Annotated in this window: 197 protein-coding genes, 10 tRNA genes, 3 rRNA genes, 1 other RNA gene, 1 pseudogene and 1 CRISPR repeat array (2 of these 213 cut by a window edge); of the genes and pseudogenes, 80 read left to right on the plus strand and 132 right to left on the minus strand. The window is 49.5% G+C overall.

Annotation, left to right across the window (positions count from 1 at the left end; all coding sequences use genetic code 11):
- The 10 genes from eno to HC352_RS07775 form a co-directional block, all read right to left on the minus strand.
- Nucleotides 1–479, minus strand: partial view of a phosphopyruvate hydratase gene (gene eno, locus HC352_RS07730; protein WP_168918327.1) — the 5' end (the start) only. It extends 802 nt beyond the left edge of the window; the window shows 479 of its 1,281 coding nt (coding positions 1–479); it begins with the start codon at nucleotides 477–479; its stop codon lies off the left edge, out of view.
- Between the two features lie 258 nt (nucleotides 480–737).
- Complete coding sequence (mfd, locus tag HC352_RS07735) at nucleotides 738–4,253, minus strand: transcription-repair coupling factor (protein ID WP_168918652.1); 3,516 nt, start codon at nucleotides 4,251–4,253, stop codon at nucleotides 738–740.
- 23 nt (nucleotides 4,254–4,276) lie between these two features.
- Nucleotides 4,277–4,864 carry an aminoacyl-tRNA hydrolase gene (gene pth / locus HC352_RS07740; RefSeq protein ID WP_168918328.1) on the minus strand — a complete coding sequence of 196 codons (588 nt, stop codon included), beginning with the start codon at nucleotides 4,862–4,864 and terminating at the stop codon, nucleotides 4,277–4,279.
- A gap of 147 nt (nucleotides 4,865–5,011) precedes the next feature.
- On the minus strand, nucleotides 5,012–5,602 hold the full coding sequence (locus tag HC352_RS07745) for a 50S ribosomal protein L25/general stress protein Ctc (protein WP_168918329.1): 591 nt from the start codon (nucleotides 5,600–5,602) through the stop codon (nucleotides 5,012–5,014).
- A 213-nt stretch (nucleotides 5,603–5,815) separates the two neighbouring features.
- Nucleotides 5,816–6,595 (minus strand): ABC transporter ATP-binding protein, encoded by a 780-nt coding sequence (locus tag HC352_RS07750; protein ID WP_168918330.1) that lies wholly within the window; start codon nucleotides 6,593–6,595, stop codon nucleotides 5,816–5,818.
- Between the two features lie 2 nt (nucleotides 6,596–6,597).
- Entirely contained in the window at nucleotides 6,598–7,698 is a 1,101-nt protein-coding gene (locus HC352_RS07755; protein WP_168918331.1) for a FecCD family ABC transporter permease, read from the minus strand.
- Nucleotides 7,699–7,701: 3 nt separating this feature from the next.
- A complete protein-coding gene (locus tag HC352_RS07760; protein WP_211080660.1) occupies nucleotides 7,702–8,883 on the minus strand; it encodes an ABC transporter substrate-binding protein in 1,182 nt (393 codons plus the stop codon).
- 394 nt (nucleotides 8,884–9,277) lie between these two features.
- A complete protein-coding gene (locus tag HC352_RS07765) occupies nucleotides 9,278–10,258 on the minus strand; it encodes a ribose-phosphate diphosphokinase (RefSeq protein ID WP_168918332.1) in 981 nt (326 codons plus the stop codon).
- Between the two features lie 60 nt (nucleotides 10,259–10,318).
- On the minus strand, nucleotides 10,319–11,383 hold the full coding sequence (locus HC352_RS07770) for an NTP transferase domain-containing protein (RefSeq protein WP_168918333.1): 1,065 nt from the start codon (nucleotides 11,381–11,383) through the stop codon (nucleotides 10,319–10,321).
- A 58-nt stretch (nucleotides 11,384–11,441) separates the two neighbouring features.
- A tRNA-Gln gene (locus tag HC352_RS07775) sits at nucleotides 11,442–11,512 on the minus strand.
- A gap of 193 nt (nucleotides 11,513–11,705) precedes the next feature.
- Between HC352_RS07775 and HC352_RS07780 the strand changes: the two genes are divergently transcribed.
- From HC352_RS07780 to HC352_RS07790, 3 genes are read left to right on the plus strand one after another with little or no spacing between them, the layout of a single operon-like run.
- The gene (locus HC352_RS07780) at nucleotides 11,706–12,380 is read left to right on the plus strand and encodes a TetR/AcrR family transcriptional regulator (RefSeq protein ID WP_168918334.1); all 675 of its coding nucleotides are present in this window, start codon (nucleotides 11,706–11,708) and stop codon (nucleotides 12,378–12,380) included.
- 36 nt (nucleotides 12,381–12,416) lie between these two features.
- Nucleotides 12,417–13,388, plus strand: coding sequence for an ABC transporter ATP-binding protein (locus HC352_RS07785; RefSeq protein ID WP_247645185.1), 972 nt, complete (start codon nucleotides 12,417–12,419; stop codon nucleotides 13,386–13,388).
- 1 nt (nucleotide 13,389) lies between these two features.
- The gene (locus HC352_RS07790; RefSeq protein WP_168918335.1) at nucleotides 13,390–14,616 is read left to right on the plus strand and encodes an ABC transporter permease; all 1,227 of its coding nucleotides are present in this window, start codon (nucleotides 13,390–13,392) and stop codon (nucleotides 14,614–14,616) included.
- A gap of 2 nt (nucleotides 14,617–14,618) precedes the next feature.
- On the opposite strand, the gene HC352_RS07795 is transcribed toward HC352_RS07790, so the two are convergent.
- The 10 genes from HC352_RS07795 to metG form a co-directional block, all read right to left on the minus strand.
- Nucleotides 14,619–15,131, minus strand: coding sequence for a MarR family winged helix-turn-helix transcriptional regulator (locus HC352_RS07795; RefSeq protein ID WP_168918336.1), 513 nt, complete (start codon nucleotides 15,129–15,131; stop codon nucleotides 14,619–14,621).
- A 119-nt stretch (nucleotides 15,132–15,250) separates the two neighbouring features.
- Nucleotides 15,251–17,107 carry an ABC-F family ATP-binding cassette domain-containing protein gene (locus tag HC352_RS07800; RefSeq protein ID WP_168918337.1) on the minus strand — a complete coding sequence of 619 codons (1,857 nt, stop codon included), beginning with the start codon at nucleotides 17,105–17,107 and terminating at the stop codon, nucleotides 15,251–15,253.
- Between the two features lie 118 nt (nucleotides 17,108–17,225).
- Complete coding sequence (gene ispE, locus HC352_RS07805) at nucleotides 17,226–18,182, minus strand: 4-(cytidine 5'-diphospho)-2-C-methyl-D-erythritol kinase (RefSeq protein ID WP_211080661.1); 957 nt, start codon at nucleotides 18,180–18,182, stop codon at nucleotides 17,226–17,228.
- A gap of 86 nt (nucleotides 18,183–18,268) precedes the next feature.
- Nucleotides 18,269–18,754 (minus strand): PTS sugar transporter subunit IIA, encoded by a 486-nt coding sequence (locus tag HC352_RS07810; protein WP_168918339.1) that lies wholly within the window; start codon nucleotides 18,752–18,754, stop codon nucleotides 18,269–18,271.
- On the minus strand, nucleotides 18,754–20,349 hold the full coding sequence (gene nagE / locus HC352_RS07815; protein ID WP_168918340.1) for an N-acetylglucosamine-specific PTS transporter subunit IIBC: 1,596 nt from the start codon (nucleotides 20,347–20,349) through the stop codon (nucleotides 18,754–18,756). The genes HC352_RS07810 and nagE overlap by 1 nt, the downstream gene beginning before the upstream one ends.
- Nucleotides 20,346–21,218, minus strand: coding sequence for a PRD domain-containing protein (locus HC352_RS07820; RefSeq protein ID WP_369801238.1), 873 nt, complete (start codon nucleotides 21,216–21,218; stop codon nucleotides 20,346–20,348). The genes nagE and HC352_RS07820 overlap by 4 nt, the downstream gene beginning before the upstream one ends.
- A gap of 109 nt (nucleotides 21,219–21,327) precedes the next feature.
- Nucleotides 21,328–22,227 carry a 16S rRNA (adenine(1518)-N(6)/adenine(1519)-N(6))-dimethyltransferase RsmA gene (rsmA, locus tag HC352_RS07825; RefSeq protein ID WP_168918342.1) on the minus strand — a complete coding sequence of 300 codons (900 nt, stop codon included), beginning with the start codon at nucleotides 22,225–22,227 and terminating at the stop codon, nucleotides 21,328–21,330.
- Between the two features lie 33 nt (nucleotides 22,228–22,260).
- Complete coding sequence (locus HC352_RS07830; RefSeq protein ID WP_168918343.1) at nucleotides 22,261–23,484, minus strand: resuscitation-promoting factor; 1,224 nt, start codon at nucleotides 23,482–23,484, stop codon at nucleotides 22,261–22,263.
- A gap of 114 nt (nucleotides 23,485–23,598) precedes the next feature.
- On the minus strand, nucleotides 23,599–24,558 hold the full coding sequence (locus HC352_RS07835) for a TatD family hydrolase (protein ID WP_168918344.1): 960 nt from the start codon (nucleotides 24,556–24,558) through the stop codon (nucleotides 23,599–23,601).
- Nucleotides 24,559–24,569: 11 nt separating this feature from the next.
- On the minus strand, nucleotides 24,570–26,375 hold the full coding sequence (gene metG / locus HC352_RS07840) for a methionine--tRNA ligase (protein ID WP_168918345.1): 1,806 nt from the start codon (nucleotides 26,373–26,375) through the stop codon (nucleotides 24,570–24,572).
- Nucleotides 26,376–26,483: 108 nt separating this feature from the next.
- Between metG and HC352_RS07845 the strand changes: the two genes are divergently transcribed.
- Entirely contained in the window at nucleotides 26,484–27,518 is a 1,035-nt protein-coding gene (locus HC352_RS07845) for an isochorismatase family protein (protein WP_168918346.1), read from the plus strand.
- 102 nt (nucleotides 27,519–27,620) lie between these two features.
- On the opposite strand, the gene HC352_RS07850 is transcribed toward HC352_RS07845, so the two are convergent.
- From HC352_RS07850 to HC352_RS07860, 3 genes are all read right to left on the minus strand, one after another.
- On the minus strand, nucleotides 27,621–29,969 hold the full coding sequence (locus HC352_RS07850) for an MMPL family transporter (RefSeq protein ID WP_168918347.1): 2,349 nt from the start codon (nucleotides 29,967–29,969) through the stop codon (nucleotides 27,621–27,623).
- Between the two features lie 95 nt (nucleotides 29,970–30,064).
- Complete coding sequence (gene rsmI, locus HC352_RS07855; RefSeq protein WP_168918654.1) at nucleotides 30,065–30,898, minus strand: 16S rRNA (cytidine(1402)-2'-O)-methyltransferase; 834 nt, start codon at nucleotides 30,896–30,898, stop codon at nucleotides 30,065–30,067.
- A 2-nt stretch (nucleotides 30,899–30,900) separates the two neighbouring features.
- Nucleotides 30,901–31,254 carry a metallopeptidase family protein gene (locus tag HC352_RS07860; protein WP_168918348.1) on the minus strand — a complete coding sequence of 118 codons (354 nt, stop codon included), beginning with the start codon at nucleotides 31,252–31,254 and terminating at the stop codon, nucleotides 30,901–30,903.
- Nucleotides 31,255–31,400: 146 nt separating this feature from the next.
- Between HC352_RS07860 and HC352_RS07865 the strand changes: the two genes are divergently transcribed.
- From HC352_RS07865 to HC352_RS07885, 5 genes are all read left to right on the plus strand, one after another.
- A complete protein-coding gene (locus HC352_RS07865; protein ID WP_168918349.1) occupies nucleotides 31,401–31,751 on the plus strand; it encodes a DsrE family protein in 351 nt (116 codons plus the stop codon).
- Between the two features lie 82 nt (nucleotides 31,752–31,833).
- Nucleotides 31,834–32,754, plus strand: coding sequence for an ABC transporter ATP-binding protein (locus HC352_RS07870; RefSeq protein WP_168918350.1), 921 nt, complete (start codon nucleotides 31,834–31,836; stop codon nucleotides 32,752–32,754).
- Nucleotide 32,755: 1 nt separating this feature from the next.
- Complete coding sequence (locus HC352_RS07875) at nucleotides 32,756–33,511, plus strand: ABC transporter permease (RefSeq protein WP_168918351.1); 756 nt, start codon at nucleotides 32,756–32,758, stop codon at nucleotides 33,509–33,511.
- Nucleotides 33,512–33,628: 117 nt separating this feature from the next.
- Nucleotides 33,629–34,711 carry a sensor histidine kinase gene (locus HC352_RS07880; protein ID WP_168918352.1) on the plus strand — a complete coding sequence of 361 codons (1,083 nt, stop codon included), beginning with the start codon at nucleotides 33,629–33,631 and terminating at the stop codon, nucleotides 34,709–34,711.
- On the plus strand, nucleotides 34,708–35,313 hold the full coding sequence (locus tag HC352_RS07885; protein WP_168918353.1) for a response regulator transcription factor: 606 nt from the start codon (nucleotides 34,708–34,710) through the stop codon (nucleotides 35,311–35,313). The genes HC352_RS07880 and HC352_RS07885 overlap by 4 nt, the downstream gene beginning before the upstream one ends.
- On the opposite strand, the gene HC352_RS07890 is transcribed toward HC352_RS07885, so the two are convergent.
- Complete coding sequence (locus tag HC352_RS07890; protein WP_168918354.1) at nucleotides 35,308–36,405, minus strand: class I SAM-dependent methyltransferase; 1,098 nt, start codon at nucleotides 36,403–36,405, stop codon at nucleotides 35,308–35,310. The genes HC352_RS07885 and HC352_RS07890 overlap by 6 nt on opposite strands.
- Before the next feature lie 106 nt (nucleotides 36,406–36,511).
- On the opposite strand from HC352_RS07890, the gene HC352_RS07895 reads away from it, so the two are divergent.
- On the plus strand, nucleotides 36,512–38,407 hold the full coding sequence (locus tag HC352_RS07895) for a Rib/alpha-like domain-containing protein (protein WP_168918355.1): 1,896 nt from the start codon (nucleotides 36,512–36,514) through the stop codon (nucleotides 38,405–38,407).
- 173 nt (nucleotides 38,408–38,580) lie between these two features.
- Complete coding sequence (locus tag HC352_RS07900) at nucleotides 38,581–38,961, plus strand: DUF2314 domain-containing protein (RefSeq protein WP_168918356.1); 381 nt, start codon at nucleotides 38,581–38,583, stop codon at nucleotides 38,959–38,961.
- An 18-nt stretch (nucleotides 38,962–38,979) separates the two neighbouring features.
- Here HC352_RS07900 and HC352_RS07905 read toward each other — a convergent pair whose 3' ends face one another.
- From HC352_RS07905 to HC352_RS07915, 3 genes are all read right to left on the minus strand, one after another.
- Nucleotides 38,980–39,429: a hypothetical protein gene (locus tag HC352_RS07905; protein ID WP_168918357.1), complete on the minus strand. Its 450-nt coding sequence runs from the start codon at nucleotides 39,427–39,429 to the stop codon at nucleotides 38,980–38,982.
- A 2-nt stretch (nucleotides 39,430–39,431) separates the two neighbouring features.
- Complete coding sequence (locus HC352_RS07910; RefSeq protein ID WP_168918358.1) at nucleotides 39,432–40,361, minus strand: hypothetical protein; 930 nt, start codon at nucleotides 40,359–40,361, stop codon at nucleotides 39,432–39,434.
- Nucleotides 40,362–40,465: 104 nt separating this feature from the next.
- Nucleotides 40,466–41,677, minus strand: a complete 1,212-nt coding sequence (locus HC352_RS07915) for a molybdopterin molybdotransferase MoeA (protein ID WP_168918359.1) — start codon at nucleotides 41,675–41,677, stop codon at nucleotides 40,466–40,468.
- 91 nt (nucleotides 41,678–41,768) lie between these two features.
- Between HC352_RS07915 and HC352_RS07920 the strand changes: the two genes are divergently transcribed.
- The 3 genes from HC352_RS07920 (at nucleotide 41,769) to mscL (ending at nucleotide 43,564) form a co-directional block, all read left to right on the plus strand.
- Entirely contained in the window at nucleotides 41,769–42,386 is a 618-nt protein-coding gene (locus HC352_RS07920) for a 5-formyltetrahydrofolate cyclo-ligase (RefSeq protein ID WP_168918360.1), read from the plus strand.
- 94 nt (nucleotides 42,387–42,480) lie between these two features.
- Nucleotides 42,481–43,134 (plus strand): SAF domain-containing protein, encoded by a 654-nt coding sequence (locus tag HC352_RS07925; protein ID WP_168918361.1) that lies wholly within the window; start codon nucleotides 42,481–42,483, stop codon nucleotides 43,132–43,134.
- 52 nt (nucleotides 43,135–43,186) lie between these two features.
- Nucleotides 43,187–43,564 carry a large conductance mechanosensitive channel protein MscL gene (gene mscL, locus HC352_RS07930; RefSeq protein ID WP_168918362.1) on the plus strand — a complete coding sequence of 126 codons (378 nt, stop codon included), beginning with the start codon at nucleotides 43,187–43,189 and terminating at the stop codon, nucleotides 43,562–43,564.
- Nucleotides 43,565–43,635: 71 nt separating this feature from the next.
- On the opposite strand, the gene HC352_RS07935 is transcribed toward mscL, so the two are convergent.
- The 11 genes from HC352_RS07935 to HC352_RS07985 all read right to left on the minus strand — a co-directional run bounded on the left by HC352_RS07935 (nucleotide 43,636) and on the right by HC352_RS07985 (nucleotide 56,147).
- Complete coding sequence (locus HC352_RS07935; protein WP_168918363.1) at nucleotides 43,636–43,860, minus strand: hypothetical protein; 225 nt, start codon at nucleotides 43,858–43,860, stop codon at nucleotides 43,636–43,638.
- Nucleotides 43,847–48,109, minus strand: coding sequence for a PDDEXK-like endonuclease domain-containing protein (locus HC352_RS07940; RefSeq protein WP_168918364.1), 4,263 nt, complete (start codon nucleotides 48,107–48,109; stop codon nucleotides 43,847–43,849). The genes HC352_RS07935 and HC352_RS07940 overlap by 14 nt, the downstream gene beginning before the upstream one ends.
- Before the next feature lie 43 nt (nucleotides 48,110–48,152).
- Complete coding sequence (gene trhO, locus HC352_RS07945; RefSeq protein WP_168918365.1) at nucleotides 48,153–49,061, minus strand: oxygen-dependent tRNA uridine(34) hydroxylase TrhO; 909 nt, start codon at nucleotides 49,059–49,061, stop codon at nucleotides 48,153–48,155.
- Between the two features lie 51 nt (nucleotides 49,062–49,112).
- A tRNA-Arg gene (locus HC352_RS07950) sits at nucleotides 49,113–49,185 on the minus strand.
- Between the two features lie 86 nt (nucleotides 49,186–49,271).
- Nucleotides 49,272–50,189 carry a universal stress protein gene (locus HC352_RS07955; protein ID WP_168918366.1) on the minus strand — a complete coding sequence of 306 codons (918 nt, stop codon included), beginning with the start codon at nucleotides 50,187–50,189 and terminating at the stop codon, nucleotides 49,272–49,274.
- A gap of 116 nt (nucleotides 50,190–50,305) precedes the next feature.
- Nucleotides 50,306–51,040: a C40 family peptidase gene (locus HC352_RS07960; protein WP_168918367.1), complete on the minus strand. Its 735-nt coding sequence runs from the start codon at nucleotides 51,038–51,040 to the stop codon at nucleotides 50,306–50,308.
- Nucleotides 51,041–51,270: 230 nt separating this feature from the next.
- The gene (locus HC352_RS07965; RefSeq protein ID WP_168918368.1) at nucleotides 51,271–51,948 is read right to left on the minus strand and encodes a metal-dependent transcriptional regulator; all 678 of its coding nucleotides are present in this window, start codon (nucleotides 51,946–51,948) and stop codon (nucleotides 51,271–51,273) included.
- A gap of 242 nt (nucleotides 51,949–52,190) precedes the next feature.
- Nucleotides 52,191–53,675, minus strand: a complete 1,485-nt coding sequence (locus HC352_RS07970; RefSeq protein ID WP_168918369.1) for an NCS2 family permease — start codon at nucleotides 53,673–53,675, stop codon at nucleotides 52,191–52,193.
- 80 nt (nucleotides 53,676–53,755) lie between these two features.
- Entirely contained in the window at nucleotides 53,756–54,988 is a 1,233-nt protein-coding gene (manA, locus tag HC352_RS07975; RefSeq protein WP_168918370.1) for a mannose-6-phosphate isomerase, class I, read from the minus strand.
- A gap of 3 nt (nucleotides 54,989–54,991) precedes the next feature.
- Entirely contained in the window at nucleotides 54,992–55,780 is a 789-nt protein-coding gene (locus tag HC352_RS07980) for a DUF3027 domain-containing protein (RefSeq protein WP_247645186.1), read from the minus strand.
- Nucleotides 55,773–56,147: a cold-shock protein gene (locus HC352_RS07985; RefSeq protein ID WP_168918372.1), complete on the minus strand. Its 375-nt coding sequence runs from the start codon at nucleotides 56,145–56,147 to the stop codon at nucleotides 55,773–55,775. Before HC352_RS07985 ends, HC352_RS07980 begins: the two co-directional genes overlap by 8 nt.
- Before the next feature lie 197 nt (nucleotides 56,148–56,344).
- Here HC352_RS07985 and HC352_RS07990 point away from each other — a divergent pair, with 197 nt between their 5' ends.
- From HC352_RS07990 to HC352_RS08010, 5 genes are all read left to right on the plus strand, one after another.
- Nucleotides 56,345–58,285 carry a TPM domain-containing protein gene (locus tag HC352_RS07990; RefSeq protein WP_168918373.1) on the plus strand — a complete coding sequence of 647 codons (1,941 nt, stop codon included), beginning with the start codon at nucleotides 56,345–56,347 and terminating at the stop codon, nucleotides 58,283–58,285.
- 84 nt (nucleotides 58,286–58,369) lie between these two features.
- Entirely contained in the window at nucleotides 58,370–59,107 is a 738-nt protein-coding gene (locus HC352_RS07995; protein WP_168918374.1) for a PspA/IM30 family protein, read from the plus strand.
- A 103-nt stretch (nucleotides 59,108–59,210) separates the two neighbouring features.
- Nucleotides 59,211–59,792 carry a nuclease gene (locus HC352_RS08000; protein WP_168918375.1) on the plus strand — a complete coding sequence of 194 codons (582 nt, stop codon included), beginning with the start codon at nucleotides 59,211–59,213 and terminating at the stop codon, nucleotides 59,790–59,792.
- 48 nt (nucleotides 59,793–59,840) lie between these two features.
- Nucleotides 59,841–60,578 (plus strand): response regulator transcription factor, encoded by a 738-nt coding sequence (locus tag HC352_RS08005; RefSeq protein WP_168918376.1) that lies wholly within the window; start codon nucleotides 59,841–59,843, stop codon nucleotides 60,576–60,578.
- A 1-nt stretch (nucleotide 60,579) separates the two neighbouring features.
- The gene (locus HC352_RS08010) at nucleotides 60,580–62,109 is read left to right on the plus strand and encodes a sensor histidine kinase (RefSeq protein ID WP_168918377.1); all 1,530 of its coding nucleotides are present in this window, start codon (nucleotides 60,580–60,582) and stop codon (nucleotides 62,107–62,109) included.
- Here HC352_RS08010 and HC352_RS08015 read toward each other — a convergent pair.
- Nucleotides 62,033–62,743, minus strand: a complete 711-nt coding sequence (locus HC352_RS08015; protein ID WP_168918378.1) for a lysophospholipid acyltransferase family protein — start codon at nucleotides 62,741–62,743, stop codon at nucleotides 62,033–62,035. The two genes, HC352_RS08010 and HC352_RS08015, sit on opposite strands and share 77 nt — an antisense overlap.
- Complete coding sequence (locus HC352_RS08020; RefSeq protein ID WP_168918379.1) at nucleotides 62,740–63,537, minus strand: SDR family NAD(P)-dependent oxidoreductase; 798 nt, start codon at nucleotides 63,535–63,537, stop codon at nucleotides 62,740–62,742. Before HC352_RS08020 ends, HC352_RS08015 begins: the two co-directional genes overlap by 4 nt.
- A 116-nt stretch (nucleotides 63,538–63,653) precedes the next feature.
- On the opposite strand from HC352_RS08020, the gene HC352_RS08025 reads away from it, so the two are divergent.
- A complete protein-coding gene (locus HC352_RS08025; protein WP_168918380.1) occupies nucleotides 63,654–64,787 on the plus strand; it encodes an HD domain-containing protein in 1,134 nt (377 codons plus the stop codon).
- Nucleotides 64,788–64,791: 4 nt separating this feature from the next.
- Here the strand turns inward: HC352_RS08025 and HC352_RS08030 are convergent, their stop codons facing one another.
- Nucleotides 64,792–66,003 (minus strand): MFS transporter, encoded by a 1,212-nt coding sequence (locus HC352_RS08030; protein ID WP_168918381.1) that lies wholly within the window; start codon nucleotides 66,001–66,003, stop codon nucleotides 64,792–64,794.
- A gap of 512 nt (nucleotides 66,004–66,515) precedes the next feature.
- Between HC352_RS08030 and HC352_RS08035 the strand changes: the two genes are divergently transcribed.
- The gene (locus tag HC352_RS08035; RefSeq protein WP_168918382.1) at nucleotides 66,516–68,024 is read left to right on the plus strand and encodes a CPBP family glutamic-type intramembrane protease; all 1,509 of its coding nucleotides are present in this window, start codon (nucleotides 66,516–66,518) and stop codon (nucleotides 68,022–68,024) included.
- Between the two features lie 114 nt (nucleotides 68,025–68,138).
- Here the strand turns inward: HC352_RS08035 and groL are convergent, their stop codons facing one another.
- The 3 genes from groL to HC352_RS08050 form a co-directional block, all read right to left on the minus strand.
- Nucleotides 68,139–69,761 carry a chaperonin GroEL gene (groL, locus tag HC352_RS08040; protein ID WP_168918383.1) on the minus strand — a complete coding sequence of 541 codons (1,623 nt, stop codon included), beginning with the start codon at nucleotides 69,759–69,761 and terminating at the stop codon, nucleotides 68,139–68,141.
- 269 nt (nucleotides 69,762–70,030) lie between these two features.
- On the minus strand, nucleotides 70,031–70,612 hold the full coding sequence (locus HC352_RS08045; protein ID WP_168918384.1) for a LytR C-terminal domain-containing protein: 582 nt from the start codon (nucleotides 70,610–70,612) through the stop codon (nucleotides 70,031–70,033).
- Between the two features lie 46 nt (nucleotides 70,613–70,658).
- Complete coding sequence (locus HC352_RS08050; protein WP_168918385.1) at nucleotides 70,659–70,919, minus strand: DUF3263 domain-containing protein; 261 nt, start codon at nucleotides 70,917–70,919, stop codon at nucleotides 70,659–70,661.
- Nucleotides 70,920–70,966: 47 nt separating this feature from the next.
- Here HC352_RS08050 and HC352_RS08055 point away from each other — a divergent pair, with 47 nt between their 5' ends.
- Complete coding sequence (locus tag HC352_RS08055) at nucleotides 70,967–71,638, plus strand: uracil-DNA glycosylase (protein WP_168918386.1); 672 nt, start codon at nucleotides 70,967–70,969, stop codon at nucleotides 71,636–71,638.
- A 9-nt stretch (nucleotides 71,639–71,647) separates the two neighbouring features.
- On the opposite strand, the gene HC352_RS08060 is transcribed toward HC352_RS08055, so the two are convergent.
- The 3 genes from HC352_RS08060 to tdh form a co-directional block, all read right to left on the minus strand.
- Nucleotides 71,648–72,952 (minus strand): thioester domain-containing protein, encoded by a 1,305-nt coding sequence (locus HC352_RS08060; protein ID WP_168918387.1) that lies wholly within the window; start codon nucleotides 72,950–72,952, stop codon nucleotides 71,648–71,650.
- 136 nt (nucleotides 72,953–73,088) lie between these two features.
- Entirely contained in the window at nucleotides 73,089–74,282 is a 1,194-nt protein-coding gene (locus HC352_RS08065; RefSeq protein ID WP_168918388.1) for a glycine C-acetyltransferase, read from the minus strand.
- On the minus strand, nucleotides 74,282–75,340 hold the full coding sequence (gene tdh / locus HC352_RS08070; RefSeq protein WP_168918389.1) for an L-threonine 3-dehydrogenase: 1,059 nt from the start codon (nucleotides 75,338–75,340) through the stop codon (nucleotides 74,282–74,284). Before tdh ends, HC352_RS08065 begins: the two co-directional genes overlap by 1 nt.
- A gap of 112 nt (nucleotides 75,341–75,452) precedes the next feature.
- Between tdh and HC352_RS08075 the strand changes: the two genes are divergently transcribed.
- Both HC352_RS08075 and HC352_RS08080 read left to right on the plus strand, forming a co-directional pair.
- Nucleotides 75,453–76,823 (plus strand): TrkH family potassium uptake protein, encoded by a 1,371-nt coding sequence (locus tag HC352_RS08075; protein ID WP_168918655.1) that lies wholly within the window; start codon nucleotides 75,453–75,455, stop codon nucleotides 76,821–76,823.
- A gap of 16 nt (nucleotides 76,824–76,839) precedes the next feature.
- Complete coding sequence (locus tag HC352_RS08080; protein ID WP_168918390.1) at nucleotides 76,840–77,508, plus strand: potassium channel family protein; 669 nt, start codon at nucleotides 76,840–76,842, stop codon at nucleotides 77,506–77,508.
- A gap of 72 nt (nucleotides 77,509–77,580) precedes the next feature.
- On the opposite strand, the gene HC352_RS08085 is transcribed toward HC352_RS08080, so the two are convergent.
- From HC352_RS08085 to HC352_RS08105, 5 genes are all read right to left on the minus strand, one after another.
- The gene (locus HC352_RS08085; protein WP_168918391.1) at nucleotides 77,581–79,023 is read right to left on the minus strand and encodes an alanine/glycine:cation symporter family protein; all 1,443 of its coding nucleotides are present in this window, start codon (nucleotides 79,021–79,023) and stop codon (nucleotides 77,581–77,583) included.
- A 326-nt stretch (nucleotides 79,024–79,349) separates the two neighbouring features.
- Nucleotides 79,350–80,453 carry a hypothetical protein gene (locus HC352_RS09035; RefSeq protein ID WP_211080663.1) on the minus strand — a complete coding sequence of 368 codons (1,104 nt, stop codon included), beginning with the start codon at nucleotides 80,451–80,453 and terminating at the stop codon, nucleotides 79,350–79,352.
- 293 nt (nucleotides 80,454–80,746) lie between these two features.
- Nucleotides 80,747–80,822 (minus strand) — tRNA-Thr (locus HC352_RS08095).
- Between the two features lie 105 nt (nucleotides 80,823–80,927).
- A complete protein-coding gene (locus HC352_RS08100) occupies nucleotides 80,928–81,776 on the minus strand; it encodes a DsbA family protein (protein ID WP_168918392.1) in 849 nt (282 codons plus the stop codon).
- A 54-nt stretch (nucleotides 81,777–81,830) separates the two neighbouring features.
- Complete coding sequence (locus tag HC352_RS08105) at nucleotides 81,831–83,504, minus strand: serine/threonine-protein kinase (protein WP_168918393.1); 1,674 nt, start codon at nucleotides 83,502–83,504, stop codon at nucleotides 81,831–81,833.
- A gap of 222 nt (nucleotides 83,505–83,726) precedes the next feature.
- Between HC352_RS08105 and HC352_RS08110 the strand changes: the two genes are divergently transcribed.
- Nucleotides 83,727–84,854 carry an ABC transporter ATP-binding protein gene (locus HC352_RS08110; RefSeq protein WP_168918394.1) on the plus strand — a complete coding sequence of 376 codons (1,128 nt, stop codon included), beginning with the start codon at nucleotides 83,727–83,729 and terminating at the stop codon, nucleotides 84,852–84,854.
- A gap of 95 nt (nucleotides 84,855–84,949) precedes the next feature.
- The gene (locus HC352_RS08115) at nucleotides 84,950–86,200 is read left to right on the plus strand and encodes a DUF4032 domain-containing protein (RefSeq protein WP_168918395.1); all 1,251 of its coding nucleotides are present in this window, start codon (nucleotides 84,950–84,952) and stop codon (nucleotides 86,198–86,200) included.
- A gap of 29 nt (nucleotides 86,201–86,229) precedes the next feature.
- Here the strand turns inward: HC352_RS08115 and recR are convergent, their stop codons facing one another.
- The 3 genes from recR to ffs all read right to left on the minus strand — a co-directional run bounded on the left by recR (nucleotide 86,230) and on the right by ffs (nucleotide 89,452).
- Complete coding sequence (recR, locus tag HC352_RS08120; protein WP_168918396.1) at nucleotides 86,230–86,844, minus strand: recombination mediator RecR; 615 nt, start codon at nucleotides 86,842–86,844, stop codon at nucleotides 86,230–86,232.
- The gene (locus HC352_RS08125; RefSeq protein ID WP_247645187.1) at nucleotides 86,844–89,258 is read right to left on the minus strand and encodes a DNA polymerase III subunit gamma and tau; all 2,415 of its coding nucleotides are present in this window, start codon (nucleotides 89,256–89,258) and stop codon (nucleotides 86,844–86,846) included. Before HC352_RS08125 ends, recR begins: the two co-directional genes overlap by 1 nt.
- Nucleotides 89,259–89,356: 98 nt before the next feature.
- Nucleotides 89,357–89,452: signal recognition particle sRNA small type (gene ffs, locus HC352_RS08130), an RNA gene on the minus strand.
- A gap of 121 nt (nucleotides 89,453–89,573) precedes the next feature.
- Between ffs and HC352_RS08135 the strand changes: the two genes are divergently transcribed.
- Nucleotides 89,574–89,661: transfer RNA gene (locus HC352_RS08135), tRNA-Ser, on the plus strand.
- Between the two features lie 65 nt (nucleotides 89,662–89,726).
- Here the strand turns inward: HC352_RS08135 and HC352_RS08140 are convergent.
- Nucleotides 89,727–91,031 (minus strand): MFS transporter, encoded by a 1,305-nt coding sequence (locus HC352_RS08140; protein WP_168918398.1) that lies wholly within the window; start codon nucleotides 91,029–91,031, stop codon nucleotides 89,727–89,729.
- 154 nt (nucleotides 91,032–91,185) lie between these two features.
- Here HC352_RS08140 and HC352_RS08145 point away from each other — a divergent pair, with 154 nt between their 5' ends.
- Nucleotides 91,186–91,758, plus strand: a complete 573-nt coding sequence (locus tag HC352_RS08145; protein WP_168918399.1) for a LytR C-terminal domain-containing protein — start codon at nucleotides 91,186–91,188, stop codon at nucleotides 91,756–91,758.
- On the opposite strand, the gene HC352_RS08150 is transcribed toward HC352_RS08145, so the two are convergent.
- From HC352_RS08150 to cysS, 5 genes are all read right to left on the minus strand, one after another.
- Entirely contained in the window at nucleotides 91,755–93,128 is a 1,374-nt protein-coding gene (locus tag HC352_RS08150; protein WP_168918400.1) for a uracil-xanthine permease family protein, read from the minus strand. The genes HC352_RS08145 and HC352_RS08150 overlap by 4 nt on opposite strands.
- 99 nt (nucleotides 93,129–93,227) lie before the next feature.
- The gene (locus HC352_RS08155; RefSeq protein ID WP_168918401.1) at nucleotides 93,228–93,749 is read right to left on the minus strand and encodes an ASCH domain-containing protein; all 522 of its coding nucleotides are present in this window, start codon (nucleotides 93,747–93,749) and stop codon (nucleotides 93,228–93,230) included.
- 18 nt (nucleotides 93,750–93,767) lie between these two features.
- Nucleotides 93,768–95,054: a ubiquitin family protein gene (locus HC352_RS08160; RefSeq protein ID WP_168918402.1), complete on the minus strand. Its 1,287-nt coding sequence runs from the start codon at nucleotides 95,052–95,054 to the stop codon at nucleotides 93,768–93,770.
- Between the two features lie 2 nt (nucleotides 95,055–95,056).
- Nucleotides 95,057–96,040, minus strand: coding sequence for a 23S rRNA (guanosine(2251)-2'-O)-methyltransferase RlmB (rlmB, locus tag HC352_RS08165; RefSeq protein ID WP_168918403.1), 984 nt, complete (start codon nucleotides 96,038–96,040; stop codon nucleotides 95,057–95,059).
- A complete protein-coding gene (gene cysS / locus HC352_RS08170; RefSeq protein ID WP_168918404.1) occupies nucleotides 96,040–97,467 on the minus strand; it encodes a cysteine--tRNA ligase in 1,428 nt (475 codons plus the stop codon). The genes rlmB and cysS overlap by 1 nt, the downstream gene beginning before the upstream one ends.
- Before the next feature lie 181 nt (nucleotides 97,468–97,648).
- On the opposite strand from cysS, the gene HC352_RS08175 reads away from it, so the two are divergent.
- A complete protein-coding gene (locus tag HC352_RS08175) occupies nucleotides 97,649–99,079 on the plus strand; it encodes an MFS transporter (protein ID WP_168918405.1) in 1,431 nt (476 codons plus the stop codon).
- Nucleotides 99,080–99,147: 68 nt separating this feature from the next.
- Here the strand turns inward: HC352_RS08175 and ispF are convergent, their stop codons facing one another.
- The 4 genes from ispF to HC352_RS08195 all read right to left on the minus strand — a co-directional run bounded on the left by ispF (nucleotide 99,148) and on the right by HC352_RS08195 (nucleotide 101,863).
- Nucleotides 99,148–99,630, minus strand: a complete 483-nt coding sequence (ispF, locus tag HC352_RS08180) for a 2-C-methyl-D-erythritol 2,4-cyclodiphosphate synthase (RefSeq protein ID WP_168918406.1) — start codon at nucleotides 99,628–99,630, stop codon at nucleotides 99,148–99,150.
- Nucleotides 99,627–100,334 (minus strand): 2-C-methyl-D-erythritol 4-phosphate cytidylyltransferase, encoded by a 708-nt coding sequence (gene ispD, locus HC352_RS08185; RefSeq protein WP_168918407.1) that lies wholly within the window; start codon nucleotides 100,332–100,334, stop codon nucleotides 99,627–99,629. The genes ispF and ispD overlap by 4 nt, the downstream gene beginning before the upstream one ends.
- Before the next feature lie 69 nt (nucleotides 100,335–100,403).
- Nucleotides 100,404–100,949: a CarD family transcriptional regulator gene (locus HC352_RS08190; protein ID WP_168918408.1), complete on the minus strand. Its 546-nt coding sequence runs from the start codon at nucleotides 100,947–100,949 to the stop codon at nucleotides 100,404–100,406.
- 173 nt (nucleotides 100,950–101,122) lie between these two features.
- Complete coding sequence (locus tag HC352_RS08195) at nucleotides 101,123–101,863, minus strand: phosphoglyceromutase (protein WP_168918409.1); 741 nt, start codon at nucleotides 101,861–101,863, stop codon at nucleotides 101,123–101,125.
- A gap of 116 nt (nucleotides 101,864–101,979) precedes the next feature.
- Between HC352_RS08195 and HC352_RS08200 the strand changes: the two are divergent.
- The 4 genes and pseudogenes from HC352_RS08200 to HC352_RS08210 all read left to right on the plus strand — a co-directional run bounded on the left by HC352_RS08200 (nucleotide 101,980) and on the right by HC352_RS08210 (nucleotide 104,627).
- Nucleotides 101,980–102,428: pseudogene (locus HC352_RS08200) on the plus strand (YccF domain-containing protein).
- A 92-nt stretch (nucleotides 102,429–102,520) separates the two neighbouring features.
- Entirely contained in the window at nucleotides 102,521–102,691 is a 171-nt protein-coding gene (locus HC352_RS09290) for a DUF8730 family Cys-rich protein (protein WP_501981548.1), read from the plus strand.
- A 27-nt stretch (nucleotides 102,692–102,718) separates the two neighbouring features.
- Nucleotides 102,719–104,341, plus strand: a complete 1,623-nt coding sequence (locus tag HC352_RS08205) for an FAD-dependent oxidoreductase (RefSeq protein WP_168918410.1) — start codon at nucleotides 102,719–102,721, stop codon at nucleotides 104,339–104,341.
- A 31-nt stretch (nucleotides 104,342–104,372) separates the two neighbouring features.
- Nucleotides 104,373–104,627 carry a metal-sensitive transcriptional regulator gene (locus HC352_RS08210; protein ID WP_168918411.1) on the plus strand — a complete coding sequence of 85 codons (255 nt, stop codon included), beginning with the start codon at nucleotides 104,373–104,375 and terminating at the stop codon, nucleotides 104,625–104,627.
- A gap of 68 nt (nucleotides 104,628–104,695) precedes the next feature.
- Here HC352_RS08210 and HC352_RS08215 read toward each other — a convergent pair whose 3' ends face one another.
- On the minus strand, nucleotides 104,696–106,213 hold the full coding sequence (locus HC352_RS08215; protein WP_168918412.1) for a purine-cytosine permease family protein: 1,518 nt from the start codon (nucleotides 106,211–106,213) through the stop codon (nucleotides 104,696–104,698).
- 159 nt (nucleotides 106,214–106,372) lie between these two features.
- On the opposite strand from HC352_RS08215, the gene HC352_RS08220 reads away from it, so the two are divergent.
- Nucleotides 106,373–108,289 (plus strand): solute carrier family 23 protein, encoded by a 1,917-nt coding sequence (locus HC352_RS08220; RefSeq protein ID WP_247645188.1) that lies wholly within the window; start codon nucleotides 106,373–106,375, stop codon nucleotides 108,287–108,289.
- 376 nt (nucleotides 108,290–108,665) lie between these two features.
- Here HC352_RS08220 and rrf read toward each other — a convergent pair.
- The 8 genes from rrf to HC352_RS08265 form a co-directional block, all read right to left on the minus strand.
- Nucleotides 108,666–108,783: ribosomal RNA gene (gene rrf, locus HC352_RS08225) — 5S ribosomal RNA — on the minus strand.
- A 119-nt stretch (nucleotides 108,784–108,902) separates the two neighbouring features.
- A 23S ribosomal RNA gene (locus HC352_RS08230) occupies nucleotides 108,903–111,995 on the minus strand.
- A gap of 245 nt (nucleotides 111,996–112,240) precedes the next feature.
- Nucleotides 112,241–113,765, minus strand: a 16S ribosomal RNA gene (locus tag HC352_RS08235).
- Together the 16S, 23S and 5S rRNA genes form the textbook arrangement of a ribosomal RNA operon.
- Before the next feature lie 484 nt (nucleotides 113,766–114,249).
- A complete protein-coding gene (locus tag HC352_RS08245; protein ID WP_211080664.1) occupies nucleotides 114,250–114,546 on the minus strand; it encodes a CBU_0592 family membrane protein in 297 nt (98 codons plus the stop codon).
- A 25-nt stretch (nucleotides 114,547–114,571) separates the two neighbouring features.
- The gene (locus HC352_RS08250; protein WP_168918414.1) at nucleotides 114,572–114,853 is read right to left on the minus strand and encodes a CBU_0592 family membrane protein; all 282 of its coding nucleotides are present in this window, start codon (nucleotides 114,851–114,853) and stop codon (nucleotides 114,572–114,574) included.
- 16 nt (nucleotides 114,854–114,869) lie between these two features.
- A complete protein-coding gene (locus HC352_RS08255) occupies nucleotides 114,870–115,580 on the minus strand; it encodes a hypothetical protein (protein ID WP_168918415.1) in 711 nt (236 codons plus the stop codon).
- A gap of 13 nt (nucleotides 115,581–115,593) precedes the next feature.
- Nucleotides 115,594–117,087 carry a molybdopterin-dependent oxidoreductase gene (locus HC352_RS08260; protein ID WP_211080665.1) on the minus strand — a complete coding sequence of 498 codons (1,494 nt, stop codon included), beginning with the start codon at nucleotides 117,085–117,087 and terminating at the stop codon, nucleotides 115,594–115,596.
- Nucleotides 117,088–117,098: 11 nt separating this feature from the next.
- A complete protein-coding gene (locus tag HC352_RS08265) occupies nucleotides 117,099–117,635 on the minus strand; it encodes a hypothetical protein (RefSeq protein ID WP_168918416.1) in 537 nt (178 codons plus the stop codon).
- A 517-nt stretch (nucleotides 117,636–118,152) separates the two neighbouring features.
- On the opposite strand from HC352_RS08265, the gene HC352_RS08270 reads away from it, so the two are divergent.
- The 4 genes from HC352_RS08270 to HC352_RS08285 are packed head-to-tail and all read left to right on the plus strand — an operon-like array spanning nucleotide 118,153 to nucleotide 120,132.
- Nucleotides 118,153–118,533 carry a site-specific integrase gene (locus HC352_RS08270; protein WP_168918417.1) on the plus strand — a complete coding sequence of 127 codons (381 nt, stop codon included), beginning with the start codon at nucleotides 118,153–118,155 and terminating at the stop codon, nucleotides 118,531–118,533.
- Nucleotides 118,530–118,982 (plus strand): tyrosine-type recombinase/integrase, encoded by a 453-nt coding sequence (locus HC352_RS08275; RefSeq protein ID WP_168918418.1) that lies wholly within the window; start codon nucleotides 118,530–118,532, stop codon nucleotides 118,980–118,982. Before HC352_RS08270 ends, HC352_RS08275 begins: the two co-directional genes overlap by 4 nt.
- A gap of 2 nt (nucleotides 118,983–118,984) precedes the next feature.
- A complete protein-coding gene (locus HC352_RS08280) occupies nucleotides 118,985–119,761 on the plus strand; it encodes a ParA family protein (RefSeq protein WP_168918419.1) in 777 nt (258 codons plus the stop codon).
- A 29-nt stretch (nucleotides 119,762–119,790) separates the two neighbouring features.
- Nucleotides 119,791–120,132 (plus strand): hypothetical protein, encoded by a 342-nt coding sequence (locus tag HC352_RS08285; RefSeq protein ID WP_168918420.1) that lies wholly within the window; start codon nucleotides 119,791–119,793, stop codon nucleotides 120,130–120,132.
- Nucleotides 120,133–120,174: 42 nt separating this feature from the next.
- Here the strand turns inward: HC352_RS08285 and HC352_RS08290 are convergent, their stop codons facing one another.
- Nucleotides 120,175–120,408 carry a hypothetical protein gene (locus HC352_RS08290; protein ID WP_168918421.1) on the minus strand — a complete coding sequence of 78 codons (234 nt, stop codon included), beginning with the start codon at nucleotides 120,406–120,408 and terminating at the stop codon, nucleotides 120,175–120,177.
- Nucleotides 120,409–120,944: 536 nt separating this feature from the next.
- Here HC352_RS08290 and HC352_RS08295 point away from each other — a divergent pair.
- From HC352_RS08295 to HC352_RS08310, 3 genes are all read left to right on the plus strand, one after another.
- Nucleotides 120,945–121,334, plus strand: coding sequence for a hypothetical protein (locus tag HC352_RS08295; RefSeq protein WP_168918422.1), 390 nt, complete (start codon nucleotides 120,945–120,947; stop codon nucleotides 121,332–121,334).
- Between the two features lie 369 nt (nucleotides 121,335–121,703).
- Complete coding sequence (locus HC352_RS08300) at nucleotides 121,704–122,000, plus strand: hypothetical protein (RefSeq protein WP_168918423.1); 297 nt, start codon at nucleotides 121,704–121,706, stop codon at nucleotides 121,998–122,000.
- 993 nt (nucleotides 122,001–122,993) lie between these two features.
- Entirely contained in the window at nucleotides 122,994–123,488 is a 495-nt protein-coding gene (locus tag HC352_RS08310; RefSeq protein WP_168918425.1) for a hypothetical protein, read from the plus strand.
- A gap of 207 nt (nucleotides 123,489–123,695) precedes the next feature.
- Here the strand turns inward: HC352_RS08310 and HC352_RS08315 are convergent, their stop codons facing one another.
- Nucleotides 123,696–124,010: a hypothetical protein gene (locus HC352_RS08315; protein ID WP_168918426.1), complete on the minus strand. Its 315-nt coding sequence runs from the start codon at nucleotides 124,008–124,010 to the stop codon at nucleotides 123,696–123,698.
- Nucleotides 124,011–124,351: 341 nt separating this feature from the next.
- On the opposite strand from HC352_RS08315, the gene mobC reads away from it, so the two are divergent.
- The 7 genes from mobC to HC352_RS08350 are packed head-to-tail and all read left to right on the plus strand — an operon-like array spanning nucleotide 124,352 to nucleotide 129,801.
- Nucleotides 124,352–124,648 (plus strand): plasmid mobilization relaxosome protein MobC, encoded by a 297-nt coding sequence (gene mobC, locus HC352_RS08320; RefSeq protein ID WP_168918427.1) that lies wholly within the window; start codon nucleotides 124,352–124,354, stop codon nucleotides 124,646–124,648.
- Nucleotides 124,605–125,972, plus strand: a complete 1,368-nt coding sequence (locus HC352_RS08325; protein ID WP_168918428.1) for a relaxase/mobilization nuclease domain-containing protein — start codon at nucleotides 124,605–124,607, stop codon at nucleotides 125,970–125,972. The genes mobC and HC352_RS08325 overlap by 44 nt, the downstream gene beginning before the upstream one ends.
- Nucleotides 125,972–126,520, plus strand: a complete 549-nt coding sequence (locus HC352_RS08330) for a PcfB family protein (RefSeq protein ID WP_168918429.1) — start codon at nucleotides 125,972–125,974, stop codon at nucleotides 126,518–126,520. The genes HC352_RS08325 and HC352_RS08330 overlap by 1 nt, the downstream gene beginning before the upstream one ends.
- 26 nt (nucleotides 126,521–126,546) lie before the next feature.
- On the plus strand, nucleotides 126,547–127,401 hold the full coding sequence (locus HC352_RS08335; RefSeq protein WP_211080666.1) for a MuF-C-terminal domain-containing protein: 855 nt from the start codon (nucleotides 126,547–126,549) through the stop codon (nucleotides 127,399–127,401).
- The gene (locus HC352_RS08340) at nucleotides 127,398–127,646 is read left to right on the plus strand and encodes a hypothetical protein (protein ID WP_168918431.1); all 249 of its coding nucleotides are present in this window, start codon (nucleotides 127,398–127,400) and stop codon (nucleotides 127,644–127,646) included. Before HC352_RS08335 ends, HC352_RS08340 begins: the two co-directional genes overlap by 4 nt.
- Before the next feature lie 9 nt (nucleotides 127,647–127,655).
- Entirely contained in the window at nucleotides 127,656–128,129 is a 474-nt protein-coding gene (locus HC352_RS08345) for a hypothetical protein (RefSeq protein WP_168918432.1), read from the plus strand.
- Nucleotides 128,122–129,801 carry a VirD4-like conjugal transfer protein, CD1115 family gene (locus HC352_RS08350; protein WP_168918433.1) on the plus strand — a complete coding sequence of 560 codons (1,680 nt, stop codon included), beginning with the start codon at nucleotides 128,122–128,124 and terminating at the stop codon, nucleotides 129,799–129,801. The genes HC352_RS08345 and HC352_RS08350 overlap by 8 nt, the downstream gene beginning before the upstream one ends.
- A 74-nt stretch (nucleotides 129,802–129,875) precedes the next feature.
- Here HC352_RS08350 and HC352_RS08355 read toward each other — a convergent pair whose 3' ends face one another.
- The 17 genes from HC352_RS08355 to HC352_RS08435 all read right to left on the minus strand — a co-directional run bounded on the left by HC352_RS08355 (nucleotide 129,876) and on the right by HC352_RS08435 (nucleotide 149,551).
- Entirely contained in the window at nucleotides 129,876–130,940 is a 1,065-nt protein-coding gene (locus HC352_RS08355; protein WP_168918434.1) for a hypothetical protein, read from the minus strand.
- A 39-nt stretch (nucleotides 130,941–130,979) separates the two neighbouring features.
- A complete protein-coding gene (locus HC352_RS08360) occupies nucleotides 130,980–131,792 on the minus strand; it encodes a VirB6/TrbL-like conjugal transfer protein, CD1112 family (RefSeq protein ID WP_168918435.1) in 813 nt (270 codons plus the stop codon).
- A gap of 4 nt (nucleotides 131,793–131,796) precedes the next feature.
- A complete protein-coding gene (locus HC352_RS08365) occupies nucleotides 131,797–133,440 on the minus strand; it encodes a lytic transglycosylase domain-containing protein (RefSeq protein ID WP_168918436.1) in 1,644 nt (547 codons plus the stop codon).
- Nucleotides 133,441–133,494: 54 nt separating this feature from the next.
- The gene (locus tag HC352_RS08370) at nucleotides 133,495–135,900 is read right to left on the minus strand and encodes a VirB4-like conjugal transfer ATPase, CD1110 family (RefSeq protein WP_168918437.1); all 2,406 of its coding nucleotides are present in this window, start codon (nucleotides 135,898–135,900) and stop codon (nucleotides 133,495–133,497) included.
- Entirely contained in the window at nucleotides 135,848–136,213 is a 366-nt protein-coding gene (locus HC352_RS08375) for a PrgI family protein (RefSeq protein WP_168918438.1), read from the minus strand. The genes HC352_RS08370 and HC352_RS08375 overlap by 53 nt, the downstream gene beginning before the upstream one ends.
- 10 nt (nucleotides 136,214–136,223) lie before the next feature.
- The gene (locus HC352_RS08380) at nucleotides 136,224–136,421 is read right to left on the minus strand and encodes a hypothetical protein (protein WP_168918439.1); all 198 of its coding nucleotides are present in this window, start codon (nucleotides 136,419–136,421) and stop codon (nucleotides 136,224–136,226) included.
- Between the two features lie 191 nt (nucleotides 136,422–136,612).
- Complete coding sequence (locus tag HC352_RS08385; protein WP_168918440.1) at nucleotides 136,613–137,353, minus strand: hypothetical protein; 741 nt, start codon at nucleotides 137,351–137,353, stop codon at nucleotides 136,613–136,615.
- Nucleotides 137,353–138,330 carry a hypothetical protein gene (locus HC352_RS08390; RefSeq protein WP_168918441.1) on the minus strand — a complete coding sequence of 326 codons (978 nt, stop codon included), beginning with the start codon at nucleotides 138,328–138,330 and terminating at the stop codon, nucleotides 137,353–137,355. The genes HC352_RS08385 and HC352_RS08390 overlap by 1 nt, the downstream gene beginning before the upstream one ends.
- 2 nt (nucleotides 138,331–138,332) lie before the next feature.
- Nucleotides 138,333–138,524: a helix-turn-helix domain-containing protein gene (locus HC352_RS08395; RefSeq protein WP_168918442.1), complete on the minus strand. Its 192-nt coding sequence runs from the start codon at nucleotides 138,522–138,524 to the stop codon at nucleotides 138,333–138,335.
- Between the two features lie 420 nt (nucleotides 138,525–138,944).
- Nucleotides 138,945–139,017, minus strand: a tRNA-Thr gene (locus tag HC352_RS08400).
- A gap of 186 nt (nucleotides 139,018–139,203) precedes the next feature.
- The gene (locus tag HC352_RS08405; RefSeq protein WP_168918443.1) at nucleotides 139,204–140,778 is read right to left on the minus strand and encodes an alpha/beta hydrolase; all 1,575 of its coding nucleotides are present in this window, start codon (nucleotides 140,776–140,778) and stop codon (nucleotides 139,204–139,206) included.
- A 29-nt stretch (nucleotides 140,779–140,807) separates the two neighbouring features.
- Nucleotides 140,808–142,007 (minus strand): DNA polymerase III subunit delta', encoded by a 1,200-nt coding sequence (locus tag HC352_RS08410; RefSeq protein WP_168918444.1) that lies wholly within the window; start codon nucleotides 142,005–142,007, stop codon nucleotides 140,808–140,810.
- Nucleotides 142,008–142,009: 2 nt separating this feature from the next.
- Nucleotides 142,010–142,675, minus strand: a complete 666-nt coding sequence (gene tmk, locus HC352_RS08415) for a dTMP kinase (RefSeq protein ID WP_168918445.1) — start codon at nucleotides 142,673–142,675, stop codon at nucleotides 142,010–142,012.
- Between the two features lies 1 nt (nucleotide 142,676).
- Nucleotides 142,677–145,391, minus strand: coding sequence for a type I DNA topoisomerase (gene topA / locus HC352_RS08420; RefSeq protein ID WP_168918446.1), 2,715 nt, complete (start codon nucleotides 145,389–145,391; stop codon nucleotides 142,677–142,679).
- Between the two features lie 88 nt (nucleotides 145,392–145,479).
- Complete coding sequence (locus tag HC352_RS08425; RefSeq protein ID WP_168918447.1) at nucleotides 145,480–146,970, minus strand: methyltransferase; 1,491 nt, start codon at nucleotides 146,968–146,970, stop codon at nucleotides 145,480–145,482.
- Nucleotides 146,971–146,977: 7 nt separating this feature from the next.
- Nucleotides 146,978–147,739, minus strand: coding sequence for an anaerobic ribonucleoside-triphosphate reductase activating protein (locus tag HC352_RS08430; protein ID WP_168918448.1), 762 nt, complete (start codon nucleotides 147,737–147,739; stop codon nucleotides 146,978–146,980).
- Nucleotides 147,740–147,745: 6 nt separating this feature from the next.
- Nucleotides 147,746–149,551 (minus strand): ribonucleoside triphosphate reductase, encoded by a 1,806-nt coding sequence (locus HC352_RS08435; RefSeq protein ID WP_168918449.1) that lies wholly within the window; start codon nucleotides 149,549–149,551, stop codon nucleotides 147,746–147,748.
- 267 nt (nucleotides 149,552–149,818) lie between these two features.
- On the opposite strand from HC352_RS08435, the gene HC352_RS08440 reads away from it, so the two are divergent.
- Nucleotides 149,819–152,164, plus strand: a complete 2,346-nt coding sequence (locus HC352_RS08440) for a DEAD/DEAH box helicase (protein ID WP_168918450.1) — start codon at nucleotides 149,819–149,821, stop codon at nucleotides 152,162–152,164.
- On the opposite strand, the gene HC352_RS08445 is transcribed toward HC352_RS08440, so the two are convergent.
- From HC352_RS08445 to HC352_RS08475, 7 genes are all read right to left on the minus strand, one after another.
- Nucleotides 152,061–152,426, minus strand: a complete 366-nt coding sequence (locus HC352_RS08445; RefSeq protein ID WP_168918451.1) for an Rv3654c family TadE-like protein — start codon at nucleotides 152,424–152,426, stop codon at nucleotides 152,061–152,063. The two genes, HC352_RS08440 and HC352_RS08445, sit on opposite strands and share 104 nt — an antisense overlap.
- 14 nt (nucleotides 152,427–152,440) lie before the next feature.
- Nucleotides 152,441–152,779, minus strand: a complete 339-nt coding sequence (locus HC352_RS08450; RefSeq protein ID WP_168918452.1) for a hypothetical protein — start codon at nucleotides 152,777–152,779, stop codon at nucleotides 152,441–152,443.
- Between the two features lie 135 nt (nucleotides 152,780–152,914).
- Nucleotides 152,915–153,112, minus strand: coding sequence for a DUF4244 domain-containing protein (locus HC352_RS08455; RefSeq protein ID WP_247645189.1), 198 nt, complete (start codon nucleotides 153,110–153,112; stop codon nucleotides 152,915–152,917).
- A gap of 158 nt (nucleotides 153,113–153,270) precedes the next feature.
- Entirely contained in the window at nucleotides 153,271–153,798 is a 528-nt protein-coding gene (locus HC352_RS08460) for a type II secretion system F family protein (protein ID WP_168918453.1), read from the minus strand.
- Nucleotides 153,799–154,392 carry a type II secretion system F family protein gene (locus tag HC352_RS08465; protein WP_168918454.1) on the minus strand — a complete coding sequence of 198 codons (594 nt, stop codon included), beginning with the start codon at nucleotides 154,390–154,392 and terminating at the stop codon, nucleotides 153,799–153,801. It lies immediately after the preceding gene.
- Between the two features lie 89 nt (nucleotides 154,393–154,481).
- Nucleotides 154,482–155,669, minus strand: a complete 1,188-nt coding sequence (locus HC352_RS08470) for a TadA family conjugal transfer-associated ATPase (RefSeq protein WP_247645190.1) — start codon at nucleotides 155,667–155,669, stop codon at nucleotides 154,482–154,484.
- Entirely contained in the window at nucleotides 155,639–156,661 is a 1,023-nt protein-coding gene (locus tag HC352_RS08475) for a CpaE/TadZ family protein (protein ID WP_168918455.1), read from the minus strand. The genes HC352_RS08470 and HC352_RS08475 overlap by 31 nt, the downstream gene beginning before the upstream one ends.
- Nucleotides 156,662–156,844: 183 nt before the next feature.
- On the opposite strand from HC352_RS08475, the gene HC352_RS08480 reads away from it, so the two are divergent.
- The gene (locus HC352_RS08480; RefSeq protein WP_168918456.1) at nucleotides 156,845–157,900 is read left to right on the plus strand and encodes a YihY/virulence factor BrkB family protein; all 1,056 of its coding nucleotides are present in this window, start codon (nucleotides 156,845–156,847) and stop codon (nucleotides 157,898–157,900) included.
- A 24-nt stretch (nucleotides 157,901–157,924) separates the two neighbouring features.
- The gene (locus HC352_RS08485; RefSeq protein WP_168918457.1) at nucleotides 157,925–158,842 is read left to right on the plus strand and encodes an alpha/beta fold hydrolase; all 918 of its coding nucleotides are present in this window, start codon (nucleotides 157,925–157,927) and stop codon (nucleotides 158,840–158,842) included.
- Between the two features lie 12 nt (nucleotides 158,843–158,854).
- Here HC352_RS08485 and nth read toward each other — a convergent pair whose 3' ends face one another.
- The gene (gene nth / locus HC352_RS08490) at nucleotides 158,855–159,547 is read right to left on the minus strand and encodes an endonuclease III (RefSeq protein WP_168918458.1); all 693 of its coding nucleotides are present in this window, start codon (nucleotides 159,545–159,547) and stop codon (nucleotides 158,855–158,857) included.
- Between the two features lie 183 nt (nucleotides 159,548–159,730).
- On the opposite strand from nth, the gene HC352_RS08495 reads away from it, so the two are divergent.
- Nucleotides 159,731–160,408 carry a Crp/Fnr family transcriptional regulator gene (locus HC352_RS08495; RefSeq protein ID WP_168918459.1) on the plus strand — a complete coding sequence of 226 codons (678 nt, stop codon included), beginning with the start codon at nucleotides 159,731–159,733 and terminating at the stop codon, nucleotides 160,406–160,408.
- A 113-nt stretch (nucleotides 160,409–160,521) separates the two neighbouring features.
- Here the strand turns inward: HC352_RS08495 and sp36 are convergent, their stop codons facing one another.
- Together sp36 and HC352_RS08505 are read right to left on the minus strand one after the other, a co-directional pair.
- Complete coding sequence (gene sp36, locus HC352_RS08500; protein ID WP_168918460.1) at nucleotides 160,522–160,680, minus strand: Sp36 family protein; 159 nt, start codon at nucleotides 160,678–160,680, stop codon at nucleotides 160,522–160,524.
- Nucleotides 160,681–160,725: 45 nt separating this feature from the next.
- Nucleotides 160,726–161,046, minus strand: a complete 321-nt coding sequence (locus HC352_RS08505) for a WhiB family transcriptional regulator (RefSeq protein WP_168918461.1) — start codon at nucleotides 161,044–161,046, stop codon at nucleotides 160,726–160,728.
- A gap of 154 nt (nucleotides 161,047–161,200) precedes the next feature.
- Between HC352_RS08505 and HC352_RS08510 the strand changes: the two genes are divergently transcribed.
- The 4 genes from HC352_RS08510 to HC352_RS08525 all read left to right on the plus strand — a co-directional run bounded on the left by HC352_RS08510 (nucleotide 161,201) and on the right by HC352_RS08525 (nucleotide 166,321).
- Nucleotides 161,201–163,606: a penicillin-binding protein gene (locus HC352_RS08510; protein WP_168918462.1), complete on the plus strand. Its 2,406-nt coding sequence runs from the start codon at nucleotides 161,201–161,203 to the stop codon at nucleotides 163,604–163,606.
- Complete coding sequence (locus HC352_RS08515) at nucleotides 163,603–164,583, plus strand: metallophosphoesterase (protein ID WP_168918463.1); 981 nt, start codon at nucleotides 163,603–163,605, stop codon at nucleotides 164,581–164,583. Before HC352_RS08510 ends, HC352_RS08515 begins: the two co-directional genes overlap by 4 nt.
- Nucleotides 164,584–164,668: 85 nt before the next feature.
- Nucleotides 164,669–164,742 (plus strand) — tRNA-Pro (locus HC352_RS08520).
- A 370-nt stretch (nucleotides 164,743–165,112) separates the two neighbouring features.
- Complete coding sequence (locus tag HC352_RS08525) at nucleotides 165,113–166,321, plus strand: zinc ribbon domain-containing protein (RefSeq protein WP_168918464.1); 1,209 nt, start codon at nucleotides 165,113–165,115, stop codon at nucleotides 166,319–166,321.
- An 83-nt stretch (nucleotides 166,322–166,404) separates the two neighbouring features.
- On the opposite strand, the gene rbsK is transcribed toward HC352_RS08525, so the two are convergent.
- The 10 genes from rbsK to def all read right to left on the minus strand — a co-directional run bounded on the left by rbsK (nucleotide 166,405) and on the right by def (nucleotide 182,637).
- Complete coding sequence (gene rbsK, locus HC352_RS08530) at nucleotides 166,405–167,307, minus strand: ribokinase (protein ID WP_168918465.1); 903 nt, start codon at nucleotides 167,305–167,307, stop codon at nucleotides 166,405–166,407.
- A 3-nt stretch (nucleotides 167,308–167,310) separates the two neighbouring features.
- Entirely contained in the window at nucleotides 167,311–168,330 is a 1,020-nt protein-coding gene (locus HC352_RS08535; protein ID WP_168918466.1) for an aldose 1-epimerase family protein, read from the minus strand.
- Nucleotides 168,331–168,339: 9 nt separating this feature from the next.
- Nucleotides 168,340–169,683, minus strand: a complete 1,344-nt coding sequence (gene fucP, locus HC352_RS08540) for an L-fucose:H+ symporter permease (protein ID WP_168918467.1) — start codon at nucleotides 169,681–169,683, stop codon at nucleotides 168,340–168,342.
- 159 nt (nucleotides 169,684–169,842) lie between these two features.
- Nucleotides 169,843–170,817, minus strand: coding sequence for a sugar-binding transcriptional regulator (locus HC352_RS08545; protein WP_168918468.1), 975 nt, complete (start codon nucleotides 170,815–170,817; stop codon nucleotides 169,843–169,845).
- 128 nt (nucleotides 170,818–170,945) lie between these two features.
- Nucleotides 170,946–174,206, minus strand: a complete 3,261-nt coding sequence (locus HC352_RS08550; protein ID WP_168918469.1) for an integrin alpha — start codon at nucleotides 174,204–174,206, stop codon at nucleotides 170,946–170,948.
- A 160-nt stretch (nucleotides 174,207–174,366) separates the two neighbouring features.
- Nucleotides 174,367–177,039: a sialidase family protein gene (locus tag HC352_RS08555; RefSeq protein ID WP_211080667.1), complete on the minus strand. Its 2,673-nt coding sequence runs from the start codon at nucleotides 177,037–177,039 to the stop codon at nucleotides 174,367–174,369.
- Between the two features lie 126 nt (nucleotides 177,040–177,165).
- Nucleotides 177,166–177,423: a GlsB/YeaQ/YmgE family stress response membrane protein gene (locus HC352_RS08560; RefSeq protein WP_168918471.1), complete on the minus strand. Its 258-nt coding sequence runs from the start codon at nucleotides 177,421–177,423 to the stop codon at nucleotides 177,166–177,168.
- A gap of 368 nt (nucleotides 177,424–177,791) precedes the next feature.
- The gene (locus tag HC352_RS08565) at nucleotides 177,792–180,194 is read right to left on the minus strand and encodes an HAD-IC family P-type ATPase (RefSeq protein WP_247645191.1); all 2,403 of its coding nucleotides are present in this window, start codon (nucleotides 180,192–180,194) and stop codon (nucleotides 177,792–177,794) included.
- A 5-nt stretch (nucleotides 180,195–180,199) separates the two neighbouring features.
- Nucleotides 180,200–181,693 (minus strand): DUF1846 domain-containing protein, encoded by a 1,494-nt coding sequence (locus HC352_RS08570; protein WP_168918472.1) that lies wholly within the window; start codon nucleotides 181,691–181,693, stop codon nucleotides 180,200–180,202.
- A gap of 266 nt (nucleotides 181,694–181,959) precedes the next feature.
- On the minus strand, nucleotides 181,960–182,637 hold the full coding sequence (def, locus tag HC352_RS08575) for a peptide deformylase (protein WP_247645192.1): 678 nt from the start codon (nucleotides 182,635–182,637) through the stop codon (nucleotides 181,960–181,962).
- A 371-nt stretch (nucleotides 182,638–183,008) separates the two neighbouring features.
- Here def and HC352_RS08580 point away from each other — a divergent pair, with 371 nt between their 5' ends.
- Both HC352_RS08580 and HC352_RS08585 read left to right on the plus strand, forming a co-directional pair.
- Complete coding sequence (locus tag HC352_RS08580) at nucleotides 183,009–183,896, plus strand: endonuclease domain-containing protein (RefSeq protein WP_168918473.1); 888 nt, start codon at nucleotides 183,009–183,011, stop codon at nucleotides 183,894–183,896.
- Between the two features lie 81 nt (nucleotides 183,897–183,977).
- Nucleotides 183,978–185,039: an acyltransferase family protein gene (locus tag HC352_RS08585; RefSeq protein WP_168918474.1), complete on the plus strand. Its 1,062-nt coding sequence runs from the start codon at nucleotides 183,978–183,980 to the stop codon at nucleotides 185,037–185,039.
- A 98-nt stretch (nucleotides 185,040–185,137) separates the two neighbouring features.
- Here the strand turns inward: HC352_RS08585 and HC352_RS08590 are convergent.
- A tRNA-Ser gene (locus tag HC352_RS08590) sits at nucleotides 185,138–185,228 on the minus strand.
- Nucleotides 185,229–185,328: 100 nt separating this feature from the next.
- Nucleotides 185,329–185,802 (minus strand): tRNA adenosine(34) deaminase TadA, encoded by a 474-nt coding sequence (gene tadA / locus HC352_RS08595; protein WP_247645193.1) that lies wholly within the window; start codon nucleotides 185,800–185,802, stop codon nucleotides 185,329–185,331.
- A gap of 50 nt (nucleotides 185,803–185,852) precedes the next feature.
- On the opposite strand from tadA, the gene upp reads away from it, so the two are divergent.
- From upp to HC352_RS08615, 4 genes are all read left to right on the plus strand, one after another.
- Nucleotides 185,853–186,491 carry a uracil phosphoribosyltransferase gene (gene upp, locus HC352_RS08600; protein WP_168918475.1) on the plus strand — a complete coding sequence of 213 codons (639 nt, stop codon included), beginning with the start codon at nucleotides 185,853–185,855 and terminating at the stop codon, nucleotides 186,489–186,491.
- 1 nt (nucleotide 186,492) lies between these two features.
- On the plus strand, nucleotides 186,493–187,491 hold the full coding sequence (locus HC352_RS08605; protein ID WP_168918476.1) for an alpha/beta hydrolase: 999 nt from the start codon (nucleotides 186,493–186,495) through the stop codon (nucleotides 187,489–187,491).
- Between the two features lie 90 nt (nucleotides 187,492–187,581).
- Nucleotides 187,582–188,439, plus strand: a complete 858-nt coding sequence (locus tag HC352_RS08610; RefSeq protein ID WP_168918477.1) for a DUF5926 family protein — start codon at nucleotides 187,582–187,584, stop codon at nucleotides 188,437–188,439.
- Nucleotides 188,440–188,552: 113 nt separating this feature from the next.
- Nucleotides 188,553–189,338 carry a glycosyltransferase family 2 protein gene (locus tag HC352_RS08615; protein ID WP_168918478.1) on the plus strand — a complete coding sequence of 262 codons (786 nt, stop codon included), beginning with the start codon at nucleotides 188,553–188,555 and terminating at the stop codon, nucleotides 189,336–189,338.
- Here the strand turns inward: HC352_RS08615 and HC352_RS08620 are convergent.
- A complete protein-coding gene (locus tag HC352_RS08620) occupies nucleotides 189,319–191,520 on the minus strand; it encodes an alkaline phosphatase family protein (protein ID WP_168918479.1) in 2,202 nt (733 codons plus the stop codon). The genes HC352_RS08615 and HC352_RS08620 overlap by 20 nt on opposite strands.
- Complete coding sequence (locus HC352_RS08625; protein WP_168918480.1) at nucleotides 191,520–192,680, minus strand: diacylglycerol/lipid kinase family protein; 1,161 nt, start codon at nucleotides 192,678–192,680, stop codon at nucleotides 191,520–191,522. Before HC352_RS08625 ends, HC352_RS08620 begins: the two co-directional genes overlap by 1 nt.
- Before the next feature lie 102 nt (nucleotides 192,681–192,782).
- Here HC352_RS08625 and serS point away from each other — a divergent pair, with 102 nt between their 5' ends.
- Both serS and HC352_RS08635 read left to right on the plus strand, forming a co-directional pair.
- A complete protein-coding gene (serS, locus tag HC352_RS08630) occupies nucleotides 192,783–194,063 on the plus strand; it encodes a serine--tRNA ligase (RefSeq protein WP_168918481.1) in 1,281 nt (426 codons plus the stop codon).
- Nucleotides 194,047–195,003, plus strand: coding sequence for an HAD family hydrolase (locus HC352_RS08635; RefSeq protein WP_247645194.1), 957 nt, complete (start codon nucleotides 194,047–194,049; stop codon nucleotides 195,001–195,003). The genes serS and HC352_RS08635 overlap by 17 nt, the downstream gene beginning before the upstream one ends.
- Here the strand turns inward: HC352_RS08635 and HC352_RS08640 are convergent.
- Nucleotides 194,890–197,145 carry a hypothetical protein gene (locus tag HC352_RS08640; RefSeq protein WP_168918482.1) on the minus strand — a complete coding sequence of 752 codons (2,256 nt, stop codon included), beginning with the start codon at nucleotides 197,143–197,145 and terminating at the stop codon, nucleotides 194,890–194,892. The two genes, HC352_RS08635 and HC352_RS08640, sit on opposite strands and share 114 nt — an antisense overlap.
- Nucleotides 197,146–197,272: 127 nt before the next feature.
- Between HC352_RS08640 and HC352_RS08645 the strand changes: the two genes are divergently transcribed.
- From HC352_RS08645 to HC352_RS08695, 11 genes are all read left to right on the plus strand, one after another.
- Nucleotides 197,273–197,360: transfer RNA gene (locus tag HC352_RS08645), tRNA-Ser, on the plus strand.
- Between the two features lie 65 nt (nucleotides 197,361–197,425).
- Nucleotides 197,426–197,517 (plus strand) — tRNA-Ser (locus HC352_RS08650).
- 313 nt (nucleotides 197,518–197,830) lie between these two features.
- Complete coding sequence (locus tag HC352_RS08655; protein ID WP_168918483.1) at nucleotides 197,831–198,328, plus strand: carboxymuconolactone decarboxylase family protein; 498 nt, start codon at nucleotides 197,831–197,833, stop codon at nucleotides 198,326–198,328.
- A gap of 707 nt (nucleotides 198,329–199,035) precedes the next feature.
- Complete coding sequence (locus tag HC352_RS08660) at nucleotides 199,036–201,297, plus strand: transglutaminase domain-containing protein (protein WP_168918484.1); 2,262 nt, start codon at nucleotides 199,036–199,038, stop codon at nucleotides 201,295–201,297.
- 262 nt (nucleotides 201,298–201,559) lie between these two features.
- Entirely contained in the window at nucleotides 201,560–201,970 is a 411-nt protein-coding gene (locus HC352_RS08665; protein ID WP_168918485.1) for an NfeD family protein, read from the plus strand.
- Nucleotides 201,971–201,981: 11 nt separating this feature from the next.
- Entirely contained in the window at nucleotides 201,982–202,170 is a 189-nt protein-coding gene (locus HC352_RS08670; protein WP_168918486.1) for a hypothetical protein, read from the plus strand.
- A 79-nt stretch (nucleotides 202,171–202,249) separates the two neighbouring features.
- A complete protein-coding gene (locus HC352_RS08675; RefSeq protein WP_256367969.1) occupies nucleotides 202,250–203,278 on the plus strand; it encodes an SPFH domain-containing protein in 1,029 nt (342 codons plus the stop codon).
- 190 nt (nucleotides 203,279–203,468) lie between these two features.
- Nucleotides 203,469–206,753: a type II CRISPR RNA-guided endonuclease Cas9 gene (gene cas9 / locus HC352_RS08680; protein WP_168918488.1), complete on the plus strand. Its 3,285-nt coding sequence runs from the start codon at nucleotides 203,469–203,471 to the stop codon at nucleotides 206,751–206,753.
- Nucleotides 206,754–206,773: 20 nt separating this feature from the next.
- On the plus strand, nucleotides 206,774–207,676 hold the full coding sequence (gene cas1, locus HC352_RS08685; protein ID WP_369801240.1) for a type II CRISPR-associated endonuclease Cas1: 903 nt from the start codon (nucleotides 206,774–206,776) through the stop codon (nucleotides 207,674–207,676).
- Complete coding sequence (cas2, locus tag HC352_RS08690; RefSeq protein ID WP_168918490.1) at nucleotides 207,669–207,989, plus strand: CRISPR-associated endonuclease Cas2; 321 nt, start codon at nucleotides 207,669–207,671, stop codon at nucleotides 207,987–207,989. Before cas1 ends, cas2 begins: the two co-directional genes overlap by 8 nt.
- 50 nt (nucleotides 207,990–208,039) lie before the next feature.
- Nucleotides 208,040–208,779: a CRISPR direct-repeat array (repeat unit 36 nt; unit sequence TAAGTCTATCAAGGAGTTATGTAACTGACTCCCAGC).
- 655 nt (nucleotides 208,780–209,434) lie between these two features.
- Nucleotides 209,435–209,620, plus strand: coding sequence for a DUF7675 family protein (locus HC352_RS08695; protein WP_440130161.1), 186 nt, complete (start codon nucleotides 209,435–209,437; stop codon nucleotides 209,618–209,620).
- Between the two features lie 176 nt (nucleotides 209,621–209,796).
- Here the strand turns inward: HC352_RS08695 and HC352_RS08700 are convergent, their stop codons facing one another.
- From HC352_RS08700 to HC352_RS08720, 5 genes are all read right to left on the minus strand, one after another.
- On the minus strand, nucleotides 209,797–210,870 hold the full coding sequence (locus HC352_RS08700; protein ID WP_168918492.1) for a phosphotransferase enzyme family protein: 1,074 nt from the start codon (nucleotides 210,868–210,870) through the stop codon (nucleotides 209,797–209,799).
- The gene (gene gnpA, locus HC352_RS08705; RefSeq protein WP_168918493.1) at nucleotides 210,867–213,029 is read right to left on the minus strand and encodes a 1,3-beta-galactosyl-N-acetylhexosamine phosphorylase; all 2,163 of its coding nucleotides are present in this window, start codon (nucleotides 213,027–213,029) and stop codon (nucleotides 210,867–210,869) included. Before gnpA ends, HC352_RS08700 begins: the two co-directional genes overlap by 4 nt.
- Nucleotides 213,030–213,163: 134 nt before the next feature.
- Nucleotides 213,164–213,916 (minus strand): NYN domain-containing protein, encoded by a 753-nt coding sequence (locus tag HC352_RS08710; protein ID WP_168918494.1) that lies wholly within the window; start codon nucleotides 213,914–213,916, stop codon nucleotides 213,164–213,166.
- 141 nt (nucleotides 213,917–214,057) lie between these two features.
- Nucleotides 214,058–214,834, minus strand: coding sequence for an alpha/beta fold hydrolase (locus HC352_RS08715; RefSeq protein WP_168918495.1), 777 nt, complete (start codon nucleotides 214,832–214,834; stop codon nucleotides 214,058–214,060).
- 54 nt (nucleotides 214,835–214,888) lie between these two features.
- The gene (locus HC352_RS08720) at nucleotides 214,889–215,347 is read right to left on the minus strand and encodes a DUF1801 domain-containing protein (protein WP_168918496.1); all 459 of its coding nucleotides are present in this window, start codon (nucleotides 215,345–215,347) and stop codon (nucleotides 214,889–214,891) included.
- Nucleotides 215,348–215,618: 271 nt separating this feature from the next.
- Here HC352_RS08720 and HC352_RS08725 point away from each other — a divergent pair, with 271 nt between their 5' ends.
- A complete protein-coding gene (locus tag HC352_RS08725) occupies nucleotides 215,619–217,079 on the plus strand; it encodes an SLC13 family permease (RefSeq protein WP_247645195.1) in 1,461 nt (486 codons plus the stop codon).
- 128 nt (nucleotides 217,080–217,207) lie between these two features.
- Nucleotides 217,208–217,280: transfer RNA gene (locus tag HC352_RS08730), tRNA-Arg, on the plus strand.
- A gap of 269 nt (nucleotides 217,281–217,549) precedes the next feature.
- Here HC352_RS08730 and HC352_RS08735 read toward each other — a convergent pair.
- Entirely contained in the window at nucleotides 217,550–219,343 is a 1,794-nt protein-coding gene (locus HC352_RS08735) for an ATP-binding protein (protein ID WP_168918498.1), read from the minus strand.
- Between the two features lie 353 nt (nucleotides 219,344–219,696).
- Between HC352_RS08735 and HC352_RS08740 the strand changes: the two genes are divergently transcribed.
- The gene (locus HC352_RS08740; protein WP_211080668.1) at nucleotides 219,697–221,058 is read left to right on the plus strand and encodes a Mur ligase family protein; all 1,362 of its coding nucleotides are present in this window, start codon (nucleotides 219,697–219,699) and stop codon (nucleotides 221,056–221,058) included.
- Nucleotides 221,055–221,873, plus strand: coding sequence for a type 1 glutamine amidotransferase (locus HC352_RS08745; RefSeq protein ID WP_168918499.1), 819 nt, complete (start codon nucleotides 221,055–221,057; stop codon nucleotides 221,871–221,873). Before HC352_RS08740 ends, HC352_RS08745 begins: the two co-directional genes overlap by 4 nt.
- A gap of 132 nt (nucleotides 221,874–222,005) precedes the next feature.
- Here HC352_RS08745 and HC352_RS08750 read toward each other — a convergent pair whose 3' ends face one another.
- From HC352_RS08750 to HC352_RS08780, 7 genes are all read right to left on the minus strand, one after another.
- Entirely contained in the window at nucleotides 222,006–223,232 is a 1,227-nt protein-coding gene (locus HC352_RS08750; protein WP_211080669.1) for a methyltransferase domain-containing protein, read from the minus strand.
- Nucleotides 223,232–224,407, minus strand: a complete 1,176-nt coding sequence (locus HC352_RS08755) for a type II toxin-antitoxin system HipA family toxin (protein ID WP_168918500.1) — start codon at nucleotides 224,405–224,407, stop codon at nucleotides 223,232–223,234. The genes HC352_RS08750 and HC352_RS08755 overlap by 1 nt, the downstream gene beginning before the upstream one ends.
- Nucleotides 224,394–224,729, minus strand: coding sequence for a helix-turn-helix transcriptional regulator (locus HC352_RS08760; protein WP_168918501.1), 336 nt, complete (start codon nucleotides 224,727–224,729; stop codon nucleotides 224,394–224,396). The genes HC352_RS08755 and HC352_RS08760 overlap by 14 nt, the downstream gene beginning before the upstream one ends.
- A 63-nt stretch (nucleotides 224,730–224,792) precedes the next feature.
- Nucleotides 224,793–225,431, minus strand: a complete 639-nt coding sequence (locus HC352_RS08765) for an HAD-IA family hydrolase (protein ID WP_168918502.1) — start codon at nucleotides 225,429–225,431, stop codon at nucleotides 224,793–224,795.
- Nucleotides 225,432–225,510: 79 nt separating this feature from the next.
- Nucleotides 225,511–225,807 (minus strand): hypothetical protein, encoded by a 297-nt coding sequence (locus tag HC352_RS08770; protein WP_168918503.1) that lies wholly within the window; start codon nucleotides 225,805–225,807, stop codon nucleotides 225,511–225,513.
- Between the two features lie 97 nt (nucleotides 225,808–225,904).
- A complete protein-coding gene (gene hrpB, locus HC352_RS08775) occupies nucleotides 225,905–228,328 on the minus strand; it encodes an ATP-dependent helicase HrpB (RefSeq protein WP_168918504.1) in 2,424 nt (807 codons plus the stop codon).
- Entirely contained in the window at nucleotides 228,325–228,924 is a 600-nt protein-coding gene (locus tag HC352_RS08780) for a TetR/AcrR family transcriptional regulator (RefSeq protein ID WP_211080670.1), read from the minus strand. Before HC352_RS08780 ends, hrpB begins: the two co-directional genes overlap by 4 nt.
- 139 nt (nucleotides 228,925–229,063) lie before the next feature.
- Here HC352_RS08780 and HC352_RS08785 point away from each other — a divergent pair, with 139 nt between their 5' ends.
- A complete protein-coding gene (locus HC352_RS08785; protein ID WP_168918506.1) occupies nucleotides 229,064–230,404 on the plus strand; it encodes a hypothetical protein in 1,341 nt (446 codons plus the stop codon).
- Nucleotides 230,405–230,421: 17 nt separating this feature from the next.
- On the opposite strand, the gene tgt is transcribed toward HC352_RS08785, so the two are convergent.
- Nucleotides 230,422–230,686, minus strand: partial view of a tRNA guanosine(34) transglycosylase Tgt gene (gene tgt / locus HC352_RS08790; RefSeq protein ID WP_168918507.1) — the final stretch only. 962 nt of this gene lie beyond the right edge of the window; 265 of the gene's 1,227 nt are visible here — the last part of the coding sequence; its start codon lies off the right edge, out of view; the stop codon is at nucleotides 230,422–230,424.

The following is a 230,686-nucleotide window of genomic DNA, read 5'->3' on the forward strand; positions in this document are numbered from 1 at the left end:
ACGTTGGAATCTGCGTGCGATCCACCATTGAGAATGTTCATCATTGGAACTGGGAGAACGTGAGCGTTCGGGCCACCAAGGTATGCGTACAGAGGTAGACCTGCTGACTCAGCAGCTGCCTTAGCAACAGCAAGCGAAACACCAAGAATAGCATTGGCGCCAATCTTGCCCTTGTTGTGGGTGCCATCAAGGTCAATAAGAGCTTGATCGAGGTAACGCTGATCGGATGCCGAAAGACCAACAATCTCTGGCTCGATAACTTCGGATACTGCAGCGACAGCATCTGCTACACCCTTACCACCGTAACGGGACTTATCACCGTCACGACGTTCTACAGCTTCGAACGCACCAGTAGATGCGCCGGATGGAACTTCCGCTCGAGCGAAAACGCCGTTGTCTAGAAGAACCTCAACCTCAACGGTTGGGTTGCCACGAGAATCAAGAATTTCACGGGCAGCAATTGCCTCAATAAGTGCCACAAGGACTCCTTTAAATTGTTATTTTTGGTCTTGCAGTCTCGTACCGGGTTATATCCCCTGCACGTACTCTTCTATTGTCCTACGTTTTACGCCATTTGGGTATCCCGAGCGCAATACTCGCAGATTTTAGTCCGCCGATTGACATCTAACTCATACATTTCTCCGCACTACCCCGGCTAAAAGTCCCAGTTCGATAACAATTACGCGGATGGCTTATATTTCTTCACTTGTTAGTTATCACCGTAGTTATCACCACTGTTATGCCAATAATTGATCCATGATCGCGGTGATAGCCTCAATGATGTCCTCATTTTCTAGTGTTACCTCATTGCTGAGCACACTGTGCTGCTCACGCGAATGTGTTAAATCAGCAAGCGGTATGAGCACTGTGCGGATTGCAGCTTTAGCCACCGCTTTAGGGTAGAGCCGGCGCAATCGAGCGTGTCTAGAATCGGACAAAACAATCGGAGCTAACCGAAGATTCTTCCCCATCACAGTAATTTCTTCCACGGAGTAGTCCCGCGCACGTTCGCGCAACTTAGCTAATGCAAACAAGCGCTCCACTTCGACCGGGATTGGCCCGTATCGGTCAATTAATTCAGTACGAATATCGCCACGTTGTTGTTCATTAGCCGAAGCAGCAATTTTGGTATAGATTTCCAATCGCAACCGCTCTGAAGACACCCATGTTTGGGGTACATATGCTTCCACTGGCAGTTCAATTCGCATATCTGCCTGCTGCTGCGCTTCAGTACGCTTGTCTTGACCTGTCAATTGCGCCACAGCATCTGAGACCATACGCAGATACAGATCGAAACCAACTCCAGCAATATGACCAGATTGTTCGCCGCCTAAAATATTTCCAGCGCCGCGAATTTCTAGATCTTTCATCGCTACTTGAATCCCTGCACCTAGTTCGGAATGAGCAGCAATGGTTCGTAGCCGTTCAATAGCCGTCTCCGTCATCGCTTTATCTTGCGGATAGAGGAAATAGGCATACGCACGTTCCCGCCCTCGGCCAACTCTGCCTCGGAGCTGATGTAATTGGGAAAGTCCCAGCTTATGTGCATCTTCTACGATAAGCGTATTGGCATTAGATATATCTAAGCCAGTTTCTACAATCGTGGTACACACCAAAACATCAATTTCTTTATCCCAAAAAGCTTGGATAATATCTTCAAGCTGATTTTCACTCATTTTACCGTGGGCTATTCCAACTCTTGCTTGCGGTACAAGTTCGGAGATTTGCGCAGCAACCCGGTAAATTGATTGCGTTCTATTGTGAATGTAGAACACTTGGCCATCACGTAACAGTTCACGTTTGATCGCCGCAGCTATTTGCTTAGGTTCATGAGCACCCACATATGTCAGGATTGGATGGCGTTCTTCTGGCGGAGTTGCCAGAGTAGACATTTGCCGGATTCCAGTCACTGCCATTTCTAATGTTCGAGGAATTGGCGTAGCTGACATGGACAAAACATCCACAGTTGGATACAGCTGTTTGAGCATTTCCTTGTGCTCAACGCCGAAGCGTTGTTCTTCGTCTATGATAACGAGGCCTAGGTTTTTAAACCGTACGTCTCCGGTAATAAGCCGGTGGGTGCCGATAATAATATCGATACTTCCATCGCGCACTCCTTGCCGAATTTCATCAGCCTCTTTTGCGGTTTGGAATCTCGATAAACTAGCGACGTTTACCGGAAATCCAGCATATCGTTGAGTAAATGTTTCAGCGTGCTGTTGAACCAAAATAGTTGTTGGAACCAACACCGCTACTTGCATATTGTCTTGTACGGCTTTAAATGCAGCACGAACCGCGATCTCTGTTTTTCCATATCCAACGTCACCAGAAATCAACCGATCCATCGGTTCAGGCGATTCCATATCGCGTTTGACTTCCTCGATCGTGGTGAGCTGATCGGGAGTTTCGACGTAGGCAAAGGCGTCTTCTAACTCTCGTTGCCACGGGGTGTCAGGAGAAAATGCGTGACCTTTGGTAGCTCGACGCTTAGCGTATAGCCGAATGAGTTCTTTCGCGATTTGTTTAACCGCTGCCCGGGCTTTAGCTTTGGTTTTATCCCAGTCAGCGCCACCCATTTTATTTAACGACGGAGAATCACCACCGGAGTATTTCGATACTTGATCGAGCTGATCGGTAGGAACCCATAGCTGATCACGTGCTCCGCCACGTTTACTTGGGGCATATTCCAAGACGACGTACTCGCGCTGGTTAGTGTTGTTAGCTCCTAGGGAACGCTTAGCTAACTTCACGAATTGGGCAACCCCGTGACGTTGATGAACAACGTAATCTCCCGGTTTGAGTTGCAACGGATCAACCGCATTTTTCCGCCGTTTTGGCATCGTTTGGGTTTCACTCAATCCGGCGTGTTTACGATTCATAAAATCGTTAGCTCCGTACACCGCGAAACGGGCGGACGATGCTAAGAATCCAGTGGGAAGCGGAGCAACTGTCACATATATGACGCCTGGAGTGAGTTGGTGAGGCAGTTCAAGGCTGTAGCTCGCCCCATATCCGGCAGCTTCAACCTGGTCTGCTAGACGCCGTCCTAATCCTGGGCCTTGAGCAGCAATAACGATCCGCCACTGTTGTTGTGCTAAGTCACCTAAATATTCGATAGCTTGATCGACATTTCCACCAAAATTTTGTGGCTCACTTAGCGCTAAATCGATCGACTCGGCATGTGGTAGTCCGCCGAGTGTCCACCACGGTATCCCTGCCCGGGTAACATCATTGCGGATATCCGCGAGGGTCATAAAAGATGCCCGTTCAACGTTAAGTGGAACGTCGCCACCGGCGGCTGCCGCACTCCACGCGGCTGCCAAAAACTCGTCAGTTGTTTCGATGAGGGATTCTGAACGGGCTAACACACGTTCAGGTTCGACGACGATGACGCGGGAATTCTGCGGTAAAAATTCGTGGACGGGAACCATCTTTGGCACCAAAATTGGCATCAACGATTCCATGCCTTCAACCGCAATACCGGCAGCAATTTTTTCCAGCATATCAACAGCTCCCGGAAGGTCTGCCATTGCTTTACTTGCTTGAGAACGCACCTCATCAGTAAGTACCAACTCCCGGCATGGTGGAGCATAGACATGCGCTCTTTTCGCTAATGATCGTTGATCTGCTACTGCAAAGGACCGAATATCATCTACTTCGTCACCAAATAATTCCACCCGCAAAGGATGCGGTTCAGTAGGCGGGAAAATATCGATAATTCCGCCACGAACTGCGAACTCTCCCCGGTTTTCGATCATATCTACCCGGGTATAGGCTGCCTGGACAAGCTGTTCTTGGAGCTGATCCATATTAATGACATCACCGAGCCCGATCCGCACGGGTTCTAGCTCACCCACATAACTAGCCACCGGCTGTAGCAAGGCACGCACCGGAATAATAACAACTTCTAATGGCGCAAATTCTTCTGGGTGGGCCAAGCGCCGAAATGTTGATAGCCGCCGTGCTACAGTATCTGAACGCGGCGAGAGTCGCTCATGTGGCAATGTTTCCCATGCTGTAATAATGCTGACTGAATCCTCCGGCAAGTAGGCTCGAAGCATCGTTGCCATATCATCGGCTTCGCGCCCTGTTGCGGTAACAATCACCTGCGTTTGGCCACTATCCCGGCCAGTTAACGCGGCCACCAGCGGGGCAAGCGCACCGCGCGGGACAGTTGCATCAACATGGTTTCCCCGCAGTTCATCCATGCGCGAGCTAGTTGAAAAAAGCTCAACTAACGCAGTTAAATCCATCATGGTTTTCTTTACTTTCGGTATTACGACGGCGTATGCAGCCGCATCGTGGCTTTTTCTAAACCACGTTCAATAACATCAATCACTGCATCAGCAGCAAGCTCAATGACGAGGTCAAGCTCTTTGCGCTCTGCTGAAGAAAACTGCGACAAAACAAAATCAGCCGGATCTTGGCGCCCCGGTGGACGACCAATTCCACAGCGCAACCGAATATAGTTTTTCGATCCAGTCGATTGCGAAATCGACTTCAATCCGTTGTGTCCACCTTCACCACCGCCACGTTTAAGTTTCAGCGTGCCAAAAGGCAAATCTAATTCATCGTGAATAACAATCAGGTTATCCACCGTGCCATGATAGTACGCTATCAAAGACGAAACCGGACCACCAGAAGTATTCATATACCCGAGCGAGACACCCAAGATCACCTGTTCGCCCGGCACACCAGGACCAACACCAACACGAGTAGATGCCGATTGAGTATTAGTTTGTTTATGCACACTCAACCGAGTATTTAGCCGATCGGCTAACGCATCAACAACCACATGGCCGATATTATGCCGAGTTGCAGCATATTTCGGCCCCGGATTACCTAATCCAACTACCGTGTACATAACTTACTTCGCCTTCCGTATCCGCATTGCATCTCCATGCCACACTTCAGTTATACCCGCCAGCTCCGACATAGTTTGATGTCACCCAGCAAAAGACTGTGAGGCCCGAGCCCACCAGGGCCGGGCCTCACAGCTCAACGAGTTCAATCACTCAGCGGCTTCAGCTTCGCCTTCTTCTTCGCCATCTTCAGCTGCAGTTTCCATTGCTGGAACAGCAACAACCACAACAACTGCTTCTGGATCAAGTTCAACTTCAACATCAGCTGGCAGATCGAGATCTGCAACGGTGACGTGCTGACCATCTTCCAAACCATCAACATTAACGATGATAGATTCTGGAATCGCAGTAGCCGATGCCTTAGCAAGAACCTGCAACATTTCAAGAGTTGCCATAGCATCGCCAGCTGGCTCGCCTTCAACGATGACTGGAAGTTCAACGTCAACCTTCTCGCCCTTCTTCACGCGAAGGAAATCGATGTGCTCAATGAGGCGTGAAAGTGGGTTACGCTGAACATCCTTAACAATCACCAAGTGCTCTTCGCCAGCAACATCAATCGATAGCAATGCGTTAGCATTTCCACGAACAGCCAAGAAGGTATCGTGGTAATCAAGCTCAAGATGGATCGGATCTTCACCGTGGCCATAAACAACGCCAGGAAGCTTATCTTCACGGCGGATACGGCGCGAAGCACCCTTACCAAACTCGGTACGAACAGAAGCCTTTAGTACTACAGGCATATTATTACTCCTTTACTATGTGGACGGCCTCGAATATCGGAAGCTACATTCTCAAGGAGTGTAGAGACCGCGTCGATAACGGAACTCGCCACCAAACCTGGTTACGGTTCCCTCGCCGAGGCAACTCTCCCAGTGTACTAGCTCTTAGCCCACTATCAAAAGCCAATATGCCAAGGTCACAAAAATACTCTTGCCACCCCAACAAACCACACGTTAACTATTAACTGGACACACCACTGGAGTACCTTCGTCGTCGATAACCCGCGCCCGAAACCCGTACACTTCAAACAAAATGTCGGGAGTCAAAACCTGCCCGGGTCCACCTTGCGAATACGTTAAACCGTCCTTGAGAACAAGCACATTGTCACAATACCTCGCAGCTAAGTTCAGATCGTGAATCGCTACCAGAGCCAAACTATTGTTCTTCTTCACTTCGCTACGAACCAACTGCAATAACTCAACTTGATGGCGTAAATCCAAGGCCGACGTCGGCTCGTCGAGCAATAAAACCTCTGGTTCTCGCACCAACATTTGAGCAACTGCTACAAGCTGTCGTTGGCCACCCGACAACTCCGAAATATAGCGTTGCGCCAAATGTGCAATACCCAAACGTTCCATCACAATACCGGCCTGCAACAACGAATCATCTTGACCAATTCGGGCAAACCGCCGCCCCCGCACCCTGCGCGAGGAGACCACAATCGACTCAAATGCTGTCAATGAAGCACTGGTCAATAAATCTTGCGGTACATATCCGATAACATCACGAAGTTCGTTGCGAGGCACAAGACGACCATCAGCGTCGATAATGTTACACGTTCCAGAATCGGCCTTCTTAATTCCGGCAATCGTTTTAACTAACGTCGATTTGCCACACGCATTCGGGCCAAGCAAACCAGTGACGGTTCCGCGTTCTAACTCAGTAACAATCAACCCCTTCAAAACCTGGTGACTACCATAAGAAACATGAAGGTTATCAATACTTAAACTCATTGTTATCCCCACATCCTACGACGACGCATCAGGAGAAGCAGAATGAAGAACGGCACTCCGACCAAGGAAGTAATAATTCCCACCGGCACAGCCACGCCCGGAATAATCGTGATCGAAATAGCATGAGCCACGGTGAGCAAAAATGCCCCTGCCGCCATCGACGCCGGCGCAAAGAACCGATGTTCCTCACCTACTAAAATCCTTGCCACGTGCGGGCCAACAAGCCCGACGAAGCCAATGATTCCAGCAAAAGCAACGGCGCTTGCCGCTAACACAGACGAAACGATAAGCGTAGTAACCCGCAGTCGAGTGACATTAATACCCAAGGCCGCTGCCCGCGCATCACCCAGACGTAACGCCGTCAGTTTCCACGAGTTCATCACGGTGTATGGAATAGCCACTGCTAACGTCACTGCAATAATAGCGTTTGCCGTCCAATTAGCTCGTTGAAGCGAACCCAACGTCCAAAAGACAATCTGCTGAAGTGCTTCAAGAGTTGCCTGATATTGCATGATTGACAACAGTGCTTGGAAAAGGAAAACTAGTGCGATACCAAGCAAAATCATTGACTCAGCGCCAGCTCCACGCCACACTGAGGCAGCCACTACAACAATCACTGCCAACAACGAAGACAGCCATGCAATAGCGGCCAGATTTAGCTGCGCGTTATTAATTAACGTCCATCCCAAAACGATGGATGCGGCGCCGCCGAAAGCTGCGGCAGCGGAGATACCTAACGTAAACGGTTCTGCTAACGGATTATCTAGAATCGTTTGCATATGGGCGCCAGCGAGAGCCAGCGCAGCCCCGATAAGGACCGCCATGACCGACGACGGCAAACGCAAATCCCACAGCACGATCCGCACCGTTGAGTCCACCGAATGCGGCATAAAAATACCGTGGAAAAATTCTGTCGGGGTTAAATGGAATGGCCCCACAATAGTGGCAATGACGAAAGCGATCCCTGCTACACCAACCATAAATAGAATGATCAGTGCCTTTTTGGCCGCCCGCCGGCGGTAGTTGACTACCGCCAGCTGGGCTTGTGTCAGATCACTATCAGAACTCGTACCTTGGGCCGGTATTCTGTTAGTTTCCGCCATGGCTTACACCCGGATCATCGGTGACGAAGAACGTGCCAGTTTGTTCAAAAGGCATCCATTTTGTATGGAAATCAGCAAACGCCTTGGCAACATCAAATCAGCGAATTCGTCCGGGTGGATCCACGCAGCAAACTGCGCCAAAGCAAACATGTTCAATGGCGAATCATAGAATTGGTGATAGACGCCGTGAAGATTGCCCTCTTTAGGTGCCTGAAGATCCTCAAATCCTGGGGTGGTTGCAATGAGGTTTTCTAACGATGCCTCGGCGTCCTCAGCGGAAGTGGAGTATCCAAGATTAACGTAGTTAACTCCACCCTTCTTTTCGGACTGCTTCGACCAGTCACCACCAGTTGCGATAATAACTTCAGGTTGTTGTTCGAGGATCTTTTCCTTAGTTAAATCTCCTGCCGGAGTTTCTAGGAACTCATCGCCAATATTGATGCCTCCAGCAACCGTGACGAGATCAGCAAGATTGGTTTCTTTCCAGGTTGCACAGCAATCTTTTAGCCCTGGTGCACGCCACAAGAAAGTTCGCGGTTTCGTATCACTCTTAGCGACACGGGCAGTGACGTCTTGAACCATATCGTCATAGAACTTATTAAACTCTGTCGCTTTTTCTTGCTTGCCCAGAAGATTACCTAATAGGGCTACCGACTTCGTGGTGTTTTCCAACGGCTTCTTCTTGAAATCTGTATAAACATATTTCAGACCGGCATCATCCATTTTCTTGAGGAAACCAGATTCTTCGGCAGCTTTTTTATCAGACAGAGATAACACAATAACATCTGCTCTATGGGAAATCAGGCTTTCAACCGTCACGTCCCCTTTACTAATATGGCCAATGACTGGAATATCGGCTAGTTTCGGATCTGCCTTGATGAGATTATCGTTGAACGTTGGATCGTTCTTTTGAAGATCAGAACCCAATGCCACGATATGGTCTGTTGGGCTTTGTGGATTAAGGAAGGACACCGCAAACATTGCGCGCCCTTCAGCCAATAAGACACGTTCTGGAGCCTTGTCGAATTCAACTGTACGACCCTCAACGTCGGTAACTGACAATGCCGTTGAGTCTGAAGAAGACGTCGTCTCCTCCTGCGCCGGCTTTTGTGCTGGTGTGCACGCAGTTAATGAGAGTGCAAGTAAGCTGGCTAAGCTTACTGAGAGGATGGAGAACTTACGCACGGGTGTATTCCCTTCATAAAGTGAAAGTCTAGCGACTTAGGTTAGGCTAACCTATCCACAAGCTATCAGACTTTAGACCCACGCAAAACTTTTTAGCACACCTAATTTCCAGCAACTTATTGAGCGCATAAAATCAATAATATCTTAGCGACACCGAAAAATATCTCAGCGCCAAAGTCAACCGATCCAGACTTTAGCCCCCACTTACAAGGATTAACTATCCTACTCCAGCCACCAGATAAACACGCACATAACCACGCCACGCACCCGCAACAACATAACAACCGCACACCCTCGAGATTATCCACCCAAGAAGTGCGCGGTATGTCACGCTATAACGAAGCAACAAACTCCGCAGATATCAACAACAAAAGTCGATAATGTGTCACCCTAACTAGAACGCACCATCGAACATGGACGTCACCGAACCGTCGTCGAAAACTTCCCGGATAGCCCGCGCCAAAACAGGCGCAATCGACAGCACTGTTAACCCATCAAAACGCTTCTCATCAGCAATCGGAAGCGTATCAGTAACAATAACTTCACACGCCCCAGATTCCATCAACCGCTCACGAGCCGGACCAGACATCGGCGCATGAGTAGCAGCAACAATAACGTTCTTTGCTCCCGCTTCCAAAACAACGCGAGCAGCACCGGCAATCGTTCCAGCCGTATCAATCAAATCGTCAACAATAATAGCCGTACGCCCAGCAACATCACCCACAACGCGATTAGCCGTTGCCTGGTTAGGACGGGAAATATCACGAGTCTTGTGAACAAACGCCAACGGCACACCACCAAGGCGATTACCCCACTGCTCCGCAACCTTAATACGGCCCGCATCTGGCGAAACAATCACGGACTCTTCCGGATTAACCCGGGTACGAACATACTCAACGAGAGTCGGCATAGCCCACAAATGATCTACCGGGCCATCGAAGAACCCCTGAGTCTGAGCCGCGTGCAAATCAACCGACATGATGCGCTCCGCACCAGCAGCCATAAACAAATCAGCCATCAACCGAGCCGAAATCGGCTCACGACCCTTGTGTTTCTTATCTTGACGAGCATAAGGGAAAGACGGCAAAACTACCGAAATACGCTTAGCCGATGCACGCTTAGCCGCATCCACCATAATCAGCGCTTCCATAATCCACTTATTCACCGGAACATCGATGGACTGAATAATAAATACGTCCGATCCACGAACCGACTCATCGAAACGAACATAAATTTCTGAATTAGCAAACTCATACGACGTCGTTGGCGACAATTCGATGCCAAGTTCCTTCGCTACTGCTTGTGCTAGTTCCGGATGTGCGCGCCCGGTGGCGACAACGAGATGCTTTTCACCGCTTGTATGGATGCCTGTCATGCCCGACCATTCTTTGTTTTACAGTATTAGCAATGGCCGACTGGCCACCACCCCAGCCTATCAACTTTCGTCTATCACCGTGAACGGTGCTAAACGTGTATCCGGTGCGATCGACGTCGAAACCGCCACACAATGCGCAACAACTGCGCGTTCCCCAACCGAAACATCGGTCAGCTCACTATGTGGTCCTACGACGGCGAAAGGTGCTACCCGCGTATCGCCCCGAAGAATCGTGCCAGGCTCAATGATGGCATCCGGCGCAAGCGTAACGTCTACGTCAATATGCGTAGAAGCCGGATCGATAATAGAAACTCCGCTACGCATCCACTGTGCCAAGAGACGCTGATTCTTCTCTGCTCGCAACGTTGCAAGCTGAACCAAATCATTGACACCCTCAGCCTGGATAGAATCTGCTAACACATACGACGCAACGCTTTGACCTTCGTCAACCGCGCGAGCAATCACATCTGTCAGATACATTTCCCCTTGAGCGTTATCGGTTCCTAAAGTCCCTAAAACAGAGCGAAGAAAATCAGCATCAAAAATATATGTTGACGTGCCAATTTCTTTAATTGTGCGCTGCAGATCAGAAGCGTCTTTTTCTTCTACAATCCCAATAACTGGACCAGTAGCTTGCGGTGTCTGTGCCACTTCATTCGATCCTGGAGCCGCATCGCGCAAAATACGTCCATACCCAAACGAATCTTCCAACACAGTTGACAGCACAGTAACTGCTGCTCCCGATTCGCAATGAACCCGGTTGAGTTCGGTAAGAGTCTGCGCCTCAAACATTGGTGAATCGCCAGCGATAACAAGCACCGAGCCGTGCAGATCAGCAGGAAGCACGTTCATGCCACACCAAGCAGCCCGCCCGGTTCCTTTAATATCATCTTGATCTGCAATAAGAACATCTGGAGCAATCTGGGAAATATGCTCAACAACCTGGTCACGTTCATGACGAACGACGGCGACAATATTATCTGCCCCGGCTCCACGAACTGCAGCGATCGCATGACCGACAAGAGAACGGCCACACATTGATAACAAAACTTTTGGGGTCTGGGATTTAATTCGGGTACCTTTACCGGCAGCAAGAATAATCGCTGCAGCGAGTTTCTGACTCACAGGTGCCTCCTCGGCTAGCCAAACTCCCGAGCACAATGCACTAGACGCATTATTTCCGCTCCGCCACTAGGATTCGAACCTAGACAAGCGGTTCCAAAGACCGCTGTGCTGCCATTACACCATGGCGGATTACTTGTTTTATTGTGCCAGTTTGTGCGCCCAGTTTCCAGTTACACGGGCAATTAATCCACTATGGCGTTCCCCACCATAAATCTACTAGATAAATATAGGCATATATTTACCACACATGATATATCTACCCGCCCAACACTCACATGCGCCTCTCCCTTCCCCTCCCCGTTTGGCATGGCATAATAAACCCATGGCACGAACATCAAAAACTAGCTCTCCTACCACCGCGCAAGGACCTAAACGTCAGCGAATGACACGTATCGAACGGCGCACCCAACTCATCGGGATCGCTCGCCAGCTTTTCGCCGCCCGCGGTTATGATGCGGTATCTATTGAAGAAATCGCCAACGCTGCCGATGTATCAAAACCCGTCATTTATGAACATTTTGGCGGCAAAGAAGGCCTCTATCAAGTCATTGTCGATCGGGAAACCACTGCCGTGAACACGATTTTGCATGAAGCATTATCGGCCGGTAAAGGCCCCCGCGAATCGCTGGAAGCAGTAGTTCTAGGCTTGTTGGACTACATCGAAGAAAACCCCGACGGTTTCGGTTTGATGGTTCACCAAAGTCCCGGTGTTCTTGCCGGTGGCGAATTTTCCACCATCATCTCCGATATGGGAGATCACCTGCATGAACTTTTACAAAAATATATGGAAAACCTTGATTTTCCTTCAGACGCACTTGCGCTTTACGCCCACATGCTCTCTGGCTTGATGGGCATTGTTGGTCAGTCATGGGCAATCAACCGCCAGCTAGACAAACATGTTATGGCTGCACATTTGGTCAATTTAATGTGGAATGGCCTGCATCGCCTCGAAACCGATCCGCATCTTGTTACCACCCAGCCCACAACCGCGAAATAACTTGCATCATTCTTATATTCCGCACAAGGAGAATCCGTGAATTTACACATCAATAATCTTCATAAGCGTTTCGGGGACACTATCGCCCTGGACGGAATGGAGTTCACCGTACACCCGGGCGAACTTTATGGCTTTGTTGGTTCGAACGGAGCCGGAAAGACGACGACGATGCGCATTGCCCTTGGCGTACTATCGGCAGATTCGGGCACCGTTACCCTCGACGGCAAAGAACTCGATTTCGCTACTCGTAAAACATTCGGCTATATGCCCGCCGAACGTGGACTATATCCGAAGATGAAAGTTGGCGCACAGCTTATTTATCTCGCTCAGCTACAAGGCTTATCTAAGAAGGACGCCACTCGCGCCATGCTGTATTGGACAGAACGCCTCAATGTTGACAAGCGCCGTAACGATGAAGTCCAGGCACTGTCCCTCGGTAATCAACAGCGAGTCCAGCTCGCTGCTGCCCTCATTCACAATCCTGGCGTCCTTGTTCTTGACGAACCATTCTCCGGCCTTGACCCGGTGGCAGTGGATGTGATGAGCACCGTCCTGCGCGAAAAAGCAGACGCCGGGGCAACCGTCGTCTTCTCCTCCCACCAACTCGATCTGGTAGAACGCATGTGTGAACGGGTCGGAATTTGTGCCGAAGGAAAGATCGTTGCCGAAGGAAAGATCGACGACTTGCGTGCCAGCGCTGAAAGCAACATTATTGTGCGCACCGCCGGAGATGTGAATGCCCTCGCAGATACGGTTCGTTCGCAAGGTTTTTCTGTTATTCACGTGTCACACAACATGCTAGAAATCGCGATGCATGCTGGTGATGATTCCCAGCGTATTCTCCACGCTGCGCTGGCCGCTGGTCCGCTACTTGAGTTTGCACCGCAATGCCCACACCTCCAAGACATTTTCAAAGGAGTGGTTTCTGCGCCAAGTAATGATGAAGCAGAAGAAAATGCCCCGGTTAAGAAGCGCGGCTTAGCAGCCCTATTTGGAAAGAAGAAGTGACATGCTTGGACTGATTATTAAGCGGGAAATGACCGCGCTACTCCAGACTCGATCAAATCAGATTTCCTTCGTCGTTATGCTTATTCTGATCATAGGTGGCGTTGTTATTGCCAATTTTATGATGAGCGCCGACGACGATTCCGCAGCTCCTGAAACATCCTATGTTGTGGGGGTCGAGCAATCTGCCGCCGATGCTGCCAAGTTTATTGAAGTTGCGTTGCCCGCTACCAGCACCGAAAGTATTGGTGACGGCGAAGGCGAACAGTGGCTTACTGATGCGGTTCAAGCCCAATCGACTGATGAGGATAATGACATTACCTATGCTGTTGTTGGGGGAACTGCCACTAAACCAACCGTTATTTTCCCTAACTCAAGCGCTATCGGCGGTAACTTCGGCGAAGGAGTTAATCGAAGTGTCACCTTCTGGATAGCCAGCCAAAGCTCAACAATTACCCCCGATGAGGCAGCAAACGCAATTACCGTGGCAGATAGTGCATACGTGCGCGTCTTGGATTTAGCATCTGACGATAACCTCATTGTCACTAATCCGTTTGGCTACTTCAAAGCACTTGGTGTTGTTATTCTGCTTGCCACCGTTATCTTGGGTGGTCTAGCAACAATCTCAACTGGAGTTGTGGAAGAAAAGTCCTCGCGCGTCGTCGAAATTATTTTGACGTCCGTCAAACCGCGCACGCTACTGCTCGGAAAAATCCTCGGAATTGGTACGGTGGTTATCGGCCAAGTCGCCTGCTATATTGTGGTTGCGTTTATCTCACTGAAAATTGCCGGAGTGCCGTTGCCACTACTGAATCTATCGTCACTCGCGGTTTGGACTATTCTGTGGTCGATCGTCGGCTTCTTTACTTTCTCACTGATTGCAGGTGCGCTGGCAGCAACCGTTTCTCGGCAAGAAGATCTTGCCCCGATCACCAGTACGCTCACGATGCTCACCTTCATCCCGATCTACGGCGGATTCTTCCTTATCTCGGCAATGCCTGATGCAACCATCACGAAAGTCTTGTCATATATTCCATTCATGTCATCCTTCATGATGCCAATCCGGCAATCCTTTGGAATCTCCTCACCAACCGAACAGATCATCGCATTCGCGCTGGGGGTTGCAGCTATTCCACTGTTGGCAGCATTCGCCGGCAAGCTTTACCGCAATTCAGTTTTGCATTCCGGTAAGCGCATGTCTATCAGGCAGGCGTGGAAGCAAAGTAAGTAGGATTACTCGAACGAATGAAGCAGTCGCCTCATATAGGCGGCTGCTTCATCATTTTCTGCCGCACTAAACTGTTCTAAAATCTGCGCTTCAGTGTGGAGCAGATCCTTAACTGCACCGTCGATCAGCGACAGACCCAACTCAGTAGCTTGCACATAAACAACACGCCCATCATGTTCGCCCGATTGGCGAACCAATAATTCTTTAGCTGCCATCCGATCAAGCCGATTCGTCACCGTCCCAGAAGACACCAATGTTTCTTTCATCAGTTGACCGGCGGTTAGTGTATGGTTGGCTGTTCGCCGTAATGCCGCCAACATTTCAAACTCCCATGTTTCCAACCCGTTGCGGGCAAACACTGTTTTCCGCATCCGCTCAATATGCCGCGTCAAACGCAACAGGCGAGAAAAAATAGCAAAGGGAGCCGTATCTAACTCCGGACACTGCTTCTGCCACGCAGTAATAATCGCATCAACGTCGTCACGAATAGCGTCATCGTTGGGTTGTTGATCAGTCATAGCAGGCTCCAGTGGGTACTCAGGGTAATGAGTGTGCGTTAAGCGCCGTTGCTTGACGCACGTAACTTACCCTACCTTGACGTCAAAACAATATCTACGGACTAAAGGCACAGGATGCCCTATCCCCAGCGCTCAGCCTCTTCCGCAGCTAACATCCATTCTTCTTCGAGCGCATCTAACTCGTCTTGCGCCGCAGCGGCTTGCTTCCCCAAATCAACTAAGGCTTCAAAATCGCCACTGGCAGCCAGATCAGCTTGTTTTAAGCCAATCTTTTCCAACTGCTGACGCACCTTGTTCATTTTACGTTCCGCACGCTCCATATCTTTGCGTGCTAACCGCTCTTTGGCCGCATCCTTCGTCTTGGTAGGTTGTGCCACGTGCGGACCGGCATCGCCGTCGTCGGAACGTTCCTTGCGAAGCTGAGCCGCCAACTGCACGTACTCATCCACCCCACCAGGCAAATCGCGCACGCAACCATCAAGTACCGCTACCTGGCGATCGGTAATCCGCTCCAAAAGATATCTATCGTGCGAGACCACAACCAAGGTACCCGGCCATGAATCAAGCATGTCCTCAATCGCCGCTAAGGTATCCGTATCCAAATCATTGGTCGGCTCGTCAAGAAGCAACACATTTGGCTCCCCCACCAGCAACCGTAAAAGTTGCAACCGACGGCACTCCCCACCGGAGAGATCACCCACCTGCGTCCATGCTCGCTCCCGGGTAAAACCAAGTTTCTCCACCAACTGCGCGGCAGTCATTTCTTTCTTGCCCACCATCACGTGAGTAGCAATATCATGAACTGCCTCAACCACGCGCCGGGTCGCGATGTCCTCAAGTTCTTTAGTTTCTTGGGTTAGCACCGCCAAGTTCACTGTTTTGCCACGCTTAACCCGGCCCGTCGTCGGCTCCAAATCACCACTAATTAATCCGAGAAGCGAAGACTTTCCAGCGCCGTTTCCGCCCACGATGCCCAAGCGCTCACCCGGTGCTAACCGCAACGTCACATCATCAAGCACCGGTTTTTGGGCATCGGCATCACCCGCCGAATCGTAAGAAAAAGACACGTCAATCAGATCGATAACGTCCTTACCTAACCGGCTCGTCGCCATCTTGGCAAGTTCAACCGAATCACGCGGCGGCGGCTCGTTCGCAATCAGCTCGTTCGCGGCATCGATTCGGAACTTAGGTTTCGAGGTACGTGCCGGGGCACCGCGCCGCAACCATGCCAGCTCTTTCCGCAACAAATTATTGCGCTTTTCCGTGGCTTGCTGCGCGATCCGCGAGCGCTCGGCGCGCTGTAAAATATAAGCCGCATAGCCACCCTCATAGGTTTCCACATGACCCGGCTGCGGGTTACGTCCGCCAGCGCCATCGTTGCCGGGAACAACTTCCCACAACCGATCACATACCGCATCCAAGAACCAGCGATCGTGGGTGACGACGATAAGTGCGCCTTCTCCCCGGTCAAAACGTTCATTGAGATATTTAGCAAGGAAGGTAACGCCTTCGATATCCAGGTGGTTGGTCGGTTCGTCAAGAACAACCACGTTCGCATCCGCTGCCAACGTTGCCGCGAGCGCGACCCGGCGCCGTTGCCCACCCGAAAGCTCAGTAACTCGCCGATCGAGGGGAACATCTGGCAACAACCCCTCATGCAAATACCGAATAGCGGAATCTGAAGCCCAGACATATTCCTCAGTGTTGCCGTGGATCGCTTGAATGACTGTCACATCGGGAGCGAACGATATCGCTTGGGACAGAACCGAAAACCGGGTACCGTTCGTCATGGTAACTTGCCCGCTATCCGGTTCTAACACGCGGGTCAAAAGTTTGAGCAGAGTGGACTTCCCGCCACCATTTGGGCCAACGATACCGATTTTGGCGCCGTCTTCAATAGAGACGTTAATGTTGCCCAAAATCGGACGCGATCCTAGCGTGATCGAAACATTCTCAACGCCTAAAATATGCGCCATAAAACGTGGCCTTTCTTTAAAAATCACCAAGCGTGCACAAAGTTAGGGATTTTTCGCTGTTACCGCAAAAATCGAGCCGAAGTGACCTCATATGCAAACTGAATGCACGCGCTAGATTTTATCTTACTAAATAAGCTCCGCGAGCTGGTCCGGTGGCAACCACGGCTGTTAAGCCTGGAAACAACTGTTCAAGACGAGCTGCCAACGAATCCAACTGGTTCGGCTCTGCCAATACGGCAATGGTAGGCCCCGAACCAGACAAAAGAACAGCATGTGCCCCAAGAACTCCGGCCGCAATATGAGCACGTATGGTGTCAATAATATGTGCCACGTCGGGGCGCAGTGAGCGAGCCGGCTCTTCTAAATCATTGGCTACAACACTGCCAAGAAGAACCCGGTGTTCACTATCGCGTGCTGGTCCCGCTAGCACTGAGCACACATCGCCAGTAGCATCCGGCGTCGCCTCCCCCAGACCAAGCCGATCAAATTCGCAAAAAACCGCCGGAGTAGATAATCCCTGCTGGTTAAGGAGCATCACCCAGCCATGAGTTTCCGACGATGACACTGCAGTTAATTTCTCTCCCCGGCCAATCCCGTGAGCGAGTCCACCCATCAGCGCGAAAGGCACATCAGAACCGAGTTCAGCGGCACACTCATGGAGCTGATCGCCCTCAAGCCCCAACTGCCACAATTCGTTCAGCGCAACCAAGGTAGCTGCCGCATCTGCGGAACCACCAGCCATCCCGCCCGCAACCGGAATCCGCTTAGTTACTGCAAGATGGGCGCCTAAATCAGCTGGCGCAATATCAAGGCGAGTTTGATGCCCATATCGATCCTTGAGTAGCTGGGCCGCGCGAATAACCAGATTAGAATCGTCAACCGACAAATCCTCACCAATTCCAGTGATGCTCATCGTTAGCTCTGGCGCGAGCTGAGCTACGACGTCGTCACGCACATCCAAAGCTTCAAACACCGTATCTAACGGATGAAAACCATCCGCCCTCGGCGCTCCTACCCGCAAGACAATATTGACTTTCCCTGGTGCTGAAGCAACAACTACCCGATCCATATTCATGCTCCTATTATCCCCTGTAACCAACCGTAAACAACAAATTGGGCGGTCCGGAATTTCTCCGAACCGCCCAATAGCGTTAGATTTGTTTAGGCAAGTGTGACAGTTGCAGCTACATCGTTCAATGCAGCCTCCCCACCATGTACATCCACTGATTTCACTTGAACTTTTTGCGTAAATACGACAGGGGTAATAAGGTTCTTTCCCGCTGCACGCAAAGCTTTCGCATCCAATCGCATAACAGGAGTTCCAGCCTTCACTACACTGCCCTTATCAACCAGCGCAGTAAAACCTTCGCCATGCAACTCCACGGTATCTAATCCAATGTGAACCAAAAGATCCACTCCGGATTCAACATGCATTGTAAACGCATGCAAAGTCTTAAAGATCTTAGATACGGTACCGTCAATCGGCGCACATACGATCAGTTCGTCGGCTTGATCGTCAGGAACAATCGCATATCCTTCACCCAGCATTCCTTGGGAGAAAACCGGATCTGGAATCTCGGTAATCGGAACAACTGTGCCGGCGAAAACCGGGTAGAATTCAACTTTTTTCTTGCCTAAACCAAACATTAAATCTCCTGCTCGCCGTTCAGTGCTACTTCCGAGGCCTGCAGTAGGTCTGCAACCTCGTCATATACAAACTGTACCTGTGGTCCGACCACAACCTGAACAGAATATTGCGATGGGCGAATAACTCCAGCCACACCACCCGACTTAATAGTCTTCTCGCTTACCTTCAGGTGGTCCTTAACTACCGTACGTAGGCGGGTTGCACAGTAATCAATAGATTCAATGTTTTCGATACCGCCCAGTCCTTCAACAACTGTGGCGGCAACGCCAGAAAATTCGGTGTCGCCAGCGAGTTGAACATTGTGCTCATCAACATCATCACCATGTCCTGGCGTCTTGAGGTTCAAAGCGCCAATCAAGAAATAGAAGACGACGAAGTAAATCGCAGCGAATACCAAGCCTTGAACCAGCAACATGTACCACTCATTCGCCAACGGGTTACGAGCCGACAGAACCATATCGACCAAACCAGCGGAGAAGCCGAAGCCGGCCGTCCAGTGGAACATTGCAGCCAAGAATACCGAAATACCGGTGAGGACTGCGTGGACAAGGTAAAGAACTGGAGCAACGAACATGAATGCGAATTCGAGAGGTTCGGTAACACCGGTGAAGAAGGATGCAAGAGCACCAGCCATCATGAGCGAGCCAACTGCCTTCTGTGACTTGGTGTTTGCCCGCAAGTACATTGCCAATGCCGCAGCTGGCAAACCAAACATCATAACCGGGAAGAAGCCAGCCTGGTAACGGCCGATTTCACCAATAACAGTACAGGTTCCATCAGCCCATACGCCAACGCCTGGGCAGGAAGCAGCATCGGTTGCCGCCGCAGCAGCTTCGATGGTCTTACCGCCACCGAGGAAGTTACCGATATCGTTAATACCGATAACGTCAAACCAGAAGATCGAGTTCAGGGCGTGGTGTAGACCAGTTGGGATGAGCAGACGGTTAGCAAATGCATAAATACCTGCACCGAGCGCACCCATTCCTTGAATTGACTGGCCAAAGTGGAACAGAACCGAGTAAACGAATGGCCAAACAAAGTAGAGGACGCCCGCCAAAACGATAGCAAGCAACGAAGTGAGGATTGGAACCAAGCGTCGGCCAGAGAAGAAGGCCAAGAATGGTGGTAGCTTGGTCCGGGAGAACCGGTTGTATACCCATGCAGCAAGAATACCGACGACGATACCGACCAGTACGTTCTTGTCACCCATTGCGCCCCAGCCTTGGGATACCCAATCGAGCTTGGCAGCGCCGTCAAGCTTTTCTAGGTCAATTCCTTGGAAGCCAGCAACTGACTGTTCGTTCAAAAGCATCTTGATTGTTGCAAAGCCAATAAAGCCGGACAGCGCGGCAGCACCATTGCTGTCGCGGGAAAGCCCGAACGCCAAGGCGATCGCAAATAGCCAGCCGAGGTTATCAAGAACTGCTGCACCCGACTTGATCAAGACAGCAGCGATTACGCTGTTTGCGCCCCATCCTTCTGGATCAATCCAGTAACCGATACCCATCAAGATTGCCGCTACTGGCATAACAGCAACCGCGCCCATCAGCGCTTTACCGAGCCGTTGTAGGCTCTCCATCACTTTTCCGTTCATGATGTTGTTGTGTCCTTTTGTGTATGCGCCGGACGTGTTCCTTGCCGCCACCCGTGGAGGAAGACCGCCAAGAATGCGGATTCGTGTGCAATGGCGGCAGGGGGAACGTCGTCTTTGGCAATGTATGTAATAACGTGCCGAGCTACAGCGAACTCCGGTGCTAACATGCGCTCGATAAGCGATGTTGCCGTGTTTGTTCGCCACATCCCGGCGTGAATGCGAGTGACATACCCGTTGATCGTAAACAATAGTTCGGTCAGTTCGACGTTCTTTGGCTGACCGAGTTCTCGCATGATCAGGTCAACGATGACCCCAAGCTCGTTCGCTTCAGACAATGGTTGTTTGACGGTCACCCCAGTGCGTGCCGCATGTAAATGCAGGGCGATAAACGCCACTTCATCAACTGGTAGCTCAACATTGAGCTTGTGATTAACGAAGTGCACCATGATTTGAGCCGCGGTAAATTCCACACCGAAGGCCACTTTGATCTCATCAACCAGCTTGTTGTGGATTGATAGCCCACTAAGATGGCGTTGCACCGCGAATGCCATATGATCTACTAAAACCACATAGATGGATGGATCGAGGTCATTAATGAGATTGTTGGCCAGTTCGACCGCTTCAGTTACCGTTGACACAAGATGGGGATCGAGTGTATTCACTGAGGTGAGGAAGTCTATTCTATCGGCGCTTGCTTCAATAAATTGGTGCCAAGCACCGCCGGCCGGGATCATATCTCCAGGCCGTTTGCCGAAACCAATTCCTCTCCCGGCAAGGACTGTTTTAACTCCATCGACACTCACGAGTACCGCATTGTTGTTGAAAACCCTTAGCACGCAAGCAGCAGACTGAATCATAAAGCTCCTCATCGAGCACACCGAATAACGGTGCCGATCTGGTCATGCCTGCTTACCAGTAACACCCAGGGATTATCACTACTAATATAGGCTACTTATGCCAATAGTGCAATATTTTTCGTTATTTACAACACGTTTTGGAATTTTGTGCAATAGCAATGAAATCTTCGATGGTGAGTTTTTCTCCGCGAAGCGACGGATCAACACCGGCCGCCCGCAAAATCTCCTCAGCACGCGTAGGGCTTCCTGCCCAGGTGGTTAGCGCAGCACGCAGTGTTTTGCGTCGCTGAGCAAAGGCAGCATCGACGACGGCGAACACCGCCTGACGATCAACGCCTGCAGTTTCCGGGTGCCGACGCATGTGTACTAATGCTGAGTCAACATTTGGTACCGGCCAAAAGACATTGCGGGAGATTTTGGCTCCACGCCACACATCGGCATACCAATTCGCTTTAACTGACGGCACCCCATAGGTTTTAGAGCCCGGCTGAGCAGCAAGTCGATCTGCTACTTCAAGTTGGACCATCACGGTTACTGTTTCTAATGTGGGCAAGGTACTCAACAGAGTTAGGAGCACTGGCACAGCGACGTTGTAGGGCAAGTTTGCTACTAAATGTTTTGGCACAAAATCAGTGCTCTTGCCGAGAATTGGTGGTACTGCAAGGTCAGTTACCCCAGAAATATCCATTGCATCGCGATTGGTAACAGCGATATGCGCGGCGGATTCTGGCTGAATTTCAGCGATTGTTGCCGGTAAAGCGGTAGCTAATGGCGGATCGATTTCGATAGCTGACACTAGCGCTCCGGTTTCGAGGATAGCTAGAGTTAATGAGCCTAATCCGGGACCTACCTCTACGACGTGGTCGCCCGATTCTACACCTGCGTCACGCACGATGCGCCGGACGGTTCCGGCGTCGTGAACAAAATTTTGACCTAATGTTTTAGTCGGTCGTATGTTGAGTTGTTCCGCAAGTTGACGGATTTTCACCGGTCCAAGGAGGGGGACTGGGCATTGACTCATTGTTTCCTCACTGTAGAGTGCAAGCTCGCGCTTTTAGTACCAACCCACCGAATGTGAATGGCTGAGCGCACCACACGGCGTACCATATCGACCAGAAATATATCCTAATCCCCAAGTAATCTGGGTTGCCGGATTAGTTTGCCAATCAGCACCAGCTGAGGCCATCTTCGATCCTGGCAAAGCTTGTGGAATACCGTAAGCGCCCGACGATGGATTATTAGCCAGATGGTTCCATCCGGACTCACGTTGCCATAGTTGATCTAGACATGCGAATTCAGCTTCAGACCATCCGCGCCCGGCTACGAGATCTGCAGCTATGGCTCGTGCGGTACCTGGGGCAACAGGTGCCGCATTGACTGGAACGTTATTAGCGGATGCCGAGGAGCTAGCACCTTCTTTAGTTCCCACTTTAATAATGATGGGTTCGGCCGGGGTTGTGATCGCATCAACTGTTGTCACGCGCTTGACTTCAGTACCGTCATGCTTGGTGACGGTAACAGTTCGGGTACCTTCTCCTGGCTTGCCGTCACTGACTTTCTTCTCTTCGCCCTTAGCTAAGGTTTCGTCATCTTCACGTTGAGTTTCTGGTTCGACGACGTAGGTTTCGGTAGCCGTTTCGGTAGTGACACGAGTGATGGTGACGTGTTCCCCGTCTGCAATTGGCTTATTGAGCTGATGAGAAACGATATCGCCGGAGTTTACGGTGATGCCGGCAGCATTGAGCGCGTCAGCTAACGTGACTCTGGCATTGGACGCCAGGGTTCGTTCTTTTCCATCGACCGTCAGGCTAAATTTTGACGTAACACCTTCAATAATTGGGGTTTTTCCATCGAGGGCAACAGAAGCCGTAGCAAGTTCAGATAGCGATGGTTCATTGGTTGCCATCGCAAAGTTTTGTGGAACATTTTCAACAGCAATTCCTAAACCAATTCCGACGACGAACGCCGCAGCGGAACCAAATCCTACACTTTGCATCATAAAAGATTTCCGGGTTTTTGGTTCATATACGTCATCTCCTAGACGGGAGACGACTAACTCATGGTTCATTTGTTCGGCAAATGGTGTTGTGGGTTGTAAACGCACGGGACGGTTGCCCCATTGTTGGTAGTTGGCCTCAACAATTGCTGGAATTTCTCCCGTGGTTGCAACACTACGTGCTGCGGCAGCGGCTGCTGCTGCGGCTCGTTCGGCGGCTCGCCGGGCGCGTCGTGACCCTGGCTTTGGCGGGGTCATAGCGAACTGGCGGGTTTCTTCCATCGGTTTTCTCCACATCTAACTGAGTTTAGTTATCTGATGTATATCGATTGTAATCAAATTGTGACAATTAGTCGCGCTGGAGTGCCACGCCTAACATAGATTAACCGACAAACCTCATATTCCATATACATTTTGTGTGTTTTTATCAATCTGAGCACACCAATTCTCAAGCTCAACACCACGACGTTGAGCCATATACCGGACGGTGTATCCCACACTCCATGCCGCATTAGGATGACCTCGGAATGGTACAGGGGTCAAATAAGGCGCATCAGTTTCTACCAAAATCAATTCACTAGGTAGCTCATCGAATGCTTCTTGTAAATCAACATTCGGCCCGTACGTCAATGGGCCAGCAAACGAGGCAAACCACCCATGTTCCGCACATACGTGCGCCAGCAAGCGATCCCCGGAAAAACAGTGAAACACTGTAAGGTCTGGAGCGCCATCAGCCAGTAGTACATCAATCACATCCGCATGCGCGTCCCGATCATGAATCTGCAACGGCTTACCCAGCTCTTTTGCCAACGCAATATGGGCACGAAAAGCATCTTTTTGCGCCTGTTTACCTGCGTCACCAGTGCGGAAATAATCCAATCCAGTCTCACCAATCGCAACCACATATGGATCGGTACTTAGATGCGCAACGCGCGATACGGCGTCGTCAAGCGAAAAATCTTCATGCCAAGACTCAACATGTGGCTCCAGCCCATCGGGAGCCACCTCCCGCACCCCCGCATGTAGGGCAGCATCATTAGGATGAATAGCCAGCGCCGCCCACACCTCTGGAACATCACGAGCCAAATCCCGGGTAAACTCCAACATCGGTATTTCACACCCGGAGGAAATGGCCGCCCGCACACCAGCTTGCGCCATACCAGCACGCAAAGTCTCCAACAAAACTGGCATGCGTATATTGCCAGCCTCATCAGTATTTTGTACCGGTAGGCCACCATCTCCAACAACCGGATCCGGTAAAATATGCGTATGGTTATCAACAATAGGAACCGGCAGCCGGTCCGGGATATCCGCAACCAGCCGCCGCCGTTCCTTTTTCGCTTTCGAGCTACTCATTACCCTGCCAATTACTCAGCAATACCAAGACGCTCAAGCTCTTCAGCAATCACTGAATCATCGAGCTTAGCAAACACTGGCTTTGGCTTAGCAATCGGGGTACCTGGCACTACCTCACGCGACTCCCACGCCCGCGCATCCGAATAATCACCAGTGATAATCGGATACGGGTAGTCAGTATCCAAATCGGTGACTTCTTCTAAGCGTGGCATAGGCGCCAAACGGCCATCGCCGCCAAGAATCTTGTCAATCTGATTTGATGAATGAGGCAAGAAGACACTCATCATCGTATTGAGATCCGATACCGCCTGAACCAAAGTGTTAAGCACAGTCGCCAACCGTGCGCGCTGCTCTGGAGCTTTCAACTTAAACGGCTCGGTACGAGTCACATACGTATTAGCTTCCCCGACAAGACGCATAATCTCACTCAGTGCAGCACGCTGCTGGTGTGAACCGATAAGCTCACCCACCTTATCGAATCCTCCACGAATCGCATCCAGTAACGCGTTATCAATCTCTTCACGCTCACCCGGGGTTGGAATCTCACCGAAGTTCTTCGCAATCATCGCACCGGTACGGTTGACTAAATTACCCCAGCCAGCAACCAGCTCTGAATTATTCCGGCGCACGAACTCGGCCCATGTAAAATCCGAATCCGACGTTTCTGGTCCCGCAATAGAAATGAAGTAACGCAAGGCGTCCGCCTGGTAACGCGACAAAACATCGCGCACATAAATCACCACGTTCTTCGACGAGGAGAACTTCTTACCTTCCATCGTCAAGAATTCTGAAGCCACTACTTGGGTTGGCAGGTTCAACGTTCCGAAATCACGAGCTTGACCGCCACGCGATCCGGCACCGTTGTATGCCAAAAGCTCTGCTGGCCAAATCTGGGAATGGAAAACGATGTTGTCCTTGCCCATGAAGTAGTAGGAAAGGGCTTCTGGGTTCGTCCACCACTCACGCCAATCCTCTGGACTACCCTGGCCTTGAGCAGCACGACGGCGAGCCCACTCAATTGACGCCGACAAGTAACCAACCACCGCATCAAACCAAACATAAAGCCGCTTATTTGGCTTATCTTCCCAACCCGGAACCGGAATGCCCCAAGAAATATCCCGGCTCATCGCACGTGGGCGAACGTCGTCGAGAAGATGCTTGGAGAACGAAATAACGTTTGGCCGCCACGACCCATCGCGTTCCACCTCATCAAGCCACTCCCCGAGTGCTCCAGCAAGCGCTGGCAGATCAAGGAAATAGTGCTCAGTGGAGGTAAAGTTTGGTGTTAAACCGGAAACCTTGGAGATCGGATCAATCAAATCCTGCGGATCAAGCTGGTTACCGCAGGTATCACATTGGTCACCGCGAGCCCCGGCAGCGCCACAAATCGGGCACGTACCTTCAATGAAGCGATCAGGTAACGTATTGCCGGTCTTGGGATCAATCGCCACCAGTTGCTCTTGCACAATCATGTAACCGTTATCGCGGCAGCCTTCAAACAAGCGCTGGACAACATCAACATGGTTCTGCGTTGTGGTGCGCGTAAAAAGATCGTAGGACAATCCGAGATTAACAAGGTCTTCAGCAATAATGCGGTTATTCTTGTCCGCCAATTGTTGCGGAGTAACACCTTCATTATCCGCAGCAACCAGAATTGGCGTACCGTGTTCGTCAGTTCCCGACACCATGAGCACATCGTGTCCAGTCATTCGCATATACCGCGAGAACACGTCAGAAGGGACACCAAAACCGGCAACATGGCCGATATGGCGAGGACCGTTGGCGTATGGCCAAGCTACAGCAGACAAAATCTTCATATCTATAGATTACGCGTCTAACGCTGTGAGATGAAACTCCATGTGCCTATCTCACGTTCGCCACGTATGCTTAGAATATAGTCAATGCTGACAATTATTGGAGGGGTCATGGAAGTTCAGCGCGCACTTCTTATCGTTGATGTTCAACCCACGTTCTGCGAAGGTGGTGCCCTAGCAGTCGAGGGAGGTAATGCCGTTGCTGAACGGATTGCCGATTTCGTAACTGAACGTGCTGACGATTACGAATATATTGTTACCACTCAAGACTGGCATGTAGATCCAGGTGAGCATTTTTCTCCCAATCCTGACTTTGTTAATTCTTGGCCACCGCACGGTGTTGCCGGAACTGCCGAGGCGGAACTTCATGACGCTATCGCGGCTTTACCTTTTGACGAATCGGTAAAGAAAGGTGAATACCAGGCGGCCTATTCTGGCTTCGAAGGTAAAAACCTCGAAGGCGTCCCGCTGGAAGTTCTGTTACGCGAGCATGAGATTTCCGCAGTTGACATTGTGGGTATTGCCGAATCACACTGCGTGAAGGCAACTGCCCTAGATGCGTTGCGTGCCGGTTTTACCGCGCGAGTTTTTTCTGATCTCACAGTTCCAGTTTCCGAAGAGCTCGGTATTGTGGCACGCAAGGAGATGGATGAGGCAGGCGTTGAACAACTTTCGTCTACCGAAGCCTTTGGTTTCTATGAAGATGATGACGACGACGTTCCGCTACTCGCCGAGGAGTGGGCTCAGGTTCATGCGCGAGATGACGAGGGTTGGGCTGGTGATTCATCCTTGGAATGGGATGAAGATACCTGGAATGATACCGACGGCGATGGCATCCCTGACGATCTAGAAGATGATGAGTATGGTGCTGCCGACTATCGCGATTTTGAGCTTCCTGATGAGAACAATGGCGGATTAATCCGTGAGGCACCCGTCTATGATGAGTTTGCTGATGAAGATGGGTCTGAGTTTAACAACACTGACCAATTCGACGCTCTCGAATCGCGGCTATCTACCGATGAAGACCTCTCCGCCCTCGGGTTAGATGATTTTGACATCGACATTGATGATGACATCGACTTCTCGGATGAAGCTGACGAGTCTGATTTCGATTTTTCCAATATTGATTTCAAGCCCGACCTATAGACCGCAGAAGCGATGTAGTGGTGGGCACGGCGGATATCCGCCGTGCCCACCACCATGTAGTCGCTAAAGATTCGCCATTATATTTGGCAGTAACCTGCGCTTTCAGTTGGCATTATTGGGTGTCACCTGGTCAGCAGGAACTTTTCGCGAGGTCCACGGCCACCAGATTATCCGGCCAGCATCATAAACCATGCCGGGGATGAGAAGCGAGCGAACAATAAAGGTATCAATGATGATTCCTAGCGAGACGATGATGGCCAGTTGAAGCATAAACAACAGTGGTACAACACCTAGTGCAGCGAAGGTGGCTGCCAGAACAATACCGGCTGATGTGATGACCCCGCCGGTGACACCGATGGCTCGGGTGATTCCGGTATGGGTGCCATCTTTAAGTGATTCTTCCCGGGCGCGAGACATTAAGAAAATCGTGTAATCGATTCCTAATGCGATAAGGAAGACGAAAGCATACAACGGCACTGATGCATCGGCACCGGGAAACTCTAGAATTCGGTTGAAGATAATGGCACAGATACCTAGCGTTGCCCCGAACGAAATGACGTTTGCGACGACGACGAGTAGCGGTGCTACCACAGAACGAAGAAGTAGCATGAGCAAGATGGCGATAACTGCTAAAACAACTGGAACAATTTTGAGGAAGTCGCGGTGGGCAGTTTCTTGGGTGTCAAGGGCTTGTGCGGCCGGTCCGCCCACAAGGACGTGTGCTTTTAGTGACGCAACAGCGTCGCGAATTTCCCGAACGACGTCTTGGGCAGTTTTATCATCGGCAGACATCGTGGTTGTGACGTTGAGTAACACTCTGCCGTCGATGACTAGCGGAGTCGATGGCGTTGGTGTGGTACTGCCCTGATCTGGGCCAACTCCTGATGGTGGATCTGCAGGGCGCTGACCTGCTGGTGGTTGACCTGCTGGCATGCCTTGTGATTGTCCGTCTTGCTGTGCGATAACAGCTTTAACTCCTGGCAATTCACTAATAACTTCTTGCGCCTGGGAGGCATACTGCTCGTCTACGATCACGGTGGTTGGCTGTGCGGAACCGGCAGTGAACTTTTCTTCGAGGATCTTGAATCCGGTTACCGCTTGGGATGGCTGGGTAAATTGTTCGATCGCCGAGGTTCCAGAGGCTTTGAAGGAAAAAGCAAAGCTAGAGAGCACCAAAAGCACAGCTAGAGTTGCTACCCATACGACGCGGTAACGACGAGCGACGAACTGTCCGAGACGATGCCAAAAACCGTGCGATTGAGCATCATCTAAAGTGGCATAGTGCGGAATTTTTGCTGGCCAGAACATGATTCGCGCATGTTTTCCTGGAATTAGTAACATTCCGGGCAATAGTGTCAGGGCGGCTAACATTGCGAAAACAATACCGATTGACGCTATTGGACCAAGTGAGGATGTGGATGATAGATCGGAGATAAGTAAGGTGAGCAGGCCGGCGATCACTGTACCACCAGAGGCCACAATCGGTTCCCATGATCCTTTAATTGCTCGAACAAGTGCCTCGGTCGGGTGCTCAACGACAGTTAGCTCTTCTCGATAGCGGGCGATGAGAAGGAGACAATAGTCGGTGGTAGCACCGATAACTAGAATTGCCAGGATACCTTGAGTTTGACCGTTGAGATCAACCCATTGGGCTTTGGCCATCTGGAAGACGGTAAGAACTGCAGCACACAGCGCCGCTAGTGAGGTCAACAATACTGCGATTGGAATAAGTAACGAGCGGTAGACGACGATGAGAATAATGAATACCAGAACAACCGCGACAAGCAAGAGGGTGAGATCGATTCCGGCAAAAGCTCCACTCAAATCAGCAGATAATCCAGCCGGTCCAGATACATAAACCGTTAATTCCTCGGGTTCTATACCGCGATCTGCTAAGCGGGATGTGAGATTGTTGTGCAATGATTCAACCGTTAAGTTGAGTATTTTTTCACCCTCTCCGTCTCGTCCATTCGCAATATCTTGCTGAAGATTCAACGGAAGAAGCACTGCAGTCATATCTGCGTCCGGAATAACCGGTACAAACCCCGGAGCAACATCCTTTAATAAGAGTTCTTCAGTGACACGAATGTTAGGCAATTCTTGGGAAATCCGACCAAGAACACCCATCGCGGACTCAGAGATCCGCTGTCCATCTGGTGAGGCTATGACAATAAGCGCGGGAATTGTTGAATCATCACGAAACTTTTCAGCTTCTTGACCGGCTAACGTAGATTGAGCCGATTCTGGTAGAAAAAACGCCGGATCTGATTCTGCAACAGTTGATATTTTCCCTTGTGCCATTCCACCGAAGGCAAATGCAACTATCCATAGCGCAAGAAGAACTATGCGTAATGGCAAGGACTTACGTGATCGTAGAAAAATTGTTGCGGAATCTATCGTGTTACGCGGTGGCAATTGCTCGGCAGTAGATGCCTTATGTTGTTCCCTCATGCATATCTCCTGTTAGTCGGTAACACTAACACTAGCGTATTTTTCGATACACATGCACTCGAAAACGTCTCTAACTTTAGATTTTGCCCATTTTCCTACTCAGCCGAGAGCGCCACCACAGCTTGATAGACTTGGTTCTTACGCAACCCTGATCGGCCAGCAACATAGCCAGCCGCATCTTTAAGACGCACCCCTAAATCCACTAATTCACGCACGTCATCAATAACGTCTTGCCCTACCGTTCCGCTCTGCGCGGACTGCGAATCCCCTTCGACAACAATCGAAATCTCACCTTTAACATCCTGTTGTGCCCACTGCGCCAATTCCCCCAAGCAACCACGCTGAACCTCCTCAAACGTCTTCGTCAACTCACGAGCCACCGCAGCTTGCCGATCTGCCCCAAATTCTGTTGCCATATCCACCAACGTCTCAGCTAATCGCCGAGGAGATTCAAAGAAAATCAACGTCCGGCCATCATGGCGCAACTGGTGAAAAATCTGCCTGCGCTCACCCTCTTTACGTGGCACGAACCCCTCAAAAGCAAAACGATCCGAAGCCAAACCAGAAATAGCCAACGCAGTAAGAACCGCAGACGGGCCCGGAACAACAGTCAGCTCCACACCTTCTTGCGCAGCCAACGCAGCCAACCGATATCCCGGATCAGACACTGAAGGCATCCCTGCATCAGAAACCATAACAACCGTCTTACCCGCTTTCGCCGCCGCAATGAGATCCGGTGCCTTCTGAACCTCATTATGATCGTGATAAGCAACGACCGGAGCATGAATCTCCACTCCTAAACGCCCCACCAAATTCAACAACCGCCGGGTATCTTCGGCAGCAATCACATCTGCCGACGCCAATACCGAACGCAACCGGGGCGAGGCATCGTCGTCATTACCCAACGGAGTTCCAGCTAAAATAATCATTTTCACGCCCAACCTAACGCCATTAAATTTTCTTCTTCACTGCCAAAATGATGTGCAATTTCATGAAAAACCGTAACTTTCACTTCCGCACACACTTCTTCTACCGACGAACACATTTCCAACAACGGCTTGCGGAAAATGAAAATCCTATTCGGCTCCGCGTACGGTCCAAAATCCCCATCAGTTTGAGCGAACCCCTCATACAATCCCAGAATATCTGGCGGACCTTGCTGTGGCTCAGCTTGATCAACAACCAGAAAAACCACGTTTTCTAGCCGGTGAATAAACTGCTGCGGAAGCTCATCGAGCACATCGGCAACGATGCCCTCAAATTCATCTTCACTCATCTCAACCATACATTTATCTTACCCACCCCTTCCCACACAATCACCAACCACCTGTGTCTTGGCATCGAGACAAATCATGTTAGGGGCAGTAGAGTGAGAGTAGACAGTGACACTAAACACAAACAAGTAACCGCCAAACCACTCAAGGAGTCCTCATGTCGAACCTCAAACTCGTCTTCCACGTCAACGAAAACAACCGTTGGCCCTTCACCTTACGATCCGTTGACAACTTCCTCGCACACTCCGGCGTCGAAGGCGCAAACGTCACCGTCGTCGCAAACGGCGAAGCCGTCCGCTCCTTCTCCCAACTCGACGTCGAGCCCCACCGCATGGCACGAATCCACGAACTAGCCCAACAAGGCGTCCAATTCCTCGTCTGCAACACCGGCCTAGAACAACGCCAAGTCAACAAAGACATGGTCCCTGACTTTTGCACCATCGTCCCGGCCGGCATCGTCGAAATAGCCCGCCTCCAAGCAGCCGGATACGGGTACGTCAAAGCCTAATAATTCGTCATGACATCTGTCATAACAGTCTCCTGACATCCATGACTTCCGCGCCACCGGCACCGCGCGGAAGAATAAAAACATGGAAAAAATCAATATAACTAACGTGCGAAAAACATTTCGTACTCCTAGTGGCAACGTTTCCGCCGTCGACAACATCACCACCACAATCCCGGCCGGGCAAATCCTCGCGATACTCGGCCCCAACGGTGCCGGCAAAACAACGCTACTCGATATCATCCTTGGACTATCCAAACCATCCTCCGGCACCATCACCATCGACGGGCTCAGCCCCCACGATGCAATCCACGCCGGCAACACCTCCGCCCTGCTACAAACCGGCGGACTACTGGCAACCATGAGCGTAACCGAAACCCTCACCTATATTGCTGCCAGCTACCGCCCCGCGAAAAATATCACGCGCGAACGCATCGCCGACGTCGTCGCCCAAACCCAGCTCGGCCCACTTCTGAACCGAAAAATCGGCAAACTTTCCGGCGGTGAACAACAACGCGTCAAATTCGCACTCGCCCTCCTGCCCGATCCGTCCCTGCTCATTTTGGACGAGCCTACAACTGGAATGGACGTCAACGCACGGCACGAATTTTGGGACGCCATGCACGCCCAAACCCGCCACGGCAGAACAATCATCTTCGCCACCCACTACCTGCAAGAAGCCGAAGATTTCGCCGACCGCATCATTTTGATGAACCGCGGACGCATCATCGCCGATGGCCCGACCAACCACATCCGTGCCATCGCCGGAATCCGCCATGTCACCGCCACCACTGGGGATGTTTCCCCGGCGCAGGTGGCACGCATCCAAACCACATACAACGCCACCGTGGAAGATACCACCCTCACCTGCGCAACATCCCACTCCGATGATCTCGCCCGCGAGCTCCTTAAAGCCGGCGCCTCGAACCTGGAAATCGTCCCCTCCTCCCTAGATGACGCCTTCGCAACCCTCATCGCCGCCGATACGCTACCGAAAGAAGACTGACATGAACGCAACACTCATTCGCTCCGACGTCCGCCGTTTTCTACGGGCACCCGAAGCCCTGTTCTTCACAATCGGACTGCCAATCCTCATGTACATCATCTTTGGTGGCACAGCCGAATACGGCGAGATGCCCATTGGACACGGCAATATCAACATGGCCGTCCTTATTAATATGAGTATTTATGCCGTTGCCCAAGCGGCGGTTGGCTACACCGGCACGGCCGCAGTTGACCGGCTCCAAGGCTGGGGGCGCCAACTTGCGCTCACTCCGCTTACCCCGTGGAAGATTATGATCAATCGCGTACTCTCGGCATTCTTGATTTGCACGATTACTCTGGCTTCGCTGTACATCGTCGGGATTGCGATGGGCGCCCAGCTCCCAGTGCTTCGCCTCCTGGCTGTCTGGGGTATCAGCTACCTGAGCGTCATCCTCTTTGCATGTTACGGTCTTGCCGTTGCGTACTCGTTTAAAGCCGAAACAGCCGTCAGCATTTCATCTGGGCTACTGGTGCTCTTTTCGTTTGCCGGCAATCTCTTCGCACCGCTGTCTGGCACACTGCTGTCGGTTGCCCGGTTCACCCCCATGTGGGGAGTCGGCGAACTAGCACGCTATCCCTTGACCGAAGGGCAAATGTATGACGCCAACGGCGCGCTCTACAGCACCCCGATCTGGTATGCCGTGGCAAATGTTGTTGCCTGGCTGGCTATTTTTGCCACTTTTGCCGTTGTGGCATCCCGGCGAAACCAGGAACACTAGACCTGTAGTAAGCCGAGTGTGCCCAAAACCGGGCAATAGCGCAAACCTAGGCGTATATGAGCTAGGTTTGCGCTATTGCCCCGATTCCCTTACACCCTACAACGATAGAATACACATATGACTTCTCGCCGCGAATACGCCATGGGCCTGTTTATGGCTCTTATTTGGCTAGCTTTCCTTGTTTTCCCGCTCCATTTCATCACCATCGGCCCATATTCCCCCACGGTTCGCGTCATCGGCTACACACTCACTGCGATATTCGCTATCCTCAATTCCACCACCTGGTTTCTGGCGTACAATCCGCAGCTAAAAGACCATACTCTTCAGCTCTACGCCATATCATTCAGCATCCTTTTTGCCATCACAATAACGATGCTGGTTCTTTTCTCGTTCGCCGGTTTCTCGTTTTTCCCGTATCTTGCGTCCTTAACGGGGATGCTCATCCCGTTAGTTCCCGGCACAATTATTATTGTTTTACTCGGTATTGTCATGGAGGTTGCCGGCTGGTTACTCGATACCCCCAGTGACGCCCATGCTCTCTTGGTGGTGTCGATTGGTGTGTTCGCCATGACTGCTGGTTCGAGGTTTTTCGATAGGGCCTCCCAGGAAAAACAAATCGCAGTGGCACATGAAGCAATATCAGCTGAACGTAGCCGGGTTGCCCGCGATGTCCATGATGTGGTGGGACATTCACTGACGATCATTTCGCTTAAGTCGCAGTTGGCCTTGCGGCTGCTTGATTCTGATCCGGAGCGGGCGCGCGCAGAGCTTATCGAGATCTCAGATTTGACCCGCGCAGCGATTACCGAGGTGCGGGCAACGGTGTCTGGTCTGCGAATGCAATTGTTATCGGACGAACTGCGCAACGCTATCAAGGTGCTCGAAGATGCCCATATTGCGGTTTCGGTTGTGGGTTCAGTTGAGGATGCCGATCCGCGGTTCCGTTTTGTTTTTTCATGGGTTGTGCGGGAAGCGGTGACGAACATTTTGCGTCACGCTCACGCCAAGCACGTAACATGTGAAATTAGTTCAACACGTATGTCGATTATCGACGACGGCGTGGGCATCACTCAACCAGCCGGAAACGGTTTGACGGGGTTGCGTGAGAGAATTGTCGAGGCTGGTGGCCGACTCGATGTACTGCCCGCCGATCCGGGTACGCGGGTAACAGCGGTGATGGATGTGAGGACGAAACAATGATTCGGGTGTTGATTGCTGACGATCAGGCGTTGGTCCGTGGTGCACTCAGCGCACTGCTTAATCTGGAAGATGATATCGAGGTGGTGTGCGAGGTTGGCCGTGGTGATAACGTTATGACGGCGGTGCTTACTCACCGTCCGGATGTGGCGTTGATTGATATTGAGATGCCAGGTCAGGATGGGATTGCAGTTACCCAGGAACTTACTGATTCTCGGTTGCCTACCCGGGCGCTGATTGTGACGACGTTCGGCCGGCCAGGTTATGTTCATCGGGCGCTAACAGCCGGCGCTTATGGGTTTGTGGTCAAAGATATGCCAGCGCAAGAGTTGGCCCAGGTTATTCGCCAAGTACATGCTGGATCTCGGGTGATTGATCCGGTGTTGGCTACTCAGTCACTATTCGAAGGAGTCAATCCGCTTTCTGAGCGGGAGCGGGAAATTTTGCGCATTGCTGCAGATGGTTCCACTATTGCGGAGATTGCCCGACGGGTTTATCTCTCTGAAGGTACGGTCCGTAACCATCTTTCTTCGGCGATCGGGAAGACTGGGGCGGAAACTCGCGCCCAGGCAGTGGTTTTTGCTCGCGAGCGCGGCTGGCTATAGTTTGGCTCCACGGACGACGGTGAAACGGCTGTCTCGCGCCAGCTGGACGACGTCGGTAAACAGCTGTGCGATTCGTGGCCGGTATCGTAGGTGGGAATTGTAAACAACATATATTTTTCCGCCGGGTTTAAGTACGCGCCGGGCTGCGCTCAGCAGTTCGTCAACAAGGGTGTCATCTATGGTAAATCCGTCATGGAATGGCGGGTTAAGTAGGACGACGTCGATTGAGTTTGTAGCCACGTTTTGGGCGGAGGTGTCCCAGGTGATGGTTGTGCGGTCGCAGTAGGATTCGAGGGTGAGCTGGGTTGAGGTGACGGCATCGGCTGAGATATCAGTAGCCGTAATAGCAGTGTTTGGACAGGTTTGCGCAATTAGTGCGCTGACGGCTCCGTTTCCACTCCCGAAATCAAGCACTGTGCCCGGGTCAGATTCCCAGTCCGCTCTCGCAGTGGTAGCTAAAAGCTGGCCGCCACGATCAGCCTGGACACCGGCAAAGGTTGCTCCGATCGCATATATATGCTCGTTTTTTTGAGGCGCTGGAGCTAGAAGATTAGCTCGGGGATGAGAAGCAATAAGAGCCCGGAATTTTCCGGATCCGCGGCTGGCGACGACGGTGCGGTAGGCGCTGGCAAGTACGTCATTTTGCGACCGGGTCATGTGTTTGGTGTTGTTGGCACCGATCAACGTTGGGATGTTAACTCGGGCGGCACAGTGCGCCACATATTGGAGTTCGCTAAGCGATTTGGGCAGTGCTGTGACGATGAGACTTTGTTCGGCATATCCCGGTTTCATTGTGTGTAAGAAGTGGTCGAGTTGCAGTGGCCCGTCAATTCCACGTACCCATAATTTCTCACGTTGTCCCGTGCTCATCGCATAAGCGATGGATCTACTATTTTGAGCATGCGAATCACTGAGTACTGTTACCTTTTTAGCTATTGGGAGGAAATATGTCAGGAGCTGACCGGTGGGGTCATCATAAATACATATTGGTCTCCCGGCCTGCCAACCGGCTTCTTGCGCCTGGTCAATCATGAGATTGTTTAATCGACTAAGGTGCTGGGGCATGAGCGGTTGAGTGGGGTATGCGATCATAACGCTATTATTCCATAGCTATCAGAAGATAGATGGCGAGAATTAGGACTATACCTCTTTTGACAAATTGCTATCATTTATCAAAATCCTACTGTAGGCTGGCGAGATGAGATATAAAAAAACAATCACATCATCACTACTAGCTGGCACGCTGGTTTTCGGGTTTAGCGCGCCGGCCTTTGCAGCAGAAAACTTTGAGGTTGGGTTTGATACAACCCTTGCCGAGCTTAAAGCCGCCGTCAATGATCCAGCTACTCAATCAGTCACTTTTACGGCTGACAATTCTTTTAACGGCGGGCTGGTTATCGCTCATCCGATGACCTTTACCATTAACGACGGCGTGAACGTCACCTTCGATGGCTCTTACGTAGCGGATAAAACTGGACTGGATGTTAAGTCGGAGTTTACGTTTATCAATAACGGCAATGTAACGATTGAAAATTTTGCTGGTTATGGCATGAAAATCAATCAAAAAACAGCTAACCAATCAGTAATTTTACGTGGCGATGGAGAAACCGGAAGCTCCTTAAGCATCTCCACCACTGGCGGTTACGGTATTGATGGGCAATTTATTAAAGGCCCATTTACTGTCAGCGATACAACACTCAATGTCACACCTGGTCCAGACACTAAAGAAGGTCCTATCATTTTCTCCAAAAATGGTGGTAAAGATTTAGATACACCAGTAGTTTTTAATAATTCTACGGTCACTATTGATCATGCCAGCAAGACTTCAGTGTGGCCGACAGCTTTCTATTCAGAAAGACCTGTGACATTCCGTAATTCGACGCTGAACTCCAAAACGTCTCGTCGATATAACCTATCGTTTACCAGTGGAGAACCAGTACTTTTTGATAACTCCATAGTTGATCTAGTAACTCCTGCAGATGCGAAAACTGAAGGTTCTTGGATTTTCAAAAAGCCTTTTACTTCAATTAATACTGGTAGAAATACTACTGTTACTATCGAGGATTCAAAGATCACGAGTAACATTTCGGCTACTGCAGGCGAGCACCAGGCTTTCCAATTCCAGGATGCAACCTACAACATTATTAGCAGTACAGTGATTGGTGATTCACTGGGTGTTGATCTTAAGCAAACCGAGGGTTCAAACCTTAACATTTCGGGCGATTCAAAGGTAGACATCCCTGGTACTGCTAATATGCCTGGTGGTATTTCCACTGTTATTGACGGCGGCACTGTTGTTCTTCCGCAAAATGCAACCGCAAAAAACACCCAGGGACAAGACTTATACGAGTTCATCTCCGATGGCGCATCCAACAAAGTCCTCATTAACTGCACAAATATGGCCTACAACTACCCAGTGAGCAATATTTCAAACGATGTACTCAAGCATGTTTGGGCACCAGCGGTAAACGTCGACTACTACGTCAAAGAAACTGATACTGAGCCCGATGATACTCGCAAGCTTATTGCAGGAACCAACGTCGACGAAGATCTCAACGGTGTTGACTTCTTTACCGCCCCTGAGGTTCCAAAAGGTTTTACCGGCAAGTTCGTCATCTTCGATCCAGCTCCAGAAAGTGAATTTACTTCCGCAAGTAAGGTCTGCAAAAACACCAAGGTGACTTTCCGAATCAACCAAACCCCACTCGTTCCGATTCCAGACGTTGAGACCACTGACCTGGAAGTCTTCGTTGGCGACACAGTCAAACCAACCGACGGCCTTGTTGACCTCCCAGAAGGCGCAACCATCGAGATCATCACCCCAGCCGACACAACCACCGCCGGCAAGACCACTCAAACAGTGAAGATCACCTTCGAAAACGGGTCATCCATCACCAAAGTCATCAACATCAAAGTCGTCGAACACCTCACCCCACTGGTTCCGGCTGAGCCTAAAGTTCAGCCACCAATGCCTGAGAAACCAGGCCTAGCAAAGACCGGTGTTTCTGGTGGAATCGCTGGCTTGTTCGCTGGCCTGCTTCTGATCGCGGGCACCGGCGTAACCTTCTTCGCCAACCGGCGCAAGAATACCTAAGAAACCACGTGCTATATCCCAATAGCACAATCTAAGTACGTGTGCGTCCAGCGGATTTTCCGTTGGACGCACACTATTTCACCAGCCACTCGATACTGACAAGACATCGTAGACTTATCCACGGTAGGGTTATTCAATAACCTACGTGTGCTACACAAACTTAAGGAGCAATCGTGACTGTCACTGGAACAACTCAGGAATGGGAATTGTGGGACGCTCAAGAACTTGCATCGTTGCTTGAAGGATTGACCATCCCTTCGCCTGCAGAGCGTGCCGAGATCCAACCCGGCGACATCGTCAAACTAGTATTCGGTCTAGTCAATCCAGAAGGTGAAGTTACTGCCGAACGTATGTGGGTTATTGTTGATACCGTTGACACTGCAGGTTTTGTCGGCACATTAGATACTGATCCAGAATATATTGCTTCGCTAGAAGCCGGCGATGAGATCCGCTTTACTGCCAATCATATTATCGAAATTTTCGATGAAGAAGCCTACCAAGCTGGTAATGGTGGTTGCGGCGGAAATTGCAACTGCAGTTGCGGGAAAGAATAACAAAAGAATAACAAACGATTACTTCATCATTACCCGGTACACAGCCGCAGCGGTTTGTGCCGGGTATTGTGTATCTTCTGGTTTAATCTGCACAACACTCGATTCGTCATCACTGCGATGATTCGATTTAGCCAGGGTTGCGATGTATGGCGTTTTACGAAGTGACAACCGTTGCGCTAACGGAAGAGTATAACGCGGTTGAATAGCAATGATACGTTGGACTCGCTCAGCGAATCGCTGCCGATACTCTTGCGCGGCAATCACACTAAGCCCCTCAGTGACAAGCACAATCGGCTCATCGGAGACTTCACGGGCATCATGTTCAATACGCTGACAGACCATCGTTATGTCCGTACAGTCATTTAATTGAGGTGCCGCAACAGCCCACGCTGGCGGTAAGTGATCAGCGATATCTTGCCAGCCAAAGGGAGATTTCCCTGGCGCATGCAGAAAAACTACAGTTGTCACGTTCAGGCTCGCCGGCGGGAAAGCAACGCATCCAATGTGGAACCGCCACCCAAAACGTCTTGCCGTAGTTCTTCTTGGCCAGTCATTTCTGGGGCTGGGTTAGCTTGCGGCATCGTTTCATCACCCAGACGCTCGTAGAGCTTTGTGGGACGGAACGGTACCTCGCCTTCAGCATGTTCAGTTGGCACAAGTGGGGCAACCGACTTGAGCGTGTAGCTAGGTGCTGGCGAAACAGCAAAGGCAGCGGCACGCGCATCAAGCTCTTGACGAGTCATCTTCCGGACCACTGGAGTTGCCGGCTGAGCAGGCTCAGCAAGGACCTTCTCTTCAGTTTTTTCTACTGAAATATCAGGGATACGGGTCTCAATAACTGGTTCGCTATTTACTACAAGTGCCCGTGCTCGTGGCGCAACTTTTCCGTGCAAAATCTTATTCGCATTAGCGATACGTTTGGTATCGACGTCGTCAGCTTTCACCATTTCGTTGACAACATAGCCAAATGTCGCAATGTATGCTCCAGTCAGCACGGTAGTACCAATGGCGATTGCCGACGACATACTTGCGAACGCCACAACACCCCATGCAATAAAAGTCAAAAGAGCTAATACTGCACCGATCATAATACCGCGCTTTTGGTTCGCTCGGCGAGTAGCCATTCGAGCTCGCGCGCGGGACCGTTCGCGAGCTGCATTACGCATATTGTCGCTCGTTATCATTGGTGTCATGGTTCGCTCCGTTAAAAAAATTTTTCCGTGGGTTCTGACTGTTTTGGCTGGGGTGTGGGTACAGTCAGTGATAAGCCGTAAATCTTCTGCAAATCGTTCATCTATTGGCGTGTCTCCAAGCACTTGCCGGTTACGCAACGCTTGAGGCACAAGATAGATGAGCAGAAAGATTACGGCAATCGCTACACCAAAGCCTCCGAAACCCATGTCTCCACGGTAGTAAAACCCCAGTATAAAGCGGATATTTACCGATGGTGTGTTGCCTAAAAGTGCCGGAAAATCCGGCATCAGTCACACGAGTATCAGGTTTGTTAGCGATCCAACACTTCACACACGAGTTCGTCCCCCACCGACACCTGTGTTTTGTCTTCTGACACAATCGCCAAACAGTTAGCAGCTGATAGCGCAGTGAGTAACGGACGACGAGGATCACCAGTCGGTTCAAGCTGATAACCATCACGAGGATTACCCAAAACACGCGCACGCACAAATTCACGCTGTCCGGCCGGCGATTCCCATCCACGAATAACTCGAGCTTTAATAGTTTGCCGATGAATATGCGAATGACCTGCCATTTTACGTAATGATGGACGAATAAATACCTCAAAGTTAGTTAATGCAGAAACTGGGTTACCTGGCAAACAGTAGACCACCGTCGTCCCAATTCGCCCAACTCCTAGTTGACGCCCGGGTGACATCGCTACGTTATCGAAACGCACATCACCTAACTGATGCATAACATCTTTAACCGTATCGCCACCACCATAGGATAATCCGCCCGTTGTAATAATAATATCCGCGCGTACCAACTGGTCTTCAATCATGTCACGCAGTTCGCGCGCATCATCAGATACTGCCCCCACCCGAAAAACATCACCACCGGCATCTGTCACTGCGGAAGCTAAAGCATGTGAATTAGCATCAAAAACGCGTCCATGCCGAGCATTCGTTCCAGGTTCTTGCAACTCATCGCCAACCGACATAATAACTACACGCGGACGAGGATGTACCATAACGCGCGAATGACCTGCAGAAGCTAACATGGCGACTTGACGTGAACCGATACGTACACCAGCTTTTAAGATGATGGATCCAGCACTGAGATCTTCCGCACGGGAACGAATATTGGCACCAGCTTGCACGCTTGCCCGGATTGTTACTTCCGCTCGGCCTTGATCGGTTAGTTCAATTGGGACAACCGCATCTGCACCATAAGGCATTGGTGCCCCCGAGGAAATCCGAATACAAGCACCATCAACAATGCTTTGCGCATCTGTTGTGTCTGCGCGAATTTCACTAATCACTGGAAGAGTGACTGGATCTGTTGTACTGGCGCCAAAAACGTCAACTGCACGTACCGCATAGCCGTCGCGTCCTGCTAAATCTGCAGCTGGTAAATCAACGAGAGAGCGAACATTATCAGCTAAAATTGTTCCTACAGAATCGTGAAGCGTCACGGTAAACGCCGGTAGTGGCGCAGCAATCGCTAAGCAATCTGCAAGATGATCTGCAACAGACTTCATTTTCTTTCCTTCGCGCTAGGGTTGCATCTAGTTTATCCGCTTCTCGCTGAAGGATGCGCACAAACGCGATGTTTCGTGAAAGAATGGAGATATGAACTCAGAGTTGAGACTCCCTGATACATCCGGCATGGAAATTGAAGAAGCTAAGCAGGCTATCCGTGCCGCTATTCGAGATAGGCGCAAAGCTAAGGCTCATGTTTTTTCTGATGAATGGGTGGAGCCGGCATTGGAATTTACGTATGGTCTAAAAACTGTAGCCTGCTATGTGTCATTAGATTCCGAACCGCCCACTAGTCTCTTACTCGACGCTTTGGCTGATAGTGGAAAAACCGTTTTCTTACCAAAGTTAGGTCCGGGTTTAACCCGTGCTTGGGGTGAGTATCGGGGACGTGAGGACCTCGCTCAACTTGCACCAGGACGGCCGCCCGAGCCATCGGGAGGTGCGTTGACGAATGATATTCTGCGCAGTGTGGATGCGATGATTATTCCTGGTTTAGCGTTATCTTATGCCGGTCAACGAATGGGACAAGGTGGCGGTTGGTACGATCGCGCGTTGAAAACTTCAGGGGTTACACATCGTGTTGCCCAAATGATTTTTCCGTGGGAGTTCGTCAATGTCGATCTGCCGCAAGATGAGATGGACATGTTGGTTCCGTATGCGTTGCTTCCAGATGGTTTAGTTGCCACTAGAGCAGCTGAGAATTTGTGAGCAACATTTTTCCACAATAGCGAAATAGTTTATCGTTATCCACCACTTTTTCTTACGACGACGATACCCGCGATATTCTTGAGAAACTTAACGTATGTCTCCATCTATTTATCGCACTCGACGTATCCGTGCCGCATTATGGCGGTGGCGATGGGTTGGATTTTTCGTCTTCATCTGCGTCATCGTTCAACAATGTTTAGCTGTTATTCAAGCTGGACAATCCGCTCCTAATCTCATTGTCACAGCCAGCCATGATTTACCTGCCGGGTATCAGATACGTGCCGAAGATCTGGCTTTGGCGACAAGTCATGATCTGTTGCCGGGAATGACTACTGATATGGATGATATCGTTGATCACCATTTACTCACGCCAGTTAGCGCAGGCGAACCTCTTGGGCCAAATCGTCTACTGTCACCTTCAACAATTGAACAGGCCATCCCTGGCTATGTCATTGCCCCAGTCTCACTTGCCGATACTGGCGGACTGGAGATGATACATGCCGGTAGCTATATCGATCTATTTGCCCCAGGTCAAGGTTCTATGGATGGCTCTCGCGCCCCAGCCGAATTAGTTGCCCAGCACGTACGCGTTGCCGGAGTTGCGCAAAGCACTGGCGAAAAGAGTTTTTTACGTGATGTTCCTGACATACGAAATTTCTTCGTGGAAATTCCAGATTCAACTATTAGGGTTGTGCTTGGCCACGAAGTCCAAAATCCACTTATCGCGGTTTTATCTGGGGCTTCATAAAATTGTCGCACTTAGGTCATCATCGCGACGCTCACATATAGAAAGATGATTCATGCTTAAAGGTTTTAAAGATTTTATCAACAAAGGAAACGTCATCGATCTTGCCGTTGCCGTTGTTATTGGCGCAGCTTTTGCCCCAGTCATTTCATCGTTGACCGAAAAAATTCTCATGCCGCTTATCTCTGCGATCTTCGGCGAACCAAAATTCGATAATTTGGGTGAATTCCACATCGGTTCTACTGCAATTCAGCCAGGATTCTTCATCACGGCAGTAGTAAACTTCCTCATTGTCTCTGCTGTTTTATACTTTTTCGTCGTCGTTCCAATGAACGCATTTGCTAAGCGAAAGAAGGAAGAAGAGGCTCCTAAGCCGGTACCTGCCGATGTTGAACTTCTCACCGAAATCCGCGATCTTTTAGCTCAGCGTTAAGAATTCTCATCGCAATAGTGCGGGGTGAAGCCACTGCTTCACCCCGCACTATTTTATATCTTTGCACTATTTTATAGCTTGCCAAAATGCGGTGGCAGATTATCCAATAATTCACGCTCATGCGGATCTAACGCAGGCGGTTTCTTCGCCGTCGGCATCACCGGACGCGACAAAACAGGACCCGCATCCCAAGCGTGCAGCGCTTGCTCAGGTTCCGTAAACTCACCAGCAGCCAACCGCTGGGCATCAACCCGCGACAGCCGCACAACACGGCGTCCTCGCTTATTGTTCGTCACGAGCAACTCCCATGCGCCGCACAATATTCGCTAACACTCGTTCAATCTGGCTCCCGCGGCGTAATGCTAATTCTTGACGCAACAAGGTCACATAATCATCAGTGGTCCGGTCAACACCGTCTGAGGCAATCCATAACAACAACTCTTCTAACTCGTTATCCGTATAACCAGCTAGTTGAAGACCCGGAATCACTGCTGGACGTGGCCGTGTGCGTCTTGGCTGAGCCGCCAGGGCATCAGCAGTCTCAACTGGGTGCTGTTCTTGCGGTTCACCCCACTCATCTACCGTTGGCACAACCACGTCATTATTGTTTCCACTGTTCTCCAGTACCGCGCGTACCCGTTCAATAACCCGCTGTGCCTGTCCTTGCGGATCAACGAATAGCGACGTCGAGAATGTTTGATATACCTGCCAGCCGTGGTACTCCAAAGTAGCTACCCGATAGCGGTCTCGACGGCGAAGCGAGGCCTGTTGTGCATATCCAAGATCGTCATAAACAACTGCAACCGCCCACTGGCCCGGAATATCCCGATGTCCAACAATCAACGGAATACGCCACTGTCCTTCACCAACATTTGCCCGCGTCACGTAACCAGCTGCCTCGATACGACGTGCCAGATCCGCAAGCAATGGCGCAATTTCGCCTGAGCTTTCCGCAATCTCAACATCCTTGCTGTAGCCACCTGCTTGCCCCAAAAGTTCGGCAAGCAACCGTGGGCCAGGAGTAGAAACGCGATTGAGGGAAATCTCGCCCGGCGCAATCGAAGAAATAATAGTCATTGATCCGCGCGCTGCTTCAATCGCATCAATCATCCCGGTTAAACCCACAGGCGTTGACAATGCTCCGAAAGAGTGCAAGACCCTCCCATGAACAGTTTTGCCATACCCAACCGACAAAATCACGTGATCGCGCCGAATACTTGCAGCATTAAAAATATCGACGACGAGGAAGGGTTCACCCTGATCCCCGGCATACAACGCGGATAATTCTTTCGATTCAGTGCCAACATGCCGCAATGCTTCACGCACCCGATGAGCGTGCGCCGGCGAAACTGTAATCACTGCCAACGACTGGTCAGGACGGCTCATTGCGTGGGCAAGAACTGCCTCAACCACCGCATCAACTTCGGCCTTTGGCGCTTCAACCGCGCCATCAGCAGACGGGCTAGGCACTCCACGGCCATCTACTACAATAAGCTGCGATTGCGTTACTGCCGCTACTGATGGGACTTGCGAAAGAACGTCGTCGTAACCATGTGCTCGTAAAGCCTGTAAAGAAAGATCATCGAGTCGGGCACGATTCGTTGGCAACTGACGCACCGGCAAGGTGCTCGCCAAGCTTCGCAGTGCACCATTTTCTCGTTCAACAACGCCCGCCCGGCGCACATCTCCAAAAACTACCTGTTGGCGCCCGCGTGTTAAAGCACCAGCAACCGAAGCAACACTCGCATTATCTGACACATCCATCATGACCAGATCAACCCACGGCATCGGCGGAATAAATTCAGCAGCAATTGTTGCTGGCACGATCCATACCGGCCGGGCAACCTGCACTAGCCGTTGATACGTGGCAATAACGTCTCGCAGTACTGAAACACCATGCCGAGCCAACAGACTATCGAGTTTAAGAGTATCTTGACGCCGATCAATCATGAGTGAACGTGCATTATTCACTACTGCTAATTTAACTGGGCCAGCAAGCGAAGCACAGTGTGCCTCGTCCAAAGTACGGAAATCTGTAACGAGCTCGTCAAGATCTTGTGGACCCAAATGAGCTAGTGCAGAAGATTTAACAATCAATTGCTCGAAAACTGACGAGGCATACGCCAAATCAAATTCCGCATCAACGAGTTGGGCTGGCACTTCACGCCGCAACATATCGTCAACAAAACGCTCTAAACCACGCTCACGTAACGCGTTCAACGCCGCGTTACGATCTGGCAGAATCATCATATGTTCGCCATCTGCGGCAAGGGCATTAATTCGATGTTGTAGCTTGTCAAAGTCAAGTGTATGGAAGTCTTCATCAGCTAAATGCTCAGACAAGAAAGCCAAGTCAGCAACAAGTTCCTCACTTGTTTCTTGCATATGTGCTAATCCTTGAGGTAACTGCGGCCAGCCACCTTCTGCCGTATAACGACGCCAGGTTTCACGACGCTCCTCAACCTTGGCTAGCTCATCATGAAGATCGGCAACCACTGCCCCTGGGCGAACCAGGTCCTGAGCTTGTTTCTTAAAACGCCGACGTTCCCCACCACGCATCGAATGACCATGCTTATCGCGCCAATCGCGTGACGCAGTAGCAATCACCATATCCATTGGTGAAGTTTCGAAAATCTGAGGAACAAAAATATCAAGCGATTGGGCAATACCGTCTAGAACGTTGATCTGTTCTAGCCATTGTGCCAAGGTTCGTGCTTGTTGTAAACCAGTTTCACCGGCGGCGCGAGAAGATTGATTAACGACTCCAGCAATAGATTTCTGTAGCCGCTGAACTGCCGCCAAAGCAGTTTCTCCGGTTTGTGGATCGGCAATATCGGTATTGATCCATGCCGAGTGAGTAATGTGTGAATCGAATGCGTGAGATTGACCAGCTTGAGCAATTAAATCATGTATTTTGCTCAGTTCCTCACCAGTCATGTTGTTAAGAGTATGGCTGTCAAAACGCACCTTCGTTAATGGTGCTTGCTTACCTTCAGTAGCGGCAGCAAGTTTTTCGAGCAAATCATATACCGATACTCCCCACTGCGGATCAACATCATGAAGTTCACGCATAAATGTTTCGATGACGTTGCGAACTTCCATGAGACGAGCACGCCGAGCTAAGGTTTCATCCATTGCAAGTTCCGGACGCTCCACACGCATTCCGGTACGTAACCGCATAGGAATAGCTTCGACGTCGGAAAAGTCAGCAACCAGATCCGCTAAACCATGCTTTTCTAGTTCACTCACCAGGTCTGCGGCACTGGCGGCACGGGAGGGAACAATCATCAGTGACCGACCAGAGGCCACCGCATCGGCAGCCACGGCAGCCATTGTCGGGATTCTACGTGACCCCGGCGGGCAGTCCACCACAAGGGAACGCCCGGCAGCTACTGCCTCTACGACGTCAAGCTCACTAGGATCGAGATCACCAACGCCGCGCTCACTTTCTGGGTTACGATCCGCGCTATTCCCAGGAGGTAGTAGCAATGCACACCGCTCACGCGATTGTGGATCACCAGCGAGCGCTAACATCAGTGTAGAAGTACGGATATACGGTTCCATCGCTTCTAGATCAGCGAGCATCATGCGTTCCGGCTGGAAGAAAGACCCCAAAATCACTTTCGGTTCATAGGAGAAACCAGGAAGATAGATTCGGCCTAGCTCATTCATTCGAGTAATCAAGACATCAACTGAACTACCTTCGGTAGCCAATTGACGTAGTGCAGCCAATTCTTCTGCGGCGGCACCATGGTTGCGTAAAGCACGAATAACAACAGGATTAATTTCAGCGGCGTCCACAAGCTGGACTAGCGCATCTTTTTGCGATGGGAAGAAAAGACGAACTGGACGGAAAATACCTGGTTCTGTGATAGTCCTTGCCTCGCGAACCTCATCAGCAGATTTCTTGTTCGCTTCTACGCCCTCATCAGTGACATCGGTATGGGTGTCAAGCTCCAAGAACTCACCTTCTGATAGGTGTAACTCCCCAGTAACGTCATAGTTGGGCTGTGGCATCTCAGTGGATGTTTGTTCTGGTAATTCAGTCCACGTCATTGCTCCTACGGACAAACTTGCCGGAGCATGACCGTAGGTTTGCGCTGTTTGATCAAGATCCTCACGCAATCGTGCCAGCTGGATTTTTGCTTGCGCTAAAGAACGCTCTTCGCGAATCAATGATGAAAGCCGAGTAGCTTGGTAGCCATAAAATTGTACTGATCCAGTGGGGTGAATCTGAGTTAAGTCGATACGCCCAGGAGTGCGCTGGGCCTCGCGTTGATCGGCAATTTGTGCTTGTGCATTAAGCTCAGCATGCCACTGAGTATAGGCAAGGTCCATCAGCTGATCTCGGGAAATAATCATTTCCGGTTTACGATCCGGGGCACTGTGGGGTGGTTCCTCCGCTGATATCTGAGCCGTGGCTGCCTCATCAGTATCACTCTTTTGTTCCGCAGGTGTCACCGGCGGCGCGACAGCAGGATCGATCGTCAGCTCATCGTCGTTCATTTCTGGAACGGCGTTCTTCTTACGTTTAAAAAAACTCACGTTTCTCACCTATCGCTGTCGTAACTCATCGTCGCAATACACGTTATCGTGCTACTGCTTCCTTGTGGGTTTCGCAATACACTGGCTTTTGAGCGCAGTTGTCACACGTCACGAGACGCATCCGGCATGACGGCTCGTCACAATTGTGCAACTTACCTGTGGGAGTGCCACAACCGTGGCATGTCCCAATGACGTCGACGTCTCCGCCGTCGAATTCCATCACTTCACGATTGTCAAAAACTGTCAGTGAACCCTTCCACCGTCCAGTGTTGCCAAACATTTCTCCATATCGCACGATACCGCCGTCGAGCTGCATGACTTTGTCAAACCCGCGTTTCTTCATCAACGCAGTCAACACTTCACAGCGGATACCGCCAGTACAATATGCCAAAATCGGCTTGTCTTTAAGATCATCGTATTCGCCGGATTCAAGAATTGAAATGAAGTCGTGGGTAGTCATCGTTGGTGGAACAACCGCTCCATCAAAACGTCCCACTTCGGCTTCAATAGCGTTACGTCCGTCAAAGAACACCAGATCCGGATTATCCGCAATCACTTGTTCAACGTCTGCTGGCTTGACCCGTTTTCCGCCACCAACGATACCGTTTTCGTCTACTTCGAGTTCTTCCGGAGCCCCAAACGCCACGATCTCTTTGCGCACTTTCACAGAAAGCCGCGGGAAATCAGACGCATAGCCTTCGGCGTCTGTGCCTAAACCTTGAGATATCTTCCATTCGATATCTGCGAAACCCGGATATTGCTTCATGCGTTTGACATAGGCTTTACACGCATCAATCGTGCCACCAACGGTGGCGTTAATGCCGTGTTCGGAAATCAGAATCCGGCCACGGAGCTTCAGGCGCTCACATAAATCCCACTGCCACAGTTTCATAGCAACCGGATCGGCAATCGGTGTGAATTTATAGAAGAGTAAAACTCGAGAAAGCGCCACAATAGTCCCCTTTTCGCGGTGTCCCAGATGTTGTCTGGCGTGGAAAACACGTGCCCCCGATAGGAATCGAACCTACGACACCGGCTTTAGGAGAGCCGTGCTCTATCCACTGAGCTACGAGGGCGAGTACCCCACACGTAGTGAAGTACTCACCTAGTCTAGCGGAAAAGCAGGACAATATTGAATATGCCACCCGGCTGACGCCAGTGTTTATTTCGGTTCTGGGCCGTGATCGTCACCGGGGCGAACTCGACGTGGAACAACCATCGTTGGGCAAGCAGCAGTGGCTAGGACACTTTGTGAGGTAGATCCGAGGAGTAATCCAGCAAATCCGCCACGCCCGCGCGTGCCGAGAACGAGGAGATCAACGTCTGTGGAAAGTTCGGAAAGGATTTGCGCCGGATTTCCCTCAACGGCATGAACCTCAACATCTATTGCCCGTCCCTCATCAACCTCGGCTAGTTGTTCTTTCATCGATTCCGTGACTTCCTCAAGGAAACCGCGACGGAACGTATCTGCTGGAATCCAGGTTGCTGCAACAGTATTAATCGTAGCAATGACCGAGAGTTTGGCATCCCATCGATCAGCTTCCCACACTGCGCGTTGGAGTGCAGTTTTGGCATGTTCCGACCCGTCCACTCCGACAACAATGTGTTTGATCGGTATATCGTCCACAGTTTTTTCTGCTGGGACAACGACGGTAGGACAGTAAGAATTTGAAGGTACGGCAGAGGATACGGTACGTAGAAGCCGATCGGCGAGAGCATTCGAGCTTGCTTGACGTCCGCCAACGACGACGAGGGCAACTTTCTTCGACATTTCGACCAAGATTTCGGTCGGGTCACCAAATTCGAGCGACCAGGTAACCTCAACGCCTTGGTCACGCACTTCCGCAGCAACTTCGTGGATCATCTCTTCAGCTGCTTGATAAAGGAAACCTGAATCGCCTACCGGGATGCGCGCCGCGCTGGTAGGAACGAATTCTGGCGCATAACTCGGCAGTTCGTATGCACACACTAAATGCAGTCGCGCTTGGCGGGCTTTTGCTTGAGCATGTGCCCAAGTGAGTGCGCTCCGGGATGCCGACGAACCATCAATTCCAACGACGACGATATTTTCATGTGACATAACAACCTCCTGTGGTATATATCAATTATCGCACGTTTATGAGTTTGTGGCGAGCGTCACCGAATAAAAGTAGAGGACATGCCGTTGGCATGTCCTCTACTTTAAACTTGACTAAATTATCGACCGATTCGTACGTATGTTGGGTTACCGTAGAGCGGCGATTCGTAAGTACCAGTTGCTGGAGTGTGGGCTGCGATGTGCATACCGTTACCAGTGTAGATACCTACGTGACCTGGCCAGTAAACAAGATCGCCTGGTTGAGCTTGGCTTGCGGAAACAATTGTTCCGGCCGAAACCTGAGCACCGGCGGTACGTGGCAATCCGACACCTGCCTGAGCATATACCCAAGAGGTAAATCCAGAGCAATCCCAGCCAGCTGGAGTGGAACCACCCCACACATAAGGTGTTCCAGAGTATGCCCGAGCAATCGAGACGATATCGCCTGAAGCGATAGCCTGTGCCGGAGCAGGAGCTGAAGCAACAGCCAGAGTAGCGTTGGAGCGAGACGGGGTAGCAATTTCAGCAACCGGAGCCTCACTTGCCTCAACAACGTCATTGCCGAGATCAACTTGTGCCGAAACACCTTCGATGGACCATTCGCCAGCCGCGGCATCATCTAGCGTAACGCTTTGGATATTTGCGCCCTGCTCTGTGTTAGCAGCAACATCACCAAGGGAAACAGATGCCTTAGCAACATCTTCTGGAGCTACTTCATTTTCATTTCCCGGGGCTGCCATTGCGACTGGGATACCAGCGCCAGCGATAACGCCAAGAGCACCCGCGAGCGCCAATCCGCGCACAGCGTTCGGATTCTTAACGTCTACTGGCTTTGCGATCGAGTGTCGTCCCATTGCTTACTATCTCCATTTATGTCTAGGTTTGAGCAACTAGTTTTTAACTAGCACACTCTTAGGCACAAGAAAGACACTACAACGTTTATAACGATTGAGCAACAATTTGACACACCACGATAACTTTTTCGCCAAAATATAATTTTTCATTTCCGATTTTCGTTGATATACCAACAAATATTACATCAAGTGATTCACATTACAAAATGTTATCTTCTGTTATTTTTTTGTTATTTTAACGCGACGTAAACATGGTTGGCCAGATCATCCGGCACCGCAACCCGCGTACCACCAAGATCAATAACAGTCATATCGTCAGCACTCACAACACCTTCAGCACCTGGCACAACACCTAAATCACTTAAGTCTGCCAGACCTTCTTCATCAACCTGAATGAGTTCCGCGATACGGGCGATAACCACTTTTTTCCCAACGACCGATTCGTGATTAAGTGGCACAAGCCCATCATCGCAACCGCAACGCATATCTTCTGGTTGCGGATCAGCACTTGGCATCGGGTTACCAAAAGGATCTGTTTCTGGCTGACCTAGCAACTCACTAATGTGCTCTGCAGCTTGCTCAGAAATTGCGTGCTCCCAGCGGCAGGCCTCATTATGAACCTGCTCCCACGGCATCTTAATAACATTGAGAAGTAATACCTCCGCCAATCGATGCCGGCGCACAACCGCTGCAGCGCGTGCATATCCTGCTGGAGTAAAGGTAATCTCACGTCTGTCATCGAGCTTAATTAAACCGTCACGCTCCAAACGTGCGACGGTTTCGGAAACAGTGGGACCCGATTGCCCCAAACGCTCAACGATGCGCGCACGAAGCGGCGGAACACCCTCTTCAACAAGCTCATAGATCGTCTTGAGATACATTTCGGTGGTATCCATTAGTTCACTCATCGCACACCCCTTCCTAACGCTCATGTTACTGATAAGGTCTGACAAAAACTTGACAACCGGGTTTAGTCAATAAAAAGCTTGCTTAATTAGTTTTATTCCCCCGCAGCACTCCACGCCGCTACCTATATATATTGTATCAACTTCCACATCTATCGCCCGGCAGTAACATAAAGCAGCGTTCAGCTAGCTCATGTGTCTAGCTGAACGCTGCTTAATTATGACGCCTAGATGAGGCTTACTAGTTAGCTCACTCCAAGGATACGGGTGATTGGTTCTAGTGCAAAGTAGATGACGAAAATTAACGACGTTAAGTACATGAGCAGATGAACCTTTTTAGCATTGCCCAACACCATCTCCACAATCACGTAAACGATGAAGCCAATACCGATACCTACGGTGATCGAGTAAGTAAAAGGCATGAAGACAATAGCCATAAAGGAAGGAATAGCTACACGCAGATCCTGCCATGGAATTTCTGCTACTTGTTGCATAATCAGGAAGCCAACAACAACCAAGGCTGGCGCGGCTGCTTCAGTTGGCACCACAGAGAATAGTGGAGCGAGGAAAGTTGCCAACAAGAATGCCACTCCGGTAACGATTGACGCTAATCCGGTACGCGCTCCTTCAGCAACACCCGTCGAAGATTCCACGAAGGAGGTATTGGTCGATACGCCACCCATTCCACCGGCGATAACGCCCAAGGAGTCAATGAGAAGGATCTGGCGGGTGCGTGGAACTTGCCCAGTTTCGTCGACAAGATTTGCTTCAGTTCCCACCGCAACCATCGTTCCAAGAGTGTCGAAAAAGTCGGCAAGCATGATGGAGAATGTTAAGACGACGACGGCGATGATACCGACTTTTTGGAATGGCCCAATCAATGAGAACTGGCCGAGGGTAGAAAAGTCTGGTGTTTGGATTGGGCTTCCTGGCAGTGCTGGCACTGTCAATCCCCATCCACCCGGGTTTTCTGGACCGACGTTTCCTAGGTGCGCAAATCGTTCGATAATAATCGACAGTACCGTGCCGGTAACAATACCGATTAAAAGTGCGCCTTTAATGTTTCGGATCATCAAAATAATGATGGTTAATAGGGCAATAACGAAAACCACCAACGGCCACGTTGAAATAGAACCGTTAACTGCGAAGGATACTGGCGTACCAACTCCTGGCCGGACGATTCCAGCATTGACTAGCCCGATGAAGGCGATGAACAGACCAATACCAACCGAGATTGCCGATCGAAGGAACTTTGGTACCGCCCGGAAAATTGCTTCGCGCAATCCGGTGAGCACCAAAAGGACGATAACGATACCTTCGATGACGACGATACCCATGCCGTCTGCCCACGTCATGCCTGGAATTTTAACGAATCCAGCAATCATTCCATTCAAGCCAAGACCAGCAGCAAGCGCGATTGGGAAGTTAGCTACTGCACCCATGAGGATGCTCATCACGCCAGCAATTAACGAGGTTGCCGCTGCGATTGCGGGAATATTTGGCTCAGTCCCACCACCCAGATAAGCGCCAGTTGAATCTGGCCCAGAAAGAATGATGGGGTTGAGAACGAGAATATAGACCATCGAGAAGAAAGTGACGATACCGCCACGGACTTCTTGCATAAGCGAGGAACCTCGCTGGGAAATATTGAAGTAAGCATCGAGGAAGGACGACGACGCAGATTCCGCAACAGGCTGTTTTACTGGGGCAGCTCCCGTAGTGCTCTTCACTTACTTAACTCTCACATAGGATTTATCTGAGCAGCTACAGAAGTTCACATAGTAAGACGAAAAATATTCACACTTTGAGATTATGGCGATTCGACTTGGACAAGTTCGCCAGCACCACGCACTTGCACCGCGCCGTCGTCGGCCGCAATAAACACCGCTTGCCCAGTGTTTATAAAGAAAAACTCTTCACCAACCCACAACTCAACTGCACCACGTAAACATAAAATGATACGTGGACCACAACCCCGAATATCCACCTGCTCATCAGCATGGCGCAACGAAATAATTGACAACTCAAAATCGTCAACCGGAACATAAAACGTTGACTGAACTGCACTAATCCGCTCAGCAGCAATACGAATCGGCGGAGCAGCAACCGTGTCGGTAATACGCAATAACTGAGCAACATCAACATGTTTACGCGTCAAACCAGCGCGCACCACATTATCTGATGCCGCCATAACCTCCACCCCAAGGCCACTAATATACGCATGAACAATGCCCGCTGGAGTAAACAACGCCTCCCCCGGCCGTAACGTCACCGGATTTAGCAACAACGATGCCACCACACCCGGATCGCCTGGATAGATATCTTCGATGCGTACCGCGAGCGCATCCGCACGCGGTGACGGCGAATCCGTCTCCCGACGCGAAGCACACTGGGCAACTAATTCAGCTACCTCCTCCGGCGCGGGACGGGTATCAGGTGAAATTAGTTGCGAAAAAGCCTGACGAACACCATCGCTATTAGGTTGAGCGGCGATGATGGCACGAACATCGCGCGCAATTGAACAATCAAGCCCGGTCAAAACCCCTAAAATACGGCGTGGACTGCGAAAACCCACTAATGCTTCGAAAGTCGTTAAGGCATACACCATTTCTGGCTTATGGTTGCGATCTGGAAAACACCGCCGTGGATCTTGCTGGCTGATCCCGGCAGCCTCTTCATGGGAAAACCCTTCTTGGGCTTGGGCCAACGACGGATGAACCTGCAACGACAACGGCTCATTAGGTGCAATGAGCTTTAACAAAAATGGCAACTGCGGACCGTAGCGCGCAACAATTTCTGCACCCAACATTCCATGAGGATCACCCTCAATCAACTCCGCAAGCGTCATCAGCTCTGGCTGGCACTGATCGGATTGATACGCCCGCATACGTGGGTCTGACGAAACCCATGACGGCGCATTCGGATGGGCCCCAAACCACAACTCAGCCACCGGCTCTCCAGCATCTGGACAGCTGAAAAGTCGGGGGATTGCGGAACGCGATCCCCACGGGTAGTCACGGATACGACCCTGCAAAAACCTCATCGACTATCGCTTAACAACCTCAACATCAGACTCGTCGATGACCGGGGACGTCTGGTGCCATAAATGACTACGGGGTGCCACATCAGTCTCCGAATGTGAACCACATCCATGATCCATTGATACTACTCGGCCATCAAAAGCAGACCATTCGTTTGCGCAAACGCCAAAAAGCTGACGTGCCGAACCGGCCATATGCATCAGATAGCCACATGTTGCACATTGCGCCTGCGCATCACGAGTGGCTTGATTACGCGGACCAGCATCAGAACGATACCACCGGCGGTAGGTTTGCATCCGGCCGTCGTCGGACATAATCCGGGCACGCCCCAAACCTAATTCCCAATTCGCAATCGTGTCTTCATCAATCCCGATTGTTTCAAACCCTTGATCAAGACCTGGATCAGTATTGGCCACTAACCGCGGATCTTGTGGATTGTAAGGCAAGCGATCTGAAGGTCCAATATCGGAAGGCTGTAACCGATCCGCCCACGGAATCCAATCTGGGGCCAACAATGCGTCGGTTCCTGGCAGAATCGACAGTTCTGCAACTGAAACTTTCTTTGATCGTGGAGCACGAACAAGAGAAACTGTCCAATACCAACCGCGATAACCTGCCATTAAACATTCAAAAGCATGGGTAACAAAACGCTCTGCTTCTTGAACCATTCCGGCGTGCTTGCCAACCCGGTCTGGGGTGGTGATGTCATTAAGCGCATTGCGAGCAAACTCAACTGCTTGCCCAAGCGTCTTATCTTTGACCGCCCTTTCTCTTGGCGTTATCCGTTTAGGCATCGAAATCATCCGCTAGGGCACGCAAGGCTTGTGCAATACGAGGTCCACCTTCCGGGTAACGGCCACGGCGCAACTGCGTCGAAGAAACATCGAGGATCTTGATTAAGTCCTCGATAAGTGGCACCAATTCTTCTGGCGAACGACGATTGACTTCCAACAAAGACTTTTCTTTTTTAATCACGGAAACAGACAGCGCAGCTGGCCCGCGGCGAGTCTCCCCAATTCCGTATTCCACACGCGTGCCCGGGCGTAACTTAACCCCCAATGGCACTGCACTTTGTGGAACATAAACTTGGGCACCATCGTCCCCAGTGATAAAACCAAAGCCCTTCTCAGCGTCGAAGAACTTCACTTTTCCAGTAGGCACGGTATTCTCTCTTTCATTCTTTTGCGCTAGATAATCTATCTAACATCAAGACAAGGCTATCTATCATTATGACACTTATATGACCAACTATTCTATCAGGGTCACTAGCTAAACTTTTGCGCTAAGCTTACCTGTTCACACACTTACGGGGAGCTGCTTGGTAAGTTTGAGATATCACAGCGCGAAAGGACGAATCTATGAGAACCATACGTCGGTGTGCATTGGCGTTAATAATGGGAGCTTGTGTTTTGCTCCCCCATGCTGCTTACGCTGTTGCGCCCGTTGATATCGACCACAACTACGAAGACTACGCTAACGTATCTACGGACATTTCGGCGTTATCTAATCTGTTAGTTGAGGTTGCTCATGGCAATCTTTGGGTTATTACCGTTGATGATTTCGATGGCATGTCTCCGGATAACTGGGCAATGAAAACATTTGACCGATCGGGATTAGGTAGCTCCGACGGCTTACTTGTTATCAGCGTGGGAACTTCCGAACTTTATGCCTATTCACCTGATGGACAGGTGAAAGAACTTCTTAATCGCGCTACCTCTCAAGATGTTTTAGATAAGTTCCATGACGGCAAATGGGATGCCGGCATAACCTTATTTGCCGAACACGTCCGCTCTTTACGCGCTGGCGAGCAACCACCTGCAGTTCCACAGGGCTCAGTTGCCCCAAACGCGCTACCGATTATTGGCACAATCGGACTGGTGGGGGCCGGAGTTGTTGGTATCGCTTTTTGGAGAAAACGGAAGGCGGCACACGCTGATACCCTTCAGGCACTCCAATCTGAACAGCAGTTAGCCCAGCAGTCTTCTACAGAATTATTAGCGGCTGATGACGACGTACGCGCCGGAGCTGCCGAGCTTGAGTTTGCCCGCATGGAATTTGGTGTAGAAGCAACTGAAGAGTTTCGCCAAGTTTTGAGGCAGGCGCAAAAAGATATCCACCAGGCATTTGAGTTACGCCGGTTGCTTGACGACGATGAACCAGAAACTCCTGCTGAACAACATTCGATGAACACCCAAATTTTGACGTACGCACAGCACGCTCGCCAGGCAATGCAAGCCCAGGCCCAGCAGTTTTCCCAGTTGCGTAATCTTGTTCACCGTCTCGATGACAAACTCGATGAGTTAACCCAACGCCACCAGGAGCTTCTCGCCCAGGTGCCACTTGTATCCGATAAAGTTGCTGCGCTAACTCAATCTATTCCGCCTGAATCAGTCGTGAGTTTGGAATCCTACCCAGACCAGATCAATTCGTTACTTACGGCAGCTCAGTCACATATCGCAGCCGCCCGCCAACACCACGCAGATGGGGACAAAAACCAAGCCGTCCAGTATGCGCGCTTAGCAGAAGGAACGTTAGAGCACGTTTCCCAACTCATCACACGTGTTGATCAAGCTCCCCAACTACTGGCCAAGGCTCAAGAAGAATTGAAAACAGGCGTCCAGTCACTATCAGCTGATATCGCCGATGCTCAACGTTTAGGCGCAAACGATTCCACTATTACATTACGGCGTAAAGAAGCTGAAGATGTTATCGCCCGGGCAACAGCAAGCTCTGGCGTAGATCTGCTTGTCATTAACGATCAGTTAGCCAAAGCCGAACATAATCTTGATATTGCCCTAGCTAGTGTACGAGCACGAGCTGAGCAAGAAGAGCGGGCACGGTTAAATATCACTCGGTATCGGGAACACACCAGTGCCAAATTGCAACGGTTAGATGAAGATATTACCCGCTACCGCGAGTTAGTTAGCGCCGATACTCGCACACTTTTACATCGAGCCCATTCAGCTTATGAATCGGCCGATACTCAGTCACCTGCCGAACAGCTACAGGCATACACTCTAGCTATGGATTATGCGACTCGCGCTGAGCGGGCCTTAACTTCTGACGTTGCCGATTACCAACACTACAATCGTCAGCTAAACCCTGGTACCCAATTAGGTGGCGAACTAGCTGGAGCAATTATCACTGGAATAGCACGTTCCCTCATTTATGGCGCTTTTTCTAGCGGTTCTGGGCATCATGACAGCAACTGGACAAAAAATAGTTTTGGTTCGTCGGGTAACTCCGGCTTTGGAAAGAGTTTCGGTTCTGGTGGCGGAGGTTTTGGAAAAACCTTTTAGATGTTAGATTAACGATTAAGATGTTATTGTCATCTTCGACGTATTGTGGCATTCATCGTTGTTTGCCACTAAGAAAGGTTTCACATGGCTGAAAAACAATCAATTCTTGGACGCATCACTCAACTCGCTAAGGCAAATATTAACGCCTTGCTAGATCACGCAGAAGATCCCCAAAAAATGCTTGACCAGATGGTCCGGGACTACACCAATTCCATCGCTGAAGCTGAAGATGCAGTTGCCGTCACGGTAGGGAATCTTCGGTTAGCCGAAGCAGATTACGATGAAGACGTTCGCGCTGCCCAAGAATGGGGAAACAAAGCCCACGCTGCCGTCGTAAAAGCACAAGAATTACGTGCTAGCGGTAACGAAGACGGCGCTCAGAAGATGGAACAACTTGCAAAAGTTGCTCTGGAACGCCAGATTACAGCGGAGAACGAAGCTCGCGATGCAGAGCCAATGATCAATTCACAACGCGATGTTGTTGCCAAGCTTAAAGAGGGCTTGAACGTCATGCGTAGCAAGCTTGAAGATCTACGTTCTAAGCGAGATCAGCTCGTGGCTCGAGCTAAGTCTGCGCAGGCGCAAAACATTGTTCAAGATGCCATTAGCTCAATCAATGTGCTCGATCCATCAACAGAAATTGGTCGTTTCGAAGATTCAGTACGTCGCCAAGAGGCGCTTGCACAAGGCAAGGCTGAAGTGGCTTCTTCTTCCCTCGATGCCCAATTCGCCCAGCTCGAATCTACATCAAATACGGCTGAAGTCGATTCCCGTCTAGCAGCTTTGCAAGCCAAGGTTGCACCACAACAAATCGAAGGATAAAAACTCTATTTCTTTGGCGGGTATGCTCGTATTTTCATGTATACCCGCCAAAGACAGTTCACTATCTTGAGATTTTAACTATCCCACGCGATAGGATACATATATGTATATTCTTATTGATGGTGAAAATATCGATGCCACCCTCGGGGTCAACATTTTGAAACGCTCGCCACGTGGCGAAGAACGTCCTCGCTGGGACCGTGTTCTAGAATTCCGGGCATTTGATTCCCCGGAAAAGGATATTGACGGCACAGTGATGGAACAACCTGCAAAAGGCATGTTCTTCTTAAATGTCTCACAACGTACTGCTGCCCCTTTTATCCAAGCTCTGCTAGCTATCGGATGGCAACCAATCCAGCTCACTTCGGCTGATCCGGAACGTAAAGTTGTTGATGAAGGTATCCAACGTACTCTCGATGCTATTCTCCTAGAGCGGCCCGGAGCCGACGTCGTCATCGGAACTCACGATGTCGATTATTTGCCGCAAATTGAAGCTCTTTTAGATGCTGGCCATCGCGTCTCAATCATCTGCTTCCGCGAATTCCTCGCACTACCATTAGCAGAATTAGAAGATCGTGGTCTCGTTATCCACGATCTTGAACTTGACGTTCAAGCCTTCAATATTCCGTTACATCGCACCCATCCTGTGGATATCGACGATTTCGATCCATACCCATATTTATAACCTACAGTTTTCAGAATTTTTTCAGCTTGTTGATGGAGAATACTGGCTATGACACAGACCAACACCTCCGCAAAGATTCTTGTTGTCGACGATGAACCATCGATACGTGAGTTACTTTCTGCTTCCCTGCATTTTGCGGGTTTCACAGTAGAAACTGCAGAAGATGGCTACAGTGCTATCCGGACCTACTACGAATTCAATCCGGACCTCATCGTTCTAGATATCATGTTGCCTGATTTTGACGGCCTAGAAGTCTTGCGGCGTATCCGGGAACAAAATAGCGGTGTTCCAGTTCTCTTCCTCACCGCAAAAGACGATCTACAAGATAAACTCCACGGGCTCAACGCCGGTGCTGACGACTACGTCACCAAACCTTTTTCTTTAGAAGAAGTAGTAACCCGCATCCAAGTTATTTTACGGCGCACCAATCCTGCGCCGGAAGAATCTTCGATTATCACCTATCACGATCTTGAACTCAACGAAGATACTTACGAAGTACGCCGTGCTGGCCACTTAGTTGAATTATCTCCCACCGAATACAAGCTTTTACGTTACCTCATGGTTAACGCCGAACGCGTTGTATCCAAGGTGCAAATCCTTGACCATGTATGGGATTATGACTGGATCGGCGAAGCCTCAATCGTCGAATCCTACATATCCTATCTGCGTCGCAAAATTGATTCTCCTGAATCTCTAGGAATAACTGACCCCGATCAAGCGCAAGCTTTGATTCCGCTCATCCACACAAAACGCGGGATCGGATACGTGATGCGAACCGGTAAGTAGCATGAGGCGAAAACAGCAACAGCCCAACATCACTGGCAGACTATCGTGGCAACTCCTCGTCGTCTTTCTTCTCCTGCTTGGATCTGCCTTACTTCTTGTGTCTGCGTTTGCAACCATCTCCTTACGCACCTTTTTAACAGCTGAAACGGATAAAAACCTCTCTTCTTCCGGTCAGATAGTTGCTTCGCAGACTGTTGATGCGCTTATCCAAGGAACTTCTGATTCTGTCCTACCATCTGACTTTTATCTATATATCAGAGATGATTTTGGAACCTCAGTTGAAAAAGTACATCCGTCAATCGTACGCCGGTACGGCAAACCAGCTAATGCACTCGAGATCGCCTCAACATATACCGACCAGCCTCACACAGTGGCCGGCACTCTTAAAGGCAGCGAATGGCGCATTATCTCCCTACCGTTAACATCGACTGGGCCGCATCCACGCACAGTAGGAAACGTCGTCATCGGACTACCCTTAGCCCAGGTTGAACGGACAATAGCAAACCTCAAACAAGTCCTCATTTTGTTCGTTATCGCTATTATATCCATTGGAGCCCTACTATCCATCGTCCTCGTACGCCGCTCTTTGCGAGCCTTACGCACTATCAACCACGTCACCGCAGACGTCCGGCAGGGTGACTTCTCAGCTCGTGTGCCTCCGATGAAACCGGGTACTGAAGTAAATATCCTTGGTGAATCAGTCAATGCCATGCTTGACGAAATTGAGCACCTCTTCGCCTCCCAGGCAGCTTCGGAACAACGCATGCGCCGCTTTGTTTCGGACGCCTCCCACGAATTACGCACTCCGCTAGCAACTATCCGCGGATATGCTGAGCTTTACCGGATGGGCGGAGTTCCCAAAGATCAAGTCGCTCAAGCATTTGGCCGAATAGAATCCGAATCTGGCCGAATGGCCAATCTTGTTGAAGATCTCCTTAAACTAGCGCGCCTAGATGAACAAGGCGAGATCAAGCCCAAACCCGTCGACCTCGCTGCCGTGGCTCTCAATACGGTCTCGGATTTCCTTGCCCGTTCTCCACAACGTCAGGCAACCGTGACCAATTTAGCGGGAGACGACGTCGAATCCCTCGTGATCTTTGGGGATCAAAACGGTGTTACCCAACTGCTCACAAATCTTCTTGGTAATGTCAACACCCACACTAGTGTTGATGCCCCCGTCGAAGTAGCTGTAGGTATAGATCCAAACGATCCACGCCAAGCAATCGTCGAAGTACGTGACCACGGACCTGGAATCCCGGAAAAAGACCGGGAACATATTTTTGAGCGATTCTACAAAATCAACTCTTCACGATCACGAGGTAGCGGAGAAGGTTCTGGGCTAGGGTTAGCCATCGTTTCCGCGATCATCGTTGCCCATCACGGGAGCGTTAGCGTAACTGAAACCCCCGGAGGGGGGCTGACCGTACGGTTGTCCTTCCCAATGCCCTATCGAACTAATCGAGACTTAGATCCGGATTCGCCGTCTTCTGCTCTAACATCATCTCAATCTGATGACGAACACGACCAATAAAATCTTCTGCTGTCTCATTAGGCTTGCCGAACATCGGCTCGCCGATATACATCTCAACCTCAGGATGATTTAACGCCGGAATCACTTTACCCACTGGCATCGCTTCATGCCCACCAGACATTGCTAATGGAACAATTGGAACCCCGATTTTTAACGCAATCGCTGCGGCACCAGGCTTAAAAACACCTATCTTGCCATCGCGGGAACGCGTGCCTTCCGGGAAAATTAAAATTGGTATGCCATCACGTAAAAGTCGGCTAGTCATACCAGCTGCTCGGCCAGCATGAGCCCCCACACTTTTCCCTTTACGCTCAATAGGATAGGTGTTAAAAAACACTGACGTCAGCTTAGCAATACCCTTCTTGCGATAGAAATAGTCAGCGGCAGCACCTGTGGCGAGATTGTCGGTCATGTGATCTGGAAGTAGGGAAAAAACCATCGGCGCATCTAGGTGCGATGAGTGGTTACCGACTACGATATAGGCTCCGGTTAAATCTTCGACGTTTTCCTCGCCCCAAACAGTTGCGTTCAAGAGTGTCTTTAGCACTGGACGGGTCAACACTTTGCGCACGGCTTTACGTATTTTGCGTTTCCCGTCCGAATGATAGTCATCTAGCGGATGTAGCTCACTCATCGCCGGCCCTTATTTAGTTTCCTGACTGCTTTATGTACCACGGATTGTGGGGCGTGCCGAGCAAAGAACGCCATCGTTTTGAAACGTTTCGATGGAATGGTTGTTGTTTTGCCTCGTTCAACGTCACGCAGGGCTTCATCAATAACTCTTTCCGCGTCCAGCCAGAGCCATGATGGGATCGACGACGTCGATACTCCGGAACGCTCATGGAACTCGGTGCGCACCCATCCTGGCAAGAATGCCACAACTTGCACGCCGTATTGTTCAACTTCGATCGCTAGAGACTCTGACCACATCCGAACGAATGCCTTCACCGCAGCATAAGCTCCCATAGGTGCTAACGATGCAACCGAAGCGGTGGTGATAATAACTCCGCTATGGCGTTGTTTCATTGCAAAGGCTGCCGCGCCGCCAAGTTCCATTGGTACGAGAGCCATTAATTCGGCTCCGGCTCGTAACTGGCTAGCGTCGTCGGTTGCCATCGGGGAATACATTCCTGATCCCGCATTGTTAACAAAAATTGAAATTGGCTCAGCTTGCGAAAGTAGCTGTTCTTTAACTGCGTCAATACCACTGCGGTCACTTAAATCTGCCGATAGGGTGCGAACATCAACCCCATACTCTTGCATTATCTCGTTGGCTTTTTGCGCGAGACGCTCTGCATTTCGAGCAACGAGTACGAGATCACAACCACGGGCTGCTAATGCTTGGGCAAATGCTGCCCCCATGCCTGATGTGCCACCGGTAATAAGGGCACGGCCGGTAAGAATACTGTCTGAACCTTTTTTCTTCACAATCTCTACGTTAGATTACTTTGCCGTGCGGAGCACTCTTATTCAGCATTTTTGTTACTTTTGGTTAGTTAGAATCCTCGCATCTTTTGGGTAGTTGCGACTAGAGGTATAGAATCATGGGCGCTGAACTTGGAGGATATATGCCAGAAATGAACACACCCGGATGGGTTGTACAAGCGTTTGTGCGGAGCGCATACGATGCTGGAGCAACTGCATCCCGAGAGGATATCGAGCATACTGCTTACCAGCTTTTGGAGATATGGTCTGCCCCGGAGCGTACATTCCATAACACTCGTCATTTGACTGACATGCTCACTCGGGTTGATACTCTTGCGTCCGAGACCCAAAATCCGTGTCTTGTGCGGTTAGCTACCTGGGGACATGGTTTAGTTTTTGATGTTTCGGCTCAAGCTGTTCACGCACGAAATGGCGGGGAAGACGAACGGGCATCTGCCCTGTTAGCTGGCGAGTTTTTCGCTAATATCGGTATTCCGGAAAAGAACGTGGAGCGGATTTCGTCACTTATTGCGCATTTACATAAGCGTCACGATATTCCTGGAGCAGTTAAACGTGCTGACGAAACTGCTCGGTTTGATTCAATCGACGTCGATCGGCTTGCTCTTTACGATGCTCACTTTGGCACTCTTGCAACCGCTCCACAGCACTACAAAACCTATGTTTGCCAGGTGCGCCAAGAGTATGCGCACGTTTCAGATCGAGATTGGTTAATCGCTCGACGAAGCATTGTTGAGCATTTGCTTGCTCGTAAACGTATTTTTTTGACTCCGTTAGCTAGTGAGTGGGAGCATGTTGCTCGCCAAAATTTAACTGCCGAATTTGAGCGTATCGAGGCGAGTTTTCAGTCTATCGGCGTGCAAGATTCGGTAGAACAAAACCCTGCCCCTGCCGGTGCGCGGGATGTTCCTAGCGATGATATGGATCCTGCCGCACAGCTTTTCCAGACGGCAGAGCAGGAGCGGATATTGGGTGAGCCGGGCGAGGTTGCGGAGGAAAACACCAGCCTACTTGCGGACGACGACGTCGCCGATCTTATCCAACCACATATTCCGGTGGTCAAGCGTTCGTCGCTAGAAGAACTGGATGAGGCGTTTGCTCCAGGTGCACCCCCTCGGATTCTTGATCATTCGCAAACCGAAGCTGCGCGCCGCGAACAGATAGCACAAGAAACTTTAGAAAATATTGAGCGTAAGCAAAATGAGGCACGCCAGGAACGTGAAGGGCGCGAGTAAATAATCACCTGTGGTGACGAGGTAATGAAAACAGCATCACGAAAGCCGGAAGAACTGTTGCGCTGATGGCACTCAAATATACTGCCACGCCATGGCCAGGTATAAGAAGCCCGGCAAAAAATGTTGAAAGTGCCGAGGCACCATAAAAAGACAAAGTTTCTACTGAATCGACCCGAGCTAAATGCCGATCATCTGTCACATACTGGCTCAGTGTTCCACTATAAATAAACAGGCCAACCCAGCAAAAATCGAGCGCGAATAGCCCGAAACTGAGGAAAAATAGGTTGTGTACAAAAGCAAAGGCCGCCAAGATAATACCGACACCTACAAGGGACAGCGACATCACCACTTTGTAACGCCCGATAGGGACGAAGATCTCTAAGGTCAAAGATGCAATGATTCCACCCACGCCTGACGAGGCGAGTATGAACCCTACTAGCCACACCGGCAGATCGAGATCAGATTTCAGATGAACAACCACACCATAGATGTAGCCTGCAGTGGTGGCACCTAAAGCAAACTGGACTAACTGCGCTGCGATAAGGGTTCGACTGTGGGCAATATATGCCATACCTTCGTAAATATCGGGCAAGATCCGGCGAAATATTTCGCTTTTAGTCGAGCTGGTATCAGATAATGTCACTGTAGGGCGCGGTGGCAATGCCCGATAAATAATGGCATTCATACCGGACATAACGGCTGGGACAAAAAGCGCTAACGGACCACCGAGTAGCCCCACTATTCCGCCAGCAACTGATGGGCCACCAATAGCAGCAACACCTTCAACGGTTTCCACCCGTGAGTGATAGTGAAGAAGCGCATCGCGTCCTAGCAGTTGCGGAATATAGCCGGCACTTGCTGCCACCCCAAACTGCGACGCAGCCCCGCGGATCGCACCGATCGCAATAAAAACTACTGGCTGAGCAAAACCCACGTAGAGAAATATTCCCAAGATAGCTAGGCAGATCGCTTCAATAGTATAACCACCAATAATAATTGGTCTGCGCGGTAGCCGGTCTGCAATTGCAGCCAATGGCATTGTCAACACTAATTGAGTGGTTAATGTAGACGCCGCCAACGCGGCAGCTAACGCAATCGATCCAGTGGCATATAAGAAGGCAAGCGGGAGAGCGACTTGCGCTACTGCGTCTCCAATAAGGTTAATGAGTGTTGTCGAATATAGCCGGCGATAAACGCCTTTCGCCACACCACTCATCGCATTCTCCATAACCGCTCAACATTAACAGCACGCATTCATTAAGGTAGAGACACATCCAGCTAATAGTATACTTTACGTAAAGTTATCTTGCAGAAATGTTCATTTCAATTTATTTCAATTTTACCAAAACCACACTAACCATACTATACGGAAGTTAACATGTTTAATAGAATTATCAGTAGTTTAGCTACCGCTACTCTTGCCCTCTTTCCCGCCGGGTTACCGACCGACCTAGCAGGAGGATTGGACGGTCACAACTATTCTGGTTACACGATCTCGGCTTTCGGGCCACGGCCTAATGATTGCCGAGCTTTAACAGGACCTGATTTCAGTGGCACTATCCCCAATGGGCCCAATTGGACAGGAGTAACAGTTTGTAAACCCTGCGCGAACATCCATGGCGTTTATGTATGTATAAACAAAGTTGATCCAGGCACGATGCCGCTTGGTCGTAAAGAACTGAGCTAAACAATAACGTGTTATTTTCACTTGTAGTAGGAGGGGGAGTTGTGGTTACTTGTCAACGGTTATCGTCTCGTGATGTGTTGTTTGGTTGCGTGGTCTTTAGCGGACTAGCATCTTTTGCACTCATGCATGTCCATGGATTTCAGCAACTAGGATTTACCTCAACTGCTGGATTCATCGGTGATGTTTTCAGCTTCACCCAACACCTCCCTCTACCCACGCAATGGACACTGAGCACCACTATAGGAGCGCTCACCGAAATAATCTGCGCCGCTATCGCATGGCCAATACTTAATCGACCAAGTTTATCGTTCACGCTACGTTTCACCCTTATTGTGGTTCTGACAGCAGTATTTCGCGGCATATTCTTCCCACCCTACTTCAACGTCTTATCAACCCTTCAATGGGCTGGGGTAGCAATCTTTTCCACCTACTACTACTGGAACTACCGTCAAGCATGGCCACTAGCATTAAGCCACGCACTATTTAACGCCATCACATTTAGACCAAACGACGTCTGGGCCGGAACATTCTTAGGAACACTAAAAACCACGGCTAACGACATCGTCCTGCCCGTCATCGTATGCTGCGCAATCACATGGCTCATCACGCGAACTCTCAACCACACCACCACAAGCACACCACCAGCACCAACCATAACCACAGCACCAAAAACTACGCTCTATGCACTATGCACAACGATGATTCTTGGGGCAGCAACCATAACCGTTGGCGGATTTATTGCCGGTCTCGTGAAACTATTTGGACAAAAAACATTTCCAATCTACATCCCCGGCGTCTATATAAATCTAGATGCAAACCTGTCGCTACGAATCTTGAGTGCACTAATCGTCGGCAGTCTACTCATAACAGCATGGTATACGCTCTCTCGGAATACGTTTCCTTCAGCCCAATCGCTCCCCACTCACCATGGTTCCTGGATAATTTTTGGAATATTCTTCACTCTGTTTTTCGTGCAAGGAAACGCTTTTTCCACCTATTTCAGATCCTGGGGAGTGGCGGCCGGAACTGACTTTCACCATTGGTTTACCGATCTCGATAAACATGACATAAATATTCCACTACCCTCTCCTTCAATATGGGTTATTTTCCGTTTCATGCTCAATGGTGGCATGGAAGAACTTGCCTATGCGCTAATTTTATTAACCTTAATCTATATTTTCCGTATGCCATCACGCTTATCAATAACAGTAGTACTCATCTTCCGGGTGATCCTACACCTGTACTACGGAACTCTTGCCGTAGCATTATGGCAGATTCCATTAGGAGTTTTTGCCGGCATATATGTATTACGCCAAGGCCGTATCCTACCGCTGATCATCGCTCACGGACTCTACGACGCAATTCTTGCCACCCAAGAATACCTTGTTCATACCGGCGTTTTCGGTCACCTTCGCTACGATGACATTGATCGAATATGGACTCCCGTTACTGGATTAGCCGGCATCATCATCCTCACCCTTACCTACGCCTACTACACTCATAAGAGACCCGAAGAAACTACCGAAAGCATCACAATCACACGCATTTAACTACCGTAAGCTCATACCCCGGGCGTGTAAAAAGGAACGAATCCCAAGATTTCTCTTGGGATTCGTTCCTTTTTACTTGGCCAATAACTGGCAACAAGAACTAAGTAGTTACTCTTAGTACATGCCGCCCATGTCGTCAGCACCTGGTGCTGGAGCAGCTGGTGGTTCTGGCTTATCTGCCACAACTGCTTCGGTGGTGAGGAATAGACCAGCGATAGATGCTGCGTTCTGGAGCGCAGAACGGGTAACCTTCACTGGATCATTCACGCCAGCAGCAAGCAGATCCTCGTATTCACCGGTTGTAGCGTTCAGGCCGTGACCAACTGGGAGTGAGCGAACCTTTTCAGCAACAACTCCACCTTCAAGACCAGCGTTAACTGCGATCTGCTTGAGTGGTGCTGCCACCGAAACGCGAACGATGTTTGCACCAGTTGCTTCGTCACCTTCAAGATCGAGATCGGCAAGTGCCTGGTCAGCTGCGTGGATAAGTGCAACGCCACCACCGGAGACGATGCCTTCTTCAACAGCAGCCTTTGCATTGCGGACAGCGTCCTCAATGCGGTGCTTGCGTTCCTTGAGCTCAACTTCAGTTGCTGCACCGGACTTGATAACAGCAACGCCACCGGCGAGCTTTGCGAGACGCTCTTGGAGCTTCTCACGATCGTAATCCGAGGTGGAGTTCTCGATCTGGGTCTTGATGGTCGATACGCGAGCAGCGATGTCTTCCGCGGTTCCAGCACCTTCAACAATGGTGGTGGAATCCTTGGTAAGCACGACCTTGCGGGCGCGACCAAGAAGCTCAATATCAGCGTTCTCTAGCTTGAGGCCAACAGTTTCCGAAATGACCTGACCACCGGTGAGGATAGCCATATCCTGGAGCATTTCCTTACGGCGATCGCCGAATCCTGGAGCCTTAACAGCTGCGGACTTGAAGGTGCCACGGATCTTATTGACGACGAGGGTTGCGAGCGCTTCGCCTTCAATATCTTCCGCAATAATCACCAGTGGCTTGCCGGTCTGCATAACCTTTTCGAGAACTGGGAGCATGTCCTTGACGTTGGAAATCTTGGATTCAACCAAAAGAACGTAGGCATCTTCGAGGACTGCTTCTTGGCGATCAACATCGGTAACGAAGTATGGCGAGAGGTAGCCCTTGTCGAAAGACATACCTTCGGTTAGCTCAAGCTCGGTACCGAAAGTGTTGGACTCTTCAACGGTCACAACGCCTTCCTTGCCAACCTTATCGAGTGCTTCGGCAATGAGTTCACCGATTTCCTTATCACCAGCAGAAATAGCGGCAGTAGCAGCGATTTCTTCCTTGGTTTCTACTTCCTTAGCATTTGCAAGTAGTTGCTCAACGATCTTGGCAACAGCCTTGTCAATACCCTTACGCAGAGCGATTGGGTTTGCACCAGCAGCAACGTTACGCAGGCCTTCCTTCACGAGAGCCTGAGCGAGAACAGTAGCTGTCGTGGTACCGTCACCGGCGACATCATCAGTCTTCTTGGCGACTTCCTTAACGAGTTCAGCACCGATCTTCTCGAATGGATCTTCAAGATCGATTTCCTTAGCAATGGATACACCGTCGTTAGTGATCGTAGGTGCTCCCCACTTTTTGTCGAGAACAACGTTACGGCCTTTTGGACCAAGAGTTACTTTCACGGTGTTGGCAAGCGCATCAAGACCGCGCTCCATACCACGACGTGCTTCTTCATTGTAAGCAATGATTTTTACCATCGTATTTTCCCTCCCATTAGGGTGGTTGCGACTAGTGCCCGCGACGGCCGACACCACATTCATGCGTTCTGTTTCGCACGAGCATGACGCCTCACTAGTCAAAGTGACTATAACTCTCTAACCGAGAGTGATAGTATTGATTTTGGCACTCTCAGCCAGAGAGTGCAAGATGACAGAGTTAACTATGACTGACTTTCATCTAGCAGAGAAAAGTTGAGTGGGCTTGACGCAAGTTTGGTCGGCCCACTCAAAAGAAACAGCATAGATTATCAGCGCATAACAACCACGATCTGTGAACTCATCGAAATATCAGCGCCATCTTTAACTTCACCGCCACCGATCTTTTGGGCGATGTCTTCAGCCTCGTCTTTAAACTCCTCAGAGCTGTAATAAACCGTGGTATCTACCGGCACTCCACCACCGGTATAATCCCCACCCGTGACGTCGGAATAGCCCTCGCCTTGAAGTAGCTCAGCAATCTGATTAGCTAACCCCTGCTCGCCACGTCCATTGAGGACACGCACACTAATGCTCATATCTAACTGTGGCTTCACTGGTTCTACCGCAGGAGCTTCCGCTGCTGGCTCCGCTGCTGCTGGTTCACCAGACTCTTGAGGCTTTTCCTCTTGTGCCTGCTCTTCAACAGCTGTTTGCGATGCTGACGATTGTGTATGGGGGCGCGATTCGCCAGCCATCCACAAGCCAATACCCCAACCAAGTAGCGGACCAATAACAAGAACAGCTACCAGCGCAATCAGCCACGGATTACCACGCTTTGGTTGCCGGTGTGCGCCTAGCGACTGGCGTTCTTTAGCCAGCCGATCAAATTCGTCTTCTACATATTCATTCACGAAGTTAAGCCTACCTAAACTTTCTCACCAATAGCTGCTTGCCACTCTATGACACGGTTCGCTCTTGCTGACGGGCATCACGCAACCGCCGTAGCCGATCAACTAGTTGCGGCCGGGCTCGCCATACCCGTTCATCATCAAGCATATGCGACAACAGAATGTAGTATCGCATTGGCGCGATTCCTAATTCTTGACTAATCGCACGCTCTTTCGTGCGCGCTATCGTCCACCACGATTCTTCAATCGCCAAAATCTGTTTTTCCATGTCAGTTAGGTCGATTGATTGGGCATCTTTCTGACCACTCATACTTTCAGTGTACGCAATCTTGCACACATTGGCCGTATCATAAAGCCATGAGCGATCTAGATAAAGTTATGCACCCAACATGGGCACAAGCCATGGAACCGCTAGCTCCCCAGATTCACGCGATGGGTGATTTTCTTCGTGAAGAAAACGCACAACGGCGTGGATACCTACCAGCCGGAGCACATGTTTTGCGAGCATTCACCCAGCCACTTCCCCAGGTGCGAGTTCTCATCGTCGGTCAAGATCCATACCCCACTCCAGGTCATCCAGTAGGCCTTTCTTTTTCCGTTGACCGGCAGGTACGCCCGCTACCACGTTCGTTAGTCAATATTTACCGCGAACTACACGATGACCTTGGCATCGAGCCACCCGATCATGGCGACTTAACATCATGGACACAAAACGGCATTATGCTCTTAAATCGAGTTCTAACCGTAACCCCTACCAAACCCGGATCCCACGCTAATCGCGGATGGGAAGAAATCACCGATCATGCCATTCGAGCATTAGCTCACCGCCAGCAACCGTTAGTAGCAATTCTGTGGGGCAAACAAGCTCAATCCTTAGCACGACTCATGCCCAACACGCCAACAATCACGAGCCCACATCCTTCCCCACTATCTGCACACCGCGGGTTTTTTGGCTCCCGCCCATTCTCGCGAGCAAATGATCTTCTCCAAGAGCAAGGAGCCGCCCCAGTTGATTGGACACTCCGCTAATCCAGCTATCTACTCAATCAACTTATCTAACACTCGATAACGACGCTTTTCCCGATAGGCCGACCCTATTCCGATCGCAACCATCACCCCAGCAACAGAGCCCAAAAGATATATTTCTGCGCCCGTCTTAGCAAGTTCCACATCCGGCATGTGCTGAGCTGTCACCTGGATATCTTCGGCCGAATTATCTGACACATCTGCCGGTAGTGGTTGATGCGGCTCAGCCTCACCAGGTTCAACTATGCACAGTGGCGATTCCTTACCCACAATCTGCCCGGTTTGGGTATCACGAACCACATTCCCTTGAGCGTCCCGGCACATATCGCCAGCTGAACGCCACCTCAACGCAACATCTTGCGAAGATTTCTGCACTAACTGCTGAACCAACACCAGTGTTTGACCGTGAGCACTCGGTGAAATAACGGGCGTAACAAGCGATCCGTGATACGCCGAGCTTTCCACATATGCAGTGAGCGTAACCTCACCAGCCGTATCAGTATCACGAATATCCACATACAGTGGCCTATCAATGGCAACATGTTCCGGATCAATTGCCTCACCAGAATCTGCCACCAAAGAATAACCTTCTGGGACATCAACCTTCACTGTGGATACTGCCGAATGAAAAGTAATCGGCCCAAGAAGCCCACCAGCAAAGCTCATTTCTTGCGGAGCATCAATACTAACCTCAGCTCCCAACACATGCTCATCTAGCCCGGTATTCTTCTCCGAAAGCAAATAGTGATATAGAGCCAGTATTGCCTGAGTATCCTCATCACGGTTATGGATGGCAAAGTCCATAAAATCCGGACTTACTCCATCGGTCAGATGCCAGATAGCCGCTTGGGTTGCATTTATTGCCTGATCGGCGGACAACTGCGATATACCTGCCTGTTGGGCAACATCTACCAACTCACGTGCCGGATATGAGTGATGCACAATCCAAGCAACTTTTTGCTGTACATCGTGATCAGATTTAAATGCGTTCTCCCCCATAAACTCATCCCACGAACCCATTCGAATTTGGGCATTCCGATCAGATGGAACAGTGATTTCCAAACAGTAAGCGTGGTAAATATCTTGATCTACCGTTTGAACTGTGAATAATACGGGCCGAGCGCGCCACGTCTTCGTCGTCCACGAAGGGTGTGCGGAAGCGTCTTCTGCTGGCAGAAAACGCATATCCATCCCCACATACGCCTCATCCTGTGGCAAAATCTGCGCACCGGACTCCTCTGCATACGCTGGACTTATCCCAGCACCCCACACATGAAGCGCAAGCACGCTACACAGCACATATATGAATTTTTCCATCAGTCACTTCCAATATCCGATAATTAACTCTGACCTGATCAGAGTATCGAATATCAAAAATCACCAAACTAAACTATCCACAATCAAACATTATCCACAACGCGATTGAACGTCGTCGATCACATTTGCATCCGCACTACGCCGTAACTGCCTCACGCGCCTTCACAAATGCGCTAACTGCCGTCCGCACATCGTCTTGCGAATGAGCAGCCGAAAGCTGTACCCGGATCCGCGCCTGACCCAACGGAACTACCGGATAGGAAAATGCCGTAACATAAATCCCTAGTTCACTTAGTTTTGCCGCAATATCCCCAGCCAAACGTGCCCCATCTTCACCAGGGAACATCACGGCAATAATCGGATGCGAACCAGGCAACAACTCAAATCCAGCACTCGCCATCAATGACCGGAATAACTGCGCATTAGCCGCCACCTGCTCACGCAAATGATCGCCGTCGCGCGCAATATCCAGAGCTTTAAGCGAACCAGCAACAATCGCCGGAGCCACCGCATTCGAAAACAAATACGGCCGAGCCCGCTGCTTAAGCAACTCAATGAGCTCTACCGGGCCAGCAATATAACCACCAGAAGCACCACCCAGCGCCTTACCCAAAGTACCACTCAAAATATCTACCCGATCAGCAACCCCAAACCGTGACGGCGTACCCGAGCCATGCTCGCCAACAACACCAGTGGCATGCGAATCATCCACCATTACCATGGCATCGAATTCTTCTGCCAGATCACAAATCTCTGGCAACTTAGCAAAATACCCATCCATCGAGAAAACCCCGTCAGTCACAATCAAAATACGACCAACGCCCTGCGCCCGAGCAGCCGCCAGCTGCTCACGCAACTGCCCCATATCCGAATTCTTATAGCGGAACCGCTGAGCCTTACTCAACCGAACACCGTCGATAATCGATGCATGATTAAGCTCGTCCGAAACAACCGCATCGTCCTTACTCAACAAAACCTCGAAAATACCACCATTAGCATCAAACGCCGACGGGAACAGAATCGCATCTTCCATCCCCACATACTCAGCGATCTTACGCTCCAACCGCCGGTGAATATCTTGCGTTCCACAAATAAAACGGACAGAAGCAGTACCATAACCATACTCTTCCAACCCCGCCCGAGCAGCAGCAATAATCTCCGGATTATTAGCCAGCCCTAAATAATTATTGGCACAAAAATTTAACAATTCACCTTGCTGGGTACGAATATGAGCCGACTGCGGAGAAAGAATCTCCCGCTCATTCTTATACAAGCCACTAGCTTTAATATCATTAAGCGTCGCCGCTAATTCCTCACGAATACCAAACATCAGTCATTCCATTCCAAAATAATCTTACCTGCATGCCCACCACGCGCAGTCTCAAAAGCATCTTCCCAATCCTCTGGCGCAAACCGGTGGGTAATAACACTACGAATTTGCTCTCGGAAAGCAACCGAACCAGTCATTAAATAGGTCGCCCGATACCACGTATCAAACATCGCCCTACCGTACACGCCCTTAATCGTCAACATCCGCGCAATCAACGTATTCCAATCAATCGGATACGGTTGAGCTGGCAGGCCCAGCAACGCAATATGCGCACCATGCGTACACAGATCAATCATTTGCTCCATCGCCTTCGGAGCTCCCGATATTTCCAAACCTACATCGAAACCCTCAGCCATACCCAAAGACGCAAAACGATCACGCACATCCTCACGCATCGTATTTACCCCAACGACACCATCAATATTGCTGGCAAGAGCCAAACGCTCATCGTTAATATCTGTCAGCACAACATTTCGCGCCCCGGCATGCCGAGCGATAGCCGCACACATAATACCAATCGGTCCAGCTCCGGTAACAAGCACGTCTTCAGCGGTTAAAGGAAACTGGAAAGCGGTGTGAACTGCATTACCTAGCGGGTCAAATATCGCTCCGAGTTCCGCGTCGATTTGCTCTGGCTGAACCCAAACGTTTGCCGCTGGAACGACGACGTAATCGGCAAAAGCACCATCACAATCCACACCGATTGACACTGTTTGGGAACACATGTGCCGCCGCCCAGCACGGCAGTTACGACACCGCCCACAAACCACATGGCCCTCGACAGACACTCGCTGCCCCACATGGAATTGCCCTTCGCCGTCACCCTCGGGAACATTCGAACCCAATTCCACAATTTCGCCATAAAATTCATGGCCAATAATTTGTCCCGGCTTCACGTGTGCTGCCGCAAAATCATCCCATGACAAAATATGTAAGTCTGTGCCGCATAATCCGGCTCGCATTACTTTAATTTTTACTTCTCCACAGCCGGCAGTAGGCTCGGGAACTTCACGTAATGCGAGTCCTGGCCCTGCTGTTGGCTTCATAAGTGCGCGCATAGATTTTCCTTGAAACGTTCGCGAAGGGTTCTTTCACTCACTACGATAGCCTGTTATGTTGTCTAATAACACCTTCGGCTCTAGAATCGCTTAGGTGAATCGTCTCCGAAAGATGCGACCCACATATATTGTCATTTGCGCTTTCCTTATGACAATCATGATGGGCACCTTCCTGCTGATGCTCCCGATCTCGGTAACCGGGCAGCCTCCCTGGCCATACCCGCTATCAACTCCCCCGCATGAGTATGGCCCACAGTTCAATGGGGGTGCACCATTTTCAGTTGCCTTTTTTACTGCTACGTCAGCTACCGCAGTTACCGGTCTCATCGTTGTTGATACCGCAACATATTATTCTGACTTTGGCCAAGCTGTGATTGCTATTTTGATGCAACTCGGTGGCATGGGAACAATGACGATCGTTACTTTGGTAGCAATGGTTATTGCACGACGGTTGAACATGCGTACCCGAGAAGTTGCTACGGCTACGGTCAGTGGCGTTGGACCAGGTCATGTACGCCGAGTTGTAGTAGGTATTGTCGCATTGACCGCAGTAGTTGAAAGCGTGATTGCGACCATGTTGTTATGCCGATTCCTTTTCTTAGGACATCCCTTCGAATCGGCTATTGGTGAAGCGTGGTTCCATTCTATTTCAGCCTTCAACAATGCCGGTTTCTCGCTTTACACCGATTCATTAATGGGATTCGCAACCGACCCGTGGATTATTTTGCCAATTTCAGCAGGTATCATTATTGGCGGTTTAGGCTATCCGGCACTTTTGGCATTTTACAGTTCCGGATTGCGTTGGTGGCGCTGGCCGATGACGACTCGTCTTGTTGTTATTGGCACGCTGAGTTTATTGCTATCGAACTGGCTTTTCTTCACGTTAGCTGAGTGGCAAAATCCGAATACGCTAGGCTCACAGGAGCCAGCAGGAAAAGTTTTGATGGCATTTTTTGCTTCTGTTACACCTCGTACTGCCGGGTTTAATTCTATCGACGTCGGGTCAATGACAGACATTTCTCGTGTCTTAACTGATTTGCTTATGTTTATTGGTGGTGGTCCTGGTGGCACTGCTGGTGGCGTGAAGATTACGACGGCGTTCGTGATCGGTTTCGTTGTGTGGTCTGAGATGCGTGGCGGCCGCGCAGTTAATGTGTTGGGGTTACGTTTACCGCGTTCTGCCCAACGCCAGGCATTAACGGTAATGTCACTATCGTCGCTTGCAGTGATGACGGGAACAATGTTGTTAATGATTCAAACAACGGCGAATCTGGATCAAGCACTATTTGAAGCTGTTTCTGCCTTCTCAACCGTCGGATTATCAACTGGTATTACGCCAACTCTGCCGGAATCGAGTCAGTTGGTATTGATTGTCTTAATGATTATTGGGCGTCTCGGTCCGCTTACCGTTGCTACTGCGTTAGCATTGCGTACAACGCCACTAACATATGAGCTTCCTAAAGATCGGCCGTTAATCGGCTAAAGAAAGGATGTGTGGTATGCGATTGCGCCACTCTGTTCAAAAACATGATGTTGCCGTAGTTGGGTTAGGCCGTTTTGGTTCGGCGTTAGCCTTAGAACTGGTGTATGCCGGTTACAGTGTTTTAGGAATCGATAAATCACCGGCAGTTGTCCAAAGCCTCGCTAATAAGCTTCCTCATGTTGTTGCCACTGATCCCACTAATCCCGATACCTTAGAAGACCTAGGAATTCCAGATTTTTCTCGAGTTGTGGTAGCAATTGGCAATGATCTTGCTTCATCTATTTTGGTAACGTCAGCACTGCTGAAAATGAATGGACCAGAAGTGTGGGCTAAAGCCTCAACACCGCAACAGGGTCAGATTCTTGAGCAAATGGGCGTTAACCATATTTTCTATCCAGAAACTGATATGGGCCGGCGGGCGGCACATATTGTGGCGCAATCGTTTAATGATTACGTCGAGTTAGGTTATGGTTATGCTCTTGTCTCAACAACCGTCAATGAGGCCATGACTGGGATGCAGCTTTCAGAGCTAGGATTACGCCGTTCTAAGGGCATTTCCATTATTGCGGTTAAAGGACCTAACGATCATTGGGTTAATGCTTATGCCGAAACAATTTTGGCTCCAGGGGACGAGATTTTGGCAGTCGGACCAACAAAAACGATTGGTTTTATCGTCGCTGACTAAAAAGACTTGCACGATAGTGATGTTGGCAGGTACTCTCACGAGTACCTGCCAACATCACTATCGCCACATATTTTAATGCTCTTGACCAGCTGTTTCTTTTGTCCAAATAGTATCTGGGATATTGCCTGGCAGATATGGATTATCTACGGCAACAAATGCACCTTCACCATTGGTTGATTCAAAATCTCGCAAGACGCCAAAAGCCCATGATCCAAGAAGTAAAATAGCGACAAGATTGATAACGGCCATAAAGAACATGGACGTATCTGCAAGTGTCCACACCAATCCAAGTTTCGCTATAGCACCAACAAAGGTCGCTGCCACAACAACGAAACGCAGGAAGTAGTTTCCAACTTTTTTGCCTGGGAATAGGTAATCCATATTTACTTCAGCATAGGCATAGTTGCCAATAAGCGTAGAAAAACAGAAAACTAGCACCAAGACGATCATCACCGGCTGAATCCAGTCACCAAGCGCCGAGGCTGCTGCATTTGTTGTCAGGGTAGCCCCTTCGACTTCTTGACCAGGTGCGTAAAGCCCTGAGGTGAGGATAATGAATGCGGTTGCAGAACACACCAGCATGGTGTCTGCAAAAACGCCCATCGATTGAATTAATGCTTGGCGAGCTGGGTGAATTGTGGTAGCAGTTGATGCGGCATTAGGAGCCGAACCCATACCTGCCTCGTTCGAGTACAGCCCTCGTTTAACGCCGTTCATCATCGCAGCTGTCACTCCACCGGTTGTTCCTGCAAAAGCTTCGTTAAGCCCGAAAGCAGAAGTGAAAATATTGGTGAAGACTGGGATGATGTGGTCGATATTCATCACGATCACAGCAAGTGCGATCACAATATAGATCAACGCCATAGCGGGGGCGAGAATTTCAGTCACGCGAGCAACCGATTTGATTCCACCGAGTATAACGATGCCAGTCAAAACGGTAACAACTAATCCGGTCAACCACGTAGGCCAACCGTAAGCCTCATTAAGAGAATTGGAAATGGTATTGGATTGAACAAGTTCAAAAGCGATTCCGTAGGTAAATAAGAGGGCTACCGCAAATACTGCACCCCATCGCCATGATCCAAGACCTTTCCAGATGTAATAGGCCGGCCCACCGCGATAGGTTCCGTCTCGCCACGGGACTTTGAATAGCTGGGCTAGAGCTGCTTCAATAAACGCAGTTGCCATTCCGAGAAGGGCAACAACCCACATCCAGAAAACTGCGCCGGGTCCGCCAAGAGTGATAGCTACTGCAACACCGGCAATATTACCGGTACCTACACGTGCAGCTAATCCGATAGCAAATGCTTGAAATGATGAGATTTGGCCTTTTTTCGCCTCTCGGCTACGGCCAAGTACGGTAAACATTTTTCCAAATAGGCGAAACTGCAGGCCCTTGGATCTTACCGTGAAATAGATTCCCGCCCCGATGAGAAGCGGTATGAGTATCCACGTATAGATATGGTCATTAAACCCAGAAAGACTCATTTTTAGGCTGTCCATCATACTGTTCATGGAGCATCCTCCTTATCTGGTAACAGGAAAGTCACCGAAGGTAACATACTAGCCCCCTTTACCAAATCCATACCATTACTATCCACAATATGAGAAACTTACCCACCCCGTCAAATGGCTATCTATCAAGGATTTATCAGAAAAACCAAATATTTTTTAGCGAAAAGAGGTGAGAAAATCACACTCAATATCAGCTGAAATCTAGTTTCTTGACGCTTTCAAGAATCAGAAAACCCACAAAGCGTAATAAAAAGAAATGACCGGGAGTGGCTTAACACTCCCGGTCACAACTCTAAGGTACTCGATATCTCTCCTACGAGTGTAGTTTATGCATCCCGGCGAGATGCCTTGGTTGCAATAACACCGAAAGCACCTGTTCCTAGCGCAAGCAAGGAAATCATCCACATAGAGAATACGCCGGTGCTAGCGAGTACTTTCTTAGGATCTTGCGGCATGTCCTGCTGGTAAGTGCCCGAGTTGTCACTATTTGAATTATTGGTAGTTTCATTGCTACCCGAAGTACCGTTTTGTTCTTCATCCTCAGCCGATCCGGCAGTCGAGTCGCCTTCACCATCAGTAGTACCGTCACCGTCAACAGTGCCGTTATCTTCACCATCAGTAGTACCGTCACCGTCAACAGTGCCGTTATCTTCACCATCAGTAGTACCGTCACCGTCAACAGTGCCGTTATCTTCACCATCGGTAGTACCGTCGCCATCGGTAGTTCCAGTATCTTCACCCTCAGTCGCGTCTTCAGGGATAAAAGGATTCTCAACAGCAACATACTGAGGATTCATTTCCAATGATTTTAAGCCAATTGCGGCGCCTTCACCTACTCGCGTGGTGTAGACTAGACCGTTTTCAAATTTTGCTGAAGCATCAATTTCAAAGCTTTCAGTAGCCTTAGTTACTTTAAAAACTGCATCAGAAACCTCAGTGTACGAAGCCGGATCAATGCCGCGGAAAATGAAAGTATGTCCATCAGGTTGTTGTTCTGCTTCAATGCGTTGAACTGCACCACGCGACATTACAATTTTTGCGCGGGTATCGTCGCCATCAAGTTCAAACCCAGTGCATGGATAAACATCTGCGTGCGGCATCGAAATTGTTTCAGTATTTGCTGGCAATGTGTAGGTGACAATGAGGTCACGCACTTCGCCTGTAGCACAGTTGTAGGCACGAACGTCGCGGTTATTTGCAGCTCCACCACTAATAAAGAAATCAGTTGGGAGTAGGATATTTCCATTATTGATAGTTACTTCACCGGGAACATTCGGCGTTTCAGCACTCTCAAAAGGCAAAATATGTGCGCCGGAATTATAAGGGAAAATAGTTGGCGCAGCATAGGCGACCGCACCGAAAACAGATGCCAGCACAGCACCTGCGACAGCGGCAGTTGCTACACGCATAGTTTTGGGAAAGTGATTCATTCGCAGTTCTCTTTTCGTATGATGACTTTTTCTGAGAACACCAAGAATACTAAAAACGATCACTATTCTCTAGCAAATTTTATGAGATGTGACACTTTTATTGAGACACTCCCCGGCATATCGGGGACTAAGCAGTCAGCATTAACACAATTTACTGTTTTATCTCACTGCGCGCTCTAGATGCCAAAACTATCTGTAAAAAGAAACCCTGACAGTTCCGCATTCCCATGTGGAAACACAATTTTCAGGGGATTTAAACTTCAGTGAAATATTGTATCTGAATAACCGTTTGATGGAGCCCCCTGTCAGACTCGAACTGACGACCTACGCTTTACAAGAGCGTCGCTCTACCAACTGAGCTAAGGAGGCGTGCGCATCAGTCGAGCAACTGGTGCGCATAACAATAATGACAGAGATTACCCGGTGATGCCAATTGCACCACCGGGTAATCTTCGACACGTTTAGTAAAAAGTGTTACTTTCCAGCTGCTTTATTCAGGATTTGCGGGACAATCTCATCTGGATTTCCCTCAGTCCACGAATCATCAGCCTGACCATTGACCGTCAACGTTGGTGTTCCGGTATAACCATTATCGCGGAATACCTCCACCGTCTTTGATACCAGAGCTTGCCATTTTTCATCGGTAATCGACGCTGGCAAATCGTTAACAACATCCTCAGGAACCCCAACGCTCTTAGCAATATCAGCGATATCGCTTGCTGACGGATTCTGCGGAGCGGATTGTGCATGGATCTTTTCACCATGAGCCATCAGCGCACCATTAAAAGCCCAGGCTTTGTCTGGAGCATACTGGGCAACATAATAGAAAGCCGTTGCTCCCTTGGTAGAAAACTCAGTGGCTAACGTATTGACCAAGTAAAGCTTAATCTGCAAGTCTTCTTGATCCAAATGCTCTTTCAGTAGTGGACTAAACTTAGCCTCGAACCGTTCACATCCCGGACACATATAGTCAGACCACAAACCAATAACTGGCTTGCCTGATTCACTTGCCGTTGCAACTCCATCATGATCGAAGAGAACACCGCCGTCGTCGGCAATATTATCGGTCTTAACTTCACGAACACTGCCCGTATATGAGCCAAGATCCCGTTCTTTTCCTTTATCAGTGGTAACAATTTGCCAAATAGCGAACGCAACTAACAGCAATGCCACAACAGAAACGGCAATGGTAATAACCTTGCGCTTCTTTGCTTGCTTCGCCTCAAGCTCCTGCAACAGACGAGCCTTTTCCCGAGCCGCCTGCCGGCGTTCTTCTTTCGTTTGCCGATTGCTCGACATACCTGGAGTATTCTTCGATGCCATGTACTTGCCTTAAATTCAGTTAAAGTGGACTGCTTTGATAATAAAACGTTTACGTTAATAATTAAACCTCATAGAGCGCGCTCCATGAACGAAAAGGTCGAATAAATCACCTTGTATCCCACTAATCGGCGCAACCGCCACCACAAAGATCGCCACACATAACGCTATGAGCGCAATAAGGCACCAGAAAAAATAATAGCCCGACGTCGGCGCAATATTACGAATCGTCACCCGCCACCCAATACGTGCCATCCGTCCCCAATCGACCTGCCACATCAAGATCAAGCACACACACATCGCCATAGCGAAAAGTATCCGAATATCTATGGCGGCGTCGTGCGCGATAAGACGATCTGCGAACCACACACTACCAAAGCCGCCGACTCCGCCAACAACTGCACCAATAACACACATAAAAACAGCATGTATCAACACCAACGGTGTCCGAATAACCACCGGGAACATACCTGTCTTTCCACGGCGCTCGCGTGCCTGAGCATGTTCCCACAGCCCACCAATAACAAAAAATACGATAAACGCCACGCCACTGAGCGCGCTTGCCACAATCACCTGCCATCCAGCAAGTACCGCGAGCGCCAAACTCGCCAACACCCACAACAGACGATAATGATGTAGCACCGGTCGGTGTTCGATAAAGCTCTCCCACTCAGCAACCTCATTATCGTCATCAGGCCGGAAACTAGGGTCAGGTGGGAAACTGAGGTCCGGACCGAAAGTAGGGTCAAGCGGGAAGCTAGAGAACCGCGCAGGCGGTTGCGCGATGAGTGTGCGCGCCACCTCGTCGTCGGCAGAAAAAGAATCGACTGTCACAACACGTGTTGATTCCTCGTCACCAACTGGGGTTTCCGAAAAATCTGGGGTCTCATCTATAACCGCAGGAATTTCGACGACGCGGGTCGCTTCTTCAGCTAACGACTCAACAAACTCCTGCGGTCGGTCCAAGGCACGCAAAAAATCATCAATCGTTAACCGTTGCGAAAGATCTGGTGCCAAGGCAGCCCGCAACACCCGCGCCACATCTGGATCCACGCCAGTAAAATCTGCCTCGCCTCGCATCACCTGGCGCATTATCGCGACCGGCGAGCCATGAAACAGCGGATGCCCACTAACAGCAAACCCAATCACCGCAACCAAAGCCCACCAGTCGGCAGCCTCATCTGGATCCTCGCCGGCAATAATACGCGGATCAACATAGCCCGGAGTATGGGCAAGGGAACCTGGCTGGGTTAGTCGAGTCGAGTCGATAGCTTGCGATATTCCAAAATCAATGAGCACAATGCCCTGCGGTCCAATCATGACATTTGAGGGCTTGATATCCCGATGTAGCACCCCCACTTGATGTACCGAACGCAATGCGCCAACCAGTTCATGCGCGAGTTCAACAAGGTCCGAGTCAGCAAAAATTCCATGATCGCCAACATCAGCTTCTAAAGTGGGCCCGTCGATTAATTCGGTGACGATGAAAACGTCGTCGTCGAACTCGACGTCGAGAATCTGAGCAACATGCGGGCTAGAAACCCGTTGCAACATCCGCACTTCACGAATCAATCGCTGGCGTCCATGCGGATCATCAAGCAACGCCGGGTTCATACGTTTTAATGCTACTCGCTGCCCGGAGGGGCTTTCCGCCTCATAGACGGTTGACATGCCACCAAACCCAATCCGCTTGATTAACTTATAGCCAGATAGTTCGCCGCGTTCGCGCATCACCCCTCCTTTTCCTATTACTTAGCCTAGCCCAGCTCGACGACGAGGTAACCCACCTGACGAAAGCTCACAAATTCACGTGTGGGATACCTAGAAAAATCACTCAAATTGTGCAACAATAATACCAGCTTCGCACCGAGGCGAAGCCTGTGTCAGAGTCGACACTCAGACACCTTTCACAACGGATCGTCCGGCACGTACCTGCCGGTGAAGGGATTGGTAATGGCTACCGTTACTTTCCAAAACGCTACCCGCGTATATCCAGGCGCTGATAAGCCTGCAGTCGATAAACTCAACCTTGAAATTGCCGACGGTGAGTTCCTCGTTCTCGTTGGACCTTCAGGTTGTGGTAAGTCCACCTCGTTGCGTATGCTCGCTGGTCTTGAAGATGTCAATGCTGGTCGCATCCTCATTGGTGATCGTGACGTCACCGATGTTTCGCCAAAAGATCGTGACATCGCTATGGTTTTCCAGAACTATGCGCTCTACCCACACATGACCGTGGCTGACAATATGGGATTCGCTCTCAAAATTGCTGGTGTTGACAAAGCTGAAATCCGTAAGCGGGTTGAAGAAGCCGCCAAGATTTTGGACTTGACCGAGTATCTTGAGCGTAAGCCGAAGGCACTCTCCGGTGGCCAGCGTCAGCGCGTTGCTATGGGACGTGCAATTGTTCGTAAACCACAAGTCTTCTTGATGGACGAACCACTTTCTAATTTGGATGCCAAGCTTCGTGTTCAAACCCGTACACAGATCGCTTCGCTACAGCGTGAACTCGGCGTAACCACCGTTTACGTTACTCACGATCAGACCGAAGCATTGACCATGGGCGATCGCATTGCGGTTCTCAAGGACGGTCTACTGCAACAGGTTGCTTCACCATCTGACATGTTTGCCCGCCCAGCTAACGCATTCGTTGCCGGCTTCATCGGCTCCCCTGCCATGAACCTTGGTAACTGGCGTGTTGAGGGAACTCAGGCCATCTTTGGAGATGCCCGCTTGGATCTTCCAGCACATGTAGTGAGCGCACTTACAGCTGAAGACAACGGTGAGATCACCATTGGTTTGCGTCCCGAAGCATTCGATGTTTTGCCACAGGCAGACGCTCATTCCATTCCATTGAAGGTGACATTTGTTGAAGGTCTAGGTTCGGATGCCTACGTTTACGGCACAATCGTAGGAGCCAAGAGCGAATCACAGCGCTTTGGCTCTGGCGATAATTCCGATACGATGGTTGTCCGCATTCCACCAGAGAATGTCCCAAGCCCGAACGATGTTATCTACTTACGCCCACGCGCTGATCATGTCCACTATTTCTCGGCTGCCACTGGCAACCGAATTGGTGACTGATCAATCTCGTGACTAAAGTGTGAGAGGGTGCGAATTAGTTCGCACCCTCTCACACTCACTATCGACGATATTGCACTTACCAAGGAACGTATCTCATGTTTAAAACTCTGCAGATCACTTCAGCTACGGTCAGTCCTGCGCTTTTGGACTTACCGTGGAATATTCCTTTGGAGGACTGGCCAGACGATATCGTCACTAAACTACCCCGTGGTATTTCTCGCCACATCGTCCGCTTTGTCAAATTAGAGAATCAGATTATTGCAATCAAGGAAATCGGCGAAACGGTTGCATATAAGGAGTACGAGACCCTACGGAATTTAGAACGACTAGATGCTCCTTGTGTTGAGCCTTTTGCAGTTATTTCTGGGCGAACTTCTGATAACGGTGAACCACTCAACGCCGTGCTAGTCACTAAACATCTTCCTTTTTCTCTGCCTTACCGCGCACTGTTTGGCCAACAAGCAATGCGTTCGGAAACTGTTGATCGACTCATCGACGCGCTGACTGTTTTAATGGTCCGGCTGCATTTATTAGGTTTTTTCTGGGGCGATGTGTCACTATCCAATACTTTATTCCGCCGTGACGCTGGCGAGTTTGCTGCCTACTTGGTGGATGCAGAAACTGGCGAGATAGAAGATAACCTTTCAGCTCGCAAACGTGCTTATGACATTGATGTTGCACGTACCAACATCATCGGCGAACTCATGGATCTTCAAGCCGGTGGTGTGTTAGACGAAGACTTTAACACAATTGCTGTGGGCGACCGTTTTGAACGGCGTTACCGCGAATTATGGAATGAGTTAACCAGTGCAGAATCTTTCGCCCTAGCCGATCGGTGGCGAGTTGATGCACGTATCCGCCGGCTCAACGAACTTGGTTTTGAGGTAGGCGAACTGGAAATGAGTACTGATATTGACGGTACCCGCCTGTCAATTCAGCCAAAGGTTGTTGATGCTGGCCATTATTCTCGTAAGATCATGCGATTAACGGGAATGGATGTTGAAGAAGCACAAGCACGCCGAATTATGAATGATATAGATAGCTATCGTGCCGTGAATGGGCAATGGGATATGCCAGATTCTATCGTGGCCCATGATTGGATGGCTAATGTGTATGAGCCTGCTGTGAACGCTATTCCATACAACCTGCGTGGCAAACTTCAACCGGCACAGCTATTCCATGAAATTCTCGAACACCGCTGGTACATTGCCGAACAAGCTGGTCATGATATTGCGTTACACGATGCTGTTCAATCCTACATACACAATATCTTGCCGCTACACCGCGAAGAAGCTACTATGCTAGAGCGTGAAGCTCCGCATGAACCAGTGGATTATTATTCCTGATCCGCCCCATTGCGCTTCGCCCCATTGCGCTACGACGGCGTGTGGATTCGCTGGCGGCCTTCTAGCGCACGCGATATTGTCACTTCGTCGGCGTATTCCAGATCACCACCGACTGGCAGACCAGAAGCTAAGCGAGAAACGACAACGCCCATATGTGCAAGATTGATCGCCAAATATGTTGCTGTTGCTTCACCTTCAACATTAGGATCCATTGCCAGAATAACTTCTTTAACAGTGCCGTCTTGAAGTCGCGCATATAGTTCACGAATTCGTAGATTTTCTGGACCGACACCGCCGATGGGATCAATAGCGCCACCTAACACGTGGTATTTTCCACGGTACTCACGTGAACGTTCAATAGCAACGATATCTTTTGCTTCCTCAACAACGCATATCGTGCTATCTACCCGACGCATATCAGAACAGATTCGACACAGATCCCCTTCAGCAATATTTCCGCACACGGTACAGAACTGTACTTTTGCTTTGACGGCTTGTAGTGCGGAGATGAGTTCGGTGACGTCCTCATCGCTTGCTTCCAAAAGATAAAAAGCGATGCGTTGGGCGCTTTTTGGTCCTACTCCAGGAAGGCGACCTAATTCGTCAATCAGTGCCTGAACTGCACCATCGTAGACTCCAGCCACTATTCACCTCCCTGACGATCAGGTATTTCTTCAATAACTTGTGCATTAAACGTATCGAGAAGAACTTTTAATCCCACTAACGAAGACTCGCTAATATCGGGATCGTCTTCAGAAACTTCTTCCCATTCCGGGGAAGGCTCTGTTGGTTCTTCAGCCCGGATAGGTGGGTGGACTTCCCACACTGGCCGTTTTTCATCATTTGGCGTATTGGACGACGTGGGTTGAGTTCTCGGTTTTTCCGTTACCGGCACTGGCGCTGGCGGGGTCATTGATATGGCCGACGACGACGTATCCTCACCCGGATATTCGAGTGGCGGAATAGCTGGCATTGGTTCAGCAAAAAATGGTACCTCACCGATCGGTTCCACCCGTGGCGCGTTGCGTTCGACAGTTGCGGGAGAAGCGCTAGAAGCTGGCAGTTCAGCCACCTGTATATGATCGTTGCCTTTTAGCTTAGCTGTACCATCAACCAGGGCACCTAAAACTCCAGCCGGATCTGCATCATCTTGGCGTTCAACTAAGGACGTGGGAGTATCGATAGGGTTTTCTTCTTCGTATTCTACTTCTGCTACTGGCTCATAAGGCACAACAGCATCTTCTTCAGGAAGTGCCTCTGGGCTTGGTTGAACATGTGGCATATCGCCCACTGGTTGGGCCGTATTCTCTGGAACAACTGGCGTAGTTGTATCTAGAGCGGCCTTATCTTTTGGGGATGATGCCTCATCTTCGGCAATAGCAGTTACCGCAAGATCGATGTGAAGAATGTCCTTAATCACATCGGCTACATGAGTACCGGAAGCACGTTGATTAAAACGCAAAGCTACCGCTGGCATTGCGAAAGCAATCCGCAAGGTGTTGTCAGTAACATCGTATGGCCGGGCACCTGCTTTGAGCTGGTTGCGCACCAAGGCGCCAAGGTGAGGGTGTGCCACAATCTCATCCCATGACTGGCGGACTTTATCAAAGATAGCCTGAGCTGGCCCGGCCGCAGCAACTCGCGCTTGTGCCGCAGCCGAATCTGGCAAACGTTCTGGACGTGCCGGTGGCACCTCGGGAACTACATCCTTGTGCGGTGGATCAGCATGCGTAGCTGGAGCCACTACTGGGGCAGGTTGCGGCTGTACTGCAGGAACCGCTGGAATATCCTGCCGGGCAGCAATAGCCTCTTGTGCCGATGGCTTCTTCCACTTTTTAAGTTCTTGTGGTGGTGTTGATACCTGTCCGCCTTCCACAACGCTTGCTCCGGAGGCAGTATCTGCGATGCCTACTTTTTCTGCCTGTGCAACTACAAGACGGGCACACAATAGTTCAAGCTGTAACCGTGGCGCAGTAGCCCCCACCATCATATTGAGAGCATCGTTAGTTATATCTGCACAACGTGAAGCCCGAGCAGCACCTAACCGAGTAGCCTGATCGGCCATGCGCTGATATTGATCATCAGGAACTGACACGAAAACATCCCTAGCGCTCTGCCCCGTCAACGCAATAATGACCACATCACGTAGCCGTTGCAGTAAATCTTCCACAAATCGACGTGGATCATGGCCAGATTTCACAACTGAGTCAACCACACCAAATAACTGCACACCATCGCGTTCAGACACTGCACTAACCGCATCATCAAGCAGATGAGCAGAGGTGTAACCCAATAAGGCAACCGCTCGATCATAATCTAAAGTGTGCGAATCAGAACCACCAATGATTTGATCCAACACCGAAAGAGTGTCTCGCACCGAACCCGTACCAGCCCGAATCACTAAGGACAAAACTTCCTTAGAGGCAACCACTCCTTCTTGCGCACAAATACGAGCTAGATATTTCTCTAGTTCTAAAGGAGGCACAAGCCTAAACGGATAATGATGCGTACGCGAACGAATCGTGCCGATAACTTTCTCCGGCTCCGTCGTCGCAAAAATAAACTTCACATGCGCCGGCGGTTCTTCAACCAACTTCAATAGCGCATTAAAGCCTTGGTTTGAAACCATATGCGCTTCGTCAATAATGAAGATCTTAAATCGATCCCGTACCGGAGCGAAACTCGCCTGTTCGCGAAGCTCACGCGCATCATCTACACCACCATGCGATGCCGCGTCCATTTCCACTACATCTAGTGATCCAGCACCATCACGCGCAAGATCCCGGCACGAATCGCACTGCCCACACGGAGTATCGGTTGGATAGTTCACACAATTAAGGCAACGCGCAAGAATACGAGCCGACGTCGTTTTCCCACACCCGCGCGGACCAGAAAATAAATACGCATGGGTAGTACGCCCCGCGGCCAACGCTGCTCTTAACGGCGCGACGACGTGGTCTTGCCCAATAACTTCTTGGAAGGACTGAGGCCGATAACGGCGATACATGGCTACACTCACAAACACCATCTTACTCGACCGCTCCCACACCTGACTCATCAGATGCACATACTGTGGATAATGCCGATTATCCACCAGCTAGTTAACCAAGATTACCCGACCAACCGCGACAAAAAATACGCACAATATAGCACAATATAAAGGACTCCCCACGCACCCGCCAGAGCCCGGCCTCCTTGCTGCATTCCTGCCCTGGGGAATTAACCGAAGATGACGCCACGTGAGGAGTCGACTTACAGTGTACGCGAATTTTCTCAACGATGCGAATTATTGCCTAGGTAACACGCCACCGATTCGCACCCAGGCTCTGTTTTCGTATACCATTAACAGGTACATCATTAACGATGCTACCCAGGAGGATTCGCCTAGTGGCCTATGGCGCACGCTTGGAAAGCGTGTTGGGTGCAAGCCCTCGGGGGTTCGAATCCCCCATCCTCCGCCAGTTACCCCGGACTATTTCACGAGTCCGGGGTAATGTTTTTCATGACCTATTTTCGCCGTCGAAAACTAGCGCAAGCCCTCGTCCGTCGGCCCAAATTTATTGTTCAAATAACGCTCTCGCGGCCCATGGATATCAACAAACGGCCACCGCCGGCGCGAATGCAACTGCACATCCCACGACGTCTTCGCCCACACAAAAATAATCAAAGCCACCAAGATCGAGCCAATACCACCAACTGCAATCGACCAGCGTGGCCCCCAAACCTCCCCGATCCAACCCACAACTGGCGAACCAATCGGGGTAATGCCAAGATTAACCGCGAAATAAATAGCCAATACTCGGCCACGCAATTCCGATGGCGTACTTATCTGCACAAGCGTATTAACCGAGATCAAAAACGTGAGCATCGTAAACCCGGTAGGAATCATTAACAATGCAAAAATCGTGTAGGTCGGAGCTAGCGAAGCGGCAATTGCCACCACGCCAAAAGCCACCGCGTACAATAACAACTTTGAAAATCGAGGAGCTTTGCGACGTGCCGAGAGTAACGCACCACTTAACGAACCAATAGCGAGCATCGAACCAAGGAAACCATACGATCCAGCACCCATGCCATAAACATCAGTTGCCATCAAAGCCTGAGTAACCTGGAAATTCAGCCCCAAGCCAGAAACCACCGCAATCATCACCAATATCGCCAAAATATCTGATCGGGTACGCACATAAGCAAACCCCTCCCGAAGCATTCCCTTACGGCGCGCAACACGTTCATGAGCAAAGAAATGCTGCGGTTTCATGATAGTTAATGCGATAACGGGGACGGAAAACAGCGCAAAATTTAGAATAAAAACCCAGCCCGGCCCAACAAGTTCAATCAAGAGTCCAGCCAATGCCGGACCAATTAACCGAGCGATATTGAACGACGTCGAATTTAAACTAATCGCATTAGGTAACGACGAGGCCGGCACCAGTTCGGACAAAAAAGTATTTCGAACCGCCGACGATAACGCATCAGCCGTCCCAGCAAGAATAGCCGCAATATAAACATGGTAAAGCTGTGCCGATCCAGTAACTAACAAAACGCCAAGAACTAAACCGATAATGGCAACTGTTATTTGCGTTATTTGAATCAATCGACGACGATTAGCCCAGTCAGCAAGCACCCCACCAAACGGCCCAAGCAACATTTGGGGAAGGAACTGAAAAGCAGTCACTAGCCCAACAGCAATCGCAGAATTCTCTGTTAAAACAGTCAGAACTACCCAGATTTGGCAAACGCGCTGCATCCATACAGCTGTTGCTGAAACAAGATTAGAAATAAACCACAAACGATAATTTGGATAAGACAAAGAGTGGAAAGTTTTAGACATGTATCGACCTCGCACTTATATTCTAGCCGACTTTCTTGCCTTCTTTTTAACCTCGAGCCAGTACTCGGCGAACAGCATAAAAAATCACTCAATTCGCCATATTTTGCCCGCAAAGTTCGCCCAAAAGACTTGTTGTGCGCTAAATTATATTAATGTGAGCACCCCATATGATCCGCGCGCGGAATATCGCAAGCGCATTCAACAGCGTCAGACCGTTATCTTCGGTTCAATTTCAGCCGTCATGGCATTCTTATTCGTTTTCGGCTCGCTTATTTGGGTGGGTATTATCCCAGCACCATTCGATCGGGAATTTTCCAAGAAAGCTGAACCGGTCCATATCGTGCCATGCCCACCCAACGACATTCAAGCACGGGATCTGACCACCATCACCGCACGCGTCTACAACTCCACCTCTGTTAGCGGACAAGCCGGCGCAGTCGGCCAAGATCTTACCACTCTCGGAGTGACCGTGGCTGAAACATCTAACTGGCGCGGTGCTCCATTGCCAGAAGCTACCCGAATCATTACCGGTAAGAATAATATTGACGCAGCCTACACCTTGCGCGCTTACTTCCCTGGTTCTACCATTCACTTCGATGAAACAAATACCTCCGATTTACTCGACATTGTCATCGGTAAAAAGTTCAATGGCACAAATATCGGCCCCAGCGAAGAAGATCTCACTTCCGCACTGGAGCCGATAAAGGACTGTACGTCTATTAACTAGCGGTTGTCATGCTCCCGAATAAGAGCACCTTCTTCGAGTTCAGCACCTGCCGGCGCTGACGCTGGAGTAGCTGGCTCGATTGTTGTCCCGCGCCACCGCGATATCGTACGCATCACGTGGTAAATAATGATTGCACCGAACGAACCGAGCGCAATCCCGGAAAACTCTAGCTCACCTACGAAAAGTGTGTAATTCGCGATCGCCATAACCATTGCTACCGCGGCAGTATTGAGATTAACTGGATCTGAAAAATCGACTTTATTTTGTACCCAGATTCGGATGCCTAGCATACCGATCATGCCGTAAAGAACCGTTGCTGCACCACCCAAAACACCTGGCGGAATAGTCGCAATTGCAGCACCAAACTTTGGCAACATTGACAAACACAGTGCCATTCCAGCTGCCACGATATATGCCACGGTTGAATAGATTCGGGTAGCAGCCATCACTCCAATATTTTCGGCGTACGTCGTCGTCGCCGAACCGCCACCAGAACCAGCAATCATTGTTGCCACGCCATCAGCAAACAACGCACGCCCAGTATAGGTATCAAGATTTTCACCAGTCATCGCGGACACTGATTTCACGTGACCAACATTTTCAGCAACAAGCACCAAAACGACAGGGATAAATAACGCGAATAATGTCAGATCGAAAGCCGGCGCACGAAAATGTGGCAGACCAACAACATTTGCCGCCTGCACCGCACTAAAGTCCACTTCGCCACGAATAATCGCTGTCACATAGCCAACAATAACGCCGATTAGAATGGATAGCCGACCCATAATTCCCTTGAATAACACTGTCGAAAGTAAGATCGCCATAATAGTGACAACCGCCGTCACTGGAGCTGCCTGAACGTTATTCCATGCAGCCGGAGCAAGGTTAAAACCAATAAGCGAAACAATCGCACCAGTAACTACCGGCGGCATTAGCACATCAATCCAGCGAGTTCCCGCGAAATGCGCACAAATGCCGATCAAGGCTAACAAACCACCAGTCATAATAATGCCTCCTTGAGCTAAGGAGGCTAAATGATCATCGAGTGGCTGTCCGCCATTGGCAACATAACCTGTTACCGCACCTATCGGAGCTAAGAAAGCGAAGGACGAACCTAGATAAGAAGGAATACGTCCGGCAGTGATAAGGATAAAAAGAATGGTTCCGACGCCGGTGAAAAACAATGTTGTTGCCGGATCGAAACCAGTAATGAGTGGAACAAGGAACGTTGCTCCAAACATAGCCACCATATGTTGGGCACCAACCCCAAATGTGATAGGCCATGAAAGGCGTTCGCCTGGTGGAACAATTTCTCCGGGGGCGATCTTAGTACCGTCCCCGTGTAACTCCCACGTAAATAGCTTCGACATATGCGTCTCCTCGCGAAATTCTTTTACACAAACGTCCAGAACTATACGGAGGAGACGACAACAATAGCAAGCTCCCTAGATGTGATGTAGCATATACCGTCAGCTAAGATCAGTATCCACGCGATACATAACGTCAAAATGTTCCACAATAATATTTGCTGTTTGGCTGAATTCAAGGCCTAAAGCACTAGCATCAGATGTAAAAACACGAGTATGCTCAGCAATCCACTGCTCTAGCGAACCCTCACCTTCCGCTTTTGCTATCTCATCATTGATCTCATTAAATGGGACAACCTCTACTTTTCGATTCCGCAATAATGCAACTGGACGGGCCTCACCATCCAATAAAATTGCTAAATCGCCAGTACGCGGATAGGCCTCATTAGTCGCATCGTAGGCTGGTGCATAACTTGTTGTCACTGTCTTATTCCCGGAGACAACAAGGTTGGCAAGCTCGCTAGCAAGCTCCCGAGTTCCGTCACCAAAGGCAAACGCTGGGGGTTCGACTGCGATGGTATCCGTCATCCCCATCACCCCTGGCACCTCAGCGAGTTTTGACCGAGTTTTAGCCCGCGTCCAAAAGGCGGTTAATTCTTCTTCTCGCGGTTGTGGAACAAACATGTTTCTCCTTTGTTGCCCTCAGGCTTGCCAGTTACGGATATTACGCCAAGTTTCAATGTCCTTTTGCTTCCGATCAACGATACTGCGCATGTACGTCGTCGTTCCGATCCGAGTAAAAGCGCTCAATAAAACACCGGTACCAACCACAAAAAGCGTCTTTCCGCCAGCCCCTTGCCGATGACGATGGAGTGCGGTCGCTAATAATGCGCCAGCTAAGGTAGCTTGGGCAGCCGATCCAATAGCAACCAGCCATGGCCGATCAATATAAATTTTATTAACCGCCCGCATCATCGAAGGCTCAAGCACGCCTTCGCCAGCAAACTCCCATGCCAACATATCTTCAAAAGACCAGTCATCGGGTGAAACCAACTTTGTTGCCGGAATCGCTGACAATGCCCCTTTACCTGCTAAAACGTCAGCTATTTCTGACGGTAACCCCAAGGTGCGGATGAGAGTCCGCACTGCTGCTTGTGGTTCAACAAGTAACGCATGGCGCATTTCGGCAAAAGTAACATTCACCAAATCTGCAATTGCTAAACGGGCAATGGCACCTGCTCCTAGCTCATCGCACACAAATTCATGAGCAACAGATCCCTCGGCAATCCAACCAAACACCGGCATTTCCCCTGCCCAGTCCCATACTAAGCGAGTGTTATCCCGGCGAACCATTAAGACGGGGTTGGGTTGATTAGCCACATTAGGCGCCAAAGCCATCACATAATTTGGCCGAGGAAAAACTTTTCGGTAGCTTCCCAATGACTCCTCCGAAACCAAAACGCGCATATTGCCAAGCTTAGATACAACAATTGGAGCTTGTTGCGTATTTGCCATCGAAGGAACTTCTGCCATAGACATATCCGTCATCAGCATCATTGGACCAGCCGAAAAATCGGGTATTTGTGCCCCACTAATCCCTTGATCAAAATCTTCTTCCCCAGTTACCGGAAGCGGCTGGGCTAGATCGACATCGTCGTCGACATCATCGTCAATATCAACTGCACCAATATCGAGAGGACCGTGAACCACCTCACCGTCAAGTTCAACAGCAACTTTACGTAACTTATCTTGCATCTCAACCAAAAGATCACTGACTGTCAGCCCACGAATCACCGTTCCAGCATCATCAAGCATGGCAACGCGTCGCCGTCGACCACTGATAGCTACCTCAAACTCATACCCGTGCGCGACATGGCGCCCACGCCCCAAAATCTGTTGCGAAGCGAAAAATTCCGCCACTTTTTCTGGCGTAGTCAAATCAGGATCTAAGATGTCGATATACCCTTGAACGGATCTCCACGATGTCATGATCATGCCTTCTTCTGATGGAAATTTCTACGGTTAACATCAAATTGATATAACGCAATACCTGTTGCTACTGCAGCATTTAATGACTCCATATCGGACGCGATAGGAATTGCCGCAATAGCATCACAGGTGTCTCGAACTAGACGCGATAGGCCGTTACCTTCCGATCCTGTCACTATCACAACTGGCACATCAGCCATATCTAACGTGTCAATTGTGGCACTGGCTTCGCCTGCTAAACCAATAACGAAGTAGCCTTCTGACTTGAGTTCTTCCAAAGCTCGCACCAGATTGGTCTCGCGGGCCACTGGGACGCGAGCAGCAGCTCCAGCCGACACTTTCCAAACCGTTGCGTTCACCCCGGCACTACGACGTTCTGGAATTAGCACTCCATCTGCCCGAAATGCTGATGCCGAACGCATCGCAGCACCAAGATTGTGCGGATCAGTAACCGAGTCCAAAGCAACAATAAGTCCCGGTTCAAGATGGTCACGCCCCCGCGCCACCAGTTCTTCTAAATCAACATACTCATAAGGCGGAATTTCCACCGCAATACCTTGGTGGACTTGACCGTCAGTCATCGTATCTAATTCTTGACGAGTAACCTCAATAAGTTCTGCATTCGATTCAGTTGCTGCCCGCAATACAGTTGCCACTCGATCGTCATTGACAAGTGAGCCAACAACAAATACCCGGCTAAATGGAATACCTGAAGCCACGATCTCAACAACCGGATTACGGCCTCCTACCAGTTCATATCCTTCAGGAGTATGCAAGTGGCCACGCAATTTTGGTCCGGCAGCCTTTAACGCTGCCGCTTCGCGGGCGACTTTTTTCTTATACGCCGGATGATAGGTACGTTCTTCAGCTTTTGGAGTTGGACCCTTACCTTCTAACCCACGACGACGTTGGCCACCTGACCCTACCTTGGTTCCCTTTTTTCGACCTTTTCGCACTGCGCCGGGACGCCCAAAATGACCTGCCATTACTTTTCTCCGATCTTCCAGCGCGCACCCGCTGCTGAATCTTCTACAAGAATTCCTGCTTCTTGTAACGAATCACGCAAAGAATCTGCACGTTGCCAATCTTTTTCTGCCCGTGCCTGAGCACGCTGAGCCAAAATTGTATGCACAAGGGCATCGAGTGCATCATGATAATGCGCACCAGCCGAATTCTCTTCACGCCACGGCGTGGCGCATGGATCTAGTCCAAGAACGTCGAGCATAGCACGAACTAAAAGCTGTTCCCGGCGTACACTCTCATCTTCTTCAATAGCTAACGCATTATTACCAGCGGTAACGTGTTCATGGATAACCGCGAGCGCAGCCGAAACATTAAGATCATCATCCATCGCATCAACGAAATCTTCTGGAAAATCTGCTAATTCCAGACCAGCAATTTCTGCCATGGGAACTTCGCCAACTTCATCAATCGCACGCTGAACAAAACCCGAGAGTCTATCCCAGATAGCACTCGCTTCTGCTAACGTTCGTTCCGAATAAGCAACTGTTGATCGATAATGCACCGTCCCCAACGCCAACCGGACAACAACCGCCGGATGCTCTCGCAGAATATTGGCTACGATCAAGGAATTTCCTAACGATTTACTCATTTTTTCCCCGTCGATCGTCACCCAAGCATTATGCATCCAGTACTGGGCGAAACCGTACCCGGCGCCATGTGACTGTGCCTGCTCATTTTCATGATGCGGAAAACGTAAATCAATACCGCCCGCGTGAATATCAAAAGATTCCCCAAGATATTTACCAGCCATAGCAGAACATTCGAGATGCCAGCCAGGTCGCCCACGCCCCCATGGCGTCTCCCACGAGGCAGTAGCCGGTTCACCAGGTTTAGCTGCTTTCCACAACGCAAAGTCACGCGGGTTACGTTTGTCAGCTGCAGATTCGTCGTCGTCAGAAAAATCGTCAAGAGTTTGGCGCGTCAACGAACCATAATCTGGCAACGAAGCCACATCAAAGTACACATTTCCAGGATCGCCCACATAGGCGTGACCCCGATTGATCAACCGCTCAATAAAGGCAATCATTTCTGGAATATGCCCAGTGGCGCGGGGCTCATAGGTAGGCCGTAGCACTCCTAATGCGTCATAAGCAGCACTAAACTCGTTTTCATAAATATAGGCATGCGCCCAAAATTCCCGGCCCTCTTGAGCTGACTTAGCCAAAATTTTATCGTCAATATCAGTAACGTTACGAACCATCGTCGTCTCATAACCGCAACGACGCAACCAACGCACCAACACATCAAAAGCTAGTGCCGAGCGCATATGTCCAATATGCGGTGAGCCCTGTACCGTTGCACCACACAAATAAATACTTGCTTTACCTGGAGTCAAAGAAGTGAACTCGCGCATCGAACGCGTTGCTGAATCATATATATGTAGTGCCATGGTGATAATTTTACACGGAAATACCCCAACCGCGGGCACGCACACTTACCCTGGTAAAAACATATTTTTACCTAATTAAACATGACTCTAATTGTCACATTGTCAGGACAAATGTTGCGTATCACAGTTTATCTCACGCAAACTACCTCACTTGATCAGTAAATAACGATAGATTACAGATATGAAACTAGAAACAACGTCGCTTCCAAGCAACGATGCTTTCCCGTATTCACCGGAAGACTCATCGCTTGAAACAGCGCCAAAGAAAACGAACCTCTTTACGAAAAAAATTATTTACTGGGGTTTGTGGGATTGGGGATCGGCGGCCTTTAACGCCATCGTCACTACCTTTATTTTTGCTTTCTACATTTCCAACCCTGATCTGTTTGGCGATCACGCCAACACGTATTTAGGTTGGGCACTTGGTATTGCTGGTGTCATTATTGCGCTTATCGCACCCGCGTTAGGGCAGGCAGTAGATCGCTCTGGCAAACGCGCCACTGTACTTTCAGTAACAACTCTTGGCACCGCTACAATTATCGGGCTGCTTTTCTTCGTCAAGCCAGGCGAAGACTATTTGTTACTTGGTCTGGTTTTAGTTGGAATCGGAAATATTTTATTTGAGACAGGCGGCGTGGTTTACAACTCGCTCCTTTCTGATCTTGCCCCCAAGGAACACTATGGGCGTATTTCTGGATTCGGTTGGGGATTAGGCTATCTGGGCGGTATTGTCTTATTGCTGATTCTCTTCATCGGCTTCATCAACCCCGAGGTTGGTTGGTTTGGTGTCACTAGTAGCAACGGACTTAATGTTCGCGTTTCAATGTTGGTTGCCGCTGCTTGGCTTGCTGGGTTCTCTTTACCGCTCATTTTCACACTAAAAAATAAAGAACGTGCAACTGAATCAACTGTTGATGGATTCTTTAATGCTTACCGGGAACTCTTTAAGTCAATTCGTCAGTTGTGGCGCAATGATCGTATTATTTTGTGGTTCTTAATCTCGTCTGCTATTTACCGTGATGGTTTAGCCGGAGTCTTTTCTTTTGGCGCGATCATTGCTGGTGTCGCTTTTGGTTTTTCGAATTCAGAAGTGATTTTGTTTGGTATTGCCGCTAACGTTGTTGCCGGCATTTTTACCATCGGTTTTGGTTGGCTTGATGATCGTATTGGGGCTGCGAAGGTTATTATTTTCTCCGTAGCTTCGATGGTTTTACTCGGTCTTGGCGTCTTTATTTTCCACGATGGGCTACTGGGCTATTCTGGTCACGAAATCTATTGGATTTTCGGTTTGGCCTTATGCGTATTCGTTGGGCCGACGCAGTCTGCGTCACGTACGTACTTGGCTCGGCTTGCCCCTGCAGGTGAAGAAGCTGAGATTTTTGGCCTTTATGCGACGACGGGGCGTGCTGCTTCGCCATTAGCTCCGTTCTTGTATGCAACAGCTATTTCTGCTGGTGCTTGGCTACTAGACATTTCTCGACACGACGCGGCCTACTTCGGCATTCTCGGCGTTGTTTTCGTCTTGTTCTGTGGCTTGGTCTCTTTTATTCCGGTTGCCCGGCACGCTAAACGACTACGCAAAGCAGCTAAAGCATCCAAGACGTCCCGTTAATAATAACTATTTTTACTCAATATGGTGGCGGCCTCAGTGGTCGCCACCATTGTTTTAGTGGCGATTTTTTAGTTGCGAATCAATAATGCAGTTGCGATGGCGGCTAGGCCTTCTTTGCGGCCGATAAAACCTAAGTGGTCTGTTGTGGAGGCAGCTACGGATACTGGTGCGCCGACGACACCGGACATTGCTGCTTCGGCTTCTGCCTTCCGTGGCGCAAAGCGTGGTTTTTGTCCAAGGAGTTGAACGCTAATATTGTTAATCTCCCAGCCTTCTTGGTGCACTAACCGCACGCTTTCCCCTAGTAGGGCGCTGCCACTAGCGCCTGCCCATTCGGGTCGATCTACGCCAAAAACAGTACCTAGCTCCCCGATACCGGAAGCAATAAGGAGTGCATCGGCTGCCGCGTGGGCAATAACGTCAGCATCTGAATGGCCTTCTAGACCTTGTTCATCGGGCCATTCGAGGCAGGCAAGGAAAAGTTTTCGGTGAGGTTGGGTTGAAAAAGCGTGGGCATCGACGGCAGTTGCCACGCGCATCATCTGTGTCATAGTTCCTCACTGGGTGCGTTATGTAGTGTGCGATATATATGTTCTGCCAAAGTTAGGTCTAGCGGAGTTGTTATTTTCATGGCGTTAATTGAGCCGTCGACGACGACGACGTCAATTCCCATACGTTCGATGAGGGCTGCATCATCAGGGGCGGCACTTTGCTCGCTTTGGCTGAGTTTAGCGCCGTCCGCGTGGGCCTGACGCAATAGTTCGGTAGAAAAGCCTTGAGGTGTTTGCACTGCCCGTAACTGGCTGCGTTGCAAGGTAGATTCCACAATGTTTGTTTCGGTAACAGATTTGATTGTGTCAATGACTGGTAACACTGGAATTACTGCTTGCGCACCTCGTTCGACTGCCGCCATCACCCGAGATATTATCTCCACTGGCGTCAGTGCTCGCGCTGCATCGTGGACAAGAACTGAACTGTGCGTCACTGACTTAAGAGCACGTGCTACAGAATCTTGACGTGTCTGACCCCCAGTAACTATCCGTGCCGGTAACTGGTAATGATCAAAGATCTCCTGGAATTGATCTTCATAACCACTGGGGGTAGTCACTACACATTCGTTTACCCCGGCCTTTATCATCGTTTGGGTAGCGTGAACAATGAGTGGAATACCACCTAATGTAACAAGGGCTTTTGGATAGTTTGCTCCTAAGCGCGAACCTGATCCTGCTCCGGCAATGATTGCGCTCCAGCTCATAGCGTCTCTTTCCTGCGATAAAGAAAATAAGGGCCATACCTAGTTGGTAGGACCCTTATTTAAACGTTTTTACTCAGCCGATTGAGCTGATTGTGGTGTTGGGGCCGACTCGCCACTGTCTGGAGTGAGCGTAAATTCCCCTAAAATCTCATTGAGAAGTTCGGCTGCCTCTTCATCACTAATACCGCGACCAAGAGCAACTTCAGATCCGAGAATGGCGTGAGCTTGTGCCAGCATCCGCTTTTCGCCAGCGGATAGGCCACGGTCACTGTTACGCCGGGTTAGATCACGAACAACTTCAGCTACTTTATTCACATCACCAGATGTAAGTTTTTCACCATTAGCCTTATACCGCCGTGACCAATTTGATGGTTCTTCAACGTTTTCTTCCCGCAATACTGCAAAAACTTCTTCAAGCTGTTCATCATTGGACACATCACGTAACCCAACTTGTTCAATTGAATCAGCTGGAACCTGAATAACCATATCGCCCTGAATGATACGCAGTGTAAGATAAAGACGCTTTTCGCCACGCATTATCTTTTCTGAAATATCTTCAATGTACGCAGCCCCATGATGGGGGTAAACAACCGTTTCTCCGACTTTGAAGCTCATGTGGTAGTCTCTCTTATCTCCGCGAACAAGGAATGTTCTTATTCTATCAAAGTTGGACGCTGTCAAGGCATGCGCCTACGCTAAGGGCGTGAATATGTTCGTTCATGCCCCTCATATATGTCAGGGGCACATCCTGCAGATGCGCCCCTGACATATATGAGGTATCGCTACAATTACTTACCCTGGTTAGCAACTGCTTCGATAGCTGCCTTTGCAGCTTCTGGATCGAGGTAGGTGCCACCCTTAGTGATTGGCTTGAGAGTTTCCTCATCCAATTCGTAGTACAACGGAATAGCTGTTGGGATGTTAAGGCCTGAAATTTCTTCATCAGAAATGCCATCGAGGTGCTTAACAATTGCCCGCAAAGAATTACCATGAGCAGCAATCATTACGGTCTTGCCAGCTTTAAGTTCTGGAACAATCTCGCCTTCCCAGTATGGGAGAAGACGCTCAAGAACATCCTTCAAGCACTCAGTTGCTGGAATTGGCTCGCCGGCGTAGCGTGGATCTGAATCTTGGGAGAACTCAGAACCAGCTTCAATTGCTGGCGGTGGAACATCGTAAGAACGGCGCCACTGCATGAACAGTTCTTCACCGTATTCGTCACGAATTTCCTTCTTGTTCTTCCCTTGGAGCGCACCGTAATGACGCTCGTTGAGGCGCCAGTTACGCTTAACTGGAATCCAGTGGCGATCGGATGCATCGAGAGAAAGGTTAGCAGTCATAATTGCCCGGCGAAGTAGCGAAGTGAAAAGCAAATCTGGCAAAACATTAGCATCCTTGAGGAGCTTGCCTGCACGCTTTGCTTCTTCAGTACCCTTTTCCGAAAGTGGCACATCTACCCATCCGGTAAAAAGGTTCTTTGCGTTCCATTCACTTTCGCCGTGACGGACGAGAACGAGTTTGTATGTCATGTGTGTTCAACTTCCATGGTCGGTAACACTTAAGAGTGATGCGCTCAAGCGCACTACTTAATAGTTTACGTCTTTTCATGTGTTTAGGGTAGGTCGGAAGCCTTAAAGTTCCTGATATGTCATTTTTGAACGACATTTATCCGATAGACTACTATCATGAATGCAATTTTAATATTCTTTGGCTATTTTTCGGCGGATTTGGGATGTTTTTAGGATACATCTTCGCCGGACTTATTGGCATAGTCTTTATCGTTACCATCCCCATGTCCATAGCCGCCTTCCGAATAGCCGGTTTTATTTTATGCCCTTTGGACGCAGTGTTGTTCGCAAACCAAATGCCGGCCTTGGTTCCCAACTAATGAATATCGTTTGGTTTTTTATCGCCGGTATCTGGCTAGCGATCGGCCATATATTAAGCGCATGTCTACTAGCCATAACAATTATCGGCTTACCGCTAGCAGTTGCACACCTCAAACTTATCCCCGTATGTTGTGCGCCGTACGGAAAAATAGTTGTGCCTAATTCGCTCGCCACCCCAGAAACAGTTGTCGTTTACATTAAATAATCTCCACCACCTCCTTGCAAACACATACCCCCGGGGGTATGTTTGTAGGTAATGGTCGGTCACCATGACCACCCAATTCGCAAGGAGAACCCATGTGCTATCCCGTAACATGCAAAAATTGTGGCAAAACAACCTGGGGCGGATGTGGCCAACACATCGCATCTGTTAAAGCCAAAGTCCCCGCTAGCCAATGGTGCACCTGCACCGAAGAGCAAAAGGCAGAAGCTAAAAAAGGCGGCTTCTTCCGCTCATTATTCAGCTAAAGACCAGTACCGCTCACAGGAGAAATCATGACCACAACCGTTATCGTTGGCGGCGTTGCCGGCGGCATGTCAACCGCTACCCGCTTACGTCGCAACGACGAAAAAATGACCATCATCGTCGTCGAATCATCTAACTACGTATCTTTCGCAAACTGCGGCCTGCCCTACTTCATCGGCGGCGAAATCACCGAACGATCCGACCTACTTCTCCAAACGCCACAATCTCTCAAAGACAGATTCAATCTCGACGTGCGCACCGGCTCCACCGCCACCGCCATCAACCGACAAGCAAAAACTGTCACAGTCAACGGGCCCGAAGGAAACTACGACATAGCCTACGACTACCTCGTTCTTTCACCCGGCGCCCAACCCACAATGCCACCCATCCCCGGCATCGAACACGCACTCACACTACGCACAGTTGAAGACACCGATCATATTATCGATCACATCCAAGCAACTCAGGCACGCAGCGCAGTCATCATTGGTGGCGGATTTATTGGCCTTGAACTAGCGGAAAACCTTACTAAACGTCAGCTACACACCACAGTTATTGAACGCGAATCCCAAATCATGACGCCGCTCGACGACGAAATGGCTGCCATCGTCGCCACTCACCTTGAAAAGAACGGCGTCACCCTGCTGACCAATTCAACAGTCGAAGCAATCGGCGAAAACTACGTCATGGCTGGAGATACCAGAATCGAAGCCGACGTCGTCATTGCCGCACTCGGTGTACAACCAGCCTCAAAATTAGCACGCGACGCCGGATTAGCGATCAATGAGCGAGGCGGAATACGCGTCGATCACCAGCAGCGCACCAGTGATCACACAATTTTCGCCCTCGGGGACGCTGCCGAAAAAACTGATGCTATCAACGGTGACAACATCATGGTTCCACTAGCACAAACAGCCAACCGACACGGCCGATTAGTTGCCGATATTATCGCAGGACGAAACGTTAGCGCCATGCCGGTACTCGCAACTGCTATTATCGGCGTATTCGGATTAGCGGCAGCTACAACCGGATGGAATGAACGCCGAGCCCGCGCAGCAGGTAAAAATATTCGGGTCATCCACACCCATCCCGTCCATCATGCCGGCTACTATCCGGGCGCCACACCGCTCCATCTTAAACTCATCATCGATGCAGATAATGATGCTATTTTAGGTGCTCAAGCAGTTGGAACTAACGGCGTCGATAAACGAATTGACGTAATTGCCACCGCAATACGCGCTGGGCTAGGCGCTAGTGACCTTGCCGATCTCGAACTTGCGTATGCCCCACAATTCGGCTCCGCAAAAGATCCCATTAACATGCTCGGTTTTATTGCCGACAACGCCAAACAAGGCGAGAAAACAATCCAATGGCACGAACTAGATCAAGCACTAGCCAACGGATGGACTCTGGTTGACGTTCGTAGCCCAGCAGAGTTTAGCCGCGGAAGCATTCCTGGTGCTATCAACATTCCAGTTGACGACATCCGTGACCGAATCGCAGAACTAGCAGACAAAAAAGTTCTCGTCCACTGCCAAGTCGGCCTGCGTGGCCATATTGCTTACACCCTGTTAGACAACTATGGAATCACCACCGCCAACCTCGACGGCGGATATGTTACCTGGACACACGGACAGGATGCTCGCCGGTAAAAGTGCACAACATACCATGCAAGGATTAATCATGAAACTACCAGCAACCGATGTTAAACCGGCCATCACACGGCTTAAACGCGCCCGCGGACAACTTGACGCAGTTATCGCAGCTCTCGAAAACGAAGAAGATTGCCACGATATTATTCCGCAGTTAGCAGCGGTAGCAAAAGCCGTTGACCGGGCTGGATACCTCGTTATTGCTACCGGCATGAAAAATTGTTATGCGCATGGACGAGATGTAGATGAAGAACATCTGGAAAAAATGTTCTTATCATTCGCTTAAGGTTCTCAGAGACCGGTAACACTGTGGGCGGGGGCGAAAATCGACTCCGCCCACAAACATCAATCTCGCTATCGCCGTTTTTCTTGTCGTGCAACTTTGCGGCGGCGCAATAGATATCCTCCAGCAAAAGAGAGCACCAAAGCACACAAGACACCGAGATTCGCCCATGCCCAATCGCCATCTCTACCACCTAGACCAAGTGGTCCAAGCAAGTATCCCTGCCAATTATTCCATGCTGCTTCCTCTGCAAAGTTATTGATCACCAAGCCCCAGCCGATGCCAGATGCCACACCCATCACGACTAACGATGCCCAGTCCCACGCACCATAGATACCTCGTGGATCAAAAAGTGCCTGCTCATCGTATTCACGCTGACGCAGTGCAATATCTGCCATCATCAGCCCGGCCCAAGATGCAATAGGTACTCCTAAAGTAATCAAGAACGATTGGAAAGGACCTAAGAAGTCTTGAGCAAAAAAGACAACCCAAATAGTGCCAGTCGTCAAAATAATACCGTCAATACCTGCCGCCGCTGGACGCGATACTTTCACTCCCAAGCTCAACAGTGTCAACCCCGAAGAGTAAATACCCAAAACAGCACCCGAGACTAAACCCAAAACTGCTGTCACTAAGAATGGCAACAATACCCACGTTGGCAAAATAGTTGCCAACGTACCAATCGGATCTGCCGCAATACCGTCAACCAATTCTGGATTTGATCCAACTATGAGCAATCCGGTAGCGATCAACAAAATAGGTGAGATAGCACCGCCGGCAGTATTCCACGCAACGATCTTTCCAGCCGACGCCTGACGTGACTGATACCGTGACCAATCTGCCGCGATATTAATCCAACCTAACCCAAAACCAGTCATCACCATCACAAGTGCCCCGATAACTGCTGTCAAAGACCCGGCAGGGCGCTGCATAATAATTGAGAAATCAATATGGCGAACTGTCAAAAGAATATACACGATCGTCAATGTTCCCGTTATCCACGTCAATATGGACTGAACTTTCATAATGATGTGATATCCGGCAACTGACGCCGAAACGATCATAGCTGCGATAATAAGACACGCGACAATCTTCGTCGTCGTCCCGCCACTCCATCCCATCTGGGTGAAAACTGTCGCGGTAGCTAACGTTGCCATAATCGCTAAGAATGTCTCCCAGCCGATGGACATTAGCCAGGAAAAAATCCCGGGGATCTTTTGGCCGTACACACCAAATGCCGCTCGCGACAAAATCATTGTGGGTGCCGAACCACGTTTACCAGCGATCGCAATAATTCCACATAATGCGAACGAGATCGTCACTCCAATGACGACGACGATAAGCGCTTGGAAAAAGGAAACACCGAATCCGTAGACGAACGAGGCGTACGAAATACCGAATACTGATACGTTTGCCGCAAACCACGGCCAGAAAAGATCACTTGGCTGAGCTGTCCGTTCCGCTTCAGTAATAATGTCAATACCGTTATTTTCGATAAGCGATGTGCGCTCGTCACTGGAAAGTTGATGGTTATTCGCCGACGCTACCGTCGTCGAAACAGGTTTTGTGTTATTAACGTCATGTTCCATGAGACAAGTATGCCTGACATGATCATTTTTATTCAGACTTTTGCTCATTTCGTCAATTTTTTCTCGGTTTTTCATGGGAGCTTCGCACTGCATACCGTACGCTAAAACATCTTCCAAAAAATGGACATAGCTATTCCACATACTAGACAAGAGGAGTGATTGGTTATTTCACCTACTACGATTATCGTTGTGAGTCATATAAATTCTGTGAACGCCGTCCCTAAGGCGCCAAAACTTGCCCTCTTATCCCTCCAACATTTGCTTGCTTTTTATGCGGGTGCTGTTATCGTACCGTTGCTCATCGCTTCATCTTTAAATCTCGATTCAGCAACAACCATCCACCTCATCAACGCCGATCTTTTCACTTGTGGCATTGCTACTCTTATCCAAAGTGTGGGTGTTACTCGTAAAGTTGGTGTTCGGTTGCCTATTATTCAAGGCGTAACAACAACTGCAGTCGCACCGATTATTGCCATCGGTTTGACAGCAACAAACGGCACCGGCGGACTTGCTTCGCTGCCAGTCATCTACGGATCAATTATTGTTGCTGGTTTATTTACATTTTTCGCGGCACCTTATTTCGCTAAACTTTTGCGCTTTTTCCCTCATCATGTCACGGGCACTGTTCTTTTGGTTATGGGTACTTCCCTGCTGTCAGTTTCAGCCAATGATTTTGTCAATTATGCCGACGGCGTTCCCGCTGTTCAAGACGTGGCCTACGGGTTTGGGACTCTCTTTACGATCGTCTTAGCACAACGTTTTTTTCGCGGATTTTTAGGCACAATTTCAGTTCTTATCGGGCTTGTTGGCGGCACAACTATTGCGCTCTTACTCAACCACGTGCCGGTGGAAAAGATTGACGCTATTAGTCACGCTCCCGCCCTGGGCGTCACCACACCGTTTTATTTCGGTTGGCCGGTATTTTCACTCACCGCTATCATTTCGATGCTTATCGTGATGCTCATTACGATGGTTGAAACAACAGGTGACGTTTTTGCTACTGGAGAGATTGTCGGCAAGCGTATTACATCTGCCGACGTAGCTGCCGCGATTCGCGCTGATGGTGTTTCTACCACCCTTGGTGGCGTACTGAATTCTTTCCCATACACAATGTTTGCGCAAAACGTTGGTTTGGTTCGTATGACGGGCATTAAGTCACGCTGGGTTGCGGCCGGTGCTGGCGTCTTGATGATATTTGTTGGACTGTTACCGAAAGTGGGGGCGATCGTAGCTGCTATCCCTTCACCCGTATTAGGCGGAGCGTCGTTAGCCCTATTCGCTAATGTTGCATGGGTTGGACTACAAACTATCGCAAAAGCAGATTTATCAGATTTCCGTATCGCGGCTATTGTCACGACAGCTTTGGGGTTGGCTATGCTCGTTACCTTCCGCCCAGAAGTTGCCGCTATTTTCCCAAGCTGGGCTCAAGTGTTCTTCTCTTCGGGAATGTCAATCGGCTCAATTACCGCAATTTTATTAAATTTGCTGTTTTTCCACATGCCACATTCAAGGACCCGCCTTACTGCTGACGTGGCTGCTGGAGTTTCGTTGGCAGAAGTTAATTCAATGTCCAAAGAGCAGTTTGTCACCACATTCCGTAGCTTGTTCAACACCCAAACGTGGCCTCTAGAAACAGCTTGGGAAGCTCGACCATTTGCTTCTCTCGACGAGGTTCGTAACGCTATTTTGGTAGCTATTGTTCAAGCAGATGACGATAAGCGTAGCGAACTAATTGCTGACTATCCTGACATGTATGAGCTGGTAACTGCAGACAGTGTTGATGGTATTTCCCGCGATATTGGCTCCCTGGCATTGGGTAGTGCCACCGAAGATCAGTTAGAGCTCTTGCATGTTCTGACTGAGAAATATCAGGCGAAGTTTGGCACACCGTACGTTGCCTACCTTCATCCACATGACACCATCGAAAACATTTTGCAAGATGCGCGGCAGCGTTTGAGTAATTCTCCTGAAGTTGAACATCTGATGACACTAACTGAAGTTGTCGATATTGCAGCTGATCGCTTAAACATACTCGTGCGTGGAGCCTCAACTCGGGCACATGAATTTCAAAACTAACTAAAGCGGTTATCAAACAAGACCTTACCGAAATCAAAATGCCCCGTAGTGATTGATCACCACGGGGCATTTAACGTAATAACTAAAGCACCAGATAAGCCTGACAACAATGTCAATATGAATAGATCGAACTGTAAATAGTGTGAATGGCGGGCATATAAAAATACCAAAGTTAACGTACTCTTACCCGAAATCCATTGGAAGAATGATGGTAAGAAACTAACTATCAGTACAAATACTGATCTAAAACATCAGCAGCAATAGCTGTAGAAAAATCCATGCACAAAAGAGTTCAAAGGCTATCGCGCCGCAGTGGGTATGTGTGTGGGGAGGGTGTTGACTTATCGTCAACACCCTCCCCTTATATCACGTTAAGTGACGGCGGTGTCCTACTCTCCCACACCCCCTCGAGTGCAGTACCATCGGCGTTGGTAGGCTTAGCTTCCGGGTTCGGAATGGTAACCGGGCGTTTCCCTACCACTATGACCACCGTCAAAATGGTTGACATAACACACACGCACTACAACGTGTGGGAGTCAAGAATCGTATAGTAGACGCGAGCAGCATTACCATCAACATGTTCCATAATAAAACACTGACGATAAGGAAACTTTTTTGTAAATGGTTGGCCATTAGTACCAGTCAGCTCCACACCTTACGATGCTTCCACGCCTGGCCTATCAACCCCATGGTCTATAGGGGGCCTACAAAACAATAATGTTTATGGAAACCTCATCTCAAAGCAGGCTTCCCGCTTAGATGCTTTCAGCGGTTATCCTTCCCGAACGTAGCCAACCAGCCATGCACCTGGCGGTACAACTGGCACACCAGAGGTTCGTCCGTCCCGGTCCTCTCGTACTAGGGACAGCCCTTTTCAAGTTTCCTACGCGCGCAGCGGATAGGGACCGAACTGTCTCACGACGTTCTGAACCCAGCTCGCGTGCCGCTTTAATGGGCGAACAGCCCAACCCTTGGGACCTACTCCAGCCCCAGGATGCGACGAGCCGACATCGAGGTGCCAAACCATGCCGTCGATATGAACTCTTGGGCAGGATCAGCCTGTTATCCCCGGGGTACCTTTTATCCGTTGAGCGACGGCGCTTCCACAAGCCACCGCCGGATCACTAGTTCCTACTTTCGTACCTGCTCGACCTGTCGGTCTCACAGTCAAGCTCCCTTGTACACTTACACTCAACACCTGATTGCCAACCAGGCTGAGGGAACCTTTGAGCGCCTCCGTTACCATTTAGGAGGCAACCGCCCCAGTTAAACTACCCACCAGGCACTGTCCCTGAACCAGATCATGGTCCAAGGTTAGACATCCAGCACGACCAGAGTGGTATTTCAACAATGACTCCACAACCACTGGCGTGGCCGCTTCAAAGTCTCCCACCTATCCTACACAAGCCGTACCGAACACCAATACCAAGCTATAGTAAAGGTCCCGGGGTCTTTCCGTCCTGCTGCGCGTAACGAGCATCTTTACTCGTAATGCAATTTCACCGAGTTCGCGGTTGAGACAGTGGAGAAGTCGTTACGCCATTCGTGCAGGTCGGAACTTACCCGACAAGGAATTTCGCTACCTTAGGATGGTTATAGTTACCACCGCCGTTTACTGGGGCTTAAATTCACAGCTTCAAACACAAAAGTATTTTAACCGTTCCTCTTAACCTTCCAGCACCGGGCAGGCGTCAGTCCGTATACATCCACTTACGTGTTCGCACGGACCTGTGTTTTTGATAAACAGTCGCTTCTCCCTGGTTTCTGCGGCCCTTCCCCCTAGCCTGTTAAAAGGCTTCAAGGTCCGGGCCCCCCTTCTTCCGAAGTTACGGGGGCATTTTGCCGAGTTCCTTAACCACGATTCACTCGCTCGCCTTAGTATTCTCTACTCAACTACCTGTGTCGGTTTAGGGTACGGGCGGCTAAGACCTAACGTCGAGGCTTTTCTCGACAGCACAGGATCACTCTACTTCCCCACAAAAAATGGGTCATCATCCAGCCTCACCTACACGCTTCCCGGATTTACCTAGGAAACAGGCTGCGCTGTTAAACGTGGCAAGCCATTAGCCACGCGAAGCTACCACTCTGCGTCACCCCTGTTAACACGCTTGCCTACTACGCGATCAGTTCCCACGCTCACCACAACCCCAACCCGAAGGAAGGAACCATAGCTCGGATGGTTAGTATCCCACGATTCAACACGGACGGTCTTTCGCCGGTACCAGAATATCAACTGGTTGCCCATCGACTACGCCTGTCGGCCTCGCCTTAGGACCCGACTAACCCAGGGCGGACGAACCTGGCCCTGGAACCCTTAGTTATTCGGCGGACGGGATTCTCACCCGTCATTCGCTACTCATGCCTGCATTCTCACTCGTACGAAATCCACAACCAGTCACCTGTGCTGCTTCACCTCACGCACGACGCTCCCCTACCCAACAAAACAAAAAAAATTTCATTGCCGCGGTTTCGGCGGTGTACTTAAGCCCCGCTACATTGTCGGCGCAGAATCACTTGACCAGTGAGCTATTACGCACTCTTTCAAGGGTGGCTGCTTCTAAGCCAACCTCCTGGTTGTCACAGCAACTCCACATCCTTTCCCACTTAGCACACGCTTAGGGGCCTTAACCGGCGGTCTGGGCTGTTTCCCTCTCGACTACGAAGCTTATCCCCCGCAGTCTCACTGCCGTGCTCTAACTTACCGGCATTCGGAGTTTGGCTGACGTCAGTACCCCGATAAGGGCCATCGGCCATCCAGTCGCTCTACCTCCGATAAGAAACACACGACGCTGCACCTAAATGCATTTCGGGGAGAACCAGCTATCACGGAGTTTGATTGGCCTTTCACCCCTACCCACAGGTCATCCCCTCCATTTTCAACTGAAGTGGGTTCGGTCCTCCACACGCTCTTACACGTGCTTCAACCTGCCCATGGGTAGATCACCCCGCTTCGGGTCTAGAACATGCAACTAAAAACCGCTTTTTAAAACTCGCTTTCGCTACGGCTCCCCCACACGGGTTAACCTCGCTACATGCCACTAACTCGCAGGCTCATTCTTCAAAAGGCACGCCATCACCCCTACCAAGGAGGCTCTGACGGATTGTAAGCGTCCGGTTTCAGGTACTATTTCACTCCCCTCCCGGGGTACTTTTCACCATTCCCTCACGGTACTACTACACTATCGGTCACACGGAGTATTTAGGCTTACACAGTGGTCTGTGCAGATTCACACGGGATTTCACGGGCCCCGTGCTACTCGGGCACCACATAAGGCAGGCTAACACATTACAACTACCGGACTCTCACCGTCTACGGTCCAGCTTCCCAACTGATTCGTCTACACGCTAGCATTTATCACTACCCGACCCCACATCGGCAAGGTCAAACATGGCCCCACAACACCACACACGCAACACCCGATGGCTATCACACGCGCATGGTTTAGCCTCATCCGCTTTCGCTCGCCACTACTCACAGAATATCTTTTCCTGCGGGTACTAAGATGTTTCACTTCCCCGCGTTACCCCCAAACACCCTATACATTCAGATGCTGGTAACCAGAAACAACTCTGGCCAGGTTCCCCCATTCGGACACCCCCGGATCACAGCTCGTTTGCCAACTCCCCGAGGCTTATCGCAGGCTACAACGTCCTTCATCGGCTCCGTATGCCAAGGCATCCACCGAACGCTCTTGAACACTTACAAAAAACCAAAGATGCTCGCGTCCACTATACAATTCTCAACCACCACACCAACACCACAAACAACCAACAACCACACAGGCCATCAATCATCCACAGGCAGCACGGAGTATTACCCCACACCCCAACAGCATGCCAACTTCCCACAACAAAAAAATTTTCCACTAAAAACCACCAAACCAACACCAACAAAGGCATCAGCACACCCACAATCAAACAAATAAAACCAGGTGTAAGGCAGCTCCTTAGAAAGGAGGTGATCCAGCCGCACCTTCCGGTACGGCTACCTTGTTACGACTTCGTCCCAATCGCCAATCCCACCTTCGACCGCTCCCCCCAAAAGGTTAGGCCACGGGCTTCGGGTGTTACCAACTTTCGTGACGTGACGGGCGGTGTGTACAAGGCCCGGGAACGTATTCACCGCAGCGTTGCTGATCTGCGATTACTAGCGACTCCGACTTCATGGGGTCGAGTTGCAGACCCCAATCCGAACTGAGACTGGCTTTAAGGGATTCGCTCACCCTCACAGGCTCGCAACCCTCTGTACCAGCCATTGTAGCATGCGTGAAGCCCAAGACATAAGGGGCATGATGATTTGACGTCATCCCCACCTTCCTCCGAGTTAACCCCGGCAGTCTCTCGTGAGTCCCCACCATAACGTGCTGGCAACACAAGACAAGGGTTGCGCTCGTTGCGGGACTTAACCCAACATCTCACGACACGAGCTGACGACAACCATGCACCACCTGTACACCACCCCGAAGGCCACACTATCTCTAGCATGTCGCAGTGTATGTCAAGCCTTGGTAAGGTTCTTCGCGTTGCATCGAATTAATCCGCATGCTCCGCCGCTTGTGCGGGCCCCCGTCAATTCCTTTGAGTTTTAGCCTTGCGGCCGTACTCCCCAGGCGGGGCACTTAATGCGTTAGCTACGGTACAGAACCCATGGAAATAGGCCCCACACCTAGTGCCCAACGTTTACGGCATGGACTACCAGGGTATCTAATCCTGTTCGCTCCCCATGCTTTCGCTCCTCAGCGTCAGTAACGGCCCAGTAACCTGCCTTCGCCATCGGTGTTCCTCCTGATATCTGCGCATTCCACCGCTACACCAGGAATTCCAATTACCCCTACCGCACTCTAGTCTGCCCGTACCCACTGCAGCCCCGGAGTTAAGCCCCGGTCTTTCACAGCAGACGCGACAAACCGCCTACGAGCTCTTTACGCCCAATAATTCCGGACAACGCTCGCGCCCTACGTATTACCGCGGCTGCTGGCACGTAGTTAGCCGGCGCTTATTCAACACCTACCCTCAACTTACGCCTTGTTCAGTGTTAAAAGGAGTTTACAACCCGAAAGCCTTCATCCCCCACGCGGCGTCGCTGCATCAGACTTGCGTCCATTGTGCAATATTCCCCACTGCTGCCTCCCGTAGGAGTCTGGGCCGTATCTCAGTCCCAATGTGGCCGGTCACCCTCTCAGGCCGGCTACCCGTCGACGCCTTGGTAGGCCATCACCCCACCAACAAGCTGATAGGCCGTGAGCCCATCCCCCACCAGAAACCCTTTCCAACCCCCACCATGCGGCAGAAGCAGAATATCCAGTATTAGACCCCGTTTCCAAGGCTTATCCCGAAGAAGGGGGCAGGTTACTCACGTATTACTCACCCGTTCGCCACTAATCCACCCCAGCAAGCTAGGGCTTCATCGTTCGACTTGCATGTGTTAAGCACGCCGCCAGCGTTCGTCCTGAGCCAGGATCAAACTCTCCAAACAAAAACCAAACACCCAACAAAAAGGCATCCAATCAATACACGTTCGAAAAGCCCAAAAACAGACTCAACAAAACAGACAAACCAAAACTAGCTCATCCAAAATAAAAAAGAAAACAAACCACACCAGCCACCAAAAAAGCAACCAGCACAATCCGCTTCCCAAACAAAAAATCATTGTAAAAAGCTGACACACTATTGAGATATCAAACAACACACCCACACCCACACAACACACCACAACAGGCACATCACACAAGAGGGAAAAACCAGCGAAAACAACCAGACCAGAAAACCAGACCAGCGCCTCGCAACAGATAAAAACTATACCCACCCACCAACCAACCGTCAAACCAAAACAACGTAACACCCATCACACCAGCCACTACATCGTCGTCATCCCGCATAATCACGCGAAAAACCCCAGTTTTCCCAGACTGCATTAGTCCAGAAAACTGGGGCCTTTCATCACATGCGAGTAGCAACAACTACTGAGCGGTAGCTTCTTTCATAGCCTTACGGTCACGTGCGATCCTCATAATCTTCCACGCACCATAAATTCCGATCAACGCCCACACAGCCTCAGTAATAAACAGTCCAGCATTGAACGGGGAAATCGCCGTATAGGTGAAACATAGTGCGCCAAGAATATTTGCGAACTGATAACTATACGATTCCGAATTCACCCAACCCAGGTTCAGCGCCCCGAACCCTAAAATAAAGAAAACTGAACCAATAATCGACACAACCTCAAGAGCTGGCATAACATCTGGCATAAGAATCATTCACTTTCTACAATAACCAACGGGATTAACCGTTAGAGTGGGTTGAGGTAGGTTTGTTGGCTTCTTTTCGTCGAGCCCGATAAATCTTCACGACGCCATAAACACCAATGAGAGTCCACAGCACCTCGGTAACAAACACCCCCGGATTAAACGGGTCAATAACCGTGTACGTTAACGCAGCCGCGCCTATCACGTTCATCCACTGATAGGCATAATGATCTGGGGTAAGCTTGCCAGCATTCAAAAGTCCAAACGCTGCAAGAAGCGCAATCGGCGCAATCAAGCCAATTTCTGTTGATAATGGCATTATTTCTCCTTAAAAGCTATGAATTATGTTGACGGTAAGGACGTTTTTCCGGAGTTTGGAGCTGACGCAAAGTAGGTAATTTAAGCTCAACTAGCGTCTCTTCTAATCGCATAGCTTTTTCTTCAAACGCCACCAACCGGGAAATCTGATCTTCTTTCAGCCGATCTTTTTGCTGAAAATACTTCAATCGGGGATAACGCCCAGCTAGCAACGTCCCAAAGTCGACAGCCAAATCGAACTGGCCCTCACACTGGGATGTCTTGTTATCTTGCGCAAACTGCTCAATATCGCAGAGCACATCTTCAAGCTGAGTCAGATCCATATCAACGCCTGGCACCGAACCATCAGCTTGCTGATAAGAATCAATACCCGTCCTCGTCGGACCAGTTACGCTATCGCGCCACCGTTGCATCCGCAACGTCTCATTAGCCAAAACCGGCTCATTGACTGGCAATCGCGGAGCCTCGGCAATCGACAAAAGCTGACCGCGACTCATCCGAATAAACGTATGATGCTTCTCAAACCCCGGTTTCGTACACCGCAATCCAACCGCAAACGCTTCCAGATCTTCAGATTTGAAATTCCAACCAATATATCGAGCAAGTGGAAGAACATCGTAATCCTGCGGCGTCGTACCCGGAATCGCAAAATTCACTTCACGAATATAGTCCCGAACAATCTGCTGTTGCTGCTCGTTAAGCACGATGTCTTTATAAAGTGGATACATAGTATTTCTTTCCTTAGATCATCTGCATACGGTCGTAATTGTCGAAGTCTTCAAACCAGCCGCCTCGACCCTTGCCGATAACGTCATAACGGTTAACAACTTCGATTCGTTCAACCCACTTAGCAGAGCGGAACCCTGTCGAAATTTCTTGACGAACACGCAGTGGCGCACCATTCTTAATCGGAATTTCCTCACGATTAAGATTCGTTGCCACCAACGTTTGCGGCTGAGTTGCTTCCATCATTGGGCACGATTCGTAGTACCAACCTTCTGGATATAGCTCATCATCGCGGCCCATATTTTGGAAACATTGGAAGACGACGTCGGTCGCGCCCGGCAGTGGTTTAACCAAATCCAAAATGACATGCAATGGGACGCCGCCCCACGTGCCAATCGAAGAAAACCCTTGGACGCAATTATGCATGGTCGTCTGCTCATAGCCATCAGCGATTTCTCGAAGCTCAGCAAGCGAAAGCGTCATCGGACGTTCCACGAAACCACCGATTTCCAGATAATAATCCTCATAATCATGAGCAATCATCGCCACGTATTCATCATTTTCCGGCGGGCAACCACTAGCCCGGAAATGCTCCGTAACATTATTCGGATCATGATCTTGACGCGACTTCAACTTCATCAACTGACGGGTCAACGGACGAACCACAACGTTGTGTAACTTTTCTACCGTCCGTGGACGTTCCAGTGAACCCTTCGTCGCCCACACATGCAACATCACCACAAAAGCCAAACCGATGGTGAAAATAACCCCGGCAGCCAACGGCGAATCCGTGTGCCCAAAGACCATCTTCGAAACTTCGTGACCATAGCCATGAATGAACACCATGCCAACGTGACCAACGATGAATCCGAGGTAGGCAACAAGACCCCAAAAATGCAAAGTCCGGATAACCTGACGTCCACCCAACGCGCGAGTGATCTTTGGCCAATGCGCATTAACCGCAGGCGACTGGAACATTCCAGTGAAAATCATAAACGGAGGCAGAATAAAAATCGCCGTCGCATACGCAAGCTGCTGAGCTGCATTGAATGGATAACCCGCCATCGGCTCAGGCGAAACAAACGCTAGATACGAAAGCATATCTTGACCAGCGTCGAGCAAGAAGTAAGGAGTCGGCGGAATATAACGCAACCATTGACCGGTTGCGAACAACAAAACATAGTAAATGGCGAAACAAGACACGTATCCCATAACCACCATGAAATGCCAATACCGCCCCAAGCCTAGAAGCCCGTAACCAGGCAAAGACACAATGGGAGAATAGTTTTCATACTCACTGCCGACTGCGTAATACTTATGCTTCGGCTTTGATTTAACCGTGAACTCAGCCCATTGAGCACCTGGCTTATTATGAACGCTTCGATGAAGGCGCGGATACGTCCCTAAAATTTCGATACCGGATCGGATAAAGAACGTAACAAAAATAATGTTGAGGAAGTGCTCTGCGCGGAGCCACCACGGAAAATCAAACATAATCTGGGTCTGCATAGCTAACATTTTTAATCAGTGAATCCTTGAGTTTTAGGCCATACAACAAGGATTCCGAAATTAACCGCCCAGTTAAGAACGAAGTATCCAAGCGAAGCGAAGATCATTAAATTCCATGATGCCGCCAGAGGAATCGAAGCACCGTTCCACACAAACGGCGCACTACCGCTAACGATTCCACCAATGTAGGTCACGCAAGCAGCAAAAGAAATTAAACTGCCATAATCCCAAATCGGCAGTCGGGTTGTTAGTGCTACTAGAACAAAAACCATAGCTAGCCCGGTAACAATCCATAACGGAATCATGCCGTGTGGGAAAGGCTCATGACCAGACACTGCTACGTATGCAGCGGCACCACCAGTTGTTGCAATAACAGCAATAAGAAGTGCTTTGGTTAAACGCGGAAGATTGAAGCGAAAATAGCGAAAGAAATTCGCACGCTTACGACCAGGTTTAATGTGATGATAGACGTCTTCGGTAGCATTTGGTGTGCCTACCGCATAAGGGACCTTATTATTTTCGTCCCCACCCTCAGAAATAATATTCATGTGTTCCTTTCGCATCGTCGAGCAGATCGTATTCTTTTTAATCTTTCGGATGCTCTTGGCACATTCAGAATAAGTTAAATCAATAGTAACAAAAATAAGTTAGGTTACCTTAAATAAATCTGTTGCTACCATCTTTCCTTACGTCCAACCTAACAGAAATAGCCCCAGGAAATGCCTAAAATTCAAAATATCTATCAATGCAATGACAAGTAAGACGACGAGCACTAGCTTTTCATAAAAAATCAGAGCGCAAACTTAGCAGATAAAAGAAACCCCCTGTTTTCAACTTTCGTTGATATAACAGGGGGGAACTAGTGGAGCCGCCTGTGGGAATCGAACCCACGACCTTCTCATTACTATGTTTTCTTAGATATAGCGATTCTTTTTACCTATATATATTCTCTGAGTTCAATTTTTTTGACTTTATTGCCAGCATATACGGCAACGCCAGCTAAGCCGGCACTGCCGTCACCGTGTCTTAATAGCAGGTTGTTCATTAGTTCTGATGAAGTAAATCATGAACAATACAACAACACAAACAATCCTCAGTGATTGGACTTTAGCCATGCGAGCACAAGCCCTTTCACCTCTAACCATTCATGAGCGCATTCGCGTTTCTAACTGCTTATGCGAATACGTTGACGCAACGCCAGTAACGATAACTACTGATCAGATTATCGAGTGGGTTTCACTTCTGCCGTCAGCAGTAACTAAATGGACGTACTTTACCCATATCAAGGCTTTATTTACTTGGTTAGAAATAACTAGAAGGCGTACCGATAATCCATTGCTTGGGTTAAAAGCCCCAGACGACCTAAGTACTACCCACGACCAATCTCACTCGAAGTCATTGAGCACGTTCTCAATCAGCGACTTTATCGTAAAACTCGCTGCATGATTCTCCTGGCATTTAATTGTGGGTTACGAGTGGGAGAAATATGTAAAGTACGTGGCCAAGACTATGACCGGCAAGCCGGGCTATTAACCGTCGAGGGGAAAGGCGGAAAACGCAATACCATCCCCGTCAATTCCGGCCTTCAACCATTCTTCAACACCATGCCAGCTCACGGCTGGTGGTTTCCATGCCGCGATGGAGGGCATGTACGGTCACGATCAGTTGGAGATACTATCGTGCGCACCTTTCGACGCTACAACATTCACATGGTTTCACATCAGCTACGCCACGCATTTGCAACAGAACTTCTTGCAGCCGATGTTGATCTACGAATCGTCCAACTGCTGATGCGTCATGAATCCATTCAAACCACTGCTCTTTATACGCGAGTGGCTAGAACTCAGCAATTAGAAGGAACTAATAAGCTTCCCGTTTTCTTAGGAAAGGATTAACTATGATTATTGCCGTTTGTAATCAAAAAGGCGGGGTAGGAAAAACTACCATCTCAACCAATCTTGCACACCACCTTTCACGACAAGGATCAGTTCTGGTTATTGATGCCGATCCACAAGGCAACTCAACAACATCACTTGGAGTTGAAGTAACTCGTGAATCATTCACTCTGAATGACGTTATGGCCGCAATAGCTTCTGGCAATAGCCCAAGCGTCATCCATCAAGCGATCACACACGCACAATCAGACTGGGGTGACGTCGATGTGCTACCTGCAGATCGCTTACTCGCTTCACGTAACGACGACGGCTCTTTAGGAAGGGAAAGCAGACTACGCACCGCACTTACAGCAGTAATTGACGACTATGAGCATATCGTTATCGATTGTCCTCCATCGCTTGGAGTTTTAACGACAAACGCCCTCGTTGCAGCCGATACAGCATTAATTGTCACCACAGCACGAGAAACAAGCGTCGATGGCGTAGCAGAAATGGTGTCAACTATCGCAACTGTGCGTTCCTACTACAATTCACGACTAACTCTATCTGCCATATTCCTCAACGCCTTCCGGCCCGAACGAATTGATAGCGATAACTGGCGTAGACACCTACGCGATTACTACGAACCGTATCTACTCGAAAAGTTTTTACCAGAGCGTGAATATATCAACCGCGCAGCATCGTCACATTCACCTATACCAGCTGGTGTCGATGATCGTGCAGATCAAGCACTAACAGAGCTTGCCAGCATATTTACCATTGCCAGCAATGCCAGCTAAGCCGGCAATGACAAATAAGGGAAAATACTATGAAAACGCCTAACTTAGAAACTTTGAATTCCTTGCAAAAAGCACCTGTCAACGATCCAATAGTAGCGGGCGCACCTATGGCTGGCACCGCTGGCAATGCCAGCCACGCCAGCAAAGCCAGCAATGCTGGCACAAAATTTACAATCAGACTCAAACAATCTGATATGGGAATAATACGTGCAGCGTATCTACACGACCTTTCTTCAGGAATTTTCCAAGGATCGCTCTCTGCTTGGGCGACACATGCACTACTTGGCAAGGCAAATGCCGTCGAGAAGCAGCAAGGAGCACCTCTTCGTGAAGTAAATACAGGAGTTATTCCACGCGGTCGATTAAATTAGAATCCTGAATCATTGAATAAGGCACTGTATTCTTACAGTGCCTTATTGTTTTCCGGAATTCTCTTCTAACTCATCAGGTAAGACTATAGAACGATAGCGCACATGAATAGCCAGGAGCCATAAACACAAGCCGGCTAGAGCTAGTTCGAGCAAACACATGATATCGATGGTTGGGTGATTGAATGCGAGCCATAGAGACGCAAAAAATCCGCCAACAGAAATAATAACAACGAATAGCCAACTTGCTAGGGAAGACATCTTTGATGTCTTCATCATTATCACCGCCCTTACTTCTTTTATTCTATCACTCCACTTCATTCCATTGGATTGGATGGAATGATTTCGAGTAACACGAGAAATATGTAATAAATTCATATTTATTGTGCATCGCTCTACCGTGGCGCACTGGAGCGACGCACGGTAGAACTTCTATTTTTCCTTGATTTCCCAATAAAAAGTGTATTTTTGACCGTGAGGCACCTGTTGCCGCACGGTATTTTCACACATAATCTTAGCGACACCCAAAGTAGTTGAAGAGTAATGCGCTAGCACTACATGAAATGCTCAATTTTAGTAAGTGGCTATTTATAGGGATTTTAAGGTTTCATTTCACCGTGCGGCAGCTGTTGCCTCACGGTGAAATAGGGTGTTTACTTTTAGCGACACCTAGCAATAATCAACAAGAAATTATCATGACATGGAGGGTCGTCAAGGTTTTATCTGTGGATAACTTTCTTTGTGCGTCTTTTTATGTGGGAGACTTCTCGTATCATTGAACTGAAGTCTCCAATACGCCTAAAGGATGCGAAGTCATGGCCTTGATCTTGCTTGTCGTTTCCTTACAAATCATGTTCTTCATTTTCTTGTTGCGCTATATCGTCTTTGTCGAAGGGGTATTGGTTGGTTTTGTTGCGGCTGTATATATGTCGCACGATTTAGGATTTCACCCAGCGTATGGAGTAACGGCAGCGATTATTATCGCGATTGCGAACCTAGTCTTGCAGTCAACCAAAGTTGGGTTTGCTTTATTGGCAACCACTTTCTCACTCATGTACGCCAATTTCGTTTATGAAAAACTTGTTGAGCACTACACTCCTGGCGACACTACATGGGGATGGTTCGGAGCGATCGTATGTTTCACAGTCAGCATGGCGCTACATGGGGCCACATTCATTAACCGACGCGAAACGCTAAACACATAACAGCGAATTCTGTATCATTAAGAAATGCCGAATAGTCACTTTTGGGATTTTTAGCTTCCAAAATATCGAAATATTAGTGCCCCACTAAATCACATATCATGCCAATTCTTCGGCAGGCATACCAACTTTTCCGTCGACCCCCTTCTTCAACACAGTAAGAGCGAGACAATTTTGCAACATGTCAAAGATGCATGAAGGACACTAAACAGGTTCAATCGCACATTCATACATATGTGCGATTGAACACATATTTTGGATCAAGTATTATTATTGTGACTACATAGCCAAATCCGCTATTTAGTTTTTGCTCCCTCAGCAGAATCATTATTACAACAGTATGTATACGACCAAAATACGCTAGGAGATTCGATGAACAAAATGAAAATTGTCTTGACCGGATTAACAAGTGTCGCTTTCATGTTCGGCAGTGTGGGGATAGCCAATGCCCAGCCGCGTGAGACACCATCGTCTGCTGTCATCACAGTGGAAACTACACAGGAGCTCGAGAACACAGCTGTCGCGCTAGAACGCCTTCTCAATTATTATGATTCTATTCCTGATAGCGTCCTCGCCCAAGGCGATCAAGCACTGCGAGCCTGGCAAGCCACTCATCCGGTTCCGATGATGCGCGCATCATTTTGGGGATGCCTAGGCGCAATTGGATAGCTAATTGGAAGCAATGCGGTCGGCGTGGCGAAGATCGTAAAGATCAAAAGATACATGAACGCACTAGGCGGAGTTAAGGAGGCTGTGCGTCTTATGTGGGGCGCAAGCTTTAAATACGAGAAGCTATTGGCAGCAGGCGGCGCTCTCGGAGGATTGGTATCAGAGATCGCTGGAATTACGGATGTGAAAGAGAAATGCCTATCTTGATGAAGATTATCATTACAACACAATTTATCGCAGCCTTGAGTGGAACAATACTGGCGATCTTAACGATATTTTCCGATATGGATCTCATGGATGGAGCAATAGGAGCACTAGGACTATATTTCACTCTCGAATGTTGCAGAATGCTACTAAAACACAGAACAGAGAAACGTGATTAACCTCGCGAAAAACCAAAAGTTAGGGAGAAATGTCTAAACACGTCATTTCTCCCTAACTTTTTACTCGCCTCGTATACTTGACAGGATTGCTGATCATACAGATAGAGACAAAAATGTAGCTCCGGGAAAGAGCTAAAGCCCCCCTACTCCGTGTAGCATAGATCATCAAATTCGAAAAATGATCAAGTTTGCCACTTATACTTTCACACTTTTGGCGCAAACGTCCTGCTTTGCTAAGTGAGTGCTCTATAAATAAAACCGACAAGCACATTTCCCATCTTCTGGATCATGAGTATGCCGGAAATTGCGACTTAGAATCAGAGCAACCACATGGTTGACCCTTCATTTTGAGTGCCGGAGGCACACTAGGTTTACTAGATGTTTTTGTTCGTCCTGACTCTTCCATTGTAGCGCCGCGTCCTTTCATACAAGTCGCGTAGCGACCTAGCCTGCGTGTTCTTTGCCCTGGTCTAGCCCACACCCGCAGGCTATGGGCTAGACCACCGCAGAATACACAGTCCAGCCACGGAGGATTGTATTTCAGTCCTTGATCGGCGCTGTCATTTCAGTGTCAGGACGACACAAAACAACGCTCACAAAGGAGACGCTGATGACAGTTCAACAAGAAACTAACGTTGTAGAAACCGCGATTGACGCAATGGATATCTGGTTCGCTTTTCTTAACCGAGTTAAAGATGGTTTTGAGAGTGATTGCATGAGCTTTGATGAGTTCATCGAGTGCGCGCAAGGGCAGGAAAATGTTCTACGCGAAACGGTTGATAAAGTAATTGTTCGGGACTCGATAATCATCTTCGTAATCGATGAAGATTTTCGTCAGCATTGGGGACAGTTCCCTGAAATTGATTTCATTCGGCTATCAAAGCGACCAGATTGGGCTTTGGCACGACGGGTGATTTGCTGTTTGGGTTTCATGGGTAAAAATCCTCACGCAATGGCCACATCGGCAATGCTGAATTGGTGGGTTGGTGACAACGATGAAGCAAATCGACTCGCTAATGAAGCCTTAGAAATTGATGGCTCTCTTCGATTGGCAGTGTTGATGATGAACATTCTAATGTTTGACATTGTTCCACCGTGGAAGTAAATCAATGAGGGTGTGGGAGTACTATTAGTGCTCCCACACCCTCATTTCGCGTATAATAGGAATTGAGTCCTTTACGGGATTCGTGTTCTAAGCGCTGATTTTGAAGCGTTTGGATTGGAGAAAAGCGGGAGGCGCGCCGTAGGCGCGCCTCCCGTCTTTTCATTTATGCATGAGGATTTTTAGGTCGGTGCCACTCCATTCCATTTATTACCAGTTGTTAAAATGTTCTGGATGCGTTTCTTGGTGTTCCTCTGATTCTAAAGTTGGTTTAGGCGGGGTGGATTGACGGAAGATTTTTTGAGCGGTGCCAGATAAATCTAAAGCGCGTTCAACTTCGCGTGGTTTAACTCCAAGCGCTTCAAGTTTTTGCCGTGCTATAGCAACACGGTCATAGATTTTTTCGACGTCGTTGAGCGCTTCTTCGATAGCCAAGAGCGCTTGTGTTTTTTCTTCTATCTGAGTTAGCTCATCCGCGAAAAAATTACGTGCGGCGGAACTGACACTGGGTTTCGATGCGGCCATGAGGATGTCTTTCTTTCGATATAAAAATTATCCTCGTAGCGATTCTCCACCGCCTAGTTTAGAGGATTTTATTTTCCTTGTAAAAGGAAAAGATTCAGCGCGCAGCGCCCATTCTTTCAGTGATACAACTACACCCGAACGTATAGGACGTTAGTCGTGGTAGTACGGGTAGCAAGCAACGCAAATGTATATACACATTTGCCACTGACGTGTTAAAATGGATGTACCATCCAAACCTTTTAGGAGGAGTCGTGGAATCAAGTTCCACGCCTAATCGATCTCGTAAACGAGCTCGGATAGTGTACTTTTCCGAAGAAGAATTGAATCAAATAGCGTAGCGTATGCGTTCCCAAGGGCTTACAAATTTCTCCAAGTTTGCCCGCCAAACTCTCACAAGTGGAGTCATTGTCACGAGCACTAAGAGTGCTGGAGCTGAAAGAATCAGTCGTGAAATTGCTGCTATTGGCAATAATATAAATCAGATTGCGCGCAAGGCGAATACTGAAAATGTTGCCACCTATGAACAGGTTTTAGTAGCTATTGACCTGCTGGATGAGGTTCGCAAGTTAGTTCAATCCGAACTTGGGAGCGCGCGTGGCCGTGGTGAAAATCCATCCGATAAGTCAAACTCTGCATAAGGCGATTGCGTATATTACGCAAGACGCTAAGACGAACTCTGGCATTTTATGTTCGTCTAATTGTGCTGTTGTGCCATCGGATGCTGACAATATTACGGCTGTCATGCGCTCGGCTTTAGCTGATGCTGAGGTAAAACGCGGGGTCGGCAGACCAGGTTCAGTTCTAGCTTTTCATGTGATTCAATCCTTCAAACCAGGTGAAGTTGATGCAAATACCGCCCATGAGATTGGCTGGAAATTTGCTCAAAAAATCACTGGCGGAGAACACGATCTAGTCGTTGCTACACACGTTGATCGAGGGCATATACATAATCATATTATTTTCTGCTCGGCAAATAGAGTGACGGGAAAACGGTATCGGAACCCTAATTCTAACCTGAAAAAGATTCGTAAAATCTCCGATGAGTTAGTGAAAGAGTATGGATTATCGGTCATTGAACCGGAGGGACGCGGGCAAAAGCTGTCGTCAATCTACGCAGATGCTTATGCTCAGCACGGCAAAGAGTTTTTACGATTTGCCATTGACGATGCTGTTCAAAACTCTCATTCGTGGCAAGCAATGGTCGATACGTTAGCCGAGTCGGGAGTTACGGTATCCATGCGCGGGGCGCATATCCTGTTTGATTGTGAACAGGTTGGCCGAGCCGTTCGTGGAAAAACACTGGGTGAAAACTATACCGAACATGCTCTTCACTCGCGTCTTGGACGCGAAGCAATGAGTGAGTTTATTGTGGCTAAAAGTCTCGTTACTCGTGTCGATGATAAGCGTTGGCAGGTACGAATTCCAGGTAAGAAGCCCGCCCAATACTTCGTAGTTTCAGACCAACGAATAATTGATCATGGTCGTCAAATGCGACTCTATCTACCTGCTAGTGGTTCACTGACCATTCTTAACCATCGAGGGCAGATAGCCCATCCACTTAATGTTGAAGATCTATACCAGTCATTTACACGGCCAACACCTATCATGTCTCAACATCCTCATGTGCGTGTTGAACGTGGTACGAGTGCTGCGCAAAAACGTTACTTTTCATATCTCGATTCGAAGATCGAATCGATTAAGGATGACGCAGCTACTACGTCATTACTTGCCGAGATACTACGCGATACTCAACCAGAAGATATTCCGTTAGCAATAGAAAGCAAGCTAAGCCAGGCACACCGCAGGCTGAATCTGTTTATTGCACAACGTCAGAAACTTATTGATAAAGGACAAACTGTGGAAGGGATAGATCAGAAAATCTCGGCAATACAAGAGCAACAACGTGCACTTCTTACCTTACGAAAGCAACTAGAAAAAAGAAACAAAGAAAGGAATAGATAATGGCATTACTCGAAGCTAGCGAAGCTGTGGCAACAGGCCAACAGTTTGTCTCTATGACTGTACGAGCAGTAACAAAAGGTATTGGCTTAACGTATTCAACAGCTAGACCGCTAACGAAAGGAACTCTCCTAGCTAGCGTCAAGTCTGCACAGCTGGCTGTAAAGGGAGTCAAAGCTGGCACACATAAAATCGGTGATGGCTCAACTAAGTTCAAAGCACTTGTTGGCCAAGGCGATTTACACCCGATAGAGGTATCAAGCGAACTCGTTAAAGACTTCAAGAAAGATTTAAAAAAGCGTGGGGTCGATTTCGCGGTAGAAAAAGGTGCAGACGGAAAGACTTACATCCACTTTATCGGTAAAGATGCCGACACGATTAAGCACGCATTATCTCAGGCACGCACACGACTAGAAGGCGGTATTGAGCAGACAAAGCGGCCGCAGACACGATCCGATCTCGCCAACCATATTCAGGCTAAGGCGCAAGAAAAGAAACTCACGCCTCCTACCACAATTCCAAAGCAGACGTTGAAAGCACCTAAACGATGAACCAGACAGTAGTAGACGTCAGGAGAGTGCTTAGCGTAATAGCTAGGTATGAAGATAGTATCAGGCGGCCACAGGAACAACGTTGGACATTGGTAACAGGTCAACCCCGATGGCGTAGCAATAATAATCATCTTGATCCCCTTAACCCTGTTCAGGGAATCAAACCCTTGGATTTTGATAGTTACTATAAATATGCAGTACGTTGCTTTGAATACTTAAAATTCGGTAGCAACGTAGATCAGGCTATCCGTGGTACATACCCTTTTTATGAAGCTTTATACGTCTGTCAAACACCGACTATTCTAGAACTGCTTGGCTGGCAACAGAATTCATTCTTTCATACGCAAAAACACTTACGTAAGGAAATTGCTCCAGTATCACGCAATGGCCACGCACTACCTGTTGAAACTATTAAACAAATACCGGAATTGTTGGAACAACCTGTTGCAGTATTTGACAGCCTCACACGACATGATTCATCAGTAGTTTTATTAGATGCAAACGATCCAGCAGGGAATCCTCTCAATGTTGCTCTTCAACCAAACGGTAATGCACAGCATGGGGGGCGACAAAGTACGGGAGGTATCGTTCTAAGTGTTTACGGCCGCCAAGCGATCGACCGTTTTCTTCAACGCAACGCTGAGAATCAGACAGTCAAATATGTTGATAAAGAGAAAATAAAAAAGCTCATACCGTCAGCCGAGCTACAATTGCGCGGAACGTATATGAGCTTTGTTAATTCGAGTGTACAGCACAGTCAAACAGATTCGCAACCCCAAACCAGGGAAGATCTAACGGCACGAATCTCTGGCCATATCTCAGATCATCCCAGTCCATCCCCAGCATCTCCATCAATATCTCCAGAAAGACCTAAACTATGAACAGAATAATGATCTGCGCACCTATCAGTGGAGCCATAACACAAACTCCTGACGGCGCACGCTTCAGTGTGCGAGTAGAGGATTTGCGAGTAATAGTTGAAGCCCCTGGCGAAGTCGGATCGTTCTTGACCGAGAACACCGATATTTTTCCCGACGGGCAAGATGTATTCATATCCGGAACCCTCAATGAAGCTTCAACACCAATAGTGATTGAAGCTACCAATGTTGGTCTACCAGTGATCTAGGGGAGCGTAATGATAACCGATGCTCGAATCCGAATTTTGGGTACGTCAACTCGCGCAGACTTAGACGCATCTCTTGGCCACCTGGCGCCTATTTCAAGCGAAGGACTAGATGAAAGTTCACGGTATTTACGCCGAAGCGGTCTGCCTATCGAACCTACACTGATTTTCGATCTTCCTCACTTACTTCTCGTATGCCAAGAAGATGAAGAACTATTTATCAAGGCGTTAACGTCCGGAAAGCTGCTTCATTCAGATCCTGAAGTAGAAATAGAGACGGACGGGCAAACTGAGGTTGTGGCAACGAGATCAAAAACAACTATCTCTCAAATAGTTAAGACCCGGCCACAAACACGATCCGATCTCATACTGCACATGCTTCGGTATCGAAAAGCGCTCGATCACACACGCACATCGAGTAAACGCCAGAAGCACCAACCAAGAATTGATTTATCTCCAAACACTGAAAGTACCAATTATGACTAGCGCACAAATCATTTTTATTTTCATTCTCGCTCTTGGAGGGTTTTGGGCGGGCGATAAAATCTCCTACCAAATACGAACAGACCTAGACGCCGGATATGAAATAGCCCAAGTACTCGATAGATTCTGGCTAGACCTCAACAATCCATTCCACCTCTCACTAGAAAAAATTGACCTGCTCGTAGGCCTGGGCACAATCGCTCTTATTGGGCTGGTATGGGCGTACAACAGTGTCGGTAAAGGCACACGACGTCAAGGCGAGGAACACGGATCAGCTTCATGGGCACGGCCATCTCAAATACACCCATTCAAGGATAAGAAACGTGCCAACAACATCCTCTTCACGGCCAGCGAGTCGCTATCGCTCGATTCCCGTAAAACGCAGCGTAACCTTAATGCGCTTGTTATTGGCTCGTCGGGTTCAGGTAAATCTCGCTATTTCGTCTTACCAAATCTCCATCAAGCCAATACGTCGTTTGTAGTCACTGATCCTAAAGGGGAGCTTGCAGCTCAAACAACACCCTATTTAGAGAAGCAAGGCTATAAAGTCCGCTGCTTAAACCTCATTGATCCTGGACTATCGTGCACTTACAATCCATTGGCTTACTTCAACGACGCACAGCCAGAGGTAGACGTTATGATCATGACGGAAAACTTCATCACTAACACAACAGGTAAAAAGAACGCCGGTGGAGATTTCTGGGAAAAAGCAGAAAGAGCGCTACTCAATGCACTCATTTCCTACATCTACTTCACTAAAGGCAAGGACGGCACTCTGATCGACGTCGTTGATCTGTTGGCCAAGATGCAAGCATCTGAATCTAACGAAGATCTTAAATCTGACGTCGATTATATTTTTGATGCAATCACTGAAACAATCAATGAATACGATAACGATGATGAACAGGATCAGTGGGGGCAAGAAGCTGTAGACGCACTCAACGGCCTACGTTTCGCTGCATCTCAGTACAACACCTACACCCAAGGCGCAGGAGAAACAAAGAAAAGCGTTATCATCTCTCTCGGAGTACGTATGGCTCCATTACACATGGCGCCGATACGAAAACTTCTCGCTACAGGCACAATAGAGTTTGATCGCGTTGGCCAAGAAAAGACTGCTCTATTCCTGATCATTCCGGATACACACGCAGCATTTACGTTCCTGGTATCTATCTTCTATGAGCAATTCTTTGAAAAATCCATCTATATAGCCGACCACACGCCAGAACGACGGCTTCCCTATCTTGTCCAGTGCTTCATGGACGAGTTTGCCAACATTGGGAAAATGCCGTCATTTGAACGCAAGATCGCTGTTATGCGGAGCCGTGGCATATCGACGTCGATCATCATTCAGAACTTCTCTCAGGGCAAAGCACTTTACAAGGATGATTGGGAAACCATTGTTGGTAACTGCGACTCACTTTTATTCCTCGGTGGTAACGAGAAATCAACCACTGAATACATTTCTAAGCTCGTGGGTAAACAAACACTGGCATCTACCGACACATCTGAGTCAAAAGGGCGTAACGGTTCATGGACACTGCAAAATCGCACCCTTGGCCGCGACCTCATCACTCCCGATGAAGTCGGGCGCATGGACGGCCATAAATGCATCTATGTTTTACGCGGCTTACCACCGTTCTTCTCACAAAAGCTTCCCGCACCCAAAATGTGAAACAACACCTTACTGAAACACAAACAATCGGCTGTAAAGCTTCCAAGCTTTACAGCCGATTGTTTTTACCCCTCTTATCTTCCTAAGTTATTACCCTTTCGCTGCCCAATGTCAGGGTGGCGACTATCGTTAGCTTTGGGCGATACGGAGGCTGCCTTGTTGACCTTACCTTGGATCTTTTCTGCCAGATCTGTACGCGTAGAAAGGCGATGTTGTTCTCTATCCCTTAGTGCAAATTTTCCGTTTAGAGCGTCACGTAATTTTGAATAATCTTGGAAATCGTCAGCCATTGACCTTGAGAGATCCCACTGTGCCAGAATCTCTCCAGTAGACCTATACATCACCATAGGACACTTAGAGATACTGGCATCCCTTCCTTTGCCAATAAGTTCTTTACCTTTGACGGAAAGTGGGCTAAATACGCTATACGAACGGTCATATATCATATTAAAGAGTCGGGGATAGTCTTTATCACCATCAAGATGAGCCATAGTGGGATCAGCACAAATCACCAAATACTCACTAGCGACACGCTTCGGAGTGATAAGCGTACGGAAATCAAACGCAAGAGGATCATGCATAAGCGCATCAAACGAGTCATATGAATCATGTACCTTAATATTTGGGTAACTAGCGTCATCTGCAAGAACATATTCACCTTTATAAATACAATCTTCATCAAAAACATAATCTTCATGAATGTATACCGGGCCCGTATCAATGTATGCCTGGCCCGTTTTATACGGCCCGCGGTATTCCGGAACCCACTCCAACGATGGGTAAGCATGCATGTCGATTTCGATTGGAACCCATACAGAGTCACCCTTAGGTTTGACAACAACATCGGAAAGGGTTGGATCCCATGAGCGCTCAACCTCTCTCTTTAAAGGGTGTTTGGGAAAGCCACTAATATCGCCCGTTTCTTCAAACTGTCGCATATAACTGCTATCCACACGGATAGCTGCTTTTAGCCATGGAAAATCCTTATCTTCCCATCCACGCTTAGCAATACTATTCCAGTAGCCTTTATCCAGAGTATGGCCATGCCAACTATAATTAGAATATATCTCCAAATGAGAGACATCCTTGCTCTCCATAATATTGCTAAATGCATCTAGCGGGTAAGTCTTCTGATCCATTACGGTTTTCCTTTCAAATATTTTTAACTGGGTTTGGTTTTATGCTTCACCTACAAGCGCTTTAGCGAATTTTCCGGAGGACAGCACGAGGAATATAAACCCGATAGGAACCGCTACGAGGTTCACGAAGTTCGCCATGACATCGTCTACTGTTGGGTTTTCCCCCAGATCTGTACCAGCTCCTTGGAATTTGGCAAAGATGATCAGGACAAGGATGATCGTAAACCCGTGAAGCATCGCCGTTGCATACTTCTTGAGGTATCCGATCGAGATTTGCTTCGTCTCGGTATGACCCAAGAACGCTAACGGTAGAGTTGCCCCAGCAGAAAGTATGTATATCTCAGCAAATCGCAAGAGAACAACGATTTTTACGACAACGCCACCGATCATTGAAATCAGCCAGGGCAAGAATAGAATGATCATTGCGCCGATCATATCTAGAGTGTCCATATCAAGATCACCTATATTGACGGGGTTAGACTGTATGACTGTTGCATGCTTTTTCAATCCGTTAATAAGTGTTTCGCCAGCTTCGTTAATAGCTTTGAGAATTAGATCTACATTTTGAATAGCAACAATAAGAAGTGCAGCCTTGATCATGATTGTGCCAATGACTTGCACGCCCATCTTTGAGTCGCCTTCAAATTTTGTTGACACTCGCGCTAGCTCTAACACCAGGATGATTGCCACGACTGACGCGGCCACGGGCTTAACCACTGTGGAGTTTACTGTGAGAGCTACTTGATAGGCAGATGCACTGTATCCTGCAACGCTATCGTAAAGCCCGTCTGTTTGATTGAAGAATCCATTTCCTAGGATATCTTCGAGCATCTTTTTAATATATTCTTCCATCTTCTCAGCCTCCTAAAGCTGGATTATGACGGATAATTACCTGGCCAGCGTTCATCAGTGGACGCAATTGCTGTGCAGGTAGAACACGAACGTAATATTCGCCTCCACCGTAGTTTTCAGTCGTAATAGTGCCATCAGGGGCAACCGAGGACACATAGGCCACATGGCCAAATTGGGCAGAGCTACCAAAGGCACCTGGCTTGAACGAGATAACATCTCCCGGCTTAGCTTTTTCAGGCAATCGGACCGTTCCCCATCCAGGCATATTCCCTGGATCACCCCATTGACTGCCATTACCACCCGCAGGGGTAAGGAATTGATAGGTATAGTGCCATTGCGTATTTTTACCTTGGTAGGTTACACCCATATCTCGATTTACTCGCCAGAAAACGAAATCTGTACAATTTCCGTAGTAATACCGGGTTTCATAGTTCGGGGTGTTATAGGAACCTCCGACGTTACCTGCTGCGTCTCTCACAAGGTCCTTCCACGGGTAATCATCCCCTGCACCACCGACAGATCCTGCTGAAACAACCGCATATTTAGCAGCAGCAAGTTCCTTGATTCGCTTAACATAATTTTGAGTTTCCGCGAATGGCGGGATCCCATGAAACGTTAAAACATTTCCTAGACCAGCATTGTAAGCAGCCAATGCTAGATCAATTGAACCACTCAACCCGTGGCGTTTAAGCGCTTCTACTTGGCCACACATATAGTGACCTTGAGAAATGATCGCATCGGCGGGGTCAAACGGATCAGCTTTACCGTCACCATTTCCGTCACGGCCAACAGATGCCCATGTCCCCGGCATAAATTGACTTATACCTTGGGCACCAACTGGAGATTGCGCTTTGGGATTCCAGCCCGATTCTGTATCAATCTGTGCAGCAATGATCGACGGCGTAACTTCCGGACAAATTGAGCCTGCATCCAGAACATATTTTGCATATTGTGGTGGAACATTAACCGCCAGCTCAGATTTCTTTTGCTCTTCTAAATACATTCCAGTGATCCACGAGGGAAGAATAGAAACCAAAGCCATAAGTGCAACAACTACTGAAACAATCGCCATAATAATAGGCGTAGTGGCTGATGCTAAGGCCGTTGCTACCCGTTGCATCACAGCCATCGTGACCTTAGTTACAGCTTCAGCACTACGATTAACAAACGATGCACGAGTTTTTCCTATACCGGTTTTCGCTGCGGTTCGCCGACCTTGCTGCTTAGCTACACGCATATTTCGTTTTGCTGCCCGACCCGCACTTGATCCAGCTTTCTTCACGCCTTTCCAGCCAGTTCGAGCAACAAACTTTGACGCCGACGTAGAAAGGCGTGCTCCATTAGCCGCGCGACGAGAACCAAATTGAGAGAGTATCGACTTAATTGTGTCGCTACCGTCATCCGTGGTGGACTGACCGTCTTTTATATGAACGTGAGAATACTTAGCCCCTGTTTTGAGCCCGCCATAGGCTTTTCCACCAACAAAGACTCCAGTCTTGCCAATGGCCTTTCCAGCCTTTCCAACGCGCTTAGCGTTTTTAATAGCTGATGCCTTTGATAAATACTCCGGCGGACGGAAAGGGGAAATATCCCGGCGCACATGCTGGGATACCAGGTTTACTGAACCGACTTCCCTGAATCGTGCCATGTCTAAACTCCTAACCTGCCGTACATGCCAGCATGTACGGCAGTGCCGGCATTTCTAAAAATTAGAGACTTCTTCAAATCTGGTAGAGAACACTTTGAAAATCCGTTGAGTCGGATCCATCGTGTTATCAAATGGAATAACCGCCTTACCAACTTTCATTAGCCCTCTACCCGGTTCAACATTTGTGAAATAGCCACGTTGTTGATTCGACAAGTGCAGCAAGTTAGCTAACGCATCAGCATCTGTAGACTGCTGATTCAATAGGAAGAGACCATCCGAGTTCGACAACATCAGGCGTGCACGCTCATTAATCAGTAGCTCTTCGATGTTCTGTGTAATACCAGTAGCAGCAGCTCCGTATTTACGTACTCGCTTAAACATCGATTGACAATAAGCACCTGCATAGTCATTATTAAAAAGCAGATGGAATTCGTCGATATAAACCCAGGTGCGCACACCACGGGCTTTATTCCGAACGATACGCGCCCAGATCTCTTCCAAAACAACCATCATGCCAAAGGTCTGAAGATCCTTCGACAGCTCGGCAATGTCATAAATAGTGACTCGATTGGATGTATCAACGTTGGTTTGACGCGCAAATCCTTGCGCACTTCCTCGCGCATACATCTCTAACCCAGTAGCTACTTCTTGAGCTTCTGCTTCTGGTTCGTGGCGTAGTGCCTCGTAAAGATCCTTGAGGGTAGGTGCTGGGATATCACTCGTCCAGTATGTGCTGTAAAGGCTTGCCACAACTCGATCAATGATTGAGCGCTTTGCAGGGGTTAGACCGTCTGCACCACCCAGCAACACTTCACACAAACTAAGGACAAACCCGCACTTGTTGCGAACTGGATCGCCGTCGGAGACGCTTGTAAACTCTTTACTCAAATCCATTGGATTAATGGCATCTTCTGATCCAGCTGAAATAACCACTGGCGTGGCTTTCATTTCTTTTGCTAGAGCTGGATATTCGCGTTCAGGGTCAATAATCAAGATCTCGTCATTAGGACGCCGAAGAAAGGTCTGATTCATTTCAAACTTTGCGAACTGAGACTTTCCCGAACCTGTCGTACCCAAAATGAATCCATTGGAGTTCATGCCTTTCGCACGATCTGCCATGATCACATTCTTTGATAGCGCATTGATTCCGTAGAAATTTCCACTGCGTTCAAGCAGTTCTTGCGTAGTAAATGGGATCATTACCGCTCCAACGGCAGTGGTGAGAGTTCGATACATCGGAATCTTGCACAATCCCAACGGCAAACAAGCGTTGAGACCATCAATCTGCATGTAACGAAGATTTTCTAATGAACACGAGTGTTTTCCAGCAACACGGCGCACACGCTTAACCGCTTCTTCAAGCTCTTCTTGAGAACCTGCAGAAACCCCGATAATGATACGTGTGGTGAAGAGCTTTTCATTCGACTGCTCTAGCTGCTGACGAAGCTCAACAGCCTCAGTATGAGACGCTTCTAGCTCATGAGGAACCAGATCAATATCCATGTTTTGCTTAGCCAGCTTGCGCCGCTCATTCGCCATTTGAATATCCATACCGGCAATTTGGCGCTTAACGAGATCTAATCCTTCCGCCTGGTCAAGAGGATCAAAATGAATAGATACAGTAAGATCCGTTGGAATTTCGGCTAGCTCTTTCAGAACGCGATCACTCATCCAATTAGGCATCTTACGCAAGATCATTGTCTGCCAATACCGATCAGCGCCAGAGTATAGAACTAGTCGGTCAGAATCCGTCCGGTCAATCGACCAAGGAGCGACAAAGTCTTTCGTCTTAGCCTTCTTCTGGCCAACCATATCCGCATAGCTGAAATCATTTGGGGCATCCGGCCGCAACATCTGCTGTAGCAACCTCACGCGCTGTTCACCGCCGATCTGCTCAGCACGGCAACCACCAACTTCACGCAAAGCTGCAATATCTTCAGCAGCCATACGAGATAGGACGATTTTTGCCTCTTCAAACGACTCAGCCTCAATTTGAAGGGTCACATACTTCTCAGTAACCGTATTGTTTCTACCCGACTCTAGTCTGCGCGAAATGAGCTGGTTATACTCATCGCGCTGCGAATCAAAACCATCATCTTGAGATGAAAGTTCAATACTCTCCATCAACTGAGCTTTATCAAGAACTCGGTTGACGATAGAAACTTGCACGTGATGCCCAGCGAGATGCCCGTTAAGGAACCGTGCATACTTTTCCACAAGTCCTTCCTGAATTTCATTCGGGGCAAGCTGATAATCAATATCAGACAATTCCAGAGTAATTGAATACTTATTCCCACCGAGATACGCAATACCCGATTCCATGATTGACTCATAATGAATCAAAGACTGGGCATTTTTCTTTTCCTTGCGAGCAACTTTACGCTGCTCACTATTTTTTTCATTGCTTTCAGTTGCCTGCTTCTGGCGGGCAGCTCTTGCGGCCATTCTTTTGCCGACCATTTTCTTCCTCCATTAAATCCTGCTCAAAAACGAATACTTTTTTGCCTTGACGCCAGTCCCACGCATAGCTGAAATACTTTTCGAATGGAACGCCCATAGGGCGCACCCACCCAAGAGCAACAGCGGGCACTGAAAGTAGCGTCACTATAACAACGCCAAGATTTTCGTACCCTGCTAGGTAGCACACTGCGAAACTGCCAGCAATAAGAGGTGCCGCCAAAGCAGCTACACCAAGCTGACGCCAGGACATGCCAAATAGCACCCGTGGCTGGTACGCGGTAACTTCGCGCGGTACACGCACTTCCAGTGCCACGCTAGCCTCCTTAGATCTGCACCTGTGAAAACAGTGCCGCAGCAGCAATAATCATGCCGCCACCAATGGCCTGCCACATACCGGCTTGAGTTTGAGGGCCGTTATGATCCTTCAAGCCCCCAGCAAGGGTAATAACACCCCAAACGCACCATAAACCACCGCCGATAATGGCGAACTTCGTAAATAATGCAATAGCTTGTGCCAGCATCTTCTTTTCCTTCCACTAAATGTGTTTACTGATCTGAGTTCACACTCTTATATGTGAACTCTTCCATCCCGCCAGGCATGTAAACTTCACAAATTACCTAAACCTTCCAACGGAATGAAGTTTTTGGGTGCACTTGTCCAAGGTGATGTGTATTTGTCTTTTCTACTTAGGCGTACTTAGGCGTACTTGGCCTAATTATCGAGCGCATCATCTGGATCAAGTGCTTGTGGTGCACCTGGATTAATACTCAACGCAGCAATACCATTCCTGAGCTTCCGAGTGGCCTCGCGCAGATTATCTTTTGATACGGTTAAATCATCTAAAAGACCTTGGTCATCAGCGGCATTTAATGCTTCACCGCGTTTACCGATACTTGCAATGACTTTTTCTACGTGGTTAATCTCGTTTTGGGTAAGTGCAATCAGCCCAGACTCAGCGCCAGCTGAACTCTCAACAGCAGCTTTAGCCTCGTCAAGATACGCTTCGGTGCGTTCAACTTCCTTGGCCACTTCGGCCTTGAAGAACCCAGATTTTACATCCACTGAATGCTGCGCCTTATCCATACCGTCGCGCAAATCTTCGCTGATCTCTTTTATTCGCACCTGGTCATTTTTAAGCGCCACCAAAGTTTTACTGCCATCATTCACAGAGTCAAGATCAATCACCTTGACGTCAAAAGCAGCAGCATCTTTATAAGCTTGGCTTACAGGGTTACAAGTAACCCGCGAGCCAGTAATAATCTCACACCGACTCGCTACATCCTTGGCCTGACTACGCAGGTCATCAAATTCTTTCACTTGCTCATTAAAAGTTGGCACCAAACGAGCAAGCTCTTCTGCATCAGCGTCCGGCGTGCGCCACCACGCTAACGCCACGCCGACGACAACTACGCCAGTCAGACCGGCAATCCATTTACGAGAAGTCGTAGACATCAGTCTTTCCCTTCGCTTCGTTTCTTTGATTGGAGATTATTAGCAGGGTTAAAAATTGTGGATGCTTCTTTCCACTTCTTTATTGATTGAACGACAGCTTGCCGCTCTTCTGGACTAATGTCCGGTGGAGGCGGTGGAGAATCGCTACGAGTAGAGCGATCCGCCTCCACCGGAAAACCTATCGGCACCTCACACAAGTCTTTCAATCGGGAAATTAATAGTCCTGGCGGATTAACGACATTTGGCGGTAACGGGTTATCGGCTAGACGCCCACGTATCTTCAACACGCTCCACCCAGAATCGAGCAAGGCATCTAAAAGATCAGAAACTCTCATTGCCGCTTTGCCCATCAAACCTCGACGTTGCTCTGGAGGAATAGCCGCATTGATAACCTTCCAATTGGCAAGCTTGCCACCCTTCACTGGAACAGCTACTTCTTCGGACGGTAAAGGATGCGCCTTCTTCGGTTCCTTCACTTCGACAACTTCAGAATCGCTATCGGGAGCTGGGGTCGAACTTGCACGCCGGAACGAACGCTCCTTAGAAATCTGTGAGGTAAGAACAGTTTGCTTCAACTCCCGACCAGGAATCGCAAAATCAGGATGGGATGGGCACGAGACAATCTCTGACGTTGTAAAACCAAGCCCGATCATCATCTTTTCAGCATCCTCAAACGCCTCCGCAGGCGTTAAAGGAACATCAGAGATAATAGTGAGTTCACGAATCTGACCATCACGACGATGCTGGAAACGGAACCTATAATTCAACGCTTCCAATTCTTTCAAAGCCGCACGTGTAGCCTTCTGACCCAAACCTCGGCCGGCAAGTTCACGGTAACCAACCTTAGCCCCAGGAGGAAGCGACAAACACAGAACAATAAGACCTAAAGCGGCATAAGAAAGCTCTTTGTTGTGAACCAACGTGTTCGGCACCGCGGTAGCCCCGCGGCGTACAACAAAGAAATCTCCACCAGCCATGACTAGCCCTCGTCAACTTCCTCAGACATAGTTGGTTCTAATATCGCCTCAATATCCTCACGTTCGAAGAAACGACGTCCATTAGGTAAGCGAACAGAAGGAATTTTTCCTTGACGTGCCCAACGCAGAAGCGATTGCTCCGTTGTGTCCGGCAACAATGCAGCAGCCTCACTTGCCGATATCAACTCACTCATATTTTATTTCCTACATAAGTTTACATTTTAGAAACTAGTCAAGATATTATTACTCGCACTCAGTATTGTCAATTCAATTTAGTTGATTAAAAATGAATTAAATGACATGATATAGATATGACAATTTCAGATACATTCATTCAATCAATGACTGCCGATCAAATTATCAGCGAACGCGTTAATCTTTGGCTTCGGCGACGGGGGCTAATGCAAATGCAACTGGCTGATGCACTAGGACTAACAAAAAGTGCCGTGTCTAGTAAAATCGCTGGGCGTATAGGCTGGTCTGCTAGTGATCTCGTAAAGACTGCTGCGTTTCTAGATTTAAATATCGACGATCTTTTACCAAATGAAACAGTCACCATTGAAAAAGAACGCGGAAATGCGAAAGCCCCCGCTTTCACGGGGGCTTCGACTGGGAGCCGCCTGTGGGAATCGAACCCACGACCTTCTCATTACGAGTGAGACGCTCTACCGACTGAGCTAAGGCGGCGGATCGAAATGATTGAACTTTTCGAACCGTTTGCTTTACAGCTATAACAATGTAACTGAATATCAGTCCCAAACACAACTAGTTATAGATTTTTCAGCAACATTTCGTTGTAAATCACATGAACAATTGTGGGAGTAGGATGGAATGAATATCCATCCTACTCCCACAATTAGATTAACAATAGTACTACTGCGCCGGGCAGCGTAGACCGTCTTCTGGCACGGTTCCATTTAGCAAGTACGCATCAAGAGAATCCTTAATGCATGGACCAGATGGGCGGCCGTACGCCGTATGGCCTTCGCCTTCCCAAGTCACAAGCACAGCATTATCGAACGCCTTTTCAAAGGCAACTGCCCATTCGTATGGAGTTGCCGGATCGCCCACAGTTCCCACAACAACAATCGGATCCGAACCAGATGCAGTGAACCGTTGAATAATTGGATGAGCTGGTTTCGGAAGAGCCATGCACGTCCCTTGGGAATAGCCCATCATATCTCCAAAGAGCGGCGATTCTTTTGCTAATTCACTACTGAGCTGTGCCCACTGCTGAACATCACCATCAACCACAGTATCGGCACAATTAATAACATTGTGGGCTTCCATGGAATTATTTGAATACGATCCGCTAGGAGTACGTCCGGTATATGCATCAAACATAAGCTGGAAAGTGCTAGCTGTACCATCGTTCAGATATTCAGCAATAGCTTGAGACAGGATAGGCCATGACGCATCGTCATAAAGCGGCGTGATAAAACCATAAAGTAAACCAGACTGTGTCAGTGGTCGATTTTTATCAGCTGTGGGTAACGGAGCTTTCCGCGCTTGGTCAAACATATCTCGGATCTGCTCTCGAGCTTGCTCTCGGGTACCAGTAAAAGGACATGCCGGCTGGGATAAGCAATGATCCAGATAGTTATCCGTGGCTTGTTCAAATCCTTTAAGTTGAGCTTTGTTTTGCTCATAATCTGGCACATCGGAATCTACTGCACCATCAAGAATCAGCCGGCCAACATTATGCGGAAAAAGTTCAGCATACATGCCGCCAAGTTTGGTGCCATATGAAAAACCTACGTAGTAAAGTTTAGGATCTCCCACCAGATGGCGGATAACATCCATATCCTGAGCAGCTTCTTGGGTGCCCACATATTTCACCAAGTCACCTGACTTTTCCACACATTGCTGAGCAAAATTAGCCTCAGCCGCATAAGACTCTGCTTTACCGGCAGGCGTATCTGGGTAGACTGCAGAAATATAATCATCAAGCTGATCATCAGCTAAACAATCAACCGGCGTAGAATCCCCAACTCCGCGCGGATCGAATCCGATAACATCAAAATTATCTAAAATTCGGGAAGAAAAGAACTGTGCGGCACTTTGTGCCATTTCTTGGCCACCGCCGCCAGGCCCACCAGGATTAGCCAACAAGGAGCCGATTTTCGTTGCATTAGCAGGGCGCCGCTGAAGGGCTAATTCAATTTTTTCCCCAGCTGGATCTTCATAGTCCAACGGCACACTGATGCGAGCGCATTCAAGATGAGCGCCACATTTTTCCCAAGCAACTTCTTGGTTATAAAAATCTTCTAGCCCAGCTGGTATCGCTGGCATTGCAGCTTCAATCGCCTGCGCATCAATAGCTGACATCTCAGTTTTATTTGCTCCACCCGATGCCGGCCGGCCAGCCTTCACTCCCACTGTTCCCGAACAGCTCGAAAGCAATAAAAGGAAGATACTACCAAAAGCTACAATACTGCGTTTTTTCATCTAGTTTTATCCTTGAGATATCGCTGCGCTTACCGAAGCCCAACTAAAATACTTTCCATCACTAATTGTGCTGGAACATTTGCTTTTAACCGTGCTCTGCCCTGAGCTATTCGGTCAAGGCGAGCTAACGTCGTCTGGGTTGTTGTGGTACAAGCTATTCGATTAATAGCTTGCTCGTAATCAACATTAATGAGTTCAACTTTAGCACCCATTTGTTGAACCAGAACATCACGATAAAAGGCCAACATATAAACCATTTCCCGATCGAGAATATCGCGTTCTTGGCGGGTTTGACGACGACGAGCCGCCTCAGCACTTTCTTTGATTTGACTACGCACCGATGCGGGAACTTTTGCTCCGGCGTCTAAACCCAACGCAGCCATGCGTTCTTCTTCACGAACTTTACTATCTTCGTCAAGCACATCTTTTTTACTTAAGCCTGCGCCCCGCATAGCAATGGTATCAGCAAGTAAATGAGCCCCTAATGCCGCATCCCCTACTCCATCTATTTTCGCCAACACATTCAAAGTATTCCTACGAATAGCGCTCGCTTGGGGATCAGTAGCTAAGGCCCGAGCAACACCAATATGTGACTGAGCCGCACGTGCGGCAATATGAGCCACCTTCGCATCCACCCCGTCACGTTTGATCAACAAATCCGCAACCTGAGACGCCTGCGGAGTTACCAGATTAATATTTCGGCACCGCGACCGGATTGTTGGTAACACATCGGCTGTAGCAGCTGTACACAACATCCACACAGTGCGCGCACCAGGCTCTTCAATCGCTTTCAATAACACGTTAGTTGTGCGCGTCAACATCCGATCAGCGTCTTCAATAATAATGATGCGCCACGCGCCACTTGTAGGCGCAACATAAGATCGAGCCACATACTCACGTACATCTTCAGCGCTAATTGTTACCTGATCGGTAGACACTAATGTCACATCAGGATGATTGCGCTCCAACACCGATCGGCATTGTGCGCACTGACCACATCCAGCTACCGGGCCAGTGCACAATAATGCCCCCGCTAAACTCAATGCAGCCAACGATCGGCCGGAACCAGGCGGACCAGTAAACAGCCACGCTTGACTCATCGCTTGGCTAGCAACCTGTTCCCCTTGAGTATTCGATATTCGGGCATGGGAAAAACGCGCAGCATCTGCCGCCCGCTGCAGTTCACGCACAGCAGCTTCCTGCCCAACTAAACCATCAAAAATACTCATGTTTACATGTTACTAGAGTGGTCCGACAAAGTTGTGTGGCGTTCGTTCACCAGTTCACCATTTTTAAGCGCCTGCGAAACGGATTCTTGAATACGTTGAGCTATCGCATCAATACTTTGCGTACCGTCAATAACATGCCAACGATCAGGGCGATCTTCAGCCAACGCCAAAAACTCCCGGCGCACCTGCTGATGGAACTCCACACCAGCAGCTTCTAGCCGATCTTGTTCGGTTCCAACACGTGCCTTGCCAGTTTCTACCGGTACATCAAGTAAGAATGTCATATCCGGCATACGGCCTTGAACTGCCCAAAGGGATAGATCACGCACCTCATCTTTACCTAATGCCCGTGCCGCACCTTGGTAAGCCACTGAGGAATCTAAATACCGATCAGTGATAACGATCTCGCCACGGTTAAGCGCCGGCGCGATTTTGGTATCCATATTTTGCGCCCGATCAGCGGCATACAACAAAGCTTCCGCGCGTGCACTGACGTCTCCGCCATGCAACAGCAAGTGCCGAATCTGTGCCCCTAATTCAGTACCACCAGGTTCACGGGTGACGACGACGGTGTAGCCCGACTCAGTTAACCAACTCGCCAACAACTGGACCTGAGTTGATTTACCAGCCCCATCCCCACCTTCAAATGATATGAACAAGCCAGTCATTTCACGCCTTCTTCGTCGTCGACTTCTTGGTGCTTGTCTTCTTTTTTGCAGCGGCTTTCTTCTTGCCAGCACCAGAAACCGTCCGCTTAGTCGCATTACGTTTCTTTGGCCCGCCTTGTTCGGCAATCTTCAACCGACGCTGAACGAGTAAGTCTTGTGCACGTTGTGCAGTGATCTGGTTGGGATCTTCTGAGCGTGACAAGGAGGCATTCGTTTCACCATCAGTGACATACAATCCAAACCGGCCATCTTTCAACAAAATCGTGCCGCCCGAAACCGGATCTTTACCCAGTTCAGCCAGCGGTGGTTGGGCTTGACGCTTTCCACGCTGTTTAGGTTGCGCAAAAATTTCTTTGGCTTGTTCAAGCGTGATCGTAAAAATCTGTTCCTCAGATTCTAACGAACGCGAATCTGAACCCTTCTTCATATATGGACCAAACCGCCCGTTATGAACCGTCACAAGTTCACCGTCAAGTTCCCCTAGCTCACGCGGCAAGGATAATAACTGTACGGCTTGTTCAATTGTGACAGTTTCTGGACTCATCGACTTAAACAATGACGCAGTTGCTGGTTTCGGCTTCACCTTCGAAATTTTTCCCGTAGGGGTAAGCTGTACGGCGTCGTCGGGAACAACTTCCGAAACGTATGGACCAAACCGGCCATCTTTAACGACGACGTCCCAGCCCTTCTCGTTTTGGCCCAGTACTCGATCTTCAGTCATTGCGCTATCAAGAATTTCGTGAGCGCGCGCAACCGTCAGCTCATCTGGGGAAACATCGGTTGGCACCGAAGCGCGTTTACCTGGCGTCCCGTCCGGATTCGTCTGCTCCAAATATGGACCATAACGGCCCACCCGCACGGCGATAGAATCACCAATCTCGATTGTATTAACCGCCCGCGCGTCAATATCACCCAGTCCGGCAACTTGAGCCTGCAAGCCCTGTTTACCGTTATCACCACGATAGAAATTCCCTAAATACTCCACCGGATTTTCCGTACCGGCAGCAATCTTATCTAGGTCTTCTTCCATATCGGCAGTGAAATCGTAATCCACCAAATCTGGCAAATTATCTTCCAATAGGCGAATAACAGCAAACGCCAACCACGTCGGAACTAAAGCTTGACCCTTGCGATCAACATAGCCCCGATCCGTAATAGTAGAGATCGTTGCCGCATACGTCGAAGGACGACCAATCCCTTTCTCTTCCAAGGTTTTCACCAAAGAAGCTTCAGTGTAACGCGGCGGCGGCGCAGTTTCGTGGCCACCTGCTTGCGAAGACTTATTGTGAATCGTTTCCCCTTCACTCAACTCTGGCAGGCGCGATTCTGCTTGTTCTTCGTAACGCTTCTTATCTTTACCTTCTTCATAGGCGGCCATGAAACCAGGGAATGTGATAATAGTTCCTGAAGCACCCAACCGCGCTTGGTTCCCTCCGGCACCACCAAGCTCAGCAATCAAGCGCACCGACGCTGTCGAACCAGTCGCATCTGCCATCTGCGAAGCTACTGTTCGCTTCCAGATCAATTCATAAAGTTCATATTCCCGGCCCCGCAACTGGTTAGCCACCTGTGCTGGAGTACGGAATGAATCCCCCGCCGGACGGATAGCTTCGTGAGCTTCTTGCGCACCCTTTGACTTTGTTGCATACAGCCGTGGTTTATCTGGTAACGACGCCACCCCATACATATCTTTGATTTGGGAACGCGCTGCAGCTACCGCTTGAGAAGACAAATTCACCGAATCAGTACGCATATAGGTGATGAAACCATTTTCGTACAAAGATTGAGCCACCCGCATCGTATCGCGCGAGTTCATATGTAGTTTACGCGAGGCTTCCTGCTGCAAAGTGGAGGTAGTAAATGGCGCTGCCGGACGACGACGATACGGTTTCGTTTCAACACTAGCAACCGTTGACATACCTTGACTTAGCGCATCAGAAATAGCCTGCGCATCGTCGCGCCCCAGAATCCGAACCCCATCAGATATAGATTTCGGTTTGAGAGAGCCGTCGTCGTTAAAGTCTTTTCCAACCGCAACACGAGCGCCGTCGACGTCAAGAAGTTTCGCAGTGAAAGACTCACTACCTTTTTCTAGTTCAACCGAAACATCCCAATATCCAGCTGGCACAAAAGCCATTCGTTCGCGCTCGCGCTCCACGATCATCCGGGTTGTCACTGACTGAACCCGCCCAGCAGAAAGACTAGGTGCAACTTTACGCCACAACAGTGGTGAAACTTCATAACCAACCAAACGATCCAAAATCCGGCGGGTTTCTTGAGCATCAACCAGTTTCGTATCAATATCGCGCGTCGCTTCTAACGCACGTTCAATCGCCTCTTTGGTGATTTCATGGAATACCATGCGCTTAACCGGAATCTTCGGCTTCAGAACTTCGAGCAGATGCCAGGCAATGGCTTCCCCTTCGCGGTCCTCATCAGTTGCTAACCAAAGTTCATCGGCCTTCTTCAACGCCGCCTTGAGTTCACTGACTTTCTTTTTCTTATCCGGGTTGACCACATAGTACGGCTCGAAATTGCTCTCCACATTCACCGCGAATTTGCCAAATGGTCCCTTTTTCATATCAGACGGCAAATCTGATGGCTTAGGCAAATCACGAATGTGGCCAATACTGGCCGTCACATCATACTCATCACCAAGATAATTGGCGATAGTGCGCGCCTTGGCAGGAGACTCTACAATCACGAGCTTAGTCACATTACACCCTTATATATTAGGAAAGGAATCGGTTCTGGTTGTAAACATACCTTATGTTTGGTTTGAAAACCCACAGCACTCCACAGGCTCACAGTTTATCCACCGGTTGGAGCATACCCAGACGAACCATGTGCATAACTTTCGGCAACAGCGACGAACGCACTTCTGACACCGGCATTTCCAAGAGCTGCGCTAGTGCATCACAAATCTGACCAACCGTTAGTTCTCCGTCACAAACCGAGACAAAACCAGCTAACGCAGTGTCAGCTTGAACCTGATCAGAAAAACCATTTTTCGCTGCGAAACTAATCAGCCACGGATCCGAATCCCCCGGATGATAACGACGATGTTCTTCCACATTCCCATTTGTTAAACGTAACGAAGACAACTTTTCCACAGTAATATCTCGCGCTGCCCACATGGCAGACAACGCGGCCGACACATCTACCGGCATACTGCCACGCAAATCATGAAAAACTTGCCATGCTAGGCGAGTCTCATCACCGCGCCGCACCAACACATAACCGAACCCAATATGGGTAACTGCCCGTGCCTGAAAATCACTGAGCCAGGCCCGATAAGTAGACGCATAATCAACATGACCAGCGCGCAACCCGCCGTCGTGTAACCACATTTCCACATACTGTTCCACCGGAATAACATCACGTTGAATAACGATTGCATCCAAATATTTCCCAGACAACCACGAACGCGGATGCTCCTCCCATTGCGGATGATCACCAGCAATTTCCCAATTAGCAAGCATGTAGACACTACCGTTGACCGTCAAATGCTCAGCTAGCGAATCAACAACAAGTTGAGCCAAAGAATCTCCAGCCACACCACCATCACGATATTCCATCGTCCCTAAGTTCTCACGTACCGCACCTGGCGTAATAACAAATGGCGGATTAGAAACGACGACGTCGAAGCGTAAACCAGCAACCGGCTCAAACAATGACCCTAACCGGACATCAATCACAACCCCATTAAGCTCGGCATTAAATTGTGCATAGTCTAATGCCCGGGCAGAAATATCTGTAGCAACTACCTGTGCTCCAGATTTAGCCGCAATAATTGCGTGAATTCCACATCCAGTTCCCAGATCTAACACTCGCTGTCCCTGTTCATAATGAGCCAGACCAGCAAGAGTACGTGTGGCACCACCAACACCCATTACATGGTCAGTATTATGCCGTGCCCCATGCAAGGAACCACGATCAGAAGCAATCCACACCAGCTGTCCACCAGCAACAACAGGCACAAGCTGACACCGCGCCCGCACCCCGCCATCACAACGTTCCAATAGTTCAGGCAACGCCTCGCACCCACCCGCGTCACGATAGGTGCGCGGAATCGCGAACGCAACGTCGTCGTCGGACAAGGTATCCCCAACCCACCACAACTGCACAAGCAAACCAAGCTGACCCCCAACTCGTTGCGCTGCAAGTTGCGCCGGAACAGCTTCGTCGCGGGCAAGAGCGGCCAGCGCATCATCACCCAACACGTCGGCCAGACGATCGAGAGTGTAATCGCGCAAGTCAGCGCGCAAGGAATCAAAAAACTGGAAATGTTTCATGGAACTATTATGCCGGGCGAATCACCGCAGAAGTAAAACCGGCGTTTTCCACCTGTGCAACAAGGTCATTCCAGGTATGCCGCCACGCTGCCAAATCCCAATTTTGAGCTTGTTCCTGAAAACGCTCTGACGTGCCCCGCTCCCGAGCCTCTTGAAGCGCGAAATTCTCCACGCCACGTTCGCGTAACGCCGTCACAATCTGCGGTAAATCCCGAGCAACAGACGAATGTGGATAGATAGTCGTACGCACCTCATAAGTGAGTGGTCGATCGGTGTTTTTCCGCCGCGCCACCTCGGCTAACAAGATGTCTAAACACTGCCACGCCTTCGCCCCAACATCCGCCCCGATGATTGGCTGGTAGCCATCAGGCATAGCTTTGATGTCGAGCCCTATCCAATCCACGTCATTGATAACCTCAGCAAAGCGGGCGGGATAGGCGCCAGCTGAATGAAGTCCGATCTGAAATCCCAGCTCACGCACCTGTGTTATTGCTGCCCCTAAGGCCGGTTGGCGGGTTGCTTCCCCGCCACTAAATACCACCCCATCGAGTAACCCTTGCCGCCGTTTGAGGAAAGCTTGAATATCTTGCCACGCAACGGTTCCCTGAGCTCGCGGATCCATCAGCTCAGTGTTTTGACAGTACACGCATGCCCATGGGCATCCTTGCAGAAAAATAGTGGTGCAGAGGGTGCCTGGCCAGTCAATCGTGGACAGGGGCACATATCCAGCGATAGCAAGGTCAGCCACCCTCTGCATATTGGGTGCCATAACGTCTTACACGGCTTTCTCGACGAACATCTTTCGTTCGGCGTATTCGCCCTTCTTACCAATATTGAAGGACTGCACTGGGCGGAAGTATCCCATCACGCGGGTCCACACTTCACATTCTTGTGGTTGCGCATCAGGTTGCATCTGAGCACATGTTGGGCAGGTTTCGTGCTCACCTTTGAGATAACCATGAATTGGGCAGATCGAGAATGTTGGGGTGATGGTGATATACGGCAAGGAGAAACGAGTGAGCGCTCGGCGAATAATTTCCTTGCATGCCTCCGGCGATGAGATTGCTTCGTTCATGTATAAGTGAAGAACTGTGCCACCGGTATACTTGCACTGCAATTCATCTTGTTGCTCAAGAGCTTCGAACGCATCATCGGTGAAACCCACTGGTAACTGCGAAGAGTTTGTGTAGTAGGGCTGATCTGGAGTTCCAGCTTGGATAATGTTCGGATAACGCTTAGCGTCTTCTTTTGCTAAGCGGTACGTGGTTCCTTCGGCTGGGGTTGCTTCGAGGTTGTACAAGTTGCCTGTGCGTTCCTGGAAATCAACGAGACGAGCATTAATATGATCGAGCATCTGGGCTACCATGGCATGCCCGCGCTCATCGGTGATGTCATATTCGTCCAAGGTAAAGTTTCGTACCATCTCGTTCATACCGTTGACGCCGATAGTTGAGAAATGGTTGTTGAGGGTACCCAAGTAACGCTGGGAGTAGGGGTAGAGTCCGCCGTCCATAAATTCTTGAACTGCTTGACGACGACGTTCGAGGGTATCGCACGCCATCTCCAACAGTGCATCCAAACGTTCGTATAAACGTGGTGAATCCCCCGCATATAAATATCCAAGGCGCGCCATATTCATCGTAACAACACCGATGGAGCCGGTGAGTTCGGCCGAACCAAACAAGCCATTGCCACGCTTGAGAAGTTCGCGCATATCAAGCTGAAGACGGCAACACATGGAGCGAATCATGCCAGGATCTAGCTCCGAGTTAATGAAATTTTGGAAGTAGGGCAAGCCGTATTTAGCAGTCATTGCAAAAAGAAGCGTGGCGTTTTCCGATTCCCAGTCAAAGTCTTTAGTGATGTTGTAGGTAGGGATTGGGAATGTGAAAACGCGACCATTGGCGTCTCCTTCAATCATTACTTCCATATAGGCACGGTTAATCATAGCCATTTCTTCAGCTAGCTCACCATAGGTGAAATCACAAAGTTCATCTCCGATGAGTGGATTTTGCTCTGCTAAATCTGCTGGGCAGTTCCAATCAAAAGTGAGATTAGTAAATGGGCACTGACTACCCCAGCGAGAGGGCACGTTAAGGTTGTAGATCAATTCTTGGATATTTTGCTTAACATCGTCGTAAGAAAGCTGATCAAGGCGAATGAATGGCGCCATATAAGTATCAAATGAAGAAAAGGCCTGGGCGCCAGCCCACTCGTTTTGTAAAGTTCCTAGGAAGTTAACAATCTGACCGCAAGCAGAGGAGAAGTGCTTTGGCGGATTGGAGGCGATAGCTCCAGAAACGCCATTGAATCCTTCTTCGAGGAGACGACGAAGAGACCAGCCTGCGCAGTATCCAGACAGCATATCGAGATCATGGATATGGAAATCGCCTTCCCGGTGAGCCTGACCAGCATCTTGTGAAAAAACTTCATCTAGCCAGTAGTTGGCAACCATTTTTCCGGCATTGTTGAGAATAAGACCACCAAGAGAGTAATCCTGATTTGCGTTTGCGTTAACACGCCAATCTGCTCGAGTGAGGTATTCCTGGATAGATTGGGCTGGATCAATGTGACGACTCACGGTACTGCCTTTCTCTTACTTCATGGCTTTTTCGCCGATACCATTTAAGTTACCCCAATCACTAGATATAGACAACGGACAACACGCCCACCCTATATATAGTGCCTTTGTTGGTAAAAATCTCATCGTTAAAGTATGGCTAAAAACCGCGGAGGACACACCTTAGTAATGCAAAGTTCACTAATTCATTATGACACACATCACTTTACGGGACTTTTGACCTCCACCACTCCAGTTCAGTTGCACAAAAAGTGAGACACTACCACCATGAGATCCTTGCCTGAATCGCTTACTGATTCCATCACCGGACACATCTTCATACCGCCCACACAAGCCAGTTACGCCCCGTGGGATGCTTCTATTTCTACCAATGTACGCCAAGCTCTCGAACGGCGGTACATCAGTCAACTTTGGTCCCATCAGGCACAGGCTTTTACTGAATTAACACGCGGATCACACATCGTCGTGGCAACCGGAACAGGTTCAGGCAAATCCTTAACAGCATGGATCCCCGTGTTAAATGCGTTAGATTCTTTTTCTCACACAGCCCCACTAGCTTCCCGCAATCGCCGTCCGACAACGCTCTATCTTGCTCCCACAAAAGCCTTAGCCGCCGATCAGTTCACTAACCTGGAGTCATTAGTTCACGATGTTAACCCACAGCTCATTGCCGCAATTGCTGATGGTGACACCGATACCCCTGGCCAGCGCTACGCCCGCGATTACGCTGACATTATTCTCTCCAATCCAGATTTTCTTCATTTTTCCATGCTCGCAAAGCATGAACATTGGGCTCGATTATGGCGCGGTCTAAAATTCATCATCATTGATGAGTTCCATCATTACCGAGGGAATTTCGGGGCACACGTTGCGCTGATTTTGCGGCGCACTTTGCGGATAGCTCACCACTATGGCGCTCACCCACAAGTTATTTTCCTCTCTGCTACCGTGAGCAATCCAGCTCAAGCAGCTCAACGTTTCCTCGGAGAAGCATTCGGTCCCGTGCAAGCCATAAACGAAGACGGGTCACCACACGGAGCACTAGATCTTTACACCATCTCGGGTGGAGATTCGGCAAATAAACAGGCCGCTGATATTACCTCCACCCTTGTTGCTGAAAACAAACGCCTGCTGACTTTTGTTCGTTCCCGTCCAGGAACTGAGCGGGTAGCTGAGCTAACAAGAGAAAATCTCGTTGATACCGCACCTCATCTAGCTACCCGAATCGCGGCTTATCGTGGCGGGTATCTACCTGAAGAACGCCGAGAGCTAGAACACGATCTTCGCAGTGGAAAAATACGAGCGCTAGCTACTACTTCGGCATTAGAGCTTGGCATCGATATTGCGGGCCTAGATGCCGTGGTTGTCATCGGATGGCCGGGGACTCCAGCTTCTTTCCAGCAACAAATTGGACGAACCGGCAGAGCTGGCGCTACTGGATTAGCGTTTTTTATTGCCCGCAACAATCCCCTCGATCAGTACTTAATTAACCACCTTGACATGCTTATCAGTCCAGGAAACCAATCACCTACCTTTGACCCTACTAACCCATGGATTTTGCCTGATCATTTGGCGGCAGCAGCGCATGAATTCCCGTTAACAACAGCTGATCTTCCTATTTTTTCTCTCCCTAATACCAATTTATTTACCGAGATGGTCGCAGCTGATTTACTACGGAAACGGCCCACCGGTTGGTTTTGGAACACAGCAACGCGAATCCACCCCCATAATGTTCTTGAACTACGGGAAGGCGGACAGAGTGTGCCGATTGTCCATTGTGCAGACGGTGCGGTGCTTGGAACAGTTGACCGTTCCCGAGCAGACACCACAGTTTTTCCTGGCGCTATCTACCTCCACCAGGGAAAAGCTTTCGAAATTGAAACGTATGATGATGACATCGCACTCGCGCACCCGGCTCCCAATGCCGATATCCGCACTTTTGCCCGCACCCAAACTACTGTTGACATCCTGAGTACCCAACACAAGGTGGATTTACCAGACGGCCAATGGTGCTATGGGACGGTCAATGTACGCACCCAGATGATCGGCTATGACGTTCGGCGCATTAGCGATGGAGTTCACCTTGGAAGGACCAATCTTGATATGCCAGTCCGTGACTTTATCACTGCCGGAACCTGGCTAACACTAACAGATTCAACTATTCGAAAATCTGGAATAGATACCACCGAACTACCAGGGGCATTACACGCTGGCGAACATGCCATGATTGCACTATTACCACTTTTAGCTACCTGTGATCGCTGGGATCTAGGCGGGCTTTCCACAGCAGTGCACCCAGATACCGGCCAACCAACAATCATTATCCATGATGCGATAAGTGGTGGTTCCGGCGCAGCTTATCGTGGCTTTTATGCTGGACCACAATGGATTGCAGCAACCTTAGAGACCCTCTTGACATGTACTTGCGAATCGGGATGCCCTGCATGTATCCAGTCACCCAAATGCGGCAATAACAATAATCCGCTATCCAAAACTGGAGCCACGCTTCTTATGGCAACAATTGCCGATCAATTTTATAACGCGGACCAGCTCTGGCCGTTGCCTGCATATCAAAATCTACCCATCCCATTCTCCGATGATCAATTGCAATAATGGCTGCCTGTGACCCCTCCATCCGGCATTCAAGTTCCACCCCAGTTGCCACCTGACGAGCTACCTGGCATGCCCGATCTACATTTGGCTGACTTCGGTAGGCATCAGCCGCAGATAAAGCAGCCATATCGGCCACATCTTGGAGTCGCTGGTGTTGTTGGCTAGCCCAACCAACAACAGCTAACATGCCTGCGAGCATCAAAATGAATGCCATAAAACCAACCACTAATACCGTGCTTGAGCCAGCTTCTTTCCGAGGCATTTTATCCCCCGTCCTTACGGCTCAACCATCACAGTATGTGAGCCTGACACGTTAATCCCAAGCCATTGCATAATTGGCGGTAACGGCTTTACCACTGTAATATCGGCGTACTGACCGGAGCGTTTAATCCGCACCTTGTTACCTTGACCTTGAACATGTGCGATAAGCTCAGAAGCCCCATCTTCGCCATGGATTGCGTACTCTCGGGCAATTTCACGAGCATTATGTCCGACATCTATGACATACACCCATCCCATGAGCGGCATCAAAACCATCGCCATCACAGCAATTAACGGCCCAACACTTAAAGCCGTCTCTACGCTGACCATTCCCGATTCGCTGATATTTTTCATTCATATTCTTCTTTCCGCGCACTCCTTTGACCACTGTTCTCTTTATCCTTCCTTTCTGTGGTGACCGCATTGCGCAGCCACCACAGAAAATGCAGATTCTTTTATTTCCCGGCAAGGAATATCATCGGCTGACCACTACCCCAGAAAAGATTGAAACAACACTTTGAACAATGCCGCGAAAAGCTCCTTGAACCAATCTTGTTGTGCCAACCAGATCAGCACACCCGCAATACTCGTCGTTGCTACTGTCCCAACGGCATATTCTGCCGACACCATGCCCGCTTCAACTTTTCGTTGCGGCTTGCTTCCCATAATTCTTACCAAAGCTTTCACAATCATCTCCTTTTGATATTTTTAATGACGTTTAGCCACCTTTGGTGACATTTATATTTTGCCAAAACTAAGTGATACGCCTCGGAGATTTTTTAAATCAGTGGATTACTTTGCAGATATACGCTTTTGTGGACAACACTTACATCACATCCTGGGGATTACCACAACGACGACGCTGCACCAGCAACCACCGGCACCACACCAAGGATGACAAAAGCTGGAAGAAAACATAAACCTAGTGGCAATACAAGCGCAGCCCCTAATCGTTCGGCTGCTTCCTTAGCTCGCCGCGCTTGCGTCAGGCGCAACGTCTGCGCGCCGCGTTCTAATAACGGAACGGGAGCAACCCCATCCACCCAAGCTGGTTGCAATATTCGGGCAAAAATATCAAAGCCTTCTACCCCATCCCACGCCTCATCCCAACTGGCACCCATCACCAACATATTTGCCACTTCACATAATTTTTCGCCAGAACTCGATGCCATACCTACGCGAATATCTGCTAATGCCTTACTTAAACTCCGTAACATGTCCGGCACTGAGTTTCCCGACAATAAAGCAGCGGCCGCAATATCTAAAACGACCGCCGTATCTACACTTCCGTGACCTTTTTTCGTTAATGACATATTCCGCCGTGCTGGAATAGCCATCATCGCACCTAAAATAACCCCGACCACGATCAGCATTTATAACTCCTCGCTTTCTGAGCGGGCCTTGACAATTAATCGCCACACCCACCACACACCCAAGCCTTCGGTAATAAGCCCGGTACACAGAACACCAAAGCCAATAATCGACGAGATAAAGAATTCAACTGGACGAGCACCCAATAAAGTGCCAAAAACAAGTCCAACTATTGGCAAAAAAGCCAGCATGAAAGCTGATGTTTGCGGTCCCGCTAAAGCGATATCACGCGCAGCGGCCGCTTCACCGGCTTCGGTAATCCCTCTGGCACACGAATCAAAAACGTCAGCTACCGGCGCTCCCGTTACTTGCGACATCCGGCACACCACAAAAGCTGCTGGCAATGCCGCCGTAGCTGCTTTCGACAATCGATATTTACGCCGTTGCCACCAACTCAAATCTGCAATATTGCGCAAGGGGTACGGAACACCATCATCAGTCATTATCTGCCCATGCGTACCGATCCGCTGCTCGGCAAACTGATCGAATTGTCCTAATGTTCGTTGCCAAGCTTGCTCGATCGATGCACCTGAACGCAGTCGTGTTGCAACTTCACTCATCATCATTCCGACATCTAACGGTTGTGGTTTTTTCACCTGCCCACTTCGACGACGAAACATCCGTATCTCACGTATCTTTTCGTGTCCCTGGGGCAAACTAACAAACGCTACAACCATCGCCACAATTATGATAAACACGGCAACGCCAACCTACGGCACAAGCTTTCTATACTTGGCCCGGCATGAACTTCATTCCCACGAACCTGCACCGCAAGTTCTGATACCAGTTCCCCACCCACTCGGTGTAACGTGGCAATTTCTGCCACGCCGCGCTTTGTTCCATGGCGCTCCACATGTATGACGGCATCCAAAGCACTCGACGCTTGCGCAGCCACCGTACTTTCAGTCATATTTGCTAATGCACCCAAAGCTACTAACCGCGCCGGAACATCACGAGCAGAATTCGCATGAATAGTTGCCCAACCACCTTCATGCCCTGTGTTCAATGCCCCCAAAACATCACGCACTTCTGCACCACGGCACTCTCCTAACACAATTCTGTCTGGCCGCATCCGCATCGCAGCGCGCACCAAGTCACTCATCGTTACCTCCCCAACACCCTGGACATTAGCTCGCCGTACTTGCATATGGACCACATGCGGATGTTCGGGGGCTAACTCGGCTGATTCCTCGATAATTAAAATGCGTTCCCGCAACGAAATTCGGCTCAGCATAGCGTTTAAAAAAGTTGTTTTTCCGGCACCTGTTGCCCCAGAAATAATCACATTCGCTTTGCGTTGCACCAACGCATCCATTAGCTCTAGGAGAACCTTTGGTACCGATCCGACACGTACCAGCTCTTCCAATGACATCACTTGCGCGCGGTGCGTTCTTAGCGAGATCAACGTTCCAGAAGCTGACAATGGCGGAACAACCGCATGTAGCCGAACACCAGAGGGGAACGTGCCATCAACAATCGGACTAGAATCATCAAGGCGCTGACCACACAACGCCGCTAATCGCACCGCGAGCGCACGCACTCCTAAAGCAGTAGATAACTCATTATCACCATCAGCAATAGCTACTGGAACCATACCTAATCCGCGATCAACCCACACCTGCCCCGGGCCGTTGACCACCACATCGGTGACCTTACTGTCTTCCAACAATGGCCCGATCGTTGCGCCAGCACCAATAACTTCATGACGCACCTGTGCGTCAGCCTGGGCAAGATCATCACTGGTTAGCAACCCAGCCTGCACCCCTAAAGCCTGAGCGGGTGATTGTCCGGAAGCTAACCGCCGACGAATAGCTGCAATATGCTCTGCTTTTAAACGCACCATCACGCCACCTGCTCGCGAAGGACATTCCATAAATTTTTCATGTCTTTAACTGCACCTCCTACACGCCGATCCCCTGGCTCTACTCCATAATCATTCTCATAGCGAGCAGAACGCATAGCTCGCACACCAAAGACATCGCTCTCACCTAACGCCACTGCTACATGATCAGCTTCAAGTTTTGAACGCACTGCATTAGCTACAACAATCGGTCGAAGTCGTTGTGAAATTAGGCGATACTTGTGTTGGCAATTGGCAATATTGACAGTATTTGCCCCGGTAACCATCACTAACTCATCACACCATTCCAACCATTCATGCTGAGCACGCCAGTCCATTCCCACTACTCCCATATCAACAAAAGTCCACGCGTGCACTTGCGATAATGCCGCAACTACTGCGCTAGCTGATTGCACCTTTTGCTCAATAACCAGACCACTACTAGGCAAAACTCGCACACCGTGCCACAAACTCAACGATTGAGCCAGTTTTCCGGGTAGTAAAGTTCCCGGCATCGCAAAAATATCTGCTCGTGTTGTTCCACCACTATCAATCCCTAGAAACTCCTGCCAGGAATCACCTGCGGGATTGAGGTCAGCTAACGCTATTGGAGTGCCATCCCTTGCTGCCATCCGTGCCAACCAAGCAGCCACCGTCGTCGTCCCAGCGCCGCCATGCGCTCCTACTATTCCCACCACAGTCCCACGCACAGTAGTCCCAACGGAGCTCATTAATGCCAGTAAATCACTAGCATCATCACGCACGTGAAACTGCGCAACTCCCTTAGCGAAATAGGAAGCAAACATATCGTGAAAACGGGCCTGGACGATCGACGGCGGCAAACCACGTGATTGGAATGTTAATACACCATCAACTGAACGATCCGAATAATCCACGCAACGAAAATCTAGCCCCACAAGTTGCGCTAAGCGTTGCAATTCGCAACCAATACGTTCATCATTACCGCGGTAAAGCACCGATATGAGTTCAAGTTCTGTTAAATCTCGGGATGTTGTCGTTTTCATACATTCCACAGTGCCTGACACTTCATACCCACTGGCAGGCTGATTAAAAATCTGTGGAAAACGTAAATTATCCACAATTTCCCTTCATGGCCTGCCTTACTTTTCCACCAAAACACCGCCGACTTCCCCGCAACAGCGCTTAGAAAGCGATAGCGTGGACATAACATATAACCAGGAGGAATCGTGACTACACCAAACGATCCATACAACACGGCCAATCCGCGGCCGTTTGATGACGACGACATTCTCGAACCAATCGTTGAGAATACCGAACGCCCGCTGCCCGAGCCTACGCTCGAGCACGTCCTTGGTGACACGGTAGAAACCGACGACGCCCCAGATTTTGGTGAGCCGGCACCGTTCCCGCCGGCAACTACTCCAGCATGGGACACTCCATCTGCTACCGCTAGCATAGAACATGAGAATGCGGATTTTGACTTGACGACGGCTCCGCAAGCCATGCCAGAAAGCAATCCGCCATCACCTACTGAGCCAGTTTCAGACTCACATCCAAATCCAACTCTTGGCACTTTACTCGGTGAATCAGCACCAACTCCACTCACCCCTGCCGTACCAGCAAAAGAAAGCCACAACGAGGTGGTCTCCCCGAATCGCACCTCAGTTATGGATGTTGCCGCAGAGGAAGCTGTCTTTGCTGAACCTCGCGAGGAATGGAGCACTGACCCAGGTGAATTAAGTGCGATTCCAGAAGCTCCCAAGGGACGTGGCTGGCTCCACGTTGGCGGATTTTTCCTTACCTTCTTCTTGCTCCCTATTGCTTGGTATCTTATTTCCGACGCCGGGGCACGCTTCTACCTTGTCGATAACAATCCATGGCAAGCTAAGTCTTTCGCATTCTTCCCATTCCTTGAGCTCCTGAGCGGACTATTCGTTATTGCGATGATCTGGCTAACGGCTCGCGCAACGTCACTCGGTGCGCAATTCTGGGGCGCTATCGTCACACTCTGCGGCCTTGTCGCCTTGATCGTGCCAACCTACGCCCAACAAGGAATTGCTTGGCTTGACGCCCATATCGGTTCTTATAACGCCTTTACTGGCAACGTTATTCACCACATCGAACTCGATTTCGGCACGGGCCGAGTGGCTATCTACGGTTTCTTACTTTTCATGACCGGAATTGCAGCGCACGCAGCACGACGTCGTGGTCAGGTGTATGCCACCGCGATCACCCGCCGGGAATTCCTCTTGCCAAACGATTCTGCTGAATCGGAAAAGTAACACTGAACGAACAATATTCACGCCATGCCTGCTGATACTTCTTGCATCACCTTGCCCGGCCCTTGGGAACACCGGCTCATTCATGCGAACGGCGCCCAGTTCCACATTGTCAGTGCTGGGCAATATTCCGACACGAAACCTCTCGTAGTTCTCGTTCACGGTTTTCCGCAATATTGGTGGGCATGGCGTCACCAGATTGAACCCATTGCTCAAGCTGGTTACCAAGTTGTCGCCATTGACCAACGAGGCATTGGCGGCTCAGATAAAACACCCAAATCTGAAGACGGTCTGACGTTATCTCAAGATCTCATAAAAATTGTCAACACGTTAGGCGCGCGCAAAGCAGTGCTCGTCGGACACGGTCGCGGTGGCGCATTAGCATGGTCAGCAGTTTCTATGGCACCCAGTTTATTTTCTGGTCTCATCACATTTTCTTCCCCGCACCCGCGTACTTTACAACGTATCGGGTTGCATCTGAGACTGCACACATGGAGATACGCCGCACTTACGGCATCGCGATTATTATTCAAACGCGCATTATTAGACGAAAAACGGATAGAAAAAATGCTCACGGACTGGTCCGCTCCAGGTAATACTGGCGCTAGTTCGCAAGCTCATCTCTATTGCCAAGCACTCTCATTACCTCGTGCAGCAGACGTTGCCATTGACCAATTACGCTGGACTTATTTAGCTCAGCAACGCCCTTCTGGACGCGCATATCTGCGCGAATCTGCTCATGGCATTCAGGTTCCGGTGTTAAGTGTTGGCGGCACATTAGATCCACTTTTACCCGCTCGCGCATGGGATAACGATCGAGAGTTTGCACTGGGAGATTATCGTCATGTCAGTGTTACTCAAGCTGGTCATTTTGTTCCAGAAGAGGCACCCGAGCAGACAACTCATCTTATTCTTGAGTTTTTAGCTCAGCTTCGCGTGGATTAAATTTTCCGTGATTTATTTTTCAATATCAAAACTTGGGCAAATATCAGATATTGGACAGGTTAGGCATGCCGGCTTACGCGAATGGCACACTTGGCGGCCATGATCGATCACCCGGTGGCAAATAATCGTCCATTGTGGCTGTGGCAAAATTTTGGCGAGTTCCATTTCGGCTTTGACAGGATCAGTTTCCCGTGTCCAACCCCAGCGCCGAGAAAGACGCCCAACATGGGTATCTACGGTAATCCCCGGAATATCAAACGCATTGCCAAGCACAACGTTTGCCGTTTTTCGCCCTACTCCCGGTAACGTAATGAGATCCTCGAGGTTACCCGGCACAACTCCAGCAAAGCGTTCCATGAGCCCATGCGCTAGGCCATTAAGTGAGCGTGCTTTAGCTCGATAAAACCCTAATGGATGCAAGATATCTTCTAGTACTGGTAGCGGAGCCGCCGCCATTGATTGTGGGTCTGGAAAATTGTGAAAGAGTGTTGGCGTAACAGAATTGACTCGGGCATCTGTCGTTTGTGCCGATAAAACAGTAGCAACAAGGAGTTCGAAAGCATTGTTGTGAACCAATGCGCAGTGGGAATACGGGTATAGTTCGGCAAGCCGATCAACTATCAGTCCGACTGCTTCCCGCCGTCCTTTCCACGATCTGGGCCGTGGCGGCAGGCGATGCTTAACTGATTTTTTCTTTTCAACCATGTATTTCCTCCGCTTTCAAGCGTAGTAGGAATGCCAACAAAGCGCTGTTTATAAATATCTGTGAGCGTAAATCTCGCCTAGAGCGTGCCGAATACGGTAAAACGTGGCAAACTTAGTTACGTATGACCTCGCACACACGCGCAGGTCTCGTCCTTAAGCCGTTACTATTTGAAAGGAATTCGGATGGATTCCACCGTTTTGGCTCATGTAGAGCTTTTCCGGGAGTTAGACGACGCCGAGCGCGCCGATCTACTTTCCCTCATGTCCGAGACCACATTAAAACGTGGCGAATCACTTTTCCACGAAGGTGACTCAGGAGATCGTCTCTACGTAGTCACCGACGGTAAGGTAAAACTTTCCCATACTGCAGATGACGGCCGAGAGAACCTCATTGCGGTACTTGGCCCTGGCGAAATCATTGGTGAATTAACCCTTTTCGATCTTGGCGCCCGTTCTTCAACTGTCACTGCGATTGCCGCGACAAGTCTACTGTCTCTATCACACAAGGACATGATGACTTACATTGATTCCCATCCAGCAATGGCGAAATCGATGTTGCGCGAACTGGCTCGTCGTCTTCGCACAACGAATCAGCAAATGGCTGATTTGGTTTTCTCCGATGTTCCGGGCCGTGTTGCAAAAGCCTTACTAGATTTGGCTGAGCGCTTCGGTGAGCGCACCCAAGAAGGCATTTATGTTGCCCACGATTTGACTCAAGAAGAGTTGGCTCACTTGGTTGGCGCATCACGCGAAACGGTTAATAAGTCGCTCGCTGATTTCACCTCACGCGGCTGGATTCGCCTTGAAGGCCGTGCCGTATTGTTGATTCAGGTACAGCGCCTACAACGCCGCGCTCACTAATACTCTTAAACGTTAAGAATGTTGGGGGATAGAACATAACTGTTCTATCCCCCAACATTCGTTTTATTTTAACGATCTAGAATATTTTCTGGGATCCAAAAGATCCGTGTGTTTTATTCTTTTTCTCGCTTCATGTAAGCAACTGGGTTTTGGCCACCATTTGGCCCTGGAATAACAGTGACAAGTTCCCAGCCATCTTCTCCCCATTGGTCCAAAATAGCTTTGGTGTTATGGACGAGAAGGGGCAATGTGACATATTCAAATTTCTTCATAATACTAGCCTACTGGCAAATAGCGTTGGAGGGAATATGTGTTGGTTAGCTGATGCGTGGTACTCGACCGGCACGTAATTCGACGGCGAGTTGTTCGGTGGAATTTTTTAACCTGTCAAACCAGTTATCTTCATCTGGATATCTGCGCAGTATGGCTCGACGTTCCCGTTCAGTTAAACCACCCCATACTCCAAAGGTAGCATTAGCATTCAATGCGTCTGCTAAGCATTCCAACCGAACCGGGCAAGAAAAACATACGTTACGCACTTGCCGTTGAGCAGCACCCCGTACAAAAAGCGAATCAGGATCCACATCAGAACATGCCGCATGAACAGCCCACGTCTGTTCTTCATATGCCAAGCTCATAATGAAAACCTTCCGAGCAGGGCCCCATCGCCCCACATTTGGTGACTTCTACCACTAGTATGCTACCGGTTTACTCGCAAAACGTCACATCGAAATTTTTTAAACATTATCAACGTCACGCGCGCGAAATAGAAATAGGCAGTATTCTAAACATATGGCACATCAAAAACGGAACTTGACCAAACAGCAAGCACTGGCTGCCTTGCTGTCCTTCTTCTTGCTCTGCGGACTAGGCGGAACCCTATTAGCGGCCATGGCGATCCCTGTTGCGGCGACGTCGGGCATGGCTGTTAACGCTGTGACGAAGGTTTTTGATGACTTGCCGACGCAAATTGATTTTACAACCCCCTCCGAAGCGTCTGTTATTGTCGCTGCCGATGGCACGAAACTGGCAAGCTTCTATTCCGAAAACCGTATTGTGGTAGCTTCTGAGGATATTTCTCAGTTCATTAAAGATGCCGCTGTGTCAATCGAAGATCAGCGTTTCTATCAACACAACGGAATTGACGCCCAAGGTATTCTAGGTGCTGCTTTTTCAAATTTGACTGGTTCTTCATCACTTGCCGGCGGCTCAACAATCACCCAGCAATACGTCAAAAATGCATTGATTGAAAAGGGGCGCATTGACGACGACGACGAACAGATTGCTGCCGCAACCGAACAAACTATTGCTCGTAAACTTAACGAAGCCCGTTTTGCAGTAGCGGTAGAAAATAACATGTCGAAGGATGAAATCCTTACTGCATATTTGAATATTGCGCAATTTGGTCCATCGCAATACGGCGTCGAAGCTGCTTCCCGTTATTATTATTCGAAACCGGCAAAAGACGTTACTTTGGAGCAAGCAGCGATGCTTGCGGGTATTACCCAAGCACCGGGGCGATGGGATCCAGTGACCAATCCAGAAGGCGCACTAACTCGCCGCAATACTGTTCTTAGCACAATGCTTGAACAAGGTTATATAGACCAGGCACAATACGATGCGGCTAGCGCTGTTTCTATCGAAGATATGCTCAGTGTATCGCCGGCCTACAATGGATGTGCGGAAGCTGGTATTTCTGCTAATTTCTGCGAATACGTTGTGCGCGATGTCTTAAATTCCGAACTTCTCGGCCAAACCCGTGATGAGCGTATCCAAAAACTATACCGCGGTGGATTAACGATTCATAGCACAGTCAATCCAGCTGACCAGCAAGCTGCTTACGATGCGTTGATTGCACAAGTGCCACTAGGCGATCCTTCCAATATTGACATGGCTCTTTCGTCAGTGGAACCAGGAACGGGTAAAATTCGTGCAATGGTACAAAATCGTCCATTTGGCAATCCTTCCGACGAAGAACCACTAGCCACGAAAGTCAATAACAATGTGGGTGAAGACATGGGCGGTGGCGCCGGGTTCCAACCTGGGTCCACATTTAAGATTTTTACACTCGTTGATTGGATAGCAAAGGGGCACGGACCAAACGATACTGTTAACGGTTCGCGGCAAATAACAATACCTGCCAATAAATGGAATATTTCATGCGCTCCAGGCTTAGCAGACACCTTTAGCCCATCTAATAACGCCGGAATTGGCTATGGCAATATGTCGGTCGTCAATGCTACGCGCAATTCGGTTAATACTGCATATGCAGATATGTCATCAAAACTCGATCTGTGTGACATTACTAAGACAGCCGAAGCAATGGGTGCACGTCAAGGCTCCTTCGTTAATGCCTCAATGATCGAAGATCTTCATCGTGCCGGGCTTACTAATGTTAAGGAAGGCGATATCACGCCAATCATTCCTCGCCCCACCCAGGTATTAGGAGTCAATCCAACAACGCCACTTTCAATGGCAGTTGCTGTTGCAACATTGGCGGCAGATGGCAATGCCTGCAAACCGCACGCATTTACCCAGATTACGGATCGTGATGGAAATGTTCTTGCCGACCAACAGCCCGAGTGCCGCCAAGTGATCGATAAGGATGTTGCGCGCACAGTTAATGGTGTTTTACAGCAAATTCCACAACCGGGTGCCACCGGCGCGGCAGCAGTACTGGCCGGCGGGCGCCCATCGGGTGGAAAAACAGGTACTACTGACGGCGCATACCATGCTTGGTATGTTGGCTACACGCCACAGCTAGCTTCCGCAGTGTGGAGCGGTCACATGACTGGAAATATTCCTATGCTCAACCTCGTTGTCAATGGAGTATTCCATGGCACTGTCTATGGTGGCACTTTAGCCGCTCCCGCATTCCGCTCATTTATGAATGCCGCACTAGCCAATGAACCGATTGTCTCTTTCGCTCGTCCAGAACATCCTGTTAAGCCAGCTGAAAAGACGGAAGAAGAGAAGAAGAAAGAGGAAGAGGAAGCCAAAGGTCCGGAAGTTCCGTCAACGATCGGCATGAGTGAAAGCGACGCTGTTGCTACCTTGCAAAGCGCTGGATATGTTGTTGCGGTAGGTACTGATTATTCTGACCAACCTGCTGGCACTGTTGCTCGGCAAGAACCAAGCGATCGCGCACAGCCAGGTACCCAAATTAACCTATGGCTTTCGATCGGCCCTCGTCCATGAAGCGTTTTCTCTCTCGAGCCTGCGCTCTGACAGCTGTTGCCGGCAGTGCAACACTGCTTGGCTCCCTATGCCATGCGCAGGCTTACACAGTTCGCCGACGCACCGTCGTCGTCAACCAACCCAAACTGGCTGAGGCTACCCAACTACGTATTCTCCACATTTCTGATCCTCATTTGCGAGCTCAGCAATCGCGTCGGCGTGCGTTCCTGAAATCCCTAGCTGACCTGCAACCTGATTTTGTGGTACTCACCGGCGATCTGATTTCTGAAGACGCTGCGATTGGACCACTATTAAATGATTTTGGACCACTATTAAATATCCCTGGTGCATTTGTTTTTGGTTCGAATGATTATTTTGGTCCAAAGCTAAAAAATCCGTTGCGTTATCTTTGGACACATACGGGTAAGGACGCTCATGCGGATGACGATTCTTCCCGGCAGGTACTTGCAACTGAAGATTTACGGCGGGGCTTGGGTAGCGGTGGCTGGGCGGATCTAAATAACTCTCGAAGTCGTTTAACTGCTGGACCATGGACATTAGACCTTGTGGGGGTCAACGATCCGCATATTGGTTTAGATCGCATGCCTGCACCAGCTACCTTTTCTATTCCGGAGTCTCCTTACTTGCGTTTAGGGCTAGCGCACGCACCATATCAGCGAGTGTTGACTGCGATGGCTGACGACGACGTCGATATAATATTTGCCGGGCATACTCACGGGGGCCAAGTTAATCTTCCAGGTTCGCACGCTCTTGTCACTAATTGCGATTTACCAACGCATTATGCCAATGGGTTATTCGAGTGGCCACCTCCGGGGAGGAACACTAAACAGGCTCAGGTAATTAAAGGTCACGGAAGTGTTGTTCTTGACGAACAGATGTTAGTGCAGATCTCTGCTGGTATTGGAACTTCGCCTTATACTCCAATTCGTACTTTTTGCGCTCCAGAAGCGATCATTCTCGACATTATTGCAGTGTGATATCGCCCGCACGGTGTTGCCACTGATTTCCGAATTTCACTTCACAGCGTTATCATTATGTGGTTGGCTTATCAACACATTCTTTCGGGGTGTGGCGCAGCTTGGTAGCGCGCTTCGTTCGGGACGAAGAGGCCGTGGGTTCAAATCCCGCCACCCCGACTCGATTAAAATCCTCTGCTACAGATAATTATGTGGCAGAGGATTTTTCATTTTCGTCGCTACTTTATTCCTAAATAATACTATTCAACGCTTTAGGTGCAATATGATTAAATATGCAGACATAACACAGTATTTTCGAAAGGCAAGCATCATGGACAAATGATTTGGCCGGTCAGATGAAAGCGAAGCATTACGCAACTGTGTTGCTGAGTTATCTTCAACGATTGCATAGGTCCGTTGGCAGCTCAACAAACTCAGCAGCAAAGCTCAAATAAGCAAAAGACACGAGAGATTCGCTTGAATCCTCCTGCTAACTTTAGTCCTTCCACCATTTTCCGCACACTATTATCTACCCGCAAAGTAGCATACTATGAATGATTTTCCTGATTTCGATAATGAATTAACACCACCAGCTGATCCAACACCACCAACCGATAGCGTATTACCTGATGGGGCTATACCCGCTCCGCCAGCACCTCAAGAGGGCACGCCAGCACCAGTACCCACGCCAGCACCAATGCCCAAACCGCCGCTGACCCCAGAACAGAAGAAACGTCGTCGGCGAATCCTCCTCGGCATCATTATTGTTGCACTTATTATCACCGGCATGTTTATCGCTAGTTTTTTCATCAACCTCAACCGCACTGCCGAAGCACAGGTGCGCGATTACCTTAACGCGATTGCTGATGGAGATGCCGATCGCGCAAATTCCCTTGTTGACCCAGGCATTTCAAACAACGATCGGGATTTCTTAACAAACGACAGCTTAAAAAATGCCGAAGAACGCATCAAAATTTTAGATGTTCGCGAACTGTCGAAAGATGAAGCTAAGCAACGTTCCGGAGAAATTACAAACAAAATTCCTGCTTTTGCGTCACAAGACAGCTACTTCGAAACCTCTATCGATTCCCCAACATCAACAATCGTCGAAGCCACATATAGCCTGAACGGTGTTAAGGCTAATACGTTCTTTATCACCCGTCCCGGCAAAAACGAAAAACTCGTTATGCACACCTGGGAAATTCTCAATCCATTTATCCGGGAGGTAGCAATAAATACCAAACTCACTGGCGTTGCTATTGGCGAAGTTAACCATTCTTTTGATGATTCCAGCTTGCTTACAGCTATCTATCTCTACCCAGGTATCTACAACATTACCCAAGAAAGTACCTCAACATATCTAGCTGGCGAAGAAAAGGTTTCAGTTGGGGAGAAAAATCTCTCGATTGATATTCCTGCTAAATACACTGACGCTTTACGCGATCTTGTACTTGACACGGTTAAGAAACAATACGATCGCTGCGCGTCTATTGAAGGGAATCTCGATAAGGTCTGCCCTTACGCGGTACGTAACAAAGATCTAGCAGAGCTTAGCCCAGTAACTCCAATCGCAGAAATTACCAAATACGACGAATCAAATTTCACTTCTGGCAAGGGAACCATTCATATTAAGCCAAACCCTAGCGCCTTTATTAAAGACCCACCGGCCAAAGAAATAGAGTTTGCTTTCTACGGGCAGATTAAATTCTCCGCCGGAAAGCCGGAAATTGAAATCTATAGCGCTCGTGAATACTGGTGATAAGTCCAGTTCACCATAGGTAAATATGAGGGTGGGCTAGGGAAAGTATTTTCCCTAGCCCACCCTCATGAGCAACACCTCGGTTACAGTTGCGCAAACTCTTCCGCAGTAGCATATGACGTCTGTGTACCTAGCTTCGTTACCGAATCGGCAGCATACCGGTTAGCTTTTTCCAAAGCCAATCGCACATCACCTGTTTTAACAACGTAGTGGCTAAAGCAACCGATGAACGCATCACCCGCACCAGTGGTATCACGCGGTTGTACCTCAACGGCCGGAAGGAGCTCTTCAACACCGTCAGCCATCCACAAAACTCCGCGAGAACCAAGGGTAACAATAACGTTCTTCATCCCTGCGTTTAGGAGTGCTGTAGCTGCATTGCGAACGTCGTCGATCGTATCAACAGGCATACCGGTGAGCAGTGAAAGCTCAGATTCATTTGGCATGAAGTATTCACAGTCTTTCACCTCAGAGAGCACCAAATCTGGCTGAGCCGGCGCGGGATTGAGCAAAACTGGAATATTGTGTTCTTTACCGAAACGAATTGCAGCATAAACTGTTTCTAACGGCACTTCAAGCTGCAAAACGATAAGTTTACACTGGATAATATCGGCTGCGGCATTATCAATATCAGCAGGCGATAACTGGGCGTTGGCACCTTTGATAATCAGAATCGAGTTATGCGATTCCGCATCAACAAAGATCGGTGCTACTCCCGAGCTTCCCTCGGTACGCATCACATACCGGGTATCAATCCCGTTCTTCTCAAAATTAGCTACCGTGTTATCTGCAAAAATATCTGATCCGACGCGGGTGATCATCAAAACATCGGAGCCCAGACGCGCTGCAGCAACTGCCTGATTTGCCCCCTTACCGCCACAACCCATGTGGAAATCTGGAGCTTCCAGAGTTTCACCTTCAGCTGGCATACGGTCAATATATGAGATGAGATCAACCATATTTGATCCGATTACTGCGATATCCATGAATTACTCCTTAATTCCAGTAGTGACGGTAAATGTCCGAGTCTGTCCCGCTTCTAATTCAATTAGCGTACCTGCTTCACATGCAGCAAGGAAACCTTCAGGACGCGATGTTCCAGGCAAGACAAAAGCTGCAACTTGTTGATCAGCATTGTAGAGGATCCAGCGAGTAGCCACCGGGAATTCTTCAGAACTAAATTCTGTACGGAAAACAACCCCATCTTCACTAGCTAATTCACATTCAATATTCTTTCCGTACTGCGGCAGATCATCAGCAAAGAAAACAATTTCTGGATCAAATTCTTTTGCTTGCGCCAACGATGAACCATCGATGTCTCCAGCCAAAATTTGTTCGTTGATCTCGCTCCAGCGTGCAGTTGGCGTAACATGCGCAGGAACAGTACGGCGAAGTTGGAATGCACCCTCAGGCAAGTTTTCGGTCATTACTCCGTTCTCGACAAAGGCATAGTTCATGTGGCACATATATTGCAACGGCATCGGCGCATACTTTGAAAGGTTGGTGACTTTCATTCCGATATCAAACATGGATGAGCCAGGACGCATACTCACGTGGGGCACTGCCTGATAGTGATGTCCGAAACCTTGCACATATTCGTAGGAAGATACGATACGTACTGTTCCGTCGTCGTCGATTTCTAACCACGCTTCATCCATTGTTGCGCAGGGGAATTCACCGTGCAGGGGATGGTTATCTTCCGGTGACGGACATCCGGCAGCCAATAGTCCCGAATGGAACGCAAAGCAGCCATATGTGTCAACTATTTCTTTGCATGGTTGAGGCCGGCTAAACATATTCGTCATTCGTAACGACGTATCATCGAATTCGGCGTCCCAAATTATTTGTCCCATAAATGGTAGGACTTCAATATATCCGCGGCTATTTTCCAGGCGGAGTGTTTCGATTCCAGTATCGTAGCGATAGGATCGAACTTTGATATCCTCGCTGGTCACGATTGGTTGCCATACGTTAGTAAATTGGTTTCGTTGAAGAGGAATTGTTAGCATAATGATTTCTCACTTTTCAGTTGTAGAAATAGCTTTTTCGGCCCGGTGTTGCTTAACGAAATACATCAAGACGACGAGGAAGCACACGAGCGATACAGAGAATGCCAGTTGCATTGAGTCTAAAGTATCTGAGACGAGACCTTGGATAACAGGGATAACTGCGCCTCCGATAATGGACATCACGATCACCGCACCACCGGTTTCGGTGTGGCGCTTATCTTCAATAGCATCGAGTGTTCGAGCGTAGATGGTTGCCCAGCATGGACCGAAAAGACCCGAGGTGAGGATTGCGGCATATACTGCTGTCATATTAGGGACGGTGATAACCCAGAGAAGAGCGAGAACGCCAGCAATAGAGTAACCGATCAGGACAACATTTTCGTTGAATTTGGTCATGAGAATGTTAGCGATGAACTTGCCAACGAAGAAGGCTGCGAAGGCCCATATCATGTAGTTTGAAGCGGTACGTTCGTTAATCGTGTCGTCGAGGTTAAGGGCCAGCCGGATGGTGAATGACCATACTGCAGTTTGCATACCGACGTACATGAATTGGGTAAAAATACCAGTGGCGAAATTACGGTTCTTTCCGAGGTATCGCAAGGTTTCACCGATGGTAGCTTTAACTTCCTTGTCGTGCGAAAGTGGTTTGGCGTGCGGGAATTGCGTAATAGCAATAACAAGCATGAGAACGGCTAGGACGACGATGATCCAGCGGTATGGCCCAAGGGTGCGTTGCAACATTTCTTCAGCGAATTGTTGGCGTTCTATCCCAGATAGAGCGTCGAGTTGCTTGTGGAGGGCGTCTCCGTCCGTGAAAATAAGGTATTTGCCAAGCAAGATACCGAAAATGGATCCGAGTGGGTAGAACGTCTGCGAAATGTTAAGGCGTAGGGTGGCGTATTTACGTGGGCCGATCATCGACGAGTAGGTGTTTGCGGAGGTTTCGAGGAACGATAATCCTACTGCGATAGCGAAGAGCGCAGCTAAAAATACGGTGTAGGTGGCTACATGAGAAGCTGGGAAGAACAACATACAGCCAATAATGTAGAAGCTTAACCCGATGAGCAGTCCCGACTTATAACTCCAGCGGCGAATCACACGCGAAGCTGGGATAGCGAGGAGGAAGTAACCTCCATAGAAAGCGGATTGTACGAAAGCTGAGGCAAAATCAGATAGTTCGAAGATGGACTTGAACTGAGTGATGAGGACATCGTTGAGGGATGCCGCGGCGCCCCACATAGGGAAACAGATAGATAGCAGGATGTATTGCCAAATTGGAGTTTTATCAAGATATCCATCTGGTTGTTGGATCGTTGGATCTTTAATAAGACCAAATGAAGTATTAGTGGCCATGAGTAAACCTTTCACGGAGTTCGTCGTTGAACTTATGATCTGGATTACCCTCAATCTAGCCCTTCTACTTCAATATGTGAACCATCTCAACGTAACGATTGTTCCGTTATGGAAACGTTGATATAGCAGTGCTTACTCGCAATTTTTGGACAATTATTTTTATTTTTTGTAGCGTTCGTGCTTAAATGGAACATTTGTTCCGACGATGTGTTGTGCGGTGCGTACGTCGGTTACTAGCCTGTTGACGTAGCCATGCTCTAACGCGGCTTTGACGACGCTGACTTTCTCTGGTCCGCCAGCTACGAGAATTTTTTGTTCTTTGCGGCGCAATTCCGGCAACGTGATTCCTACCGTGCGATTATTAAGGTCTGGAAGACAGACCCGTCCTTCACTATCAACAAATCGCCCGCAAATATCGCCTACTGATCGAGCAAAAATAGTTTCTTTCTCAGTTTCAGATAGTGGGCTAGATTCAATAAGTTCCCGGTTCGCCGTCGTTGATCCGACGGTATATATCGCAATCCTTGCCTGCGCACCGGCTTCAAGAACCCGGCGCACGTGTGGCGTTTGAGTCAACCGGGTACGAACTGGCACTGAACCTAAAAATAATGGCGCATTCAGCTCTTGACAGTGAGCACTAAATACTGCGGCAAAACGTTCGAGTGTGCCTGGCCGCCCTGGTTGCGGCACCGGATCCGATAATCCGCGACTGAGTTGGATTACCTCAACGTTGCGCCGTGGGCGTGGCTCAAGGTAGTCAGCTATCGCACTGATTGTCCGTGACGGTACTAGACCAATAGCATCTCCATCACGAACTAAGGATCCAATGAGTTGAGCGCCCGCTTTCCCGAGAGCATCACGCATGGCCACTTCCCCAGTACGCACTGGACTGACAAGAACAACATCTATTAGATGATAACGACGTTGTAGTTCCTCAACCAGCATCTCATCTTGTTCTCGAGGATCTAGGATTCGCACCTCAATAAAGCCTTGCGCATGGGCGTGGGCCAATAGTTTAGAGACGGTTGGCCGGGAAACATGTAGCCGTTGAGCAACTTGTTCTTGATTCAGCCCAGAATAATATAGTTTGGCAGCATCAAGGGATTGAATATCGCGCTCACTCAATGACTCCATAACTCGCATCCTATCGACTTTTCCTTGTTGTAGCAGCATCCCACCTAAAAACAATGCAGGATACGTGATACGCCTACATATAGGTGTATCACGTATCCTGCATTTAGTAACTCTTGAGTGTGTAGCCTTTATGAGTTTTCTGAGCGTTGTCTATTTACTGCTGCTAAACACCCCACTCCCATCAGAAGAACAGCACCTAGAGCTGCCATGATGTTCATGACGGTTAGGCCAGTGTGCGCCAGCGAGTGACGTACCACCGGGTTAACTGGCTGCGCTAGTATCTGGGACTGCTTCTTGTGTTGGTTTTTATCCATCACCCCAGAATCTGCGTCTGGCTTCACGTCTGGCTTCACGTCTGGCTTCACGTCCGGAACAGTATTTTGTTCCTCATCTATTGTCATAGTGAGAATGTGCGCGGCATGCGAGTACCCTTCTTCGTCGGCAACTGGATCATCAACAACACCATCAGCGCCAATAGCCAAAGTAGTAGCATCCATGTAGTCGCCAATAAATGCAACTGAACGGCCAAAGCGTGCACGGTGTGCATCAGTATCAATACGCCGAACTGCCGATCCAAGATCCCCAACAGAGGTTACTCCGGCGGGAATTTTTACCCCATCAAGTAGATAAACAGCACCGTCACCTTGGTCACCCCACGCACCTACTGCAATAAGCTTACGTTCCGGTAAAGCATCTACTGCCCACCCAAATCCATCGCCACTTCCCATTCCAGTGACAACAGATATTGTTGAATCCTGATGGGCTACATCGTTTGGCGAAATAACACGAGTGGACGACGTCGTCGATGCAAAATTCGCTCCATGGACAAGAGCGATACCTCCGTTCGTCGTATTAACTACCTGTCCACCATCAAATCCGATAACAAAATCACCAAGTCCATCACCATCAATATCGCCAAGTGAAGCAATCGAATTTCCAGCACCCAACCGATACGAAGCATCCGACGGCATCACCAGAGTAAAGCCTGGAACATCGTTATCAAGATCAATATGAGTATCGGCTGACCCATACACTACCCATGCTTGACCAGGAACTGTACCGGTATCAGAAAATGAATTGAAGTCTGCTAGAACATAATCTTGCTGACCATCACCATTAATATCGCCAACCACATTAAATGCTGATAATGTGTGTCCTTGCGGGGTTTGAGCACGCCAAATCACGCGTGGGTTATCATAGGATTCAATAAGGTCAACGTCGTCAGATTCTTTTTGTCCACTAACAATTAACGCTGTCCCATATGATCCGCGTTCCCCACGTGACAACGGTGTATTAGCAACAATGAAACCAATATCAGCTAAACCGTCATGATCAATGTCGCCAACTTTAGCAACCTGATACCCAGCTGCCCCATATTCGTACGGCATCCGAATAGCAAAACCATGATTGCGATCTAATGCGTTCATGTCGGTATATGCGATATCTGGACCGCCGTAGAGCACCCAAACTGTACCCATCGTATGCGAACCCACAGCAATATCGTCAATCGCATCACCATTAACATCTCCTAGGCAAGCCACGGACAATCCCATAGCTGCGTCCGCTGCTGGATCTTGAGTTTCTTTCGGTCCATGAATCGTCACAATGGAATCGTCAGGCAAAACACTTCCCGGTGTAGCATGCGGAATAATCTGCAACTGCCCAGTAACATTCAAGATCCATCCGTGAGTAGGGGTTGACAGTTCATAGTGGGGATCAAATTTCCATTCTGAGCGCATCGGTGAGGATGTCACTAAGTCAGGTTTACCATCACCAGTAACGTCACAACGCTCTCGTGCAATGGCACTACCTAGACCGTCCGAAAACTCCCCAACCCAACGTTTCTGCGCCGTTGTATCAATCGGCTTGATGGCTGGTGGTTCAATGATTTTATCTGGAGCTGGATATAGTGGTTCTACTGGATCAGTCTTTTCTGTTTGGCGGCTCATATCGACTGTCCACACGTTCACTTTTCCGTCCGAATCAGTTGTCAAAACCGCCGAAAGATACTCAACAGTGTCTGACGATTGGACTACTCCAACGCCGAGACCACCGTCGCCTTCACCTTCTTCAGCAGCAAACCATGCCCATTGACTACGCGGAATTGAATCAACACCTAGTCCAGAATTCCAATCCTTATTTAACGCACGTGCTGAAATCATCAGCGCTCCAGGATGTTCTTCATGATCGGGACGCCCAACAATTAATGCTCCCGGATTTTCCATTCCGTCTTGCTGTAGGTAAGCCAACGACATACCTAATCGTCCCACTGCACTTTGCCGTAAAAGGTGTCCCGACGATGTGCCGTTTGTTTTTACTGCGTCAGCAGTTGTGGAATTAAGATCGACGGTAACCATCTTGTCGCCAGCTGATTCGGCCTGCCCGTAAATAATCGCTACCGCACCACTATTATTATTGGCACCAGGAGCTCCAATGGCATAGTCATCATAGTCATCGTCGTTAATATCGCCGATTCCCACCATTGCAGAACCAAACTTACTTGTCCCGCTCGTATCGTGGGCAATAATCGTGGCGGCTTGACCGCTAAGGTCACCAGAATCTGCGCTAAGCGGGATAGCGTAGACGGTAGCAACGCTCGGTAAGCCAATGCCAATGACGCTTTCTTCACCATAAACACTATTCAGCGCAACAGCCCTTGCCTGATCGTCGTTAACCGGTAAATTCCAGATTTTTGTTGCATGCTCACTAGAAATATCTCCCTTTTGAGTAAGAGTGGAAAAATAGAAGACATGGTTACCAGAAACCGCTACCATCGCATGTTCTTCAAGTACTGGCGAACCAGCAGTTAAATCTATAACTGGAGCACTAAATACATATTTCGCGCGAATGGGCAGTTGAACGATATCAGCACTTACCACGTCATCAAAAATAGTCCGGTCGACAAGATAAATCATGTTGCCGTGAGCTAATGCGAGCGTCGCTTTTTCTCCGTGGTTAATTTTTACGCACGATACTTTCCATGGTCCGGCACTGGTATCTGGCAGTTGGTAGCGACGAATATCTGGTTGCTCTGACAAATGTTTTTCGATTTGCTCAGTATCTGATCCGTAGGGAATATGCGTCAACACAGCAAGGACATGTTCTTTTTCCGAAATGAAAAGCAGATCGTTTTGGATATCACCAGCGAGATCGCATGTGACCTGAGGAATTACGCCAGCTTCCTGATATGTTATGCGGTCCGTTTTCCGCACCGCGTCACCGTAACGACTACCGTCAATTCCACCCCATTGACGCCCTGTAGAATCTGCCGGAGTAGCTTGTTTTTCACTCGCTAATGTGTCGGAATCTGCGGGCATTTCACTATCGTTAGCGTACGCTGAGAATGCAAAAGATTGTGCAAATAGCATTCCCATACACATGCCAGCCACTATGGCTCTTATATTTTTCACAATGGATTCTTAACCTTCCTCTTAGTTCAATTAGGTAACCCTAACCTAATTAAATCGAATGGGAATTCTTTTCAGCAAGAGGGAAGGTCCAAAAGTGCCCCAGTAGACGTATCTACTGGGGCACTTGTTGGTTGATAACTTAGCTGTTAGAATGCCGGCGGCTAGTCACACTTAGTGCGCCACCAAGAACCAACATGGCGAACATTGCCATAGCAACAACGCCCAGTCCAACACCAGTCTTTGCTAACACTGGCTTATGTTGCTGAACATCTGGAACAACCTGCGGCTTTTGTGGCGCGGGGTTAGCGTCTTCCTGCGCTACCTTCTTTGCCATAACATCGAAAGTAGCACTCACAGTAGCAGCAGCTCCGGACACCTTCACAGTGTGTTGGCCAGGTGCGAAATCAGCTGGAACCTTCCAGGCAAGACTGAACTTACCGTGCTCATCAGCGGTAACAGTACCCAGATCGACGACGGTGGAGTGGACTGTCACCTGGTAATTTTCACCTGGAGTAAATCCACTTCCCGTGAAGGTATATGTTCCGCCTTGAACAATATCGCCTGCCGGGATCATGACCTTCGGTTGGGATTCTTCTTCACTTGGCGTGTCAGCTGGCTGAGCTGGAGTCAATGGAACAAGTGGAATCTCAGCCTTTGGCTTGTTTTGCACATCGGCGAGTTTCTTCTCTAGTTCTGCCTTCTCTGCCTTCAGCTTTTCTGCTTCAGCTTGAGCTTGTGCTTGAGCTTCTTTAGCAGCCTGTGCTTCAGCTTGTGCCTGAGCTAACTTCTCAGCCAAGTCCGCCTTATCCTTTTCAAGCTGGTCAATCTTCTTTCCAGCTTCTTCAGCAGCTTGCTGAGCTTGAGCTAGCTCCTCGGCATTTGCCTCATTATCTGCCTTGATCTTTTCTAGCTCAGCCTTTAATTTTGCTAATTCGTCCTGAGCTTGAGCAAGCGCATTCTCTGCTTCTTGCTGAGCTTTCTCAGCTTGCTCCTTCTCAGCTTCCGTCTTTGCTAGTTCTGCCTTGCTATCTTCAAGATCGCCCTGAGCCTTATCTAGTTCTGCCTGCTTATCAGCAAGATCTTGTTCTGCTTTCTCGACGTCTGGCAACAATGGGAGAGCCTTATCTAGACCCAGCCACGCCAAATCAACTGTGCGATAAAGAATCTCCGAAGCTTCACCTTCGAAGAGGATGCCATACTTGCCGTCACCCAATGGTTCCATGGTCGAATACTGCATCGTCCCGTTCTTAAAGGTTTGGGTATCTTGCCACGTCTTGCCATCGTCAAAGCTGACGCTCACCATTCCATCAACCCGGCTACTATCACTATTAGCATGGGAAGACAATAAGACCTTAGCGCGCTCGCTATTCATTGGCGCGTCTGGGAAAGCGCGAATAATCGAAGCATTATTGCGCGGATCCTTCAATCGACGGTTATCAGTCTTATCCAGCGTGTAGGTCTGTCCACCATCGTCAGATAACGCATAGTGCCGGCCGAAGATAGCTTGGCCTTCATAACGTCGAGAACTGAGCAAAACTCGACCATCTGAAAGTTCAACAACTTTGTTTTCATCCATGGCACTACCCCACTCACCACCGATGGGAGTGCCGGCATGCCAGCTTTGGCCGTGATCGTCAGAGTATAGTGAAACAGCTTGATGTAAACCATAGTCCCAGCTACCTTCATTCACGACTGTGTACTGCTGTATTAACCGTCCTTTATGTGGACCGTACTTTAGTTGAATTCCACGCCCTGAAGCAGCAAACCTTGCATACTGGTCTTGATCTTGAGAAATTTCTTTCGTCACTAATACAGGTTCCGACCAAGTTTCCCCTTTATTATCTGACTTGACATAGACCGTATGAATGATCTGTCGATTATCTGGTTCTACACCTTTTTGAGATCTAGCGATACCAGCATCAAAGCTCTTAACAAAGAATGCAAAAATAGTTCCAGTTTCTTCATCAACAATGAAAGACGGATCAGAATATCCGACTTTATCACTGCCCTGCTTGCCCTGTGCGATAGTTGAAAAATCGCTCCATGTCTCGCCGTCATCATCTGAGTATTTCATAATAATACTGTTTGGATTTGGAGCGTCGCCACAGCCTCCGGGCCGACCATCCCACGCAGCAATAAGACGTCCTTGTACCTTTGCCAAAGCCGGAATACGATGACAGTCATACTGATACGAACCTGCCTGCGCTAATTTTGTTACCTGATAAGGATCTTTAGGCAGATTCTCTACTTCTCCTGGCTTATAGACTTTTACCGTCTTTTTTACAGTAATTGTTTGACCAGTCGGATCATGTGGTTGCCTTTTCGCAATAAAGGTAAAATCAACTGTTGCCCAACCACGCAACTGATCTTTTTCTGTCACCGTATAAACTGGCCAAGATCTGAAATTTTGTGCCCCTGGTTTACAGTCAAAACGTCCTGGCCCTTTAGCCGGAAAATTATGCCAATAACAATTTTGTGCCCCCTGTGCCGTCTCAGAAGACGCTTGGAGATCCACACCGTAAGGTAAATCAGACTCAAAACGAAGTTTAAGTTCAATTTCCTCCCCTAAGCTATACGCATTTCCTCTTTGCGGATCGGAAAAATAAAGTTTCGCAACACCTGTCTCATTCGTGACAATACTTATCGCAGTTGGTTCGGATATGGCTGGATCTGGTTCAATATCTTCACCAGCATAGGCAGGCCAAGCCGGCACTAACATTAGCCCAACTGTTGCTAGCACACCAACCAGTTTCGAGGTCAATCTCCTCATCACATTTTCTCCTTGAGTAGACACCATTGTCTTACCCTGCATACTACGACATTTATTCAACAGACATCTCACCAAACATCTATGCAAAGGATTTCGCAAAATTTCAACCTTTTTACATAAAAGGCCGTGAAGTGAACATGTCACTTCACGGCCTTTTAAGCTAAATAACTACTTGTTACGCATCTGCCTACCAGCATAAAAGCCAATCGCTGCCATCGCAGTCAACGTACAAACAATCCATCGGATCCAATCAATACCTCGGGTATCAAGCGGATAGCCAAAAACAGATAGTAGAGCATTCCCAAGCACAACACCGACCACGCCCAAAACAACCGTAGCTATGATCGAAAGATCCGCGCCCTTAAAAAACTTAGCTAAAATCCCAATAACAGCTCCAAAAACAAGCGTTCCAAGAATATTAAACACCGACATCCTCCCCTAGCTAACAACTACACGCAACTCACAGCTGCGCAAATACCACGTCATATCAGTCTAACCTTCAAGAAACCGTTAATCGCTTTTGTCAGCTAACCGAGAAATATCAGCTTATACGGTCACCTGTGAAAGAATATAAGAAGTGAGTGGCTGTCCACGCAACAGCCACTCACTTCTTATGTTGGTAATTATATCTACATAGCATCAAGACTGCACTTATCTTGATACCGATTAACTACCAGATATTCACTTTCCGCATTCTTCAGGAGTTACACACTAAGAGGTTCCTTCAGATGCTTATATCTAACCAGCTCAAGCTATAAAACCAATGCGCAATAGCTGGGAATTACCTGAAAGTTCTACCGCCACGCCATCAACGGATCATTACGCCATAAAACCACAGGCTCCTTTTGCCACCACTTCACAAGCCACCACAATAACTCAATCACTCCAGCACCAATCAGCCCAATCAGCACGGCTTGCCACATCATGGCCCTATTCGACGAATCAAGCATAAATACGTGCTGCGTTACCGGCCAGGTAAAAATCACTCCATAACCAACCAAGGACAAAACCACTAAACACATCTTCCACCATGACCACGGCCGCGCAACACACGCCAACACCCACGTCGACGGAATAATCAACGCAATCAACGCCGCCGTCGAACCAGTCACATACATATCACCAAAGTCTCCACCTGTTGTCACCCAAAAAGTCACAAACGAACACGTACCAACAACCACTCCAGCTGGCACTGCAAACCATAAAACCCGACGGACAAAACCCCGCCGTGCCCGCTGATTATTCGGCGGTAACGATAAAATAAAAGCCGGAATACCGATCGTAAACCACCCAGTGATCGTCACATGGATAGGTTGAAAAGGAAATGGAACTGACGAAACAATCACCAGCATCGCCAACACTGCCGAATAAATCGTCTTCGTCAAAAACAAATTCGCAACCCGCTCGATATTCCCGATAACCCGCCGGCCTTCAGCAACCACGTGCGGCAACGTCGCAAACTTATCATCCAGCAATACAATCTTTGCCACGGAGCGAGTAGCTGGCGCACCCGAGCCCATCGCAACACCAATATCAGCATCCTTCAACGCCAACACATCATTGACACCATCACCAGTCATCGCAACCGTGTGGCCAGCCTTCTGCAAGGACGCCACCATCGAGCGTTTCTGATCCGGTGTCACACGGCCAAATACCAAATTATCGGCCACCTGGGAATCAAAATTCTGTTCCGTCAACGTCCGCGCATCAACCGCCTGACCTGAATCCACACCCAGCTTGCGCGTCACTGCACCAACCGAAGCCGCATTATCACCAGAAATAACCTTCACAGTCACATCCTGTTGCGCAAAATACTCCAGCGTTTCAGCCGCATCCGGACGCACCTTCTGCTCAAAAACCACCAAACCAATCTGCTCAACATCACCTAAGTCAGTGTCATCATCAACCACCCGCGCAGTATGCGCCAACATCAAAACCCGCAGACCCGATGCCCCCAACTCCTCAGCAGTACGCGCATAAACAGTTCCACCAGCCAACACATCTGCCGCACCCAACAGCCAACTGCCCCGCCCAGCAAACGTCACCCCCGACCACTTCGTTGCCGAAGTAAAGGCATGCCGACTAACCTCTTCCCAATGCTCACTCACCGCATCAAAACGCTCAGCAATCGCCCGCATCGTCGAATTCGGATCCCGATCTGCAGCCGCCAACTGTGCCAACACCTCACCCAATTGCGCCAGCCGAGCACCATCAACAACACGCACCAACGAACCGTCATCGTCAAACAACCGCAACGACTCAAAAACCATCCGGTTCTCTGTCAACGTCCCGGTTTTATCAGCACACACCACATCAACCCGTGCCAACCCCTCAATAGCCGGCAACTCCTGTACCAGGCACTGACGCTTACCCAGCCGGATAACTCCCAACGCAAACGCCGTCGACGTAATCAACACCAAACCCTCAGGAACCATCGGAACCAAAGCACCCGTAATTTTCAAAATTACGTCATCCCACGCACTCGAGCCCTGCGCCACCTGAGAATAAATAATCAAAACGCCAACCGGGACTAAAACCCATGTGATATAACGCAAAATAACGTTAATACCCGCCTGTAACTCCGATTTAGCCAACGTAAAACGCGATGCCTCCGCCGTCAACCGAGCCGCATACGAATCCGCACCAACCTTCAACACCTGATAGGTGCCAGTACCGGAAACCACAAACGAACCAGACAAAATCTCATCGCCAGGCTTCTTACGCACCACATCCGATTCACCCGTGAGCATCGACTCATCAACACTCAAGCCGTCCGAATCCACAACCTGGCCATCAACCACAATCTGATTACCCGACCCCAACGCAATCACGTCATCAAGAACCAAATCTTGTTGGCCAAGCTCAATCAGCTCCCCGTCACGCCAAACCCGCGGACGTTCCTCACCAATAAGTGTTAACGAATCCAATGTGCGCTTAGCTCGCAACTCCTGGACAATACCAATGCCCGAGTTGACAACAATCAACAAGCCAAACGCCGCATTGATAACCGATCCAGTTGTCATCACCATCACAAACAACACAAACAAAATTGCATTAATCCGTGTAAAAACATTTGACCGGACAATATCAACAACCGTCTTACCCGTTCGTGGCGGTAGCGTATTGACCCGCCCATCACGACGACGTTGCGCAACCTGAGTAGCAGTTAAACCAAGCGACATTGGATTCTCCCTCATCCCAACTACTTCTTTTGATACAACGACTTACGCTGGAAAACTGGCTCCGTGGTCACATAAACACCGAGATTACGGAAAATAGTTTCATCAACCGAACCCAAAATGGTTGTCACATGCACATCACAATGCGCCAAATTCTTCAACTGAGCCATCGCATTACGCGCATCTTGACTCGTGGATGCCGACACGCTCAAAGCAATCAATACCTCATCCATGTGCAATCTAGGATTACGCGAACCTAAATGCTCCGTCTTCAACTTTTGAATCGGCTCGATAGCCTGCGGGGACAACAACAATGCATCGCGGTCAATACCCGCCAAATGCTTCAATGCATTAAGTAACATTCCCGCCGAACAACCCAATAATTCCGTCGTCTTGCCCGTGACGATTGTGCCGTCCAGAAGCTCAATAGCCGACGCCGGACCACCAGTTGCCTGCGCCCGTTTCAGTGCCGGAGCAACCACTTTACGATCCGCCGTCGTCACCCCTGCCTTACGCATAATATGGCGAACTCGATCCGATAATGTTGAATCCAACGCTTCCTTACGCTCTTCAACACGAGCCTGATAATACCGACGAATAATCTCCTGGCGCGATGCCTCCCGCACAGCTTCATCATCACTAATACAGTAGCCAGCCATATTCACTCCCATATCAGTTGGGCTCTTATATGGCGACTCACCGGCAATCCGCTGCAACAACGTGTGCAACAACGGGAAAACATCAATATCGCGGTTATACGAAGAAACCGACTCGCCGTAAGCCTCCAAATGGAAAGGATCAATCAAATTCGCATCATCCAAATCCACAGTAGCGGCCTCATATGCCAAATTCACCGGATGCTCAAGCGGAATATTCCAAATCGGGAACGTCTCAAACTTGGCATAACCAGCCTTCACTCCACGTTTTGCCTCATGATAAATCTGCGACAAACAGGTAGCCAACTTGCCTGAACCTGGCCCAGGCGCAGTGACAACCACTAAATCACGCGATGTTGACACAAAGTCATTCTTACCCAAGCCCTCATCGGACGCAATCACGTCAACATTAGTCGGATAACCTGGAATGATCCGATGGCGTGCCACCCGCACCCCCATCCGCTCCAAACGCTGCATAAACGTCACCGCGAGCGCATTCGACTCCTCAAACTGGGTCATCACCACATTCTCAACCAAGAAACCACGTTCCCGGAACACGTCAATAAGCCGCAACACGTCTTCGTCGTAGGTAATACCCACATCCGAACGCATCTTCTGACGCTGTAAATCCTTGGCATTCAAACACACAATAATTTCAACATCGTCAGCAATCTGCTCCAGCATGACAATTTTGTTATCCGGGGTAAAGCCCGGCAACACCCGCGACGCGTGATTATCATCGAAAAGCTTACCGCCCATCTCTAAATACAGCTTGCCGCCGATCTTCGCGCGGCGCTCCACAATATGCTTGGACTGCAACTCAATGTACTTCTCACGGTCAAACCCCACTTGGAAGCCCATGCTCTACTCCTTACCATTCGGTGGGCAATAGTCCCTGCCTATTTCAGCGATCTCACCCCGTGCCTGTAACACGGTGCAAACTCGCCAGAATAAGGAAAAGCTCCCTAGCGAAATCTACGAGAATAAACTCGAACGACTTCTAGGGAGCCCAACAACGGAGCTTACGCGCCGATGCCTTTCCTCGTCAAACGCTCACTGATTTTTACCCAAACACAGGCGGGTGAGAACTGTGAGAGACCGTCGTCATCACTCGTAACCTATTCCGATTATCCTTCGGCGGGTAAACCAAAACTAGCCCCTTTTCCAGGTTGCTTTGGTTCTTCTTTAATATCCGCAAAATACGCCGACATCTGTGCCAAATGTGCTAACTCTTCAGCGCTTGCATCATAGAGCTCATCTTCACCAGGCATCCAGACAATTCCAGGAACATTCCACTTCTCGCGTTTCATCACCTTTTCTACCTGGTGAGCTGGCTTACCAGTGAGCCGATCCACGTAAATGCGTCCCTTGAGATGGTCATACTCGTGTTGAAGAATACGGGCAAACCATCCAGTTGCCTCGATGTCATACCATTGGCCTTTTTCGTCTTGCGCGTGAAGAACTGCCCGCGGGGAACGCCGCAAACCATACTGGTAGCCAGGAAATGACAAGCACCCTTCCTCATCTGCAACAGTTGGCTCAAAAACATCGACTGGCTCAATAAGAAGCGTCGGGTTGATCGCCACTCCGCGTTTTGGACCAGTATGCTCCGCACCGTCATACATCCACACAAACATTGCCAAATCAAGACCGATTTGTGGGGCAGCCAAACCCACACCGGGGGCAGCTTCACACGTTTCATACATATCGGCGATGAGCGTGGCGAGTTTATCGTCAAAAATCTTTACTTCTGCACTGGTTTTATGGAGAACCGGCGAACCATAGACATGAATGGGATAAAGCATACCTATAGCCTACGGGATTGCTGGCGTAGGTGTGCATTTATTCGAAGAATGCCGCGAATCTGGAGCGCTCCATATCCGCATCTTATCAACCGCCTATCAACCTCGTTGCGCGCGCCCATACCCAACCGTTATGCACTCATCGGGGTTATAGCGCAAACAGCGACGTATGTGGACGAGGTTTGCACTATAACCCCATTTACTGCAGAGGCCAACCACAGCTTAGCCGCCCACCGCGCACCCAACCACCCGCTGAACTACACAACCACCCCAATTCCACAAAAATTTTCCACACTGCATCCTTCTCCTGCAGATATCCACAGGAACCGAAAAGGAACCTCCTGAATTTGTAGGTTTACTGCAGTATTAGTTTCATGGAAAAACATCTTTTTCGCCGCTGGCAGCTGCCTACACCGTTGAACACTAATCGTTACCGATTAGACAAGGCACTAGCCCGCAAAGATATCGAAAAACTCCCCCACCACTGGTATGCCGCACCTGATGCATCAAGTTTAGAGATAACAGCCGCAACTCATGGATTCCTCATCGGATGCTGCACTGCTGCCTACTTCTGGGGATTATGGGTACCTGATGCGAGAAATCCGCATTTTATTTGCAAGAGAAATGCAGGGCGGGTGGACAATCGTGGAATGATTATCCACCGCGCACTCAATGGACGCCGCCAACTTGGAATGCACCATTCGCCGGGCAAAGCACCCCACATTATCTGTTCGCTTGTGGAGGCAGTTGAACAAGTCGTTCATTATCATGATGCAGAAACTGGGTTGATCGTCCTCGAATCAGCATTAAATCAGCAGAAACTTGATCCGGCTACTGCTGACGAAATCATCAGTTATGCGCAAAAACGTAAACAGCCGATTCTCAAGCGCCGCGTTAGCATGGCCCAATCTGGTAGCGAAACCCGAGTGCGAAGTTTTCTCCAGTCTTTGAGAGTTCAAGTACAACCTCAAGCACAGCTTCCGGGAGTTGGCCGGGTGGATCTCCTGGTGGGGCAGTCCCTTATTATCGAATGCGATAGCACAGCTTTTCATAGTAAATCCCTGAATGTCAACGACGATCGGCGCCGAGACGCTCAACAAACTTGCCTCGGATATAGATTTTTACGGCTTAGCTATCACCAAGTTTGGAATGATTGGGACAATACGCGCAATTATATTCGTGCAGTACTGCGCACGAGACAGCATGTGAAACCGCCCCGGCCACTGGTTCCATGTTTCGATGTGCATCGAATGGGGTTATAGCGCAAACAGCGACGTATGTGGACGAGGTTTGCACTATAACCCCATTTACTGCAGTTCTCGCCGATTAGGTAGTCTTATGCTGTGAATGTTTTCTTGCTTGCCCTCGTACTGGTTTCGCTGATTGGCCTGCGGATATATGCGCGCCCGGACGTTGATTCCTATATTTCCCATGCTCACACAACCCAGATTAATGGCGTATTTATTTTGATCGTGTTTTATGCCCATGTGCGCACCTATATTCCACTTGATCCGGCGGCGGATGGCTGGATGTATGGGTTGGCGACGGGCCTGGGCCAGCTGATGGTGGCGCTGTTTTTGTTTTATTCGGGATTTGGGGTTCAGGAGTCGATCACTCGCAAGCCGGGTTATGTTGATTCGATTCCAGTCAAGCGCCTGGCGGTGACGTGGGTAAATTTTGCGGTTGCAGTGAGTGTGTATGCGGTGTTGTCTCTGTTGACGGATCGTGACATTTCGGTTTCGCAGTTTTTGTTGGCGTTGGTTGGTTGGACGAGTGTTGGTAATTCGGCGTGGTATATTTTTGCAATTTTGGTGTTGTATGGGTTGACGTTTGTGGTTCATCGGCTCTTGAGTGATGTTGCGCGCGTCCGTCCAGGCGTAGCGGTTGCCGCGATGTTTGCTGCTGGATTGTTGTTTGGGGCAGTGATGTTGTGGGCGAAGGGGGCGAGCGCGGCTTATACGTTTAATACAGTGTTGTGTTATCCGTTGGGAATGGCGTGGTCAGTGTTCCGCGCGCCGGTGGAGGCGCGCTTGCGTGGTCCCCGTAGCCGGTTGTGGTGGCTGGTTTTTCTGGTGTCGACGACGGCGATCTTTGTTGCGTTGAAGAATGTTGCCGGAGCGCACTATTTAGTGTTTCAGTTGGCAGCGTTGGCATATTGTGCGGTGGCGATGCTGGTGTCGATGGTGGTTCATCTTAATAGCCCGATTTTGGCGTGGTGTGGCCGGAATTTGTTCTGGATCTATGTGTTGCAGCGGCTGCCAATGTTGACGTTGACTTATGCTGGGTGGGCCGAATACCGCTACCTATTTGTGGTGGTGTCATTTGTTGTAACGATTGCATTAACGGCTGTTTTCTCACGCTTAATGGCGCCGGTTCAGCGGAGAATCGTTAGCCGCTGGGCTTGATAGGTGTAGGTAAAAACACGGTAATAGTGCCTACGGTATGCAAACCCTAAAACAAAACCCCGGGAACCAACTTTTTGTTGATATCCCGGGGATTTATATGGCGGTAGCGGAGGGATTTGAACCCTCGGTACGGGGTTACCGTACACAGCATTTCGAGTGCTGCACCTTCGGCCGCTCGGACACGCTACCTCGAGTGTTAATACTAGCTTGACATGTAGGCGCCGCGCAAAATGACTCACCGTTACATCACACACAACAACACCACGGCAAGTGCGACGCTGAGAAAGCTTTAGCGCCGCTGGCGAAACCACTGCTGTAGCAAGTCAATATTTTCTTCTTCGCAAATCCCACCAACTACTTCTACTGTGTGGTTGAGCCGGGCGTCGCGCAGAACATCGCGCACAGATCCAGCTGCCCCGGCTTTTTCATCCCAAGCGCCGAACACCACGCGCGAGACCCGCGAGTTAACAATCGCTCCGGCACACATGGTGCACGGTTCAAGCGTTACCACGAGTGTACATCCGCTCAGATTCCAGCGCCCCATCACCTGGGCAGCCGCGCGTAAGGCGTTGATTTCGGCATGTCCGCACGGATCTCCATCGGCTTCACGGGTGTTCCAGCCACTTCCGATGAGAGTTCCTAATTTGCTCCCATCTGCGGACCCGGAAAAGACTAAAGCGCCTACCGGCACATCGCCAGCTTCCCCGGCGCGGCGCGCCAATTCCATAGCGTGACGCATAGCACCCATCTCAGATTCAAACATGTCTCCTATTTTATGCACGTTCCACGCGAGAAAACCGGTAGATTAGAAGTATGGAACTTCAAGTCATCAGCCACCCACTTGTGGCACATAAGCTCACTACGTTGCGTGATAAGCGCACTCCGTCTCCTGTTTTCCGCCAGTTGGTTGAAGAAATCATCATGTTGCTTTCGTATGAGGCAACTCGTGATGTTCTTACCGAACCGAAGGAAATTGAAACTCCGGTTGCCCACATGGTAGGAACCACAATGGCACATCCACGTCCGGTGGTTGTCCCGATTTTGCGTGCTGGTTTAGGCATGCTAGAGGGCATGGTTCGGGTTATTCCGGCTGCCGAAGTTGGTTTCTTGGGGATGAAGCGCGACGAGGAAACGCTTGAGGCGATCACTTATGCGAATCGGTTACCTGATGATCTCCACGATCGGCAGTGTTTTGTTCTTGATCCGATGTTAGCTACTGGCCATACATTGATTGCGTCGATTGATTATCTGCTCGAACGTGGGGCACGTGACGTAACTGCTATTTGCATTTTGGCCGCTCCGGAGGGTTTGAAGACTCTTGAGGAGCATATTGGCGATCGTGGAAACGTGCGTATTTTGGTGGCCGCAGTTGATGAGAAACTCAATGAGAAGGGCTTCATTGTCCCTGGTTTGGGTGATGCGGGCGATCGTTTGTACGGAATCGTAGACTGATATGCATTCGGGTCTTATTCCTACATTTGGCCCGCGAATTCCCGATTATTTGGGAGCAGATTGGATTGCGCGGACCGCATTCTTGAACGACGTCGACGCTGGTAGTCCAGCTGGGCGTCCGGATGTTGCGGTGCTTGTTAGTCGGGCCGACGCAGATGCTCATGTCTCGGATTCGGGTGTGGCAGCATTGTGGTTGCCTGGATTTTTAGATTCCTTCTTTCATGTAGAGCAGGCGGACGCCTGGCGTGAGGCTGGGATCGCCTTGTATGGCTTGGATTTTCGGCGGTCGGGGCGGGCGTTACGGGTGCCAAACCGGCGTGATGATCTGCGCGATTTGTTGATCCGTGAGGAAGAGATTTTTGCCGCGTTGACGCATCTGCGCGGGTGTGGGGCTCGGCAGATTGTACTGATTGGCCATTCGACGGGCGGTTTGCAAGCTGCACTGTTCGCGCACCGGCATCCAGGGGAAGTTTCAGCGGTTGTGTTGAATTCACCGTGGTTGGATCATAATGGTCCGGCTTGGCAACGCACTGTTGCGACAACCGCAATTTCGCAGCTAGCACGGGTTTCACCGTTGACGCCGATTGCGCGGTTACAGCCAGCTTATGCGCGGAGTTTGCATGTTGATTACGGTGGGGATTTTTATTTCAAGCCAATGCATAAGCCGTTGACGCCGGCTCCTGTTTTCGCTGGCTTCTTTGCGGCAGCTCGGCGGGGGCATGCCATGGTTGCTGACGGGCTCAATATTAAGGAACCTGTGTTAGTGGCCCATTCAGATGCTTCAGGTAATCCACTTAATCCATCTGCGCAAGAATTGGCTCACACAGATGTGGTGCTTAGTGTTGAAGATATGAAGCGGTTGGCGCCAACATTGGGAAAGAATGTTGAGACTTTGGAAGTCATTGGGGGCCGTCACGATTTGTCGTTGTCTGAACTTCCGGCCCGTAGCCGCTATACTCGTGATTCGATTCACTGGGCGTTGCGTCAACTTCAACGCTGATTCGCACCGCAGTGCGTAAGCGTTTACTCTTATATACGTATTATGTGCCGCGTAAGGCGGCGTACCCTGTTACTCAAAGGAGAAAAGCCGATGGGCAAGGCAAGCCGCCGAAATAAAGAAAAGAAGCCAAAGAAGGTTCGGATTCAGTTTGTGGATCGTCCTTTTGAAGGCTTGCCATTTGAACCACAGTTGGTTGCTATGCGCGAGATTTTGCCGGCTGCAACGTTGCCGGTTCGCACGGTAGCTGAGCATGGCGGTGAAGATGTGCTGTTGGTGACGTTGCTGCCGGGGATGGCTGCGGCGTTGCGCCGTAAGGATGGCATGTTGCTGGTTGCTGCACAGACAGTGATGAATTCTGGCGATGTGTCGCTAGATATTGCGGATCGTGTTCTTAAGGGTTTGGAGTTGGCGCCGGGCGAGACTTTACAGCAGGTTGATCAGCCAGTTCCCGGACCTCGGTTGCAAGACATTCTTGATCTGAGTGTTGATTCTGAGATGGTTTTGCATGAGGATTATGCCTTCTGGATTGATCCGGCTGAGTTAGAAGATCCGCAAATGCAGTCAGCTGTTGATCAGACTCGCGAGCAAATTTTGCCGACAGCTCAGGTTCCTGAGATTGCTGGGGCTTTTTGGTGCCGGATGCAACGTGAGTTTGTTCGTTGGGTTCGCCCTGAGCCAGAAGCTCACGTGTTGGATGCGTTGGCTCGGTTGCATCATGCACGCGAGCTTGGTTTCGATGGTGCTCGCTTTGTTGGTGCGTTCCGCGCGCTCGGTTTGATGATTCCAGTTTTCGAGCTGGAGGCTGGTACCGAGGCTGCGGAATTGACGACGCCAATGGCAGATTTTGCTTCGAAGTTTGAAGCTGCGTTGGCTGTTACTGATGCGTTGACGCCGGAGGAACGTCGGGCGCGTTCCGGTATTATTTCTCGCCAGGTAACTTTGCGTTAGTTTTTAGCTCGGGCGGTACAGATAACTCTACCGCCCGAGCCTTCTTATTATTTTGGTGTCCGGGTCTTGGTTATTCCGGACACTAACTATATATTTACTGTGTTTTTGGAGTAATGTTACGTATTGTGAATACCGAACAACGCGTAGCTGTCATTATTCCTGCAATGAACGAAGAGGATAGAATTGCTGCCACCATTCAGGCAGCAAAGTCAATCCCACATGTTGACCTGATCGTCGTCGTCGATGATGGATCAACTGATAGTACCCAAGATGTTGCTCGGGCGTCAGGCGCATCAGTAGCTCGTCACACAGTTAATCGTGGTAAGGCTGCTGCGATGGAAACGGGTGCAGCAGTTGTGGCTATGCGTGATGTTCCTGGAAAACCTCCACGGGCGCTATTGTTTTTGGATGCTGACTTGGCTGAGTCTGCAGTTGAATGTGCGCCACTTGTTTCGACGATTTTTGCCGGCGGCGTCGATTGCGCTATCGCCTATCTACCACCACAAGCTGGAGCCGGCGGTCACGGTATTGTGACGACGACGGGCCGCAAAGGTATCACTTATCTTACTGGATGGTCCCCTCAGCAACCATTGTCTGGCCAACGGTGTATCACTCGGGCCGCATTTGATGCGATCACTCCACTGGCCTCTGGCTGGGGTGTCGAAGTTGGTATGACTGTTGATCTTCTTGTTGCCCGGTTCACGATTCAAGAAGTCCCGTGCGATCTACGGCATCGAGTGTCCACAAATGATTTTGCGGGACAGTTACATCGCGCTGCTCAGTTACGAGGCGTTATTTGTGCTCTCATGAGCCGGATTTTGCGTGGCCACCGAGTTCAGGGTGGGGCTACCCGTCCAGTTTCAATACCCGGTAAACCTTTTAACGCCTACTCGGCATAGTTTCACCATTAGCAGTTGTTGCGCATACCGCTAAAAGCGGTCCGCCATAGGCCACTCCCATCAAGAGGATAACCAGTCCGGAGTCATTAATTGCGATGCCAACAATTACGAGGGTGATCATCGCCCAGATCGTCCACCGCTGATCGTTATCGATGTGGATCACTGGGGAGAATCTATGTGTAGCGTGTTTATGCCACAGCCACACTGCTATCGCAACAACTGCAATGATGAGCCAAACAAACCAAGGCGCTGATCCGATCATGGCCATGAGCTTACGGTAAATGACACCGAGGGCTTCGCCGTCGATCATGCTTTGGAAGAAACGTCCTAAATGCGTCCATGATTCTTCCGGACGCAACCAGTCAATGAATGCCCCACCTATTCCAGTGATCAGTGCGAGAGCTACAATCGTCACCATTGTGCGTGCAGTTAATGACCGGCCGATTACCGTAACAAAAAGCACTGCAAATGCAGCTATTAATGCGGGGACACCACCAAAGTCAGCACCTAAGGACCCCGCACCATCGAGAACAATCGCACTGGCACCTAATGCAATAACACCTGCGGGTAGTGCAATGCGTTCGTGATGGGTACGTAAAATAAGCACTGCACGGTACGTTAAATAAATCATCGAGAGTGCGAAAACAGTAAATGGCGCATTGGATAAACCATAGAAGCGTCCGCCTTGTTGGGGTTGATCGCCTAGGACTGATGAAGAATGCAGGACTGAACCGCCGATAACATCAACGCCAATAGTTAACGCAGTTATCAGCGCAACTAACGTTGCCGGATCCCGCAGGCACATACTGAGCAGAGCAACACTAACGCTCCAGGCAATCACACATGCTAAAAACGTTACCGTTGGTATCGGGGTGTTCCACCATGCAAGGAGGTTGGCCAAGAAAGATGCGGCTGGCAACATAGCAACTGTGACGCCTAAGAAGCGTGGAAGACGCGAGATATAGAATGACCGTCCGTGCCGGGCATGCCACCAGTACTGCGCCACCCACCATATGAGGAAGATTCCAGCGCATAAGCTCAGCAAAAGGTAAAATGGCCCAACGGCTGGACGTACCGCAATTGCTCGGGCGTCGTTATCTTGCAAGACTGAAACTACGGTGTCACCGTCGGCATAGCTGTGACCAGAAAAAGCGATTGCGGACCCAACAAAATCTTCAATGGGCCGGTGGCTAAGTAACGTCATCAATGCTTGCGGGATGTCGGTGAGCTGGACTAAGCCCGCATGCCGGGTGGAATTGGTATATGCCACTGATGCTGGCGTAACATCTGGGCCAAGGATGGTGAAGAACTGTAGGCGAGCTGTTCGCGGGTCTGAGTCGGCAACTGAGGCAACAATAACTGTTGTTTGTGGATCAATAGTGGCAAGGAGATCTCCCAGAGCAGTATCAATCTCGGCAATTTGGGTGCGAGCTTGAGGGGTGCGCGGGGCCGGCGGAGCGAATGCGGCTCGTAAATCGTCCCACATTCCTTTGCTTTTAGTGCGCGGCGATTGGTGGGAATTCGTCACGTGGCCTAGATCGATCAGGACGAGGTTGGCGTCTGCCACTTGTTGGTAGTCTGCTCTGGCTTGAGTGGCAACTCCGTTGTGGTATTCGGTGTTGATATGGTGACGGCCAGGCAAGGCAGTATTTGCCGAGGATCGGAGCGCGAGCGCAGCACCTGAGCCTACTGTGCCAACTCGTATTCCACGCTGAGCGAGTTCATCACCGAAGGTTGTTGTTCCGGGGGTAAATGGGGATTGTTCTTCAGCTTTTATGCGAGCAGTTTCTACTGTTGCCGGAAGGATTCCTTGCGCGGATGCCGTAACGGGTTGCGCGCAACCATCAGCGATTGGGTCAGCAGCGCGCACGCCTTGGCTTATCGTTAACCATCCAGCATTCGGGCAGGTGGTAACGCCTAAAGTTTTAACGACGAGGTTTGCTGACGCGCCTTGGTTAACAAGACGGGCAAGGGTGGGGGTGTTGTGGGCTGAGATATCCGCCCATGTCACTCCGCTGAATCCCACAAATACTGTTTTGTGGGCGGGCCCAACGGTGAGTGAACCGGCATTGTTAATGTGCTGTCCGCGCCAGGCGGGGGCATATAGCACTCCCACTAATATGATCGCGATGGCAACGACGGTTGCCCACCATCGTCGTTTTGTCTTAGTTGGATGGTCCATCAGTTACGCACCCGAACGTTGAGCGCGTTGGGAACGATTCGCGCACGGATATGATTGGCGTAGCCAAGCACGTCACCATCGACTTGGACAGGGTGGGATTGTTCGGTTTCTAAAGTGGCTTCCCGGATGCGGTGGATATCGAGATCGCCTTGGGCTGGAACTCCCGGAATATCAACTTTTTTGATCCCCATACCGCGAAGTCCGGTACGGCGGAGGAGATCTACCCAGCCGATGATTCCGGCGCGTGTATCAACTACTGCTAGTTCCATCCAGCCGTCGTCTGTTTTGCTGGTGGAATCGAAGACGAGGCCACCAACGAGTTCGCCACAGTTGAGAAACATGACGGTTCGAGCATCTGTTGTTACTGGTGTGGTGGCACTGCCGACGCTGATGGTGGCAGTCATTTTCGGGGCTAAAATATGTGGCATGGCCGCTTTGAAATAGGCTGGCCAGCCGATGATTTCTTTAAGTTTTTTGTTCGCGTCAGCTTCTGCCATGATTGCTGCGTCTAGTCCCATTCCAGCGTTGACGACAAAAACATAACGTCCGATCGTGGCTGATTTTAGGTCCTCATGTTTGGTTGATTGTGGTGAGGGAGCGTGAGCTTTTTTAACTTCTAGAACGCCGACGTCGATTTTGCGATTTATTCCAGTGAGTGCGATGACGGCGAGTTCCCGCACGTCGTCGAGTGGCAGGTTGAGGTTTCGAGCAAGTACGTTGCCAGTTCCTACTGGTATGAGCCCTAATGGAATATTCGTGTTGGTTAGTCCTTCAGCTACTACTCGTACAGTTCCATCTCCGCCGGCGGCAATAATGACGGCGGCCTGTGCATCGATGGCAGCTTGGGTTTGACTCACTCCTGGGTCTTCCGCAGTTGTTTCTAGCCAGATTGGTTCGCCGAGAGAGGCATCGTGAGCAGTGCGGGCGATGGCTTCCCGGATTTCTTCCCAGTTGGCTTTTTTGGTGGGATTGTAAATGACGTAAGGCGGGCCTTGACGGGTTGTTGATGTATGCGGGTTCGTTTCAGTATCACGCATAGTGGTGGTACGCCGGCGTTCTATCATCATCGTTCGGATAGTACGACGATTTCGTAGCATACCCAGAAGGGCAACCACTGCGATAATGAAGGTGGCTACCCAAAGAATTAAATCCCAATCCATAGGGTTAAGTTTACTCGATGTGTGCCACTGCATGAGCAGGCATTGTCTCAATGATCAGTCACCATTAGGAAGGCTGGCCGGAAAAGCACTATTCTTATAGTCATGATCGATATTCGTACCCTTCGTGAGAATCCTGAGGCCGTGCGTGCCTCCCAGCAGGCCCGTGGCGATGATCCAGCGCTTGTTGATGCTGTCCTTGCCGCAGACGAAAAGCGCCGAGCTACCCAGCAGGCCTTTGAAGATTTGCGCGCCCAACAAAAGAATCTGTCTCGTACTATTGGCAAGGCTTCTGCAGAAGAACGCCCAGCTATTCTTGCTCAGGCTAAGGAGATGTCTGAGCAAGTTAAGGCGTTAGAAGCTGAGGCTAATACGGCTGCGGAGCAGTTCCAGGCTGCTATGTATAAGATCGCTAACCCAATTTTGCCGGGCGTTCCTGCCGGTGGCGAAGATGATTATGAAGTGTTGCGTGAGGTTGGCACGATTCCGGATTTTGCGCAGCGCGGATTTGAGCCGAAGGATCATCTGGATGTGGCTGAAGGCTTGGGCGCGGTTGATATGGAGCGTGGAACGAAGGTTTCTGGTTCCCGGTTCTACTATTTGAAGGGTATCGGCGCTCGCTTGGAGTTGGCGTTGCTTACGATGGCTGCTGATCAGGCGGAAGCTCATGGTTTCACCTTGATGAATACGCCAACATTAGTTCGTCCAGAAGTCATGGGTGGCACTGGTTTCTTGGGTGCTCACTCGGATGAGATTTACTATTTGCCTGCTGACGATCTTTACTTGACGGGAACATCTGAAGTAGCTTTGGCTGGTTATCATTCGAATGAGATTGTGGATTTGAGTGCTGGCCCGAAGCGGTATGCTGGCTGGTCTACCTGTTACCGGCGTGAAGCTGGCTCGTATGGTCGTGATACTCGTGGAATTATTCGTGTTCACCAGTTCAACAAGGTTGAAATGTTTTCTTTCTGTGCTGAAGAGGATGCTGTGGAAGAACATCAGCGGTTCTTAGCATGGGAAGAGGAGATGATTAATAAGGTGGAATTACCGTATCGGGTAATTAACACTGCGGCTGGGGATCTTGGTTCATCAGCGGCTCAAAAGTTTGATTGTGAAGCTTGGTTGCCGACGCAGAATCGTTATATGGAAGTGACGTCGACGTCGAATTGTACGACCTTCCAAGCCCGCCGTCTTGGTATCCGGGAACGTTTTGCGGGTGCTACCCGGGCAGTTGCTACGTTAAATGGTACGTTGGCAACGACTCGGTGGTTGGTGGCTATGTTAGAAAACCACCAGCAGCCTGATGGTTCTCTTTATATTCCTGCGGCGTTGCGTCCATATTTGGGTGGCCGGGAATTAGTAAGCCCGATTGGTTCTGGTCAGTAACGTGACTGGTGTGGATTTTGCGCGGTCCGGGAGTAGTGCTCCCGGACCGCTACCCTATTTTACTGAGGCATTAGCGCAACGGCAGTTACCTTCAGCTGGCCCACAGTTAATGGTTGCCCTAGATATTGATGGCACAACGATTCGTCATGATACGTCTCTTTCGCCGCGGGTTCGGGATGCGATTCATGCTCATCTTGATGCTGGGACACATCTCGTGTTCGCTACCGGCCGGGGTATTACTGGCACTCAGATTGCGCTGGCCGATGTTGGTTTTAATCGTGGGATTACGGTGATGTGCAATGGGGCAGTGACTGCCTCAGTTGGGGGCGAATTACCAGATTCGGTCACTACCGCGTTGCCTGATTTTTTAGACGATGACGGGCCAGTGTATCGGCTAGTCGAAGCGCATACGTTTAATCCGCGGCGCGAGATTGAGGTTCTGTCTGCCGGATTACCAGATGACGTGTGGTATGCGTTAGAGACGCTAGATGAACCGACCCGTGTGACGTATCCATTTCCCGCAGATGAGCTATCGGGGCCGAGCCGGCTTGTCTCGATTGACGAATTAGCCTCTGATCAAGCTACTCGACTAACCGTGCGGGCAGCCAAAATGAGTGCTCATGAACTGTTAGAGGCAGTTAACCAGCTAGGTTTGCGTGGTGTGGAGTATGCCGTTGGCTGGTCTGCCTGGATGGATATTACTCCGGAAGGGGTTTCGAAGGCATCCGCGTTGGAGTCAGTTCGCCGGCGTTGGGGTATCGATCTGGCGCACACCGTGTGTGTTGGCGATTCTGGTAACGATGTGGACATGTTGGCGTGGGCTGGCTTAGGAATTGCGATGGGTAACGCGCCGGATTACGTTCGCGATTATGCTGACGCGTTCACTGATCACGTTGACGACGACGGGTGCGCTGCTGTCCTTGAGTCTCTCTTGCCGTGAGGGACGCTGGGCAGCTTGCCCGGCGATCATGGCTGATAGGGCCGGCAAGGCGATATATAGGCCTTCTTTGATCATTATTGCGCCCGAATCGTTAATCGGTACGGCAACAAGAATACCTACTGCAATCCCGATAGCTACCGGAATGAAACCATATCCAGAGGTTAGGGTGTGTAGTGAAGAAAGATGGATACCTGAGACGTTATTCAAGTAGCGGGTGGCATAGATGGCAAGCACACCAGCGATCAGGAATAACGCGATAAGGATAAGCAGATCTGGCCGGCCTACAAAAGAGCGGGTCACGTCACGGATTTTTCCACCGATAATCGCCCAGCTTTCTGCGGTTCCAAACTTTGCCCAGAAACGACCGATATGTGATTCGCCGCCACGGCGAGCATCAACAAAACCGACTGCTCCCATCACAGCTACCGTGCTAGCAACCCACACAAGCAGATGCCACCATCGTAATTTTTTCCGTGTGATCACAAGGATCGCAACACCAAAACCGGCGATAAGTCCAGGTGGGCCACCAAAATCGGCACCCCATAGCGGGATAGCGTCGATGGCAACTGCAATAACCCCGATAGTGGCGAATACCCAGGTGGAAACGCGGGTATCGTCGTCGATTGCACGCCGTAACTGAAGCCAGTTAATGATCAATAACGAGCCTACTAAGCCGCCCACAACCAAAATCAAGTAGGTACGGTTAGAGATGCCGTAGTAGCGCCGGGAAGTCAAAATGAGTGACCCCATAAATCCATTGCGTTGATGTGGCGAACCGGCAATAATATCGATGCTGAGCACACTGAACGCTACAAGGGCTATAAATCCGGCGCGATGCACACTCAGGTGTGAGATAGCAACAAGAGCCACGGCAATCAAAGATGTTATGCCGATTGCCCATGCCTGCATTGCGCCAGGCCCGCCAGGCAAATCCCACCACGGTAAGAAGTTCAGGATGAAGGCGGCAGGCACCCAAGCAAAAGCCCACAAGTTAACCTGTTCAAGAACAGACCAGATTTTGCGTGGCGCGCCCCAGCGGTGTCCTTGCGGGCCGGGTTGGGCGAGGAAGCACAGGAGCACTCCGGCGATTCCGATAAGAACTACCATGTTGAAGAATTGATACCATTTGGCCGACGATGACGCCGCCGTGTAGGCGTGGTGTGCCACATCAAGAACTGGAACCATTGCGGCAGTTAACGATGGCTTACTTTCAGTGCGTAGCCCCGAATAGTTGCCGGTGATGAGGTTTCGTACGTCGGCAATGGTGATGAACCCGGTGGCGCGCGTAAGGTCGGAATGGATTGTGGCGGGGCCGCTAGCGCCGTCGATATCTATATTGGTGGCGAAGAAGTGCAGGTGGGCACGGCGCCATTGGTCTCCGAGGGAGGCGATAATAACTTTTCGTGGATGGTCACTATGCTTGTTTGCGGTGAGGATGTTGATAAGTTTTTGTTCCACGAAGGTGTGCTGGGTGGCAACATCGAGGTTTCGTGGGGCTCCGCGGATGGAGCCGATATCAACAACGACGTCGGCCGGAACTGTATCTAATATCCGGGTAAGTTCTGTTTGGGATTTTTCTTGGTTTTCGGCAAAACCGGCGTCAGGTAGCGGGTACCAGTGATCCACTGTGCCGTCTTTGCTGGCCACTGGAATTACTGCGTTGCGTCCAATAGCTGTGACGTTCTCGGAAAATAGTGGTTTATCAGGCCATTGAGTTTGTCCCAAGCGCCCCGCAAAGTTACGAATATGTACTGGGGCGTGGTCAGCATCTATCGATGCTGGATCTTCAATAATGCTCGCCGGGTAGCATTCGTCACCGGAGGAGACAACGAAGGATTCTGGCAGACGGTCAGAAACATCACGTGAGGTACGTAACTGCATCCATCCTTCGGAAGGACACGTGAGAGTGGACACTGATCGGGGGGTTAAAGCCGCTACCGAGTAATCGTCTAGCAATCTGGAAAGAGCTGGATTGCTCAGGTCGATATCGGCTGGTTTAACTCCTGCCATACCGATGAAAAGTACGGAATCACGGGAAGAAGTCGGCGCCGTCGTTGATAAAGCTGAAGCTAAAACACCAGTACTGACTATGCCAATAACGCCTAGTATCCCAACTAGTATGGCAATCAAACGAGCACGCACGTCCACCCCTTCAAACGGTTCCTTATTCCATACTAGAGCAAAATTCTTCCGTACCAGTTTTTACTTGAGAGACAATTCCCTTACAATAATGAGAGCGTTAAGTTTCCTGCAGGTTTCTTGAGGCTAAGGAGAGTTGTCAGAGCGGCCGAATGAGCTGGTCTTGAAAACCAGTATGCAGTAACCCTGCATCAAGGGTTCGAATCCCTTACTCTCCGCTGGTTATCACGGTACACACTCTGAATTGGTGAAAACTTTTTCAGACCGGTATGGTGGACAACCTGGAGACATGGCTGAGTGGTCGAAAGCGCTCCCCTGCTAAGGGAGTAGTCGCCTAAAAGCGGCTCGAGGGTTCAAATCCCTCTGTCTCCGCCAAAACCCCGGCAGAAGTATCTGCCGGGGTTTTATTATTTGCTAGGCCCACAACCCCAGTCTACCGATCCGATTAGCCCGGTTAGTGTGAACCGTCATCCCCTGCCAGCAGGGAACCCTACACAAAATCTCGCCAGACGGGACAGCAGTACTCTATATGATACTGCTGTGCCGAATCCCGAGATTTTGCGCGCGTCAAATTACTGGATTTAGCTCACAGCTTGGTAGGGATGCATTCTCTACCACGCTGTGTCTATATTTAGCAATGGCGACGATACGCGTGTATCACTTAAGCGAGACTATGAAGGAGCTAGCTATGACTGAGCAGACCTCAAACCCAGTAACCCCTGTTAAGCCTCCCTATATCGACCAGGTTCTTCCGGATGTTTATAACGCGATGGAGGGTGTCGCGGTGGCATTAGGTAAGGCCTATGATGATGTCGACCTTCCGCGCACTCTTGTTGAGCTTGCTTATTTGCGGGCTTCGCAGCTCAATGGGTGCGCAACGTGCTTGTCTGTTCATGTACCGCGGGCATTGCAGGCCGGAGTTTCGCAGTGTCAGATCGACATGTTGCCGGCATGGCGTCACTCTCAGCGGGTATTTTCTGATCAGGAGATCATGGCGATCCGGTTAGCGGAAACAATTACTCGGCTTCCGGAAGATGCTGATTACAGTGCGCTAATCGGTGAAGCACTATCGGTTTTCACTAAAGAACAGCTTGTCGCTTTGGAGTGGGGAATTATCTCCATTAATGCTTTTAACCGGGTGTCAGTGGTGTCCCAACACCCAACTCGGAAGTACCCAAAGAACTAGTCGTTCCTTTTTGGTCCTGCGAGGGCGTACCGTTTTCACTTGTGAAATACGGTACGCCTTTTTATTTGTATCTACTTATTTGTCTTTATTTTCAATAGGACGTATATTTTCGAGGAAATGACCACAAGATGTTGAATAAACATTCTTTTCGATAATTGACTAATATCTACTATGTTCCTGTATTAGCAAAAAATTCATTATATTTTAGCGATATATATAGTAACATTTACGCATTTTCCATAAATATAGGGAGTCTGTATGAAATGCAATAAACGCCTCGTTGGCACGGCTTTGGGGCTGTGTCTTTTAACGTCATCGTTGCAGACTGGAATAATTGATGTTTTTCGGAACACAATTGACTGCTCATGCGGCTGTTGTTCAAGATGATAGTCAACAACAAGTTGTCCCACAAGAAGTGAAAGATTATCTAGCCCAAAAGATCAATTGGAGAACTCAACACTTGCCCCCAAGAGGAAAATTGATGTCGCAACAGTGCAAGAGTACCTCGTAAAAGGCATTTCTGAGATGCAAGGTGCCATCGTTTTTATGGTGACTGCGATCTTTCCGATAAAGCAATCGCTCCCCTTATTTATAGCTATCCCTATGGTTCGCTGATTAAGCATGTTGCTGGCGAATGGAAAGTTGACAAAGAAGAAACCTCTTTCGAAAAGGGGTTATATAAGCATACTGTGCGGTTTGCTTACCTTGTGAAGAAAGACGATGCGATCCGCGCCGATCAGCGTATTGATGAAATCGCTCAGTATTTGACTGCTAAGCTCAAGGACCAAAAGGACGCATCTAAATCAGGTGACAGCGAGGATTATCGCAAAGCTCGACTCATCCATGATTACATCATTAAAAACGTTGAACCAGAAGCAGACGATAAGACCTCTAGCGGACAGTATTATGTTGACTCTGCTGAGGGCGACGGCAAGAAGTATGAAATCCACTCCCTCGAAGCTGGATTGTTCGCCCATAAAGGCGTCTGCCAAACGTATGCCATCATGTTTGATCGTATTGCTTCTCGAATGGGGCTAGACACTCGTTACATTCGTGGCAAGAAGACCTTTGGTTACTATGCCGAAGACGATACTCGAGCAAAGGAACGCATTGAGAAGCAGATTGAAGCCGGTAGGAAGATCGCGGCTAAAGGCGGACGCTGGCCAGATGCTAACCATTCATGGAACCAAGTAAAAATTGATGGGCAGTGGTACCACCTCGATCTGACGGTTGACGCTGTTGCTGCACGTGTAGCCTATAAGTACACGTATGGCGGATTCTTGCTCACAGATGAGGAGTTTGGAAAGCCTGCGTCGTGGTGGCTTGGCGTTTTCAACAATAAGAGCTACTACACATACGTAGACGTTATGTGGAACCAGAGCGAGGCTCAACCAGCAACCACGCCAATGAACTTCGGTTCATTATTCAACGCGAAACATTTTTCACGCCCGATATTGCCTCACCTAGACGGAAAATACCATCCATTAGGTAGCTTTAACGATTTGACTCAAGGCACCATTTCTACTCATACCACTTCTGAGCAAGCACAACCAGTGACCCAGATTGTCTCTGCGTACGGGGCTGACGAAAAGGCGGAGATAGCTGCTGGCACATCAGCAGATGAGTTACTAAAGCTTCTCAAGGTACAGGGAATCACTACCCAGACTCAAGCAGAATATGTTCTTGGCACGATTGAAGATTCTCCAGTGTCACTCGAAACACCCGATGAATGGACTGCGGTCAAGGATACAATTGACTCACAGGTCGATCTTCATTCAGTAGCTGAAAATGGCGCCAAACTTACAATCCCAGTAGCTGTTGTTAAACCGGGAACGGAATCTCACGCGCTAGCCCGTATCCAGGCGAAGAATGGCAGCGCACATATCGATCAGATTCATCCACAAGGCGAGAGCTATGACGAACGAGTGGATAAAGATGCCTATGAGGCACAGCGTAAAGTTGCCGAGGCAACAATCCTTTCTGATATTACATCTTCTTATACAGACGGTGACACCAACACATCAACCATTCACGTCTCTGTTCAAGGACTAGATACCATCAAGCTCGATACTCCTGGCGAATACCCGGTAGTCGTGGTTGCTCAGGGTAAAGATGGCTTGTGGACGAAGCTTGATTACCAGGTCGTCGTCGACGAAAAACAACGCCCAAGTAGCGTAACGATTACCACCAAGGATAATGCGGACGTGTTGAACGTTGCCTCGGATACCAAATATTATGTTGATCCGTCATCGTTCCATAGCTTCTTAGGTAAACGCGAAGGCGTTAACTTAATTGCCAAGCGCACCAATTCATTCGGGCTAACGTCCCAGGTCGACGAAACTATCTCTTTCGTTGATTCCGCCGGCAAAGAGTGGCCACACAACGAAAGCGAAGATATATTTATCGACGCTGATGGCAACCGGTTGTTTAACGACATAAAGATGGTTGACCTGGTTCGTAAAGCAGGTTCATACCGGATTAAAGTAACCGCTCAGTACGCTCAAGAAGCCCCGAAGGTTCGTTACATCACCGTCAATATTACGAATGGCGACGATCAGGCATCTGAGGCAGCACAGCATGAGGCTATTATGACCGTTGACCGGCTTGAGAATCTTTCGATGACGTCGAAGATCAAGTATGAGAATGAAATTCGGGAGCTTTCTTCGGCAAGCGCTATTGCTGATGTTGTTAAGCGAGCTACGAATGATCTCTCAGAAAAGACGTCTGTTTCATACATTGTGGAACACGTTGACAAGGAAACTGGTCAAGCTCTCACTTACCCAGTGAAGAAAATCGACTTCGTTGGGGCTACGGTAAAAGAGCAGGCCGACAGCTATCTTTTGAGCAAGGGACACCTGGTTGATCTGACAGAACAAGAGCTGCGGTTAACTGGCGGAGGTCAAAAGATTACTTTCACGTATTCGCGTCAGGCTGATCCGGCAAACCAGACCGATACTGTAGCAGAATAAGCCAACTATAATCACAAATATCACGGTGGGGAGCAGGCCGATTTTACAGTACTATAGGAATGTATTTCCTCGCAAATGAGAAACGACAACCTATTATGATAACTTTCGCTATTTTAGCCATTATCGGTACCGCAATTATTCTTCTTTCAGTGATTTTGATGGCGTCTTTGACCTCATTATTCCTGATGATTTCTTAGGTTTTCCGCTTCTGCTATCTGCTGGTTTAGCATTCACGCTGATTGGGTGTTCTGGCGCCATCGCTATGGGTAGTGGAGCACGTGGCGGTACGGTTTATGCCGTTATTTGCGTTGTGACGATTATTGGACTATTAATTTTTGCCAGGTTTTACCGGCTGTTAGCTTCTGCGGCGAAAAAGTCCGAGATTGAAGAATCAGTTGTTGGAAAAGAATTTATTGTTGTTTCGACGATGGACAACATTGTTCGTGGCACAGTACGTTTTCGTGGATCCGACGTTGAATTCTTAGCTCATGCACCGCACGATGAAACTAGTATCGCACCTGGCGATAAGTTCACTGTTTTATCTGATGTTCGCCCCTACATTACAATTACCCGCATTGACGAATGCCTAAAGAAGACACTGTCACTGTTTGAAAAGAAAGACTATGGACATTATGGAAGCTATTTTACTTCTACCCCGTTTTTGTTGCGCTAGCAATTATCGCCGTGCTAGCTGCACTCCACCTTCTTGTTTCTCGCCTACGAATCGCTGGCCCTGATGAGGCTCTTGTTATTTCCGGTGCTGGGGAATCTGGGGCGATGAAAATTGTTCCTCCGGGTGGCAAAGTTTTTGTTGTGCCGATTTTGCAGAGCACTTCTAAGATTTCGTTGGAAGCCTACAAGATTCCGTTGTGATTGACTGCCTTGACCGGTCCACAATTCCACTCGATATTGAAGCAGTGGCAATGGTCAAGATTGGTCGTCGAACTCATCGATTCGGGCTGCATCAGAACGTTTCAATGGCCGTCAAGAAACACTGCCAGACTCCGTCGTCGAAGTTCTTTCCGGAACTCTACGTTCGGTCGCTGGCCGATTGTCTGTATCGGAACTTATTTCTGATCGTGAAACGTTCTCCAGCCAGGTCGCGCAAGGCGCCGAAGAAGATCTCGCACGTATGGGCATCCCTGTTGATACGCTACAAATCAAAGATATCTCGGATAAAAACGACTACATCATGGCGTTAAGTGCCCCAGAAGCACAACGAGTCTCACGTATTGCGCGCGTAGCAACGGCAGAAAATGAGACGCAGGCAAACGAAGCTGAAGCTGAATCAAAGCGTAAGATCGCTGAACAGAACAAGGATCTGGAAGTCTACCAGGCCGAAATGAAGCGCATGACGATGGAAGCCCGGGCGATTGCGGATGCGGCTGAGCCGATCGAACGCGCGAAGCAAGAAAAGCTGATTACGTTGCGCGAGCAGGAAGTCGCCGAGCAAAAGGCTGTTTTGAAGGAACGCGAACTGGAAGCCAGCGTTCGCAAACCGGCTGATGCGGAACGTTACCGCGTTGAGGTTCAAACTGAGGCTCGCAAGGTTGAGGCCGTGTTGAAGGCAGAAGCCGATGCGGAAGCAATCAAGAAGACCGGTAATGCTCAAGCAGAAGCAAGCAAGGCTCTTGGTTTGGCGCAGGCAGAAGCAGACAAGGCTCAAGGTTTGGCACGTGCTGAGGCCGACAAGGCTCAAGGTTTGGCAGAAGCAACTGCGATGGACGCCAAGGCGTACGAATGCATCGATAAGATGACCGTCATTTCAACCGATGGCACAACCGCCCTCACCCGTGGAGTGACCAACAACGTCAGCCAGCTCAACGAAGTTATCAACGATCTGTTAGGCATCAACTTGGGAACGCTCACCAGCGGAATCTTGCAATCCACCAAGCTATTCCAAACAGAAGATCATCAGGCCGAGACAGAGGGCCATGATGCTGAGCTATCCGCCCCGAAAACCGGGCTGGATGAGGAGTAACTTTCTGTTTCTGCTAGACCATCTGGAGAAAAGGATTGACAGTTGACATACGCCAAAATATGATGGGTGTGTAACTGATTTCTCAGTAAGCTCTACCATGTTTGTAGAGTTGAATGCTCCACCGGTTTCCGGTTTTATATTCGGGCTGTGTTTTTCAACACGGCCCGAATATTTTTGCCATAATAGTGTCATGTCTGATGTTATTAATTTTCGTGTAGGTATTGATGTTGGCACTAATTCAGTGGGTTTAGCCGCTATAGAAATTGGGCCAGATAATTTGCCGTCGAAAATCCTTAATTCTGTAGTTTTTACGCATGATGGTGGCGTGGATCCACAAAATCGCAAAACAGCAGCGACTCGGTTAGCTGTCTCGGGAGTGGCCCGTCGAACACGTAGACTCATTCGACGGAGAAAACAACGTCTCCGTGCTCTTGATGTTTTCCTACAATCCCATGGATATCCTTGCCCAAACCTTGAAGAGTTCGACGATCCTCACTTTCCGTGGCATGCTCGCGCTCAACTGGTTTCTGAGCCTGTTGCACAAGAAGAACTACCTGAACTTTTTTCCGTTGCGATACGGCATATAGCCCGCCATCGGGGATGGCGTAATCCTTATTCACGAGTAGAATCACTGCATCTGCCAACACCGCCTTCAGAGGAATTGAATAACCTCAAAAATAGACTGATTGAAGAAACCGGAGTCGTACTAGATGAAGATGCGACACCTGCAGAAATAATCACTGAAGTTATCTCAGATATGCGAAAGATACGTGGTCCTGAAGGAATCCTCGGTGGAAAACTTCGCCAGTCAGATAACGCAAATGAGATTCGTAAAATTGGCGAAGTTCAAGGATTGGATTCCTCTTTTATTAATGACGTTATTGATCATGTGTTCGCTGCCGAATCTCCTAAAGGAAGTTCCGCAAAACGTGCCGGGAAGGATGAACTTCCAGGCCAGCACGACAAGTTCCGTGCCGAAAAGGCGCATCCTGCATTCCAGGAGTTCCGAATTGTTTCAGTAGTAGCAAATCTACGTATCAAAGATCTTGAGACAGGAAGTATCCGTAAGCTTACCCGCGATGAGATGGATACAGTTGTTACATATTTAATGAATGCTTCTGCTGAAGATTCTGTTACATGGGATGACGTTGCTACCAAATTAGAGATTTCTAGAGATTGTTTATCTGGAACAGCTTCACCTGGCCCAGATGGTGATCGCCCTTATTTGATCCCACCAACTAACACAACAAATCAACGCATACTTGAGTCTAAGCTAAAACCGCTTATTGCTTTTTGGAAGAATGCAGATCTAGATACTCGGTCTACACTGATTAACGAGATGTCGAATTCATCAGAGATTACCGATGATTCCCCAGGAGCAGAAGAAGTTCATGACTTCTTGACTTCTTTAGCAGACACAGAATTAGAAAAACTATCAACAATTAGTCTTCCCGCCGGAAGAGCGGCTTATTCGGTAGATTCACTTCAACGCTTGTCTCGGCGGATGCTTAACGATGGCGTTGATCTTTTCACCGCACGCAAATTAGAGTTTGATGTGCCTGATGATTGGCGCCCATCAGCTGCCCCTATAGGCGATCCAGTTGGCAATCCTGGAGTTGATAGAGTTCTTAAAATTGTTAACCGCTGGTTAATGAATGTTACCGACAAATGGGGAGTTCCAGCCACAGTAAATATCGAGCATATTCGCGGTGGATTTGGTTCCGAAGCTATGGCTCGTGAATATGAACGTGAAGTTGGACAGCGCTTCAAGCGCAATCAAATGATTATCGCCAAAATACAAAAAGATAATGACATTAGTGGACCTGTCCGTTCCGCAGATATTACCCGCTACTTGGCCGTTAAGCGCCAAAATGGGGCATGCGCGTATTGTGGTACAACTATTTCTCTGGGAACTTGCGAAATGGATCATATTGTTCCACGAAAGGGACAAGGCTCTACAAATAGTCGATCCAATTTATTGGCTACCTGCCGTTCTTGTAACCATAGCAAGGGAAATAGGTTGTTTAACTTATGGGCTAAAGAACAGAACAACCCTAATATCTCATTTGAAAAAGCAAAGGATAGAATCACGTTCTGGATTAAGGATGACGGCTTATCACCAAAACAATGGAACCAGTTTAAGCGTGATATCATTATGCGACTTGGTCGAGTTACCGAAGATGACGAACTTGATTCACGCTCTATCGAATCAGTTGCTTGGATGGCGAGAGAGCTTCGCCATCGTATTGAGTCTCATTATTTGTCTACAGGTTCCGATACAAAAGTTAACGTTTTTAAGGGAATGATAACGTCAGAAGCTCGCAAGGCTTCTGGCTTTGAAATGCAAGTAGAGATGATAGGCGATCGTGGAAAAACACGATTGGATCGACGTCATCATGCTATGGATGCTTGCACTATCGCACTAATGTCTCCTTATGTTGCACAGGTGTTGGCTGAGCGCATTAATTTACGAGAGTACCAGCAACTTACTCGTGAACGATTCACCTGGAAAGAGTACCGAGGAAAGGATGAAACTCATCGTATTTCCTATGGTAAGTGGCTTAACTCTATGAATCGTCTGTTAGTTCTGTTCAACGAGGCACTGCGCTCTGATTCGATTCCAATTATGGAAGATCTTCGTTTACGTCTTGGAAATGGTACTGCTCATGATGCCACTATCCATAAGTTTGGCAAGAAACGCCTTGGTGACGCATGGTCATTCGAAGATATCGACAAGGCTTCAACCCCACAAATGTGGCTAGCATTAACTCGTTGTTCTGATTTTGACCAAAAGGATGGTCTTCCAGAAAATCCTGAGCGAACTATACGAGTCAAAGATGTCTACTATACTGCTGATGATGAACTGGAGTTGTTCCGAACTAAGGCAGCACTACTTTCGGTACGCGGAGGTTATGCAGAAATTGGTAATACTATTCACCATGCTCGCATTTACCGTATCAACGGAAAGAAGATCTCCTATGCGATGGTACGAGTTTTCGCAGTAGATCTTCATAAACACCGCCATGAGGATTTATTTAATGTTGTCCTTCCTCCGGAATCTATTTCAATAAGAACTGCTGCGCCAAAAATTAAGCAGGCATTGGCTGATGGAACTGCTGAGTATCTTGGTTGGGTTGTTGCTGGGGATGAAATTGAAATCATTCCGTCAGATCCTAAGGCCTTCGCCAAAGGCGCTATAGGTGAATTATTTGAGGATTTCCCTGGGTTGACACGTTTTAAGCTAGTTGGATTCGACTCTCCTTCAAAACTACGTTTGCGACCAGTCAAGCTTTCTAGCGAAGGCCTCAATGACAACTTTACTTCAGGTAGCCACGACATTATTGCTAAAGCTGGGTGGCGTCCAGAAATCAATGTCGTATTTAGCAAAGCTCAAGTACGCGTCATCCGAAGAACTACTTTAGGAAACATTCGGAATACCAGTAGTTCACATCTTCCATCATCATGGCAGGTCTAACTACTGAAAGATGGAGGTCCTTGGACTTTAGTCAGTTCAGGGGCTCTATCTCAGCTGTTCGTGGAGCGTTGTCGGTTAAAAATGATGAATTAGATCTGACTGTCCCAACAGCTGATGTTAGTGTCGTTCTTATTGGCGTTGGCACAAAACTATCTGCCGGAGCTATGCACCGTCTCTTAGAAGATGATGTTGCAGTTATTTTTTGTGATTGGAAGGGCGTTCCCTATGGTGGTTCTTTTGGATGGAGCGATCATAGCCGAGTAGGTGCTCGCCATCGTGCCCAAGCTTCTCTCTCGGAGCCAAAAAGAAAATCGACCTGGGCTCGTATCGTAAAGGCAAAAATTTTAGGTCAAGCGGCCGTGCTTGACTACTGTTCACGTCCCGGGGGCTCCTTACTGCGTAACCTATCAAAAAATGTACGATCTGGTGATACTTCTAATGTTGAAGGTCAAGCGGCAAGATCTTATTGGCAATATTTGTGGGGTGATGAAGGATTTAAACGGCAGCCGGGAATACGGGATCAAGTTCTTCCAAGTAACTCAATGCTTGACTACGGTTATACAATTCTTAGAGGTCACGCGATACGGGCGGTTTTTAGCGCAGGTTTATCGCCAACTATTGGGTTGTTTCATCATGGGCGTTCCAATTATTTTGCACTTGCAGATGACATTATTGAGCCATTTCGCCCTGCGATAGATGCGTGTATCGCATCAGAGTTTTCCGGTGAATCAATTGAAAGTCCTGACATTCGCAGAGCTATCGTTGAGGTTGCACATTCCACTTTCGGACAGACTGGGAATTCCATTCCAACTGAAATGACAGCTCTTGCTCAACGTTTAGGACAATTAATCGAAGGGGATCCACAGAAGCTATTGGTTAATGTGTGGTCGCCTATTATGACCTTAGGCATCACAGATGAGTAGTGATCCCATGTGGTGTCTTGTAATGTTTGACTTACCAACGAAAACAGCTTCACAAAAACGTGAGTATTCGTCATTTCGAAATTATTTGTTAGATATTGGTTTTTCTCGTGTGCAATATAGTGTTTACGTACACTACTCCCCCACAGGGCTTATTGGTACTCGTCTAGTCAAGGGAATCAAAGCTAATCTTCCGCCTGGTGGCGAGGTTAGGATTGTTCACATCAGCGATAGACAATGGTCCAAAGCATTTCGTTTTGCTAATGCAATTGAAGAAAAACCAGAAGAAGCTCCCCAGCAATTAATGATTTTTTAGTGTTTGGGGCACCATTTTTTGTTGAAATAGTGCCCCAAACACTAACTCCTTAAGTCTATCAAGGAGTTATGTAACTGACTCCCAGCCCTCGATTTTAGCTGCTCTGGCATCGTCTAAGTCTATCAAGGAGTTATGTAACTGACTCCCAGCCCTGAACAGCTCCATGCGAATACTCGATTAAGTCTATCAAGGAGTTATGTAACTGACTCCCAGCACGCCACCCTGGCTTACTGAACGTGCCGTAAGTCTATCAAGGAGTTATGTAACTGACTCCCAGCGCTGCGGCGCGAACCAGAAGCAGAAGCTTAAGTCTATCAAGGAGTTATGTAACTGACTCCCAGCCTGGCCTTGCACTTGTTGCATTTCGATCTAAGTCTATCAAGGAGTTATGTAACTGACTCCCAGCCGCGGTATCTGGGAAATCCCGGACGTTGTAAGTCTATCAAGGAGTTATGTAACTGACTCCCAGCCTAACGATAACAGGATCGGCAAAGCCCATAAGTCTATCAAGGAGTTATGTAACTGACTCCCAGCCACTCTTTCAGGCATCGCACAAAAGTTCTAAGTCTATCAAGGAGTTATGTAACTGACTCCCAGCTAGAAGAAGCTATCGAACAGATTGGCGCTAAGTCTATCAAGGAGTTATGTAACTGACTCCCAGCGGCGAAAATAGTTAGGTTTACAGCGTCTTAAGTCTATCAAGGAGTTATGTAACTGACTCCCAGCCTATTCTAGGGGTTCCACGCGTGATACTTAAGTCTATCAAGGAGTTATGTAACTGACTCCCAGCAACCGCAACAAATCAACGAAAAGGCGCGTAAGCCCCTTAAGGAATTACGCAGCCAGATCCCAACACTAGCGAAGATACATTCTTGGAACGCCCCAACCAAATCGCTCCTATTTTCAAGCACAATCATCTTCTTTTCAAGCGCAATTATCTTCGCGCTTGGTGTAAATTTTATTTGGAACTCATATACGTTCCGAGCAATTGTAGCTCGGCTGACGGTATGAGTTTTCTGTTTTCTAAATTAACTCCAAGTGAACGCCCTTAACCCCAAGCAAACACCGCCTTTGGTCTTAGTTTACTTTCTCAATGTTCCCGATTCTAATACGATCATCACGCCTACCCACCCTGCCGACATAGTGGATACCGGTTTCTCAATGCGGCACTCTTCCTTTGTGCATTATTAAATGCGTTATGGATTTATATTCTCTTTCAAAGGCTTCACTACAAGGAGACAAATCGCTTCCCGCTACATTGCGGGAGCAGCTGAGTCGCATCTTGTTGATGTAGAATCGTTGCAAAATTACTCAAGGTTTGAACAATCAATTGGTTTATTTAATGCTTGACCAGTCAGCCAGATAAAGGGGCTAAGAGCCATGTCAAATAGGTCATTTTTATGCGATGCAGAGCAACAGCCTTTGCCAGACGGTGAAAACGGCAAGTGTGGCAGGTGTCGTTTATTGATGACGATGGCATGCTGTTGTTTGACAATGGCGGTGTCACTTTCGATAAGAAAACAGCGTTCTCATTGTTCCGTTCTTTTCCCCATGATTTTACGCAAGAACAGATAGAAATTATTAAAAGGCAGTTGCCGCACTGGTATGACTTCTTTTCTGATCGCTTATAAAACGCCTTAACATCCCCCACAGCAAGCCGAGATATCGATCAATACACGAAGACCATACCGATACCCGAGCTACGATTGCTCGGCTCAGTATGGGCTTCATTTCTAACAGTAGCAGGGAAACTCACCGTCGTCGAAAAATCGTTCTTGATTGACGACGACGGCCTGCCACTTTCGTTCTACTTCCTCTCCGCCCCGTCGTAGACCCGATCAGCTATCGCACACATCTGTTCATATTTGCGTTCAATATCTGCAACCAAAGCGATCTGGTTACGGGCACGGACTAGATTGTGTTCCGGATAGTCAGTAGCAAAGTAAATATCGCCGTCGAGGTAATCGGTTAAGAACCGCATACCACATTCCGCCGTCATCAACTTCGCCGAAAAAGCAAACAAGTCGAGTTCAGCGGGAGTGAGAGTTTCCCGCAAAGCCGGGATGAAACCTTCGCAGTATGCGGTGTAAAGATCGAGGCTGAAACCTACTTTCGAACGATCTTTTTCGTCTTCATCGGCAAGGGCAGCGCCGGTACGTAGCGCATCGCCGAAATCGTAGAGTAAGGAACCGGGCATGACGGTGTCAAGATCGATCACTGCTCGGGCTTCGCCGGTATCTGCATCAAGCAAGATGTTGTTGATCTTGGTGTCATTATGGGTGACGCGAGAGGGAATCTCCCCGCTAGCCATCAGGTCTGTCACACGCGAATACTCAGCGGCCCGCTCCATAAAGAACGCGATCTCGTCTGGCACATCAGCCACTCGCCCAGCCGTATCTTTTTCGATCGACGTCAACAAGTTCTGGTATCGAGTCGGAGTGTGGTGGAAGAACGGAATCGTTTCAGTCAACATAGTAGCATCGAAATCCGCCAAATCGCGCTGGAATTGACCAAACGTAGCAGCAACTGAACGAACCATATCTGGCGAGGTTGCCAAACTGTAGGAGCGCGAATTATCGATATACCGATACATTCGGAAGAACTCATCGCCATGCTTTAAGTAAAGCGCGCCATCGAGCGTCGGAATAATCTCCAACGTCTCTTTGCCTTTTTTCACCAAATGTTCCGTAACAAGTTTGATGTTATTCATCAAACTATCGACGTCGGTAAACACTGTCGTATTAATCTGCTGAACAATATAGTCAGCACTATCGGTTGTTACTCGATAGGTGCGGTTAATATGACCATCACCCCAGCGATCACACGATGTAATATCCCCAGAAATACGGAACTGACGTGCAATATCTATAACGTCATTCATGCCAATTCCTTCCATACGATTGCCGAAGGCGCCAAATCAAAGTTCTCACTCTGACCCCTTGGCAAGCTGACCACGGTTTGTTGTGGCTTCTCGGAATTATTCATTACAGCATAGATGTTCTTATCCGCAAAATAGGCGACTTCACATTCGGGGTTTGATGAGCCCCAAACAGCATACTGGTCTTCCTTATGTGCCGCATAGAACAAGGCGCGCTCTAGCAACCGTGCATTCAGCGCCGAATATGGCAGACCAGAAAGATAGACGCCTCGCCCGTCGTCGTACGTATTAACTGCGAGCTGAACCTGCCCGTCAAGCCCAGAAATCACGGTTGTTTCCTCCGAAATTGGGAAGGTGTTTATTACCGCTTCACCAAAATCGAGGCTTTCGCGCGGAATATCTTGGATAACAAAATGATCTTCCGTCAGGTCAGGCCAGTATTTGTCGACGTTGAGGCTACGGTAGATTTCTTGATCGACGCCGAGGATATCCGCAAGTTGGAAATAACGTCCACCATGTTCGACGGCGCTCGGCTGGCCAACTCCCACAAATCCCTTGCCGGAGCTTACCCACGAACGGATAAGCGAAACCAGTTGCGGATTCTTCCAGGCTTGCGCACCCGAGTATGCGGTTCCTTGCGGACCGGCGTTAATAATAACGTCAATCTCCGGGTCAATACCGTTGGCGAGGACGTCGTCGAAACTCAAGAAACGTACGTTGACTCGCATACCAGAAAGAGCTTCAAGAATACCGTAGAACGAACGGTTGTACTTGTTCGGCAATGCGTGGGCGACTGTAAACTCTTGCCAGGATCGGCGAGCACCCCACGCATCCAACAGCGCCACGGTCAATTGTGTTTGCGCACCCTTGCCACTACACTTGTCATAAATATCGCGGAATTCGTTCGCAATTGTTGCTACGTCGTCGACGAACTTCGGGAACTTCGCTGCCAAAGACAGGTAGCCACCGTACCCCATGCGCTCAAGTGGCGAACGTAAAATAGCACGCCGGGCTTTGCGCCAATTATCCCACGCTTCGATAGACGGATCAGCACCCTCATAGAACGAATCCGGGAAGAAGTACGGCAAGAAACGACCCTCGTGATACTTAACGCCCTTAATGTCAGCGATCATGCGGGTGGTGGTGCCGTCACCTACCGAACCTACGATCGCATCCATACCCACATTCGGGAATGTTGAACTGTATGGTTCTGTGCCGATCCACTGGTCGCCGAGGAACATCATGGCTTCTTTGCCAGCGGCTTGAACTCGCTCAACCATTTGTTTCATTAATGAGTGGACGAAATTGGCGGTGAAATCAAGCCAGTCGCGTTGTTCTTTGCTGGGGTAGACGAAGGAGGAACCGTAGGAGCCGCCGTCGACGAAGTGTTCTGGACGCATCCGATAACCATACTCACGTTCGAACTCATCGAGCGCACGCGGCGAAACCGTCACCGCAAAACCAGTCCAGTCCACGATCTTTTCTTTGCGTTCGTTGTTGAAAATCAGCATGAACTGGTAGAAGAACGTAGTGAAGCGAACGACGTCGACATGCGGGTTATCCACCAACCACTTATCCAAGGTGTTCAGCATAAAATCTTGGATTTCCGGGTGACGTGGATCGAACGCGATTTCGTGTTCCTTATCGCCCCAATCGTTGGTGATGTGGTTGTACATCTGCACCGGATCCCAAATGACGTACGCCAAGAATGTCACGGTGTATTCGTGCATCGGATGAGCGTTGTGAATATGAACGACGTCGGTGTGCGGATCGAGCTCCCACTGGTCGATGGGCAGGACTTCACCGGAAGTACGGTCAATAACTTCCCAGAAACGTTGCGGCGCAGCGTCCCGGTTAATGGTGAGCTGCTCGGCAAAATAGGTGACCATCAACGGCACATCAACCGTGGTGTCCGTGGCGCGGGTACGTTCCGACATCAGGTAGACCATGGGCACGCAGTCCATATGATCTTTCATAAAATAGTTGTGACCGCGGTTAGGGAAATATGCCGAATATATACGTTTGCCCATGTTGATGACGTCGTCATCGAGGTGGGTGCCGTCTGAATTACGGATAGCATCCGCACCCCATTTTTCGGCTAACTCAGTGGACTGCTGAATAAAGTTTTCTTCGGTAGGTATAGTAAAGCGACCAACGCTCATATTTACTCCCTCATAACAGGTACTCACGGCAAGGTATAAGCATCCCTCAGCTGTGCCAGTGGAACGATCAGCGACTGGCTTGGAGAGTCCACGATGACACTCCACAACTGCAAAAATCGTAGCACAAAATAAACCTATGCTTCGTCGTCGAAATCAGCCTCTTCGCTATCAACTTTCACATGTAACGGATCGTCAAGGTTGTCCGGAGGAGGAAGAACACACTGCCGAATCCCATCCACATGTTCACTTAGACTTGGAGCGATTTTGGCCCACATCGGATCAAGAATAAAGTCTATTCCCGACCGTCGAGCATGCTTAGCAGCAGGCACAAAATCAGAATCTCCCGAAATCATAATAATTTGATTGGCAAACTGTCGTTCAGCAAGAGAGGCAATATCAAGTCCAATTCTCATATCAACATCCTTTTGCACAATATCAAGCTCGAAATCTCTCTCAGATAAGTCTTCGATAGCTATTCTGCCTGCAAGTAACTTTTTTAGGATTACAGGTCTTAGTCGATAACCACTCTGTGTTTCCAGCTCTTCCCCTAGACGAAGAGCTACTTTTCGTTTCTTCGTAAGTTCTTCGAAAAAGTTTGTACTCCATCGGTACTTGTCAGTTTTGCGAAGATCAACTTGTTTCTTTAAAAGCGGATGATAAAAAACTTTATCCGACGGCGGGCAGTCATAGTAAAAAATTCGGTAAAGACTGCTACGAGATTTGGATATGTGCCGGTGGCAATATTTCAAAAGTTCATCTGCACGATCTTTTTCCGTCTTATCGCCAAAAAGCGAATAAGCCCTTCTTCGATAAAAGCCACCATCGACCAATATTGCAGTCACGATTGGCCGGGTAGCATGAGTTAACGTTCGCCGTTGTAACCCCATTGTTACTATCCCATTTCATCAAAGATATGCTCCTGTCATCGGCACTATCCTTATAGGTGGATGGTCAACGGCAGGAGCTCCTTATGCAAATAAGCTACTTTATTTCCGCCCCAAAAGCAAGTATTAAGTCCATCTGGTCAACTATTGATTACTCATCCATCGATCCACTGCGTCATAGAACTTTTCCGGCTGATCGCGGCGCACACAATGGCTCGCCCCAGCGATACGTTCCACAGTAATTGCCGGATTAGTGATACTCGCAAGCCGTTCGACGTCGAACAAAATATTGTCCCTATCCCCGGCTACAAGCAACGTCGGTACGGATAGTTTGTCAAACAAACTCTCGTCCGTTGTCCCAACCACACCACTTTCAACCAGGCGCATATCCACTTGGGTTTTCCCCTGCACCCATCCAGCACACTCACACGCCGACCACGCCGGATGCGCGACGCGAATATCCGTCAACGCCTGCCCTGGATCAGCACACAACCCACGCACCCCAGCAGCTAACTCCGGCGCAGCTTCCCGATAATGGTCTGCCTGGCAGGCGGTCAAAATCGCCGGATCTTCTAACACCACCCCAGCCACCAAATCCGGGTAATTCACTGCCACCCACGCGGCAATCGCGCCACCCATCGAATGGCCGATCATCACCACTCGTCCGCTTTCAGCTTGCGCCGCGTATCGTTTGACGACGGCACTGGCAGCTTCACATGAGGCAGTGAACGGATCGCGCAGATCGTCGTCGGAAAACCGCTCAGAAAAACCGTGCCCTAGAGAATCAACTAATACCACCTGCCATGTGTCCCCAAAATAAATGGTCAGATCAGCAAGGGATGCTCCGCTATCAGTAACGCCGTGAAAAGCAACAATAATGCCGGTTACGTTCTGTCCAGTTTCCGTCACAGATAAACGCACGATCAATCCTTAAATACCAGCACGACTTACGCCGCACATATTACTCGCCCCCGATTACCCGTGCCAGGCATACGTGAGCAGTTCGCGCAAAACCGCACGATCGACGTCGGCAAGCGAAGCAAATGAAATACACGCTCGGCCACAATGAACATTGCCTAGACGGGTCGAAAATTCTTCATAATAGCTCGCATAGTGTCGCAAATATAGAAAGAGACGATCGGGACGTGCCGCGAAGCCGATTTCTAGACCGTCGCACAGGCAGTCGGGTTTTGCACCGGGATTCGTTTCCCCATAGCCGACGATAGCCGGCCCCCACATGATGGGTTCGTGGCCGGTAACGTCGCAAAAAATATGGGCGAGTTCGGCGGCATCAGGGGCGATTGTTTCGGGGAGTCGGGCAAGAAATTCGGGGACGGTAACCGGCTTGCCAAATGAGCAAGCTGGTCCGATTCGCATCCACTCCCCCTTGCCATACGTCATTGAATGATCGCCAGATACCTTCCATCGTTTCATAGGTAGCCCTAATTTGCTCGTTCTCAACAATAGTCACGTTATAGCATTTTGCAACTAATCAGATGTATGACCTTTAATAACTTTCCTAAAATCAGTACCAAAGTCCTATGATGTGGGTTACAGTTTTCCTATGACGACCTGCTAGCACTCCTTAAGACAAAAACTGGAGGACCCCATGCGCACCCCAATCACCCACAAAAGCACCGCCATTTCCGCAGGCTCACAAGCCCAACCCGAAATTGGAAATACGCTCATCCGCCACTTCCTTCCCGTGGTCGGCGGACTCCTCCTAGGAGCACTCATCTACTTCATCTTCCCAGACGCCATCTCCGACCAGCTACGCGAAACATTCGCCGCCAAAGACATGACTGTTACCCGGCACGATCTCGCCATCACCGCCGCGATCGCCGTCGTCATGGGCCTGTGGTGGATGACCGAAGCAATACCCCTGCCCGCAACCGCACTCCTCCCACTTATTGCGTTCCCGGCGTTCGACGTCGTCCCCATCAAAGCCGCGGCCGCGCCCTACGCTTCAGACACCATCTTCCTCTTCATGGGTGGATTCTTCCTCGCACTCACCATGCAACGTTGGAACCTGCAACGCCGCATCGCCCTTATCACGGTACTACTCGTTGGCACCCGCCCAAAGCGCCTCATCCTCGGCTTCATGATCGCCACCGGCTTCCTCTCCATGTGGGTATCAAACACCGCCACCGCCGTGATGATGCTGCCGATCGGCCTGTCAATCTTGAACACAGTTGGGAACGTTTCCGACGACGGCGCCAACCCCACCTTGCGCTACCCGAAATTCGCGACCGCTCTCATGCTCGGAATCGCCTACTCAGCTTCAATTGCTTCTCTATCCACCCTGATCGGAACCCCGCCGAACGTTCTCCTACGCGCCTACCTCCAAGAAACCCACGGAATTACCTTGAGTTTTGGACAGTGGATGCTCTTCGCTGCGCCAATGGCATGGACGTTCCTACTTGTCGCATGGGCAGTGCTGGTTCGCATCTACAAGCCAGAAATTGACGAGATTCCTGGCGGAAAAGCAATTATTCAGCGCGAACTTGCTGCGATGGGCAAGATGACAGTGCAAGAAATAATGGTAGGTGTGATTTTTGTTGGCGCCGGATTGGCGTGGATTTTCCTGCCGGTCATCTGGCCTGAAACTCCGATTAACGATTCCGGCATCGCCATGATCGTTTCCCTACTGCTCTTCGTGACGCCAGCTAAGCCGAAACAAGGCATCGCATTACTGGATTGGGATACTGCGAAAGATATTCCATGGGACATCCTAATTCTGTTCGGTGGCGGGTTATCGCTTTCCGCCGCGTTCGGCTCATCCGGCCTGTCACTGTGGATCGGCGATCACGCCCAAATCCTCGCCGGCCTGCCGTTGGTAGTTATCGTGGCGATCGTTACCGCGCTCGTCATCGGCCTGACCGAAATGACCTCCAACACTGCCACCGCGGCCGCCTTTTTACCGATCATCGGCGCGGTAGCAATCGGTATGGGCGCACCTGTTGAAGCACTCGTCATTCCAGTGGCATTGGCGGCGACATGCGCCTTCATGTTGCCGGTAGCCACCCCGCCAAACGCAATTGCCTACGGTTCTGGATTCATCAAGATCCGCCAGATGATGAAGGCCGGTATGCGGCTGAACATCATCGGCATCGCCTTAATCACCGTGTTCACAGTATGGGTTGGATCGCTGATTTTCGGCTACTAATAGCGGTTTGGGCAGCGGCCGCGGGTCGCTGCCCACCGGACACCTAACTAAGTGTTTCCTACACCACGTTTTTTAGTTAGCATCTTGGCGAAAATCGTTGTAAGCTAGAGGGCGTTCCAACGAACACTGCGCTCGTAGCTCAATGGATAGAGCGTCTGACTACGGATCAGAAGGTTGGGGGTTCGAGTCCCTTCGAGCGCGCTCTTCGGCCCAGTGGTGAATTATCCTGCTGGGTCGATTTTTATGCCGGTTGTACCCAGCCGGTTGCTAGTTGATTGCCTGCTAGTTGCGGTTGCCGCCAGCCGGGTGTAGCCACTGGGCCTAGTTGGTTGCCCGGCAAAAAATCTCGGGATTCGGCACAGCAGTGCTCTATATGGCACTGCTGTGCCGCTGGGCGAGATTTTGTACGAGTACCTATGATCAGGTCTAGGTAGATGGATAGGTTTGCTACTTTAATGAGAAGAAACTAGCTATTCCGTATTATCTTCAACCACATAATACTTGGTATCTCGGACACCCCAGCCACCAACCTGAGTAATTAGCCCAGCCTCTCGCATAAGTTTTATCGCATACCTTACTTGACCTTCTGATAAGCCTGTCTGCTGTACTAATTCCTCGAAAGTCATTCCCTTACTGACACTACGTAAAGCCCGCACAATAACTGGGCCATTCTTTGTAACCCGGCGACTATTAGCAACTATGTCTGGCATATCTGCATTTAGTCCACTGTGTACCGAACTCACTGAGGCCACCTTATCCTGCGAATGAAGGTTAACAATCAACTGCTCCACTAGGCCATATACAGCAGTTTTCCCTCCGTCATCAGCTAGAACAATCATGTTAAATTCAATTAGACGGCGCAGTACACGATCTACTTCGGCTAGAGAGATGGGTGCAAATTCTTTCAATATCTGCATACGCGATATTTTTTGACCGTGTCGCATTTTCACAAGTAACAATTTCTCAGTGGCAGTCAAAGTTTCATTTCCAGCCACCTCAGCTAACCATTCCGCTTCTTCTGACGAAAATACTGACTTAGCGTACAAAATTGCAGTAAATTGAACTCCCGTATCTTGTAGAGATGGCTTGGGAAGCAGTGCTTGCCTAGTTACACGGAATACTTCTTGGACTCCCGAGCCTTCTCCTTCAATGACATTATTGCCAGATTCAGAGTGAATTTTCTTAGCCAGATCATAAAGCCTAGGGTTCACCGCATTTTTTGCTAAAGTATAGCTTTGAAGTTGTTCCACTGAAACTCCACGTAAACCACCCGGGTTAGAAATAACCAACCTGTCCTCACGTAGCCGTATTTCAACCCACTTACCTTCTGTGTTTGGACTTAGATCTCGATGAACTAAAGCGTTGGCAATGAGCTCACGAACTGCAACTAGTGGATAAACACATTCATCACGCATATTTCCATCAGAAGAATAGCGACTTTGCCGTGGCGCATTTGCCTCAACCCACGCTAACGCATCTTCAAGCAAATCCGGCAAAGCACCATCAAAATCCCGCCTATTTCGCGAGCGCACACCAGCTTCACGCGACGACAAAGTTACAGCAGCAGTTATCCGCAATTGTGGAGCTTTAGCTTGTGGGAAAACACCCAAAGCATAAAGTCCTGCCAATGTTAATTGGCCTTCTTCTGTAACAATGTTAAGCATATGCAATAAAGTTTGATCATCCCCAACTTTAGCTAAGCGAGCACTAGACGCACGAATTTCAGAAAGAAAATTCTTGATTCTGCCAGAGTCTAAATCCTTCACATTCGAATTCGTAACCGGAGCTACATCAAATCGATACTGATCGGTAAGCGATAGCTTTTGAATTTCAATGAGAGCTAGATCTGATTCATTCATTCGGAAATCACCGTCTGACTGCCGTAAATATGCAATACCACTAGCCTTAACCGGCCGACACTTTAGCGCAACTGGAACAACCTCAACAATCAACACGTCTTTGTCATCCACAGTTAATATTTGGTGCTCTAATTGTGGCGCCGGTACAACACGATTTCGTGTCTGCTGAACAACTTGATCAAAGAGTTCCTGCGCATTTTCCACACCAGTAATAGCAAAATCTTGATTTTCCGCAACACCAAGAATAATGGTGCCACCTTCAGGCATATTTGCGAAGGCACACACTGTGTTAGAAAGATTATCTGGCAACTCGCTGGCTTGTTTTACTTCAATATCCGTCGTATCTCGACTATATTTCCTAAAGTCATTGAGACGATTTTCTAACTCTTGCACTGTCCATCTCATGCCTTAAGGATATATTTTTCAACTCTAGAGTGCAAGAGCAAAACACTTGCAATATCAGGAAAAAGTGGCGGTATTGTAGGGCCGTGATGTTTCAGAGTGTAATTACAAAGTAAAATTATCACTCTAGAGTGCGATAGTAGAAATCCACAGTGTAAACTATTGACGCTAAAGTATAAAAGTTTAAATCTCCTACGTGTCCACACTAGCAGTCTGCGCTCGCCACCAATCTGCGCAAACTAGCCCACACTCACCGGCTGCCCCGTCAAAAATCTCGGGATTCGGCACAGCAGTGCCGTATAGAGCACTACCCTGCCGCTGGGCGAGATTTTGTGCGCGTACAGTAGAATTGCCTCATGACTTTTCTTGGTTTACGCAATACTGCTGGCATGATTGCCGGGCATCTTGCTACTACCGCGTCGCGCACGCTAGGCCGTGGCTCGGGCGGCATGATCGGCGGCCGGGTAGCTTCCCGGATCGCCCCGAATCTCCTGCGCGATTTAACCCAGCGCATGAAAGTAGTCGTCATTACAGGTACGAACGGTAAATCCACCACCACGCGAATGATCGCGGAGGCAGTCACCGCCGATGGCCTGAATGTGGCAACCAATCGTGGCGGGGACAATATGCTCCCCGGCGTTTTAGCTGCCGTCCTGCAGGATCCGAAAGCTGATGTCGCCGTCCTCGAAGTGGATGAAATGTGGGTGGCGCGCGTAGCTCAAGAAGTTAACCCAGACGTTTTCGTTTTCCTTAATCTGAGCCGGGACCAGCTGGATCGCGTTGGCGAAATCGCCTCGATCGAACGCCGGTTACGCAGCGCCATCGACGCTCACCCGAACGCTACCGTGATCGCCAACATCGACGATCCACTCATGACCTCCGCCGCCTGGGATTCTCATAATCCAGTATGGGTGGCTGCCGGCCAAGGCTGGTCAGGCGATTCGCTCACCTCGCCGCGCACCGGCGGCATCATTGTTTATGGCGACGACGAACGAGCCCACACCTCCGATTCACAGGTTCCGCCAGCTTCGGGTCAAGATTCACAGGTTTGGTGGCGGGCCGTTGGTCTTGATGCAGACCTCGGCACATCCGAGGCGTCAACCTTTGCGCGCCCCTACCCGGACTGGTCGTGGAGCGTGGCAGAGTCCAACTATCAGCCTGGTGTTCCCATGCAGGTGCATGGACCAGATGGAACCACGGACGTCGTCGTCAATCTTCCGGGCCGCGCAAATCGTTCCAATGCGAGCCAAGCACTCGCCGCAGCCCATGCGCTCGGCGTGAACCCGGAGGTCGCCGCTCGCTGTATTGCCGGCGTTTCGTCGGTGGCTGGGCGGTACGCGAACGTGAACATCGATGGGCGAAACGTGCGGTTATTGCTGGCGAAAAACCCGGCCGGCTGGCAAGAATCATTAACTATGCTTCGCCCCGGCGCGGCCCTCGTGGTGGGAATCAACGGGCAAGTGGCCGACGGCGTCGACCTGTCCTGGCTTTGGGATGTCAAATTCTCTCAACTCGCCTCTCGGCAGGTCTGGGCGTGCGGCGAACGCGGCGCCGATCTCAACGTGCGCCTCCACTATGCCGGCGTAGCAGCCGATTTCATCGCCGACCCGGTGGACGCCATCCAGGCCACCCCGCCTGGCGATGTTGATGTTCTGCTGAACTACACGTCATTCCGCGACACCCGCGCAGCATTAAGGAAACGAGGCTATGAGGTATGAGTTTACGTATTGGAGTGCTTCTGCCAGAAGTGTTAGGCACATACGGCGATTCGGGAAACGCTGAGATTTTGGCGTTTCGGGCGCAGGCTCGCGGAATCGATACGCAAATCGTTCACGTAGGTATCGACGAAGCCATCCCGGACTCGCTCGATATTTACACCCTCGGCGGGGGCGAAGACATTGCCCAAACCATTGCATCTCGCAAACTCGCATCCGATTCTGGGCTAGCCCGCGCGGTGGCTGCTGGCCGGCCAGTGCTGGCGATTTGTGCCGCCTTGCAGGTGCTCGGCACTTACTATACTGACGCAGACGGCAAGAAAACTGCCGGGGCTGGCCTGCTCGACGTCGTCACTCTCCCCCAAGGATTGCGCGCGATTGGCGAATTGCGGAGCGAACCTGGGCCGGGGCTGGCTGCCCGCGGGGTAACCGACACGCTGTATGGTTTTGAGAATCATGGTGGCGGTACGGCGCTCGGGCCGGATGCTTCGCCTTTTGGGCTGGTCACGTTCGGTACTGGTAATGGCGTTCCGGGTGTGGCACCGGCGCGTACTAACGATTCGCGCACGCCCGATCCGAAACTAGTTTTGGCTGGCACGCCTGATGGTTATGTGACTGAGGTTGATGGTCGGCGGATTGACGGCGCAGTGCAAGGATCGGTTTTTGCTACCTACATGCACGGCCCGGTCTTGGCACGTAACCCGCAGCTGGCAGATATGCTCATTGCCATGGCTACCGGGGATGCACTTGCGCCACTGGACGTGCCGGGGGTGGCTGATTTGCGCGCCGAGCGCGAGCGGTTTATCGCCGGTCAGTAGCCGGCGTTGGCCCGGGCCCATCACCCCGGTTAACTAGCCCGATTAGCCCGGTTAGCCAGTCCGATTTCCCTGGCCCGCCGGGGATCCCTGCACAAAATCTCGAAATCCAGCACGGTAGCCCGCCATAGACCGCTACCGTTTCGCTGGGCGAGATTTTGTGCGGGACACTAACAACACGATTACCTCGCAGTGCTTCGTATGCGGGAACATGTCCACAACCTGCCCGCGCGTCACCTCATATTCCGGCATCCGCGCTATATCTCGCGCTAGCGTTTCCGGGTTGCACGATGAGTACACCACTTGTGGTATACCAGAATCGTTGAGCCACTGGCACAGTTCTGCGCTTAGCCCGCGTCGTGGCGGATTGACGACGACGGCGTCCGGCATCTCGCCTTCGGCACGAGCCGCCCAGGCGGTAGCATCGCCAGCAATAAACTGCACCCGATCGGCACACCCCATCTGCTCGGCAGTCTGGGATGCCGCCTGAACTGCTTGTTCGGAGGTTTCCACGCCAACAATGTGTCCGTGAGTGCGCGCGGCAGCCAACGCGAGCGCAAACCCGCCAACTCCGCAATATAGATCCCACACATTATCCGCGTCTGCTAGCCAGGTGACAGCATTATGGTAGAGCGCGGTGGCGGCATCGGTGTTTGTTTGGAAGAAAGATTGCGGACGCAGGTTTAACGTCAACGGTTCTGCCAGTGCAGGAATGTCTAAGACCATCGGCAAGACGTCGGTTTCGGTGATCAAAATTTCTTCGGCGCCTTCAATAATTGCTTTATGTTCGGGTTGCACATTGAGTGAGATAACCCGAATATTGGGTAGCATTACCCGCAGTTCGGCTTGGCGTTTGAACAGGATACCTTGTACTCCGCGCCGGCGAGCCACGAATCGAACCATGAGTTCGCCATCGTCAGACTCGGTGATGATAACGTATTTGAGCACCCCGACGTTAGTCGCCGGCGAATACGGTTCTAACCGGCAGGCGGTAATAAATTGTGCGATTGAGGGGATTGCGCCACGGATACCGGGGGTTGGCAGTGGGCAGTCACGCAGGTCGACTCCGCGTCCATCGTCACCTAAAATCCCCAACTTCGGGCGCCCTACCGTTCCGGTAACAACAAGCTTGACTTTGTTGCGGAAAGCTTGTGGACGCGATGTGAATGGATCTTCCCAGTGCCCGACGTCGATCAGCTCGCAGACGCGCTTGTTTTTGGCGTGAATCTGGCGTGGGTAGGGAGTTAACAGGTCGGTGCATGACCGGCATTGTCCGGCTTGAAAATAGTGACAGTCGAGGATCTGAGGGTTGACTGGACGGTGACGCATTGCGCGGTGGATATTACGTGCGGTTTTAAACATTAGAGAGTTTTCTTCCAGTCCTCGAATATTGCTTTGTGTAAGATTCCGGGTACGTGTTTTTGGTTGACTTCAGCAAAGGCGCACGCCTCTGAAAAACTGTCAGCGCATATCGCCACCATCTCCGAAATCATTGCCATTGCGTCCTTTTCTCTGATTCCGTAGTTAGGTGCCTGGTTTGCCACAGTCTTCAGGTTATGGGAGCGTTCGCCATTTCTTCCGTACACCATAGCACTATTTGCATCCCACCCAGATCCTCGTGTGGTTTCAAGATCAAAAACTGGAGCTAACTGGTAGTGGGATCCGTCCCAGATAAAAGCATGGTTTCGCGCATGGTCATCTGTGTTCCCTATGAGGATATTGGTGACGATACGTTTAAACACTTCGTGTGGATTCCCTGATTTTTCTGCTAGATCTAGATATGACACCCGCGGAATCAATGCGTTTTCTTCATTGAAGAGTGTCACGAGTGAGCGTGTGTGAAAACGCAATTGTCCGTCCCGGTCGAAGCGGTCAATAATCAGCGCATCACGACCGTTGATTCTACGCACCGAAAATCCCGGTACGGCTAATCCCATTTTCTGAGCTAAATATAATGCGCAGGCTTCAGTTCTTATTAGTGGTCTTGCTTCACTTGAGGTTGACAACTTGACAATTTTAGAGTCGATAATAATTTTTGGACGTGACCCGCCAATTGATGTGCCGTGGTTAAGAGCGATATGGATCTCCGCGTCAAGGTGTTTGTGTGCTAAAAGGTCCTGGATCGATTCTTCTAGTTCATCGAGTGAGATATTGCTATTTTCGCGTGGTTCGTAGCGTGTGGGTGAGTCTTGGAAATCTAATGCACCAAATCTGTTGGAACCTGATTCTAGCAAGTAGGTTTTGGTGGTTTGCTCGACGTTTCCGTGATGGTAGTCGATAACCATTTTCCCCCAACCATCTGGCAACCCATCGGTAAAGACGCCGTGGAGAGATAATCCTGCCGGTGGTGAGAAAATGTTGCGGTTAAGCGGGAGATCTTCAGCGAGTGGTATGGCTTGTTCCCGAGACAAATAGGATTTAGCGTAGGCGAAATCGAATCTGGTATCGACACGATGTAAAACACCAGCAACTACTGGAGTTGTGTTGCCTGCCAGCCATGTCCACACATAAATGTCATCTGGTTTAGAAGTCGACATTGATTGGTTCCACCCGTCGTATTCGTTCAGGCAGAAGTGCTACATGTTCCCCTGAGCGTGCTCTCATTTCCGCGATTTTTTGAGGCAAGTCTTCTCCGAATATCGGTATTCTCAAGACTTGTAGTACACGTAAAACTATTGCGATTGCTGTGGTGGGGGAACCGGCTTCAATGGATGCTATTGTTCGTGTTGAGCAGTGCGCTCGCTCAGCGAGTTCTGTTTGTGTCCATTGGTTGTTTGCGCGCGCGATACGTACATTATGTCCGACGATGACGAGTGCGTCCTCAACGTATGTGTTTGGTTCAATGCGTGTTCGCCCCACAATTCCTCCTTATGCAATAGTTTAACACTTAAACTATTTAATAGTTATACTATTGCATATTTCCTAACCAATTTCTTCGCCGGCAAGGAATGCTTCTGCGTCTCGTTGTGCCTGTGCTAGTCCGGTGAAGTGGACGGCTCGCAGGCCAGCTTCGCGAGCGCTGACGACGTTGGCGTACGTGTCATCAAAGAAGAGAATGTCATCTCCGTGCCCGCCAAGCGCATCGATTGCCGCCTGATAGATGGCCGGGTCTGGTTTGGCGAGGCCGAGGTCGCAGGAGAATAGCGCCGGGTCAAAGAGTGCCAGCCAGGGTTTGTTTTCTTTGAGCCACGCCAAATGGGTGTGTGGAACGTTTGATAGGACGGCAGGTTTTTTGCCTTGGGCGTGGAGTTGTTCGAGCCAGGAAACCATATCGTTGTGATGGTCTGCCCACGATTCGACGTCGGCCTGCTCAGTTGCGTCTATCAGTCCTGGGATTGCATGGAAATCGACGTTGAGTTCTTGGCCTATGGCGTTGAGGTATTGCGCATAGTTGTGGGTTCCGGCGTCGAGCGGGCCACGCAGTTGCCGGTAGAGGATATCGAAGCGTTTGGCGTCCACCCCGAGTTCGTCAAGATGTGCAGCGCGGTGGATACCCGCCACGCCATCGTCGTTTTGAATTTTCATAAATAGACCGAATAGATCAAATAAAAGTTTGCGCATGGTCTTATTGTGTCATTTTTATGACGACGAAGATACCCCCGGTTTTTCGGCGCCGGGCACGGCTAGGCGCCAGGCGTGCTTACCTGCCGGGCACGAGCAATAGGTAGGCGGCGAGGCTTCCTAATACGATACCGTAACCTGCTATGACTAAAAGCCACGACGTCGGCAGAGCGGTTTTTGATGTGGTGGCCGCATACAACACGGCGCCGACCATGAAAACAGCGGAAACAATGGCAATAAAACCGGCATAGTTCCGCAGGAGAATCATCGCAGTGAAACATAAAGCTCCCACGATAAGGAAGACGATTGCTATTTTGGTATCTCGAGTTACTGCGCATCGCTTGCCGGAATACTGACAATTTTTTCGATGCTGCATTACTGTTCTCCTCTTGACGACACCGTCATTCCACCTACATATAAGAGTACGTGTTACATCTGTCTTTTGTCTAGAAAATCAGAAAAGTCGTAATGTCTCATTTCCGCTTCTTCGCCCGTCTTGTGGGTTCGGCATGAGCCGGGTCTTCTGGCCAGGGGTGACGCGGGTATCGCCCGCGCATATCGGCGCGCACGCCCGCATACGGTCCGGCCCAGAATGAGGCGAGGTCGTCGGTGATGGCGAGCGGGCGCTGGGCTGGCGAGAGCAATTCTAGAGTAACTGGCACACCACAAATCTCCGGGGTGGCCTGCCAACCAAATGCTTCTTGGATCCGCATGCGCACTCGCGGACGTTCTCCGGCGTAGTCCACGCGCGCGCTACCTAGCGGAGTGTCGATGCGTTCGGGTGCAAGATCGTCGAATTGATGGGCATATTCCCACGGGATGAGTGCCGCGAGCGCACCGGCTAGATCTATTTCACGCGCTGTCACAAACGGTATCAGCCAGGTGCCTATAGTGCGGTTGAGTTCAGTGTCCGAAACATCGGGCCAGGGTTCGCCGAGGGCTTGATGAAGGAAGGCGAGGCGGTCGCGAGTTTCGCGCAGTGCTGGCGTCCACGTCAAGCCGGCTACTCCGGTTGCCTGAATACGTTGTGCATACACGTGGACTTTGTCTGCGTCCGTTAAGGTCACCGGGTGGCGGGCAATCTCGATGGCTCCTAGGCGAGTGACGCGATATCCGCGCATTTTCTCTGCGTCAATCTCGGTTTCGGTGGTAACGAGGTGGCGTGCTACATCCTGCACAATATCCGCATCGATCGGCGCCGCTGCATAGATCATGGCGTCAGCTCGGCCTTGTGCTTGTCCCGTATCGGCTATCGCCAACCATTCTTCGCCGGCTAACGAAGAGCCGAGTGGGAGTTGTGCACCTCGCCCGTTTGCTAATACGTATCCTTGCCCGCGAGCGCGTGCCACCCAATATGGGTGTGCTAGGCCGACGACGACGCCTACCGCATCGTCCCACGTCCAGTCACCTGTTTGCTCAGGAGCGTCCGGGATGAGCTGTGTGAGCATGCTTCGTAACCGGCGTATTTCTCTGGTGAGTTCGTTGGTTGTGCGTTTGCTTCGGATCCCGGTTGCAATATCGGCGTGTGACATTCGCATATTGATCGATAAGAACGCAACAATGTCTGTAGCCTTATTTGAGCCGACGAGGGCGCTGGCGTCTATCAGTGCTCGAGCTAAGTGTGCGCCGAGGGGGAGTTGCGAGACAAGTCGCCCACGAGTAGTGATCACCCCGTCGTCGTCGATCAATCCTAGGCCATGTAACTGGCGTTGGGCGTAGGCAAGATTATCTGGGTTGGGTTCGTCAAGAAGTTGTAAACCGGCCATATTTGGCGCACCCCAAGCGGCGCATTGTAAGAGTGCATCGGTTAAGTCAGCAGTACGGATTTCTGGCGGTGAATATTGCGGTGCCCGTGCCATCGCTATACACCGGTATCCCACTCCAGGGCCTTCTCGTCCGGCACGCCCGGAGCGTTGAATCATCGAGGCTTGGGAGGCATAGACGCTCACCAGTCCCCCAATTCCACCATCTACCCGAGCCTGGCGTGCTAACCCGCTATCAACAACTACCCGAACTCCTGGAACTGTTAGTGATGATTCTGCGAGGGCGGTAGCAACAATTATTCGATCGTGACTGGCATCCAATACGCGATCTTGTTCGACAGAACTCAACTGACCGTGAAGGGCCATAACTGGAAGATCTATTCCGTTTAGCCGGCCCATGACTGCATCTATGTCACGCACTCCGGGGACAAACACGAGAATTGATCCGTCACATTCGCTACGTGCTTGGAAAACTACCCGGGCAATGTGTTGCACAAATTCATTGGCTACGACGATTGCCCCGGCAGCAGTGGATGTTAATGCTTGTGGCCCTGGGACGTCTCGAATCTCAACAGGATGAATATCCCCGGGAACACTAATAATTTCCGCATTCAATAAATGCGCTGTTTGTTCTAATGCAATCGTGGCAGACATGGCAATAATACGTATGTCTGGGCGTAAAGCAGACTGCACATCAAGAACAAAGGCACAGGCGATATCGGTGTCGAGGTCGCGTTCGTGGATTTCGTCGATGATAACGCAGCCGACGCCGGGCAGTTCCGGGTCACTGTGTAGCATGCGTAGCAGCACCCCGGGCGTGATCATTTCAATAGCACGCCCAGGCTGAGTTTCGCCACGAACTCGATAACCTATCTGTTTGCCAACTGGCTCACCAAGAAGGGAGGCTATTCGCCGTGCGGCTGCCCGGGCGGCCACTCGGCGCGGTTGTACAACGAGGACTTTTGGATGCCCGGTTTTTTCTAATTGATGGGCGAGAACTACTGGAACGAGTGTTGTTTTTCCACTACCTGGGGGCGCGGCAATAACAACATTGCCACGCGAAGTGGCAATGTCTGCAATCGCGCTGGCAACTGGCAGCCCCACATCGGTTGCTAGAATCTTGGTAAGATTCACGCTTTAATAAGGGACTGAACCGCACCCAACACTGAGGTACGCACATCGGATAATGCCAACCCGTCGTCTAAAGCCCGCAGGCCGCAATCCATCAACGAACGGGTAATACGAGCACTCATTTGGGCAGAAGCCGGATCAATCTCTTGCCATAAATGACCGATCGTCATCGCCAATTCCCGGTGAAAGTTCACCACCGACGGCGGCAGGTTCTCCATTGATTCAAACGCTTCGGGGGAAATCTTCGCCGTCTTCAATACGTTAATCAGCCACTGATGCCCAGTTTCCGCGCCCAACTCTAATGACACATCAACAAGCGCAATGAGTTTATCTGACGGGGTTTGTGCACTGTCCATCGCCGCCGTCGCTCGCTCTTTCCACAACGGTAAATACCGTTCTAAAACAAGCAACCGCAAGTGATCAACCGAAGGAACATAACGATAAATCGAATTACGTGCAATACCTGAGCGTTTTGCCACTGCTCCAGCAGTGAAGGAAACTTTTTCCGTGGACCGTAATATTTCTTCGGCGGAATTAATCAATTTTTCGAACACAATATCGTGATGTTCTTTAACAGTAGGAGCTGAAATCCGCGGCACAGCAAATCCTTCCTTCATATCATCACAACAATATGCCTCTGGGTGAAGCTACCCCTAAGCCTACCTTGATTTTTCTTTTACTGTTATCCCACAGCTCCGCGTCTTTGGGGCTGGCGGAAGTTCGTGGGAGAATAGAACTATGGATTTCGTGATGTGGGCACAACGGGTAGCATCTGCTCACCCTCAGTTACGTGATGCGGTTATTACCGTACATGATGAATGGCTTGATATTTTGTTAGCTGATGGCCGTTCGTTTCGTTTCCGGCCAGGGGCGTTAATCAATCCAGATTCAGATGAAGATAAGCGTACCGATATCCTCAATCGTTTGTTGAGTATCGGGATTGCGGAAGCTCCACCTCCACCGGTTGACGAACAGAGACCAGATACCTCTCACCTATCAGCAGATGTTCCTGCTGTTTCGCCGCATCCAAGCTTGTTAAATACTGAGCATGGTACTGATGTTTTATCTACACCTGATACTATTCCTGCGGATGACGACGGCGATACGCCAGCACCTTTGTTACCACTTGTGGATTCGGCACCCTATTTTTTGAATTCACATCACGATGGCGATTCGATTGTTTATGTGCCGTTGACGGACTTCGTCGCCGTTGGTCTGGTACGTGAAAATGAACAGGGCGATTATCCCGTTTTTTATTCTCAACTAGCAGACAGCATGCGTGATGTTGGTGAGGTCATGAGTGAGGCCGTGATGAATCTACGTGCCTATGGCCACTCGTCTCATCCGTCAATTGAAGTGGGTGTTGCCGCGCTCGGTCAAGCACATATGCTTTCTATTTTGAAACCTGAGGGTTTTCAGCTTTCCTGGTGGTGTGACGTTGAGTTAATGCACAGTATTGCGGAGCATGTCACGGCTGATCGTCCCGGCGATATTCCATTATTTATTCCAGTTGCTCAAGATCAGCTCTTTATTGTTTTCGCTGACGATCCGCATCTGATTGATGTGGTACGTGCGCTGATCTTCACGTCGAATCCGCCAACGATGGTCTATCCATTACCGCACACGTTAGCTGCCGATGGTTGGGCTGAGTGGGTTCCCCTGCCCGGGGATGAACTATCTCAAGCATTGAGCCAGCTACGTACCGAATACCGGCAATATATCTATCAGGCACAGGCCGATATTATGAACCGTTGGGGAGACCTCGGGAATGTGAAGGAATACCGGACTATCAAAACCCAGTCCGGCGAGTTTGTTGGTAGTACAACCTGGGAAGCTACTGACGGTCACGGATCTGTACCTGATACGGAAATGATCACCTTTATCAGAGAAGAATCACCACACCCCTGGGATACTGAGCCAGCCGTTAACGTCACCTTGCGGGCACGGGTTGCCCGTGAGATATGGCCTGAAGGTTTCGAACAAGACAAAGATGCTTGGCCACCGCGGTGGAAAGTCACCGGATTCCCGGACGCCGAAACAATCGAACGATTACAACAAGCAGTAAACCGCGATTTTTAATCCACCGCAGAATAAGCCTAGAACTTCTTGCCAGAATTCGCGTAGAAACGTCCCAATGTTTCTTCTTTGAATTCCCAATAAGTTCCTTCATTTATATGATGGCGAATATCATCAACAAGTTTGATCGTGAAATACTCATTGTGGATAGTCGTCAACGTATTGACAACCATTTCCTTAGCTTTGAACAAATGATGGATATATGCCTTCGTGTAATGCGTACACGTATAGCATTGACACCCCTCAACAAGTGGAGTGAAATCCCGCTTGTGCCGGGCACGATTG

The organism is Arcanobacterium buesumense, from assembly GCF_012563545.1.
Lineage (GTDB): Bacteria > Actinomycetota > Actinomycetes > Actinomycetales > Actinomycetaceae > Arcanobacterium > Arcanobacterium buesumense.

Excerpts from the sequence above, each read along its gene's own strand:
- mfd (WP_168918652.1), bottom strand. The coding sequence starts at position 4,253 with ATGGATTTAACTGCGTTAGTTGAGCTTTTTTCAACTAGCTCGCGCATG.
- pth (WP_168918328.1), bottom strand. The coding sequence starts at position 4,864 with ATGTACACGGTAGTTGGATTAGGTAATCCGGGGCCGAAATATGCTGCA.
- HC352_RS07745 (WP_168918329.1), bottom strand. The coding sequence starts at position 5,602 with ATGCCTGTAGTACTAAAGGCTTCTGTTCGTACCGAGTTTGGTAAGGGT.
- HC352_RS07750 (WP_168918330.1), bottom strand. The coding sequence starts at position 6,595 with ATGAGTTTAAGTATTGATAACCTTCATGTTTCTTATGGTAGTCACCAG.
- HC352_RS07755 (WP_168918331.1), bottom strand. The coding sequence starts at position 7,698 with ATGGCGGAAACTAACAGAATACCGGCCCAAGGTACGAGTTCTGATAGT.
- HC352_RS07765 (WP_168918332.1), bottom strand. The coding sequence starts at position 10,258 with ATGACAGGCATCCATACAAGCGGTGAAAAGCATCTCGTTGTCGCCACC.
- HC352_RS07780 (WP_168918334.1), top strand. The coding sequence starts at position 11,706 with ATGGCACGAACATCAAAAACTAGCTCTCCTACCACCGCGCAAGGACCT.
- HC352_RS07790 (WP_168918335.1), top strand. The coding sequence starts at position 13,390 with ATGCTTGGACTGATTATTAAGCGGGAAATGACCGCGCTACTCCAGACT.
- HC352_RS07795 (WP_168918336.1), bottom strand. The coding sequence starts at position 15,131 with ATGACTGATCAACAACCCAACGATGACGCTATTCGTGACGACGTTGAT.
- HC352_RS07800 (WP_168918337.1), bottom strand. The coding sequence starts at position 17,107 with ATGGCGCATATTTTAGGCGTTGAGAATGTTTCGATCACGCTAGGATCG.
- ispE (WP_211080661.1), bottom strand. The coding sequence starts at position 18,182 with ATGAATATGGATCGGGTAGTTGTTGCTTCAGCACCAGGGAAAGTCAAT.
- HC352_RS07810 (WP_168918339.1), bottom strand. The coding sequence starts at position 18,754 with ATGTTTGGTTTAGGCAAGAAAAAAGTTGAATTCTACCCGGTTTTCGCC.
- nagE (WP_168918340.1), bottom strand. The coding sequence starts at position 20,349 with ATGAACGGAAAAGTGATGGAGAGCCTACAACGGCTCGGTAAAGCGCTG.
- HC352_RS07820 (WP_369801238.1), bottom strand. The coding sequence starts at position 21,218 with ATGAGGAGCTTTATGATTCAGTCTGCTGCTTGCGTGCTAAGGGTTTTC.
- rsmA (WP_168918342.1), bottom strand. The coding sequence starts at position 22,227 with ATGAGTCAATGCCCAGTCCCCCTCCTTGGACCGGTGAAAATCCGTCAA.
- HC352_RS07830 (WP_168918343.1), bottom strand. The coding sequence starts at position 23,484 with ATGGAAGAAACCCGCCAGTTCGCTATGACCCCGCCAAAGCCAGGGTCA.
- HC352_RS07835 (WP_168918344.1), bottom strand. The coding sequence starts at position 24,558 with ATGAGTAGCTCGAAAGCGAAAAAGGAACGGCGGCGGCTGGTTGCGGAT.
- metG (WP_168918345.1), bottom strand. The coding sequence starts at position 26,375 with ATGAAGATTTTGTCTGCTGTAGCTTGGCCATACGCCAACGGTCCTCGC.
- HC352_RS07845 (WP_168918346.1), top strand. The coding sequence starts at position 26,484 with ATGGAAGTTCAGCGCGCACTTCTTATCGTTGATGTTCAACCCACGTTC.
- HC352_RS07850 (WP_168918347.1), bottom strand. The coding sequence starts at position 29,969 with ATGAGGGAACAACATAAGGCATCTACTGCCGAGCAATTGCCACCGCGT.
- rsmI (WP_168918654.1), bottom strand. The coding sequence starts at position 30,898 with ATGATTATTTTAGCTGGAACTCCGTTGGGTAATGACGACGATGCCTCG.
- HC352_RS07860 (WP_168918348.1), bottom strand. The coding sequence starts at position 31,254 with ATGGTTGAGATGAGTGAAGATGAATTTGAGGGCATCGTTGCCGATGTG.
- HC352_RS07865 (WP_168918349.1), top strand. The coding sequence starts at position 31,401 with ATGTCGAACCTCAAACTCGTCTTCCACGTCAACGAAAACAACCGTTGG.
- HC352_RS07870 (WP_168918350.1), top strand. The coding sequence starts at position 31,834 with ATGGAAAAAATCAATATAACTAACGTGCGAAAAACATTTCGTACTCCT.
- HC352_RS07875 (WP_168918351.1), top strand. The coding sequence starts at position 32,756 with ATGAACGCAACACTCATTCGCTCCGACGTCCGCCGTTTTCTACGGGCA.
- HC352_RS07880 (WP_168918352.1), top strand. The coding sequence starts at position 33,629 with ATGACTTCTCGCCGCGAATACGCCATGGGCCTGTTTATGGCTCTTATT.
- HC352_RS07885 (WP_168918353.1), top strand. The coding sequence starts at position 34,708 with ATGATTCGGGTGTTGATTGCTGACGATCAGGCGTTGGTCCGTGGTGCA.
- HC352_RS07890 (WP_168918354.1), bottom strand. The coding sequence starts at position 36,405 with ATGATCGCATACCCCACTCAACCGCTCATGCCCCAGCACCTTAGTCGA.
- HC352_RS07895 (WP_168918355.1), top strand. The coding sequence starts at position 36,512 with ATGAGATATAAAAAAACAATCACATCATCACTACTAGCTGGCACGCTG.
- HC352_RS07910 (WP_168918358.1), bottom strand. The coding sequence starts at position 40,361 with ATGGGTTTCGGAGGCTTTGGTGTAGCGATTGCCGTAATCTTTCTGCTC.
- HC352_RS07915 (WP_168918359.1), bottom strand. The coding sequence starts at position 41,677 with ATGAAGTCTGTTGCAGATCATCTTGCAGATTGCTTAGCGATTGCTGCG.
- HC352_RS07920 (WP_168918360.1), top strand. The coding sequence starts at position 41,769 with ATGAACTCAGAGTTGAGACTCCCTGATACATCCGGCATGGAAATTGAA.
- HC352_RS07925 (WP_168918361.1), top strand. The coding sequence starts at position 42,481 with ATGTCTCCATCTATTTATCGCACTCGACGTATCCGTGCCGCATTATGG.
- mscL (WP_168918362.1), top strand. The coding sequence starts at position 43,187 with ATGCTTAAAGGTTTTAAAGATTTTATCAACAAAGGAAACGTCATCGAT.
- HC352_RS07955 (WP_168918366.1), bottom strand. The coding sequence starts at position 50,189 with ATGTCACATGAAAATATCGTCGTCGTTGGAATTGATGGTTCGTCGGCA.
- HC352_RS07960 (WP_168918367.1), bottom strand. The coding sequence starts at position 51,040 with ATGGGACGACACTCGATCGCAAAGCCAGTAGACGTTAAGAATCCGAAC.
- HC352_RS07965 (WP_168918368.1), bottom strand. The coding sequence starts at position 51,948 with ATGAGTGAACTAATGGATACCACCGAAATGTATCTCAAGACGATCTAT.
- manA (WP_168918370.1), bottom strand. The coding sequence starts at position 54,988 with ATGAGGTTTTTGCAGGGTCGTATCCGTGACTACCCGTGGGGATCGCGT.
- HC352_RS07980 (WP_247645186.1), bottom strand. The coding sequence starts at position 55,780 with ATGCCTAAACGGATAACGCCAAGAGAAAGGGCGGTCAAAGATAAGACG.
- HC352_RS07990 (WP_168918373.1), top strand. The coding sequence starts at position 56,345 with ATGAGAACCATACGTCGGTGTGCATTGGCGTTAATAATGGGAGCTTGT.
- HC352_RS07995 (WP_168918374.1), top strand. The coding sequence starts at position 58,370 with ATGGCTGAAAAACAATCAATTCTTGGACGCATCACTCAACTCGCTAAG.
- HC352_RS08000 (WP_168918375.1), top strand. The coding sequence starts at position 59,211 with ATGTATATTCTTATTGATGGTGAAAATATCGATGCCACCCTCGGGGTC.
- HC352_RS08005 (WP_168918376.1), top strand. The coding sequence starts at position 59,841 with ATGACACAGACCAACACCTCCGCAAAGATTCTTGTTGTCGACGATGAA.
- HC352_RS08010 (WP_168918377.1), top strand. The coding sequence starts at position 60,580 with ATGAGGCGAAAACAGCAACAGCCCAACATCACTGGCAGACTATCGTGG.
- HC352_RS08015 (WP_168918378.1), bottom strand. The coding sequence starts at position 62,743 with ATGAGTGAGCTACATCCGCTAGATGACTATCATTCGGACGGGAAACGC.
- HC352_RS08025 (WP_168918380.1), top strand. The coding sequence starts at position 63,654 with ATGGGCGCTGAACTTGGAGGATATATGCCAGAAATGAACACACCCGGA.
- HC352_RS08030 (WP_168918381.1), bottom strand. The coding sequence starts at position 66,003 with ATGAGTGGTGTGGCGAAAGGCGTTTATCGCCGGCTATATTCGACAACA.
- groL (WP_168918383.1), bottom strand. The coding sequence starts at position 69,761 with ATGGTAAAAATCATTGCTTACAATGAAGAAGCACGTCGTGGTATGGAG.
- HC352_RS08050 (WP_168918385.1), bottom strand. The coding sequence starts at position 70,919 with ATGAGTGGTCAGAAAGATGCCCAATCAATCGACCTAACTGACATGGAA.
- HC352_RS08055 (WP_168918386.1), top strand. The coding sequence starts at position 70,967 with ATGAGCGATCTAGATAAAGTTATGCACCCAACATGGGCACAAGCCATG.
- HC352_RS08060 (WP_168918387.1), bottom strand. The coding sequence starts at position 72,952 with ATGGAAAAATTCATATATGTGCTGTGTAGCGTGCTTGCGCTTCATGTG.
- HC352_RS08065 (WP_168918388.1), bottom strand. The coding sequence starts at position 74,282 with ATGTTTGGTATTCGTGAGGAATTAGCGGCGACGCTTAATGATATTAAA.
- tdh (WP_168918389.1), bottom strand. The coding sequence starts at position 75,340 with ATGCGCGCACTTATGAAGCCAACAGCAGGGCCAGGACTCGCATTACGT.
- HC352_RS08075 (WP_168918655.1), top strand. The coding sequence starts at position 75,453 with ATGCGACCCACATATATTGTCATTTGCGCTTTCCTTATGACAATCATG.
- HC352_RS08080 (WP_168918390.1), top strand. The coding sequence starts at position 76,840 with ATGCGATTGCGCCACTCTGTTCAAAAACATGATGTTGCCGTAGTTGGG.
- HC352_RS08085 (WP_168918391.1), bottom strand. The coding sequence starts at position 79,023 with ATGAACAGTATGATGGACAGCCTAAAAATGAGTCTTTCTGGGTTTAAT.
- HC352_RS09035 (WP_211080663.1), bottom strand. The coding sequence starts at position 80,453 with ATGAATCACTTTCCCAAAACTATGCGTGTAGCAACTGCCGCTGTCGCA.
- HC352_RS08100 (WP_168918392.1), bottom strand. The coding sequence starts at position 81,776 with ATGGCATCGAAGAATACTCCAGGTATGTCGAGCAATCGGCAAACGAAA.
- HC352_RS08105 (WP_168918393.1), bottom strand. The coding sequence starts at position 83,504 with ATGCGCGAACGCGGCGAACTATCTGGCTATAAGTTAATCAAGCGGATT.
- HC352_RS08110 (WP_168918394.1), top strand. The coding sequence starts at position 83,727 with ATGGCTACCGTTACTTTCCAAAACGCTACCCGCGTATATCCAGGCGCT.
- HC352_RS08115 (WP_168918395.1), top strand. The coding sequence starts at position 84,950 with ATGTTTAAAACTCTGCAGATCACTTCAGCTACGGTCAGTCCTGCGCTT.
- HC352_RS08125 (WP_247645187.1), bottom strand. The coding sequence starts at position 89,258 with ATGAGTCAGGTGTGGGAGCGGTCGAGTAAGATGGTGTTTGTGAGTGTA.
- HC352_RS08140 (WP_168918398.1), bottom strand. The coding sequence starts at position 91,031 with ATGTCTAAAACTTTCCACTCTTTGTCTTATCCAAATTATCGTTTGTGG.
- HC352_RS08150 (WP_168918400.1), bottom strand. The coding sequence starts at position 93,128 with ATGTCGAAGCTATTTACGTGGGAGTTACACGGGGACGGTACTAAGATC.
- HC352_RS08155 (WP_168918401.1), bottom strand. The coding sequence starts at position 93,749 with ATGTTTGTTCCACAACCGCGAGAAGAAGAATTAACCGCCTTTTGGACG.
- HC352_RS08160 (WP_168918402.1), bottom strand. The coding sequence starts at position 95,054 with ATGACATCGTGGAGATCCGTTCAAGGGTATATCGACATCTTAGATCCT.
- rlmB (WP_168918403.1), bottom strand. The coding sequence starts at position 96,040 with ATGGCAGGTCATTTTGGGCGTCCCGGCGCAGTGCGAAAAGGTCGAAAA.
- cysS (WP_168918404.1), bottom strand. The coding sequence starts at position 97,467 with ATGGCACTACATATATATGATTCAGCAACGCGTTCGATGCGCGAGTTC.
- HC352_RS08175 (WP_168918405.1), top strand. The coding sequence starts at position 97,649 with ATGAAACTAGAAACAACGTCGCTTCCAAGCAACGATGCTTTCCCGTAT.
- ispF (WP_168918406.1), bottom strand. The coding sequence starts at position 99,630 with ATGACACAGATGATGCGCGTGGCAACTGCCGTCGATGCCCACGCTTTT.
- ispD (WP_168918407.1), bottom strand. The coding sequence starts at position 100,334 with ATGAGCTGGAGCGCAATCATTGCCGGAGCAGGATCAGGTTCGCGCTTA.
- HC352_RS08190 (WP_168918408.1), bottom strand. The coding sequence starts at position 100,949 with ATGAGCTTCAAAGTCGGAGAAACGGTTGTTTACCCCCATCATGGGGCT.
- HC352_RS08195 (WP_168918409.1), bottom strand. The coding sequence starts at position 101,863 with ATGACATACAAACTCGTTCTCGTCCGTCACGGCGAAAGTGAATGGAAC.
- HC352_RS09290 (WP_501981548.1), top strand. The coding sequence starts at position 102,521 with ATGTGCTATCCCGTAACATGCAAAAATTGTGGCAAAACAACCTGGGGC.
- HC352_RS08205 (WP_168918410.1), top strand. The coding sequence starts at position 102,719 with ATGACCACAACCGTTATCGTTGGCGGCGTTGCCGGCGGCATGTCAACC.
- HC352_RS08210 (WP_168918411.1), top strand. The coding sequence starts at position 104,373 with ATGAAACTACCAGCAACCGATGTTAAACCGGCCATCACACGGCTTAAA.
- HC352_RS08215 (WP_168918412.1), bottom strand. The coding sequence starts at position 106,213 with ATGGAACATGACGTTAATAACACAAAACCTGTTTCGACGACGGTAGCG.
- HC352_RS08245 (WP_211080664.1), bottom strand. The coding sequence starts at position 114,546 with ATGATTCTTATGCCAGATGTTATGCCAGCTCTTGAGGTTGTGTCGATT.
- HC352_RS08250 (WP_168918414.1), bottom strand. The coding sequence starts at position 114,853 with ATGCCATTATCAACAGAAATTGGCTTGATTGCGCCGATTGCGCTTCTT.
- HC352_RS08255 (WP_168918415.1), bottom strand. The coding sequence starts at position 115,580 with ATGTATCCACTTTATAAAGACATCGTGCTTAACGAGCAGCAACAGCAG.
- HC352_RS08260 (WP_211080665.1), bottom strand. The coding sequence starts at position 117,087 with ATGCAGACCCAGATTATGTTTGATTTTCCGTGGTGGCTCCGCGCAGAG.
- HC352_RS08265 (WP_168918416.1), bottom strand. The coding sequence starts at position 117,635 with ATGAATATTATTTCTGAGGGTGGGGACGAAAATAATAAGGTCCCTTAT.
- HC352_RS08270 (WP_168918417.1), top strand. The coding sequence starts at position 118,153 with ATGAACAATACAACAACACAAACAATCCTCAGTGATTGGACTTTAGCC.
- HC352_RS08275 (WP_168918418.1), top strand. The coding sequence starts at position 118,530 with ATGATTCTCCTGGCATTTAATTGTGGGTTACGAGTGGGAGAAATATGT.
- HC352_RS08280 (WP_168918419.1), top strand. The coding sequence starts at position 118,985 with ATGATTATTGCCGTTTGTAATCAAAAAGGCGGGGTAGGAAAAACTACC.
- HC352_RS08285 (WP_168918420.1), top strand. The coding sequence starts at position 119,791 with ATGAAAACGCCTAACTTAGAAACTTTGAATTCCTTGCAAAAAGCACCT.
- HC352_RS08290 (WP_168918421.1), bottom strand. The coding sequence starts at position 120,408 with ATGATGAAGACATCAAAGATGTCTTCCCTAGCAAGTTGGCTATTCGTT.
- HC352_RS08295 (WP_168918422.1), top strand. The coding sequence starts at position 120,945 with ATGGCCTTGATCTTGCTTGTCGTTTCCTTACAAATCATGTTCTTCATT.
- HC352_RS08300 (WP_168918423.1), top strand. The coding sequence starts at position 121,704 with ATGAACAAAATGAAAATTGTCTTGACCGGATTAACAAGTGTCGCTTTC.
- HC352_RS08310 (WP_168918425.1), top strand. The coding sequence starts at position 122,994 with ATGACAGTTCAACAAGAAACTAACGTTGTAGAAACCGCGATTGACGCA.
- HC352_RS08315 (WP_168918426.1), bottom strand. The coding sequence starts at position 124,010 with ATGGCCGCATCGAAACCCAGTGTCAGTTCCGCCGCACGTAATTTTTTC.
- mobC (WP_168918427.1), top strand. The coding sequence starts at position 124,352 with ATGCGTTCCCAAGGGCTTACAAATTTCTCCAAGTTTGCCCGCCAAACT.
- HC352_RS08330 (WP_168918429.1), top strand. The coding sequence starts at position 125,972 with ATGGCATTACTCGAAGCTAGCGAAGCTGTGGCAACAGGCCAACAGTTT.
- HC352_RS08340 (WP_168918431.1), top strand. The coding sequence starts at position 127,398 with ATGAACAGAATAATGATCTGCGCACCTATCAGTGGAGCCATAACACAA.
- HC352_RS08345 (WP_168918432.1), top strand. The coding sequence starts at position 127,656 with ATGATAACCGATGCTCGAATCCGAATTTTGGGTACGTCAACTCGCGCA.
- HC352_RS08350 (WP_168918433.1), top strand. The coding sequence starts at position 128,122 with ATGACTAGCGCACAAATCATTTTTATTTTCATTCTCGCTCTTGGAGGG.
- HC352_RS08355 (WP_168918434.1), bottom strand. The coding sequence starts at position 130,940 with ATGGATCAGAAGACTTACCCGCTAGATGCATTTAGCAATATTATGGAG.
- HC352_RS08360 (WP_168918435.1), bottom strand. The coding sequence starts at position 131,792 with ATGGAAGAATATATTAAAAAGATGCTCGAAGATATCCTAGGAAATGGA.
- HC352_RS08365 (WP_168918436.1), bottom strand. The coding sequence starts at position 133,440 with ATGGCACGATTCAGGGAAGTCGGTTCAGTAAACCTGGTATCCCAGCAT.
- HC352_RS08370 (WP_168918437.1), bottom strand. The coding sequence starts at position 135,900 with ATGGTCGGCAAAAGAATGGCCGCAAGAGCTGCCCGCCAGAAGCAGGCA.
- HC352_RS08380 (WP_168918439.1), bottom strand. The coding sequence starts at position 136,421 with ATGCTGGCACAAGCTATTGCATTATTTACGAAGTTCGCCATTATCGGC.
- HC352_RS08385 (WP_168918440.1), bottom strand. The coding sequence starts at position 137,353 with ATGTCTACGACTTCTCGTAAATGGATTGCCGGTCTGACTGGCGTAGTT.
- HC352_RS08390 (WP_168918441.1), bottom strand. The coding sequence starts at position 138,330 with ATGGCTGGTGGAGATTTCTTTGTTGTACGCCGCGGGGCTACCGCGGTG.
- HC352_RS08395 (WP_168918442.1), bottom strand. The coding sequence starts at position 138,524 with ATGAGTGAGTTGATATCGGCAAGTGAGGCTGCTGCATTGTTGCCGGAC.
- HC352_RS08405 (WP_168918443.1), bottom strand. The coding sequence starts at position 140,778 with ATGAAAAAACGCAGTATTGTAGCTTTTGGTAGTATCTTCCTTTTATTG.
- HC352_RS08410 (WP_168918444.1), bottom strand. The coding sequence starts at position 142,007 with ATGAGTATTTTTGATGGTTTAGTTGGGCAGGAAGCTGCTGTGCGTGAA.
- tmk (WP_168918445.1), bottom strand. The coding sequence starts at position 142,675 with ATGACTGGCTTGTTCATATCATTTGAAGGTGGGGATGGGGCTGGTAAA.
- HC352_RS08425 (WP_168918447.1), bottom strand. The coding sequence starts at position 146,970 with ATGAAACATTTCCAGTTTTTTGATTCCTTGCGCGCTGACTTGCGCGAT.
- HC352_RS08430 (WP_168918448.1), bottom strand. The coding sequence starts at position 147,739 with ATGGCACCCAATATGCAGAGGGTGGCTGACCTTGCTATCGCTGGATAT.
- HC352_RS08440 (WP_168918450.1), top strand. The coding sequence starts at position 149,819 with ATGAGATCCTTGCCTGAATCGCTTACTGATTCCATCACCGGACACATC.
- HC352_RS08445 (WP_168918451.1), bottom strand. The coding sequence starts at position 152,426 with ATGCCTCGGAAAGAAGCTGGCTCAAGCACGGTATTAGTGGTTGGTTTT.
- HC352_RS08450 (WP_168918452.1), bottom strand. The coding sequence starts at position 152,779 with ATGAAAAATATCAGCGAATCGGGAATGGTCAGCGTAGAGACGGCTTTA.
- HC352_RS08460 (WP_168918453.1), bottom strand. The coding sequence starts at position 153,798 with ATGCTGATCGTGGTCGGGGTTATTTTAGGTGCGATGATGGCTATTCCA.
- HC352_RS08470 (WP_247645190.1), bottom strand. The coding sequence starts at position 155,669 with ATGGAATGTCCTTCGCGAGCAGGTGGCGTGATGGTGCGTTTAAAAGCA.
- HC352_RS08475 (WP_168918455.1), bottom strand. The coding sequence starts at position 156,661 with ATGAAAACGACAACATCCCGAGATTTAACAGAACTTGAACTCATATCG.
- HC352_RS08485 (WP_168918457.1), top strand. The coding sequence starts at position 157,925 with ATGCCTGCTGATACTTCTTGCATCACCTTGCCCGGCCCTTGGGAACAC.
- nth (WP_168918458.1), bottom strand. The coding sequence starts at position 159,547 with ATGGTTGAAAAGAAAAAATCAGTTAAGCATCGCCTGCCGCCACGGCCC.
- HC352_RS08495 (WP_168918459.1), top strand. The coding sequence starts at position 159,731 with ATGGATTCCACCGTTTTGGCTCATGTAGAGCTTTTCCGGGAGTTAGAC.
- sp36 (WP_168918460.1), bottom strand. The coding sequence starts at position 160,680 with ATGAAGAAATTTGAATATGTCACATTGCCCCTTCTCGTCCATAACACC.
- HC352_RS08505 (WP_168918461.1), bottom strand. The coding sequence starts at position 161,046 with ATGAGCTTGGCATATGAAGAACAGACGTGGGCTGTTCATGCGGCATGT.
- HC352_RS08510 (WP_168918462.1), top strand. The coding sequence starts at position 161,201 with ATGGCACATCAAAAACGGAACTTGACCAAACAGCAAGCACTGGCTGCC.
- HC352_RS08515 (WP_168918463.1), top strand. The coding sequence starts at position 163,603 with ATGAAGCGTTTTCTCTCTCGAGCCTGCGCTCTGACAGCTGTTGCCGGC.
- HC352_RS08525 (WP_168918464.1), top strand. The coding sequence starts at position 165,113 with ATGAATGATTTTCCTGATTTCGATAATGAATTAACACCACCAGCTGAT.
- rbsK (WP_168918465.1), bottom strand. The coding sequence starts at position 167,307 with ATGGATATCGCAGTAATCGGATCAAATATGGTTGATCTCATCTCATAT.
- HC352_RS08535 (WP_168918466.1), bottom strand. The coding sequence starts at position 168,330 with ATGCTAACAATTCCTCTTCAACGAAACCAATTTACTAACGTATGGCAA.
- fucP (WP_168918467.1), bottom strand. The coding sequence starts at position 169,683 with ATGGCCACTAATACTTCATTTGGTCTTATTAAAGATCCAACGATCCAA.
- HC352_RS08545 (WP_168918468.1), bottom strand. The coding sequence starts at position 170,817 with ATGGAGTCATTGAGTGAGCGCGATATTCAATCCCTTGATGCTGCCAAA.
- HC352_RS08555 (WP_211080667.1), bottom strand. The coding sequence starts at position 177,039 with ATGCAGGGTAAGACAATGGTGTCTACTCAAGGAGAAAATGTGATGAGG.
- HC352_RS08565 (WP_247645191.1), bottom strand. The coding sequence starts at position 180,194 with ATGAGGGAGAATCCAATGTCGCTTGGTTTAACTGCTACTCAGGTTGCG.
- HC352_RS08570 (WP_168918472.1), bottom strand. The coding sequence starts at position 181,693 with ATGGGCTTCCAAGTGGGGTTTGACCGTGAGAAGTACATTGAGTTGCAG.
- def (WP_247645192.1), bottom strand. The coding sequence starts at position 182,637 with ATGCTTTATCCCATTCATGTCTATGGTTCGCCGGTTCTCCATAAAACC.
- HC352_RS08580 (WP_168918473.1), top strand. The coding sequence starts at position 183,009 with ATGGAAAAACATCTTTTTCGCCGCTGGCAGCTGCCTACACCGTTGAAC.
- tadA (WP_247645193.1), bottom strand. The coding sequence starts at position 185,802 with ATGTTTGAATCTGAGATGGGTGCTATGCGTCACGCTATGGAATTGGCG.
- upp (WP_168918475.1), top strand. The coding sequence starts at position 185,853 with ATGGAACTTCAAGTCATCAGCCACCCACTTGTGGCACATAAGCTCACT.
- HC352_RS08605 (WP_168918476.1), top strand. The coding sequence starts at position 186,493 with ATGCATTCGGGTCTTATTCCTACATTTGGCCCGCGAATTCCCGATTAT.
- HC352_RS08610 (WP_168918477.1), top strand. The coding sequence starts at position 187,582 with ATGGGCAAGGCAAGCCGCCGAAATAAAGAAAAGAAGCCAAAGAAGGTT.
- HC352_RS08615 (WP_168918478.1), top strand. The coding sequence starts at position 188,553 with ATGTTACGTATTGTGAATACCGAACAACGCGTAGCTGTCATTATTCCT.
- HC352_RS08620 (WP_168918479.1), bottom strand. The coding sequence starts at position 191,520 with ATGGACCATCCAACTAAGACAAAACGACGATGGTGGGCAACCGTCGTT.
- HC352_RS08625 (WP_168918480.1), bottom strand. The coding sequence starts at position 192,680 with ATGGATTGGGATTTAATTCTTTGGGTAGCCACCTTCATTATCGCAGTG.
- serS (WP_168918481.1), top strand. The coding sequence starts at position 192,783 with ATGATCGATATTCGTACCCTTCGTGAGAATCCTGAGGCCGTGCGTGCC.
- HC352_RS08655 (WP_168918483.1), top strand. The coding sequence starts at position 197,831 with ATGACTGAGCAGACCTCAAACCCAGTAACCCCTGTTAAGCCTCCCTAT.
- HC352_RS08665 (WP_168918485.1), top strand. The coding sequence starts at position 201,560 with ATGGGTAGTGGAGCACGTGGCGGTACGGTTTATGCCGTTATTTGCGTT.
- cas9 (WP_168918488.1), top strand. The coding sequence starts at position 203,469 with ATGTCTGATGTTATTAATTTTCGTGTAGGTATTGATGTTGGCACTAAT.
- cas2 (WP_168918490.1), top strand. The coding sequence starts at position 207,669 with ATGAGTAGTGATCCCATGTGGTGTCTTGTAATGTTTGACTTACCAACG.
- HC352_RS08700 (WP_168918492.1), bottom strand. The coding sequence starts at position 210,870 with ATGAATGACGTTATAGATATTGCACGTCAGTTCCGTATTTCTGGGGAT.
- gnpA (WP_168918493.1), bottom strand. The coding sequence starts at position 213,029 with ATGAGCGTTGGTCGCTTTACTATACCTACCGAAGAAAACTTTATTCAG.
- HC352_RS08710 (WP_168918494.1), bottom strand. The coding sequence starts at position 213,916 with ATGGGGTTACAACGGCGAACGTTAACTCATGCTACCCGGCCAATCGTG.
- HC352_RS08720 (WP_168918496.1), bottom strand. The coding sequence starts at position 215,347 with ATGAAACGATGGAAGGTATCTGGCGATCATTCAATGACGTATGGCAAG.
- HC352_RS08735 (WP_168918498.1), bottom strand. The coding sequence starts at position 219,343 with ATGAGATGGACAGTGCAAGAGTTAGAAAATCGTCTCAATGACTTTAGG.
- HC352_RS08740 (WP_211080668.1), top strand. The coding sequence starts at position 219,697 with ATGACTTTTCTTGGTTTACGCAATACTGCTGGCATGATTGCCGGGCAT.
- HC352_RS08745 (WP_168918499.1), top strand. The coding sequence starts at position 221,055 with ATGAGTTTACGTATTGGAGTGCTTCTGCCAGAAGTGTTAGGCACATAC.
- HC352_RS08750 (WP_211080669.1), bottom strand. The coding sequence starts at position 223,232 with ATGTTTAAAACCGCACGTAATATCCACCGCGCAATGCGTCACCGTCCA.
- HC352_RS08755 (WP_168918500.1), bottom strand. The coding sequence starts at position 224,407 with ATGTCGACTTCTAAACCAGATGACATTTATGTGTGGACATGGCTGGCA.
- HC352_RS08765 (WP_168918502.1), bottom strand. The coding sequence starts at position 225,431 with ATGCGCAAACTTTTATTTGATCTATTCGGTCTATTTATGAAAATTCAA.
- HC352_RS08770 (WP_168918503.1), bottom strand. The coding sequence starts at position 225,807 with ATGCAGCATCGAAAAAATTGTCAGTATTCCGGCAAGCGATGCGCAGTA.
- HC352_RS08785 (WP_168918506.1), top strand. The coding sequence starts at position 229,064 with ATGGATTTCGTGATGTGGGCACAACGGGTAGCATCTGCTCACCCTCAG.